210 protein-coding genes, 6 pseudogenes, 3 riboswitches and 1 other annotated feature (2 of these 220 running past the window's edge) are annotated in these 230,686 nt (G+C 51.8%); of the genes and pseudogenes, 130 read left to right on the forward strand and 86 right to left on the reverse strand.

Annotation, left to right across the window (positions count from 1 at the left end; genetic code table 11):
• The 6 genes from U9M73_RS05405 to U9M73_RS05430 all read left to right on the forward strand — a co-directional run.
• On the forward strand, window positions 1-698 hold the 3' portion of the coding sequence (locus U9M73_RS05405) for an NAD(P)/FAD-dependent oxidoreductase (protein WP_323076502.1). Its footprint begins 253 nt before the window's first position; only the last 698 of its 951 coding nucleotides appear in the window; its start codon lies off the left edge, out of view; the stop codon is at window positions 696-698.
• On the forward strand, window positions 688-990 hold the full coding sequence (locus U9M73_RS05410) for an antibiotic biosynthesis monooxygenase family protein (protein ID WP_323076503.1): 303 nt from the start codon (window positions 688-690) through the stop codon (window positions 988-990). The genes U9M73_RS05405 and U9M73_RS05410 overlap by 11 nt, the downstream gene beginning before the upstream one ends.
• A gap of 11 nt (window positions 991-1,001) precedes the next feature.
• Window positions 1,002-1,130, forward strand: a complete 129-nt coding sequence (locus U9M73_RS05415; protein WP_323076504.1) for a hypothetical protein — start codon at window positions 1,002-1,004, stop codon at window positions 1,128-1,130.
• Window positions 1,131-1,140: 10 nt separating this feature from the next.
• Complete coding sequence (locus U9M73_RS05420) at window positions 1,141-1,656, forward strand: GNAT family N-acetyltransferase (protein WP_323076505.1); 516 nt, start codon at window positions 1,141-1,143, stop codon at window positions 1,654-1,656.
• Window positions 1,657-1,686: 30 nt separating this feature from the next.
• Complete coding sequence (locus U9M73_RS05425) at window positions 1,687-2,295, forward strand: TVP38/TMEM64 family protein (RefSeq protein ID WP_009223180.1); 609 nt, start codon at window positions 1,687-1,689, stop codon at window positions 2,293-2,295.
• 64 nt (window positions 2,296-2,359) lie between these two features.
• Complete coding sequence (locus tag U9M73_RS05430) at window positions 2,360-3,598, forward strand: MFS transporter (protein WP_323076506.1); 1,239 nt, start codon at window positions 2,360-2,362, stop codon at window positions 3,596-3,598.
• Window positions 3,599-3,652: 54 nt separating this feature from the next.
• On the opposite strand, the gene U9M73_RS05435 is transcribed toward U9M73_RS05430, so the two are convergent.
• A complete protein-coding gene (locus U9M73_RS05435; protein ID WP_009223182.1) occupies window positions 3,653-4,339 on the reverse strand; it encodes a metal-dependent hydrolase in 687 nt (228 codons plus the stop codon).
• A 200-nt stretch (window positions 4,340-4,539) separates the two neighbouring features.
• Between U9M73_RS05435 and U9M73_RS05440 the strand changes: the two genes are divergently transcribed.
• From U9M73_RS05440 to U9M73_RS05450, 3 genes and pseudogenes are all read left to right on the forward strand, one after another.
• The gene (locus U9M73_RS05440) at window positions 4,540-5,178 is read left to right on the forward strand and encodes a DsbA family oxidoreductase (protein WP_323076507.1); all 639 of its coding nucleotides are present in this window, start codon (window positions 4,540-4,542) and stop codon (window positions 5,176-5,178) included.
• 266 nt (window positions 5,179-5,444) lie between these two features.
• A pseudogene (rpoD, locus tag U9M73_RS05445) lies at window positions 5,445-6,332 on the forward strand (RNA polymerase sigma factor RpoD); the annotation flags it as partial.
• Window positions 6,333-6,447: 115 nt separating this feature from the next.
• Complete coding sequence (locus U9M73_RS05450) at window positions 6,448-7,710, forward strand: IS91 family transposase (protein WP_456094082.1); 1,263 nt, start codon at window positions 6,448-6,450, stop codon at window positions 7,708-7,710.
• A gap of 392 nt (window positions 7,711-8,102) precedes the next feature.
• Here the strand turns inward: U9M73_RS05450 and U9M73_RS05455 are convergent, their stop codons facing one another.
• From U9M73_RS05455 to U9M73_RS05470, 4 genes are all read right to left on the reverse strand, one after another.
• A complete protein-coding gene (locus tag U9M73_RS05455) occupies window positions 8,103-9,206 on the reverse strand; it encodes a hypothetical protein (RefSeq protein ID WP_009223185.1) in 1,104 nt (367 codons plus the stop codon).
• Between the two features lie 104 nt (window positions 9,207-9,310).
• Window positions 9,311-9,682, reverse strand: a complete 372-nt coding sequence (crcB, locus tag U9M73_RS05460) for a fluoride efflux transporter CrcB (RefSeq protein WP_009223186.1) — start codon at window positions 9,680-9,682, stop codon at window positions 9,311-9,313.
• Window positions 9,679-10,068: a fluoride efflux transporter CrcB gene (gene crcB / locus U9M73_RS05465; protein ID WP_009223187.1), complete on the reverse strand. Its 390-nt coding sequence runs from the start codon at window positions 10,066-10,068 to the stop codon at window positions 9,679-9,681. The genes crcB (U9M73_RS05460) and crcB (U9M73_RS05465) overlap by 4 nt, the downstream gene beginning before the upstream one ends.
• 42 nt (window positions 10,069-10,110) lie before the next feature.
• Window positions 10,111-10,172, reverse strand: a riboswitch (Fluoride riboswitch).
• A gap of 49 nt (window positions 10,173-10,221) precedes the next feature.
• Window positions 10,222-10,635, reverse strand: a complete 414-nt coding sequence (locus U9M73_RS05470) for a DUF4183 domain-containing protein (RefSeq protein ID WP_260069941.1) — start codon at window positions 10,633-10,635, stop codon at window positions 10,222-10,224.
• Between the two features lie 213 nt (window positions 10,636-10,848).
• Here U9M73_RS05470 and U9M73_RS05475 point away from each other — a divergent pair, with 213 nt between their 5' ends.
• The 3 genes from U9M73_RS05475 (at window position 10,849) to U9M73_RS05485 (ending at window position 13,026) form a co-directional block, all read left to right on the forward strand.
• On the forward strand, window positions 10,849-11,580 hold the full coding sequence (locus U9M73_RS05475) for a DUF4183 domain-containing protein (protein WP_323076508.1): 732 nt from the start codon (window positions 10,849-10,851) through the stop codon (window positions 11,578-11,580).
• Window positions 11,581-11,668: 88 nt separating this feature from the next.
• On the forward strand, window positions 11,669-12,085 hold the full coding sequence (gene fosB / locus U9M73_RS05480) for a metallothiol transferase FosB (RefSeq protein ID WP_009223190.1): 417 nt from the start codon (window positions 11,669-11,671) through the stop codon (window positions 12,083-12,085).
• A 56-nt stretch (window positions 12,086-12,141) separates the two neighbouring features.
• Window positions 12,142-13,026: a radical SAM/SPASM domain-containing protein gene (locus U9M73_RS05485; RefSeq protein ID WP_009223191.1), complete on the forward strand. Its 885-nt coding sequence runs from the start codon at window positions 12,142-12,144 to the stop codon at window positions 13,024-13,026.
• 72 nt (window positions 13,027-13,098) lie between these two features.
• Here the strand turns inward: U9M73_RS05485 and U9M73_RS05490 are convergent, their stop codons facing one another.
• The 3 genes from U9M73_RS05490 to namA all read right to left on the reverse strand — a co-directional run bounded on the left by U9M73_RS05490 (window position 13,099) and on the right by namA (window position 15,789).
• The gene (locus U9M73_RS05490) at window positions 13,099-13,935 is read right to left on the reverse strand and encodes a 1,4-dihydroxy-6-naphtoate synthase (protein WP_323076509.1); all 837 of its coding nucleotides are present in this window, start codon (window positions 13,933-13,935) and stop codon (window positions 13,099-13,101) included.
• Window positions 13,932-14,612 carry a futalosine hydrolase gene (locus U9M73_RS05495; protein ID WP_260069942.1) on the reverse strand — a complete coding sequence of 227 codons (681 nt, stop codon included), beginning with the start codon at window positions 14,610-14,612 and terminating at the stop codon, window positions 13,932-13,934. Before U9M73_RS05495 ends, U9M73_RS05490 begins: the two co-directional genes overlap by 4 nt.
• A 166-nt stretch (window positions 14,613-14,778) precedes the next feature.
• Complete coding sequence (namA, locus tag U9M73_RS05500) at window positions 14,779-15,789, reverse strand: NADPH dehydrogenase NamA (protein WP_009223194.1); 1,011 nt, start codon at window positions 15,787-15,789, stop codon at window positions 14,779-14,781.
• A 180-nt stretch (window positions 15,790-15,969) separates the two neighbouring features.
• Window positions 15,970-16,079: riboswitch (guanidine-I (ykkC/yxkD leader) on the forward strand.
• Window positions 16,080-16,137: 58 nt separating this feature from the next.
• On the opposite strand from namA, the gene U9M73_RS05505 reads away from it, so the two are divergent.
• Genes U9M73_RS05505 through U9M73_RS05515 form a run of 3 tightly spaced genes read left to right on the forward strand, consistent with a single transcriptional unit; the run spans window position 16,138 to window position 17,160 of the window.
• The gene (locus U9M73_RS05505; RefSeq protein WP_009223195.1) at window positions 16,138-16,479 is read left to right on the forward strand and encodes a DMT family transporter; all 342 of its coding nucleotides are present in this window, start codon (window positions 16,138-16,140) and stop codon (window positions 16,477-16,479) included.
• Window positions 16,480-16,482: 3 nt separating this feature from the next.
• Window positions 16,483-16,800: a DMT family transporter gene (locus U9M73_RS05510; protein WP_009223196.1), complete on the forward strand. Its 318-nt coding sequence runs from the start codon at window positions 16,483-16,485 to the stop codon at window positions 16,798-16,800.
• 36 nt (window positions 16,801-16,836) lie between these two features.
• Complete coding sequence (locus U9M73_RS05515) at window positions 16,837-17,160, forward strand: nitroreductase family protein (RefSeq protein ID WP_323079064.1); 324 nt, start codon at window positions 16,837-16,839, stop codon at window positions 17,158-17,160.
• Between the two features lie 46 nt (window positions 17,161-17,206).
• Here U9M73_RS05515 and U9M73_RS05520 read toward each other — a convergent pair whose 3' ends face one another.
• A complete protein-coding gene (locus U9M73_RS05520) occupies window positions 17,207-19,009 on the reverse strand; it encodes an ABC transporter substrate-binding protein (RefSeq protein WP_260069945.1) in 1,803 nt (600 codons plus the stop codon).
• Between the two features lie 154 nt (window positions 19,010-19,163).
• Here U9M73_RS05520 and U9M73_RS05525 point away from each other — a divergent pair, with 154 nt between their 5' ends.
• Entirely contained in the window at window positions 19,164-19,346 is a 183-nt protein-coding gene (locus U9M73_RS05525) for a hypothetical protein (protein WP_260069946.1), read from the forward strand.
• 53 nt (window positions 19,347-19,399) lie between these two features.
• On the opposite strand, the gene U9M73_RS05530 is transcribed toward U9M73_RS05525, so the two are convergent.
• From U9M73_RS05530 to fadR, 3 genes are all read right to left on the reverse strand, one after another.
• The gene (locus U9M73_RS05530; protein WP_323076510.1) at window positions 19,400-20,392 is read right to left on the reverse strand and encodes an electron transfer flavoprotein subunit alpha/FixB family protein; all 993 of its coding nucleotides are present in this window, start codon (window positions 20,390-20,392) and stop codon (window positions 19,400-19,402) included.
• A gap of 19 nt (window positions 20,393-20,411) precedes the next feature.
• The gene (locus U9M73_RS05535) at window positions 20,412-21,179 is read right to left on the reverse strand and encodes an electron transfer flavoprotein subunit beta/FixA family protein (protein WP_009223201.1); all 768 of its coding nucleotides are present in this window, start codon (window positions 21,177-21,179) and stop codon (window positions 20,412-20,414) included.
• Window positions 21,180-21,446: 267 nt separating this feature from the next.
• Window positions 21,447-22,031 carry a fatty acid metabolism transcriptional regulator FadR gene (gene fadR, locus U9M73_RS05540; protein WP_260069948.1) on the reverse strand — a complete coding sequence of 195 codons (585 nt, stop codon included), beginning with the start codon at window positions 22,029-22,031 and terminating at the stop codon, window positions 21,447-21,449.
• Between the two features lie 362 nt (window positions 22,032-22,393).
• Between fadR and U9M73_RS05545 the strand changes: the two genes are divergently transcribed.
• The 7 genes from U9M73_RS05545 to U9M73_RS05575 all read left to right on the forward strand — a co-directional run bounded on the left by U9M73_RS05545 (window position 22,394) and on the right by U9M73_RS05575 (window position 33,387).
• Entirely contained in the window at window positions 22,394-24,580 is a 2,187-nt protein-coding gene (locus tag U9M73_RS05545; protein ID WP_323076511.1) for a (Fe-S)-binding protein, read from the forward strand.
• Between the two features lie 28 nt (window positions 24,581-24,608).
• The gene (locus tag U9M73_RS05550; RefSeq protein WP_323076512.1) at window positions 24,609-27,005 is read left to right on the forward strand and encodes a 3-hydroxyacyl-CoA dehydrogenase/enoyl-CoA hydratase family protein; all 2,397 of its coding nucleotides are present in this window, start codon (window positions 24,609-24,611) and stop codon (window positions 27,003-27,005) included.
• 22 nt (window positions 27,006-27,027) lie between these two features.
• Window positions 27,028-28,209, forward strand: a complete 1,182-nt coding sequence (locus U9M73_RS05555) for an acetyl-CoA C-acyltransferase (protein ID WP_009223205.1) — start codon at window positions 27,028-27,030, stop codon at window positions 28,207-28,209.
• 27 nt (window positions 28,210-28,236) lie between these two features.
• Window positions 28,237-30,021 (forward strand): acyl-CoA dehydrogenase family protein, encoded by a 1,785-nt coding sequence (locus U9M73_RS05560; RefSeq protein WP_260069951.1) that lies wholly within the window; start codon window positions 28,237-28,239, stop codon window positions 30,019-30,021.
• A 26-nt stretch (window positions 30,022-30,047) separates the two neighbouring features.
• The gene (locus U9M73_RS05565) at window positions 30,048-31,742 is read left to right on the forward strand and encodes a long-chain-fatty-acid--CoA ligase (protein WP_009223207.1); all 1,695 of its coding nucleotides are present in this window, start codon (window positions 30,048-30,050) and stop codon (window positions 31,740-31,742) included.
• 69 nt (window positions 31,743-31,811) lie between these two features.
• On the forward strand, window positions 31,812-32,228 hold the full coding sequence (locus U9M73_RS05570) for a PaaI family thioesterase (protein WP_050769664.1): 417 nt from the start codon (window positions 31,812-31,814) through the stop codon (window positions 32,226-32,228).
• A gap of 82 nt (window positions 32,229-32,310) precedes the next feature.
• A complete protein-coding gene (locus tag U9M73_RS05575; protein WP_009223209.1) occupies window positions 32,311-33,387 on the forward strand; it encodes a glycosyltransferase family 4 protein in 1,077 nt (358 codons plus the stop codon).
• 65 nt (window positions 33,388-33,452) lie between these two features.
• Here U9M73_RS05575 and U9M73_RS05580 read toward each other — a convergent pair whose 3' ends face one another.
• A complete protein-coding gene (locus U9M73_RS05580) occupies window positions 33,453-34,229 on the reverse strand; it encodes a YheC/YheD family protein (protein ID WP_260069953.1) in 777 nt (258 codons plus the stop codon).
• 164 nt (window positions 34,230-34,393) lie between these two features.
• On the opposite strand from U9M73_RS05580, the gene U9M73_RS05585 reads away from it, so the two are divergent.
• Together U9M73_RS05585 and U9M73_RS05590 are read left to right on the forward strand one after the other, a co-directional pair.
• Window positions 34,394-34,855 (forward strand): MarR family winged helix-turn-helix transcriptional regulator, encoded by a 462-nt coding sequence (locus U9M73_RS05585; protein WP_009223211.1) that lies wholly within the window; start codon window positions 34,394-34,396, stop codon window positions 34,853-34,855.
• Between the two features lie 15 nt (window positions 34,856-34,870).
• Entirely contained in the window at window positions 34,871-36,145 is a 1,275-nt protein-coding gene (locus U9M73_RS05590) for an MFS transporter (protein ID WP_323076513.1), read from the forward strand.
• 8 nt (window positions 36,146-36,153) lie between these two features.
• Here U9M73_RS05590 and U9M73_RS05595 read toward each other — a convergent pair whose 3' ends face one another.
• Together U9M73_RS05595 and U9M73_RS05600 are read right to left on the reverse strand one after the other, a co-directional pair.
• Window positions 36,154-37,011, reverse strand: coding sequence for an SDR family oxidoreductase (locus U9M73_RS05595; protein WP_009223213.1), 858 nt, complete (start codon window positions 37,009-37,011; stop codon window positions 36,154-36,156).
• A gap of 152 nt (window positions 37,012-37,163) precedes the next feature.
• Window positions 37,164-37,340, reverse strand: a complete 177-nt coding sequence (locus U9M73_RS05600) for a hypothetical protein (RefSeq protein ID WP_198136138.1) — start codon at window positions 37,338-37,340, stop codon at window positions 37,164-37,166.
• 301 nt (window positions 37,341-37,641) lie between these two features.
• Between U9M73_RS05600 and U9M73_RS05605 the strand changes: the two are divergent.
• Window positions 37,642-38,802, forward strand: a pseudogene (locus U9M73_RS05605) (family 8 glycosyl hydrolase); the annotation flags it as partial.
• A gap of 36 nt (window positions 38,803-38,838) precedes the next feature.
• Window positions 38,839-39,225, forward strand: a complete 387-nt coding sequence (locus tag U9M73_RS05610) for a discoidin domain-containing protein (protein ID WP_397376579.1) — start codon at window positions 38,839-38,841, stop codon at window positions 39,223-39,225.
• Window positions 39,226-39,290: 65 nt separating this feature from the next.
• On the opposite strand, the gene U9M73_RS05615 is transcribed toward U9M73_RS05610, so the two are convergent.
• Window positions 39,291-42,626, reverse strand: a complete 3,336-nt coding sequence (locus U9M73_RS05615) for a DEAD/DEAH box helicase (RefSeq protein ID WP_323076514.1) — start codon at window positions 42,624-42,626, stop codon at window positions 39,291-39,293.
• A gap of 201 nt (window positions 42,627-42,827) precedes the next feature.
• Here U9M73_RS05615 and U9M73_RS05620 point away from each other — a divergent pair, with 201 nt between their 5' ends.
• From U9M73_RS05620 to U9M73_RS05665, 10 genes are all read left to right on the forward strand, one after another.
• A complete protein-coding gene (locus tag U9M73_RS05620; protein ID WP_009223217.1) occupies window positions 42,828-43,514 on the forward strand; it encodes an FHA domain-containing protein in 687 nt (228 codons plus the stop codon).
• Between the two features lie 32 nt (window positions 43,515-43,546).
• On the forward strand, window positions 43,547-44,542 hold the full coding sequence (locus U9M73_RS05625; protein ID WP_009223218.1) for a glycerophosphodiester phosphodiesterase family protein: 996 nt from the start codon (window positions 43,547-43,549) through the stop codon (window positions 44,540-44,542).
• Window positions 44,543-44,596: 54 nt separating this feature from the next.
• On the forward strand, window positions 44,597-46,240 hold the full coding sequence (locus U9M73_RS05630) for a helix-turn-helix domain-containing protein (protein WP_323076515.1): 1,644 nt from the start codon (window positions 44,597-44,599) through the stop codon (window positions 46,238-46,240).
• A 107-nt stretch (window positions 46,241-46,347) separates the two neighbouring features.
• Window positions 46,348-47,370 (forward strand): ABC transporter substrate-binding protein, encoded by a 1,023-nt coding sequence (locus U9M73_RS05635; protein WP_260069958.1) that lies wholly within the window; start codon window positions 46,348-46,350, stop codon window positions 47,368-47,370.
• Between the two features lie 3 nt (window positions 47,371-47,373).
• Complete coding sequence (locus U9M73_RS05640) at window positions 47,374-48,381, forward strand: FecCD family ABC transporter permease (protein WP_009223221.1); 1,008 nt, start codon at window positions 47,374-47,376, stop codon at window positions 48,379-48,381.
• Window positions 48,374-49,408: a FecCD family ABC transporter permease gene (locus U9M73_RS05645; RefSeq protein WP_009223222.1), complete on the forward strand. Its 1,035-nt coding sequence runs from the start codon at window positions 48,374-48,376 to the stop codon at window positions 49,406-49,408. Before U9M73_RS05640 ends, U9M73_RS05645 begins: the two co-directional genes overlap by 8 nt.
• Before the next feature lie 19 nt (window positions 49,409-49,427).
• Window positions 49,428-50,249: an alpha/beta hydrolase gene (locus U9M73_RS05650; RefSeq protein ID WP_323076516.1), complete on the forward strand. Its 822-nt coding sequence runs from the start codon at window positions 49,428-49,430 to the stop codon at window positions 50,247-50,249.
• Between the two features lie 447 nt (window positions 50,250-50,696).
• Window positions 50,697-51,755: an ABC transporter ATP-binding protein gene (locus U9M73_RS05655; protein ID WP_260069961.1), complete on the forward strand. Its 1,059-nt coding sequence runs from the start codon at window positions 50,697-50,699 to the stop codon at window positions 51,753-51,755.
• On the forward strand, window positions 51,748-52,551 hold the full coding sequence (locus U9M73_RS05660) for an ABC transporter permease (RefSeq protein WP_323076517.1): 804 nt from the start codon (window positions 51,748-51,750) through the stop codon (window positions 52,549-52,551). Before U9M73_RS05655 ends, U9M73_RS05660 begins: the two co-directional genes overlap by 8 nt.
• A 7-nt stretch (window positions 52,552-52,558) precedes the next feature.
• Entirely contained in the window at window positions 52,559-53,344 is a 786-nt protein-coding gene (locus U9M73_RS05665) for an ABC transporter permease (RefSeq protein WP_009223226.1), read from the forward strand.
• 402 nt (window positions 53,345-53,746) lie between these two features.
• Here the strand turns inward: U9M73_RS05665 and U9M73_RS05670 are convergent, their stop codons facing one another.
• Both U9M73_RS05670 and U9M73_RS05675 read right to left on the reverse strand, forming a co-directional pair.
• The gene (locus U9M73_RS05670) at window positions 53,747-54,796 is read right to left on the reverse strand and encodes a FecCD family ABC transporter permease (RefSeq protein WP_323076518.1); all 1,050 of its coding nucleotides are present in this window, start codon (window positions 54,794-54,796) and stop codon (window positions 53,747-53,749) included.
• The gene (locus tag U9M73_RS05675; RefSeq protein ID WP_009223228.1) at window positions 54,796-55,776 is read right to left on the reverse strand and encodes a FecCD family ABC transporter permease; all 981 of its coding nucleotides are present in this window, start codon (window positions 55,774-55,776) and stop codon (window positions 54,796-54,798) included. The genes U9M73_RS05670 and U9M73_RS05675 overlap by 1 nt, the downstream gene beginning before the upstream one ends.
• A gap of 198 nt (window positions 55,777-55,974) precedes the next feature.
• Here U9M73_RS05675 and U9M73_RS05680 point away from each other — a divergent pair, with 198 nt between their 5' ends.
• Complete coding sequence (locus tag U9M73_RS05680) at window positions 55,975-57,021, forward strand: ABC transporter substrate-binding protein (protein ID WP_260069964.1); 1,047 nt, start codon at window positions 55,975-55,977, stop codon at window positions 57,019-57,021.
• A 3-nt stretch (window positions 57,022-57,024) separates the two neighbouring features.
• Here U9M73_RS05680 and U9M73_RS05685 read toward each other — a convergent pair whose 3' ends face one another.
• Complete coding sequence (locus U9M73_RS05685) at window positions 57,025-57,897, reverse strand: YitT family protein (RefSeq protein ID WP_009223230.1); 873 nt, start codon at window positions 57,895-57,897, stop codon at window positions 57,025-57,027.
• 146 nt (window positions 57,898-58,043) lie between these two features.
• On the opposite strand from U9M73_RS05685, the gene U9M73_RS05690 reads away from it, so the two are divergent.
• From U9M73_RS05690 to U9M73_RS05745, 12 genes are all read left to right on the forward strand, one after another.
• Entirely contained in the window at window positions 58,044-58,334 is a 291-nt protein-coding gene (locus U9M73_RS05690; protein ID WP_009223231.1) for an alpha/beta-type small acid-soluble spore protein, read from the forward strand.
• Window positions 58,335-58,370: 36 nt separating this feature from the next.
• A complete protein-coding gene (glsA, locus tag U9M73_RS05695; RefSeq protein ID WP_009223232.1) occupies window positions 58,371-59,312 on the forward strand; it encodes a glutaminase A in 942 nt (313 codons plus the stop codon).
• 144 nt (window positions 59,313-59,456) lie between these two features.
• Complete coding sequence (locus tag U9M73_RS05700) at window positions 59,457-60,773, forward strand: ABC transporter substrate-binding protein (protein ID WP_260069965.1); 1,317 nt, start codon at window positions 59,457-59,459, stop codon at window positions 60,771-60,773.
• Window positions 60,774-60,848: 75 nt separating this feature from the next.
• Complete coding sequence (locus tag U9M73_RS05705; RefSeq protein ID WP_260069966.1) at window positions 60,849-61,625, forward strand: Nif3-like dinuclear metal center hexameric protein; 777 nt, start codon at window positions 60,849-60,851, stop codon at window positions 61,623-61,625.
• Window positions 61,626-61,639: 14 nt separating this feature from the next.
• Window positions 61,640-63,715: an alpha-glucuronidase family glycosyl hydrolase gene (locus tag U9M73_RS05710; RefSeq protein WP_009223235.1), complete on the forward strand. Its 2,076-nt coding sequence runs from the start codon at window positions 61,640-61,642 to the stop codon at window positions 63,713-63,715.
• Window positions 63,716-63,828: 113 nt separating this feature from the next.
• Window positions 63,829-64,791: a carbohydrate ABC transporter permease gene (locus U9M73_RS05715; protein WP_009223236.1), complete on the forward strand. Its 963-nt coding sequence runs from the start codon at window positions 63,829-63,831 to the stop codon at window positions 64,789-64,791.
• Complete coding sequence (locus U9M73_RS05720) at window positions 64,788-65,630, forward strand: carbohydrate ABC transporter permease (protein WP_323076519.1); 843 nt, start codon at window positions 64,788-64,790, stop codon at window positions 65,628-65,630. Before U9M73_RS05715 ends, U9M73_RS05720 begins: the two co-directional genes overlap by 4 nt.
• Window positions 65,631-65,726: 96 nt before the next feature.
• Window positions 65,727-67,529 carry a cache domain-containing sensor histidine kinase gene (locus U9M73_RS05725; protein ID WP_323079065.1) on the forward strand — a complete coding sequence of 601 codons (1,803 nt, stop codon included), beginning with the start codon at window positions 65,727-65,729 and terminating at the stop codon, window positions 67,527-67,529.
• Window positions 67,530-67,594: 65 nt separating this feature from the next.
• On the forward strand, window positions 67,595-69,214 hold the full coding sequence (locus tag U9M73_RS05730) for a response regulator transcription factor (protein WP_323076520.1): 1,620 nt from the start codon (window positions 67,595-67,597) through the stop codon (window positions 69,212-69,214).
• 21 nt (window positions 69,215-69,235) lie between these two features.
• On the forward strand, window positions 69,236-70,339 hold the full coding sequence (locus U9M73_RS05735; RefSeq protein ID WP_323076521.1) for a Gfo/Idh/MocA family protein: 1,104 nt from the start codon (window positions 69,236-69,238) through the stop codon (window positions 70,337-70,339).
• 29 nt (window positions 70,340-70,368) lie between these two features.
• A complete protein-coding gene (locus U9M73_RS05740; RefSeq protein WP_323076522.1) occupies window positions 70,369-71,442 on the forward strand; it encodes a Gfo/Idh/MocA family protein in 1,074 nt (357 codons plus the stop codon).
• A gap of 73 nt (window positions 71,443-71,515) precedes the next feature.
• A complete protein-coding gene (locus U9M73_RS05745; RefSeq protein WP_009223242.1) occupies window positions 71,516-72,280 on the forward strand; it encodes a MerR family transcriptional regulator in 765 nt (254 codons plus the stop codon).
• Between the two features lie 91 nt (window positions 72,281-72,371).
• Here U9M73_RS05745 and U9M73_RS05750 read toward each other — a convergent pair whose 3' ends face one another.
• Together U9M73_RS05750 and U9M73_RS05755 are read right to left on the reverse strand one after the other, a co-directional pair.
• Window positions 72,372-73,601, reverse strand: a complete 1,230-nt coding sequence (locus U9M73_RS05750; RefSeq protein WP_323076523.1) for an aminopeptidase — start codon at window positions 73,599-73,601, stop codon at window positions 72,372-72,374.
• A gap of 343 nt (window positions 73,602-73,944) precedes the next feature.
• A complete protein-coding gene (locus U9M73_RS05755) occupies window positions 73,945-75,189 on the reverse strand; it encodes an IS110 family RNA-guided transposase (RefSeq protein ID WP_016310842.1) in 1,245 nt (414 codons plus the stop codon).
• Window positions 75,190-75,595: 406 nt separating this feature from the next.
• On the opposite strand from U9M73_RS05755, the gene U9M73_RS05760 reads away from it, so the two are divergent.
• Entirely contained in the window at window positions 75,596-75,865 is a 270-nt protein-coding gene (locus tag U9M73_RS05760) for a hypothetical protein (protein WP_323076524.1), read from the forward strand.
• Between the two features lie 259 nt (window positions 75,866-76,124).
• Here U9M73_RS05760 and U9M73_RS05765 read toward each other — a convergent pair whose 3' ends face one another.
• Window positions 76,125-77,570 carry a transposase gene (locus U9M73_RS05765; protein ID WP_009222856.1) on the reverse strand — a complete coding sequence of 482 codons (1,446 nt, stop codon included), beginning with the start codon at window positions 77,568-77,570 and terminating at the stop codon, window positions 76,125-76,127.
• Between the two features lie 508 nt (window positions 77,571-78,078).
• Between U9M73_RS05765 and U9M73_RS05770 the strand changes: the two genes are divergently transcribed.
• From U9M73_RS05770 to U9M73_RS05795, 6 genes are all read left to right on the forward strand, one after another.
• Window positions 78,079-78,933, forward strand: a complete 855-nt coding sequence (locus U9M73_RS05770) for an AraC family transcriptional regulator (RefSeq protein WP_323076525.1) — start codon at window positions 78,079-78,081, stop codon at window positions 78,931-78,933.
• 81 nt (window positions 78,934-79,014) lie between these two features.
• Window positions 79,015-80,004, forward strand: coding sequence for an L-glyceraldehyde 3-phosphate reductase (gene mgrA / locus U9M73_RS05775; protein ID WP_009223246.1), 990 nt, complete (start codon window positions 79,015-79,017; stop codon window positions 80,002-80,004).
• Between the two features lie 174 nt (window positions 80,005-80,178).
• Window positions 80,179-81,735, forward strand: a complete 1,557-nt coding sequence (locus U9M73_RS05780) for an ABC-F family ATP-binding cassette domain-containing protein (protein WP_323076526.1) — start codon at window positions 80,179-80,181, stop codon at window positions 81,733-81,735.
• A 71-nt stretch (window positions 81,736-81,806) separates the two neighbouring features.
• On the forward strand, window positions 81,807-82,223 hold the full coding sequence (locus U9M73_RS05785; protein WP_260069974.1) for a VOC family protein: 417 nt from the start codon (window positions 81,807-81,809) through the stop codon (window positions 82,221-82,223).
• Between the two features lie 153 nt (window positions 82,224-82,376).
• Window positions 82,377-83,099 carry a YebC/PmpR family DNA-binding transcriptional regulator gene (locus U9M73_RS05790; protein ID WP_323076527.1) on the forward strand — a complete coding sequence of 241 codons (723 nt, stop codon included), beginning with the start codon at window positions 82,377-82,379 and terminating at the stop codon, window positions 83,097-83,099.
• Window positions 83,100-83,261: 162 nt separating this feature from the next.
• Window positions 83,262-84,314: a UDP-N-acetylmuramate dehydrogenase gene (locus U9M73_RS05795; protein ID WP_009223250.1), complete on the forward strand. Its 1,053-nt coding sequence runs from the start codon at window positions 83,262-83,264 to the stop codon at window positions 84,312-84,314.
• A gap of 67 nt (window positions 84,315-84,381) precedes the next feature.
• On the opposite strand, the gene U9M73_RS05800 is transcribed toward U9M73_RS05795, so the two are convergent.
• On the reverse strand, window positions 84,382-85,173 hold the full coding sequence (locus tag U9M73_RS05800) for an IclR family transcriptional regulator (protein ID WP_323076528.1): 792 nt from the start codon (window positions 85,171-85,173) through the stop codon (window positions 84,382-84,384).
• Window positions 85,174-85,481: 308 nt separating this feature from the next.
• Between U9M73_RS05800 and pxpB the strand changes: the two genes are divergently transcribed.
• The 18 genes from pxpB to U9M73_RS05890 all read left to right on the forward strand — a co-directional run bounded on the left by pxpB (window position 85,482) and on the right by U9M73_RS05890 (window position 103,302).
• Window positions 85,482-86,243, forward strand: a complete 762-nt coding sequence (pxpB, locus tag U9M73_RS05805; protein ID WP_323076529.1) for a 5-oxoprolinase subunit PxpB — start codon at window positions 85,482-85,484, stop codon at window positions 86,241-86,243.
• Window positions 86,240-87,259, forward strand: coding sequence for a 5-oxoprolinase subunit C family protein (locus U9M73_RS05810; protein WP_260069976.1), 1,020 nt, complete (start codon window positions 86,240-86,242; stop codon window positions 87,257-87,259). Before pxpB ends, U9M73_RS05810 begins: the two co-directional genes overlap by 4 nt.
• A 69-nt stretch (window positions 87,260-87,328) precedes the next feature.
• A complete protein-coding gene (locus U9M73_RS05815; RefSeq protein ID WP_323076530.1) occupies window positions 87,329-88,105 on the forward strand; it encodes an ABC transporter ATP-binding protein in 777 nt (258 codons plus the stop codon).
• 19 nt (window positions 88,106-88,124) lie between these two features.
• Window positions 88,125-88,931, forward strand: a complete 807-nt coding sequence (locus U9M73_RS05820) for an ABC transporter permease (protein ID WP_157273279.1) — start codon at window positions 88,125-88,127, stop codon at window positions 88,929-88,931.
• Between the two features lie 91 nt (window positions 88,932-89,022).
• Window positions 89,023-90,063 carry an ABC transporter substrate-binding protein gene (locus U9M73_RS05825; protein ID WP_323076531.1) on the forward strand — a complete coding sequence of 347 codons (1,041 nt, stop codon included), beginning with the start codon at window positions 89,023-89,025 and terminating at the stop codon, window positions 90,061-90,063.
• Between the two features lie 98 nt (window positions 90,064-90,161).
• A complete protein-coding gene (locus tag U9M73_RS05830) occupies window positions 90,162-91,589 on the forward strand; it encodes a UbiD family decarboxylase (protein WP_009223257.1) in 1,428 nt (475 codons plus the stop codon).
• Between the two features lie 131 nt (window positions 91,590-91,720).
• The gene (locus tag U9M73_RS05835; protein ID WP_260069977.1) at window positions 91,721-92,503 is read left to right on the forward strand and encodes a LamB/YcsF family protein; all 783 of its coding nucleotides are present in this window, start codon (window positions 91,721-91,723) and stop codon (window positions 92,501-92,503) included.
• Window positions 92,504-92,526: 23 nt separating this feature from the next.
• Complete coding sequence (locus U9M73_RS05840) at window positions 92,527-94,227, forward strand: FAD-binding protein (RefSeq protein WP_009223259.1); 1,701 nt, start codon at window positions 92,527-92,529, stop codon at window positions 94,225-94,227.
• A gap of 63 nt (window positions 94,228-94,290) precedes the next feature.
• Window positions 94,291-94,602 carry a 2Fe-2S iron-sulfur cluster-binding protein gene (locus tag U9M73_RS05845; RefSeq protein ID WP_036643815.1) on the forward strand — a complete coding sequence of 104 codons (312 nt, stop codon included), beginning with the start codon at window positions 94,291-94,293 and terminating at the stop codon, window positions 94,600-94,602.
• A 34-nt stretch (window positions 94,603-94,636) separates the two neighbouring features.
• A complete protein-coding gene (locus tag U9M73_RS05850; protein WP_009223261.1) occupies window positions 94,637-95,485 on the forward strand; it encodes an FAD binding domain-containing protein in 849 nt (282 codons plus the stop codon).
• A gap of 21 nt (window positions 95,486-95,506) precedes the next feature.
• Window positions 95,507-96,466, forward strand: a complete 960-nt coding sequence (locus tag U9M73_RS05855) for a type 2 periplasmic-binding domain-containing protein (RefSeq protein ID WP_009223262.1) — start codon at window positions 95,507-95,509, stop codon at window positions 96,464-96,466.
• A gap of 30 nt (window positions 96,467-96,496) precedes the next feature.
• A complete protein-coding gene (locus U9M73_RS05860) occupies window positions 96,497-96,994 on the forward strand; it encodes a (2Fe-2S)-binding protein (RefSeq protein WP_009223263.1) in 498 nt (165 codons plus the stop codon).
• Window positions 96,991-99,312, forward strand: coding sequence for a xanthine dehydrogenase family protein molybdopterin-binding subunit (locus U9M73_RS05865; RefSeq protein ID WP_323076532.1), 2,322 nt, complete (start codon window positions 96,991-96,993; stop codon window positions 99,310-99,312). The genes U9M73_RS05860 and U9M73_RS05865 overlap by 4 nt, the downstream gene beginning before the upstream one ends.
• Window positions 99,313-99,319: 7 nt before the next feature.
• Window positions 99,320-100,477 (forward strand): XdhC family protein, encoded by a 1,158-nt coding sequence (locus U9M73_RS05870; RefSeq protein ID WP_323076533.1) that lies wholly within the window; start codon window positions 99,320-99,322, stop codon window positions 100,475-100,477.
• Entirely contained in the window at window positions 100,470-101,096 is a 627-nt protein-coding gene (locus U9M73_RS05875) for a nucleotidyltransferase family protein (protein WP_157273281.1), read from the forward strand. The genes U9M73_RS05870 and U9M73_RS05875 overlap by 8 nt, the downstream gene beginning before the upstream one ends.
• 60 nt (window positions 101,097-101,156) lie before the next feature.
• Window positions 101,157-101,447 (forward strand): hypothetical protein, encoded by a 291-nt coding sequence (locus tag U9M73_RS05880; protein WP_323076534.1) that lies wholly within the window; start codon window positions 101,157-101,159, stop codon window positions 101,445-101,447.
• Window positions 101,448-102,565: 1,118 nt separating this feature from the next.
• Window positions 102,566-103,039: a hypothetical protein gene (locus U9M73_RS05885; RefSeq protein WP_009223269.1), complete on the forward strand. Its 474-nt coding sequence runs from the start codon at window positions 102,566-102,568 to the stop codon at window positions 103,037-103,039.
• A gap of 14 nt (window positions 103,040-103,053) precedes the next feature.
• Window positions 103,054-103,302, forward strand: a complete 249-nt coding sequence (locus U9M73_RS05890) for a hypothetical protein (RefSeq protein WP_036643821.1) — start codon at window positions 103,054-103,056, stop codon at window positions 103,300-103,302.
• 542 nt (window positions 103,303-103,844) lie between these two features.
• On the opposite strand, the gene U9M73_RS05895 is transcribed toward U9M73_RS05890, so the two are convergent.
• Complete coding sequence (locus tag U9M73_RS05895) at window positions 103,845-105,335, reverse strand: MFS transporter (RefSeq protein ID WP_009223270.1); 1,491 nt, start codon at window positions 105,333-105,335, stop codon at window positions 103,845-103,847.
• A gap of 147 nt (window positions 105,336-105,482) precedes the next feature.
• On the opposite strand from U9M73_RS05895, the gene U9M73_RS05900 reads away from it, so the two are divergent.
• Window positions 105,483-105,920, forward strand: a complete 438-nt coding sequence (locus U9M73_RS05900; RefSeq protein ID WP_009223271.1) for a MarR family winged helix-turn-helix transcriptional regulator — start codon at window positions 105,483-105,485, stop codon at window positions 105,918-105,920.
• Window positions 105,921-106,159: 239 nt separating this feature from the next.
• On the opposite strand, the gene U9M73_RS05905 is transcribed toward U9M73_RS05900, so the two are convergent.
• The gene (locus U9M73_RS05905; protein ID WP_323076535.1) at window positions 106,160-106,720 is read right to left on the reverse strand and encodes a GNAT family N-acetyltransferase; all 561 of its coding nucleotides are present in this window, start codon (window positions 106,718-106,720) and stop codon (window positions 106,160-106,162) included.
• 146 nt (window positions 106,721-106,866) lie between these two features.
• Between U9M73_RS05905 and U9M73_RS05910 the strand changes: the two genes are divergently transcribed.
• The 7 genes and pseudogenes from U9M73_RS05910 (at window position 106,867) to U9M73_RS05940 (ending at window position 111,420) form a co-directional block, all read left to right on the forward strand.
• Window positions 106,867-107,292: a DMT family transporter gene (locus U9M73_RS05910; protein WP_260069984.1), complete on the forward strand. Its 426-nt coding sequence runs from the start codon at window positions 106,867-106,869 to the stop codon at window positions 107,290-107,292.
• A gap of 41 nt (window positions 107,293-107,333) precedes the next feature.
• On the forward strand, window positions 107,334-108,032 hold the full coding sequence (locus tag U9M73_RS05915) for a Crp/Fnr family transcriptional regulator (protein WP_323076536.1): 699 nt from the start codon (window positions 107,334-107,336) through the stop codon (window positions 108,030-108,032).
• A gap of 14 nt (window positions 108,033-108,046) precedes the next feature.
• Entirely contained in the window at window positions 108,047-108,535 is a 489-nt protein-coding gene (locus U9M73_RS05920; RefSeq protein ID WP_323076537.1) for a DMT family transporter, read from the forward strand.
• 24 nt (window positions 108,536-108,559) lie between these two features.
• Window positions 108,560-108,958 carry an NUDIX hydrolase gene (locus tag U9M73_RS05925; protein ID WP_323076539.1) on the forward strand — a complete coding sequence of 133 codons (399 nt, stop codon included), beginning with the start codon at window positions 108,560-108,562 and terminating at the stop codon, window positions 108,956-108,958.
• Window positions 108,959-108,976: 18 nt separating this feature from the next.
• Window positions 108,977-109,201 (forward strand): GNAT family N-acetyltransferase, encoded by a 225-nt coding sequence (locus U9M73_RS05930; RefSeq protein WP_323076540.1) that lies wholly within the window; start codon window positions 108,977-108,979, stop codon window positions 109,199-109,201.
• Window positions 109,134-110,100: pseudogene (locus U9M73_RS05935) on the forward strand (molybdopterin-dependent oxidoreductase); the annotation flags it as partial. The gene U9M73_RS05930 and the pseudogene U9M73_RS05935, both read left to right, overlap by 68 nt.
• A gap of 165 nt (window positions 110,101-110,265) precedes the next feature.
• Complete coding sequence (locus U9M73_RS05940) at window positions 110,266-111,420, forward strand: hypothetical protein (protein WP_323076541.1); 1,155 nt, start codon at window positions 110,266-110,268, stop codon at window positions 111,418-111,420.
• A 107-nt stretch (window positions 111,421-111,527) separates the two neighbouring features.
• Here the strand turns inward: U9M73_RS05940 and U9M73_RS05945 are convergent, their stop codons facing one another.
• Together U9M73_RS05945 and U9M73_RS05950 are read right to left on the reverse strand one after the other, a co-directional pair.
• The gene (locus tag U9M73_RS05945) at window positions 111,528-112,430 is read right to left on the reverse strand and encodes an aldo/keto reductase (protein WP_323076543.1); all 903 of its coding nucleotides are present in this window, start codon (window positions 112,428-112,430) and stop codon (window positions 111,528-111,530) included.
• 428 nt (window positions 112,431-112,858) lie between these two features.
• Window positions 112,859-114,049 (reverse strand): M14 family metallopeptidase, encoded by a 1,191-nt coding sequence (locus U9M73_RS05950; protein WP_028537665.1) that lies wholly within the window; start codon window positions 114,047-114,049, stop codon window positions 112,859-112,861.
• Between the two features lie 196 nt (window positions 114,050-114,245).
• On the opposite strand from U9M73_RS05950, the gene bioB reads away from it, so the two are divergent.
• The 5 genes from bioB (at window position 114,246) to U9M73_RS05975 (ending at window position 119,805) form a co-directional block, all read left to right on the forward strand.
• The gene (gene bioB / locus U9M73_RS05955; RefSeq protein ID WP_323076544.1) at window positions 114,246-115,247 is read left to right on the forward strand and encodes a biotin synthase BioB; all 1,002 of its coding nucleotides are present in this window, start codon (window positions 114,246-114,248) and stop codon (window positions 115,245-115,247) included.
• A 73-nt stretch (window positions 115,248-115,320) separates the two neighbouring features.
• Window positions 115,321-116,013 carry a response regulator transcription factor gene (locus U9M73_RS05960; RefSeq protein ID WP_036644006.1) on the forward strand — a complete coding sequence of 231 codons (693 nt, stop codon included), beginning with the start codon at window positions 115,321-115,323 and terminating at the stop codon, window positions 116,011-116,013.
• Window positions 116,010-117,017: a sensor histidine kinase gene (locus tag U9M73_RS05965; protein WP_009223294.1), complete on the forward strand. Its 1,008-nt coding sequence runs from the start codon at window positions 116,010-116,012 to the stop codon at window positions 117,015-117,017. The genes U9M73_RS05960 and U9M73_RS05965 overlap by 4 nt, the downstream gene beginning before the upstream one ends.
• Before the next feature lie 98 nt (window positions 117,018-117,115).
• Entirely contained in the window at window positions 117,116-117,871 is a 756-nt protein-coding gene (locus tag U9M73_RS05970) for an ABC transporter ATP-binding protein (RefSeq protein ID WP_323076545.1), read from the forward strand.
• Window positions 117,868-119,805 (forward strand): ABC transporter permease, encoded by a 1,938-nt coding sequence (locus U9M73_RS05975; protein WP_323076546.1) that lies wholly within the window; start codon window positions 117,868-117,870, stop codon window positions 119,803-119,805. Before U9M73_RS05970 ends, U9M73_RS05975 begins: the two co-directional genes overlap by 4 nt.
• Before the next feature lie 70 nt (window positions 119,806-119,875).
• On the opposite strand, the gene U9M73_RS05980 is transcribed toward U9M73_RS05975, so the two are convergent.
• Window positions 119,876-121,930, reverse strand: coding sequence for a GxGYxYP domain-containing protein (locus U9M73_RS05980; protein ID WP_323076547.1), 2,055 nt, complete (start codon window positions 121,928-121,930; stop codon window positions 119,876-119,878).
• Window positions 121,931-122,311: 381 nt separating this feature from the next.
• On the opposite strand from U9M73_RS05980, the gene U9M73_RS05985 reads away from it, so the two are divergent.
• From U9M73_RS05985 to U9M73_RS06015, 7 genes are all read left to right on the forward strand, one after another.
• Complete coding sequence (locus U9M73_RS05985; protein WP_198136140.1) at window positions 122,312-122,476, forward strand: hypothetical protein; 165 nt, start codon at window positions 122,312-122,314, stop codon at window positions 122,474-122,476.
• 157 nt (window positions 122,477-122,633) lie between these two features.
• On the forward strand, window positions 122,634-123,680 hold the full coding sequence (locus U9M73_RS05990; protein ID WP_260071763.1) for a LacI family DNA-binding transcriptional regulator: 1,047 nt from the start codon (window positions 122,634-122,636) through the stop codon (window positions 123,678-123,680).
• A 326-nt stretch (window positions 123,681-124,006) separates the two neighbouring features.
• The gene (locus U9M73_RS05995; protein WP_009223300.1) at window positions 124,007-126,805 is read left to right on the forward strand and encodes a beta-galactosidase; all 2,799 of its coding nucleotides are present in this window, start codon (window positions 124,007-124,009) and stop codon (window positions 126,803-126,805) included.
• 64 nt (window positions 126,806-126,869) lie between these two features.
• Window positions 126,870-127,793, forward strand: a complete 924-nt coding sequence (locus U9M73_RS06000) for an ABC transporter permease (protein ID WP_036644015.1) — start codon at window positions 126,870-126,872, stop codon at window positions 127,791-127,793.
• Window positions 127,794-127,805: 12 nt separating this feature from the next.
• Window positions 127,806-128,717 (forward strand): carbohydrate ABC transporter permease, encoded by a 912-nt coding sequence (locus U9M73_RS06005; RefSeq protein ID WP_009223302.1) that lies wholly within the window; start codon window positions 127,806-127,808, stop codon window positions 128,715-128,717.
• Between the two features lie 39 nt (window positions 128,718-128,756).
• Window positions 128,757-130,361 (forward strand): DUF3502 domain-containing protein, encoded by a 1,605-nt coding sequence (locus U9M73_RS06010; RefSeq protein ID WP_009223303.1) that lies wholly within the window; start codon window positions 128,757-128,759, stop codon window positions 130,359-130,361.
• Window positions 130,362-130,551: 190 nt separating this feature from the next.
• On the forward strand, window positions 130,552-131,853 hold the full coding sequence (locus U9M73_RS06015) for an Nramp family divalent metal transporter (RefSeq protein WP_323076548.1): 1,302 nt from the start codon (window positions 130,552-130,554) through the stop codon (window positions 131,851-131,853).
• A 129-nt stretch (window positions 131,854-131,982) separates the two neighbouring features.
• Here U9M73_RS06015 and U9M73_RS06020 read toward each other — a convergent pair whose 3' ends face one another.
• The 4 genes from U9M73_RS06020 to U9M73_RS06035 form a co-directional block, all read right to left on the reverse strand.
• On the reverse strand, window positions 131,983-132,375 hold the full coding sequence (locus U9M73_RS06020) for a hypothetical protein (RefSeq protein ID WP_036643827.1): 393 nt from the start codon (window positions 132,373-132,375) through the stop codon (window positions 131,983-131,985).
• An 85-nt stretch (window positions 132,376-132,460) separates the two neighbouring features.
• Window positions 132,461-133,927, reverse strand: coding sequence for a 4-hydroxyphenylacetate 3-hydroxylase family protein (locus U9M73_RS06025; RefSeq protein ID WP_323076549.1), 1,467 nt, complete (start codon window positions 133,925-133,927; stop codon window positions 132,461-132,463).
• Window positions 133,928-134,056: 129 nt separating this feature from the next.
• Window positions 134,057-134,707, reverse strand: a complete 651-nt coding sequence (sleB, locus tag U9M73_RS06030; protein WP_036643830.1) for a spore cortex-lytic enzyme — start codon at window positions 134,705-134,707, stop codon at window positions 134,057-134,059.
• A gap of 228 nt (window positions 134,708-134,935) precedes the next feature.
• Window positions 134,936-135,616 carry a protein kinase domain-containing protein gene (locus U9M73_RS06035; RefSeq protein ID WP_323079068.1) on the reverse strand — a complete coding sequence of 227 codons (681 nt, stop codon included), beginning with the start codon at window positions 135,614-135,616 and terminating at the stop codon, window positions 134,936-134,938.
• A 120-nt stretch (window positions 135,617-135,736) separates the two neighbouring features.
• Between U9M73_RS06035 and U9M73_RS06040 the strand changes: the two genes are divergently transcribed.
• The 7 genes from U9M73_RS06040 to U9M73_RS06070 all read left to right on the forward strand — a co-directional run bounded on the left by U9M73_RS06040 (window position 135,737) and on the right by U9M73_RS06070 (window position 146,889).
• Window positions 135,737-138,136 carry a polyprenyl synthetase family protein gene (locus tag U9M73_RS06040; RefSeq protein WP_323076550.1) on the forward strand — a complete coding sequence of 800 codons (2,400 nt, stop codon included), beginning with the start codon at window positions 135,737-135,739 and terminating at the stop codon, window positions 138,134-138,136.
• A 314-nt stretch (window positions 138,137-138,450) separates the two neighbouring features.
• Window positions 138,451-139,929 carry an Lsa family ABC-F type ribosomal protection protein gene (locus tag U9M73_RS06045; protein ID WP_323076551.1) on the forward strand — a complete coding sequence of 493 codons (1,479 nt, stop codon included), beginning with the start codon at window positions 138,451-138,453 and terminating at the stop codon, window positions 139,927-139,929.
• 129 nt (window positions 139,930-140,058) lie between these two features.
• The gene (locus U9M73_RS06050) at window positions 140,059-141,150 is read left to right on the forward strand and encodes a FecCD family ABC transporter permease (protein ID WP_260070264.1); all 1,092 of its coding nucleotides are present in this window, start codon (window positions 140,059-140,061) and stop codon (window positions 141,148-141,150) included.
• A 3-nt stretch (window positions 141,151-141,153) separates the two neighbouring features.
• Complete coding sequence (locus U9M73_RS06055; protein WP_260070265.1) at window positions 141,154-141,915, forward strand: ABC transporter ATP-binding protein; 762 nt, start codon at window positions 141,154-141,156, stop codon at window positions 141,913-141,915.
• A gap of 16 nt (window positions 141,916-141,931) precedes the next feature.
• Window positions 141,932-143,017, forward strand: a complete 1,086-nt coding sequence (locus U9M73_RS06060) for an ABC transporter substrate-binding protein (RefSeq protein ID WP_323076552.1) — start codon at window positions 141,932-141,934, stop codon at window positions 143,015-143,017.
• Between the two features lie 1,093 nt (window positions 143,018-144,110).
• A complete protein-coding gene (locus U9M73_RS06065) occupies window positions 144,111-145,805 on the forward strand; it encodes a M3 family oligoendopeptidase (RefSeq protein ID WP_323076553.1) in 1,695 nt (564 codons plus the stop codon).
• A gap of 103 nt (window positions 145,806-145,908) precedes the next feature.
• Complete coding sequence (locus U9M73_RS06070) at window positions 145,909-146,889, forward strand: aldo/keto reductase (protein ID WP_323076554.1); 981 nt, start codon at window positions 145,909-145,911, stop codon at window positions 146,887-146,889.
• Between the two features lie 37 nt (window positions 146,890-146,926).
• Here the strand turns inward: U9M73_RS06070 and U9M73_RS06075 are convergent.
• Window positions 146,927-147,121 (reverse strand): annotated as a pseudogene (locus U9M73_RS06075) (EcsC family protein); the annotation flags it as partial.
• Between the two features lie 195 nt (window positions 147,122-147,316).
• Here U9M73_RS06075 and U9M73_RS06080 point away from each other — a divergent pair.
• The 4 genes from U9M73_RS06080 to U9M73_RS06095 all read left to right on the forward strand — a co-directional run bounded on the left by U9M73_RS06080 (window position 147,317) and on the right by U9M73_RS06095 (window position 151,337).
• Window positions 147,317-147,628, forward strand: coding sequence for a hypothetical protein (locus U9M73_RS06080; RefSeq protein WP_009223317.1), 312 nt, complete (start codon window positions 147,317-147,319; stop codon window positions 147,626-147,628).
• Window positions 147,629-147,790: 162 nt separating this feature from the next.
• Window positions 147,791-149,584, forward strand: a complete 1,794-nt coding sequence (locus tag U9M73_RS06085; protein WP_323076555.1) for a sensor histidine kinase — start codon at window positions 147,791-147,793, stop codon at window positions 149,582-149,584.
• A complete protein-coding gene (locus tag U9M73_RS06090; RefSeq protein ID WP_323076556.1) occupies window positions 149,577-150,338 on the forward strand; it encodes a response regulator transcription factor in 762 nt (253 codons plus the stop codon). Before U9M73_RS06085 ends, U9M73_RS06090 begins: the two co-directional genes overlap by 8 nt.
• A gap of 75 nt (window positions 150,339-150,413) precedes the next feature.
• Complete coding sequence (locus U9M73_RS06095) at window positions 150,414-151,337, forward strand: ABC transporter permease (protein ID WP_407673971.1); 924 nt, start codon at window positions 150,414-150,416, stop codon at window positions 151,335-151,337.
• 170 nt (window positions 151,338-151,507) lie between these two features.
• On the opposite strand, the gene U9M73_RS06100 is transcribed toward U9M73_RS06095, so the two are convergent.
• A complete protein-coding gene (locus U9M73_RS06100; protein ID WP_016310842.1) occupies window positions 151,508-152,752 on the reverse strand; it encodes an IS110 family RNA-guided transposase in 1,245 nt (414 codons plus the stop codon).
• 406 nt (window positions 152,753-153,158) lie between these two features.
• Here U9M73_RS06100 and U9M73_RS06105 point away from each other — a divergent pair, with 406 nt between their 5' ends.
• The 7 genes from U9M73_RS06105 to U9M73_RS06135 all read left to right on the forward strand — a co-directional run bounded on the left by U9M73_RS06105 (window position 153,159) and on the right by U9M73_RS06135 (window position 162,893).
• Window positions 153,159-154,013 carry a carbohydrate ABC transporter permease gene (locus U9M73_RS06105; RefSeq protein WP_323076557.1) on the forward strand — a complete coding sequence of 285 codons (855 nt, stop codon included), beginning with the start codon at window positions 153,159-153,161 and terminating at the stop codon, window positions 154,011-154,013.
• A 35-nt stretch (window positions 154,014-154,048) separates the two neighbouring features.
• Complete coding sequence (locus tag U9M73_RS06110) at window positions 154,049-155,578, forward strand: extracellular solute-binding protein (RefSeq protein WP_323076558.1); 1,530 nt, start codon at window positions 154,049-154,051, stop codon at window positions 155,576-155,578.
• A 56-nt stretch (window positions 155,579-155,634) separates the two neighbouring features.
• Window positions 155,635-157,707, forward strand: coding sequence for an alpha-glucuronidase family glycosyl hydrolase (locus U9M73_RS06115; RefSeq protein ID WP_323076559.1), 2,073 nt, complete (start codon window positions 155,635-155,637; stop codon window positions 157,705-157,707).
• A 33-nt stretch (window positions 157,708-157,740) separates the two neighbouring features.
• Window positions 157,741-161,259, forward strand: coding sequence for a glycoside hydrolase family 2 TIM barrel-domain containing protein (locus U9M73_RS06120; protein ID WP_323076560.1), 3,519 nt, complete (start codon window positions 157,741-157,743; stop codon window positions 161,257-161,259).
• 131 nt (window positions 161,260-161,390) lie between these two features.
• Window positions 161,391-161,516, forward strand: a complete 126-nt coding sequence (locus U9M73_RS06125; protein WP_323079071.1) for a hypothetical protein — start codon at window positions 161,391-161,393, stop codon at window positions 161,514-161,516.
• A gap of 310 nt (window positions 161,517-161,826) precedes the next feature.
• A complete protein-coding gene (locus tag U9M73_RS06130) occupies window positions 161,827-162,291 on the forward strand; it encodes an NUDIX hydrolase (RefSeq protein ID WP_009223322.1) in 465 nt (154 codons plus the stop codon).
• A 74-nt stretch (window positions 162,292-162,365) separates the two neighbouring features.
• Window positions 162,366-162,893 (forward strand): GrpB family protein, encoded by a 528-nt coding sequence (locus tag U9M73_RS06135; RefSeq protein ID WP_323076561.1) that lies wholly within the window; start codon window positions 162,366-162,368, stop codon window positions 162,891-162,893.
• 210 nt (window positions 162,894-163,103) lie between these two features.
• Here U9M73_RS06135 and xerS (U9M73_RS06140) read toward each other — a convergent pair whose 3' ends face one another.
• The 6 genes and pseudogenes from xerS (U9M73_RS06140) to U9M73_RS06160 form a co-directional block, all read right to left on the reverse strand.
• Window positions 163,104-164,174 carry a tyrosine recombinase XerS gene (xerS, locus tag U9M73_RS06140; RefSeq protein ID WP_009223324.1) on the reverse strand — a complete coding sequence of 357 codons (1,071 nt, stop codon included), beginning with the start codon at window positions 164,172-164,174 and terminating at the stop codon, window positions 163,104-163,106.
• A 262-nt stretch (window positions 164,175-164,436) separates the two neighbouring features.
• Entirely contained in the window at window positions 164,437-165,045 is a 609-nt protein-coding gene (locus tag U9M73_RS06145) for a hypothetical protein (protein ID WP_036643841.1), read from the reverse strand.
• A 15-nt stretch (window positions 165,046-165,060) separates the two neighbouring features.
• Window positions 165,061-165,579, reverse strand: a complete 519-nt coding sequence (locus U9M73_RS06150; RefSeq protein ID WP_323076562.1) for a hypothetical protein — start codon at window positions 165,577-165,579, stop codon at window positions 165,061-165,063.
• A gap of 91 nt (window positions 165,580-165,670) precedes the next feature.
• Window positions 165,671-165,964: a helix-turn-helix domain-containing protein gene (locus U9M73_RS22150; RefSeq protein WP_407673972.1), complete on the reverse strand. Its 294-nt coding sequence runs from the start codon at window positions 165,962-165,964 to the stop codon at window positions 165,671-165,673.
• An 84-nt stretch (window positions 165,965-166,048) separates the two neighbouring features.
• A pseudogene (locus U9M73_RS22155) lies at window positions 166,049-166,536 on the reverse strand (AraC family transcriptional regulator); the annotation flags it as partial.
• 29 nt (window positions 166,537-166,565) lie between these two features.
• Window positions 166,566-167,348 carry a class I SAM-dependent methyltransferase gene (locus U9M73_RS06160; RefSeq protein ID WP_323076563.1) on the reverse strand — a complete coding sequence of 261 codons (783 nt, stop codon included), beginning with the start codon at window positions 167,346-167,348 and terminating at the stop codon, window positions 166,566-166,568.
• A gap of 184 nt (window positions 167,349-167,532) precedes the next feature.
• On the opposite strand from U9M73_RS06160, the gene U9M73_RS06165 reads away from it, so the two are divergent.
• Window positions 167,533-167,664 carry a DUF6254 family protein gene (locus U9M73_RS06165; protein ID WP_232282204.1) on the forward strand — a complete coding sequence of 44 codons (132 nt, stop codon included), beginning with the start codon at window positions 167,533-167,535 and terminating at the stop codon, window positions 167,662-167,664.
• Window positions 167,665-167,737: 73 nt separating this feature from the next.
• Here U9M73_RS06165 and U9M73_RS06170 read toward each other — a convergent pair whose 3' ends face one another.
• Window positions 167,738-169,900 (reverse strand): 5'-nucleotidase C-terminal domain-containing protein, encoded by a 2,163-nt coding sequence (locus U9M73_RS06170; protein WP_323076564.1) that lies wholly within the window; start codon window positions 169,898-169,900, stop codon window positions 167,738-167,740.
• Window positions 169,901-170,108: 208 nt separating this feature from the next.
• Between U9M73_RS06170 and U9M73_RS06175 the strand changes: the two genes are divergently transcribed.
• Window positions 170,109-170,288 carry a small acid-soluble spore protein H gene (locus tag U9M73_RS06175; RefSeq protein WP_036646017.1) on the forward strand — a complete coding sequence of 60 codons (180 nt, stop codon included), beginning with the start codon at window positions 170,109-170,111 and terminating at the stop codon, window positions 170,286-170,288.
• Between the two features lie 67 nt (window positions 170,289-170,355).
• On the opposite strand, the gene U9M73_RS06180 is transcribed toward U9M73_RS06175, so the two are convergent.
• The 5 genes from U9M73_RS06180 to U9M73_RS06200 all read right to left on the reverse strand — a co-directional run bounded on the left by U9M73_RS06180 (window position 170,356) and on the right by U9M73_RS06200 (window position 176,511).
• Window positions 170,356-171,915, reverse strand: a complete 1,560-nt coding sequence (locus U9M73_RS06180) for a 2-isopropylmalate synthase (RefSeq protein WP_323076565.1) — start codon at window positions 171,913-171,915, stop codon at window positions 170,356-170,358.
• 98 nt (window positions 171,916-172,013) lie between these two features.
• Window positions 172,014-172,245 (reverse strand) — a binding site (T-box leader).
• Window positions 172,246-172,312: 67 nt separating this feature from the next.
• The gene (locus U9M73_RS06185; RefSeq protein WP_260070277.1) at window positions 172,313-172,780 is read right to left on the reverse strand and encodes a hypothetical protein; all 468 of its coding nucleotides are present in this window, start codon (window positions 172,778-172,780) and stop codon (window positions 172,313-172,315) included.
• A 108-nt stretch (window positions 172,781-172,888) separates the two neighbouring features.
• Window positions 172,889-174,847 carry a translation factor GTPase family protein gene (locus U9M73_RS06190; protein WP_323076566.1) on the reverse strand — a complete coding sequence of 653 codons (1,959 nt, stop codon included), beginning with the start codon at window positions 174,845-174,847 and terminating at the stop codon, window positions 172,889-172,891.
• A gap of 18 nt (window positions 174,848-174,865) precedes the next feature.
• Window positions 174,866-176,224 (reverse strand): PFL family protein, encoded by a 1,359-nt coding sequence (locus U9M73_RS06195; RefSeq protein WP_397376591.1) that lies wholly within the window; start codon window positions 176,222-176,224, stop codon window positions 174,866-174,868.
• A 17-nt stretch (window positions 176,225-176,241) separates the two neighbouring features.
• Window positions 176,242-176,511: an ACT domain-containing protein gene (locus tag U9M73_RS06200; RefSeq protein ID WP_260070279.1), complete on the reverse strand. Its 270-nt coding sequence runs from the start codon at window positions 176,509-176,511 to the stop codon at window positions 176,242-176,244.
• Window positions 176,512-176,877: 366 nt separating this feature from the next.
• On the opposite strand from U9M73_RS06200, the gene U9M73_RS06205 reads away from it, so the two are divergent.
• Entirely contained in the window at window positions 176,878-177,075 is a 198-nt protein-coding gene (locus tag U9M73_RS06205; protein ID WP_323076568.1) for a hypothetical protein, read from the forward strand.
• A 130-nt stretch (window positions 177,076-177,205) separates the two neighbouring features.
• Here the strand turns inward: U9M73_RS06205 and U9M73_RS06210 are convergent, their stop codons facing one another.
• From U9M73_RS06210 to U9M73_RS06245, 8 genes and pseudogenes are all read right to left on the reverse strand, one after another.
• Complete coding sequence (locus U9M73_RS06210) at window positions 177,206-177,775, reverse strand: GNAT family N-acetyltransferase (protein ID WP_016312123.1); 570 nt, start codon at window positions 177,773-177,775, stop codon at window positions 177,206-177,208.
• A 105-nt stretch (window positions 177,776-177,880) separates the two neighbouring features.
• Window positions 177,881-178,747: a VOC family protein gene (locus U9M73_RS06215; RefSeq protein WP_260070281.1), complete on the reverse strand. Its 867-nt coding sequence runs from the start codon at window positions 178,745-178,747 to the stop codon at window positions 177,881-177,883.
• 187 nt (window positions 178,748-178,934) lie between these two features.
• Window positions 178,935-179,369: an Rrf2 family transcriptional regulator gene (locus U9M73_RS06220; protein ID WP_323076570.1), complete on the reverse strand. Its 435-nt coding sequence runs from the start codon at window positions 179,367-179,369 to the stop codon at window positions 178,935-178,937.
• Between the two features lie 135 nt (window positions 179,370-179,504).
• A pseudogene (locus U9M73_RS06225) lies at window positions 179,505-179,806 on the reverse strand (AIM24 family protein); the annotation flags it as partial.
• Between the two features lie 29 nt (window positions 179,807-179,835).
• Entirely contained in the window at window positions 179,836-180,324 is a 489-nt protein-coding gene (locus U9M73_RS06230) for a cysteine hydrolase family protein (protein WP_260070283.1), read from the reverse strand.
• Between the two features lie 177 nt (window positions 180,325-180,501).
• On the reverse strand, window positions 180,502-180,969 hold the full coding sequence (locus U9M73_RS06235) for a hypothetical protein (protein WP_036646024.1): 468 nt from the start codon (window positions 180,967-180,969) through the stop codon (window positions 180,502-180,504).
• Between the two features lie 95 nt (window positions 180,970-181,064).
• Window positions 181,065-182,159 (reverse strand): AI-2E family transporter, encoded by a 1,095-nt coding sequence (locus U9M73_RS06240; RefSeq protein WP_009226134.1) that lies wholly within the window; start codon window positions 182,157-182,159, stop codon window positions 181,065-181,067.
• A 49-nt stretch (window positions 182,160-182,208) separates the two neighbouring features.
• Window positions 182,209-182,484 carry a hypothetical protein gene (locus U9M73_RS06245; RefSeq protein ID WP_009226135.1) on the reverse strand — a complete coding sequence of 92 codons (276 nt, stop codon included), beginning with the start codon at window positions 182,482-182,484 and terminating at the stop codon, window positions 182,209-182,211.
• A gap of 169 nt (window positions 182,485-182,653) precedes the next feature.
• Here U9M73_RS06245 and U9M73_RS06250 point away from each other — a divergent pair, with 169 nt between their 5' ends.
• Window positions 182,654-183,886, forward strand: a complete 1,233-nt coding sequence (locus U9M73_RS06250; protein ID WP_009226136.1) for an aminopeptidase — start codon at window positions 182,654-182,656, stop codon at window positions 183,884-183,886.
• 56 nt (window positions 183,887-183,942) lie between these two features.
• Here U9M73_RS06250 and U9M73_RS06255 read toward each other — a convergent pair whose 3' ends face one another.
• The 3 genes from U9M73_RS06255 to U9M73_RS06265 form a co-directional block, all read right to left on the reverse strand.
• Entirely contained in the window at window positions 183,943-185,223 is a 1,281-nt protein-coding gene (locus U9M73_RS06255) for a hemolysin family protein (protein WP_260070286.1), read from the reverse strand.
• A gap of 323 nt (window positions 185,224-185,546) precedes the next feature.
• Entirely contained in the window at window positions 185,547-185,990 is a 444-nt protein-coding gene (gene gerQ, locus U9M73_RS06260) for a spore coat protein GerQ (RefSeq protein ID WP_009226138.1), read from the reverse strand.
• Between the two features lie 42 nt (window positions 185,991-186,032).
• Window positions 186,033-186,455, reverse strand: coding sequence for a cell wall hydrolase (locus U9M73_RS06265; RefSeq protein ID WP_009226139.1), 423 nt, complete (start codon window positions 186,453-186,455; stop codon window positions 186,033-186,035).
• A gap of 266 nt (window positions 186,456-186,721) precedes the next feature.
• Between U9M73_RS06265 and U9M73_RS06270 the strand changes: the two genes are divergently transcribed.
• The gene (locus U9M73_RS06270; protein ID WP_009226140.1) at window positions 186,722-188,044 is read left to right on the forward strand and encodes a phytoene desaturase family protein; all 1,323 of its coding nucleotides are present in this window, start codon (window positions 186,722-186,724) and stop codon (window positions 188,042-188,044) included.
• Between the two features lie 142 nt (window positions 188,045-188,186).
• On the opposite strand, the gene U9M73_RS06275 is transcribed toward U9M73_RS06270, so the two are convergent.
• From U9M73_RS06275 to U9M73_RS06290, 4 genes are all read right to left on the reverse strand, one after another.
• A complete protein-coding gene (locus U9M73_RS06275) occupies window positions 188,187-188,606 on the reverse strand; it encodes a DUF2500 domain-containing protein (RefSeq protein ID WP_009226141.1) in 420 nt (139 codons plus the stop codon).
• 203 nt (window positions 188,607-188,809) lie between these two features.
• A complete protein-coding gene (locus tag U9M73_RS06280; RefSeq protein ID WP_009226142.1) occupies window positions 188,810-189,004 on the reverse strand; it encodes a hypothetical protein in 195 nt (64 codons plus the stop codon).
• A gap of 199 nt (window positions 189,005-189,203) precedes the next feature.
• Window positions 189,204-190,490, reverse strand: coding sequence for a WD40/YVTN/BNR-like repeat-containing protein (locus tag U9M73_RS06285; RefSeq protein ID WP_232282337.1), 1,287 nt, complete (start codon window positions 190,488-190,490; stop codon window positions 189,204-189,206).
• A 64-nt stretch (window positions 190,491-190,554) separates the two neighbouring features.
• Window positions 190,555-191,640, reverse strand: coding sequence for a polysaccharide deacetylase family protein (locus U9M73_RS06290; protein ID WP_323079075.1), 1,086 nt, complete (start codon window positions 191,638-191,640; stop codon window positions 190,555-190,557).
• 430 nt (window positions 191,641-192,070) lie between these two features.
• On the opposite strand from U9M73_RS06290, the gene U9M73_RS06295 reads away from it, so the two are divergent.
• Window positions 192,071-192,997 (forward strand): L-lactate dehydrogenase, encoded by a 927-nt coding sequence (locus tag U9M73_RS06295; protein WP_260070287.1) that lies wholly within the window; start codon window positions 192,071-192,073, stop codon window positions 192,995-192,997.
• Window positions 192,998-193,266: 269 nt separating this feature from the next.
• Here U9M73_RS06295 and U9M73_RS06300 read toward each other — a convergent pair whose 3' ends face one another.
• Window positions 193,267-193,722 (reverse strand): CBS domain-containing protein, encoded by a 456-nt coding sequence (locus U9M73_RS06300; RefSeq protein ID WP_009226146.1) that lies wholly within the window; start codon window positions 193,720-193,722, stop codon window positions 193,267-193,269.
• Between the two features lie 153 nt (window positions 193,723-193,875).
• Here U9M73_RS06300 and U9M73_RS06305 point away from each other — a divergent pair, with 153 nt between their 5' ends.
• From U9M73_RS06305 to xerS (U9M73_RS06315), 3 genes are all read left to right on the forward strand, one after another.
• A complete protein-coding gene (locus tag U9M73_RS06305) occupies window positions 193,876-194,085 on the forward strand; it encodes a hypothetical protein (RefSeq protein ID WP_009226147.1) in 210 nt (69 codons plus the stop codon).
• 86 nt (window positions 194,086-194,171) lie between these two features.
• A complete protein-coding gene (locus U9M73_RS06310; RefSeq protein WP_036646029.1) occupies window positions 194,172-194,840 on the forward strand; it encodes a spermine/spermidine synthase domain-containing protein in 669 nt (222 codons plus the stop codon).
• Window positions 194,841-194,863: 23 nt separating this feature from the next.
• The gene (xerS, locus tag U9M73_RS06315; protein ID WP_009226149.1) at window positions 194,864-195,946 is read left to right on the forward strand and encodes a tyrosine recombinase XerS; all 1,083 of its coding nucleotides are present in this window, start codon (window positions 194,864-194,866) and stop codon (window positions 195,944-195,946) included.
• A 61-nt stretch (window positions 195,947-196,007) separates the two neighbouring features.
• Here xerS (U9M73_RS06315) and mobB read toward each other — a convergent pair whose 3' ends face one another.
• The 5 genes from mobB to U9M73_RS06340 are packed head-to-tail and all read right to left on the reverse strand — an operon-like array spanning window position 196,008 to window position 199,807.
• Window positions 196,008-196,496: a molybdopterin-guanine dinucleotide biosynthesis protein B gene (gene mobB, locus U9M73_RS06320; RefSeq protein WP_260070289.1), complete on the reverse strand. Its 489-nt coding sequence runs from the start codon at window positions 196,494-196,496 to the stop codon at window positions 196,008-196,010.
• 39 nt (window positions 196,497-196,535) lie between these two features.
• The gene (locus U9M73_RS06325; RefSeq protein ID WP_260070290.1) at window positions 196,536-197,804 is read right to left on the reverse strand and encodes a molybdopterin molybdotransferase MoeA; all 1,269 of its coding nucleotides are present in this window, start codon (window positions 197,802-197,804) and stop codon (window positions 196,536-196,538) included.
• Window positions 197,801-198,145, reverse strand: coding sequence for a prenylated flavin chaperone LpdD (lpdD, locus tag U9M73_RS06330; protein ID WP_009226152.1), 345 nt, complete (start codon window positions 198,143-198,145; stop codon window positions 197,801-197,803). Before lpdD ends, U9M73_RS06325 begins: the two co-directional genes overlap by 4 nt.
• Before the next feature lie 37 nt (window positions 198,146-198,182).
• A complete protein-coding gene (locus U9M73_RS06335) occupies window positions 198,183-199,115 on the reverse strand; it encodes a dihydroorotate dehydrogenase (protein ID WP_009226153.1) in 933 nt (310 codons plus the stop codon).
• The gene (locus U9M73_RS06340) at window positions 199,112-199,807 is read right to left on the reverse strand and encodes a dihydroorotate dehydrogenase electron transfer subunit (RefSeq protein ID WP_260070291.1); all 696 of its coding nucleotides are present in this window, start codon (window positions 199,805-199,807) and stop codon (window positions 199,112-199,114) included. The genes U9M73_RS06335 and U9M73_RS06340 overlap by 4 nt, the downstream gene beginning before the upstream one ends.
• A 188-nt stretch (window positions 199,808-199,995) precedes the next feature.
• Between U9M73_RS06340 and U9M73_RS06345 the strand changes: the two genes are divergently transcribed.
• Window positions 199,996-200,829: a polysaccharide deacetylase family protein gene (locus U9M73_RS06345; protein WP_232282338.1), complete on the forward strand. Its 834-nt coding sequence runs from the start codon at window positions 199,996-199,998 to the stop codon at window positions 200,827-200,829.
• 93 nt (window positions 200,830-200,922) lie between these two features.
• On the opposite strand, the gene U9M73_RS06350 is transcribed toward U9M73_RS06345, so the two are convergent.
• The 4 genes from U9M73_RS06350 to U9M73_RS06365 all read right to left on the reverse strand — a co-directional run bounded on the left by U9M73_RS06350 (window position 200,923) and on the right by U9M73_RS06365 (window position 204,284).
• Complete coding sequence (locus U9M73_RS06350; RefSeq protein ID WP_009226156.1) at window positions 200,923-201,615, reverse strand: 3D domain-containing protein; 693 nt, start codon at window positions 201,613-201,615, stop codon at window positions 200,923-200,925.
• Between the two features lie 8 nt (window positions 201,616-201,623).
• Window positions 201,624-201,792, reverse strand: a riboswitch (cyclic di-AMP (ydaO/yuaA leader).
• A 174-nt stretch (window positions 201,793-201,966) separates the two neighbouring features.
• Window positions 201,967-202,689, reverse strand: coding sequence for an amino acid ABC transporter ATP-binding protein (locus tag U9M73_RS06355; RefSeq protein WP_009226157.1), 723 nt, complete (start codon window positions 202,687-202,689; stop codon window positions 201,967-201,969).
• Window positions 202,676-203,338 carry an amino acid ABC transporter permease gene (locus U9M73_RS06360; RefSeq protein WP_009226158.1) on the reverse strand — a complete coding sequence of 221 codons (663 nt, stop codon included), beginning with the start codon at window positions 203,336-203,338 and terminating at the stop codon, window positions 202,676-202,678. The genes U9M73_RS06355 and U9M73_RS06360 overlap by 14 nt, the downstream gene beginning before the upstream one ends.
• 94 nt (window positions 203,339-203,432) lie before the next feature.
• Window positions 203,433-204,284 (reverse strand): transporter substrate-binding domain-containing protein, encoded by an 852-nt coding sequence (locus tag U9M73_RS06365; RefSeq protein ID WP_009226159.1) that lies wholly within the window; start codon window positions 204,282-204,284, stop codon window positions 203,433-203,435.
• A 273-nt stretch (window positions 204,285-204,557) separates the two neighbouring features.
• Here U9M73_RS06365 and U9M73_RS06370 point away from each other — a divergent pair, with 273 nt between their 5' ends.
• A complete protein-coding gene (locus U9M73_RS06370) occupies window positions 204,558-206,306 on the forward strand; it encodes an alpha-glycosidase (RefSeq protein ID WP_260070292.1) in 1,749 nt (582 codons plus the stop codon).
• Window positions 206,307-206,336: 30 nt separating this feature from the next.
• Here U9M73_RS06370 and glgA read toward each other — a convergent pair whose 3' ends face one another.
• Both glgA and glgB read right to left on the reverse strand, forming a co-directional pair.
• Complete coding sequence (gene glgA, locus U9M73_RS06375) at window positions 206,337-207,767, reverse strand: glycogen synthase GlgA (protein WP_323076571.1); 1,431 nt, start codon at window positions 207,765-207,767, stop codon at window positions 206,337-206,339.
• On the reverse strand, window positions 207,764-209,695 hold the full coding sequence (gene glgB / locus U9M73_RS06380) for a 1,4-alpha-glucan branching protein GlgB (RefSeq protein ID WP_323076572.1): 1,932 nt from the start codon (window positions 209,693-209,695) through the stop codon (window positions 207,764-207,766). The genes glgA and glgB overlap by 4 nt, the downstream gene beginning before the upstream one ends.
• 179 nt (window positions 209,696-209,874) lie before the next feature.
• Between glgB and U9M73_RS06385 the strand changes: the two genes are divergently transcribed.
• The gene (locus U9M73_RS06385; protein WP_260070295.1) at window positions 209,875-211,095 is read left to right on the forward strand and encodes a glucose-1-phosphate adenylyltransferase; all 1,221 of its coding nucleotides are present in this window, start codon (window positions 209,875-209,877) and stop codon (window positions 211,093-211,095) included.
• 83 nt (window positions 211,096-211,178) lie between these two features.
• Here U9M73_RS06385 and U9M73_RS06390 read toward each other — a convergent pair whose 3' ends face one another.
• The 6 genes from U9M73_RS06390 to U9M73_RS06415 form a co-directional block, all read right to left on the reverse strand.
• A complete protein-coding gene (locus U9M73_RS06390) occupies window positions 211,179-211,721 on the reverse strand; it encodes a GNAT family N-acetyltransferase (protein ID WP_323076573.1) in 543 nt (180 codons plus the stop codon).
• 42 nt (window positions 211,722-211,763) lie between these two features.
• Window positions 211,764-213,212: a sensor histidine kinase gene (locus tag U9M73_RS06395; protein ID WP_323076574.1), complete on the reverse strand. Its 1,449-nt coding sequence runs from the start codon at window positions 213,210-213,212 to the stop codon at window positions 211,764-211,766.
• On the reverse strand, window positions 213,209-213,907 hold the full coding sequence (locus U9M73_RS06400; protein ID WP_009226166.1) for a response regulator transcription factor: 699 nt from the start codon (window positions 213,905-213,907) through the stop codon (window positions 213,209-213,211). The genes U9M73_RS06395 and U9M73_RS06400 overlap by 4 nt, the downstream gene beginning before the upstream one ends.
• A gap of 29 nt (window positions 213,908-213,936) precedes the next feature.
• Entirely contained in the window at window positions 213,937-215,193 is a 1,257-nt protein-coding gene (locus tag U9M73_RS06405; RefSeq protein WP_260070299.1) for a hypothetical protein, read from the reverse strand.
• Between the two features lie 14 nt (window positions 215,194-215,207).
• Window positions 215,208-215,942 carry a phosphonate ABC transporter ATP-binding protein gene (locus U9M73_RS06410; RefSeq protein ID WP_009226168.1) on the reverse strand — a complete coding sequence of 245 codons (735 nt, stop codon included), beginning with the start codon at window positions 215,940-215,942 and terminating at the stop codon, window positions 215,208-215,210.
• A 124-nt stretch (window positions 215,943-216,066) separates the two neighbouring features.
• A complete protein-coding gene (locus U9M73_RS06415; protein WP_009226169.1) occupies window positions 216,067-217,356 on the reverse strand; it encodes an MFS transporter in 1,290 nt (429 codons plus the stop codon).
• Between the two features lie 74 nt (window positions 217,357-217,430).
• Here U9M73_RS06415 and U9M73_RS06420 point away from each other — a divergent pair, with 74 nt between their 5' ends.
• Both U9M73_RS06420 and U9M73_RS06425 read left to right on the forward strand, forming a co-directional pair.
• Window positions 217,431-218,348 carry a helix-turn-helix domain-containing protein gene (locus U9M73_RS06420; protein WP_009226170.1) on the forward strand — a complete coding sequence of 306 codons (918 nt, stop codon included), beginning with the start codon at window positions 217,431-217,433 and terminating at the stop codon, window positions 218,346-218,348.
• Window positions 218,349-218,457: 109 nt separating this feature from the next.
• A complete protein-coding gene (locus U9M73_RS06425; protein ID WP_009226171.1) occupies window positions 218,458-219,225 on the forward strand; it encodes an HAD family hydrolase in 768 nt (255 codons plus the stop codon).
• Between the two features lie 22 nt (window positions 219,226-219,247).
• Here U9M73_RS06425 and U9M73_RS06430 read toward each other — a convergent pair whose 3' ends face one another.
• From U9M73_RS06430 to U9M73_RS06450, 5 genes are all read right to left on the reverse strand, one after another.
• On the reverse strand, window positions 219,248-221,524 hold the full coding sequence (locus U9M73_RS06430; protein WP_323076575.1) for a type IA DNA topoisomerase: 2,277 nt from the start codon (window positions 221,522-221,524) through the stop codon (window positions 219,248-219,250).
• 135 nt (window positions 221,525-221,659) lie between these two features.
• Window positions 221,660-223,147 (reverse strand): glutamate synthase subunit beta, encoded by a 1,488-nt coding sequence (locus U9M73_RS06435; protein ID WP_260070302.1) that lies wholly within the window; start codon window positions 223,145-223,147, stop codon window positions 221,660-221,662.
• A 171-nt stretch (window positions 223,148-223,318) separates the two neighbouring features.
• Window positions 223,319-223,804 carry a dihydrofolate reductase gene (locus U9M73_RS06440; protein WP_009226174.1) on the reverse strand — a complete coding sequence of 162 codons (486 nt, stop codon included), beginning with the start codon at window positions 223,802-223,804 and terminating at the stop codon, window positions 223,319-223,321.
• Between the two features lie 30 nt (window positions 223,805-223,834).
• Window positions 223,835-224,629, reverse strand: coding sequence for a thymidylate synthase (gene thyA / locus U9M73_RS06445; RefSeq protein ID WP_009226175.1), 795 nt, complete (start codon window positions 224,627-224,629; stop codon window positions 223,835-223,837).
• A 103-nt stretch (window positions 224,630-224,732) separates the two neighbouring features.
• Window positions 224,733-226,187 carry an alkaline phosphatase family protein gene (locus U9M73_RS06450; RefSeq protein ID WP_323076577.1) on the reverse strand — a complete coding sequence of 485 codons (1,455 nt, stop codon included), beginning with the start codon at window positions 226,185-226,187 and terminating at the stop codon, window positions 224,733-224,735.
• A 445-nt stretch (window positions 226,188-226,632) separates the two neighbouring features.
• Here U9M73_RS06450 and U9M73_RS06455 point away from each other — a divergent pair, with 445 nt between their 5' ends.
• Window positions 226,633-227,406: an MreC domain-containing protein gene (locus U9M73_RS06455; protein ID WP_323076578.1), complete on the forward strand. Its 774-nt coding sequence runs from the start codon at window positions 226,633-226,635 to the stop codon at window positions 227,404-227,406.
• A 7-nt stretch (window positions 227,407-227,413) separates the two neighbouring features.
• On the opposite strand, the gene U9M73_RS06460 is transcribed toward U9M73_RS06455, so the two are convergent.
• Both U9M73_RS06460 and U9M73_RS06465 read right to left on the reverse strand, forming a co-directional pair.
• Window positions 227,414-227,878 (reverse strand): hypothetical protein, encoded by a 465-nt coding sequence (locus U9M73_RS06460; protein ID WP_323076579.1) that lies wholly within the window; start codon window positions 227,876-227,878, stop codon window positions 227,414-227,416.
• A gap of 120 nt (window positions 227,879-227,998) precedes the next feature.
• Window positions 227,999-228,814 carry a hypothetical protein gene (locus U9M73_RS06465; RefSeq protein ID WP_232282342.1) on the reverse strand — a complete coding sequence of 272 codons (816 nt, stop codon included), beginning with the start codon at window positions 228,812-228,814 and terminating at the stop codon, window positions 227,999-228,001.
• 252 nt (window positions 228,815-229,066) lie between these two features.
• On the opposite strand from U9M73_RS06465, the gene U9M73_RS06470 reads away from it, so the two are divergent.
• Window positions 229,067-229,354 carry an ArsR/SmtB family transcription factor gene (locus U9M73_RS06470; RefSeq protein ID WP_009226180.1) on the forward strand — a complete coding sequence of 96 codons (288 nt, stop codon included), beginning with the start codon at window positions 229,067-229,069 and terminating at the stop codon, window positions 229,352-229,354.
• A 4-nt stretch (window positions 229,355-229,358) separates the two neighbouring features.
• Window positions 229,359-230,686, forward strand: the 5' portion of a protein-coding gene (locus U9M73_RS06475) for an FAD-dependent oxidoreductase (protein ID WP_323076580.1). 1,192 nt of this gene lie beyond the right edge of the window; the window shows 1,328 of its 2,520 coding nt (coding positions 1-1,328); the start codon lies at window positions 229,359-229,361; the stop codon falls past the right edge of the window.

Below are 230,686 nucleotides of genomic sequence, written 5' to 3' on the forward strand. Positions count from 1 at the left end.
CCGAAGCGAAGAAACGGGATGAGGGATTTCAAGTAAAAACATTAAGCGGCCAAACGTATTCAGGTCGAACCCTGCTGCTGGCGACCGGTGTGCTGGACCGTTTTCCCGATGTCCCCGGTTTGGTTCCAACGCTTGGGCTAAGCGTCTATGTCTGTCCGGATTGTGATGGGTACGAAATTGAGGGGCGGAAAACGGTATTAATGGGGGCAGGGGACACCGGTGCCAAGATGGCGCTGCTGCTCATCCAGCGGACCCGCGATTTAACCTATATTAATCATGAACAGACATCTGTCGCTGCGTCGCTCCTGAAGCAAATGGAGGAACAGGGGATTCGCTACGAGGAAGGGGCCATCGCCGAAGTCCAACAATCCGAAGGCTTTATCCGCAGCGTGAAATTACAGGATGGCCGGAGCTTTACAGCAGAACGGGGATTTATTGCGTTTGGCGGCAATGAGGTTCATTCTGGATTAGCCGCTCAACTTGGCGTACGCATTTCCGAGAACCGTCATGTGGAGGCCAACCCCCGCACAAAGCAGACGAACGTCCCCGGCGTGTGGGTGGCTGGGGATCTAGGACTTCATGCGGAACAGGTTAGCGTGGCCATGGGGGAAGGCTCAATTGCCGCAATTTGGATTCATAAAGCATTAAGTCCGTGCTATAATCAGTTGAACGGAGGGGATGCAGAGGATGATTCTTGAAGTAGCTCAACTGCAAGTGAAGCCCGGAATGATTAATGATTTCGAAAGCCACTTCCGGAAGGCTTCCAAAATCATCAGCCGGGCGTCCGGTTATCTTGGACATGAGCTCCAAAAATGCGTAGAGACGGAGAATAAATATATTCTGCTCGTGCGTTGGCAATCCATTTCCGCACATGAGGTAGGTTTCCGTCAATCTCCGGAATATGAGGAATGGAAAGCGCTGCTTCATCCATTCTACGATCCCATGCCTACCGTGGAACACTACGTGCAAATCAAGCATGAAACGGAGTAGGAGGAAAGAGAATGGAAGAAATCATTTGGCGGCAGCTTGAATTCGGGACGGCGATTTATCGATATTCTGAAGGTGCTCGAGGAACAGCCACAGCAGGTGAAGGCAGAGCTATGTATAACAAAATTATTCAAGGACTGTGAGCATGTACATATGACGGAACATTTCGACTATATCATTGAAGATGCAACGCTTGAGGACTTGCCGGCGATCGTGGCGATTTACAATGAAACGATCGCTGGACGCATGGTTACCGCCGATTTGGAGCCGGTGACCGTTGACGCCAGACGGAAGTGGTTTGATGAGCATTCGCCCGATTTCCGGCCGCTTTTGGTTATGAAATCCGGGGGGAAGGTCATCGCCTGGCTCAGCTTTCAGTCCTTCTATGGGCGACCGGCCTATAACGGCACGGCCGAGATCAGTATTTATATCACAGAAGCCTACCGTTCCCGCGGAATCGGAGGGATCTTGTTAAATCGATCCTTTGCGATTTGCCCTGAGATTGGTGTCCATACGCTGCTTGGGTTTGTGTTTAGTCACAACGAGCCGAGCCTTAAGCTCCTTAGTAAATTCGGCTTCGAGCGTTGGGCGCATTTGCCCCGCGTGGCCAATTTAGACGGCGTGGAACGGGATCTCGTTATTTTGGGGAAACGGGTTGTTGAGGCTTAATATGCTTTTGGGGAATGGGGATCAAATCATTTGAACGAATGGGTTAAGGAAATCACGGACTGGTTTTTGGAGACGACTCAGTTAGGCGGGTACTCCATCCTGCTTTTTACGATCCCACTCGCCGTTGTGCAGGGAGTTTTTGGTTTTTTTCCGTTTGCCACGATCGTGATGTTGCATCTCTCCCTGCTGGGGATTGCGAACGGTTTATTAGCCAGTTGGATTGCCGGTACGGCGGCAGGGATGGTTGTTTACCTGATGTGCAGATATTTTTTTGCTGATTGGTTTAACCGCAGGTGGTTGGCTAAGCTGCAAAAATACGAAAAATGGCAAAAAGGGCTGGACCGCTATGGGGTGTGGGCAGTGATCTTTCTCCGCACGATTCCGATTATGCCAAACAATCTCATTTCGTTTATGTCGGCGGTTTCGAATTTAAAGCTCCGTTCTTATGTCTGGTCCAACCTGGTTGGGAATCTGTCAAGCATTTGGCTGTTCGGGATCTTAAGCGCATCGATTGTGTTTCCGGGGGTGAATCTTCAGGAGTTGATTCTCTCCTACGCCCTATTTTTGCTTGTGCTGGGCGTCGCCTTTGTCATTCGCAACCGGTTCCTATCCAAGACGAAAGAAGGCATGAGACCTTAGCATGGATCGACCGCTTTCCGGGATAAGCTACAGAGAGAATAAGATTGGATAGGGGGCGAGTCGTTTGAATACTCAGGAACAGGCTTTATCAGGAAAACCCGCGGCAGCACGGCGGAAGCTGCTGCTCAGCGCCGGGCTCAGCTGGATGTTTGATGCCATGGACGTCGGGATCATTTCGTTTATCGCTGCTGCCCTTGCGGTGGAATGGAGCTTAACGCCGCAGCAGACCGGCTTCTTTACGGCGATCAACTCCGTAGGGATGGCGTTTGGCGCAGCGATTGCCGGTTATATGGCGGACAAGTTTGGCCGCAAATCCGTGCTCCTGTGGACGCTGTTGATTTTCTCCATCGCCAGCGGTTTGTCAGCTGCCGCTACTAGCTTTGCCATGCTTTGTTTGCTTCGCTTTATTGCCGGCTTTGGACTTGGCGGGGAGCTGCCGGTCGCTTCCACACTGGTATCCGAATCGGTGTCGGTACAGGAACGCGGAAGATCCGTCGTGCTGCTGGAGAGCTTCTGGGCTGCCGGATGGATCGCTTCGGCGTTGATCTCGTATTTCGTCATCCCGGATTACGGATGGCAGGCCGCTTTTATCATCGGTGCCATACCTGCGTTATATGCGCTGTACTTGCGCAAATCAATCCAGGAGCCGGCCCGATTTAAAGCGCAGACGGGTCATCATCAAGGACGAGGGCCTTCCTTCAGCGATAGGTTTAAGTCCGTTTGGGCTTCCCCGCACCGTCGTTCGACTGTGATGCTTTGGATTTTGTGGTTTACCGTCGTCTTTTCGTATTACGGCATGTTTCTGTGGCTGCCTTCGGTGATGGTGCTGAAAGGCTTCAGTCTGGTCAAAAGCTTTGAATACGTGCTGATCATGACACTGGCACAATTACCGGGATACTTCACGGCCGCTTATTTCATTGAGAAGTTTGGGCGTAAATTTGTGCTGGTGCTGTATTTGCTGCTCACCGCAGCCAGCGCGGCCTGGTTTGGAAATGCGACTAGTGAGGGAATGCTGATTGCCGCTGGGATTTGCTTATCCTTCTTTAATCTTGGGGCATGGGGCGGCATGTACGCTTATACCCCGGAATTGTACCCGACGCGGGTGCGTTCGACCGGAGTCGGCTTGGCCGCTTCCTTTGGACGGATCGGCGGTATCATCGCTCCGTACTTGGTCGGCATGCTGGTCGCTCGCCACGTCGCCATCGGGGGAATCTTCTGGATGTTCTTCGTGACAATCGTCATTGGGGCACTGGCGGTGTTTTGGCTGGGGACCGAGACGCGGGGGAAGGAGCTGGCGGATTAAAAAAACAGCAAAATTGCTGCAGATCCGCAACAATTTTGCTGTTCATCCGTTTAATTAGAAGTTGTCCAGAGAATCGCCCGGCTTCAAGGCATGACCTGTAATGCCGATACGTGCGAGATCTGCGACAAATCGTTCCCCGTCCTGGGCGATTGCATCAAACGTATTGTAATGCACAGGGACAACGTGCTTGGCGCCAATCCATTCAGCTGCGGTCAGAGCATCCTCCGGTCCCATGGTAAAATGGTCTCCAATCGGCAGGAATGCGAGATCGACCGGGCCGCGGGAGCTGACCAATTTCATATCGCTGAACAGGGCGGTATCTCCGGCATGATATATGGCTGTTCCGTCAATATCGAGCAGGATCCCTGCCGCCACGCCAAGATATACATTTACGCCGTTTTGGTTGACGGACGAGCTGTGCAGCGCAGGCACCCATTTTAATTTACCGAACGGGAACGTGCGGGAGCCGCCAAGGTTCATGCCGACCGTTTGCAGTCCGCTGCCAGCAAAATAATCGGCCAGCTCGACAATGGCGATAATCGGCGCGTTGTTTCGCCGGGCGATGCTTTCCGCATCTGCGATGTGATCGGAATGACCATGGGTCAGAAGCACGTAATCGACTTGAATGTCATCGGCTGAGGCTGCGGCCGCCGGATTCCCGGTGAGAAATGGATCGATGATCAAACGATGCTTCCCTGTGTCCACCAGGATGCAGGAATGTCCCAAATAAGTAACTTTCATAGCAATCACCTCATGTGGAAATATATCCTTCTCGTTTATTATAGCTGCCTTGGACAAGCAAGTCACATCTTGCGGGAGGAGGTGCTGCATAAACGCAAGGAAATCCCATATGATTGTGATTGGGATGGGGCGGCTTGAGCAGGCTCGCGAATGAGGTCTGATCCAGTAAGGACCTTGCGCAAAAAAAGGAGGAGATTGATGTGAAAATCGAAGTGTGGTCGGACTTTGGCTGTCCGTTTTGCTACATCGGCAAGCGTCGCCTGGAAAGGGCGTTGGAATTATTTGGTCATCGGGATGAGATCGAACTCGTTTACCGCAGCTTTGAACTGGATCCGGGTGCCCCTAAGGATACGGAGTCGAGCATCCATGAATTGTTAGCGGTGAAATACGGCCTCAGCCTGGAGCAGGCGCAGGAATCAAACCGCAATGTTGCGCAGCAGGCTCAAACGGAAGGGTTAACGTATAACTTTGATACGATCATTCCTACAAATACGTTTGATGCTCATCGATTAGCGCATTATGCCGGAGAGCAGGGCAAGGCGAAGGAGATGACGGAGCGGTTGTTCCGGGCTTATTTTACGGATTCGCTGCATATCGGGGACCGGGAAACACTGGTTCGTTTGGCGGAAGAGGTTGGCTTGGAAGGCACAGCCGTCCGGGAAGTGCTGGAGCAAAATACGTATGCCGACGCTGTCCGCGAGGATGAGAACGAAGCAAGAAGACTTGGGATTCGCGGCGTACCGTTCTTTGTGCTGCGCGGTAAGTATGCGGTGTCGGGGGCACAGCCGTTGGAAATTTTTCAAGGGGCATTGTTACGAGCATGGGAAGATCGGTCTTAATATCGATTTAGAAAATAAGAAAATGCAAAAAACGCTGATCCCTAAGGATCAGCGTCTCGTTCTGCGAACAAAATAAAAAAATAAATTAATTGTTGTATAAACTAATGAACTGTGGTAAAATGACGGATAGCCAATCACAAAAAACTCACGCAATAATCTCCTCAATAATAGCATAAAATCAATCATTTGTCAAATGGATTTACGGTTTTAGAGATATAGAGTGGTTTTCGCATTTAATTTTTAGGGTGGGGGTCTGGAAGATGACAGAGGACTTGAAGAATAATGAATTGGATTACACCGATGATCTGACGTTACCGCCAGGAATTAAAATCGATGACCCGGTCAGAATGTATCTGAAGGAAATCGGGCGCGTGCCTCTGTTATCCGCAGAGGAGGAAATCGAGCTTGCGCAGCGCATCGAGAACGGGGATGAGGAAGCGAAGCGCCGATTGGCTGAAGCGAATCTCAGATTGGTGGTCAGCATTGCCCGTCGTTATGTTGGGCGCGGGATGGTTTTCCTGGACCTGATTCAAGAGGGCAATATGGGCCTGATCAAAGCGGTGGAGAAGTTCGATTATTCGAAAGGGTTCAAGTTCAGTACTTACGCCACCTGGTGGATTCGTCAAGCGATTACCCGTGCGATAGCAGACCAAGCCCGAACGATCCGAATACCGGTGCATATGGTGGAAACCATTAATAAACTGATCCGTGTCTCCCGGCAGTTGCTTCAGGAGATCGGACGCGAGCCGACTCCGGAGGAGATTGCGAAGGAGATGGATTTGACGCCGGATAAGGTGCGGGAGATTATGAAAATCGCTCAGGAACCGGTATCGTTGGAAACGCCGATCGGGGAAGAGAACGATTCGAACCTCGGCGATTTTATCGAAGATCACGATGCTCCGGCTCCGGCAGAAGCTGCGGCCTATGAATTATTGAAGGAGCAGCTGGAAGAAGTGTTGGATACACTGACCGAGCGTGAGGAAAATGTCCTTCGGCTGCGTTTTGGTATGGATGACGGCCGGACGCGGACATTGGAAGAGGTTGGCAAGGAGTTTGGTGTTACGCGCGAACGGATTCGCCAGATCGAAGCCAAAGCGCTGCGCAAACTTCGGCATCCAAGCCGCAGCAAGCGGCTGAAAGATTTTATGGAATAACATGGTAAGCTCCCTAAGGGTTCCCTTAGGGAGCTTTTTTTACATTATAGAATTTATAAATTTTGGGGTGGGAGCAGGTCTTCCGCCTGATTTCTGTTTTTGGTAAGGTTAGGATATGGAGACGAACATTTTGAAACGAATCTTCTTTGATGAGCGAGGGCACTGGGATCGGTTTGTGGCAAAACATGGTGGCAAGCTGCGTGCCAATGTGCGGAAGGAAGTAGAGAAGTTCCGTCGATGCGGGGATCCCAGAAACGGTTTTAAGCTGATGGTATGTGAAGGATGTCATGACCTATGGCTCGTTCCGTATCGTTGTAAAGGAAGATTCTGTACGACCTGTTCATGCGGAGAAACAGAGGAATGGGCACGTCTCCTGGAACAAGATGTATTCCAAGTCAACCACCGCCATGTCGTCTTCACGATCGACGAAGGATTACGGGAAATCTTTCTGCTCCATCGGGCAAAATTACTCAAAGAATTTATGGATGAAGCGGTACGCTTAGTCAAAGAACATTTTGAGAAGAAACATAAGGTAACTCCCGGAATCGTAGCCGGGTTGCATACGTTTGGGGCACGGCTTAACTTCAATCCTCATGTACATATGCTTGTAACGATGGGAGGAATGAAGAAGACCGGCGAGTGGAAAACATACGATTTTATTCCGTTCGAGATGCTGCGTAAGCAATGGCAGACGGTTGTTTTGAAGCTGATTCGTCGAAAGTTAAGTGAACAAGAGAAAAAGCAAGTGCAGTCCCGTTTGCAAAAAGCTTACTGCGAGAACGGAGAAGGCTTTTATGTGCATGCTCCGAAACAGAAAGGGAACGTCAAGCAGCAACTCGGGTATATCGGGCGATACATGAGAAGACCAGCGATAGCGGTTAGCCGGATCGAAGCGTATGACGGAGAAAAGGTGACATTTCGTTACCGGGATAAGAATGACGGGGAAGAGAAGACCGAGACGATTTCGGTAGAAGAATTTATGGGTAGACTTGTGCGGCATATTCCGGATGAAAACTTCAAAACGATCCGTTACTACGGGGTTTATTCGCGGCGGATCAAGAGCCTGTGCAAGAAGTTAGTCAGTGAGTGGCAAAAAGCCGCGAGAAGATGGATTGTCAAGGCAAAGCGGATATTAAAACGCAGAACGTGGAGTGAACGGATCAAGGAGCAGACGGGGAAGCCGCCATGTTGCCCAAAATGCGAAAGTTATTACGAATACAAGGGAGAAGCCTGCCTTGAGGATGGGAAGTTGAAGGTGAAGTACGCGGTGTGCTCCACCTCAAAGGCATGTCTGGAGAGGATGATTCGGGATGTCGCCGGTGTCAAAGAAACGAAAGGTAGCGAAGAAAAAGAAAAAGCCGCAAAGCGGGCTGCATAGCAAAGCGAAAGTAACCTACATTTGTCTTCAATGTCATACAACAGAAGAGATTCCGCTGAATGTCGTTCGGAATTTCGATGCGATGGATGATGGAGATCCAACCGTACCTCCGCAATTCAGCTGCGAAGAATGTGGAGGAGGCATGTACCCGGAATATTACGAGGGAATTCATGGTTACGAGTACAGGATTAGCGATGTAAGAAAATAGCCGGGTATAAGTTTTTCTCCCACACCCGGCCATTTTACACGTATGAACTCAGTTGAACGAACTTAAAAGGACGCCGCCAGGCGTTTTTCTTAAAAGATATCAGGATTGGCATCCTGATATCGCAAGAAAAATTTCCTCTAAACGCGGTCTGTCTACTTTGAATGTACGTCGATAGACGTTTTTCTTATGTGGTCCTCCGACGGAGCGGGCGGGGAGACGCCGTAATCGGACGGAGGGATTGGACCAGCTTCGCCGGCAACGGCCGGATGCACATAAATTTCTTACTGTTGCCCCGCCCGGATCGAAGCAGCCGCCCTGAACCGGGCTTTGCTACCCGCGCGCCAAACACCTGCATAAACCATTCAATGGGATAGGAGATGGACAGCAATCCGTTTTCGGATCCGGCAAAATTCACCGCAGTCGCAAGATTGCCTTTCCTCGTCAGCCACACCGAGCCGGAATCGCCTTCCAAGGAAACGGGGCGTTTGCCACGGATCACGCTTTGGTTCTTGAAGGTAATCATCCCTAAATTGCCGTAATCCCCGTAATCGACCTGCACATCGGTATGGATTGATTCCACCGTACCGGTTACAACCCCTGTCGTGCGACCCACCTTCTTAAGTCGATCACCGATTTTATAGGATCGCACATGGCCCGGGACGATCCCAAAGACAGCATAGGCTGGCTTCAGCAAAGAACGTCTCAAAGGTTTGGCGGTAGCTGCGTCGATATAATTTGCCCGTTTCCGGCTCAGCTTGACGAAACGGTCCAGCTGACCGATGCGGTCCTTAGCGATAGTCCCTCCATCAGCACCTCCCGGTTGCAGCGTGGCAGAGAATCGCCGGGTATTATTATCGACGAGGACGTGGTTGTTGCTAAGGATCAAGCGTTGGCATCCGGAAGCATCGCCGCTGACGATCAAACCAACCGTGCCGGAGGAGTCCGATGTGCCAACGCTGTAGCCGGCCATAACCGGGCGAATTCGGCGCGTGAACCTGCCGCCGTTCCCATTACCTGCCCGTTTGCAGAACCTAGGGGAACGGACGATACGAAACGGCACGCCAGCCCGAGGCTTTAGATAACGAGGTAATGCTGTGGTGCGGGTTGACTTGTTTTGTTTGGCGGCAGCGGCTGTGGTCAGGGGATCGGCATATACGATGATCGCTGCGCCGCGTTTGGGGCGTTTCGGGTCCCGCAAGCCGACGCCAACGCCATGGACTCCCTTCATCTTCAGCATCTTCCCGGCAATGCGCTGTTTCAGCAAATAAGCTCTACGAAAACTGGCCAATAGAAATCACCTTTTCTCGCATATTCGCGGATTTGCTGCATTATATGCTGGCGCCGGGACGCTTGATCGTTATACGGGCCGATACCTTTGTAATGGAGGGATCGTTAAGTTGAGACAAGCCAGCTTCCCAACCATGCGCAAGCCGCGCCGAGCAAAGCCGAGGTCAGCACATATACGGCCGCCTTTTGTTTTTGCCCCTTGTTAATTAAGGTGATCGTTTCATATCCAAAGGTGGAGAACGTCGTGTAGGCACCGCAAAATCCAGTCCCCAGCATCAACCAGCCCCAGTCAGGGATAGCCTGCCGTGTGTGGAGTCCGGCTAGGACGCCAAGCAGGAGGCTGCCGCTGAGATTGATTACCCACGTTCCCCAAGGAAATTGCGAGCCGCGAGGGGCGGTTTGGGATGAGATCCATTGTCCTAAATAGTAACGAAGGAGCGTGCCGAGAATCCCGCCAAGTCCCACGATGCCGATCATGCGGAGTCCCCTGCCTTAGGAGCCTGTTGTTTTTGACCTAAGCGGACTCCAGCCCAAGCCATCAGAAGACCGCCGATCAAGCTGGTCAACAGATAGGCGACTGCCGCAGCCAGATGTCCGGTATGTATCGCATCAACGGTCTGGACCGTGAAGGTGGAGAACGTCGTAAATGCACCGGCAAATCCCGTACCTGCCCCGATGCGTATACTGGGATGGATCTTTCGCAGGGCAGCGACGGTAAACAACCAGCCGAGAAATAAGCAACCGGCCCAGTTGATGAGCAGGATCGAAAGTGGAAAAGTTCCAATGTTTGGAATCCAGAGGGACAGTCCGTACCGGAGCAGGGTTCCGAGTAAGCCACCCACAATTAATGCAAGGATGTTCAATGTGCTCTACCTCCTGAAAAAATAGACAGACTCCTACCAGAGAGTCTGGTAGGAGTCATCAGCTCAAACGAGCGGTTTAGGCGAACTCCATCGCCTTATTGCGTTGTCATTGGCAACATTTTATGCTATGAGGGGACAACTCGTCAATACAGATTACGTGATAATCGTAATGGTGGGCGCCGAAATCGTTGGCGGGGTTGTAATTGTGGAAACGACGTTGCTGAAGCTGCCCACTTCAATCTGAACGGGAACACCTGCGATCAAATCCACGGTGTCGAGCACGAGGCTGGCCGTGGTCAGCGTTGACAACGAGGATTGTTGAAGTACGCCGTTAATGTAAACGTTGAAATAATCGGTACCGGTGAGCTCAGGCAGTTCCGTGATCGGTGCGTCGGCATCGTCGACGAAGCTGGCGGCAGGAATGGTCGTTTCGGTAGCGCCGATCATGTCGGCTGTTAACGTGGCGAAGTAACGGGTGACTGTCGGCGTTACTACGGTTGTAACTTCACCTCCAGAGGCGACTGGAGCCGATGCTACTGCCGTAAATACGGGTTTAATTACAGGCATCTATCATCACCTCCTAATCTTTGAGGGTATCGAGAGTGTCCGATACATCATATATAATGATGCAACTTTGTTAAGTGACAGGGCTGACAACCTCCGTTGAATATGGATTTTTTGGACGACGGGGGAAGCCAATTGCCCAAGCGCCAAAGACGGGTTATTCATAGGATAGGTAAGTAAGAGTTGAAGAGCCATCTGGCCAGGGGGAAGCGGTGAATGGGAGCGGCAAGAGGTGCGCGCAAAAAGGCAACGCGCATGAACAAACGGCGGTATCAAGCCCATAAGGTAAAGCACTGCCAGGCATGCTCGCGTCAGCGGCGCCGGAAGCGGGTCGTGCATGCACTGCGGCTTCGTTATCTGCGAGCGTCACGGCTCCTGCACCGCTACCGCCGGTTACTTCGGCAGTATGAGCGCTTGGTACGCGCGAAGAATCTTATGCCGTTTCCTGGTGGAGTTGCGGAGGATCTGGCCGAAATGCGGGGAGCAACTGGAGCATTGGGACCCGCAGGACCGCAGGGCGCTCCGGGAAGTGCCGGTCCGATGGGACCGCCAGGGCCGCAGGGCGAGCCAGGAGCAGCCGGGCCAATGGGGCTAACAGGTCCACAAGGCGAGCGGGGAAAGCCCGGACCACCAGGACTGCCTGCAGGCGATATTCGGGTTACCTCTACAGTTTTCCGTTACTTTTTTGCGCCGCTTGCCGATTTGACCGGGACCGTTCACATCCCTGCCAATCAATTTACGGATGACGAGGGGGAAACGCCTGCGGTTTTTGCCGGGATCGGTGGAGGGTCCTATACCAACTTATTTATCAATGGCATGCTGCAGGAAGGCAGATTGTTTGTACTGGAGCCGGAGTCTTTGACGTTGTTGCTGGGGCAGGATATGATAGGGGCAGGCACGCCGATTATAGTGGAAAACGTGCGAATCACCGCCAAAGCCACGTCCTGAACTAGGAAAATGCGAAGCAGCATGAAAATTCGTCGTGGCAGGGGGCAGGGCCTTGTCACGGTCTGTTTGATAGAGTAGGAGGATTGGTATGAAAATTAATGGCATTAATCATTTCTGTTTCTCCGTATCGGATTTGGATCGATCCATGGCGTTCTATGAGCAGGTCTTTGGAGCGACTCCCCTGGTGAAAGGACATAAGCTTGCCTATTTCGACCTGAACGGGCTGTGGATCGCCTTAAATCAGGAAGACATTCCGCGGGACAAGCAGCATCGTACATATACGCATATCGCTTTTTCGATCGATGAGGGGGATTTCGAGGCCTTTCAGAACCGGCTCCGGGAATTAAACGTTGAAGTGCTGCCAGGGCGTGAAAGAGATCAGCGCGACAAAAAGTCGATTTATTTTCTGGACCCGGACGGGCATATGTTCGAATTCCATACCGGAACGTTACAAGACCGACTGGATTACTATAAAGCGGACAAAGACCACATGATCTTTTATTAACCGCGATTCATTGATAGAATAAGACAGTAACTAAAATTTAAATGAAGTAGGTCACCATGAAAAAATTCAAAAAGTTTTATATCGAAACGACCAGCATCTGCAACCTGGCCTGCAGCTTCTGTCCGCCGACCCATCGCCAGGCGCAGTTTATCAAAGTTGAGGACTTCCGCAAGATTCTGGACGACATCAAGCCGCATACGGACTATATTTATTTTCATGTCAAAGGCGAGCCACTGCTGCACCCCAAGATCGACCAGTTGCTTGACATTAGCCACGAAAAAGGGTTTAAGGTCAACATCACCACGAACGGCACGCTGCTCCCCAAGGTGCGTCATAAGCTGCTCGGCAAGCCGGCGCTGCGGCAGATGAATTTTTCGTTGCACAGCTTCGACGGACATGAAGGTTCGACCGACCGGGAAGGGTATTTGCGGAACGTGTTGTCCTTCGTCCGTGAGGCAGTAGCTGCGTCCGATTTGATCGTTTCGTTCCGCCTGTGGAATTTGACCCAGGATAACGAGACGAACCTGCAACGGATGCGTAACCGGGAGACGCTTGCCATCATTGAGCAAGAATTCAACCTAGATTATCGGATCGAGGAGAAGGTCACACCCGGAAGCGGGGTTAAATTAGCCGAGCGGATTTACTTGAACCAAGATTACGAATTCGATTGGCCGGATTTGCGGGCTCCGGAGGACGATGGCAAAGGCTTCTGCCATGCGCTGCGCAACCAGGCCGGAATTCTCGTGGACGGCACGGTTATTCCTTGCTGTCTGGATGGGGAAGGGATCATCAATCTTGGGAATGTGTATCAAACGCCATTTTCGGAGATTGTGGAAGGAGAGCGAGCGAACCGCTTGTACGAAGGCTTCTCCCGGCGCGAAGCCGTCGAGGAGCTATGCAGGAAGTGCGGGTATCGCAAACGGTTTGGGGGAGGGGCGTAAAGTTGCACCCAACAAAAGAAAGAAGGAGTCGAGATTCGGCTCCTTCTTTGTTTTTTGATGGATTCTTTACACTCACCAGCTGGCATTCAGCTTGGCCGGATCGATCTTCGGCACCAAGCCTTCGGCGGCCGCCCGGTCCAGCAAACCGCGGATGGCCGCGTAGCCGTCCTCACCTAAATCCGCTGTATATTGGTTCACGTACAGTCCGATATGCGCTTTCTGCACCTCGGGCGACATTTCCTGCGCATGGCTCATCACATACTTCGCCGAAGATTCCGGATGCGCCCAGGCGTATTCCACGGATTCCCGTGTCCAGCGGGCAATTGCGGCCAGATCCAGCGACCGGCGGGCGATGATTGCACCGAGGGGAATCGGCAAGCCCGTATCGGATTCCCACCAGTTGCCCAGGTCTTGAAGCAGGTGCAGTCCGTAATTTTGATAAGTAAAACGTGCTTCATGGATCACCAGACCCGCATCCAATTCGCCGCGTTGAACGGCGGGCATGATCTCGTCGAACGGCATGACGACGAACTCGCCGACGCCGCCGGGAACATGCTTTGCTGCCCAGAGCCGAAACAGCAGGTACGCGGTGGATCGTTCGCTTGGAACCGCAACGCGGCGGCCCGACAGGTCGGAAGGCGAGCATGCCTTCGCCGTTAATACGAGCGGCCCGCAGCCGCGGCCCAGCGCTCCGCCGCACGGGAGCAGTGCGTACTCGTCCAGCACCCAAGGGAGAGCCGCGTAGGAAATTTTCAGCACCTCAGGTCCGGTGCCGGAAGCCGCCCAACCGTTCGTAATATCAATATCCGCATAGGTGACATCGAGCTCAGGAGCTCCCGGGATTAACCCGTGGACCCAGGCGTGGAACACAAAGGTATCGTTAGGACAAGGCGAAAAAGCGATTTTCATGATTGCAGCACCTCCGGTAGTTTAGCACAAGCTTGCTCTAAAGCTTGCAGAGCATCGCCGATTTTCCACAGTTCCCGTTGCCTTGGACCTACGGCGTTAGAGATGGCGCGCAGTTCCAGCACGGGAACGCCGAACTGGCGGGCGGCTTCGGCCACGCCAAAGCCTTCCATCGCTTCGGCGCCAGCGCCGGGGTAACGCTGGGCAAGCCGGCGTGCCGTTTCCGCCGTCCCTGTGACGGTGGATAACGTCAGGATCGGGCCGTGGTGGACCGGCAGCCCGGCCTCCCGCAGCGCCGCAGCCCAGCGAGCCGCCAGCTCGTCCGCCACGGCGATTCGGGGCGAGCCGAAGCCCAGCTCGTCCACGCTGGCGAAGCCGTCCGGCGTCTCCGCACCGAGGTCGGCGGCGATAATTTCGCTCGCGACGACCAGCGAGCCAACGCCGGCGACCTCGGTGAATCCGCCGCCGATCCCGGCGCTGAGGACGAGGCTGTACGGGCCGCCGGCGGTTTGGCCGGCGCGAGCCAGCGCGGCCGCTGTCGCCGCTGCCGCCGACGCCGGGCCAACTCCCGCCAGCTGCACATCAGTGCCTTCATAGCCGGCGAGTCCGCGCAGGACTGCCTGCTGTTCGGCTTCTACCGCCGTCATGATCAAAATTTGGGGATGAGGACGATTTAGCATCTATCAAGAACAACTCCTTGGTCCGTGGACAAATTCACTCTTCAAATTATAAAACTCTGCTTCGGGAAAACCAAGTCAGGTTTTGATCATAACCAGCCAGGCCAATGCCAAGCAAAAAGACCCGCCTTCGCCAATCGCGAAAACGGGCCTCCAACACTGGTCCGTTTTAAGCTCTTTGGTATTGAACCGGGCGCTCTAACGTCGTGTTCAGGGCTTTGGCAGCCTCGTACGCCCAATAAGGGTTGCGAAGCAGCTCGCGGCCTAACAGCACCAGATCTGCCCGCCCGTTGCCGAGAATTTCTTCCGCATGGGAAGGGTCCGTGATTAAACCAACGGCACCGGTGGCAACCTCAGCTTGGCGGCGGATTTGTTCCGCCAGGTTCACTTGATATCCCGGGAACGTTTGAATTTGTGCCGGAACCAACCCGCCAGAGCTGCAGTCAATCAGATCCACGCCTTGCGCTTTCATTCGGCGGGCATAGTTGATATATTGCTCCAGCGAATTGCCCTGCGGATCGTATTCATTCGCCGAGATCCGGACGAACAGCGGACCGGACCAAACCGAATTTACTGCCTCGATCACTTCGCTCAACAACCGGTAACGGTTATCGGCGTTTCCGCCGTATTCGTCTTCCCGATGGTTGGTCACCGGAGAAAGGAATTCGTTCAGCAAATACCCATGGGCCCCATGGATCTCAATGACGTCAAAACCGGCCTCCTTCGCGCGGCGTGCCCCGTCGCGGAAACCTTCCACAATCCGCCGGATATCCTCGGCATCCGCGGCCTTAGGCGTTTTTTTCTCCGGAAACGGAATGGCAGACGGCGCTAGAATCGTTTCCTCGAGCTCCGCTTTCCGTCCAGCATGGGCGAGTTGAATCCCAATTTTGGCGCCGTTACGATGCACAAGGTCAACGAGCTCCTTCAATCCGGAGATGTGTTCATCGCTCCAGATGCCAAGATCTCGATACGAAATCCGTCCTTCTGGTAAGACGGCCGTCGCTTCGACAAGGATCAAGCCAACGCCGCCAACGGCGCGGGACGCGTAGTGAACCCGGTGCCAATCCTCGACTTTTCCGTCTCGGTTGTGGGAAGAATATTGGCACATGGGGGACATGACGATCCGGTTTTTAAACGTAACCTGTTTGATCGTATACGGGGTAAATAGTTGGGCGCTCATTCTCTATCACTCCTTCTCTTGCTTTTAGAATGTTATGGAATAAACCTCAGTCAATATCCATGTTAGTCGATCGGATTACAACTTACAAGTACGCACAAAATTGTTCTATAGTATAGTTTTGTATACTTAAAATTATCGGTACTTCTTGACCCTGCAGCAGGAATCGGTTAAGATAGCTATCGAATTGTTCCCTAGGGTTCCGCGGCGGATACACCGGCCGGACTGGTCCAAGAGGGAACGCGCGGCACTTTATCATGTCGTGGACACGGAGGGACAAAAGCCCGGGAGATATCGTTTGTTGATATCTTTCGGGTTTTATTTTTTGCATAAAGGAGTGGGTCATGCAGCATGAAACGTGATTGGGGGTGGGTCGGCGTTGCCGGCTTATTTGAGATTGGATGGGTGATCGGCTTGAAGCACGCCGGGGATGCGCTCGGCTGGGGAGCGACGGCGGTTTGTATCGTGATGAGCATGTACTTACTGATCTTATCCGGACGGCGGCTTCCGATTGGCACGGTCTATGCCGTATTTACGGGCATCGGCACGGCAGGTACGGTGATCGCGGAGATGGCGTTGTTTGGGGAACCGTTCCGCTGGGCTAAGCTGCTGCTCATTTTGCTGTTGCTGGTCGGCGTTATCGGCTTGAAGCTGGTGACCGATGGAGAGAAGCAGACGGAAGGGGGAGCTTAACCGATGGATTGGATACTGCTTGTTTTTGCCGGATTTGGCGAGGTGCTGGGCGTGATCGGGATTAACAAAATCAACACCCGTAAGAGCCTAGGTGCGTATGCCTGGATGGCCGGCGGTTTTTTGCTCAGCTTCCTGTTTCTGACCTTGGCGATGCGAACCATTTCCATGGGGACGGCGTATGCGGTGTGGACGGGAATCGGTACAGCGGGAAGCGCGATCGCCGGGATGCTGCTCTATGGCGAATCCCGCGAGTGGCGGAGGCTGCTGTTTATTGCCTTTATTTTAGGCGCAGCCGTGGGTTTAAAGCTCATCAGCGAGTAAACGGAAGCTGCTTCGGGATGGGTTGGATTTACGTCTATTGGGGGCATATTAAGGGAGGTTCCATTCACACAGATGGTGATCGAAGGGTTGCAGAAGCAGTTTGCCTTATACGCCGAGAACTTCCCGGTTTGGGCGCAGCAAAACGGCATGTTACAATATGTCGTTTGGACAGCCCTGTCGGACGAAGGCGTAGGCGCTTCGATCCAGCATTATAACCCTTTAATCGACGAGGAAATGCGGAAGGAATGGGGCGTACCGGAAAGCTGGAAGCTAATTGCGCAAATGCCGTTTGGCAACATTGAGGCTCCGGCTGGCGACAAGGAGTTTGGGCCGATTGACAACCGAATGAAGGTTAATTAATACAAAAAGCGTTTGGCTCAACAGCCAGACGCTTTTTTTAGGGGACTCACCCCGCTGTGGAGGTCAGCCAGATGTCCTTAAAGTCCATCCAGCCGAGGTTGTTGATCGCAACACCGCGGATGGAAGGGTGGACATACGTGTTCAACATGCTGTGCACAAGAAAAGTAACCTGCGCTTCATCCTGCAGGCGATTTTCGATTTGCTGCAGCAACACCCGCCGTTTCTCCGGACTTCTGGACGCAAAAACTTCATCCACCATGCCGAACACCCAGCGGCTTAATTCCGGCGGCATATGCAAACGGATGTAGCTGTCTTCCTGCAAGAAGCTTTCCAACTCGCACACCTCATCCTCGGCGAAGACGAGGTATAACAGGACGGCATCGGCTTCCAGGGCAGCCGTTCTTGCCATATCACCTTTTTCATAATTCACAACCTCAACCGGAATTCCGATCGTATCGCATTGGAGTTTGATCCATTCGGCTTCCTCTCTATCGAGATAATGGGCTGCCAAGCGGATCGGCTCGCCGATATAACCTATTTCCTCCAGCAGTTGCCTTGCGGCGGCCGGATCGTGCCGATGAACCCCCAGCGTGGTTTCCTCGGTTGGCTGGAAGCTGCGTGCCGGATATCCGGATTTCCCCGTAGTTCGGATCAACCCAGGGCGGTCAATCACCAGGTTAATCGCCTGCCGAAACGCCAGCGATTGCTGCGGTCCAAGTCGGTTACGATTCCAGGAAATTAAGCTGCAGCCCCGTCTTAAGGTCTGGATTCGATTCCAATCGTCCCCGGCTTGGGCGGGAACCCGTGAATCGTTGACGATCAGTTGCTCCCATCTCAACTTGGAGGAATTCGGAATATCGTCGGGCAGAAAGACCAGGGTAACGCCGTCCAAATAAGGTCGACCGAGAAAATAACCCGCATGTACCTCAAGCTCCATCCGGTTCAAGCTCCAATGGGTAAGCCGGAACGGGCCAGTGCCGCTTGGAAACTGCCAAAATGCCGTTTCGTCCTTACTGAGTAAATCGGCAGGAAGGATGGAAGCACATGAGGAGCAGAACAGGCGGGGGAGCAGCCAATTTGGTTGATGCAACTGGAACACAACGGTTCGCGCATCCAGCGCCTCGATCCGGTCTACGCTCGACACCAACCAGCGGTTGGTTGAGACTTCCCGCAGCCGAGAAAAGGTGAAAACGACGTCCTCGGCGGTGAGCTCTTTTCCATGATGAAAACGCACGCCTTTACGCAAATGGAACGTCCACGCCGTACCGGTCTCATCATGATCCCAATGATGGGCGATCATGCCGGTCACTTGACCCTTCGTCTGATCGTATTGCACCAGCCGATCGAAGATTTGCCGAACGAGATGGGAATCCAAGTCGTAAATCAGCTTGGCCGGATCTAACGTAAGCGGAGCTTTATACACCGGCAGGCGGAAGATGTCCCGGCAGCTTTGACCTGCGGCGAGCTGTCGTTCCGCTCCAAACTGGTCATTCAGCCACTGAATGAACCGTTCCCGCGCATGGATATCGCCTTCGTACTGATGAAGGAATTCGAAGGCCAAGCGGTATTCCCCTTTTTCCGCTAGCCTTTGGGCCAGGTCGATCAAGAAATTTTCCCGGTTCACCCGAAATACCAAACGGGAACGATGCCCGCGCCCTCGGCCCGGCGACCAGTCGATCAGACCTTCCTCCTGCAGCTTGCGGATCACCAGCTTGGCGTTCCGCTCCGTACAATGAAACAGCTTCGTTAAATCCTCCAGCGCGACCTCAACTTCGCGAGGCTCTGCCGAATCGCCGCTTCCCTCCGCATAATGATTCAGCAGCGCCAAATAACGCTCTGCGGTTAACACGATCACACACCTCCATGCCCCCGTCCTCCTTGCAAACGCAAAAGGGGAAATGACTTTGGAATAGTATACTCTTTTTCTTCCTGCTTTTGAAGCAGATAATGGAAATAAGCAGAGGGGCGGTCGTTACCAGCCCCGGAAGCAAGGAGGTTATCCCATGAATTATCAAGATTTTTACGTGAGAGAACGGGAGATTAAGGAATTCCATCAGTTGTTAAAAAGACCCGGCAACCCTAACTGCTTTGAAGGGATGACCGTTCCCAAGCGATCGGTGAAAAAACGGAAAAGAGCGAACGGCATGGGTAAGGTACTGCGGTCGATCCTGAATATGTTTTATTGATTCCTTACGAGGAAAATGCCCGCATCACGTGATGCAGGCATTTTTTTTTTATATTAGGAGGTCTGTTCAGCGAGGACTTCTTTAAATTGCTCGGTTAACAAGGGAACGATTTCGAACAGATCGCCAACGATGCCGTAGTCGGCTACCTTGAAGATCGGCGCTTCAGGGTCTTTGTTAATGGCAATGATGATCCGCGATTGGCTCATGCCGGCCAGATGCTGAATCGCGCCGCTAATCCCGCAGGCGATATAAATTTCCGGTGTGACGACCTTTCCGGTTTGGCCGATTTGCAGCGCATAGTCGCAGTACCCGGCATCACACGCACCGCGCGAAGCGCCGACAGCGCCGCCGAGGGTGTCCGCCAGTTCTTCCAGCACTTTAAAGCCGTCGGCGCTTTTCACGCCGCGTCCTCCGGATACGACGATCTTCGCTTCGGTGAGATCGACCTTGCCGGACACTTTGCGCACCACATCCTTGAGGATCGTGTGCAGCGTTGCAGGCGGGGTAAACTCCAACGGAACGAGCGTCCCTGAGGCAGCGGCTGGGGCTGCAGGGGGGAAGTTGTTTGGACGGATGGTCACGATGCCGCTGCCGTCTGCCAGTTCTTTTTGCTCAAAGGCTTTCCCGGCATAAATTGGACGCGTAAATACAACACTGTCGCCGTCCTTGGTGAGGGCGGTAACGTCAGAAATTTGCCCGCAATCAAGCCAGGCAGCCAGCTGAGGTGCGAGATCGCGGCCGATGGCTGTATGTCCAAGCAGGATGAGTCTCGGTTCGTCCGGCAGCACGGCCAGGGCTTGCAGTATCGCTTCAAAGGCCAGCTCCGGCTGATAAGCATGGAGTTCGGCATGATCCAAGACCAGCACCTGGCCCTCCACATGACGGCTCAGCTCGGCTGCGGCATCATCCAGCTGATGACCCAGCAGCACCGCCGCAAGCCGGTCGCTTTCGCCCTGCAGCGCATTCGCGACGTGAAGCGCTTCCAAAGAGACTTGGCGAAGCTTACCATCCTTCGTTTCGACGATCACCACGTACGTTTTGCTCATGATTAACGCCTCCTTCGGGTTAAATGACTTTCGCTTCAGAGCGCAGCAGTCGAACCAATTCCGCTGCCTGTTCGCTAGGTGCACCGGCGAGCAGCTTGCCAGCTTGGCGGGCCGGCGGCAGGGAGAGGCCAAGCCGTCGTGTTTTGGGGGCGATGTCGGTTTCGTTCAGTCCAAGATCGGAGAGGGCCAATTCGCGGAACGGTTTCTTCTTTGCTCTCATAATTCCGGGGAGCGACGGATAGCGTGGTTCGTTTAAGCCTTGCTGGGCCGTGAAAACAGCGGGTAACGCCACCTCCAATGTTTCAGCGTCGCCTTCCGCATCCCGTACGGCGGTTGCCCGATCTCCGTTTACGGTCAGCTTCGTAATCGACGAGACGTGGGGGAGCGAGAGCAGCTTGGCAAGCCGCACGGCGACTTGACCGGCTCCGTTGTCCACGGAGAAGTTGCCGCCCAGGATAAGGTCATAGTTCAGCGTTTGCAGGTAGGCGGCGAGCAGGCGGGAGATGCCGTATTCGTCCGTATCGATCGTCTCTGTGGCGATCCGTACCGCTTCATCAGCGCCCATCGCCAGGGCGGTGCGCAGCGCTTCGGCCGCTCTTTCCGGCCCTGCCGACACGACCGTCACCGTGCCGCCATGGGCTTCCTTCAGGCGCAGCGCTTCCTCAACCGCATATTCGTCGTAAGGGTTAATGACGAACTTAACGCCGTCCTCACCAATCTTACCATCGGTGATGACGATTTTTTCCTCCGTATCGAAGGTTTGTTTCAGGATTACAACGACATGCATGCGGGCCAACTCCTTTCAAGAATGTTCTGCCTCAAGTTCATGCTAACGCTTGCCAGCGCACTTATTTGGGCGACAAGGAGTGAATTTCACTTCTAACGCTGATCAGTAACGCTAATGGCACGATTTGAGGGGGATATTCCTCAAAAACCAGCAAATAAGCGCTGTGACAAGCGTTATATGATGCAGATTCCGATTTTGCCTCTGATAAGGTCGATCACAAGCGTTAGCGCAGAGCCGATAGGTGGGGTGTTGCTCAGAAATAAGGGCTCACTTCTTCATCGCACGCAGGAAAAAGTCTACCGTGTTCTCCACTTGAGCGGATAGAGAGTACTTCATACCAGAGATCAGCCAGGAGGTCACAACCTCGTCCAAGGCTCCAAAGATCAGCTGACGGGATAGCTTGGTGTCCAGGTTGGCGCGAAACGAGCCTTCCTCGATCCCTCTCTTCAAGATATGCTCGATGAGCGTGATGTAGGGCTTCACCGCAAGGCCGATTGCCTTGCGCAGTTCGAGGGAGCTTTGCCGCAGCTCGATTTGCGTCACGTACGCAAAATTTACGTTCTGCTCCAGATGGGTGAAGTGAATTTCGCACACTTTACGCAGCGCTTCTTCGGCTGTGCTCGTTTCACGGATGTTCTGATGGAACAGATCAACAAGCTTGCCCAGCCGATCCTGGAAGAGGGAGATCAGGATATCCTCTTTATTTTTGAAATATAAATAAATTGTGCCGTCTGCGACTCCAGCCTCTTTTGCGATTTTTGAGACCTGGGAGCCGTGGAACCCGTTCTCCGCAATGACTTTTTCCGCTGCATCCAAGATCATTTCAAATTTTTCCTGTTTCCTACTTGTCATCGAGCCACCTCAATGCTAAAATTTAAAACAACTGAATGAACCGTCATTCATTTTCTTAATCTTAGGGGAAGAACTCACCGATTGTCAAGGGACGTTCCTTAAGATTTTCATTTAACTCCATGTTGTAAACGTTTACCCTGTTGACTTGTACGAGGGCCAACCTCAATCGTGCTAGGAACTCATAACTCATTAACACTTTGACCCCAGTAATTCAGCTTTATCTCCATTTCGGCTATGACTGTTGTGAAATCAATGAACCCCTTAGTCCTGCCAGAACCAGCATTCCCGCACACATTGACACACTTTATCGATCAGCGATCTCTTTCCACAAAAAGAATTGTTCGAAGGAGGGACGCATATTCATGGTTACGTTTTGGCTTACGCTAAACGCTTTGCTGTTTGCCGCCGTTACGGGATATGCCATATTCGTGTTCTATCAGGCTGTAGTCCGTCGTTACCTGTATCTGCGGCTTGGCCGGCCGTTCGACTTCCGTGCTAGGCACGGGGGAGCCCAAGGCGAATTCTGGTCGCAAGTGCTCGGGCAGAAGAAGCTGATGAAGGATCGCAAAAGCGGGTTGATGCACGTTGTTGTGTTTTACGGGTTTATCGTGTTGCAGTTTGGGGCGATTGATCTGATCGTCAAAGGGCTGTCGCGCGGCGGTCATCTGCCGTTGCCTGCATACGAGCTGTTCGGCTGGTTCCAAGAGTTTACCGCGCTCGCGATTCTCATCGCGATGGGGTACGCCGCATACCGCCGTTATATCGAGAAGCTGCCGCGATTAAAAAAGGGTTGGAAACCTGGCATCGTTGTGATTTTCATCTATGCCTTGATGGTTTCCGTGCTCTTGTCGTTAGGCTTCGAACGTGTATGGATGGGGCTGGAGTTTTCATGGTACGCCCCGGTCTCGTCAGCCATCGCCGCCGGATTCGCCTGGCTGCCTGCGGCCGCCGCGGAAGCTGTTTTTTACGTGTTTTGGTGGCTGCATTTATTGATCCTGCTTTCTTTTCTCGTATACATCCCTCAATCGAAGCACTTCCATCTCATCACAGCACCGATCAACATCTGGCTGCGCCGGCGGGAACCGCATGGACGGCTGCAGAGCCTGGACCTTGAAGACGAAGAAGCCGAGAGCTTCGGGGTTGGCTGCATTGAGGATTTCACGCAAAAGCAAATGCTCGACTTCTACGCCTGCGTGGAATGCGGTCGCTGCACCAGCGTCTGCCCGGCGGCAAGCACCGGCAAAACGCTGTCGCCGATGCATCTGATCACGAAGCTGCGCGATCATCTCACCGAGAAAGGCGCCGCCGTTACAGGCAAATCGCCGTGGGTGCCGGCGAATGTGTTTGGCTCTGACGGCGTCCACGCGGTGGCAGCAGGTGCGGCGCATGCGGCACCGGACTGGGGCCGCGCATCTTGCATCACCGACATCCGCCCGACGCTGGATTGGCAAAAGGCGGCTTGGCAACCGGCTGCCCAAGGTAAAGCGGCAACCGATCTTGAACTAATCGGCGACGTCATGACCGAAGAAGAAATTTGGGCCTGCACGACTTGCCGGAATTGCGAGGATCAATGTCCGGTGGGGAACGAGCACGTCGATAAAATTGTGGACCTGCGCCGTCATCTTGTCCTGATGCAGGGCAGCGTTCCTGCGGAAGGCCAACGGGCGATGCAGAACATCGAGCGGCAAGGCAATCCCTGGGGGATCAGCCGCAACGACCGCGCAGCCTGGACCGGCGAGCTGGAGGGTATTCCTGTGCCGACGGTGAAGGATAATCCGTCCTTTGAGTATTTGTATTTCGTTGGCTCGATGGGCTCTTATGATCTGCGCAGCCGCAAAGTCACGCGGGCGTTTGTCCGGCTGTTACACGAAGCGGGCGTTAACTTCGCGATCCTTGGCAACGAGGAGCGCAATTCCGGGGATACGCCGCGCCGGATGGGCAATGAGTTCTTGTTCCAACAGCTATGCCATGAAAACATTGCAACGTTCCAACGGTATGGGGTGCGCAAAATCGTTACCGCTTGCCCGCATACATTTAATACGTTGAAAAACGAATATCCCGAATTCGGTCTGGAGGGGGTGGAAGTACAGCACCATACACAGCTACTGGAGCAGCTGATCCGTGAGGGACGGTTGAAGCCGACCCACCAGGTCAACGAACGGGTTACCTATCACGATTCTTGTTATCTTGGGCGGTATAACGGTGTCTATGATGCGCCGCGCGAGGTCCTGCGGGCCGTGCCCGGCGTGGAGCTGGTTGAGATGGCCCGCTCCCGGGAGAACGGGATGTGCTGTGGCGCCGGCGGCGGGCTGATGTGGATGGAGGAAACCGCCGGCAAACGGATCAACTTGGCCCGCACCGAGCAAGCGTTGGAGGTACATCCAAGCATGATCAGCAGCGCCTGCCCGTATTGCCTGACGATGCTGGAAGACGGCAACAAGCTTAAGGAAGTGGAAGACCAGGTAAAGGCGCGGGACATTGCCGAAATTTTGGCGTTGTCCGTGTTCGGCGAGCAGGCGGCGGATCCGGTCCCCGCATTATCTCAATGAATTTTTAAGGTCATAGGAGGTAGATCAAATGAACAAACCGATCCGAAAAGCAGCCGTTATCGGCTCTGGTATCATGGGCTCCGGCATCGCTGCCCAACTGGCGAATGCGGGCATCTCCTGCCTGCTGCTCGACATCGTCCCGCAACGGTTAAGCGACGCGGAGATGGCCGCTGGGCTGACGCTCGACCATCCGTTCGTGCGCAATCGCTTAGCGACGTCGGCGATCGCCGGTCTGTCCAAGACGAAACCCGCGCCGTTATATGACAACGCTTTCGCGGAGCGAATCACACCCGGCAATCTGGAGGATCATTTGCACCTGATTGCTGACGTGGATTGGGTGATCGAGGTCGTCGTCGAAAACCTCGCCATCAAGCAGCAACTGCTCGCCCAGGTAGAGCGCCACTGGAAGCCGGGGACGATCGTCAGTTCCAATACGTCGGGGATCTCGATCAACGCGATGGCGGAAGGGCGGTCCGAGGAATTCGGGAGACATTTTCTCGGCACACATTTCTTTAATCCGCCGCGGTATATGAAGCTGCTGGAGATCATCCCGGGGCAATCGACCGATCCGGAGCTGGTTCAAGGCTTAAGCCGCTTCTGCGAGCAAAAGCTGGGCAAAACGGTCGTTCTGGCCAAGGATACGCCAAATTTCATCGCCAACCGAATCGGCACCTATGGCCTGCTCGTGACGCTACGCGAGATGGCGGAGAAGGGGTACACCGTCGAAGAGGTGGATGCGGTGACCGGCCCGGCGATGGGCCGACCGAAAAGCGCCACCTTCCGCACCTTGGATCTGGTCGGCCTGGACACGTTCCTGCATGTGGCCGACAACGTATATGCGAACGTATCGGATGAAGCGGAGAAGCAGGTGTTTGCCGCTCCGTCATCGCTGAAGGACATGGTATCGCGAGGCTGGCTCGGCGAGAAAAGCGGGCAGGGCTTTTACCGCAAAATCAAAGGGGAGAAGGGCAGCGAAATTCTGTCCTTAAACCTGCAGACAATGGAGTACGCACCGCAGCGCAAAGTGACGTCCGCTTCCTTGGAAGCCGCCAAGCTGGCGAAAGGGGCGGCCGCCAAAACGAAGGCGCTGCTTGGCACGCAAGACCGCTACTCCCAGCTGGCATGGGATGTACTGAAGCAGGTGCTGATTTATTCCGCCGCCAAGCTGGGTGAAATTGCGGATAACATCCGCGAAATCGACGAAGCGATGAAATGGGGCTTTAACTGGGAACTGGGGCCGTTTGAAACGTGGGATGCCATCGGCCTGGTGCGTACCGTTGAGAAGATGGAGGCGGAAGGGCTGACGGTACCGGCCTGGGTCAAGGACTGGATTGCTGAGGGAAATACCTCGTTCTACAAAAAAGACGGCGGCTCTCTATTCCAAGCCGCAGTTGGAGGATACGCGCCAGTAGCGCTGCCGCCGGAACAGATCTCGCTTCGCGACTTGAAGGCGCAGAATCGAGTGGTGCGCAGCAACAGCGGCGCCAGCCTGATCGACCTTGGCGACGGCGTAGCTTGCTTGGAGTTCCATTCACCGAACAATGCGATCGGCGCGGATATTTTGCAGATGATCTTGCAGAGCATGGATGAGGTGCGGGACAACTTCGAAGGGCTGGTCATTGCCAACCAGGGCCGCAATTTTTGCGTTGGCGCCAACCTGATGTTGCTGCTCATGGAGGCACAGGACGAGGAATGGGATGAAATCGACGACATTATTCGTCTGTTCCAGAACACGATGTACCGGCTGAAACGGTTTGAAAAGCCGGTCATTGCGGCGCCGCACCGCATGACGCTGGGCGGCGGTGTGGAGGCGTGCATGCCGGCAGATCAGGTCATCGCCGCCGCTGAAACGTATTACGGACTCGTCGAGGTGGGCGTTGGCCTGATCCCGGCGGGCGGTGGCTGCAAGGAATTGGCATTGCGAGCCAGCCAGCAGGCAATGTTGGCTGAGGCTGATTTGCAGCCATACATCAACCACTACTTCCAAACGGTTGGGACGGCTACCGTATCCAGCAGCGGTCATGACGCCAAACGGCTGGGGCTGTTGAAGTCCACCGATCGGGTGGTGTTAAATCCCGATCAGTTGATTTACGAAGCGAAGCAGGCCGTCTTGAAGCTGGCGGGAAGCGGATATGAGCCGATTCCCGAGACGAAATTCCGCGTCGTTGGCTCCGAAGGCAAAGCGGTTCTGCTGCTTGGCGCACTCGGCATGCACGAAGGCGGTTATATCAGCGATCACGATCTGCTGATCGCCAACAAGCTCGCCCATGTGCTCGCTGGAGGCGACGTGCCCGCCGGGACGCTGGTGACCGAGCAATATATGCTCGACCTGGAGCGCGAGGCATTCCTGAGCTTATGCGGCGAACCCAAGACGCAGCAACGCATGCAGCACATGCTGAGCAAAGGCAAACCGCTACGGAACTAAACGAAGGGGAGGATGAGTTCAGATGAAGGAAGCTGTGATTGTATCCGCGGCCCGAACCGCAGTGGGCAGAGCCAAGAAAGGCAGTCTGGTCCAAACCCGCGCCGATGATTTAGGCAAAATCGTGCTGGAAGCCGCGATTGAGCGTGCACCCGGTCTGAGCAAAGGGGATGTTGAGGACATCATCATTGGCTGCGCCATGCCGGAGGGGGAGCAGGGGCTTAACTTTGCACGCATCATGGCGCTCTACGCCGGGTTTCCGGTGACGGTGCCTGCCATTACCATCAATCGCTTCTGTTCTTCGGGTTTGCAGGCGATTGCCTTTGCGGCGGAGCGGATCATGCTGGGTCAGGCCGATGTGTTGATCGCCGGCGGCGTGGAAAGCATGAGCCATGTGCCAATGACCGGGTTCAAGGTGTCGCCGAACCCGCGGATCGTCGCTGAAATGCCGGAGGTCTACATCGCGATGGGCCATACGGCGGAACGCGTTGCCGAACGTTTTGGCATCTCCCGGGAAGATCAGGACCGGTTCGCTTTGGCATCGCATCAGAAAGCCGCTCAAGCCATCGCCGAAGGCAAGTTCAAGGAGGAGATCGTCCCGTTTGAGGCGGAGCTGCGCAGCTTGGATGAGCGCGGGAAGGTCAAAGTGAAGCGCTTTGTGTTTGACACTGACGAAAGTGTCCGCAGCGATACGACCCTTGAAGCTTTAGCGAAGCTGAAACCCAGCTTTAAGCAAGGGGGAACCGTGACGGCAGGGAACTCCTCGCCGATGAACGATGGGGCGGCAGCGGTCGTCGTCATGAGCCGGGAGAAGGCCGATGCGTTAGGGCTTCAACCGCTGGCAACGTTCCGCGCGTTTGCGGTGGCCGGCGTGGAGCCGGAGTTGATGGGCGTAGGTCCGGTCAAGGCGATTCCGAAGGCGCTGGCGGCTGCAGGGATCACGCTGGACGATGTGGATCTGTTTGAGATCAACGAAGCATTCGCCTCTCAATGCATACACGTGATTCGCGAGTTGGGTCTGGATGAGAACAAAGTGAACGTCAATGGCGGCGCGATTGCCCTCGGACATCCGCTGGGCTGCACCGGGACGAAGCTGTCGATCTCCCTGATTCACGAACTGCACCGACGGGGCGGCAGGTACGGTGTCGTGTCGATGTGTATTGGCGGCGGTATGGGCGCGGCCGGCGTTTTTGAAGTTCACCCTTGAATCCATTTGAATGAAGGAGAGGATCGCATGAGCAACGAAACGAAGGAAAAAATCGTAGGCGGAAGCTTTGTCATTACCGATGTAGATTACCGTCAGGTTGTGACCCCGGAGGATTTCAGCGAGGAGCATCGCATGATCGGCGAGACGACGGAGGAATTCGTCCGATCGGAAATCCTACCGCGGGACGAAGAGATCGAGCATTTGAACTATGAGCTGACCGCCGATTTGCTGCGCAAAGCGGGCGAAGTAGGGCTGCTCGGCGCTGACGTGCCGGAGGCTTACGGCGGCATGGGGCTAGACAAAGTCAGCACAACGTTAATCAGCGAAAAGCTGACGAAAGCTTCCTCATTTGCCCTCTCAGCCGGAGCTCATGTCGGAATCGGGACGCTGCCCATCGTGTTTTTCGGAACCGATGCCCAGAAACGCAAATACTTGCCGAAGCTGGCGACAGGGGAACTACTCGCGGCGTATTGCTTGACCGAACCTTCCTCGGGCTCCGATGCGCTGGGGGCCAAGACGACCGCGGTGTTGTCGGAGGATGGGACGCATTATGTGTTAAACGGGACGAAACAATTTATTACGAACGCCGGCTTTGCGGATATTTTCATTGTGTACGCCAAGGTGAACGGCACCGATTTCAGCACGTTTATCGTTGAACGGAGCATGGAAGGGGTGAGCATCGGACCGGAGGAGAAGAAGATGGGCATCAAAGGCTCCTCCACCTGCCCTCTGATCCTTGAAGACGTGAAAGTGCCGGTCGAAAATCTGCTGTGGGAAGTGGGCAAAGGCCACTTGATCGCCTTCAACATCCTGAATATCGGACGCTTCAAATTGGCGGCAGGATGTCTTGGTTCCTCCAAGGATGCAATCGAATATGCGGCAAAATACGCCAATGAACGTACCCAATTCGGGCAAAAGATCTCGTCCTTCCCGCTCATCGGCAAAAAGCTGGCGGAGATGAATACGCGTACGTTCGTGCTGGAAAGTATGGTCTATCGTACAGCCGGCCTGTTTGACGTCGGATTAGCCGATGTCGATTACAGCAGCGCGGATGTGGGCTACCAATCGGCGAAGCAAATCGCCGAATACCAACTGGAATGCTCCATCAACAAAGTGTTTGGCTCGGAGGTGCTGGATTTCGTTGCGGACGAAGGCGTGCAAATCCATGGCGGCTACGGGTTTACACAGGAATATCGAATTGAGCGGATTTATCGCGACTCGCGGATCAACCGGATTTTTGAAGGCACCAATGAAATTAATCGTCTCCTGATTCCCGGCGCGCTGGTTAAACGGGCGATGAAGGGCGAGCTCCCCCTGCTGCAGGCGGCGCAAAAGCTGCAAGCGGAGCTGATGGAGCCGATCCCAAGCCGCACTTTCGAAGGCACGTTGGAGGAGGAGGCCTACCTGCTGTCCATGGCCAAGAAGATTTTCCTGATGGTGGGTGCCCAAGCGGTGCAAAAATATCAGCTCAAGCTGGAGCGGGAGCAGGAAGTGCTCAGTCATTTGGCGGATATGATGATCGCCATCTATGCCATGGAAAGCGCGTTGCTCCGCACGAAGAAGCGCATTGCGCAAGCTGGTGAAGACAAGGCAGCACTCTATATCGCTATGACGAAGGTGTTCATTCAAGAGGAATTTGGCAAGATCGAAGCTTTGGCGAAGGAAACGCTAAGTTATATGGAGACAGGGGATATGCTGCGCACGCAACTCTCCATCCTGAAAAAATTGACAAAGCGGTCAGCCCTGAATACGCTGTCATTAAAACGGCAAATTGCCGCCGAGGTGATCCGGGCGGAGAAATACGTTTTGTAAAATTGCGAGGTTGGGAGGCAAGGCGTATGTCGAGTAAACCTTGGCTGAAGTTCTACCCTGCTGAAGTACCACCGACCTATGATTATCCGAAGCAAAATCTCGCCCACTTTTTAGAAGTTTCCGCTGCTCGTTTCCCCGAAGTGACAGCTCTGGAGTTCATGGGAAAAAAGATCAATTACCGTACTCTGCTGAAACAGTCGTACCAATTTGCGAATGCCCTGCGAAAGCTGGGCATTCGCAAGGGGGACCGGGTGGCTATTATGCTGCCGAATTGCCCGCAGGCGGTGATCGCCTATTACGGGACACTGCTCATGGGCGGAATCGCCGTCATGACGAATCCGCTTTATATGCCCAGGGAGCTGGAGCATCAGCTCACCGATGCGGGCGCACGCGTGATGGTGACGTTAGACCCGCTCGTGGAGCGGGTAAGGACAGCGACAAAGCTGCATCCGATGGAATATATCATCGCAACATCGATTAAGGACTATTTGCCTTTCCCCAAAAACATGCTGTATCCGATCAAAGCCAAAAAAGACGGCATGCTGGCTCATTTAAACTATAATGATCGCTTAATCGCCTTTCCGGCCTTTCTTGCCAGCGGCAGCTCTGAGCCCTGCCATGTGGAAGTGGATTCTGAACAGGATTTAGCGTTATTGCAATACACCGGCGGGACCACGGGCTTTGCCAAAGGGGTCATGCTGACGCACATGAATCTGGTGGCCAATACGATTCAAAACCAGCTCTGGTTTTACCGTGCTAGGCCGGCGAAGGAGAAGTATTTGGCGGCGCTCCCTTTTTTCCATGTGTTTGGCATGACGGTGCTGTTAAATCAATCGGTTTCTTTAGGTGGGACTCTGCTGCTCATGCCTCGTTTTGAAATTAATCAGGTGCTGCAGACGATCCATCTCAAGAAACCGACCGTATTTCCCGGCGCGCCAACGATGTACGTTGCGATTATTAATCACAAGGACGTAGCGGGGTACGATTTATCCTCGATTAATGTATGCGTCAGCGGTGCGGCTTCGTTGCCGCTTGAGGTCCAAACCCGGTTTGAGGAATTAACCGGCGGCAAGCTGATCGAGGGCTACGGATTGACCGAAGCGTCACCGGTCACGCATGCCAACAACATCTGGGGGATGCGGAAAACCGGATCGATCGGCATTCCGTTTCCCGATACCGATGCGATGATCGTGCAGCCGGATACGCTGGAGGAGGTACCAGTTGGTGAAATCGGCGAGCTTGCCGTGCGGGGGCCCCAGGTGATGCGGGGGTACTGGAACCGTCCGGAGGAAACGTACAAGACGCTGCGCGACGGCTGGCTGCTCACCGGTGATTTGGGGCGGATGGATGAAGACGGGTTCTTCTACATTTTGGATCGGCGCAAAGATTTGATCATTGCCGGAGGATATAACATTTATCCTCGGGAGGTCGAGGAGGTGTTGTTTGAGCATCCGGACGTGGAGGAGGCGATCGTGGCTGGTATCTTCGATCGATATCGCGGCGAGACGGTCAAAGCGTATATCGTCCTGAAAGAAGGTGCAACACCGGACGAGGAAGGCATCAAACGCTGGTGCAAGGAGAAGCTCGCTGCCTATAAAGTGCCGAAAGTTTACGAATTTCGGGATAGTCTTCCGAAAACGTTGGCCGGCAAAGTGCTGCGCCGTAGGCTCGTGGAGGAGGAAGCGGAGCGTCAGAATCCGCCTCAAGCGAAAGAGAAGTAACCGTTGATGCGCCTAACCCGATACAGGATAGGGGGGCTGAGTCAGCGGGATGAACGGAGGTTATCTAAAATGAAAGCGGATTCAGAAGAGCTGCAGCAACGTTTGGCGTTGTGGAATCAGGCGGCGATTGGCTCATTTGTAGATTATCTCGGCTGCCAAGTGGTCGAAGCGAATGAGCAGCGGGTCGTGATACGCCTTCAGATTCAGCCGCATCATTTGAACTTGATCGGCATCGTCCATGGCGGTGTCCACGCGACGATGATCGATTCGGCGATGGGACTGCTGGCGATGATCGCCAAACCGGAAGCCAGTGTGGTGACAACCAATTTGAACCTGAATTACGTCACCAAAGCCGTAAAGGGGTCGATCACCGTGACCGCCGAACTGGTTCACGTATCGCACAAATCGGTCACCACGATGGCCTATGCCCGTCTGGATCAAGGCGAAATCTGTGCATTTGGAACAGGAACGTTCCGCGTGACCTGACGGCTTGGGTGGATACCTGCGCAGGGAGTCCTCTTAACGCATATGGTGAATAAACACAAGGCATATGCGTTAGGAGGAGCCTATGAATATTTTGATGGTAGCGCCCGAGCAGATTCCGGTTCCCGGTAACGGCTCGGTAGAGATCAGCATGCTGGCCATCGCCAAGCAATTGGCTTTGAATCATCGAGTTACGCTGATCAGCAGAAAGGCCCGAAACTTGCCCAACGTAAGCCGGATGGGGAACTTAACGATCGTCCGCTTAAGCAGCGGAAGTTCCAGCAAGTATATTGCATCCGTTTTGCGTTACTTAAAAGGGAGACGTTATGACCTGATTCAGGTCGATAATCGTCCGCATTATATGGCTAAGATCAAGGCGGCGTTTCCCCATACTCCGGTCACGCTGTTCCTGCATTCGCTTACGTTTGTGAAACCCACCTCCAAAGTGAACGAAAGTCTGGGCCGAGCCGACTTGATCATTGCCAACAGCGAATCGCTTAAAGCGAATTTAGCCGCGCGTTTCCCAAGGCATGCGGGGAAACTCCGCAAGGTGCATCTAGGTGTAGACACCGCTCGGTTTAGCCCGGCAGGCGGACAAAGCGGGCGTTCCGGCACTTTTCGCGTCTTGTTCGCAGGTCGGGTGATTCCACGAAAAGGTGTTCCGGTTCTGATCCGGGCCATCAGTCGTGTACGCAAGGAATATGGGGCGGTAAGCTTGACCGTTGTTGGCGGCGGCAAACCGGGGTACTTACGGGAACTCAAGCGTTTGGCAAGGGCGAAGGGTGTGCCGGTCAAATTTACCGGTAAAATTCCACATCGTTCCATTCATCGCAAGTTCCGGCAGGCCGATCTGTTTGCGTGCCCTTCCCAGGAGCATGAAGCGTTTGGTCTGGTGAATTTGGAAGCGATGGCATCCGGACTTCCCGTCGTCGCATCCAATATCGGCGGGATTGGAGAGATCGTCAAACATGGTTCGAATGGCTACCTGGTGGATGCCTACCGCAACCCCGAAGAGCATGCGAAGTGGATTCTGAAGCTGGCTCGGGATCGGGAGCTGACCGCTAGAATGTCCAGACAAGCGCGGAAGGACGCTGTGGAGAAGTTCGGATGGAAGCAAACCGCCAAGAAGCTGATCGGGATCTACCGGCAGTTTGGTTCATAAACCCTACCCAATCAAAAACGGACGAGAGGATGCCCTATGGGCAAGCCTCCGTCCGTTTATCATTTTTATTTACGCTTGTATTTGCCATAAGCGCGGGCATATTTCATGATCGTGCGGAAGATGCTCTTGGCCTTCAGCTTACGGAAGATGAACGGATCCGGCGCGGTATTTACCTCTAGAATCCAAGGCCGAAGCTTCTGGTCAATCGCCACATCTACGCCGATTTCGCGAAGACCGGGGAAGCTCTTCTTTAAGTGATTGGCAATGTCCTCCCCAAAGTTTCCCAGCATGCTGGTATAAGACTTGAGCCGCGATCCCTTCAAATAAGGAGAGAGCAGCTTTTCTACCGACACAAGCTTCCCATCGTTGTGATAATTGGTGACGATCTTCTTCGGATGGGCCAGTCTGCCAATCATGCCGGTCGTCTTCCAAACCTTCTGCGGGGTACGCTGCACCATGACACGCAGGTCGAAGCGGCGCTGATCGTATTTGAGCAGCTCAATGCCTTGCTGAACGAGATAACGACCTTTCAGCTTATGTTTTCGAATCGAGCGATAGAGTTCATCCACCGAATTATGAGTTCTAATCTTCTTGTCAAGTTGGTATTGGTAGATCCCGTGTCTGGAGTGAGGTTTATATTCGACCCGCATGACGCCTTTTCCCCAAGTGCCGTTCACTGGTTTGACGTAGACCATCTGATATCTCATCAGCATACTATGCAAATTCTCTTTATTAAAGCGACGCGTTTCGGGGAGATAGCTCCGTAATGTTTTGCTTTGCATCAACGCTTCATTTTTTTTAAGCTTGCTTGTGATATGACGCGGGTGACGGGCAGTTTTCATGAATACTGTTCCCCTTTGAGATGTTTTTATGGTAATGTATTCCGCCTTCATGGAAAAGGGAAAGATGATCACCTACCCGCCCTGAAAATAGACAGAAGATTGACCTCAATTAGTTTGTTAGCATATAATTGTTGTGACAACTATTAAAGCAGGTGTGACTCAAAGTGACAAGTGACCACTCACGGAGCGAGCTGGCCGTCGGATTTATCATGGGTGTGGCCTATCGGAAAATCTCTGCCTTACTGCAGCATCGGCTGAAGGATTATGACATTACGCCGGAGCAATGGTCCGTGCTTCATCAGATCTATCAGTCGGATGGCTTAATTCAGAAAGAAATCGCGGATCGAAGCGGAAAGGACAAGCCAACGACCACCCGAATTATCGATTTGCTGGAAAGCAAGGGACTTGTTCGCAAGCAAGCGGGGAAGCGCGATCGAAGATCGTTCCTCGTGTTCAGCACGGAGCGGGGAAAAGAGCTGATCCGCGAAACCTTGCCCATAGAACGGAGTGTGACCGAAGAGGTCAAGCGGATCATGGATGCGGAGGAATACGAGAAGCTCATGGAGCTGCTCCAGCGAATTAATCGGCATTTCAGCGATCCAATGCAAAGTATAACATCCAAGTAGATTAGAGGCGAAGAAATGAATTTATACAAAGAATCTGACCGATTATGGACGAGATCGTTTATATCATTAACGATCTCTGCTTTTTTGTTGTTTTTGAATTTGCAAATGCTGTTATCTTCTCTTTCGTCCTATGCCAAAAACGAACTTGCGGCCAGCGATTTGGAGGTCAGTCTCGTGACCAGCATATTCGCCGTATCCGCGATCCTGACCCGTTTTCTCGCGGCGGCGATGCTGCGGAAATTTTCACCTAATGTTCTGCTGTTCGCCGGCTTGATCATCGCGGCAATCATGACCGAGTTAAATGATTGGGTGGGTTCGGTTGGAGGTTTGCTGCTGGTGCGGGCCGGGTATGGGTTTGGCTTTGGGATCGGCAGCACGATATTGCCTACGCTGGTGTCACGGATCATTCCGCCATCCCGTATGGGGGAAGGCATCGGATATTTCGGCTTGTCCAACAGCTTGGCCATGTCGATCGGCCCAATGATCGGCTTAAATTTGCTGCAGAAGTTCGGTTTTGGTACATTGACCTTGTCGGGGACAATGGCCGTCTTGGTGGTGATCCCGCTGTTGCTGCTCACCCGGGCACTTCCGAGGAGTAATAATTTGAAGTTAACTGAAATGAAGACGACGCCGGGAGCCGGCGACTCGACCCCTAAGCGTCGTGCGCCGTTTAACCGTAAACTCCTGTTTCCGGCTTTTCTTAATACGTTATTGTCGATTACATACAGCGGATTGTTAAGCTTTATCGCTTTATTCGGCGAATTTCTTCACCTTGAACAGGTGGGGTTATTCTTCTTGTTTAATGCGGTGACTGTAATCATCATACGTCCGATCTCCGGCAGGATCTTTGATGCGAAGGGCCATGTGGCCGTCTTGATCCCGGCTGCGCTGCTTGTTGTCGCGAGCATGGTTGTCTTGTCGTTCACCCAGTCGTTGCCGATGCTGATTGTTTCGGCGCTGCTGTACGGACTTGGCTTCGGGGCGACCCAGCCCACGCTGCAGGCTTGGATGCTGCGAACCAGCACACCGGAGCAATATGGAGTAGCGAACAGCATGTTTTTTAATACTACGGATTTTGGCGTCGCCATTGGTGCAATCATTCTAGGGGCTATCGCATCTGCCACGGATTATGCGGTGATGTACCGTTATTCAGCCGGGGTCATGGGGTTGTTCCTGGTCGTTTACGTTGCGTCGCATTTTTTGGTGAATAAGCGGTTTTCCACGAAGAATTATCCGGCAGATCGCGCTGCGGGTTCCGCCTCTGAGGCGAAAGCAAGCAGTACGAACTAAGGCAGCGGCTATTTCCCTTTGCGCGTTAACTCGGACAAGCGATCCCACTGTTCTTCCGTCACCTCGGCAAGATCGTTAAATTGTCCGGCCCCGCGCAGCCATTCACCGCCGTCAATCGTGACCACCTCACCGTTGATATAGCCGGCGGCATCCGAGACGAGGAAGGCGGCTAAGTCCGCCAGCTCTTCGGGGCGGCCGGTTCTCCCGAGTGGCACGCGTCCCAGCATTTTTGCCTCCAGCTCCGGTGTAGGGGAGAGGCGGGACCAGGCACCTTCCGTTGGAAACGGCCCGGGAGCGATCGCCACCTGACGGATCCCGTGAGGTGCCCACTCGACGGCTAGTGAGCGGGTCAGAGCGAGAACGCCAGCCTTGGCCGCGGCGGAGGGAACGACGTATCCCGATCCGGTCGAAGCGTAGGTCGTGACAATGTTCAGCATCGTTCCGGGCAACCGCTGTTCAATCCAACGTTTTCCTACCTCTAATGTCATGTAAAATGTACCGTGCAGCACGATGCCCAGCACCGCATTGACGGCATTGGGAGACAGACGTTCTGTCGGGCTGATAAAATTGCCGGCAGCGTTGTTGACAAGCACATCGATCCGTCCGAAATGACGCCAAACGGCATCTACGCAGTTATGGACTTGCCCGGGATCGCGAACATCACAGCGTTGTGGGAATACCTCACTGCCGTCAGCGGAGGATAGTTCTTCAGCAGCTTTTTCCAATACGTCTTCACGTCGACCGCAGATGGCGACCTTAGCGCCGAGCTGCAAAAACCGACTGGCCATGGCCCGTCCTAACCCCGTACCGCCACCGGTGATCAGGATGACCTTATCCTTCAATAAATCTTTTGCGAACGCTTCCATCTATTCACGCTCCCAGATTTCAAATCAACCTCTGTATCATGATATTCGCGCTTAAGGTTCATTATCCTGTAGCCTGGGAACGCTGATGGACAATAAAATATCCGCAGCGGCCCCATAAGGAGCCCTGCGGATGGATCAACGAAAGAGGAAGGTTATTTCGTGGAATCCGTATCAGTGAACGGCACCGGTTTGGCCACCCATTCATCGGCCTCCGGCTCGATGTCGACTCCATTCTCAATCTTCTTTTTCTCGGCCAACGAATCCCCTTGTTCATTTAATTTGTTGCGCAGTTTGGCCTCATCGCGGGCTTGTTGATTCTGATGTTCCATACTGATCCTCCTTAAGTCATTCTCTCGGTAGTAGTCATTACCTTCCATAGGGTATCCCGATCCCCGTGTTTTCATGTTTCAGACCCGTAGAATTTAGTTTATATTTAGAGAGAGCTGGAATAAAATAGGAATTAGGACATCCTTGCGTTTCATTAGGTGCAATTCCGAGATCGCTTAACGAAAGACAGGTTTTCTACTTTCGCTTTGAGGAGGAATGATGATGAAGCTTCATAAGGTTTGTCTAGTTTTGCTGTGTTTATTCATAGCCACCTTGTTTGGGGCCATCGCACCGGCCGCTCCCGTTGCTGCCGCTGGCGAACTGAAACCGTTCCCGCAGCAGGTCAGCTATCCGGGAGTAATCAAGCCAAGCCATGTCACCCAAGCGGCGATGAATCAGGCCGTAGCGGCATATTACGATTATTGGAAAGCGACCTACCTTAGGAATAATTTGACCTCGTTGCCGGGCGGTTATTATGTGAAGGGAAATATCACGGGGGATCCCGACGGATTTACCGCGCTGGGTTCTTCCGAAGGCCAAGGCTACGGCATGATCATCACGGTGCTGATGGCCGGATATGATCCGAACGCCAAGACGATCTATGACGGGTTGTTCAAAACGGCACGCGCGTATAAGAGCAGCGGCAACCCGAATTTGATGGGCTGGGTTGTGGCGGACAGCAAAGCAGCTCAGGGGCACTTTGGCTCGGCAACCGACGGTGATTTGGATATCGCATATTCGTTGATTTTAGCTCATAACCAGTGGGGTTCGGGCGGGGAAATCAATTACCTGCAGGAAGCGAAAAAAATGATTACCGACGGCATCAAAGCCAGCTACGTTACGACTGGCTATCGGCTCAATCTGGGCGATTGGGACGGTAAAGATGCGCTGAATACACGCCCTTCGGACTGGATGCTCAGCCATTTGCGCGCTTTTTGCGAGGTCACGGGGGATGAGACTTGGATTCATGTCATTGATAATCTGTACGATGTGTATCAACAGTTTACCACAATGTATTCACCAAATACCGGACTGATCTCCGACTTCGTGGTGGGCAACCCGCCAAGACCTGCGCCAGAGTGGTATCTGGAAGAGTTCAAAGAGACAAATCAATATTACTATAATGCAAGCCGCGTGCCGCTGCGTATTGTGATGGATTATGCGTTATACGGCGATACAAGAGCGAAAGCGCTGGCCGATCAAATGGTGAACTGGATGAAGAACAAAACCGGCGGTTCACCCGCGAATATCAAAAACGGCTACAAGCTGGACGGTACGGCGATCGGAAATTATGCCACCGCGGTATTTGTCGCCCCATTCATCTCGGCGGGGACAGCAAATTCCAGTAATCAAGCATGGGTGAATGCGGGCTGGGACTGGATGAAGAATAAGAAAGAGGACTACTTCAGCGACAGCTACAATTTGCTGAACTTGCTGTTCCTATCGGGGAATTGGTGGAAGCCCGGCGGTGCAACCGTACCGGAAGCGCCTAATCTAGCTCTGAATAAAACAGCGGTATCCAGCACGATTGAAGGCGTTGGGTTTGAACCGGACAAAGCTGTGGATGGCAACCAGATGACGCGATGGGCCAGCCGCGAAGGTACCGACCCGGAATGGATTTACGTTGATCTGGGTTCCGTACATCAAATCACCGGCGTCAAGCTGCGGTGGGAGGCCGCATACGCCAAGCGCTACAAGATCGAGATCTCCACGGACAACGGGTCGCCAGAGCATTGGCAAGAGGTGTATTCGAACTCAAGCGGCGATGGTGGACTCGACGAAATCCCGCTCTCACCGCAGCCAGCGAGATATGTCCGCATGTATGGTATCGAGCGGGGGACGCCTTACGGGTATTCACTTTACGAGTTTGAAGTCACGGGTCAATGAGATGAAGAAGGGGACCGGAAATGCCGAAGTGATTCGGCGCCTCCGATCCCTTTTTTAGTTGCAGGTTAGATCATCAAGATTTCGCGAATTTCTTGCTCGGTAAGCGCAGATATGGCTTCTTGTCCGGGCTTAAGCACCTCTTCGACGAGATGTTTTTTCTTCTGCTGCAGCTCGTACATTTTGTCTTCCACAGTGCCTTGTGCAACCATGCGAATGACATGAACGATATTCTTCTGCCCGATTCGATAAGCCCGGTCCGCCGCCTGCTGCTCGACCGCGGGATTCCACCATAAATCATAGAGAATGACAGTATCTGCCCCCGTTAGGTTCAGGCCAGTGCCTCCGGCCTTCAGCGAGATGAGGAACAAATCGCGTTCCCCGTCGTTAAAGCGGGAGCACAGCTCTACCCGTTCGGCGGCCGGCGTTTTCCCGTCGAGATAAAAGAAAGGCAGCCCCCGGTAGCCCAGCTCCCGGCCAATCAATCCGAGCATCTCCGTAAATTGGGAGAAGATCAGCACGCGTTTGCCGGCACTTTGGCATTCCTCGATCATTTCCATCAGCTGGTCAAATTTGGCCGAACCGCCGTCATAGCCGTCAACGAACAAGGCCGGATGGCAGCAAAGCTGGCGCAGCCGGGTTAACCCGGCCAGTATGCGGATGCGGTTCTGCCCGAAGGTATCCGCATCCAAATGCTTGAGCGTTTCCTGCTGCAGCTTGGCCAGGTAGGCAAGGTACAGCTTCTTCTGTTCCGGAAGCAGCTCCGAGGGTTGCAGGGACTCGATTTTTTCCGGAAGCTCCTTCAACACGTCGGTTTTCAGCCGGCGCAGGACGAAAGGGCGGATGCGTTTGGCCACCGTCTCCCGGGATAGATCGTTAAACGCCTGGCGGCTAGGGAATAACTCCGGGAATACGGCGCTGAAGATCGACCATAACTCTTCCAGCGAGTTCTCCACCGGGGTGCCAGTTAAGGCGAAACGGTACTTGGCTTGCAGGATTTTCACGGCTTGGGCCGTTTGGCTGGCGTGATTTTTGAAGCTTTGAGCCTCGTCCAAAATGAGTGTATGGAACGACAGTTCAGCGAACTGCTCAATATCGCGGCGCAGCAGTGGATAGGAGGTGATGACCACGTCCGCTTGCGACGCCTCGCGCAGCGTCCGTACCCGTTCGGCTTTACTTCCATCCGCAATGACGGCTTTGAGATTAGGTGCGAATTTCGTCAGTTCGTTACGCCAGTTGTACACCAGGGAAGCGGGGCAGACGATCAGCGCAGGCTGTCCAGACTCGGCAATCTCCGGCAGCACCGATATGAGAAAAGCGATGCTTTGCAGCGTCTTTCCAAGCCCCATATCATCGGCAAGAATGCCGCCGAAGCGATAGTAGGCCAGCGTCTTGAGCCACTGATAACCGTAAACCTGGTAGTCGCGAAGCACGTCGGATAGCTGCGGCGGTACCGGAAAGTCCAGATTGCCGGGATGCTGCAGGTTATGCAGCAGCTCGCGGTACGCCTTGCCCAGCTTCACCGGACCTTGTCCACGGTCTTCCTGGATATGCAATCCGCGAATGACCGGCAAACGGAATTCCGGTCCACGGATATCGCTTTGGCGCAAGCCAAATTCGTTCAGGAAGTTGACGATTTCCTGGAACTCCTCGCTTTCGAGCGGCATCAACGCTCCGTTTGGCAGCCGGAAGTACTTGCGTTTCTCCTCCAACGCTTGAAGCAAGCCGCGGATTTCCGATTCGCCGATCCCGTTCATGCTGAAGCGAAACTCCAGCCAATCTGTACGCCCGTCCAGCTCCACGGAAATTTTCGGCGGCCTAAGGTCGGTGATCAGCCGGGTTTTGACCGCTGAGGTGGCATAGATGTCCACGAGCTTCTCAAGCTCTGGGACGACATGATACAGGAATTCGTATTCTGCCTCTTCGTCATCGAGGAAATAAGCGCTTTCTGTCCGGATCATGTAGCCGGATTCCATCAGATTCAAAATCTGCCGCTCCTTCTCGGTATCGCGCAGCAATATCAAATCAGTTCCCCGCTTGGGTCCATGTTCATCCAAGGGGTTAAATATGATATCTCCGTATTGGAATTCCAATCCCGCCAGAAGCCGGTCCTTGACCCGATCGAGGTACAGCCGGGCTTTCAGTTGGGTCCGTACCATGCGGCTAGCGACCTTCTCCTCGACATGGATGGTTCCGAACTTCGTCAACCCGGGCAGTACCCGCTCAACGAAGGGCTCGATCTGTTCAGGAGAGATCAGGATATGCTGCTTCCGCGCGGTGATCATCATATGTTTTAATTCAGCGAGCCGGCGAGTTTGCGCGGGGGAGAGACGGATCAGCTTACCTTCCGACAAAATGATGCCATAGGCGTCCATCACAAGAACGTCATCCAGGCCCTGGGCGGAAAACTGATAGCTCTCGTCCCCGGCTTGACCGAGATTGAAGCTTAACGGCAGCGGCCCGTCCGTCACTTCAAGCCCTGGCCAAATGCGGCTATCCTGCTCCAGTTGCACGAGCGGCGCTTGGGAGAGCAGCGGCAGCAGCCCATCCCAAAAGACGGGCGGCACCGGCAACAGCCGATCGGAAATTCCGTTTGATTTCAATGAGTATCCTCCCAGGCTCTCGTGAAACATCTGCTCATTGCGCCGGATCTCCGCCAGCTTCTGTAAGATCGCTTCATCCTCCGACCGAAAGGAGTAACGTTCCGGGTCATAGCTGAAATGTTTGGTGAAGCTGTACGGCTCGCCGCGTGAGATTTTATCGAGAAAATCCCGAATGTTCTTGACGATATACAGGCGCTTCTCGCCAATCTTCAGCTCCAGTCCGAACAGGTACTTGCGATAGCCGTACAGCACCGGATGGAGCGTAAATTCCACCTCCAGCGGCATCCGTTGATCGAACCTCAGTCCGGTTCGCAGCGGCGGCGGGGTGTTCTCTTCAAACAAGCGCATCATATCGCGTGCGATCCAGATATCGCGGGAAGGGATGTCTCCAGATTGTGATTGTCTACGCTGGACCAGGCTATAGGATCCATTGCGATCGTCGTCCACCGAATTTAGAATGTCATCCTGCTGCCGCAACAGAGACGGAAACGGACGAACCGGCGCCTTACCGCCCTGCAGCATATCATGAACACCCAGCAAGACGGCGGCGATATGCTTGCAATAGTTGTTATAGGAGTAGAAGGCAGGACAGTTGCATTCCGCATGCACGTCGCCGTGTTCATCGATCTGCAGCGACACATGATAGTGGCCGGTCCCGGACACTGCGGCTTCATAGACACGGGAGCCGTGGTCCATCCGGAGAAAAGCCACTTTCCCGGTCCGGTAATACGCTTCTCCACGCTCGTAAGCGATTCGGCCGCATAACAATTTAATGACGCGCTCCGTTAACTGAAAACTCATGCATGGATTCCTTTCTCGTATAAATTCCGTTCGTCAGGTGTTCGCCTTTTGTTCTCCCCCTATGATAACAGAAAATCGACCATTGAAAAACGAGCGTTGATATCAGCCTGCTGTGAGGATAATATCACTGCGGTTGCTATATTCTTGGGACGTCCCTTAAGATAAGATGATGATGGTATAGAAAATGGAGGGAGCTTAGGTATGGATACCTTTGCCTGTATTTATATTCTTCGCGGGGACCCGTTTCGTCCTGGAACTTGCATCTACCTGGATCAAGAGACGACGGAAATCGGGCGGACGTCTTCCGAGAGTTTTCCGGATATGGCCTTTACGAACATCTTTATATCCCGCAAGCATTTAATGATTCGGAAAGAAGGGGACCGTGCGGTCGCCTACGATCTGGGGAGCCGTCATGGCACGGAACTGAACGGGGTGCGGATGATCCCGCATGCCCCTTATGTACTTGAAACGAACGATATCCTGAAGCTGGCGCGGGGCACCAGCGTACTGCATTTCTCTTATTCGCCCGGAGAACAAACGCTGGAGTTTGAGCCCGTAAATGACTCGACGCACCCAGAGGAGACTGAAGGACCGGTTACGATTCATTGGGAGAAACGGGAATGCATTGTGAACGGCGTCAAAATTTCGATGTCGGAAAAGGAATATTTGCTGCTGCAGCTGCTCCATGAGCACGCGAACCGTCTGGTGACGATCCGTGAGATTAAGCAGACGGTGTGGTACGACCGCAATCCCGGCCCCGACGGGCTACCGGATGTGACGATCGATGAATTAACGACGTTAATTTATCGGATTCGCAAAAAGTATGGACGCGACACATTCCAGATCAATGCGATCCGGGGAAGCGGATATATTTTAGAGAAAGAATAGGAACAGGATGGGGAAGGATCGGGGGGACCGGCTTGCGCAAGATCAGGAAGATTTTTAGAAGCAGAACGTTTTGGATATTGCTTGTCCTTATTGCCTTTATTTACTTGAACAATACGCCGCATTTGACCGCAGCTCATGGCGGGGAACCTAAGCTGCTGGCGCACCGCGGGCTAGCGCAAACGTTCCCGATGGAGGGGATCGAGAACGACACGTGCACGGCCGAACGGATCTATGAACCGGAGCACGAGTTTCTGGAGAACACCTTGCCATCCATGGAAGCGGCGTTTGCAGCGGGCGCGGATATGGTGGAACTGGATCTGAAGCCAACCAAGGACGGGCAGTTTGCCGTGTTCCATGATTGGACGTTGGATTGCCGTACCAATGCGGAGGGCACAACGAAAGATTATACGATGGCGGAGCTTAAAATGTTGGATATCGGATACGGATATACCGCCGATCAAGGCAAAACGTATCCGTTTCGCGGCAAAGGGGTTGGGCTGATGCCGTCGTTGCCTGAGGTGGTGGAGCATTTTCCCGGCAAGGCGCTGCTATTGCACATCAAAAGTGACGACCCCGAGGAAGGGAAGCAGCTCGCGGCCTACCTTTCTACGTTAAAGAAGGAGGAGCGGGACTTGTTAACCGTTTATGGCGGCGATCAGCCCATAGCGGTCTTAAAGGAACTGCTGCCGGATATGCGGGTCATGTCCAAGGCAACGTTAAAGCAATGTCTGCTCTCGTATGAAGCTTCCGGCTGGACAGGATACATCCCCGATGTTTGCCGGAACACCGAGCTGCACATCCCTGAGAAAATCGCGCCTTGGCTGTGGGGCTGGCCGGATAAATTCCTGAGTCGTATGGAACGAGCGAATACCCGCGTCGTTATCGTTGGCGGGGACGGCAGCGACTTCTCCAGCGGCTTCGATACATTAGAAGACGTGAAGCGCCTGCCGGCAGGATACAGCGGCTGGATCTGGACGAACCGAATCGACCGAACCGCCAAGGCGGTACAAACTGGGATTGACGATTGAGAACGATTATCAATATACTGATAGCAGGATATTGATAAAGGAAGATGAAGGATAATGAATCTAGATCCCCAAGAAATGAAGCTGCGGAAGCTGGATCAAGTATGGATCCGGCTTCGTTCCGTTGAGGCGGTATCGGGAACAGGAGACAAGACCATGCGCCAGCAGCTGGCATTGTCCTTCGCGTTAATCGTGGCGGCCTGCGGGGAAGGCCGGTTGATGGTCGATCAAGAGACAGTCGAGCTGGAGAACGGCAGCGCGTACGTTTGCGTGCCCGGCCAAACCTTCGGCACCGTCGATCTAAGCGAGGATGGCGAGTTAATCGCGTTCTATTTCGACGCCTATGCCGACTCGAATTCTGTAGGTGAAGAAGCTGGAGGCAAAGAAGATGGCCAGCTGGATGCCTTGCTGCCGTATCATGGAAAATTACGGGTCCATACGCCCGGCAAATTGGCCGTTATGGCCGAGAGCGCTTGCCGTGCCTGGCAGCACGGGGAGCCCATGGGGCATTTCCGCAGTCAGATTGACCTGCAGGAGATGCTTTATTATTTGTACCGGAACAGTCGCACCAAGCCTTATCATGCAGGCGAAGCGTTGGAGGCGGCGAAGCGGTACATCGATCAGCACTACAACGAGCCGGTTACGATTGAGCAGCTGGCCCGGGTGGCGGAGTTGAGCCCGAAGTATTTTGCCGAAATGTACAAGAAGAAATACGGGAAGAGCCCCATCGAATATGTCACCGAGAAAAGAATGCAGCGAGCCAAACAGCTGATGGCCACCGCTTCCGCAAAGCTGCGCGAGATTGCCCATCAAACCGGGTATGCGGACGAGTTCTACTTCAGCCGCAAGTTTAAGCAGGAGATCGGCGTATCGCCGTCCGTTTATATGAGGAGCCGACGCCGCAAGCTGGCGGCTTACAGTCCCTCGGTACTTGGTTTTCTTACTCCGCTGGGATTCATGCCGTATGCCGCGGCGATGCATCCTAAATGGACAGAGTATTATTACCGTGAATTCCGCAGCGACATACCGCTGCACATCAGCGCATACCGCTACAACGAAGATTGGCGCGAGAACCTAGAACGGCTGCGGCAGGCTCCGATCGATTTGATCCTGGCAGTGGACTCGATCTCGGAGGAGGAGCAGCGGGCGTTAGAACAAATGGCCCCGGTTCAGATCCTAGCCGCTTCGCAGACGGAATGGCGCGAGCTATTGATGCAGGTGGCGGAGGAGATAAATGAGTCCTGGCAAGCCAATCAATGGCTCAGAGCGTACGAATTTCGGCTGGAGCAGGTCAAGGAGCGGCTGCCTCAATCACTGCGCCAAGAAACGCTGGTCATTGTTCGTATGAAAGAGGATCGGTTATTTCTCCACTGTAATCGCGGCATGGCCGGCCTTCTGTTTGATGACCTGGGACTGGCCCCCGGTTATGTGTGCGACACGCCTTGTTACAACTGTCCGATCACTCTGGAGGAGCTGGGCCGCATCGATCCCGGTTATCTCCTGATGATGATTCGACAGGACAGTGAAACGCTTGAGGCGTGGGGGAGGCTGCAAGTGAATCCGAGCTGGCAAGCGATCCGGGCCGTTCAACGGCGGCGGGTCAAGCTGTTGTCGTCTGATCCTTGGCTTGAGTATTCCGCCCACGCGCATCTTCGGATGCTGGATCAGTTCACCGAGCTGTTTCCGGAAGAAAATCCATAATTGTTCGGAATTTTGTCCATGGCCTATTTTAGGCCTCTTTTTTATACTCGATAATGATAATCATTATCAACATAGATTTGTCGAATAGACGAAAGGGGTAAAGAGAAATGAAAAAACGGATTTGGGCAACAGGCGCCGTCCTTTTGCTGACATTGGCCTTAACGGCTTGTGGTGGAGAAAAAGAAGGGAGCTCGGCCAACGGTACGAGTGAAGCCAATCCAACGACCGCGACGGAAGCGAACGCTGCCGCCGGATCCAATGCCGGCGGGACGGACCAAGCTGCACAAGGAACGCGGACGATTCAATATTTGGGCAAGAGTTATGAGGTTCCTGCGAACGTTGAGCGGATCGTGATCACCGGCGCGATGGAAGCGATGGAGGACGCATTGGTGCTGGATGTACATCCGGTTGGTGCGATCACCTACAGCGGCGCGTTCCCGGAACGGTTTGCTGCGATTACAGACGGGGCGGAGTCCATCGGGGAGAAAACGCAGCCGAACTTTGAAACGATTTTGCAGCTGAAGCCGGATCTGATTCTCGGTTCGACGAAATTCCCGGAGGATGTTCAGGAGCAGCTGGTCAAAATCGCTCCGACGATCTTAGTCTCCCATCAGGCTGTGGATTGGGAAGATAATTTGCGTCTGCTGGCAGAAGTGACGGGGAAACAGGAAGCTGCCGAACAAGCGATCCAGCAATATAAGAGCGATCTCGAAGGGGCAAAAGCCACGCTAACAGAAAAACTTGGCGATCAAACCGTGATGGCAATTCGTATCCGGACAGGGAAGCTGTTCATTTATCCGGAAAGCGTATTTTTCAATCCGATCCTCTACGGAGATCTAGGTCTGAAAGTACCAGCCGAGGTGAGTGCGGCGAAAGCCCAGGAGGAAATCACGATCGAACAGCTGGCGACGATCAATCCGGACCAATTGTTTATTCAATTTGCTGCAGACGAGAACAAGGAAACGGCAACCGCATTGGATGAGTTCCTGAACAACCCGATCGTTAAAAACGTTGCCGCGGTGAAAAACGATAAGGTATACGTAAACGTCATCGATCCGTTGTCGGAAGGCGGACCGGCGTGGAGCCGCATCGAGTTCCTGAAAGCAGCGCTGGAACGTCTTTCCGAATAGACCATGCGCAGCTTCAAATGGAAGACTTGGACCTTTAGCGGATTGGCGCTTGCGCTGATGGTAGTGACTGTGATCATCTCCGTACTGCACGGCACGAAGCCGATCCGCTATGAGACCGCCTGGGAGGCGCTTGTCCACTTCGATGAAGGGAACGTCGACCATCAGATCATCCGTACTTCGCGGATTCCAAGGGCAATTGGGGCGTTGCTGATCGGAGGGCTGCTGGCCGCTTCCGGTGCACTGATGCAGGGGATGACCCGCAACCCGCTGGCATCGCCGTCCATCATGGGGATATCCGACGGCTCGGTGTTTGCCATTACGTTATGTATGGCGTTCTTGCCGGGCGCCAGCAATATGGCGATGGTGGGCTATTCGCTGGCGGGCTCTGCTCTGGGCGGGGTACTGGTCTTTGGGATCTCCCGGCTGCTGCCGGGCGGCTCCTCCCCCGTGATGATGGCAGTGCTTGGCACGGTGATGGGGACATTTCTCGGCGGTTTATCCCAAGCTTTGGCAAGCTACTATCAAGTGTCACAAAATATCAGCTTCTGGTACAACGCCCGGCTGCACGGCATTTCGCCGGACATGATCCAGCTCGCGATTCCGTTCGCGGCCGCCGGACTCATCCTGGCGTTATTTATGGCCCGGCCGATGACGGCGCTGTCGCTTGGGGAGGAAATCGCAGCCGAGCTGGGAATGAACGTGAAGCTGATCAAGTCGTTGACGATGCTCAGTGTTGTCATCATGACCGGCATTTCCGTGGCGATCGCTGGAAAGATTGCGTTTGTCGGGTTAATTTTGCCGCATATTACGCGGTTTCTTGTCGGGCCGGATTATCGGCGGATCGTTCCTTTATCGGCGCTGCTTGGCGCGTTGTTTCTGGGCTGGTGCGATCTGATCAGCCGATTCCTGAACCCTCCGTTCGAGGTACCGATCGGCGTAGTCACCGCGTTGTTTGGCGTGCCCTACTTCCTGTACTTGATCAAGACGAGAGGAGGGGGCCGAAGTGAATAGAAGAAGCGAAGCTTCGCGGTTTTGGCTGGTGCTCCTCGGCTGCTTGATCCTGGCGCTAGCCTGCATTTACATCAGCCTCACGAACGGCACCTTTGACCTCTCCGTCCGTGATATCGTCAAGACGCTGCTCCGCATCGATCCGCAGTGGGATCATGACCTGGTTGTCTTCGATTTCCGGCTGCCGCGCATCGTGATCGCTGCCTTGGTCGGCTGCGGGTTAGGCGTAGCCGGAGCGGTTCTGCAGGGGATAACACGTAACGGACTTGCCGATCCGGGAATTTTGGGCATTCATGCCGCTGCGGGTTCTGCCGTGGTTCTGTTTATGTTCCTGACCCAGGGGACGGTGAAGGGAACGGGCATCTGGTCCTTTTTATCGATGCCGATGTTTGGTTGGCTGGGCGGATTTGCCGCGGTGTGGCTGTTATATATGTTTGCTAGGCATCACGGTTCGCTTGATCCCGGGCGTTTGATTCTGGTGGGGATTGCGCTTGGCTCGGGCTTTGGTGCGTTAACGATGTACATTTCGCTGAAAATGAACCCGCAGGATTTTGAGATGGCCACCGTTTGGTTGTCGGGAAGCATTTATGGAGCCAATTGGGAACAGGTATTGGGGATTTTGCCTTGGCTGCTCGTGCTCATTCCGGTCATCTGGCGCAAGGCGGCCGTGCTCGACATCATGCAGCTTCATGAAACCAGCGTTGTTGGACTTGGCGTTCGCGTGAATACGCAAAGGCAATGGCTGTTGATCTGCTGTGTCGGGATTATCAGCGCCTGCGTATCCGTGTCCGGCAGCATCGGCTTTGTTGGCCTGATTGCTCCGCATATCGCCCGGCGTTTGGTTGGTCTTCACTACCGTTATCTTGTTCCGGTATGCGGCGGGATCGGCATGGTGATGGTGCTGCTGGGTGATTTTCTGGGACGCATCGTATTTGCCCCGGCGGAATTACCTGTAGGGATTGTGATTTCGGTGATCGGGGTTCCTTATTTCGTAATGCTGCTGTATCGGGCAAAAAGAGCAAAAGCCTAACTGGAGGAGGAGCAACCGGATGAATCAGGTGGGCAAAAAGCAGCCGTTTGGCATTCCCGGTGCCGAACAATGGACGATGACAAGCCGCTTCGGCCGCGACTATCGGATCATGATGTGGAAGCCGGATACGGAGGTGCCAGAAGGCGGCTTTCCGGTGATTTACATGCTGGACGCCAACGCGTGCTTCGGGGCGATGACGGAAGCGGTGCGAATGCATTCGCGGGGGCCGCATCGGCTGGAGACCACCGTCGTGGTTGGCATTGGCTATGAGGGGGAACAACCGTTTGCAACGGAACGCCGCTTCTATGACTATACGATCCAGGCGGCAGCTGATGAGCTCCCCGAGCGGAAGATTGATGCGCCTTGGCCGGAGACCGGCGGGGCAGAGCATTTTCTGAAGTTTATTGAAGAAGAGTTGAAACCCGCGATCGAACGAGAGGTGCCGATTAATCAGCAACGCCAAACCTTGTTTGGCCATTCGTTGGGAGGGTGGTTTGCGTTATACACCCTGTTTATGAAGCCTGACGCTTTTCAGGTTTATGCAGCGGGCAGTCCATCGATTTGGTGGAAAAATCATTATTTACTCCCGGTCGCGAAACGTTGGTTAACCGATCGAGAGCTTACCAAACCCGAAGAGAAATCACCTTTAACGATATTCTTAGGGGTGGGTAGTTTGGAAAAGCCGCATATGATCCAAGATGCGAAGGCTTTATCCGAACTCCTGAGGAACAGCAGATCCGACATGAACTCGGAATTCTACCTTTACGAGGAAGAAACGCATCTGTCGGTGATCTTCCCCTTTATCACTCGGGTCATACGAAACATCCTGAAACCGATATAAATCCTGGCTTCTTGGCCGGCTTGATGTCTTTCCATAGACGTTGAGCCGGCTTTTTTATTTTTTTTAGAATTCGTTTAGAAGCGTTTGATTTTATCCTATATTGCGATGGTATTGATTCCGATCATTCTCACCATGGTGATCGCTATGTGCGTCGGTTACCGCGTTGATCTATAGATCAACGTGTGGCGCCCAGATAACTAGGGCCTTTTCCCGCTTTTTTGCAGGATTATCCCTTTCGTTAAGGGAGCAAAAACATCAGTAATTTGCGTTTGGTGTTTCTGTTGCTCTCTGACCCAAAGGGATAATGTGAGAAGCCGCTTCAGGCATAGGTGCGGTCGGTCGCCTTTCTGGACTTCACACGCACGCACCTTAGGGGTGGTGCTTTGTTGGAAGTTACTATATAATCTTTAGCGGACTCAAAATTGAATCAACAAAGCGAGGGATACCATGGCTGCCATTGAAGTGCGCGATTTGCGCAAGACATATAAGGTGCAGAAAAACCGCGAAGGCCTCAAAGGGGCCTTTCTTGATTTATTTAAGCGGGAATACAACGAAGTGGCCGCCGTGAAAGATATTTCGTTTCAGATTCCAGAGGGAGAGATCTGCGGATATATCGGGGAAAACGGGGCCGGAAAATCGACCACCATCAAAATGCTCACGGGTATTTTGGTGCCGACATCGGGTTATTTGAAGGTTGGCGGCTTTGTGCCATACGCCGAGCGCGAGAAGTTCGTACAGCATATCGGCGTCGTCTTTGGGCAGCGCAGCCAGCTTTGGTGGGATATCGGTGTCATCGAGTCGTTTGAGCTGCTGCGCAAGGTTTATCGGGTGCCGCAGGCCGATTACAAGAAACGGCTAGACGAGCTGGTGGAACGCCTTCAGCTGCAGGATCTGCTGAACCGCCCGGTACGTAAGCTCAGCCTAGGCCAACGGATGCGCTGTGAGCTGGTCGCAGCGTTGCTGCACAACCCGTCCATCGTCTTCCTGGACGAGCCGACGATTGGTCTTGACATCGTCGTCAAATCGGAGATTCGCGATTTCCTTAAGGATATGAACCGCGACCACGGGACAACGATCCTGCTGACGACACATGACCTGCAGGACATCGAGGCGCTCTGCTCCCGCGTCATTATGCTCGACGACGGCCGGATCATTTACGACGGCGGCTTAGAAGAGCTGAAGGACCGCTGGGGTACGGGCAAGGAGGTACTGTTCCAGTTTGGAACGGCCACCAAGCTGGACCAGCTGCGGAGCTGGACGGGGACGCTTCCTGTCATCTGGACGGCGGAGAACGACCTGAACGCCAAGGTTTGGATTCCACGGGATATCGGTGTCTCTGAGGTATTGGGTCAAGTGGTTGGCCAAGCGGACATCACCGACATCAAAATCATTGAAACCAACACCGACGAAATCGTCCGCAGCATTTATCAATCCGGCTCGGCGGATAAACCGGCGGACTCTGAAGCGGAGGCGGAGAGCAAAGAAGGTGCGGTTATCCATGTCTAACCAGTGGGGGGCGTACCTCGATTTTATCCGCATCCGATTTTTGACGATGCTGGCGTATCGGGTGAACTACTATTCAGGCATTCTGATCTATTCGCTGAATATTGGGGTTTATTATTTTACGTGGAAGGCGATTTACGGCGACGGGGGCGAGCTTGGCGGCTTTACCGCCTCGCAGATGACGACCTACCTGGCCGTTTCCTGGATGGCCCGGGCGTTTTATTTTAACAACCTGGATCGTGAAATCTCCACGGATATTCGAGATGGAAGCATTGCGATTCAATTTATCCGCCCTTATAACTACCTTATCGTCAAAATGATGCAGGGCTTCGGCGAAGGAATGTTCCGCTTCATCATGTTGATGATCCCCGGCATGGCGATTGCGATGCTGCTGTTCCCGGTCAAGCTGCCAACCGAGTTGAGCGCTTGGGCAGGGTTCCTGGTGATGCTGTTCTTCAGCTTCCTGATCAATTCGCAGCTGAACGTGATTACGGGACTGATGTCTTTTTTCGTGGAAAATAACGAAGGGTTTATGCGCATGAAACGGGTGGTTGTTGATTTGTTCTCGGGCCTGATCATTCCGATCAGTCTGTTCCCGTCCTGGCTCGGCGGCATCATGTCGTTTCTGCCATTTCAGGCGATCACCTATTTGCCGGGTTCGGTCTTTACCGGTCGGATTCAAGGCGCTTCGATTTGGAACGTGCTTGGCATTCAGGTGGTCTGGTTTTTCACTTTGCTCATTCCGATGATTGGGCTGTACCGTGCTTCGCGGAAACGCCTGTTCGTGCAAGGAGGTTAAGGGAAGCATGTACTACTTAGGCCTCATGGGAGAATACTTGAAAAATTACATGAAAACCCGCATGACCTACCGCGCCGACTTTTGGGTGGAGGTCATTTCTGACCTGTTGTTTCAGGCGACGAACCTGATCTTTATCTTTGTGATCTTTATGCACACCAACAGCCTGGGCGGCTGGAGCGAGAGTGAAGTGGTGTTCGTTTACGGCTTCTTTATGGTGCCGTTTGGCGTGTTTAGCTGCTTCGTTAACCTGTGGAACTTCAGTGAGCGGTATATCGTGAAGGGGGAGATGGACCGGATCATGACGCGTCCGGCGTATAATTTGTTCCAGATCTTCCTGGAAAACGTTGATCCGCCAGCGCTCGTCGGCTCGATCATCGGGTGCATCATCATGCTGATCAGCGGCGGGCAGTTGGGGCTCAGCTTCGAGTGGTGGACGATCCCAGTGTTGCTGCTGTTTACGATTAGCGCAGTTGCAATTTATACGGGGATCTACACGACGTTGACGTCCCTGTCGTTTTATTCGGATGCGCCGACTGGTATCTTGCCGTTGATGTACAACGTGCAGGGGTACGGGCGCTACCCGGTGACGATTTACAACCGCGCAATTCAAGTGCTGCTGACCTGGATATTGCCGTTTGCCTTCGTTGGCGTCTATCCGGCTTCGTTGTTCCTGGAACGCGAGGAGATGTGGCGGATGGCTTGGTTAACCCCGCTGGTAGGCCTCGTCTTTCTGGCGATCGGCCTGACCGCTTGGAACTGCGGTGTCAAGCGGTACCGTGGGGCTGGATCGTAAACCTTAGATATGAATAAAGCCGGCGTCCCTGAGAGGGGTGCACCGGCTTTTGTTCATTCTCTTTATCCGATTCAAATGCAAAAGTGCAGTTCAATTTCGGTATTTGAAGCGGATTTGCGGTAAATCTCCTTTTTCAAATGCACTTTTGCATCTCACTCGCGCCAAACCGTGGGTTTAGCGCGTTTTTAAATGCACTTTTGCAGTTGGCCGCTAAGAAAGAGGGCCGGAAGCGCACAAGGGCTGATAGTATACGCGGGTTACTTGTTCACCGGGGCTGCAAGTACATACGAGTTACTAGTACACCCTGGCTGTGACTACACGCGATTTGCTAGTATACGTGAGTTGCTAGTCTACGTAAGTTGCAGTACATGCGGGTTGCTAGTACACGCAACCTGCTCGTATTTAGAACCGGTTCCGGTTCTTATACAGCAACACCATAAAGAACGGTGCACCAATAGCGGCGGTCAACACGCCGGCTGGCACGTCCCGCGGCAAAAAAGCCGTACGCGCGATCAGATCCGCTACGAGCAGGATCAATGCGCCGAGCAGCGCGCTGACCGGGAGCACGCCGGAGAAGGACGGCCCGGTCAGCCTGCGGGCCATATGCGGCGCCATCAGCCCGATAAAGGAGATGGCCCCGCCAATCGCCACTGCAGATCCTGCCAGCGAAACGCTGAGCACGATCAGCAACAGGCGCTGCAGCTGGACGCGGGAGCCTACGCTGGTGGCGATGTCGTCGCCCAACGCTTGAATGTTGACCTGGCGGGCTTGCAGCCAAGTTAGAACGAGCAGCACGGCCGTCCAAGGCAGCAGCGTCAGCACATCGTTATCCCAGGAGACGCCATATATGCTGCCGGTCATAAACGTGAGCGACTGATTCGCCAGCTGCATCGGTCCGGAGATGATCAGCATAAACGACAACGACTTGATCGCGGCAGATACCCCGATCCCGATGAGGATGATTCGCAACGGGGAGGCCCCTTTTTTCCAAGCCAATACATATAAGAGCGCAGTAATGAAGAAAGCGCCAAGAATTGATGCAAGCGGCATCCAATGGATCGAGATCGTGCCCTGAAACACATAGATAAACAAAATCGCGCCAAGCGAAGCTCCCTCAGTTATTCCCGCAACATCGGGGGAAGCAAGCGGATTGCGGATCACGCCTTGCAGGATTGCACCGGCTACGGCCAGGGAAGCGCCAACCAGCACGGCAATAAAAATTCTCGGCAGACGGAGATTCACGACAATCACTTGTTCTCCCGGTTCAGCCATGCCAAATATGGCCTTCAAGACGGTCATCGGCGGGAGATATTGGCTGCTGACCCCTACGCTGATGATCATCATTCCGATACATAGGAGAGCAAGGAGCAGGCAGATCCACAGGATTCTCCTTTTTTTGGCCAGGAGAGACGAAGGAACAGAGAGCGATGCAGCTTTGTTGGATTTGGCCATCAGTTCTTCACCCCTCTTCTAGCGATGTATACGAAGAACGGAACGCCCAAGATTGCGGTCATGACGCCAACCGGAATTTCCTTTGGCATGGCGATGTATCTGGAGCCGATGTCAGCTGATACGAGCAGGATGGCACCCGTCAAGGCGCAATAGGGCAAAATCCAACGATGATCCGCCCCTACAAAATGGCGGATGATATGCGGGATGATAATGCCAACAAATGCGATGGGGCCAGCCACGGCAACAGAGCCCCCGGCAAGCAAGATGACGGCTGCTGCAGCTAATGCTTTAATTAAGCCCGTGCGTTGGCCAAGCCCTTGCGCGACGGTTTCTCCCATAGCTAACACGTTAAGTTGTCCAGCGAGCAAGAGGGCAAGAACCATGCCAATCCCCATATAAGGAAGTACGTTTAGAAGCTGCTCCGTCCCGCGCCCAGTCACGGATCCTACCAGCCAGACGAGCACCTGATCGAACATTTTGCCGTCGGAGAGCATAAGCCCTTGAGTCAACGAGTAAAAAAACGCTGCCATCGAAGCTCCTGCCAACGTAATCTTGATGGGCGTCATTCCGTCCCGTCCCAGGCTTCCGAGAAGAAACACCACCGCTCCGCTAAGGGCAGCTCCGATTAGTGCGACCCAGGTTAAGGCTTGTATTCCCGATAAGCCAAGCCAACCCGAAGCCAGGATAATAAAGAAAGCCGCTCCGGAATTCACGCCCAGCGTGCTGGGCGAAGCGATGGGGTTGCGGGTAATGACCTGCATCAATGCGCCCGCAACGGCGAGGCAGGCACCAACGGCAGCAGCGATGAAAGCGCGAGGTACGCGAGCCGTCTGAACGAGCAAGTGCTCATTGCTTCCGTTCGGATGGACAAATGATTCCCAGACGGTAGAAAATGGGATGTCCGTCACGCCGAAGCTGATACTGCATATGACGGCAGCGGCTAATACCAATGCGCAAATCAACAAGCCTAAACCTTTCATCGGACTAGATTACCCACTTTCTAGATCAAAAATAATAATGACCATTAAATCTTAGAAGATAGGGAAGAGTCTGTCAATGAGGCTGATAATCATTCTTAATTGTATTGACAAACCAAAGAGGGATGTCTTATATTCATGAAGATGATAATCATTATCACTTAATTAGAACGCCATATTTTCTAAAGGGGAGAACGAACAATGAACAATACTCATACTAAAAAAACGAACCGCAGGCGCATTGCCTTATGGGCTTTCGCAGTGATGGCGCTGGCACTTGTCGTTGCGGGATGCGGGAATAGTAATACGCAAGGATCGTCCGGCAATACCGATACCAAGAACAGTGCGGCAGCCGAGAACCAAGCGGGAGGCAACAGCACGAATAACACGACGGATGACAAACGGGTCGTTAAACATGCGATGGGGGAAACGGAAATCACAGGCACCCCGCAAAAAGTTGTGGTTTTGACGAACGAAGGTACGGAAGCGCTGTTGGCGCTGGGAATCAAGCCGGTTGGCGCTGTGCGCTCCTGGCTGGGGGATCCGTGGTACCCGCATATTCAGGACGAGATGGAGGGTGTAACGGTGGTTGGTGAGGAAAGCCAGCCGAACCTTGAGCTGATCGCTGGCTTGAAGCCTGACCTCATTATCGGGAACAAGATGCGCCAGGAGAAGGTATATGAACAACTGCAGGCGATTGCACCTACTGTGATGTCCGAGGATTTGCGCGGCAATTGGATGAGCAATTTCAAATTGTATGCGGAAGCGTTGGGACTCACCGATAAAGGCAATGAGCTGCTGGCTGAATTCGATGCACGGATTCAAGACTTTAAGGCTAAAGCCGGAGATAAATTGAACGAAACCGTATCCGTCGTTCGCTTTATGGATGGGAAAACCCGCGTTTACCATACGAACACGTTCTCGGGGATTATTTTTGAACAGCTGGGTATTGCCAGAAACGCCATGACACTGAACGCCAAAGATACGTTTGTGGATGAAATCACCAAAGAACGGCTGCCTGAGGTAGAGGCCGACCGAATTTTCTACTTCACTTACGAAACCGGCGACGGAAATGCGAGCCAAACCGAGCAAGATTGGACAAACGATCCGTTATGGAAGAACCTAAGCGCCGTCAAGAACGGCAAAGCCTACAAAGTTGACGACGCGATCTGGAATACCGCCGGCGGGATCAAAGCGGCCAATTTGATGCTGGACGACTTGTACAAATTTTATGAACTTGAAAAGTAAAGATTATTGAACCGGCCTTGAGAACCGTCCGACAATCTCCGTGGATTGAACCACATTCATGAATGCGTGAGGGTCTGTACTAACCACAGCTTTCCGGACGGCAGCTAGTTCGTATCGGGTTGTCACGGTCATTAAGGTATAGTTTTTCTCTTCGTGATACCCGCCTTCAGAACTGAGGCAGGTAATGCCGTGATGCAGCTTGCGCAGTTGGCAGAGCATCTCGTCTTTACGCTTCGTAATGATGAAGCAGGTGACCTTGATATGACCAACATGGATCATATCGACGACTTTCCCTTTGACGAAGGTCGATAACATTGAATACAGGGCTAGATCCCAGCTTTGAAAAAAGCCAAGCGCTAGAATAACGAGCCCGTTAAGCAGAAAGAGGATGTTCCCCATGGGGACGTCCTTTTTTCGTGTGACGATGGATCCAAGAATATCAAACCCGCCGGTCGAGCCGCCAGCCCGCAGCGAAAATCCGATGCCCGCTGCAGAGATGATTCCGCCGAATACCGCGGCTAGAATCGGATCTCGGGTGACTTTCACCTCGGGGATGATGGAGATAAACCAGGTGGTGCTGACAACAGAGATACAGCTAAGCACGATATAACGGCGTCCCACCGCTTTCCAGCCCCATATTATCAAGGGTACATTAATCAAAAAGTAGACAAGCGAGATATTCCATCCCGTCAAATACACGATGATGGAAGCAAGGCCTGTGACGCCCCCGGACAATAGTTTATGCGGAATCAGGAACAAATTGAGCCCTACTGCTACAAGTACGGCGGACAGCAGAATGACGCCGATCTCCTGCGTAGGCTTTAGGCATGCTCGAAGCGGTTTTTCAATCATCGGACGATACTGGTCCAAATTCATAACTGATGCCTTCCTTAAAAATATCGTTTATAAAATATGATTATCGGCTTAAATTATCTTTTTTATCACATCAACCGACTATGACTTATCTCACCGCTTACTGGGAATCTTATTGGATAATTCTCACTTGAAAGCGGGGGATATCCATGGTACAACCAAAGGGAAGTGGCGGGAATGGCCGTCAAGAGACGGACCCGGCGCTTCGCCTGAGCCGGTTTAAGGCGGAAGTCATGATGAATGAGGGATACAATATACCTCAAGAGCGGCCGGATGACGTGAAATATGAAGTTGCCCAATCGTTAGGAGTTCCACTCCGCGAAGGCGATAACGGTGATTTGACGACCGCGAAGGCCGGCAAGGTTGGCGGTGTGATCGGCGGGGCGATGGTCAAGGAAATGATCCGCTTGGCTAAACAACGCTTAAACAATCAGCAGTAAGATAGGTTACCAGAGAAAAATGCAGGAGGGTTCACCATGGCTGTGAATGAATGGGAACAACTGAAGCTCCACCTGGATAAGTGGGTGGAAGAGTGCCGAGAAACCAGCGCTGCAGGCAAGGTTGCGGAGTATATCCCTGAGCTGTCAAAGGCGAAGCCGGATATGCTCGGGATTCATATCCTGGATGCCAAGGGGCGATCCATCTCCGCAGGCGAAGCCCAGGACAGTTTTACGATGCAGAGCATTTCGAAGGTGTTCACGTTGATTCTGGCGCTCATGGACCATGGGGAATCCGCGGTATTTTCCAAGGTAGGCATGGAACCGACCGGCGATCACTTTAACTCCATCATGAAGCTGGAGTTGGTGCAGCCGGCGATTCCGTTTAACCCGTTAATTAATGCCGGCGCTATCGTGGTATCCTCCATGATTAAAGGGGAGAATGCGGAGGCGAAATCGGCGCGGATCTTGGCTTTCTTTCGCGAGTTGGCCGGCAATCCCAACCTGGAATACGATATGCAAGTATACATTTCAGAATCGAAGACGGCGCATTTGAACCGATCAATCGCTTATTTTTTGCTGGATAAAGGAGTGTTGGGCTGCGGCGTTGATGAGGTGCTGGACATCTACTTCCGCCATTGCGCGATTAAGGTCTGCTGCGCGGATTTAGCGCGGATGGCGCTGGTCCTGGCCTTCGACGGGAAGGACCCCTTGACGGGCAAGACGCTGATACCTAGAAGGTATGTGCAAATCGCCAAGACGTTTATGGTCACCTGCGGGATGTACAACGGGTCCGGGGAATTTGCCATCGAAGCTGGGCTTCCGGCGAAGAGCGGCGTATCCGGCGGGATCTTGACGCTTGTGCCCGGACGTTACGGGATTGGTGTGGTCGGGCCCGCACTCAATTCCAAAGGCAATAGCATTGCGGGCGTGCAATTAATTGAACGGCTGTCGCAAACGTTGGATTGGAGCCTATTTTAATATGGAAAGGGCAGACTTTGGTGAATAAACATTTTCGGGCAATTTTAAAACAAATTGTGCATTGCTCTCATACCCACTTCCGTTTGGAGTCGTTACTATAAAGGATGTAAACAGATATTTACGATTTAAATGGGAGGGTTATCAATGTTTAAATGGAAGCGTTTACTGACGACGCTGGTAGCGGTTACCATGGTTGGGGCGCTGGCTGCCTGCGGCGGCGGTACGAACGGTAATGCAGCTAAACCGGCAGGAGCGGCTGGGGAAGGCAATGCCGCAACTAGCACGGGCAGTGAGCCGGTGAAACTGCGGATTATGTGGTGGGGGGCGCAGGAACGGCATGAAGCCACCTTGGCAGCCCTTGATTTGTACACGAAAAACCATCCGAACGTCACCTTTGAACCGGAATACTCCGGGATGGACGGTTACTTGGACAAGCTGTCAACCCAGGCAGCGGCGAAAAATGCGCCGGACATCATCCAACTCGATCCAGGCTGGACACCGGACTGGGCGAGCCGCAAGCAATTGGCTCCTCTGGATGGGGTTGACGTATCGAAGATCGATCCGAAGCTGTTAGCCGGCGGACAACTGGATGGAACGCAATACGCTGTTCCTCTTGGTTCGGTGGCATTCGGTATGATTTATGATAAAGCCGCGCTGGACAAGCTGGGCGTCAAAAATCCGGAAAACGGCTGGACTTGGGATGATTTCTTCGCACTGGCGAAGGAGCTGAAAGGCAAGCTGCCAAGCGGTCAGTATTTTACAAAAGATTATGCAGCCAACTACTTCATGTACTCGGCTTATCAGTATAGTAAAGGCAAAGGAACGGTCATTACGGAGGATGGGAAGTTTAACATCGATGAAGCTTCCTTCCTGGAATGGACCAAGCATTTTGAAGAGCTGCGCAACGAAGGGTTAGTACCGCCGGCGGACGTCAACTCCTCTGACAAAGAGTTCGATCCGCAAATGGACCTGATGGTTGCCGGAAAAATTTTGTTCCGTTACAGCTTCTCCAACAACTACGGTGCATGGGACAGCATCAAGCCAGGCGCTTACGCGCTCGTTACGATGCCGCGAGCCGAGGAAGCCGGCGGTTGGCTGAAGCCGTCGATGTACCTGGCCGTGTCCGACAACTCCGAGCATAAGGCAGAGGCAGTAGAGTTTATCAACTGGTTCGTCAATGATCCGGAAGCTTCGAAAATCCTGAAAACCTCGCGGGGCTTGCCGGTCAACAAGGATAACGCGGCAGCGCTGGAATCCAGCATGAGCGATGTGGATAAGGTAGGCATGGAGCTGCTCCGCGCTACTGAGAAAGACGGCCAAACTTGGACGGCCGGTGCAGGGGGCTGGACGAACTATATCGATAAGGACTTTCCTCTGGTACATGATCAGCTGAGCTTTGGCAAGATCACTCCAGAAGAAGCCTACAAGCAGTTGAAAGAAGCAGCTATGGCTTACGAATAAGACTTACATTCGACTTCAGCCCGGAACAGGATTCTCGTTCCGGGTTGATTTTTACCAGGGAAGGGGGAGGTATAGATGCTGCGCATCCAAGATGTTCTGGACCGGCTAACAGCGGCCCAGCCTACCGTGGACGGTTTAGTCTGCGGCAAGCCGGAGACACAAGTGCGCGGAATCGCCGTCACGTTTATGGCAACGCAATCAGCCATCGAGCAGGCGGCTTCGCTGGGAGCGAACCTGTTGATTTCGCATGAAGGGGTATTTTACAGCCATCGACCGGACGGGAACAAGTTGCTGGAAGAGGATCCCGTTGCCCGGCATAAGCTGCAGCGACTGAAGGAGCTGGACCTTGCGATTTATCGGTATCATGACGGCATTCACCGAGAGACGCCGGACGGCATTACGGCCGGGTTGATCGAGGAGCTCGGTTGGCAGGATGCAGTAGGGGAATATCGCCCGGCTTCCGCAGTGTTAGATCTGCCAGCAGCGACCCTTAAGGATTTGGTCAGCTTGTTGAAACGGAAGCTGAATCTTCCGTTTATCCGATTCACGGGCAATCCGGATATGGGATGTCGGAAGGTCGGAGTGCTGGTTGGCTACCGGGGCGGCGGCGAGCTGGCAATCCCGCTGCTGGGAGAGGTCGACTTGATCATCGCCGGCGAAGGCCCGGAATGGGAAGCGCCCGAGTATGTACGGGACGCCGTTTATCAAGGCCGGGAGAAGGCGATGATTTTCCTTGGCCACGGTCCCAGCGAAGCACCTGGAATGAGGCGGTTAGCCGGCAAGCTCCGCATGGCTTTCCCGACCCTTCCGGTGCATGTGATCGAAAATGAAACGTTATTTCAATGGAGATGACAGGGGGAGATTCCATGAACAAATCAACCACAATGACGGAAGTTGGGTATGATGCCTGGCTTCGATACCGGAGTATTGAGCCGGGGGAGAGACAGGCAGAGTTAAATCGATTTGGCGGCATCGTCGTCGAAGGCACCGATGAAGCGGCAGCGCATACTGCGGCTCAGGAGCTGTCGAGAGGCTTATCCCAAATGCTGGGGCGCGAGATTTCCATCATCGAGAGTGCGGGGGATACCCCTTGTTTTGTGCTGGGGTTGTTGGGGCATAGTCCAATCCTGGATGCGGTGTTCTCGGAAGGGAAGGCCGCTTTGAAGCTGGGGCGGGAAGGGTATGCCCTGCGGCATGAACCGGGCTCCGGTCGGATCGCCATTGGCGCGGAAAGTACCTCCGGTTTATTGTACGGCGTGTTTGACTTGCTGCGCCGCCTGGGGAGCGGACAGTCGCTGCAAGGGCTGAATATTTCGGAACGTCCGGTGAATGGGCTGCGGATGCTGAATCACTGGGACAACATGGACGGAAGTATTGAGCGGGGCTATGCCGGTTCTTCGATTTTTTATGAAGATAACCAGTTTACGAAGAACCTGGAGCGCATTACCGATTATGCGCGGCTGTTGGCCTCGACGGGCATCAATGCGATTTCCATCAACAACGTCAATGTGCACCGGATCGAGACCGGACTGATTACGAAGGCATTTTTGCCGGATGTATCGAAGGTGGCCGAGATCTTCCGCAATTACGGCATCAAGCTGTTCCTTAGCATCAATTACGCGGCTCCGCTGGAAATTGGCGGCTTATCCACCGCCGATCCGCTTGACCCGGAGGTCGCGGCATGGTGGCGGGAGCGCGCGGACGAGATTTATCAGGCGATCCCGGACTTTGGCGGGTTCCTGGTGAAGGCGGACTCGGAGAACCGGCCGGGGCCGTTTACGTATGGCAGGGATCATGCTGACGGCGCCAATATGCTGGCCGAGGCACTGGAACCTTACGGCGGGCTTGTGATTTGGCGTTGCTTCGTCTACAACTGCAAGCAGGACTGGCGGGATCGCAAGACGGATCGAGCACGGGCCGCCTACGATCATTTCGTCCCGCTCGATGGACGGTTTAAAGAGAACGTGATTTTGCAGGTCAAAAACGGTCCGATTGACTTCCAAGTGCGCGAGCCCGTATCGCCGCTGCTGGGCGCGATGCCAGCGACAAACCAGATGATCGAGTTCCAAATCACGCAAGAATATACCGGGCAGCAGCGCCATGTCTGCTACCTCGTTCCCCAGTGGAAAGAAGTGCTGGACTTCGACACCCATTTGAAGGGCGAGGGCTCAACCGTCAAACGGATCGTAGACGGTACGCTGCATGGTTCCCGTTACAGCGGGTTCGCCGCGGTTTCCAATATCGGGGACGACGCCAACTGGACCGGCCATCTGCTGGCACAGGCGAACCTTTATGGCTATGGGCGGCTGGCCTGGAATCCGGACCTCAGTTCCGAAGCGATTGCGGAGGAGTGGATTCGGCTCGTATTTGGGAGCGACGAACGGGTCATCCAGGTGATTCTTCGTATTTTGATGGATTCCTGGAGCATTTACGAAAGCTACACGGCTCCGCTGGGCATCGGCTTTATGGTGAATCCGAACCATCATTATGGCCCGAACGTCGACGGCTATGAATACTCGATGTGGGGGACGTATCATTTTGCCGATTGCCACGGGATCGGTGTTGACCGGACGAAAGCCACGGGGACGGGGTATACCTCGCAATACGTAGAGCCAAATCAAAGCTTATACGAAACGCTGGAGACTTGTCCCGACGAGCTGTTGCTCTTCTTCCACCATGTGCCGTACACCCACGTGCTCCAATCCGGCAAGACGGTGATTCAGCATATTTACGATACCCATTTTGAAGGGGTGGAACGAGCCGAGAAGCTGGTGGAGCTATGGGCTGGTCTGTCCGGCTTGATCGAAGAGCCGCTGCATCAGCAGGTCGCCAAGCGATTGGCGGAGCAAGCGGAGCATGCCAAGGAATGGCGGGATCAAATCAACACGTATTTCTATCGCAAAAGCGGAATTGCCGATCAGCAGGGGCGGCGGATTTATTAAGATTTTTTTCGTGATATTTTAAAAGATTTCGAGGATTCCTCTTCTACAACCGGCCGTGGGCCCGCCCTATACTTGAGCTATAAGCACTCAGAAACTGCAGAGGTGAAGCAAGCATGAAAAGTTCCGCGGCCTTGGGCTTAAAAGACGCGCCAGCCATCAACAAGCGCCGGATCTTCCTCAAACGATGGAATGCTCCGGTGGCCGGCTATTTATTTATTTCACCGTGGCTGCTCGGGTTTCTCGGGCTGACCGCATATCCGCTGATTTTATCGCTGTACTACTCGTTTACGGACTACACGCTGTTGGAACCGATCAACTGGGTGGGGACCAAAAACTACGAGCTGATCTTTACGGCGGACTCCAAATTCGTGACTTCGGTCAAGGTCACGTTCCTGTACGTTTTGGCTTCGGTTCCTCTGAAGCTGATCGCGGCGCTGCTTGTCGCTTTGGTGTTGAACCGGGCGGTGCGGGGGATTGGGCTGTACCGCACGGCGATTTACTTCCCGTCGCTGATCGGTGGCAGTATCGCTGTATCGCTGCTCTGGCGTAATATTTTTGGCGTGGACGGGATCTTTAACAAAATTATCGGAGCGTTTGGCTTCGAGGGGAAAGGCTGGATCACCAGTCCCGATACGGCGTTAAGTACGCTCGTGCTGCTCACGGTCTGGCAGTTCGGTTCGTCGATGGTCATCTTCCTGGCAGGGCTGAAGCAAATCCCGGGTGATCTGTATGAGGCTTCCGCTGTGGACGGCGCCGGAAAGTTTCGCCAGTTCTTCAACATCACGCTGCCGATGCTGTCGCCGGTATTGTACTTCAACCTGGTGATGGGCGTCATCAACGCGTTCCAAATGTTTACGTCAGCGTTTGTGATCACGAACGGCGGCCCGATGAATTCAACGTATGTGTATGCGCTTTATTTGTACGAGCGGGCGTTTAGCCGGTACCAGCTTGGTTATTCGTCGGCACTGGCCTGGATCATGCTGGTGATGATTGTGATTGCCACGTTGATCATTGCAGGAACTTCGAAATATTGGGTGTTCTACGAAACGGAACCTGAAGGGAGAAATGGCAGATGACCTTTAAATGGAAGCCGCTGGTCCGGCACCTCTTTATGATTCTGTTTAGTTTGGTCATGGTCTATCCGGTGCTGTGGTGGATCGGCGCGTCGCTGAAGACGAACGGCGAGCTGGCTTCGCCGAATATTTTCCCTTCGGTTCCTCAATGGAGCAACTTCGTTAAGGGCTGGAATTCGGTGCCGGGTCACACCTTCACCGACTTCTACCTGAACACCTTCGCCTTGGAGGCGGCGGTGATTGCAGCGACGCTGGTATCCAGCACGCTCGTTGCGTTTGGGTTCGGGAGATTGAATTTTCCTTTGAAAAACCTCTGGTTCTCCTTGTTTATGCTTACCTTAATGATGCCGGGGCAGGTGCTGATCATTCCGCAATACGCTTTGTTCCACCAGCTTGGTTGGGTGAACACGTATTTGCCGTTTATCGTGCCACATATGCTTGCGGGCGGTGCGGGCGGGACGTTCTTCGTCTTCCTGCTGATCCAGTTCGTGCGCGGCATTCCTATGGAGTTGGATGAATCGGCGAAAATCGACGGCTGTTCGTGGTTCGGCATCTACTTCCGGATCGTCATGCCGCTGATGGTTCCGGCGATCGTGACCGTCACCATCTTCTGCTTCTTGTGGAACTGGGACGATTTCCTCGGACATCTGCTGTATCTTAATTCGGTAGACAAGTATACGGTCAGCCTGGCGCTGCGAATGATTAACGATTCCCAGTCGGCCCAGGAATGGGGACAACTGCTGGCAATGTCACTCGTCTCCATCATTCCGGCTACCTTGATCTTTATGTTCTTGCAAAAATACTTCGTCGAAGGGATTGCCACAACCGGAATAAAGGGATAAGGGTGGCGAATGGCCAATTATATTACGGTAAAGCGTGAACGATCTTCGCAGCTTTACCGTTTTTTCCTTACACCTGAAGGGAGTGCAGCCTTGCGTATGACGAATCCGTTTAAAAAATTTCGGATCGACAGCTTGTTTTTTCGCAGTTTTTCCATCTTTATGGTGGCCGTCTTGGCCTGTATCGCCTGGGCCAGCTATCGCATTTCATCCAACGAGCTGGCCAAAACCAGCTCCCATTATCAGCAGCTGCTGCTGGACGAGCTGAATAATGAAATTACCACCCGGCTGGTGATGATCGAGCAAATTTCGCTGTCGACGTCCCGCGATAACGAGTTGATTACGTTCCTGCGCGACCGGCAGGATGAATACGACCGGCACCGCCGGTCCGTGAGCGTGGAGCGCGCCTTAGCGAATCTGACTTATTCGATTCCGATCATCCAAGGAATCGACTTATATATGGAGCGTCCGCTGCGCGGGGATGCCAACAGCTATATCCAGTTTCGTGGTTTGAGCGATCTGGCCAAGCAAGATTGGGCGGAGGCGCTCGACAAGAACGATTTCGCTTGGGTTAGTGAGCATGAAATACCCAGCTTCCAAGGGAATGTGCGGGTGCTCAGCTTCGCGCGCAAAATCGTCGAGGAAGACAAATACCTTGGTGTACTCGTCGTCCATGTCAAAGCGAAAGAGATTGAACAACTATTAGCCGGACATTCTGCGCCGGCCAACCGGATGATGATCGACACGTTGGGGCAGCTGACGTTGAAAACCGGGCTGGTGCCTGAGCATGCCGAGTTATCACAATGGATCAATGTGAAAACCGACCAATCCGGGTACGTTCATATCCGGGGAAATAAAGAGCTGGGGGATTCGCTGCTGGTGTATTCCAAGATGCGGGATTCCCATTGGATGCTCGTGGAAGTCACGCCTTGGAGTGAAATTACGAGCGGCGGCTTTCGTCTGGCTTTGGTTATCGGCGTGATTGGGGTCATCGCCATTTTGTTTGTCCTGCTGTTGACCCTTTACTTAAGCCGCCAATTTACAAAACCAATCAAACAGCTTGTGACCGCAATGCGGCAGTATTTCGTAGGCGATAGAGACGAAACAGGCAGCGGCGGGCATCCCGTTGATTTGCCCAACGATTACGAGAACGAGTTTGGTTATCTGTTCGACGGCTATCGCAAGCAGATGGAGCAGATTGAAGAGCTGTACCGCTCGCTGCGGCGGCGATACGAGCAGCAGCGCAAAGCGGAAATCGAAGCGTTGCAGGCCAATATCAATCCGCATTTTCTGTATAATATGCTGGATCAGTTGAACTGGATGGCGATTGAGGCCGGGCAGGACGAGCTTAGCCGGATTCTCGAGCTGATGGGCCGGATGTTTCGGATTGGCTTATCCAACGGCAACAGCTTTATTACCATTGGCGAGGAACTGGAGCATATCCACTGTTACCTGGAAATTCAACAGCTTCGCTGGCAAGCCGGCGGCGGCGGTGAACTGGAATATACGATCGATGCCCCGTTCTCTGTTCAGGAGTTGTTTATTCCGAAGCTGACGTTGCAGCCGTTCGTGGAGAATGCCATCGTCCACGGTTTTAACGGTCGTACACAAGGGAAGTTGTGGATCACGCTGGAGGAGCAGTCTGACCGACTCGTGATTACGATCGATGACGACGGCGCTGGACTGCAGCAGGCCGTGCCCCGCGAGCGCAAGCGGAGAACGGGGGGCTACGGCATCCGCAATGTGAAGGAGCGGATCGCGGGTTACTTTGAAGGCGCTTACGGCGTGGAGTTATCTCAACGGGAAGAAGGAGGCACCCGTGTCGTGATTACGTTGCCGAAGCTGCTGGAGCCCCCGGTGCCCCAGTTCATTGATCCGCTTGAACCCGGACCGGCCGCGTGAGCCGCATGTCCGTGCCAGAACATCTAAGACATCTTGGAGGAGAACAGTCAAGGAGGTAGTTGAGGGTGTGGAAAATCGCCATCATTGATGATGAACGCCAGGTGCTGCAAGGGATGAAACGGGCGATTCCGTGGGAACAACTCGGGGCGACCTGGGTTGGGGAAGCCCAGAACGGGAAGGACGGGCTGGATGTAGTCCGGCAAACGAATCCGGATATCGTCATCACGGACATTTATATGCCGGCGATGAATGGCATTGATATGATTGAGCAGCTGCGGAAGGAAGGGTATGACGGCAAGGTCATTATTTTTAGCGGCTATTCGGATTTCGAACATGCACGCCAAGCGCTGCGCTTTAATGTCAGCGATTATGTCTCCAAGCCGATCAGCATGCCAACGCTGAAGTCGATTCTGGGTAAGGTGATCGATGAGTTGGCCAAGGAGGAAGAGATTCGCCGGAAGCAGGGCGAGATGGAGCGGAAGCTGAGTCTGTATGAGCCGTTCATCGAGAAGGAGTGGGTCCGCTCTGCGGTCGTCGGAACGCTGGACAGCTCGTACCGCGAGGCAGGGCGTTTGCCGGAGCCTTATCGATATTGGACGGATCATCGGCACGTGACGATTGGTATCGATCTCGTCCGGGATGCGCGCGTCGGCCAATTTTCATTGTCGGACTGGAACCTGTTCCGCTTTGCGATCAGCAATATTGTCTGCGAGGTGGCCCGCAAAAGGTTCGGGACCGTGGAATATACCGAGCTGCACAGCACAAGGGCTGTCTTGATCGTCCACCCGCGTCCGGATGAGCCAAAGCAATTGCTGGAGAGAAAGCTGCATGAGCTGGGCGTAAAGCTGATCGATGCGATCAAAAGCTATCTCAAGCTGGTCGTCCGCGTCGGAATTGGGGGTGTCAAGCCGCAATGGCAGCACATCCCGGATTCAACGGAGGAAGCGTTCCGGGCCATCGACATGAGGTTGGGGCGGCGGGATTCTACGTATGCGTTATATGCCTATCAGGACGAAGAAGACGGAAAAACGGCAGCGGCGAGTTTATTTTCAGTGAAATTTTATGTGGAATTGGCTTCTGCATTAAAGGCGTCCCAGGAAGCCGAAGCTAAGAAGCTAGTGGCCGATTACATGAACCGGCTGGAGCTGCAGAAGGCGATGACCCCTGAAACGGTGCAGATTTTTGCCTGCGAGCTGTGGGGGGTATTTACGTATTGCCTCTATGAAACGGGAGTTCTGCTGAATGATCTTGTACCTGAAGAGCAGATCACCAAGGAGTTGGTGGGCTTAACCGGTCTGGAGCAGCTCACCGAATGGTTGTCGGATAAAATTACGCTGATCTGCAGCAGCCGCCAATGGCGGGGGAACAGCAAGCACCGGCAGGTGGTGGATTACATGACCGGTTATATTCACGAGCATTATGCTGAGGACATTACGCTGGCGGAGTTGTCGGAGAAGCTTTACATTTCCCGCAACCATTTGTCCATCATCTTCAAAAACATAACCGGCGAAACGTTCAACAACTATTTAACCCGCGTTCGGATCGAAAAAGCACGCGAGCTGCTGCTGCAGCGCAATATGCTCGTTTATGAGGTGGCCGAACAGGTCGGCTATAAGAACGTGCCTTATTTCAGCACACTGTTTAAAAAAATCACCGGCATGAGTCCAACGGATCTGATCAAATAAGACACAGGGGAGAGAGAAATCATGATTAACATCGCCATCATCGGCACTGGGTCGATTGCAAGTACCCATCTTGAGGCGTTTGCCCGCTTTAGCGACCGTTGCCGGATCACGGCGCTGGTCGATCGGAGCGGAGGAAAGGCGTACCAGCTCAAAGAGCGTTTTGGCCTGGATTGCGCGGTCTATTCGGATTACAAGGAAGTGTTGAACTTAGATTCGGTGGATTTAGTATCGATTTGTACGCCGCCATCTACCCATGCAGACATTGCGTCGGATTTTCTGCTGGCAGGCAAACATGTCCTGGTGGAAAAGCCGATGGCCCCGTCGCTGTCCGAATGTGATCGGATGCTGGAGGCAGCAGCTCAAGGCCAGGCGCTCTTGTCCGTCGTGGGGCAAAACCGCTTTTATGATCCGATTCGCCGGGTGAAGCGGGTGATCGATGCCGGTTTAGCGGGCCGCATCGTCCACACTGAAGCAAATTCCTATTGGTGGCGCGGCCGCAGCTATTACGATGTGGAATGGCGGGGGACATGGGAAAATGAAGGCGGAGGCTGCGTCATGAACCACGCGGTGCATCATCTGGACCTGCTGCTATGGCTTAGAGGGATGCCATCTAGAGTCCACGCGGTCACCGCCAATACTTCGCACCGGAATTCCCAGGTCGAGGATTTGTCCATCGCGGTCTTGGAGTATGCAGACGGCGGTTTAGCTCAAGTGACCAGTTCCGTCGTTCATCATGGCGAAGAGCAACGGCTTGTTTTTCAGGGGGAGCGGGCTAAGGTGGGAATTCCATGGCAGTTGTATGCCTCGGAGGAAGGGGACGGCGGATTTCCGAGGCGGAATCCAGATCTGGAGGCGGAAATCCAACGAGCAGCCGAGGAGGTCGCACCGCTGCCATACACCGGGCATGCCGGGCAAATTGACGATGTGCTGCGCGCCATTGAAACGGGCTCTCGGCAGGTGCTGATCGACGGGAACGAGGGGCGAAACACGATCGAGCTGATCATGGCGATATATGAATCTGCCGCAACCGGGAAGCCGGTTACGTTGCCGTTGTCCAAAGATTCGATCTATTATTCACGGGAGAGTATTATCGGCCGAGCACCTCGGTTTCACCAACAGGCTTGAGTCTATGATCATGGAGGAGGGAATCTGGCATGGCCATCACATTTAGCATCATCGGCGGAGCGGGCTTTCGTGCCCAATATTATTTACGGATTGCCAAGGCGATGCCGGATCGGTTCCAAATCGGCGGCCTGGTCGTCCGCGACGAAGCGAAGGCGTTGGCGATGGAGCGGCAATGGGGCGTGCGGACGTACCGCTCGGTGAGAGCCCTGCTTCAGCAAGAGCAGCAGGATTTTATGGTTCTGTCGGTGAGCGGCTCGGAGATGCTGCCTTACCTGCTGCAGCTCGCAGAAACGGGGATTCCCGTCCTCTCGGAAACCCCGCCGGCAGCCGACCTTGCGGGACTCGAACTGCTGTATGCAAAGCTTGGGCAAAGCGGCGCAAAGATCCAGGTGGCGGAGCAATATCATTTACATCCGATCCAGCAGGCCAGACTCAAGTTGATCGAAACGGGACGGCTGGGGCGGATTACCGAAGCAACCGTCTCTATCTCCCATTTATACCACGGTGTCAGTCTGATTCGCCGGCTGCTGGGAGTTTCTTTTGAGGAAGTGCGGATTCGCGCCATGCGGTTTGAATCAAGTTGGGTACAGGGGCCAACACGCAGCGGTCCGCCTACGGAGGATCGGCTCGTCCCTTCGTTACGAGAACTGGCATGGCTTGATTTCGGCGACCGGTTGGGGATCTATGATTTTACCCGCGATCAGCATCGCTCCTGGATTCGCTCCAATCATTGCTGTGTCCGCGGCGAACGCGGTGAAATCTTCGATTCGCGGGTATTCATTCAGCAGGAAGATACCACCCCGCTGCAACTGGAGCTGAAACGGGTGAATAAGGGCGAGCTGGAGAACCAGGAGGGATATTTTCTGCAAGGCATTCTCTGCGGGGAGCAGTGGCTGTATACCAATCCGTTTGCGCCGGCTAGATTATATGATGATGAGCTGGCGATTGCGACCGGCCTGATGAAGATGGGCGAATATGTTCAAGGCGGGCCGGAGTTTTACGGATTGTGGGAGGCTGCACAGGATCATTATCTCGGAATGATGATTGAACGGGCGGCGCTTACTGGGGAAACGGTGGTTGCTGCACGTCCGAGCTGGGCCTAAATTTTCCTTGAAAAAAGATTTGACCTTCACGTTACGTTAACGTTTATCATGAGTGTTGTCAGGAGGTGAGCTTGTGGAATACACCATTCAGAAGCTGGGGAATCTTGCAGGGGTCAGTACCCGGACGCTGCGTTATTACGATGAGATCGGACTACTGAAGCCGGCCAGAACGAACTCGTCGGGATATCGCATTTACGGTCGTCGGGAAGTCGATCTGCTGCAGCAGATTTTATTCTATCGGGAACTTGGCCTTAGTTTGGAAGATATCCGGTCCATCGTCACCGATCCCGGATTCGACGGTACCCGCGCGCTGAAAGAACATCGGAATCAACTCCTTGACAAACGCAAGCAACTCGACGCATTAATCGCCAATGTGGAAAAAACGATCGCGTCGCATGAAGGGAGAATCACGATGCAAGATCAAGAAAAATTTGAAGGCTTCAAGAAGCAGTTGATCGAGGAGAACGAGCGTAAATATGGCCGGGAGATCCGGGAAAAATATGGGGTAGACACGGTGGAGAAATCCAATCGGAAGCTGATGAATATGACCAAAGAGGAATACGAAAAGGTGACGCAGCTGGAGAACGAAGTAAAAGCCACGTTAGCCGAAGCCATCAAGACGGGCGATCCCGCCGGTGAACTTGCGCAGAAGGCCGCAGATTTGCACAAGCAGTGGTTGACGTTCTACTGGAGTGATTACAGCAAGGAAGCCCATGCCGGGCTGGCGCAAATGTACGTCGATGATGAGCGTTTTAAAGCTTATTACGACAAGGATCAGCCGGGTGCGGCTGAGTTCCTGCGGGATGCGATTCAAATCTATACCGGGATGAAATCATAAGAAATAGCTCTCCTTTCCGTTTGTCGGGGAGGAGAGCTGTTTTTTGTTGGAGCAGGGTGTGGTTTAAGGTTTACGCCCTACGACCTACGCCTTACGCCCAGTTCCCGTTGCGGAATACCGGCTCGATCGTCCCGTCGGCCAGCTCGCCGTCAATGTTGAGCTCGGCGGAGCCGATCATAAAGTCTACATGTGTTAGACTGACGTTGGCTCCTCTAGCGAGCAGCTCTTCTTTGCTTAGCTTGGCGCCGTTTTCGATATTTACCGGATAAGCGCTGCCCAAGGCGAAATGGCAAGATGCGTTCTCGTCAATCCCGGTGTTATAAAAGATCCGGTTTAGTCTTGAGATCGGCGAGTCATGCGGCACCAGGGCGATTTCACCGAGATAATTGGCTCCCTCGTCTGTTTGGAGCAGGTTCTCCATATGCTCCCGTCCGGATTTGGCGTCGAAACTTACGACTTTACCATCCTTGAACGTCAGCGTTAAGCCTTCGACAAGTTGGCCGTTCAAATTCAGCGGCATTGTGCTGGCTACGGTCCCGTTCACCCCGGTACGGTGCGGCATCGAATAGATTTCCTCCGTCGGCATATTGGCGACAAAATAGTTCCCCGCCTCATTGTAATCCCCTCCTCCCAGCCATAGATGGCCTTCGGGTAACTCGACTTGGAGATCGGTGCCCGGTGCGCGGTAATGCAGCTTTTTGTACCGTTTGGCATTCATATGCCCTTGCCGTTCTTTCAACTGCTGGATATGCTCGTGCCAGGCGGCTATCGGATCCACGCGGTCAACGCGGTTCATTTGAAAGACGGCTTCCCACATGGCCGGGATCCGCTGTTCTTCGGGCAAATCGGCAAACACTTTGTTTGCCCAAGCTTTCGTTGGTGCTTTGATCAGCGACCAGGTGATCCGGTTATTGCGTGTTTGGGCGGAATGCTTCTCCCGCGCTTTCGCTGCCGCTTTGACTGCGGTAGACACCTTGGCTGAAGGGATGCCCCGGAACAGCTCCGGATCCGGTACCTTAATCCGAAGGATCGCGCCGCCTTCCTCTCCGAACTGTTCCGCCATATCCGCGAGCCACTGCGGATAGTAGGACAAGGATTCGTCCGTGGCATGCTCGTAGCGGATGCGGGTAATTTGCTCGTCTTCCCAGTCGACGTGGACGTATTTGGCTCCGGCGTCGTAGGCTTTGGCCACCAGCAGGCGGGTGAAGTCCACCGTTTCCAGCGGTGCTGTCAGCATCAGGTTTTGGCCGGGCTGGATATTCACGCCGACCCGGATGACCAATTCGGCGTATTTTTCAAGAAGTACCTCGAAAGCTTCCATCAATGTAATCCTCCAGTATGCACAGTTTTTCAAACCAAACAAAACTTATTGTAGCACGAACCGGAGGGGAGTGAAAAAGAAAGAGCCGGAAAACTCAGGGGTTCCATCTTGGATATCCAATGGATTGTGCATGATTTGAGCTTTAGTTTCACATCCTAACCTCATCATTGCTTGAGTCCAGCGGTATGATGTCAAGCTGTTGATTTAATCGAATTGGAAATTTCCCGTGCCTGTTGAGCGCGGAGTCACGAAAAAAGGGCGCATCAAACCAAACCCAGCCAAAAACCATGTCAGATACCAGATTTTTACTGGGAATTCGTGAAGGACTAAGGCAAAGGAGGCGTTAATCCTTGGCGCTATTCACCTTCCTTCGAGGCGTGTAGAGTTGGCCGCTGCGTAGCAGCACATCGACCAGACGCACGAGTTTTCTTGCCGTTAAGACGAGGGCGCGTTTGTGTTGATTCTTGGGCACTTCGTGATACTTCTTCCGGTAATATTCACCGAATTCTTCATCGCGCATCCTAACCGAGTTGGCAGCTTCAACGAGGTAGTAGCGCAGGAATCGGTTGCCGGATTTGATGCGGGCGGTGTCCTCCGCCTCGAAGACGCCGGACTGGTGCCTGCGCCACGTCAGACCCGCGTACTTGGCGACGGCGGCTTGATCCTTGAACCGTTCAATATCGCCGAGTTCGCCGAGCAGACCGGCTGCATAGACTTTGCCGATGCCGGGCACTGACAGCAAGCACTGAGCGCCTTGAATGCCGTCGAGGACCCGCTCGATCGCTTTGTCGAGATCCTTGAGCTGCTTCTGGATGCTGCGGATGGATTCGATGGAGGTGCCGAGCACCAGGTCAATCGAATCCTCCACGACCTTGGACAGCCGATAGGAGGCGCGGGCAGCTTGCTGAATGCAGCGGGCGACCCGCTCGGGATCGGGGAAACGATTGCGTCCCTTGTCCCGCAGATAGTCGGCCAGATCGGCCACGTCCATCTCGGCGATGTCATCGAGGCTGAACTTCTCGGAGAGCATCTCCATGAGCGCATGGCCAAACACGGAGCTGTCGACCTCGGTTGTAAACGCATTGCACTTGTAGAACAGGTTCTGCAAGAAGTACTGCTTCTCGCGAGCCAAGTTATGGACCAAGTGGAAACGCATGCGCGTGAGGCGTTGAAGGGCGACATACTGCTCCTGCATGACGATGGTGGTCGTCAGGCGGCCGAAGCGCAGGCGATCCGCAATGACCCAGGCGTCGAGCCGGTCGGTCTTGTCCATATCCGCATAGGCTTCTCTGAACTTGCTGATGAGCTTGGGGTTCAAGGTGAACACCTTGGCCTTGCGCTCTCGAAGCGCTGGATCCTGATGCAGGTACATGGCAGGGTGCCAGCTGTAGACGGAAGTGGCTTCCAAGCCGATGTGAATCTCGGTGACGGCCAACTTGTCCGCTGCAGCGACGATTTGGTCACGCAAGTGCGAGGCGCCATTCAAATTGTTTTTGACGGTGAGTGTCTCAAGCTTGTCACCGTCAGCGTTCATGAAACACGCTTCGAGCTCTTGCGAGCTCACGTCAATACCGACAAAAAGCTTCAAGTGAAATTCCTCCTTTCGCTAGGGATTCAGGGAATGGACGCTCCGGGATGCCTCCGGCGCACGCGCAGATCTATCACCCTCGCGTATGAGGACACACTTCGGGCCATGAGCTGCCCCGGATCTGCTAAAACCGGGCATGGGATGCCGAAGGGAACAGCCAGCGGGTAAGAAGCTCAGACGCGTACCGGAGAAACAGACTTAAGGAGTAGACGATGCTACTGGAGGCAGAAGGATTTCCCCGAATGGACCCTACGTTCCATTGTCCAGAGGCATACCGGAAAGTCCAGTCCCTGATAGAATTTTCAAAGAACAAGCTGAAAATTTGGAGGCTGTTTTCCATCCCCCGGGGGGATGGAAATGAACCTAAAAGAGCTTTTTAAAGATACTATACGAGGAGGAACTGAACATGGAAAATCCATTTTCCAGCATGCAATCTCAAAATCCGATTTCACTTGCACAGCAGTCGGTTAAAAAAGCGCATCGCGCAGTAACCCAAGCTCAGTCGCATCCTCGTGAAGAAACGGTGGAGGGTGCCCGCAATGCGATCGAAAAAGCGGAAAACGCCATCGCCCAAGCCGACGGCCGGATGAATCCCGAGCCGATGGAGCGGGCCAAAGAGGATCTAGCCGAGGACCAAGCGGTATTGGCGGAAGTGGAAAACCAATTACATTCTTGAAGAACTGGTGTATGGGAAAAAAGCCGGTGGTGTACCCCTGATAAGATGGGGACGGACCGGCTTTTTGGTTGTTATGAAGGGAGGGGGGCGCCCTCCAGCGATAGATGTTTTATCCCCGAAGCGGAAAACTGTAAAAGTGCAGGTATTTTCGAGAATATCTCGATTTTGCGGGCAAAGCCTGCAAAAGAAGTCAATTTCATAATTCAATTTATTAGCTACTGCAGGTAACCAATTTCGAGGTGTACATTTTCAAAAAAAGTTACGCGGCTTGTTTGGTCAAACGGATGTTCATGTTCAAATAATCCAGCGCATATTTAGACACATTGTACGCTAGGTAACTTAGTTCGAGATCGACGAACGCACGTTTTTTGAGCCTTCGTGTAGTGCCCATGCCAAAGTATAACTTCAGATATGCAAAGACGCGTTCAATAGCGGTCCGCTGCTTAAACAATTCGGCAAACTTCTCGCTTCCCCGGCCAGGTGCTGTGTATTTGCGGACGTCGGTTTCTATCCGGATTTTATACACCTTCTGGCAACCTGTAGCTTGCAGCGGACATTCCTTGCATTCTTTCGGACGGGTAAATTTCACGTTGCCCCCCTTGGGGTCGTAGCTGTCATAACGGTACGGATGGCCTTGTTCACACAGCGGACGATAATATTTGTCTTCCTTCAAAGGCAGTTTGGTGCGGTGAATTAACGGGATAATCGGAAAAGCACCTAACTTGCGGATTTGTCGGTATACCGCTTCGCCGTCATAGCCCTTATCAGCCAAAACGTGCTTAACCTGCAGATCCGGAAATCGCTCCTGAAGTCGCTTCAGCAGCATAATGGCCGGTCTCTGGTCACTGACATGAGCGGAGCAGGTCTCGCCGGCAACAATATATTGGCTTGCCGTGTCGACGAGCAGATTCGCCTTGTACCCGTACCAGAATTTCACGCGGTGGGTGCCTCGCGGATCGCCTTTTGCGCCAGTGCTTGGGTATTGCGGCATATCGCGGGCGAGTTCTTCGTAACTGGCTGGCAACATGTCGGCTACTCCCCGTTCGAAGAAACCAAGCGACGCTTCGTAAGCATCCATTTGCTTCCGCCACTCGTCCCATTCCGCTTTCGGGATTCTCCCGCGTTTGGAACGTTTGGGCTTCTCCGGCTTGGCTTCCTGGGACGGCGTGCATGTGTCCGCGGAGAACAAGGCAGGGTCTTCGTCAACGAGAGGGCTGGAAGAAGTCGTCGTCTTCCCTTCATCCAGCTTCGAATTTCGGTCGAAGGCCTCAATGTGGGACGAATCTATTGCCAGAACCTCACCCGAAAGAAACCCTGCGGCAATTGCCTGGTCTACCACTGTATCCAGAACGTGTCTCAGTACGCCGCTTTGAGCCAGCCTGGCTACAAGGCGGGAATAGGCGGCTTCACTCGGTACCCGGTCCGAATCGGTAAAGCGGCATAACCTTCTGAATTCGGAGCTGGTTCGCAGACGCTTGATCAGATCTTTCGTATAGCGGATATGTTCCAGTTTTCCAATAATGAGGGAATACATCATCGCTCTGGTATTTAAACTTTCGGAGCGGCCGCGGGTACTTTTTTTGCTAACGGCATGCAGGATGATCCCCATGGGGACGTGTTCCAGAATGGCACTGTATTTTGCCTCATCCGCCATTCCCATTAATTCCTCGAAGGAAAATAGCTCTGCTTGTTGAATACCATACATGGGAGTACTCCTTTCTCGTGGTTGGTGTGGTAACCTTTACTTCGAGATTTTGGGGAGGTACTCCTTTTTTACATGCTGAAAAACCTTATCCCACAAGGGGTTACAAATTATGAAATTGACTTAAAGTACAGTTATTTTTCGCGATATTGCTCAGATTGGGGAATTTGGCGCAAAAAGCCTGCACTTTTGCAGGAATTTCTGAGGCAACGGCGATTTGCCCCTATAAAAACTGTATTTTTGCAGTTATATGATGAGTAAGTGCGTGAATAATTGAGTCGAGTGGGGTCGTGCGATCATATTATAATTTACGTAATAAATATTATGTTTACTAATGGTGATTGCCGTACTATACCTAATCGAACACAGTATGTGCTAGAAACAGCGTATGACTAGAAACAGCCTATGTCTTATAAACAACCCATGTCCTAGAAACAACCTAACTCGATGATATAATCTAATTCAAATAGATTAGATTACCGAAATTGAAGCGAGTAAAGAGGGATGGATCATGGGAGCGATTTTTCATTATAATCCGGATCGGCCGTTTCGCGAGTCACCGGACTTGTATTTGTGTTATTGGGGAAAAGAACGGTGCGCTCCGCTTCATTCCTTTGGCCCGGGTGTCCGTGATATCTACAAAATTCACTTTATCCATTCAGGACGAGGGATTGTGAAAGTTGAGGGAGAAACCTTCGAGCTGACCGGCGGGCAAGCTTTTCTCGCTTATCCTGAACGGGTCATCTTCTATCAAGCGGATGAGGTGGACCCTTGGACGTATTCCTGGATCGGCTTCAACGGGGAACAGGTGGCGGAGATTTTAAGCCGTACCCGGTTGACCCCGGCATCGCCTGTATTTCCCATGGATACGCATTTGATGCCGCAACTGTATGAGTTGCTTAACGAAGCAGAGGAATCGAATACGACGCGCGATTTGCGCCTGCAAACGTTGCTGTATGAGTTTATGACCCTGCTGGTGGAGCTTGTCCCTGCATCAGGGGATGCGGATTCGACAAGGACGCAAGCCAAGGATGCGTACATTCATCGTTGCCTTGATTTTCTGCACAGTCATTATAGTGAGGAAATGAGCGTCGGCCAGCTGGCTGCGATCGTCGGTCTGGATCGGAAATACTTATCGTCTTTATTTAAGCGGGCTACCGGAATGCCGCCTCAGCAATACTTGCTGAAGTATCGAATGGAGAAAGCCTGCGCCCTGCTGCGCAACGGTCATTATTCCATCGCGGAAGTGGCGCGTTCTGTGGGTTATCAGGATGCTTTATTGTTCTCCAAAATGTTCAAAAAAACGGTAGGCACCTCGCCTTCCGACTACCGCGAGCAATGGCAAAAATCAGACATTATGCCATAGAGATCATCCATGCTGATATAGGTAAGTCGCTCCCCGTGCATTATATTGGACATATATAGACTGAAGGAGGGACAAGCATTAATGTATCAAGCAGCTGATAATCGATACGAAACGATGACATACCACCGTTCGGGCCGGAGTGGGTTGAAACTTCCAGCCATTTCACTGGGCCTATGGCATAATTTTGGGGGCATCGATGTGCTCGAGAATGGGCGCGCCATGTTGCGCAGAGCCTTCGACCTCGGGATCACCCATTTCGATTTAGCGAACAACTATGGACCGCCGCCAGGCTCGGCCGAGGAAGCGTTCGGACGGGTGCTGCGTGAAGATCTGCGTCCGTATCGCGATGAGCTGATCATCTCGACGAAAGCGGGATATTATATGTGGCCGGGGCCGTATGGGGAATGGGGATCCAAAAAATATCTGGTCTCAAGTCTCGATCAAAGCCTGAAGCGAATGGGGCTGGAGTATGTGGATATTTTCTATCATCATCGTCCCGATCCGGACACGCCGCTGGAAGAAACGATGGCCGCGCTTGATCTCATCGTACGACAAGGGAAAGCACTGTATGTGGGGTTGTCCAACTATCGTCCGGAAGAGACGCGCGAAGCGTCCCGAATCTTAAAACAGCTGGGCACCCCGGCGGTGATTCATCAGCCGAACTATTCGATGATGAACCGCTGGATCGAAGAAGGGTTACTGGATGTCTTGGAGGAAGAAGGCATCGGCTCGATCGTGTTCTCCCCGCTGGAGAAAGGCATCCTGACCGACCGCTACCTGAACGGAATCGCCCCGGATTCCCGCGCTGCCGGTCCTAGCGTGTTCCTTCGTCCGGAGGACGTAAACGAAGAGCGAATTGCCAAAGTCAAGCAGCTGAACGAACTGGCCGCCGCAAGAGGGCAGAAGCTCTCGCAAATGGCCTTGGCCTGGGTGCTGCGAGACGGTAGAGTGACATCCGCACTGATCGGCGCCAGCAAAGTCAGCCAAATCGAGGATGCGGTTGGCGCATTGGCGAATCGGTCGTTTACTCAAGAGGAGTTGCGCAAGATCGACGAAATTTTAGGTTTTTAAATCATTTTCGCAGGCGTCGCCCGAAGGACTTTCGGGACGGCGCTTTTTTCTACTAAATTTCCCCGCCGTATTGAGCTTTACCCTGCTTAACCAGTATAATAGGTCGAGTGTACCCTTTGATAACCATCCGAATGTTTTTAACCATAATTCATATAGAAAAGGTGTTAAATCTCCATGAGTATTTTAAATGTAGAGCGGCTGAGTCACGGATTTGGGGACCGGTCTATTTTTAACGATGTATCCTTTCGCTTGTTAAAAGGCGAGCATGTTGGCTTAGTGGGGGCCAACGGTGAAGGTAAATCGACGTTCATGAACATCATTACGGGCAAGCTGCAGCCGGACGAAGGCAAAATCGAGTGGGCTAGACGCACACGCGTTGGCTATCTCGATCAGCATGCCGTGCTGGAGAAAGGAATGACGATCCGCGACGTACTGCGCGGGGCGTTTCAATATCTGTTCGATTTGGAACAGGAAATGAACGAGATGTACGCCAAAATGGGGGATGTGTCGCCGGAAGAGTTGGAGCAGCTGCTGGAGGACGTAGGTACGATTCAAGACACGCTCACGAATCAGGATTTCTATCTCATCGATGCCAAGATTGAGGAAACCGCTCGGGGCTTGGGCTTGACGGATATCGGGCTCGAAAGAGACGTTAACGACCTCAGCGGGGGTCAGCGGACGAAGGTATTGTTGGCCAAGCTCTTACTGGAGAAACCAGACATTCTGCTGCTAGACGAACCTACCAACTATTTGGACGAGCAGCATATCGAATGGCTGAAGCGGTATTTGCAAGAATATGAGAACGCGTTTATTCTCATTTCGCACGATATCCCGTTCCTGAATAGCGTCATCAACCTGATTTACCACATGGAAAATCAAGAGCTGAACCGTTACGTCGGTGATTATGATAACTTCTTGCAGGTGTATGAGGCAAAAAAACAGCAGTTAGAGTCGGCATACAAACGCCAGCAACAGGAGATCGCCGATCTCAAAGACTTCGTGGCACGCAACAAGGCGAGCGTGGCAACGCGGAACATGGCGATGTCTCGCCAGAAGAAGCTGGACAAGATGGAAATTATCGAGTTGGCGAAGGAAAAACCGAAACCGCAATTTAATTTCAAAGATGCTCGGACATCTGGCAAGTTGATTTTTGAAACGAAGGACCTGGTTATCGGTTACGACTCACCTTTATCGAAGCCGCTGAATCTAAGAATGGAACGCGGGCAAAAAATCGCCCTCGTCGGCGCAAACGGTATCGGGAAAACCACGCTGCTTCGCAGCATCCTGGGACAAATTCCGGCAATCTCCGGCTCAGTGCATCTCGGTGACCTTCTGGAAATCGGCTACTTTGAGCAGGAGATGAAGGATGCCAATTACAATACGTGCATCGAGGAAATCTGGAACGAGTTCCCGTCGTTTACGCAGTTTGAGGTTCGTGCTGCTCTGGCGAAATGCGGCCTGACGACGAAGCATATCGAAAGCAAAATCGCCGTCTTGAGCGGGGGCGAGAAAGCGAAGGTACGCCTGTGCAAGCTAATTAACCGAGAAACGAACTTGCTCGTGCTCGACGAACCAACAAACCATTTGGACGTCGATGCCAAGGATGAGTTGAAGCGTGCGCTTAAAGCCTACAAAGGCAGTATTCTGTTAATCTCCCACGAACCGGAATTTTACCGCGACGTTGTCACGGAGACGTGGAACTGTGAATCTTGGACGACCAAGATGATCTAATTTAGTCGTAATCTAGCAATTTAGGGTTGCCTCAGGTATAATTGGTTTAAATTTGAAATCGAGGTGATCCGATGGCCGTAAGCTTGAGTAATATTTTTGTAAACCTTCCCGTAAAAGATTTGCAGAGATCGATGAATTTCTTTCAATCTATTGGCTTTGAGTTTAACCCGCAATTTTCCGATGAGAAGGCGGCTTGTTTGGTGATTGGACCGAATATTTTCGCCATGCTGCTGACGGAGGAGTACTTCAAATCGTTTACGAAGAAAGAAATTCCGGATACCACGGGCCAATCGGAGGTCATCGTCGCCTTGTCGGCCGAGAGCCGTGACCAAGTGGACGAAATCGTGAACAAAGCGCTCGCCTCGGGCGGGAAGCCTTACAGCGATCCGGTTGACCATGGTTTTATGTATACCTGGAGCTTCCAGGATCCTGACAGCCATCTCTGGGAAATCGTATTTATGGATTCAAGCGCTGTGCCATCGGAATAAAGAAGTATCATCCAATGCCCTATGTGAATCACATAGGGCATTTTTGCAATCTTGCGGGTTCATCCACAGCCATTTAAGCGTACAGCATTCATTGCCGCCAACTAAGTTGTTGGTTATAATAGTTGGGTAGATTATTAAGAAAGTGGGAAGAGTATGGGCCGCAAATGGAATAATATTAAAGAGAAAAAGGCTTCGAAAGACGCGAACACTAGTCGAATCTACGCGAAGTTCGGCGTTGAGATTTATGTTGCCGCCAAGAAAGGCGAGCCGGATCCGGAATCGAACCGCGCTTTGAAGGTCGTTCTTGAACGGGCGAAAACGTACAATGTACCGAAAGCGATCATTGACCGGGCTCTCGATAAGGCGAAGGGCGCTACGGATGAAGTATATCAAGAGCTGCGTTATGAAGGCTTTGGCCCTAACGGCGCGATGGTCATTGTAGATACATTAACGAATAACGTAAACCGTACTGCACCAGAAGTACGCTCCGCATTTAACAAGAACGGCGGAAACATGGGCGTAAGCGGATCGGTTTCTTATATGTTTGACGAAACAGCCGTCATCGGGATGGAAGGCAAATCGATTGATGAAGTGTTTGAAATCTTGATGGAAGCCGATCTTGAGGTGCGGGATATCCTCGAAGAGGACGAGTCGGTGATCGTATATGCCGAACCCGATCAATTCCATGCCGTTCAAGAAGCGCTCAAGAACTCCGGGGTTACGGAGTTTACGGTAGCGGAACTGACGATGCTGCCTCAAAACTATGTCACTTTGCCGAGCAAGGAAGTGGAAGCGCAGTTCGAGAAGTTGATCGACGCGCTGGAGGATCTGGAGGACGTGCAGCAGGTTTATCACAATGTGGAATTTTCGGATTAAGCCCTCGGACGAGGCGATGAACAACGGGCTGATAAGAAGGACTCTTCTTTCAGCCCGTTTTTGGTTGTCTTTCGTCAAACACGAAACGATTTATTAACACTGAAATCGCCCAACGACATAATATACATTACTGTTTAGGAAGCAGGTAGGAAGGGGCTTTGTATGACAAGCTGGAATTTGGCTGGACTGCGAACGCAGCAGGCGTTGTCCCGTTATTCGACTTATGAAATCGGGGGAGAGGCCCGGTTTGTGGGAACGCCTCATTCAGTAGAGCAGTTGCAAGAGTTGCTGGAATTGGCGTATCGCCGCGGCATATCACCGATCTTTTTTGGCGGAGGATCCAATTTGCTGTTTCCCGATCAGCCGGATCCCGATGCATTGTTTCTGACAACTCGGGAAATGGTTGAGGTGAAGCTCGAGGGCGATCGGCTTTACGTCTCGGCTGGGGTGCCGATGTCGATGTTGGCCGTGATCGGATATGGCCTGGGGATTGCTGATTTTGATTTTACCTTTTTGCTGCCGGGAACGGTGGGCGGTGGGATTTATATGAATGCCAAATATTTTGACCGTCATATCAGCGATACGTTGGTCAATGTTCATTATATCGATTGTAGGCAGCCCGGCACCATTCAAACCATCAGCCGCGAGGCGTGCGAATTTGGGTATAAACAATCGGTGTTCCAACGCAATCGAACCCGCTGGTTCATCGTTGGCGCTGAGTTTAAGCTCAGTTCAACCACTCAGGCTACCGCTTTGACGTCGATCCCGGAGCTGGCTGCGCTTCAGGAAGGAAAACTGCCATCTCATCGATTACCGGAGTTTGCTTCGCACTTCATCACATGGCTGGAGGCGAAGGAAGGGACAGGGGAAAAAGACCCTAAGCTAACTCCGATGCGAAAAATCATTCAGGACCGCGTAGGGAAGATGCATTTCTCGTATCCTTCCTGCGGATCGGTGTTCAAAAATAACTATTCCGTTGGCGAGCCGATTGGTGCACTAGCGGACCGTCTCAACTTAAAAGGGGTTCAGCGCGGCAATGCCCGGATTTCGCCCGTTCACGGCAATGTGATTCAAAATGTGGGTGGGGCGACCGCGGCGGATGTCATTGAATTAATTCGTCATGTACAGGACGCCTTTGATCGGCATTATGGTTTTGTTCCTGAACCGGAGGTCGTGATCATTGAAGGTCAGGCCACTTTACTCCAACATGAATAAACGTTCATTACTTCAAAGCCCGTCTCGGGCAGTCGCCGGGACGGGCTTGTTCTTTTTCAAATATGAATTATTGGCTCAGCGCAACCGGTATGGGCTGGGTACAACCTAATTTGCGAGAAATTTCGTTGGCTGCTTGCTGTACTTCCTTGACCAGTTCAGGAATGCGTTCTTCCTCAAACTGGACCTCCAAACCTGCAGCGCTGAGTGCTGCGATAATTTGCCCGGTATGATCAAAGATCGGAGCGCTTAACTCTGCCGTGTAGTTCTCCAATTCAGAACGGCTAAAGCTGTAGCCTTCCTGACGGGAACGCTCCAGGATCTGACGCAGTTGCGCTTTGTCGGTGATCGTGCCGGAGGCAATCGGATGCAGTTCCGTGGCCTCTAGATACTCCTCGCGTTCTGCCTCAGGCATAAAAGCTAAAATAATGCGGGATGAAGCGCCGGCATACAGCGGGGCTTTCCGTCCGATTTTGGTGAATAGCCGTACGGGGTGATCCGTATCCAGCTTCTCGATATAAATGCTTTCGTTCCCGTCGCGCAGCACGAGATGAATGGCATTCTGAATTTCATCGCGTAACTGCTGCATGACCGGCAAGGCGATATGGCGAATGTCTAACCGCTCAGCTACCAAATTGCCGTACTGAAGAAAGAGTAGACCTAGCGAATAAGAGCCTTCCGCATCTTTTTTTAAAAATCCCATTTCTTCCAATGATCCGATCATGCGCAGCACTGAAGTTTTAGGGATTCCTGATAACTTGGCCATTTCACTGATATTCAGCTTGGGGTGGGTCAGGAATAACTGAAGCAGATCCATGGACCTGACCACGGTTTTGTTCTTGTGTTTTGTATTCTTTTGCACGTTATGCCTCCTGCATGGCCTCTAGTTCATTCTGTATTAGTATACAACGAATGGAAGATTGTTGAAAACCAAAAACGCTAACGGAAAATAATGCTTGATTTTTACCCAATCCCGACTATAATGATCGTATATATTGGCATTCGATTTTCGGATGATGTGATCCGAATTTCGGAACAGTATTAAAAACTTGTTATGTCATTAACGCTTTAACGGAAAAAATCTTGATTTTTCTAGAATTAACTAACAAAATGATCTTATGCAAAAAAAATCGTAAATCGGTATAGTGAGTCCGAAATTCGGATGGGAGGATGGACATGACTTTTTCTCCGTCACCTGCTGAGTTTCCCGTCATCACTCCACTCGGAGATTCGGCGTTGATTGTGACGTTTGGTGATTCAATTCAAAAAAGTACACATGTAAAGGTAAGGAAGTTGGCGGAACATTTGGAGCATCACCCTTTTCCTTGGATGATCGAGACCGTTCCGGCTTTTACGTCGGTAACCATATATTATGACGTTATGAAGCTCTTGGAAGAAGCTGAGAAGCAGGAGGACCAGGCTCGCACACTGACCCCATACCAGTTAGCTGAAGAGCTTGTGACCGAGTTGCTTCACACACTGCGAGACGTTAATGCATCACCAGCCAGAATCATTGAAATTCCCGTTTGCTATGGAGGAGAGTGGGGCCCGGATCTAGAAACGGTAGCCTTCCGCAATGGACTAACACCTCAAGATGTGATCAACATTCATACATCCGCGGATTATCTGGTTTATATGCTTGGTTTTGCTCCTGGCTTCGCGTATTTGGGAGGAATGTCCAAACTCATTGCCACCCCGCGCCGGGAAACACCTCGCTTGTCCATTCCGGCCGGAACCGTTGGGATTGCCGGAGATCAGACGGGAGTTTATCCGATAGACACTCCTGGCGGCTGGCAGTTAATCGGTAAAACTCCAATCGAATTATTTAAGCCTCAGCAAATGCCGCCAACCTTGCTGCAGGCGGGAGATATCGTCCGCTTTTACTCGATCACCCGTGAACAATTTGAAGCATGGGAGGAGTTGGAGCGATGAGTCTCTTGATCGAAAAGCCCGGATTGTTGACCACGGTTCAGGATTTGGGAAGGTTTGGTGTCCAGAAGTATGGTGTGATCGTTGGCGGTGCCATGGATGCATTCGCCCTACGCATTGCGAACTTACTGGTTGGGAATGCGGAAGGTGAGGCCGGGCTCGAAATTACGCTGCTAGGTCCCGTAATCCACTTCGAGCAAACGACGCTGATCTCGCTTTGTGGAGGTGATTTATCCCCTAAGCTGAACGGTGTACCCGTTCCGTTATGGAGAACCGTTCTGGCGCCTAAGGGAAGTACGCTGACCTTCGGTCCGGCTAAGCTAGGCTGCCGCGCATACCTGGCGGTGGGGGGCGGCATCGATGTTCCGGTTCAGATGAACAGCCGTTCGACCTATTTGCGGGCAGGCATCGGCGGTTATGAAGGCCGGGCGCTTGCAGCCGGCGACCGGTTGACGCTGGGGGAAATCAGTCCGCTTGGCTCCCATTTTCTTGGTTTACTCGCCAGAGAGGCGAGCAAGGATAGCGGTGCGGTCAGCCGATGGGCGGTCTTTCCGCAGATGCTTCCGAAATATGCTGCAAATCCAACCGTGCAGCTGATTCCTGGAGAAGAATACGAATTGTTCCAAGAATCCAGCCGTCACGATTTATGGCAAGAGGAATTTGCGGTTTTGCCGCAGTCCGACCGGATGGGTTACCGTTTCAAAGGCCGGGAGTTAAAGCTGGAGCAATCGAAAGAGATGATCTCCTCGGCCGTGACGGTGGGAACTGTGCAGGTACCACCTGACGGGAACCCAATCATTTTGATGGCGGATCGCCAAACAACCGGAGGATATCCTAAAATTGCGCAAGTCGCGAGTGTAGATTTGCCGCTGCTAGCACAGGCCAGCTTAGGGGCTCGGGTGCGATTCCGGAAGATCACCTTGGAAGAGGCACAGCAGCAAATGATCGAGCGGGAACTCTCAATCCAAACGCTGCGAGAGGGTCTAAATCAGCTGGAGGTTTCGGGGCGCAAATTCTGATCAGGGACTTGGACCGGCATGCATAATCAGACCGGCAGGAATGGAAAATTCAGTATGGAGGAATGAATGATGGAGAACAAAAGCCATCCAAAACTCGAAATTCGGGATTTGCGCGTTGAATACGAATCCAAGGGCCAACGCACCGTTGCCTTGGAGAACGTTCAGCTCAAGGTGGAAGACGGCGAGTTCGTATCTGTTGTAGGTCCGAGCGGCTGTGGAAAATCGACCTTGCTGAAGGTGGTGTCCGGGTTACTGAAGCCGGCCGGCGGCCATGCCTTTTTGGATGGTCAGGAAATCCAGGGCGTGCCAAGCCAGGTCGGAATGGTGTTTCAAAACGATGCGTTGCTCCCGTGGAAAAGCGTCATCGACAATGTGCGTCTACCTTTAGAAATCAAAGGGCTCGCGAAAGACAAGCAACTGGAAGAAGCGAACCGGTTGTTGAAAATGGTTGGACTTGATGGCTTCAGCAGTTACCATCCGAAGGAGCTATCGGGCGGGATGCGCAAGCGGGTAGCCCTGGCGCGGACCTTCGCTTACGACCCCGAAATTTATTTGATGGACGAGCCGTTTGGACCGCTCGATGCGCAAACCCGGGTGAAGATTGGGGAAGAATTCCTGCAGCTATGGGAAAATGTCGGCAAAAGCGTGCTCTTTATCACCCACGATATCGAAGAGGCGATTGCACTTTCTGACCGGGTGATCGTGATGACCTCCCGGCCGGGACGAATCAAAGCGGAGTTTAAAGTGAACTTGCAGCGGCCGCGCCCATTTTACGACATCCGATTTGATCCCCAGTTCAAGGAGCTGCAGAAAGAAATTTGGGCCCAAATGTCTGACGGGGAATAGGAGAGGAGGAATCATCAATATGGCAACAAAAACATCGGCACCATCGGCAAGCTCTCCTTCCCCTAAGGCTGGACGCGGGAATCGCAGCACCACCGTATGGATTGGCAGATTGGTCGTATTTATCGTCATTATCGGATTATGGGAGCTGCTATCGGGTACGGCGTTTAATTCTTTTTGGCTGAGCAAGCCGTCCCTGATTATTAAGCGGATTATCGACATGACCGCAAGCGGGGATCTATGGTTCCACATGAGCATTACGCTGCAGGAATCCATCGTAGGTCTCATTATCGGGATGCTTGGAGGTACATTGCTGGGGATTCTGCTCGCGTTCAGTGGGATTTTTCAAAAATGGGTGTATCCGTACATCATGGCATTGTACAGCTTGCCCCGGGTATCACTGGCACCGCTCTTTATCGTTTGGTTTGGGATCGGGATGACCTCGAAGATTCTGATGGTTGTAGCGATGGTTATTTTCGTAGCTTTTTACAATGCTTATGAAGGTGTACGCAACATCGACAAAGACTTGATGGATATGATGAGCACGTTTAAGGCGAAATGGACGCATAAGCTTCGCTGGGTCGTGCTTCCATCGATTACGGTTTGGATTCTAACCAGCTTGCGGCTGAATATCGGCATGGCTTTGATCGGGTCCGTGATCGCCGAGTTGGTTGGCTCCAACCGAGGGCTTGGATATTACATCACGTATTCGTCCAACATGCTGGATACGACAGGTATTTTTACAGGCCTTGTCCTCATCATGATTATCGCCGTTGTTTTGGAACAAATTATCGTTCAGGTCGAACGGCGGTTGCTGAAATACCGTTAAGGGCTGAACTCCAAATTATTTCATCCCATGAAATAAACGTGGAGCAACCATAAATTTAGAAAGAAAGCAATTATTCAAGGAGGGGAATCACATGAAAAAAACAAAAATGCTTCTGGCAACGCTGCTCGTTTTGACGATGGCTTTGGTCAGCGCCTGCGGAAACAACAACAATGCGGCTCCTGCAGGTAATAACGGAGGCGCCGGCAATGCGGCAACAGGAACCAACGAAGGAGACAGCAATGCAACTCAAACGGAAAACGTCAAGATTCGCGTAGGTCTGGTGGGCGGCGGCATGACGCCGATTATCGCGCAAATTGGGATTAATGATGGCTCTTACGAGAAAGCCGGAATTACGATCGAGAAGCAAAGCTTCACGTCCGGCGCGGATATGGTACAAGCCTTGGTTGGCGGTAGCTTGGACATCGTATTGGGTTCTTATGAGCATGTATTAAGACAACAAAAGAACGGCCTTGGCGTGAAAGCTTACGGCGAAATTTACAATGGCGTTGGTTATTCGTTGGTCGTGAAGAATGATGCTCCGTATCAGAAGCTGGAAGATTTGAAGGGAACGACGCTGGCTGTAACCAAGGTAGGCAGCTTGTCCGACACAGGGCTGCGTGAAGGCTTGAAAGCGGCCAATATCGACCCGGACAAAGATGTACAAATCATCAATGGTGGCAGCGGCGCTACGATGCTGGCCGCAATCGAAAGCGGCAAAGCTGCTGGCGGTATGGTGTCCGAGCCTACGATTTCGCAAATGTTAGCTACCGGGAACTACCGGGTGCTGTACGATCCGCCGTATGATTTTGCCGGAATTACCGTCATGGCGAAAACGGATTGGGTTGAGAAAAATCAGGATGCGATGAAGCGGTTCCTTCAAGTCAGCAATGAAGTGAATGAGCGCGTGCAGAAGGATCCGGCCTCCGCAGTAGATGCAATGCTGCAAGAGTTCGACCAAATTCCAGCCGCCGTCATGGAGACGGCAGTTAAAAATCAACTGGCGAAAGTGCCGGCAGGACTTAAGGTAACTGAGGAAGGCGCGAAGAATGTCACGAAGACACAAATCGAGGCAGGCGTCATCGATAAAGAAATCCCGTTTGAAGATACGGTTGACCTCTCGTTACTTCCTTAAGACATATAAAGATCGGGTGAAAAACGCGCGGATGACCGTGTGTTTTCGCCCGATTTATTTCACGACCGACGATAATACAGAAAGAAGGCGATCTGCTCATGGCCAAAGATTTAAGAACCTATCTCGGGCAATTAACGCAATTTGATGTGAATAGCGTCAAGCTTGTCGACACGGAGGTTGATCCGCGTTTTGGCATTACCGCCTATGCTGCGGCATTGGCGGAGAAAGGCGAATACCCTGCCTTGTTGTTCAACAAGGTGAAGGGCGCGCAAATGGCGTGCATTTCCAACCTGTTGACCTCGTACGAGCGCGTCGCCCTCTACTTGGGATGTGAGGTCCAGGACATTCCACGGGTATATGGCGAGAAATTGCAGCAACCGATTGAACCGGTGGTCGTAGACCGCACTGCTGCCAAAGTGAAGGAAAACGTGATTGAAGAAGCAGACGTTGACCTGTCCAAGCTGCCGATTCCCGTGCACAACGAGATGGATGGCGGGCCATACTTGTCGGCAGGTGTGATGATTATCCGCGACCCGGATTCCGGGCTGATTAATGCTGGGATCTATCGTCACCAAATCTTCAACGAACGCGACATGGGCGTGTGGTTCCTTGGTGCGCACCACGGCGGATTGATTTATAAAAAGTACAAAAAACAAGGCAAGCCGGCTCCGATTGCGATCGCACTAGGTCACCATCCCGGCTTTATCATGGGAGCGGTTTCCCGGGTTCAAGGGATCGGTGGCGAATATGAAGCGGCTGGCGCGTTAATGGGCGAACCCTTGGAGCTGGTGCAAGCGGACACGTCCGATCTGCTCGTCCCGGCGCATGCCGAGATCATTCTGGAAGGCGAGATTTTGCCGGATAACGATCACAGCGAGGGGCCGTTCGGCGAATGGCCGGGCCATTATCTCGGCGGAGGTTCGGTACCTACGATCCGCATCAAACGCATTACATACCGGAATCATGCGATCTTCCAAGATATCGTCGCTTCCGGTCGAGAGCATTTGGTTGTGGGCGGAGTGCCGCGTTCCGGCAGCATTTATCATACAGTGAAGAAAATCGTACCGGGTCTCAAGACGGTAAACGTTCCTTTCTACGCCCGGATGAACTGTTATTTGTCGATTCAGAAGGAAAAGGATGCGGACGTAAAAAAAGCGGCTTTTGCAGCGCTTAACACCGAGCCGGAGAATTTGCGTCATATCGTCGTCGTGGACGAGGACATCGACGTGTTTAACGGGGAAGAGGTCGCTTGGGCGATTGGCACGCGGTTTGATGCGGAGCGCGATTTGCTGGTCATCCCGCGTTGGAACGGTCCCGGCGGTTTGCTTCCGACGAACTGGGAGTACAACGCCGAAGGCAAGAATACGCCGCGTATGTCCAGCGCCGTGATTGTAGACGCCACCAAACCTGCGCCGCCTGTGGTCTTTCCGAAACGGGCCGTGGTTCCGAAGGAGCAGGTGGAACTGGCCGATCTGGCTTCGCTGCGCAAACTGTCCGCAGAAGAGAAAAACAACTGGCAAATCTAAAGCATGTAGCCTCAACCGGCAGAAAACGGAGGAATTGGCTTCCGTTGTTCATTCTGCCGTTTGAGGCTGGCGTGTTTCATAGTTAATGTCATGAATTAATCCTATTAATGAATTGCGAGAGGAGCATCAGCATGAATAACGTAGTGGATTTGAACTGTGATATGGGCGAGAGCTTTGGCGCTTATAAGCTGGGCAGAGACAACGAGGTGTTGAAATTCGTCACCTCCGCGAACATCGCTTGCGGTTTCCATGCCGGCGACCCGGCGACGATGCGCCAGACCGTGAAGCTGGCATTGGATCATGGAGTGGCTTTAGGAGCACATCCTGGGCTGCAGGATTTGGTTGGATTTGGCCGTCGCGATATGGACCTGTCTCCGCAAGAGGCTTATGACATCGTGGTGTATCAGATTGGTGCGCTGTGGGGATTTGTACGCGCGCAAGGGGCCAAGCTGCAGCATGTCAAAGCCCATGGTTCCTTGTATAACATGGCGGCACGGAACGCCGGTTTGGCGGAGGCGATCGCCGAAGCAGTATATAAGGTAGATCCGGAGTTGATTCTGTTTGGTCTTGCTGGCAGCGAGTTGATCAAAGCCGGGAAAAAAGCCGGGTTGCGCACAGCGAGCGAAGTATTCTCCGACCGGACTTACCAATCCGACGGTTCGCTCACCTCGCGCCGTTTGCCGGACGCTCTGATTACGGATGAGGAGCAATCGGTGAAACAGGTCATTCGGATGGTTGCCGAAGGCAAAGTGATGTCGCAGCAGAACGTCGATGTGGACATCCAAGCGGATACGATTTGTATTCATGGTGACGGCATTCATGCGGTCGAATTCGCTGGTAAAATCCGCAGTTCATTAACCGCCGCAGGGATTACGGTTCAATCGGTAGGGATCACGCTGGGGCAACAAGCGTAAGCGCAGAAGGAGGGGACAACAGGATGGAACCATTGCATTTGCAGACGGATGTGTTGGTTGTCGGCTCCGGCGCCGCCGGGTTGATGGCGGCCCGAGCGGCGGCCGATGAAGGCGCCCGCGTGATTTTGACCGACAAGAGCTTAATCAGCCGGGGCGGAGCGACGATTTTGGCGCAGATGACCGTGGCCGTGGCTTTGGGCGAAGCGGAAGAGGATAGCACGGAAATTCATTTTGAGGACACGATGAAGGGAAGCCGGGGCTTGGCCGATCCGAACATCGTCCGCGCCGTTGTTGAACGGGGACCTGAAGTAATCCTCGAAGCGGAAGGTTATGGCGTTAAGTGGGCCCGAACGCCGGATGGCAAGCGTTCGCAGACGTTTGCTCCGGGGCATTCCAAAGCCCGCTGCGTCTACGTGGACATTTTGAATACGGGCGGTGCTACGGCAGCCGGTTTAAAGAAGGCGATATGGAAGGACGAGAAGATCCAGCGGCTCAAAAACGTGATGATCACGAAAGTTGTCGTCGAAAATGGGCGGGCCGTTGGTGCAATCGGCTTTGAGATGGAGGAGTACCGTCCGATTAGTATCGCCGCTTCATCGGTCATTTTGGCCACGGGCGGATTAACGGAGGTCTTTGAGCGTAACAGTGCGTCGGCGAACATGACCGGCGACGGATTCGTACTGGCGGCCGAGGCGGGCGCCGAGGTGCGCGATATGGAAATGGTGCAGTTCTTCCCGATCGCCCACCTGTTTCCGCCGCTCGTTGGCATCGATCCGATCATGTGGGATCCGTTCCGCTATAAGCTGGGCGGCCGTCTGCTGAACGGTTTAAAAGAAGAATTTATGGATAAATACAACGGGGAAGTTGCCGGAAAATACACGGCTGCGCGTGACCAAACGACGCTGGCGATTTTCCGCGAGGTGGAGGCTGGCCGCGGCACGCCGCACGGCGGGGCGTATCTTGACTTCACGATGGTGCCGGAGGACAAGCTGAAGGAAGCGTTTGGTCCGGTCATCGATATTTTGCGGAATCAAGGCGTTGATTTGACCAAAGATATGGTGGAAGTGGCGCCGATGGCGCACTTTATGCTTGGCGGCGTACGCGTGGACGAAGCGATGCGCACGCGGGTGCCAGGGCTGCTGGCATCGGGCGAGCTGATTTATGGCATGCATGGCGCTAACCGCTTATCTGGCAATGCCATCACTGAAGCGCTGGTCACCGGCCGTATCGCCGGCGAAACCGCGGCACGGGAGAAAAGCGATGCGCTGGATGAAGCTGCTGTACGTCAAGCGTTTGAGCGGGAGATGGAGCGGCTCACGCAATTTTGGCACCCTGTCCCGGTTGAACGGGATACCGCATCGCTCCAAGCGTTTAAACGCAAGCTGCAGAAGGTGATGTGGAAGGGAGCCGGACCGCTTCGTACGGAAAGCGGCTTGAAGGAAGCGTTGACGGAGCTGCAGGCACTGCGCAGCGAGCTGGACAGCATCTCGCTGGCGAAGCCGGGCAAGTTTGCGCTGTCCCTGTTCGAGAAGCTGGAAGCCGCCAACATGCTGAAGGTCAGCGAAGCGATTGTGCTGGGCGCACTGGAACGCAAGGAGACGCGCGGCGCACATGTGCGGTTGGACTACGATGAAACGCTCAGCCAACCGTCCAGCTACAGCTATGTCTTGAATGAGGCAGGGGAATGGGTCGTATCCGAGGTTCCGCTGCCGGCGGGCAGCTAACGGAGACGGATGAGATCAAGCGAGCCGGCAAGACGGTTCCGAATGAAGGGAGAAAAAGGAACAATGGCAACAGTGACTTTAAACGTAGTTCGCGGTGATGCGGAAAGCGGCGCTTCCTTGGAGAAATACGAAGTTCCGTTCCGGGACGGGATGAGCCTGCTGGATGCGATCTTTTGGATTCGGGAGCATGTAGACCCGTCCTTTTCGGTACGGTATTCCTGCCGTTCCGCCAACGCCTGCAAAGAATGCTCGGCGTTTGTGGACGGCAAACCTGGCTACTTGTGCAGCATCCGTGCCGTTCCAGGCAGTGAGGTTAAGATCGAACCGCTGACCGGCCGTCCGTGGATCAAGGATTTGGCGACAGCGCTGGAGTAGACATGACCATTATTCACATGAAGGAGGGGCAATTATGGCCTGGTTACAGCCCCGCAGTTTAGACGAAGCGCTTGAGCTGCTTCGGGAGCGGAACCCCCGCATCGTGTGCGGGGGAACCGATTTGTTCGTGAACGCGCAGCGCAAATCGTACGAGTCGGAGCATACCGACTGGCTCGACATCCGGCGCGTGCCGGAGCTGCAAGCGACCCGCCGAACCGAGGCGGGTCTCGAAATCGGCGCCGCGGTGACGGCCGCCGAAATTTGGGGCAGCGACACGTTTCGCGTCGTGCCCGCGCTGCAACAAGCCGCCCGTATCGTCGGCGGCTGGCAGATCCAAAACCGCGCATCGCTTGGCGGCAATGTGGCGAACGCCTCCCCGGCAGCCGATATGGTCGTTCCGCTCGTCGCTTACCGAGCGGAAGTCCGGCTTGCCGGGGCGGACGGCACCCGCTGCGTGCCGATCGCGGACTTCATCACCGGGCCGAAGGCGACCCAGCTTCGCGAACGCGAGCTGATCGCGTCGCTGTTCATCCCGGCCCGGGTGCTCGAGGTGCCGCAGGTGTTTCTGCGGCACGATCAGCGCGCGGCCACCGACATCTCGATCGTCTCCGTCGCCTTGCTGTTGCAAGGCAAGGGCAGCGAGATCGAGTGGGGGACTGCCGCGATTGGCGCGGCCGCGCCCAAGCCTTTCACGCTGAGCGCGGAGGAAGAGCAGCGCTGGAGCGGGGAACTTACTGCCGCTAAGCTGGACGAGCTCAGCGCGTTATACGTTCAGCATAGCTCGCCGATCACGGATGTGCGCGCCAGCGCGGAGTATCGCCGCGCCTTAGTCGGGACTTATATCAAGCGGGCCGCGAACGCTTTGCTCGCAAACGGCCTGTAACGAGGGGAAAGGAGCATCACCATGGCAGGGACAACCTTAAAGATCGCGATGTCAGAGAGCGATCGCACCTTAAAGTTGCTCAGCGGCGCCAAACCGCTGCCGGGCTTTGCGCTCGACGTGCAGCGGGAGTCGATCGAGGAGATTTTTGTTAAACAAATTTCGCAGGCGTCGTATGACGTATCCGAGCTTTCGTTGGCCTCCTACCTGATTGCCAAAGGCGGAGGAGATACGCGGTTAACGGCAATACCGGTATTTCTGTCCCGGTCATTCCGGCATAATGCGATTTATGTCCGCTCGGACAGTCCGTATACTCACCCTTCTGAACTCAAAGGCAAGCGGTTCGGATTTCCCGAGTTTCAAATGACGGCGGCCGTATGGGTCCGGGGCATGTTCCGGCATGAATGGGGGATCGCCACCGATGAGATGGAATGGTATACGTTCCGTCCAGAGCGGGTGCCGGTGGAGACGCCGGCAAAGCTGGTGGAAGGCGATATTTTTGAAGCGCTGGCTGAAGGCAAAGTGGATGCGATCATGACGGCTCGGCGCCCGCCGGCCAAGTTGTTCCCCGCTTCGGGCGAAGGCGGCGTGCTGCGCCGGTTAATCCCGGACGTCTGGAACGTCGAGCGGAAGTATTACCAGCGTACGGGGATTTTCCCGATTATGCACTTGGTTTCGCTGAAGGCGGAGACCGTTCAGCAATTTCCGGAACTGCCGAAGCAGTTGTACGAGCTGATGCGGGAGATCAAAGATGAAGGGATCACCGAGCTGCTGGAGACGATTCGCAACGCAACCTCCAATCCGTTTGTCTGGGAATCGGCTGAACAATCGGCCAAGCTGATGAACGGGGATATGTGGCCTTATGGCGTTGCTGCGAACTGGCCGCAGATCGAGACGTTTATTTCCTATCTTCAGGAGGACGGCTTGCTGGATCGCAGCTTCACGCCGCAGGAAGTGTTCCATTCCTCCGTCCAAGACACATAAGCATTTGCAAAAGGAAGAAGGTGCTGCCTCATGAACGGCGGACATAACCATAACCCTAACTCTAGTTTGACGTTAACCATTAACGGCGAGGACGTGACCTGGAACGGAGAGCCGACCGCTTCGCTGGCGGACGTGATCCGTGAAGGACAAGGCCTGACGGGGACAAAAATCGGCTGCCGCACCGGCGAATGCGGGGCTTGCACCGTGTTGCTGGACGGCCAGCCGGTCGTTTCTTGCTTGGTGCCGGTGGCTTCCGCCCAAGGGCAAACGGTTGAAACGATCGAAGGCTTAGCCCGGCATCCCGAATTCCGGGAGCTAGAGCAGGCGATGCAGGAGTACGGCGGCGTACAATGCGGTTTTTGCACCCCGGGGATGATGATGTCGACTTGGGCTTGGCTGCAAAATCCAGACTTGTTCGGCGGTGACATCGGTGCGGCGCTGAAGAACAACCTGTGCCGGTGTACCGGCTATCGCGGCATCATTGAAGCGGCGGAGCACGTCCTGGCCTCGAAAGGAGCCGTGCGATGACGAAGAACAGCCTGCAGCAACCTAGCAAATCACAAGACGCCAAGGTCATGAACCCGGCTGACCCGAACCCATCAGCTCGGCAAGGCCATCCGACGTTAAAGCAAAAGCCGTTGGATCTGAAGTCCAAGCTGGAGGGGCAAACCCGTTACCTGCACGATATGAATTTTCCCGGGCAGTTGGTTGGCGCGATTTACCGCAGCCCGCTGGCGCATGCGCGGATCAAACGGATTAACGTGGACAAAGCCCGTCAAGTGGAAGGCGTTCATGCTGTTATCACGGCAGATGACGTGCCTAACCATAAATACGGGCCTACCAAATTCAAAGACTGGAACATTCTCGCCCGCGATCGCGTGCTCTTCATCGGCGATGAAATCGCTGCGGTTGCAGCCGAGACGAAAGAAGCAGCCGAGCAAGCATTGGCCCTGATCGAGGTGGAGCTAGAGCCTTTGGAAGGCGTGTTTGACCCCGAAGCGGCGATGGCTCCTGGAGCGCCGCAGATTCACGAGGACGTGGAGCTGAACCGTCCGATGAAGGTGGATGTCGCGCGCGGCGATGTGGAAGCAGGGAAGCGGAAGGCGGCCGTCGTGAAAGGCGGGCGTTACGTTTCGAACCGAATATATCAGGGACATTTGGAGCCGGTTGGGGCGATTGCACACTGGTCGGAGGAGGAGGGCATCACCATTTGGGCGCCTTCCCACATTCCGTACCGGGCGCGGGAAGCGTATGCTGCCGGTTTTGGCTTGCCAGAAGACAAGGTGCGGATGATCGTGCCGCCGATTGGGGGTTCTTTTGGCGCTAAATACGTCCTGAAGGTTCATGTGATCGCGGCGGCCTTGGCAATGGCGACGGGACGGCACGTGAAGATCATTTTGGATCGGTATGAAGATATGATTACGGCCCATCCGCGTGTTCCGCTGACCTTTGACATTGAGATCGGGGCAGATGCGGAAGGGAAATTCGTGTACAAAGAGCTGACGGTATATGCCGATGCGGGTGCTCGCGTCTATTGGAGTCCCAACGTAATCGCCACCGCCTGCACCCGGCCGGACAACATCTATCATTTCCACAATGTGAAGTCGACGGGATACCTGGTGTACACCAACAATAGTCCAACGACGTGTATGCGCGGGTTCGGCAATGCGGAGATGCTATTCGCGGTGGAAAGCGTGATTGACGAAATTGCGCTGGAGCTGGGAATGGATCCGGCCGAGCTGCGTCTCAAAAATATCGTCCACGCCGGCGACACGACGCTGCATGGATATCGTCTCGATACGTGTAATTTGGAAGCGTGCATCGAGAAGGTGAAGGAGCTGTCCGGTTGGGAGCGGAGAAACGAACTGCCGCCTTACCGGGGCCTTGGCCTTGCGGTGGCTAACCACGTCTCGGGCTTCCGCGCGATCGATCCTCGGTTTGACGGCTCAACGGCAGTCATTCGCGTCAAACCAGGCGGATTCGTTGAAGTGGAAACCGGCGAAATCGAGTTAGGTCAAGGGATGTCAATGACTTACGCCCGCATCGCCAGCCACGTGCTCGGGATTCCGGAAGACGGGATTTTGGTCAGATCCGGGGATACCGGGCGGTATCCGTTTGGCATCGGTACGTTGGCTTCCCGCAGTACGGTGATGGGCGGCAATGCGGTGCAAAAGGCGGCGGAATCGCTGGTCCGCGAAATTCAGCAATTGGCCGTTCAGGCTCTTGGCGAAGGAGCGGTATATGAGGCGGGCGTCGTGAAGCACGAGGGAAAAACGTATTCGCTTAGCGATGTCGTTGATTGGTTCCGGGCGCGTCATGCTGGCGAGGAGTTCACTGTTAAGGAAACCTATGTGCCGGATACCGAGCTGCCGGACGCCAGTTATTTCGGACATCCTTCGCCAAACTATCCGTTTGCGGCGCATGTCGCCGAGGTTGAGGTGGATCCGGACACCGGCCGGACGAAGGTTGTCGGGTATTGGGCTGTGCACGATTCGGGCACGATCATCCACGAGACGATGGCGAAAGGTCAGGTGCTGGGCGCCGTCGCCCAAGGCATCGGCTGGGTCACGATGGAGGATTTGATCGTACAGGAAGGCAAAGTCATGAACCCTTCGATGATGGACTACCGCATGCCGGGAGCTAAAGATATGCCTGATGTTCAGGTTCATTTCGTGCAGGAAGCCGATCCGCACGGCCCGTTTGGGGCGAAGTCACTGGGCGAAGTGGCGCTGGATCCGGTTCCGGGCGCCATTGCCAATGCGATCGCCCATGCAACGGGACGGCGCGGTTATGTGCTGCCGCTGTCGGCAGAACGCGTGTGGAAATCGTTGCAAGACGGGAGATGACATGAACATGGAGGAGCTCATGCTTGCGTTAGACGCCTGCCTGGCGGAGCGCCGGGCTTGCGTTGTTGCCACGATTGTGGATGTGGACGGCTCCGCCTACCGCCGGGAAGGCGCCCGCTGCCTCATCCATGCGGATGGCGAGGTGACGGGCATTCTGAGCGGCGGCTGCATTGAGGAAGACTTGCGCGAGCATGCCCAGGAGGTGCTTCGCACCTTGGAGCCGCGCAAGCTGCTATACGACTTCCGCATTGGGGAAGATGAGGTGTGGGGGACCGGCCTCGGGTGCAACGGGGCGATCACGGTGTGGCTCGAGCCGTTTGATCCGGTCTGTGCGCCGGACGCGGCGGACCGGATCATCGGCGATCTGCGGCAGCGCGTGGAGACGCGCGAGCCGTACGTGGCGGCGACGGTGATCGGTTCCTCCGATCCTGCCGACGTGCCGCCCGGCGCGCGCCGCACGCTCGCCGGCGCGGCCGAAGCCGCCGGCCTGCTGGGCGCGGGCCGGCGGGCCGGGCTGGTGCGACGCACCGAGGGCAGCACGCAGCTGGAGCTGCTGCTGGAGCGGGTCGCACCGCGCCCGGAGCTGGTCATCGTCGGCGTTGGCGACGATGCGCGCTTGCTCTGCAGCCTGGCGCGCCGGCTGCAGTGGCGGGTGACCGTCGCGTACCATGCGACGGGGAAAGCGACGCGGGAGCGGTTTCCTGCAGCGGACGAGCTGCAGATTATCCCGCGCTTCGCGTTTGAGCAGGTCGATGTCCGCGGCAAATACGTCGTCGTCATGTCGCATAACCTGGAGCTGGACCGGGAGGCGGTCCACAAGATGCTCACGCCGGAGGTCCAATATGTCGGCCTGGTCGGCTCCCGCTACCGGTTGGAGAAGATTCTGGAGCCAATTCGGAACCCTGGCGAGCCGGAACGCGCGATCGAACCTGCGCTGCTGGATAAACTCTATTCGCCAGTAGGGCTGGACATTGGCGCGGAAACCCCTGAAGAGATTGCAATGAGCATCTTAGCAGAAGTAACTGCCGTTAAAAATGGACGTTCCGGCGGATTCCTGCGTGATCGGAAAGGGGCAATCCGCGGGGGAGGGAAGGAAGCTTCATTGCCGGCTTCGCAACCTTCGTTCCTTAACGAACCAACCTTCCCGGAGTCCTGCCGTGTGTGAGCACAGAACAGGCACTAGAGACGTATGGGCGTTAATTCTCGCGGGTGGGGCTTCCCGGCGAATGGGCGAGCCCAAGCTGCTGCTTCCGGCGCCGCGCGGGAATCTGCTTCAGCAAACGATGCACCAGGTGCTGGCGGGAGGAAATGTGCGGGTTGCGGTTATTACTGCTGAAGGTGGGCCGCTTCGTCGCGAAGATACCGAGGGCCTGCCGGTGGAATGGTTGACGACGTCGCAGGCCAACCGGGGACTTGGCGCCTCGCTGGCGGACGGGGTCCGGCAACTGGAGGAGCGTTATACACCAGCTGCAATTCAAATTGTGTTGGGCGATCAGCCGGAGATCTCGCCGAATGCTATACGGCAAGTGACAGAAGCGTTCATCCAAACCGGAGCTTGGATCGTGCAAGCGCGTTATGACGATCGTCCGGCGCATCCCGTGTTGTTTGCGGCGCCGTTGTTCCCTCAATTGACGGCATTAGCCGGTGACGTTGGAGCCAAGGAGCTGCTGCAGCAATACAAGGAGCAGATCCTTGAAGTGAAGATCCCAGGCCCTGCTCCCCGCGATATTGACACGCCGGAGGAGTATGCTCGATACCGGTTGTCGGCTTTTTCCAAAAGTTGACTTCGCCGCCGCGACACGATACCCTTAGAGCATCAATCTAAAGCGTGAGGGGGACGCGACATGCCGTTGATCTATCACTACGATCCGGAGCAGATCCGCATTCGTGAAACGGTGAATGACGAGGATGTGGAATTCGAGTTGACTTTCCTGCAGGACGAGCCTCTATTCTCAAAAATGCGGGAAGTGCAGAAAAGATTCGAGGACAATGACGTGTACACCGATGTCTTGTTTTACTTGAATCAGGATCAGGAGCGCCAATACCGAATCATTGTTCGCAAAGATTTTTATGATGATTTCCTGCTTGCCTTATTGAAATATCGCATCCTGAACGGACTCGAGTGGAAGGACTAATATAGTACCATCCCTCTTTATAAAAGCAAAAGATCCATAAGGGTGTTTTTCTCACGGGACTGACCCCGCAATGTGAGACAATTAAAAACACCTTCAGGATCATCTAATGAAGTGCACCCCTTAGAATAGACATTGGAAAATCCCTGGTTATTCCGATGAATTCTAAGGGGTATTTTTTATGGCAATATAAGAACAGCCGTTAAGTACATACGCTGAAAACTGAGGTGGAGGGGGGCTACTGTGGGATTACACATACATTTATTATAGTACGCTTATGGTAGGCGTTTCGGAAAGAGAGGTGAATTGAGCATGAAACAGCGTATCTGGATTTGGTTTGGGGGATTGTCGTTTAAAAGCAAGCTGCTCACCGTTTTTATCCCGCTAAATCCTCATACCGCTGTGCATTTTGGCATTCCTATCAAGTCGAATTTTTAGTAATCCCCTGATTGAACGAAGTGTCAATGACGTCATTAATGAATCTCGACTGACAACTAACTTGTCATTATTTAGTGAAGTCGATGTGGCTGTCTTCATCGACACGAACGGAAAAATATATACCTCATATGTTCCTGAAAAGGATGAAAGCGCTATAAACTACAGCGGCCTGACTCAAAGTTGTCAGAGCAGTGAAGTTACGGATCGGCTTATAGGTTTCCGATGGAACAACGGGATTTCCTAACTCCGGATTCTGATGTGCCCGTCTTGACCTTAAGCAAAGTGGTTGTTGATATCAATTCGGGGAATCAATAAGTAACGTTGTATTTGATCATCAAGGAAACCATATAAATCAAAAAGAGGGCTTCCTTATCAGAGAGCCCTCTTAAAATTTGAACAGACTTTGGATTGGAAAGGAGCGAAGCTTTGTTAATAGCCAGAAAGGATTGGATGATTATGAGTATTATTTACTCTGAGATATCCAGAGAAGAAAAGAAGATTGCTCAATCAGCTACCCAACTGATGAACCTACAGTCTTCTCTCCGATCTGGATCAAGTATATCCGTTTATGCATCTCTGCTTTCCAAACTTGGATAAGCGAAATGCTGGTTATAGTATAGCTACTCAAATAGGAGACGTCATTGTGGCGTCTCCTTTATACTGTAATGGAAGGAGGTTTATGTATGGCAGATTGGTGGTTAGAATGTAGTGATGGTTCTTTTCGTAAAGCGAGAATTGAACCAGCTACATTAAGCGACACGAGACGAATGAAATGGACGTTTGATTGGCGAAAAGAACTGCATAGTTCAAAAAGGAAGGTCTATAAACTCGTGGATGACCATAATGGCAGTATCATTGGTGGTATCTCTTTTGAGATTCGTGAGGATCACATTTATGTAGTGCTCCTGGATTCTGCCTTTCCTACTCGGTACAATGCGAACCCGCCGCGCTTTTATTTGAATGTGATGAAGCTTTTATTGGCATTCGCTTCCCTGGAGAGCGACCGACTTGGTTTCGATGGATTCTTAGCGCTGACGCCAAAAACAAAATTACAGTCTTATTATCATAAACATTTTTGTGCTTTTCTTTTACCGCAAGGCATGATGGGCATAAACGGTGGTATCATGAAAGCCATTATTGAGTTATACTATTACTAAAGGACGTGATAAACATGATGAGGAATAGACGGCCGTACAACAAGCTGCTTGCTTCTAGTCAAATTAAAATTAAACGAAGCGATCTTGGTGATTTAGGCGGACCGCAAACTATCCCCAACGCTCCTGACACGCCTGCAACACGAGCTGCAATGTCGGAGTTTATCCGAAAATCAAAAAGCGGTGAGATCGCATTTGATCTGCCGGAATGGATCCTCAAGGAAAGAGAAAAGAGAAATCAGTCATTCGAGAAGATTAAACTATAGTCACAAGCGCTCACTCATGTGGGCGCTTTTGTTTTACTCTCTTAAAATTTGTATCTCCCTTCGGGGCCATGACGCGTCCCATCCTTCGGAGGTAGGCGAAAACCTAAATCCCTTCGGCGCGCATCATTCCCTCCTCTATTCCCTACGGAGTCTTTCATCACCTGCGGTGTAAACCGGCACCTTCTCATTGAGGGATTTTCCACTTCTAAGTCACTGAAATGCTTTTCCTTCGTCCGGTGATCGAAGCTTTGCCCCGCTGACTTATCTGGATATCGAACCTAGTTTTGGCACGTGGGATGGATCCGGGAAGGTGCTTGACTCATCCAATGAGGAAGTTATTCTTGCTTGGAAAAAAGACAATAAGTATTGTAGGATTCGAGTTCAATTAACTACCTTGCAATCAACGATTACTTATGTTGACGAGCTAGGGCTAATAACTCAATACGATATTTGATCGCGAAGTAAAGAGAAACGTAATACTTTTCAAGATTAAACAACCAGTCGTCTGAAGAGAATCAGTGACTGGTTGATTAGATTTCCTGTTAGTACGTAGAACGCACCCGTTCTCGCCCTTGCGCTCGTTTTGCTGACCAAAACCGCCAGCCGGTCAAAATGGCGACGACGAAACAGATGGTAGCGGACGTCATGAACACCACATGCATGCCGGATAGAAACAGATCGGGACGATCCGGCACCAATCCGGTGACCCGGCGGCCCGCCCGACTGCTCATGACGCTGAATAAAGTCGTGGTCGCGACGGTGATGCCGACAACCATACCCATATTGCGTACGAGTGAGTTGATGCTGCCGGCGATGCCCAGCTGGGTTTTCGGAACCTTCGACATGATGAGCGAGTTGTTGGGGGACTGGAACAAACCGTTGCCGAGGCCAAGCATCGCAATCCATACCCCCACCTGGGCGATAGAGCTGCTGTCGTGCAAACGGGCCAGCCCGATTTGCGCGATCACCATCACGATCAACCCGACGAACGTCAGCAACTCGGAGCCGATCTTATCGGACAATGCACCGCTGAGCGGCGCGACGATGACCATGACGATCGGGAACAGCATCATCAGAAACCCGGCATGCGAAGGCGAGAGGTTTAAGATGCTTTGCGTATAAAATGGGGCGATGATATTAAAGCAGAAGTTGGCGACAAACACCAGGAATCCCGACAGAATGCTTAAGCTGAACAACGGATTGCGGAATAACGTCAGTTGAAGCATCGGCGCTTCGCTGCGTGTCTCGATCCACAGAAACACGAGGAACACGGCGACCGCCAGGACGAGCGCACTCACAATGCGGATATCCTGATAGCCAAGCTGCTGACCAAACAGTAAGCCGCTGAACAATGCCAGAATAAAGATGGGGAACAGCGTGCTGCCCGCTTTATCGATTTTCACCTTCAGCTTGGTTCGGTCCGCCGGGAGCAGCTTCCAGCCGATGACAATCGCGATGAGGCCGACAGGGACATTCACCCAGAAAATATATTCCCAGCCTAAGGCCGACACGATCACACCTCCAAGGCTCGGGCCCGTGATGCTTCCCAGCGAGACGAAGGTCCCGGTGAACCCAAGCGCTTTGCCTCGTTCTCCGGCCGGGAAGATGTCGGTGACAATTCCCTGACTGTTGGCCATGGTAAGCGAGGCGCCAAGCGCTTGCAGCAGCCGTGAGCCAACGAGCAGCGGCAGGTTATGGCTGAAGCCGCACAGCAGAGAGCCCACAGTAAAAATCACCATGCCCCATTTGAACACCTTAATTTTACCAACGATGTCTCCCAGTTTGCCGAAGAAAAGAATAGCTGCGCAGGTCATCATCAAATATGCGGAAACGATCCATTCTGCTTGGGCAACGGTAAGATGCAATTCTTTAGAGATCACTGGCAGGGCAATATTGACGATGCTTCCGTCCAGCGTCGACATAAATGTAAATAAATTTAATACAATCAGGATCAACCAACGTTTTCGTTGAATGTCCGGATCATCCTGATAGGAAGTTGTGCGAAGGTCAGAACGTTGAGTCGTCATATCCATATCGTTTCACACCTCTCTCTTCTCCAGCCTTTTTTGTTGCGAACGCAACTATTTTAAGCAATCCTAGTGTACTCCAATTTAGTTGCGAACGCAACTGATTTCAGTTAAAATTTGCATAAATGAGAATCGCAAAAGAGGTGCAGGGATATGAATTACCCTTCCGTTGGCAAACTGATCTCCTATCTGCAACGGATCAACCAAAAGGAAGTCACCGCATTGTTGAAGCCATATGGGATTGGCGGAGGCGGGAACCACAGCTATTTATTGGCGATCTTAGCGACGCCCGGGTTAAATCAGGACCAGCTGACGAACCTGGTCAAGTTCGACAAGGCGACCACGACCCGCTCCGTCAAACAACTGGAGGAGGCCGGTTACATAGAACGGCGGGTGAACGAACACGATCGGCGATCGATCTTGTGGTATCCGACGGAAAAGGGAAGAGCCTTCGAGCCCACGCTTCGGCAAATTTTAGCGGATTTTAACCGCCGATTGACGGCTGTGTTAAGCGAGGAGGAAACCAATCAACTCGAGACCTTACTTACGAAAATTTACGAGAGCAAGCTGAATAGCGATGAGAATGTGTGAATCAGCCGATGATGAAGATTAACAGTAAATCGTACTGTTATTTTTCGCGATTTACGCCACCGAGGGGAATTAACAGTAAATCCTACCTTTAATTTGGCTGATCTGCTCGAAAACAGCGGATTTTATCGAAAATAACGGTACTTTTTCCAGCTAATTAGAACAATTAAGGCGGTTGGTTGAAAATTAACAGTAGTTTTTACTGTTAGTTGCACCATTCCATTGCTCGATAAGAACTCCCATTACTGCCCGCGAAATGAGCGATGATGGAACGAAGTAATGTCCTGAAACAGCGATCGACCGTCGTCGGTCACAGTGAATTGATCATTTAGCGGGAGATACAGCGCCCGATACGGCTCGGGAACCCAGATATATTGGTGGACGTAAGGTGTGGCAATAAATCCGCAATGGATCCAAAAACGGAGGCGCTCCCGGTTCTTTGCCGTGTCCTCCGCTTCCGCCTCGATGATAATCGCCTCAACGTGGTGTTCTCGCAAGCCATAGTCACGGATATCCGCGAAGAACTGGGTGCCAAGTCCTTGGCCTCTTTCATCTTGACGCACGGCCATATAGTCGAGGATCAAGCGCTTGCGGCCCTGCTTGCCGCTGAGGCCGGTGACGCCCATCGCCACCGCTTCGCCGTCTAACAGCCCTGCGTGCAAGCTGGCGATCCCGCGATCCAGCATGCTCCGAAGCACCTTTACAGGCTTGGCACCGTGCGGGAATGCTTCGCGATAGATGGGCTCCAGCTTGTCCCACCATACGTCATCCCATTTGTTTAAGGTTATGAATGTCCATTGCATTTTGGGCCCTCCATTTTAGATGTATGGTCTCTTCTATTTTATCCTTCCGGCATTCAGGACATATGTCCTTTCCAAACGGCAGAAGATATCCTTTAATTAGGTATTGAAATAAAGGATCGCGAAAAACGAGAATGAGGAGAGAGACGATGAGGGGTTTGTTGTTTGCGTTTTTGGCCGGGGCGTTCATCACCTTGCAAGGGGTGGCGAATACAAGAATCAGCGGCGAGATCGGCACATGGCCGGCGGCGGCGTTGACTCAGTGTACCGGCTTTGTCGCGGCCTTGCTGATTTGGCTGATGCTCCGTGACGGGGGGCTTCCCGACTTGCGGAAGGTGAAGCCGTTGTATATCAGCGGCGGGGCCTGGGCGGCGATTATTATTTTTAGCAACGTCACAGCGATCCAGCAGGTTGGAGTCACTTTGACGATCTCAGCGGTTTTGATTGCCCAGTTGTGCATCACCTTTCTGATTGATAGCCTAGGTTGGTTTGGTGTACCGAAGCAAAAAATGCGGCTGCCGCAGTTTATCGGAATCGGCTTGATGATTGCGGGAGTGATTATTCTCAAATTTTAACGGATGAGTGAATGGCCCAAGCCTCAAGGAGGAGAACGGATATGAAAGAAGTGGCAGACCCGGACCTGCTAAATGACTATATCGAATCGTATGGACTTCAGAAGGTATTTCCCAAAGCGTTGCTGCCTTATCTGACGCTTCACGGGTTTGACCAAGGAGAGCTGATTTGCACGCAAGGCGAGCCATCGCATACCATGTACGTGCTGGTTCGGGGGAAGATCAAAATTTATAACACCTCTCCGGAAGGCCGTACGCTGGTCATTTCCTTTAAAAATCCGCTGGAGGTCATTGGGGATGTCGAATACATTCGGGACGGGGATATCATCAATACCGTTGAGGCTGTGTCCCCGGTTCACATGATCGGGGTAGAGTACCGCTGGCTGCGGAAGTACGGTGCGGATCATTCGCCGCTGTTGCATTTTTTGCTGGACATTATCACCAAGAAGTTCTATATGAAATCCAGCTCGATGAGCTTTAATCTGCTGTATCCGGTGGAGATCCGCCTGGCGAGTTATCTCTTGTCTGTTTCTTTCGACGAAGCGGATGCGCGGTTTCAGGGGAAACTCGGCACCGCCGATTTGGCCGATGCTGCTAATTTGATCGGTACCAGCTATCGCCATTTGAACCGGGTGCTGCAGAAATTTGCGGCGCTAGGTTTGATTGAGCGAAGCCGCGAGGGCATCACGGTGAAGGATCGGGAAGGGCTTCACAAACTGGCAAGCCGGAATATTTACGAATAGGGGGACGGAGAGACGTGCTGTTAGGGATATTGTTCGCATTGACTGCCGGAGCGTTGGTGGGGATGCAAAACGTGTTTAATACGAAGGTGAATGAACAGACTGGCAATTGGACGACGACGACGCTGGTGTTAGGTCTGGGGTTTGCCGCCTCCTTTGTCATTGGCCTGATCGTTGAAGGAAAAGGAATGTTTACGTCATTACCCGGGATGCCGGTTTGGTTTTGGTTCAGCGGCTTGATTGGGGTTGGCGTCGTGACTTGCATGGTACAGGGCGTCAAACTGTTGGGGCCAACGTATGCTGTAGCCATCGTTATGACTTCGGAGTTGGGGTTTGCCTTGTTGTTTGATTCGCTAGGCTGGCTCGGCTTACAGAAGATGCCGTTTACGTTGAATCAACTGATCGGTGTGTTAGTGATTGTCGGCGGGATCTTCGTGTTTAAGCTGGGCGGGGGAAGTGAGAGCGAGAAGGAAAGCTCCGTTCGCAAGAGAGAAGCTTTGAATTAAGCTTGGAGTTAGGGGGCGTCAAATATGGAGGGAAACATCGATAAAATCGCCTGGATTCGCCTGCGGGATGGTCGCATGTTAAATGTCCGTTCGAAGGGCAAAGAGCTGTTTTATGTTCCAGGCGGTAAAAGAGAACCCGGCGAGTCCGATCACGAAACTTTGCAACGGGAGATACAAGAGGAATTATCCGTGACCGTGAAGCCGGATTCAATCAAGTATTTCGCAACGTTTGAAGCCCAAGCTGACGGTAAGCCGGAGGGAGTGCTTGTGCGGATGACATGCTACTTTGCGGAGGTGGAAGGCGAGCTTCAACCCGCTAACGAGATCGAGGAAGCGGCTTGGCTCAGCTATGCGGAGCGCGATCGGACGTCTCTGGTCAGCCGGATGATTTTCGACAAGCTCCATGAAATGAATCTGTTGTAGCGGAAGGAAGGACGCCCGATGATCATTAGACCTTTACAATCGGAGGACAATGCAGAGATTGAAGCGGTGATCCGCGATTGCCTGATCGAGTTCGGCGGGAACCGGGAAGGGCTCGCTTGGCAGGACGACAGCCTCAGCGCACTTTCCAACTATTATGAGCCGGAGGGAAGAGCTTACTGGGTCGTGGAGCTGGAAGGTGTTCGTGAAGAACGGCATCATCACCTGGGAAAATCAACAGATTGATTACCCGTCCTGCGGACCGGATATGCCCGAGTTTGAACCGCGCGGCTGCCCGCGGGGCGCCTCGTTCTCGTGGTACGAGTACAGTCCGCTGCGGGTGAAATACCCTTATATGCGTGGCAAGTTGCTGCGTCTATGGCGCGAGGCCATGACCAAGTCTCAAGGGAATCCCGTGGAAGCTTGGGCGAGCATCGTGGAGAACCCGGAAGCCGCACGATCCTATAAGCAAGCCCGCGGTAAAGGCGGACATGTGCGCGTGACCTGGGAAGAAGCGTCCCAGCTGATCTCCGCGCAATTACTTTATACCATTAAGAAATATGGACCAGACCGGATTGCCGGATTTACACCGATTCCAGCGATGTCGACCGATCAGCTACGCTTCGGGCGCGCGGTTCATCTCCTTGCTGGGCGGAGAGATGCTTAGCTTCTACGACTGGTATGCGGACCTGCCGCCGGCTTCACCGCAAATTTGGGGCGAGCAAACCGATGTGCCGGAGTCATCCGACTGGTATAACGCCGGATATCTGATCATGTGGGGCTCCAATGTGCCGCTCACGCGGACGCCGGATGCCCACTTCATGACTGAAGTTCGTTACAAAGGGACCAAGGTGGTGTCCGTAGCGCCGGATCATGCGGAGAACGTCAAATTTGCCGATAACTGGCTGGCACCGCATCCGGGTACAGACGCTGCGGTCGCACAAGCGATGACACATGTCATCCTGGACGAGTTCTACGTGAAGCGCCAGGAACCGATGTTCTTGAACTATGCCAAACAATACACGGACATGTCTTTCCTCATTTTATTGGATCCGCATGAAGGCGGGTATAAGGCCGGACGTTTCCTGCGGGCCAGCGATCTGGGGCAGGCGACAGAGCATGCCGAATGGAAGCCGGTTATTTATGCTTACCGCAGGTATTATGTCTCCTGATGTCAGGTTATATGATGGACCGAGAACTGAATTGCTCCAATTAGCGGGGGACTTAATTCGCAGCGGATTTTAGCATCGTAACTTTTTCCTGGATTCATCGTCCCTACTAAATAGATTGGTCAGAGAGGAGAATTTAGGATGAAGTTAAGTAAGAGTCGGCTAGGGAAGGCGGTTTATGGCATGCTAGCAACAACGCTGGTCTGGGCCCTATCCGTAAATCCAGTTGCTGCCGAAAAGGCGGAGGTTTACCACGCCTATACGAACCCGAATACGAAAGAGGCCTATTATAACGCCTACATCACGACGGATGACGGCCAGGCTCATCGGAAAGTGCTGTCCCGAACCAAGGACGGGACTTGGTATGTCCTTCCTGATACAGTCACCCAGGTGTGGGGGGACGAATTGAGTCCGTATGTTCGCGTAATGACGAAGGGGCTGAATCCGCAACCTTTTGGTGAAGTGTATTTGGATACGGCTGGGGACCGGCTGGTAGGAAAAGTGGGATATCAGAACTCCCCCAGCGGGAAGTTTGGAATTCGGAAGGTGATCTATTTCGAGGGATATTCCAAGCGAGTTGCTCTCTTCGTGAAAAACAATCAGAACGGCGTGATCCGCCAAGCGTGGGATGGCTGGGAATGGCCCGTAACCTACTGGCTGCCCGACGGTTCCCTGCTGTTTGAGCGGTACAGTGAAACGGCGAAGCAGAACGAAATCGTACGGCTGGATCCCGATACACTGAAAACACAGAGACTACTGCTTGCTTCTTTGCTAGGTTATGACGAGCAGCGTGGCGAATTGTTGCTGACTTATAATGAACCGACCCGGCAGCCGTATTTATACGATGTTCGTACTCGTAAAGTTCGAGGCGTAACTGAACATGAGGTTCAAGCTTTTTATGAGCGTGTGCAATGCTCGGCATCGACGAAAGCACCTGAAGTACCGGACGATTTGAACGCTAATCAGCTTCCGGTCAAAGCGTTGGAATACGTTCAGGAAGGGGAGGCGAATTTGATCATAAACGGCAAGCAGATCGAATTGCCGTTCGCCTTCTTGGGAATGGATCAGAAGTTGTATGTTCCGATTCTCCCTGTATCCGAAAGTCTGAACTGGGAAGTTGAACGAAGTGCAGATAGCAATATGAAGGCATACCGTTATATGGTCTCGACGGAAACCCGGTCGATTCAAGTTGACCGTTCCAATTCGAAGGTCATTGAGGATCGGTTATACCTGCAAGACGATGTACTAACCAAGCTGGTCTCCGAATGGCGATTTGAATGGAACCCTGTAAAATAATCTGAAGCCGCATAAAAAAGCAGGCCCCTTGGTGAATGGTATTTGCATGGCTAGACGCGATCAATTGAGGATGCATTCACTTGGACAAGGCCTGCTTTTTTTTGAGATTAACGGTGCAACGTATATTGATTGGCTTTACTTAAGCTGCGAATCAGCTCAATTTCCTCCGCACTTAGTTCGGGGACGTCGGCGGCAGCGAGATTTTGCAGCAGCTGCTCACGTGAGCTGGCTCCCGGAATGACCACGGCTACCGCAGGATGGGCCAGCGAATAGCGGATGGCCAGCTGTGTAAGGGTGCGCTCCGGCGTTTCTAGCTCCTGCAACTTGCGGCGCAGGTCGCGCAGCTCGTCCAGTTCGTAATCCAGCACGCCTTTGGCCGGTTCGCGGTTCGCCGCCAGCGCTCCGCCGGCTAACGGTCCCCGGGCGATCACGCTGATCTGGTGCTCCTGAAGCAGAGGGAAGACCGCTTCTTCGCCGCGCCGGTCCACGATACTGTACTGGTTCATGACGCTGACGATAGAGGAGCGGGAGACATATTCCCGGATGACGTTAGGTCGAATGGAAGAAATCCCGTACTCGCGGATGACACCTTCCTGCTTTAGTTGTTCAAACGCTTCGATCGTGTTATCGATCGGATCCTCGATCGTCCCGCCGTGCAGCTGATACAAATCGATATAATCCGTGCCGAGCCGGCGCAAGCTATCCTTTACCGCTGAGAGGATATACGCTTTGGACGCGTCCCAGACCCAGCCGTCTTGGCCGGGAATCCGCCGGTTGCCGACTTTGGTTGCCAGAATCACGCGATCCCGGCGCCCTTTAATTGCCTTGCCAACGATTTCTTCATTGGTTCCGTCATCGTACAAATCGGCGGTATCGAGAAAGTTAACGCCACGGTCTAGCGCCTCATGGATCAGACCGATCGCCTTCGACGCTTCCGTCCCCAGCGACATGCAGCCTAGTCCGATTTCGCTGACCATTAGTTCGGAGGAGCCCAAACGGTTCATTTTCATCCTAATGTACCCCTTATCATTCGTATTGGTCATTCTATTATATGAAAAATGCCTGTTTCTTCACAAATGTTGTGATTTACGGCTCCATGGAATAGGGAAGCCATCCCGCGAACATCTGGGTAACCATTAAGGTATCGCGATCAGGAAGGATAGATGATAGAGCTTAGTCCAATCATTCCTGCGCTCAAGGATTTGATTTCCCTGAACAGCCCGAACGAACCATCATCCAGGAGTGCATAGTAATAGTTGGCTACTCCTCGTCCTGCATATCCCGCTGTACCGTAGGCTTCTAGTACGTCGAACAGCATGGAAAATTCTTCTTCAACCTATATCGGAATCTTTCAGAAGGTCCAGTAGCGAAAAAAATGAAAAAGCGGAGCGCTCCGTTGCTCCCGGAAGGCCCCCCGTGATCACCTTTTATAGACCATTTACATATACAAGCTCGCCAGCAAGATCCCCAAGCTCTCCTCGTAAATTTCGTCGAATTGGGATAACGGCAGCGGATTTACGCCGGTTCCGAGTTCGATCGTAAATCCGGGACGCCGGAATTCATAGATGAACCAATCCTTAAATCCGGCATAGCTTTCCACGTTCCGGACCGGCTTGTAGCCACTGACCCGGGCGAACTCGTTTACGATCGTCTCAGCATACGCCGGTTCGCGGTTTTCAAAGCCCCAATAGATCTCCTCCCCTTGGGTATGGAAGGCCAGGACATGATCAAAATCGCTCTGCCGAACCAGGTTGGCCATGGCGATCGCTTCAGGTTCGGTCAGCGGGGCGGTGCCTGGATAATCCCGTGGACCGCGCTCCACTGGGTTTCTGGCAACCTCACGTTCCCATAACGCCGGGAACTGATCGTTCAAATCTACGCCATTGATATTGGCCTTCCATCCCTGAAAATCGGTGTTGCCGCCGTTGTAGGACAGCACATTGCTGCGGTAAGGTTCCTCGGCAGGCAATCCATGGATCACCAGGTCTACGCCGTCCGGGTTCACCATCGGCACCATGGAGAGGGTGGCTCCTTCGTAATAAGGCCACATGTGCAGACCGCGAATGGTGCTGTTATTCGTTAGCGCAAGCAGATATTGGTTCAGGAATTTGATCAACACCGGCGTCGTGATCCATTCATTTGCATGAAAAGCTCCGTTAACATGCACTTGTTTGCTGCCTTTACCGATGCGTAGTTCGGGGATCGGTTTGTTCATGACCGAATTGCCGATATTCCGATAGGCGATAAACGGATAAATGTCCATCAACCGGTTTAAATCGTCCCGCAAGGCGGCGTAATCATAGGGTTTGCGGATGTCGACCACGAACCAGGTGACCCGCAGCGGAAGCTGCAGCCGTTGTCCGATCGTAAGGTGGTTTGGATTCACCGACTGGTTCAGCAGCAGGATTACATCCAGAGAAACCCCGCGGTCCCTGGACAGCTTCCAGATGGAATCCCCGGCTTTCACCTGATACTCGCTGGTGACAAAACCAGGGATGTGGATGGTCTGGCCCACGCTAAGGCTCTCCGCTGGAATGCCTGGATTGGAATCGACGATCAATTGCAGCGGCAGTTGGAAAATTTGACTGTAGTACCATAACGTATCCCCCGAACGCACTTGTATACGCATAACATATCCCTCCTGCACAATTTTGCCTTATAACACCCTATGTAGGAGGAAGTGCGCTCCATGCAAAAAATGAAGGATTCCTGCTTCACAACCTGCGAGCTTTCCGGTAGAATTTAAAAGGCTATATTGTTAACCTTAAATACGAATTAAGGTTAACAATTAAAAATCAATCAAACATAGAAAGCTGGGATGAGGAATGAACCAACGCAAGATGGTAGGACAGAGCTGGGACACCTTCGCCGAAAAAGCCCTGAGCGGTGCAGTTTTAACTTTGGAGGAGGGGGTGTCCGTATTACAAGCCAACAATGATCAATTGCTGCCGTTGATGAAGGCGGCTTATCGAGTGAGACGGCATTACTATGGCAATAAAGTTAAGCTCAACATGATCATCAATGCCAAAAGCGGACTATGCCCCGAAGATTGCGGGTACTGCTCCCAATCCTTGGTCTCAACGGCTTCGATTCCGAAATATCCGCTGCTCGACAGGGAAACGTTGGTCGCCGGAGCCCGTGAAGCATTACAGCGCAAGGCAGGAACGTATTGTATCGTGGCTTCCGGCAGGGGACCCACCGATAAAGAGCTCGAGCAAGTCGTTGAAGCGGTCGCTGAAATCCGCGCGACGATGCCGCTGAAGATTTGCGCTTGCCTCGGTATTCTAAGGGAGGAGCAGGCGGAGAAGCTCCGTGAAGCCGGAGTTCACCGCTACAACCACAATTTGAACACGAGCCGGGCGAACTATCCGTCGATCACAACCACCCATACCTACGATCAACGCGTGGCAACGGTGGAAACGGCAAGAGCGCACGGCATGTCTCCTTGCTCTGGCGTGATTATCGGCATGGGCGAATCGGATGAGGAAATCGTGGAGATGGCTTTGGCGCTGCGTGAATTGGATGCCGATTCGATTCCGATCAATTTTCTGAACGCGATCCCGGGGACGCCGCTCGAACATTCGGAGCGGGTACCGGCGCTAAAGGCGCTTAAGGTATTGGCTTTGTTCCGGTTTATCTGTCCGACGAAGGAAATCCGGGTAGCCGGCGGCCGGGAGATCAGTCTCCGTACGCTGCAGCCGCTATCCTTATATGCAGCGAATTCGATCTTTGTGGGCGACTACATGACGACGAAGGGGCAAGACGTAACTCTAGATCACCAAATGATTGAGGATCTGGGCTTCGAAATTGAAGAAACCGCGATTTAATAGAAAGATAGCGCCACGCTTTGTTATCCGGTAAACTGGATGAAGTAAGAATTCTAATAACGTGGTGATTTGCTTGTTTCAAATCATGTTAATCGAAGACGATCCATCCTTATTTCAGGAAATCCGCGAACGACTGCAGCAATGGTCTTATGGAGTGCATGGCGTTCGGGATTTCGGCAATGTGCTGGAGGAGCTTACGGCGGTTCGTCCGGACCTGGTTCTGATTGATATCCAGCTGCCCAAATTTGATGGGTTTCATTGGTGCCGACAAATCCGTGCCCGTTCCAACGTGCCGATCATTTTCTTATCTTCCCGCGACCATCCCGCCGATATGGTGATGTCTATGCAGCTAGGGGCGGATGATTTTGTTCAGAAGCCGTTCCATTTCGAAGTGCTGATCGCTAAAATCCAGGCGACGCTTCGCCGGGTCTACAATTATAATACCGAACGCGTTGAGCTGCGGACGTGGCGCGGAGCGACTATCGAATATGGGCGCAACACCGTCACGGCAGAGCAGGGGACGATCGAGTTAACGAAAAACGAGATGCTCATCCTCAAGCTGCTGGTGGAGCAGAAGAATCGCATTGTCAGCCGCGAGGAGCTGATCCGCAGTTTATGGGATAACGAGCATTTCGTCAGCGACAATACTTTGACGGTCAACGTAAATCGGCTGCGCAAGAAGCTGGAGAACCTCGGGCTGGACGCTTATATCGAGACAAAGGTAGGTCAAGGATATATGGCAACCGAAGAGGTTCAGGTGTTATGATCGGAAAATATTTGCGTGAGCGCCTCAGCTGGATCTTGCTCGTCTTCGGCCTGCAGCTCTTGCTCCTCTTCGTCGCCGCCATCGACCGGACGATTCCGTTTATGCCGATGCTGTATATCGTTTTCTTATCGATCTTGGGATTTGGGGCATTTCTACTGATTCGGTATCCGAAGGAAAGCCGGTTTTATCAAAGCCTGGCCGCCTGGGATGACACGTACGATTTGAGCGTGATCGCTGCGCCGGAAAGCCCGCTGGAGGGAATCGTTATGGACCGGTTAAGCGAGCAAACGGACAAGTTCCGCAAGGAAACGTCGCAGCTCGTCGCCCAGCTGGAAGAGGAGAAGGACGAGCTGATGGCCTGGATTCATGAGGTGAAAACACCGCTCACCGCCATGCGGCTGATGATCGATCGGATGGGCGACGAGCCGCTCAAAGAGCAGCTTCACCTGGAGTGGCTGCGCATCCACCTGCTGCTGGACCGCCAGCTGCACCAGAAGCGGATTCCGTTTATCGAGAACGATCTCTACATCGAACAGGTGAAGCTGGAGCCGCTGCTGGTTCAAGAGATCCGGGAGCTAAGAGCATGGTGTTTGCAAAAAGGCATCGGCTTTGACGTCCATCTGCCTGTCCAAGAGGTGCTGTCGGATGCAAAATGGCTGGCGTTTATCGTTCGGCAACTGCTAACCAATGCGGTGAAATATAGCGAAGCCTCCGATATCTGCGTGGAATCAGGGATTTCGCCGGAAGGACAGGCCTGGCTCAGCGTCCGCGACAAAGGGCGGGGGATCGATGCCAAGGACCTGCCGCGTATCTTCGAGAAAGGATTTACCTCTACGCGGAACCACGAGGATCATGCGGCTACCGGCATGGGATTATACTTGGTGAAAAAAGCGGCGGATTCCCTGTCAATCCGGATCAAGGTCGACTCGAAGCCCGGCGGGGGCACCGCTTTTACGTTGTTTTTCCCAAGAAGTAATGCATACGTTCATACGCTAGGCATGTGACAACATTGTCACATGCCTGTTTGTTTTGTTCGGGAAATCGCAGGAATTGTCCCTCCCGGGTAAGGTAAGATAAGGGCAGGATAAAGGAGTGATTAATCATGGCTATACTTGAAGCCAGCAAAATTCATAAAAGTTATGGCAACAAATTTAATCGCCAGGAAGTGTTGAAAGGGATTGACCTGAATGTAGAGAAGGGTGAGTTCGTTAGCATTATGGGGGCGTCCGGCTCCGGCAAGACGACCTTATTAAACGTGCTTTCTTCGATCGATAAAGTCAGTCTCGGCAGCATTAAAATTGAAGGCAAAGAGTTCACGGGGCTGAAGGAGAAGGAGTTTGCCGAATTCCGCAAATCCCATCTCGGCTTTATTTTTCAGGAATACAATTTGCTGGATACGTTAACGGTCAAAGAAAACGTGCTGCTGCCGCTCTCGATCAAGAACGTCTCCCGCAAGGAGGCGGACCTGAAGTTTCAGGAGATCGCCACCGAGCTTGGCATTTACGAAATTAAAGACAAGTATCCCAATGAAATATCGGGGGGACAAAAGCAGCGGACTTCCGCCGCACGGGCGTTTATCCACGATCCGAGCATTATTTTTGCCGATGAGCCGACGGGCGCACTGGATTCGAAATCAGCTTCCGATTTGCTAAATAAGCTGAGCGAGCTCAACCGGAAAATCGCGGCAACGATTATTATGGTCACCCATGATCCGGTGGCGGCAAGCTACACCAGTCGCGTCGTGTTTATCAAGGATGGACAAATTTATTCGCAGCTGAATAAAGGCGACGAGTCGCGACAGTCGTTCTTCAACGACATCATCAAAGCGCAGGGCGTATTGGGCGGGGTGCAGGAATGAGTCTGACCCATCTGATTTACCGCAATCTCAAGAAAAATCTAAAAAACTACTACTTGTACGTGTTCGCCTTAATTTTCAGCGTGGCGCTTTACTTCGCATTTGTCACCTTGCAATATGACCCGGCTTTGGACGAAATAAAGGGGTCCGTAAAAGGGGCCGCCGGATTAAAAGCCGCATCGGTGCTGCTCATCGTAATTGTGACCATCTTTTTGCTGTATGCTAATACCATCTTTATTAAGCGGCGAAGTAAGGAGATTGGTCTCTTTCAATTAATCGGGTTAACGAAAGGGAAGATCTTTCGTATTCTCAGCAGCGAAAACCTGATTCTGTATTTCGGCTCTATGCTGATCGGCATCTTCGTTGGATTTTCCTGCTCCCGGCTGCTGCTGATGATCTTGTTCCAGATCATTGGACTTGAGGCTGCGGCAACGCTGCGCTTCTCCTCGCAGGCGCTGATACAGACCGTCGAGGTCTTTGTGGCGATCTACCTGCTAATTATGCTGATGAACTACACGTTCATCAAACGACAAAGCATTTTGTCGCTGTTCCGAGCGACATCCACTACGGAGAATGTGTATCGTAAAATGCCCTTATCCGAAATTGTCATCGGCATTCTGGGAATCGGGCTGATCCTTTATGGTTACCGGATTTCGGCGGATCTGTTCAGCGGCGACTACACGGAAATGCGGGAGCTCTTCCTCGCCATGATTCGGATCCTAGGTTCGGTGATCGTCGGCACGTACCTGTTCTATAAAGGTTCGGTTAGTTTTATTTTCAATCTGGTTCGTAAGGCGAAAGGGGGATATCTCTCGTTAAATGAGGTGCTGTCCCTCTCCTCGATCATGTTCCGCATGAAATCTAACGCATTGCTGCTGACCATCATCACGACGGTGTCCGCTTTGGCCATCGGTTTGTTGTCGCTAAGCTACATTTCTTATTACTCAACGGAAAAAACCGCTCAGCAAACCGTACCCCATCATTTCACTCTGTTAGATTCCAAGGACGTGGACGCTTTCGAGCAGGCATTAAAGTCTGCCGGAATCGAGACGCGAGAGACTCAGCGCCAAGTGGTGATCGCCGAAGCTGACCTCTCCAACCTCATTGGATCTGCGCTAAGCGGGCAGAATAGCCAACTGACGACACTGGCTGTTGTGGATGAACAAGAGGTTGCTGGGATGGATTTGGGTCCCAAAGAAGCGCTGTTGGCTGGTTCAAGCAATTTGTTGGAGCAGTTCATGGGCTTGCGGTCCAAAGGGGATATGACGATAAAGGGGAACTCGCAGTCCATTCCAGTGACCGTGATCGATACGATGAAGGATGCGATTGTATCGATCCATTTTTCCTCGGGTTTGCCGTCGGTCATCCTTGATCATGCCGACTTCGAGCAACTGATGCAGGATATGAATCGGGAACTTCAGAGTTCCTACCGGGTCTATTATGGGATCGATATTGCGAATCCCGACTCGAAGCAACAAGCGGACCGGATCTATCACGAGTTGGGCTTCGACAAGAAACCAGGCGCGTTGTCGCAAATCAGAATCATTATGGAACAAAGAAGCAACATGGGATTGATCATGTTTATCGTTGGTTTCCTGGGATTAACCTTCCTGATCACTTCAGGCTGTATCCTGTATTTCAAGCAAATGGGCGAAGGGGAAGAAGAGAAGCCAAGTTACACCATCTTACGCAAGCTGGGATTCACGCCGGGCAACCTGCTCCAGGGCACTCAATACAAGCAGTTGTTTAACTTTGGTATCCCGTTGGTTGTAGGTTTGTCGCATAGTTATTTTGCGGTTCGCTCCGGCTGGTTCTTGTTCGGGACGGAGCTATGGACCCCGATGATCTTGGTCATGCTGATTTATACCGCGCTGTATTCGATTTTTGGGCTGTTGTCGGTTCTTTACTATAAACGAGTTATCAAGGAATCGTTATAATACAGGGAGCACTTAAGCAAAAACAAGGCAGGAACTCCTCATTGGAGGATTCCCGCCTTGTTTTATGTGGTTAAGGTTTCTTTGGAAGGCTGTAAGCTTCCCGAATCAGCGCAAAATAGGTATCGGCTAACACAACTTCAAATTCCGGTCCCAGCGCTTGTGTGATCGCGACAACGTCCGATGGTCTCATGCTCCAAGCGTTGACCCCTACGGAAACAAACATCGGCGAGTTCCCGTCCCAAGAAGCCTTCGCATCATTCAAAATGTTGATACCATCTCTGACCGTGGTCGTGCCTTTGAAATAAGAAACGGGTAAATTGCCGTTGACGATTTCTACGTAATTTTGGCTCCCGCCACCAAGGAACAGGCCTGGTACTTTCAAGTATTTCACATAGGCTTCTGCTTTGGAACCGGTGAGAGGAACGTCACGGGCGTCTTGACGGTTGATTACAAAAGGATACGACATGCCGGATTTCTTCAAATACGGGTAGGAATCCTTCATGAATTGGGCAAAGCTCTCCTCCGGCCAAACCTGCGGACTGAAATACCCGGCTCCTGAAGGTCCGGCTACCAGCAGGTCATTTTTCGTAGCGGTGGACTGGTAATAGTCTAAGATCGCAGGGGCCGCATCAACGAGGAGCGGGCTAGCCGACCAGTTCATGGGTACTTGGCCGCGGGCAGGATCATCCCAAAGATTGCGCATATGATTTTGATCGTACTGCAGGTTATCGCCCTCACCAAACGTGAAGGTCACGTAGATCTTGTTGTTCAACTTCGGAGTTACCGGCTTGTTCGGCTTGGCCGGCTTCGCTTTCGTCCCCGCCATGACCGTCATATTATGGAACCAGTCGGAAGGCAGGACGTAAACACCATAACTAGAGGTCAGGTCAACCCCAGCGATTTCGCCTTCCACATCATTATCAAACCAACCCAAATACGGTGTTCCTGGTTCTACATCCGCTAAAATCCGTTCGAACAACGCCCTTTGTTCAGGTACTCCGCTGGAAAGCCAGAACACCATCGCTTTGTTGGCTACCGCGTAATCGCGGAGGTAGCCGAACGGCTCCTTCGTTTCAGAGGAGAGCGGCTTCACTTTGCTGGCGGAAACTTTAAATTGATTCCACATTTCGACGCTAACGGTTAAATGCTGGGTTCCCGCCGGTGGAATAAATTCGTAGACGAAATAGTTGCCGTTATCGGCAAACCGGTGGTCCGCACCCGGCAAAAACTTGGAGCCGTGCCGGTCATACAAAAACGGTTCTTCTTCCGGCGTGCCGGTCTCAAAATGAACAATCTCCTCACCGTCTGCCGATACGCTGATCTCATGAACGGCAGGACCCCAGCCGTCCTGGGTGTAAGCATCCTGGAACCGCAGGTAGACAGCCTCTCCGCCTAGGAACTCGGTCAAATCCAGTTCATACGTTCTCCGGTTGCTGGCATCACGGATTTGCTCCGGTTCCGTAAGAATTGTCTTGAATGATGCGAAATTATCCGGAGGGAGCGGGATGGACGTATTCGGACTGAGACCGACCAGCATCCGTTTTGTCGTTTGACTCCATAAATGCTCGTATTGCCAAGTGTAAGCCTCCATCCGATCTTTGAACTTCCCTTGCAGGTCCTCAACGACACGCAAGCGATAAGGCGCCGCAGTTAGTTCTTGGGCCAGTTCGGGGCTTGCTACGACAGCGTCCTTCAAACCGGCAAGCGTCGTCGCCACATTAATCGAATCAGGCACGGCCGGATCATAGACGATTACGCCTTTGACCTCCCGGGCATACGCCTTGACGATGTCCAGTGGATTTTCGTGAATCCGATAAGGCACCTTAATATCGTTTAACCAAGGATCTTTCTCATTTTGCTGCACGTAAATTCGGGGTTCCTTGCGGTTGACGATCCCTTGAAGTGTTGTCAGCAGAAGCTCGATGTCCCCTGGCTTGTCGTACACTTGAGCCACATCCAAGCGCTTGGCTTTGGCGAAGGTAGGGAGCTCCTGATTCTTCGGCCAAACGATGCCGCTCTTCTTGTTTAGTTCCGCTGAAATCGAGCTGTCTGCGGAGGCTCCTAACGGCATGGTTAACGTACATACTAGTGCTAAACCGAGCGTGATCCATTTGCGCAACATCATTTCGACACCTCTCTTCTTAGAATAAGTTGCGAAAGACTTGTCCGATTCGATCGTTCGATATACCACCTCCTGATGGTTATGGATGTGATTGGAAAGGTTTATAAGATATATTTAATATATTATATTGTATATTTCAATAGCTTCGACAAAACTTCACAGGGATCGATTGAAACATATTTATTAACCGATGTCTCGACTTCGTTCTATAGGGGTAACTGTAAACCTAGAGTCAAATTTGCAAAACAAAAGCGTCGACCGTTAAATATAGCAAATATATCCTATAGATAGCCTAACTTCAGATCGATCGTCTCTCTGTTTGATCGAAATTGCATGAAAATTGTAGCTGCAGGAGACGCTATTCAGCGAAAAGGGGATATGAGTATGCCAAACCAAAAGCACGAAAACATCGAAACGGATGGGGATCCGCGCACGATCTACGAAGATACGAGCCCGCATCTCCGGACCGGCTTTATGCCGGAGCAAACGGATGTGACCTCCTTCGAGTCCGAAGAGAGAAATCCGGAGCAAGATCAAACGCGATCCTAAAGGAAACAGGCTTTCTTTAAAAGGAGGGGGCCTGTTTTGTCATGGAAAAGAGGATCTGGGCGGGGAGCGGCGGTATCTGCTTGTTCTATTCTCAAATGCTGGAAATATTGATATACTGGGGGTAATCTGGGCTACTAATTTTGGGGCAGGTGAAATTATGAAACCGATTACAGTCTACGATATCGCCAAAGAAGCTAATGTATCCGTTGCTACCGTCTCACGCGTCCTTAACAATACCGCACCTGTAAAAAAGGAGACCCGGGAACGCATCAACGAGCTGATCAACAAATACCAGTTTCAACCCAATGCGCTGGCTCGAAGCTTGTCGAAGAAGGAAACGGGGATGATCGGCATTATTCTCCCGGATATTACAAATCCGTTTTTTCCAGAAGTGTTGTCCGGGTTTGATCTGGAAGCGCGCAAGCAGGGGTATACTTACTTTCTGTGCGACACGGTCTCAGCCAGTGTGGACAGCGCGGAGCAATATGTCCGGGAATCGCAATATTTGAATGCGCTCGCAGAGAAGCAGGTGGACGGGATCGTCATGATGGGGGGGCGGGTTGATTTGGCCAAACCTGACATGCAACTGATTGAGGAGGTAGCCGAGATCGGCAAAAGGCTGCCCGTTCTACTTGTCAACGGTCGACTCCCTAAATCGGGCCTGAATCGAGTGGCCGTAGACGAACGGTATGGAGCGGAGCTGGCGGCCCAGCATTTGATTGAGCTCGGGCACCGCGACATCGCGATTGTGGGCGGATTCCGTCAGATGTCCAACACGCAGCAGCGGACGAACGCTTTTACGAAGAAGATGGTTCAGGCGGGCCTTGAAGTGCGCAAGGAGTGGGTGCTGCATGGAGGTTTTTCCGTCGCCAGCGGCATGACGTTTATGAATCAATTGTTGGAGCTGCCTAAGCGCCCGACGGCGATCTTTTGTCTGAACGATTTAGTTGCGATCGGCGTGTTAAAGGCGGCCGTCAAAGCTGGGCTGCGCGTCCCCGAAGACCTCTCGATTATCGGATATGATGATACTCCGTTTGCCTCCTATAGCATTCCGGAGCTGACGACCATTTCACTGCATGCTCATGAGCTCGGCCGAACTGCGGGGGAAGTGCTGCACCAAATGATCACAAAGTCGAAGGTGAACAAAACGACCTTGCTGAAGCCGGAGCTGGTTATTCGCGAGTCTACTGCGGCTCTTAACTAGCGTTAGGAGCTTCGGACCCGCTTCCGGCAAAAAGGGATTGACAACTTAAATCTGGCTGGGCTAGAATAACTGCAAGAAAGCCCTTACATTTTACTCGCAGGTAAATTCTTCTTTATTTCACCCTCCACAAACACAACGAAATTTTACTTCTTTCATCAACTCCGAAGAGAAGCATTCATCTGAACAACACTTGGCACAACAACTGAACATTTCGTTTGCTCCAAAGTGAAACCCGTTTCACTCTAATTTTATTGACCACAATGTAACGGGTTTCATGAAATGGGATTCATTAAAGTTTAATAATACAGACGTTAGGAGTGGTCGCTATGAGTACGCGTATCGAGTCCGAATCCGTTGTAAGTCTGTCTGGCCAGGCTGTCAACATCCATGGGGAGAGCGTGATTCTGCTTTGTGCTTCGCTCTTTTATTTCCGGATTCCCCCCGAGTTATGGCAGGAACGGCTCCAGCAGGTGAGAGAAGCAGGCTACAACTGCATCGATGTCTACTTCCCGTGGAATTTTCATGAGCTCCAGGAAGGAACCTGGGATTTCACCGGGATGCGGGATGCAGATACGTTTCTGCGACTCGCCAGTGAAGCGGGATTATGGGTGATCGCCCGCCCGGGACCATATATTTGCTCTGAATGGGACGGCGGCGGCTTGCCTGCCTATTTGTACGCCAAAGAGCCGGCTCTGCGGATTAGAGATAATGACCCTGCGTTCTTGCAGCATGTGGCCCGGTGGTATGCGCAGATCCTGCCGATCCTTCATCGTCATGAAGTCACGCGTGGGGGCAGCGTCATCTTCGTTCAGCTTGAAAATGAACTGGACTTCTATGACTGCTCCAACCCGGCAGGATATATGGCTGCGCTGCGAGACATGGCTGCAACGCATGGCTTATCCGTCCCGCTGATCGCTTGTGCCGGCCAAGGCGGCCTGGTGCAGGCGTCCGGGTTAACGGAAGGTATCGTGCCGACCTGCAACTTCTATCCGGATGACCGGGATCCCGATTTCGAGCGCAAGGTGCTGCATTATCGGGAGGTGCTTCACAGGCAGGGACTTCCGCTGCTCGTTACCGAGACGAACCGGAGCCATTACCTGCTGCGCAGATTGCTGTCAGCTGGAGCCAAGCTGCTGGGTCCTTATCTGCAGGTGTCTGGCACCAATTTCGGCTTCACCAATGCGATCAATAACTGGGGAAGGCCGCTGGCTTTCTTGACCTCGGATTATGATTTCGGAGGCATGATTTCGCCGGAAGGCCATCTCCGTGAAGAAGTGCAGGAAGCAAAGCTTCTCGCCAGGTTCATTCGTGCCTATGGCCGCGCGATTGCGGAATCTGAGCCGAATTCCGGGAGCAAATGGTCTGTTGCGGGCGAGAAGGAGGGAGTGTTTGGCCCGTATGCGCTGCGTTTGAAAGGCGGTGGAGAGCTGATTTTTGTGACCAACGGTGAGGATCGCTCCAAGCAAATCCACCTGCATAATGAGGAAGCCAGCCATGCTTCATCTACCGGGACATGGACCTTAGCTGCTTCAAGATCCTTGGCGCTGCCGGCAAAAGTGCCGCTAACGAACTGGGGAATTTCAGGACAGCTTGTTTCCTCTACGGCGGAGCTTTACATGGTGGAACAACAGATGGACGGAGTGGTTCTCGCGTTTCACAAGGAGGGGGACAACGGGGAGATTGCCTTAGCCGTCGAAGTTGCCCATGATCCGATTACCGAGGGGATGCAGGTCATCCATCGCGAAGGCCAGTTTATCTTGCAACTGTCTGGAGCAGAGACGGCGTTTTGTCGGTTTGAACTAAAGGAGGGGCGACGCTTTACGGTTATTGTCACAAGCCTTCTCAACGCGCTTCGGACCGAAACGATTCACCTGGATGGGACCGTGACCTTAACCGCAGATCAACCGGTCTCGAATGTCCCCGACCCTACGCCTGCACCCGATTGGCGGTTTGTTGGGAGGGAGGGATGGAAGGCGCCAATCCAGGCTGCGACGGTACAGACGAAGGGGGCGGAGGCAGAATTTTTGGAACGGCTCGGCGTTTACCGGGGATACGCCTGGTATGAGGCGGAGACAAATCTAGTCGCCGCTGAACATCGGCTGCATGGATTTCTGGTGCGTCAAGCGAGTGATGTTGTTTCGCTGTATGCTGACGGAGCGTACCTCGGCACTTTTACTCCCGGCGGAGCCAGCGTGTTTGTTCCGGTGAACGGATCGGATGTGAAGAAGCTTCAGGCGCGTGTGGAGATTTGGGGCCACAGCAATTTCGATGACATCCGGCTCCCAGCGCTTCGCTTGCCTTCTCTGAAAGGGATCAAAGGGATTACGGCCATCACCGCCGTACACAACATTACCTCGAACTGGCGCGTGCATCCGAAGGTCGACCGTTCGCGGCAAGGCACTCTTACAGAGATCGACGAAGCATTATGGCCGGTTGTTAGCTTCGGAAGCTGGCTGTCTGCGGATCATCTATCCCAGCATCTTTTCCGCAGAACGTTTATCCCTGGGGCTGGCGGGGATTCGTGGACGCTGCATTTTCGGAACCTTCAAGGGCATGCGCGGCTTTGGGTGAACGGAATCGATGCCGGTCCCATCCATCCGCTGGACCCCTTTATCGATTTGAAGCCGTATGTCACCCCAGGACAGGAGCTGCAGCTTGAGGTCTACCTGGAACGAACGATGGGGCAAAGCGCCGGACAAGTGCTGGTCTATGAAGGGGTTGAAGCATCGGCGTATACGATCAAGGCGGCGGAGGAAGCTCATTTGAAGGCTGCGGCGGAGCATGAAGTTGCTGCAATTCCGCTTGAATTGCCGCTGACGTTGACCTCAGGTGAGGCAGGATGGTTATTCGCTCCAATTCCGAACGCTGCACAAGGCAAAGGTTGGAGGGTCCGTGCCGCTGGCTCGGGATTAAAGCTTACGGTGTTTATGGAGGAGCGGATCGTCGGCAGGCTGTGGCTGCCAGGAGGTGCGGGAAGGCCGATGATGACTGGCGGCAGCGCGGACTCGTTTTATTTGCCGGGTCCATGGTTTCAGGCGGGGCAAGCGCAGCTGTCTATTTTTCTCGAGGCAGTGGATGAACAGGCTGCAGGCAGCTTAGAGAAGCTTGAGTTTATTTCCGTATAGAAGGGAGAGGCCTATGGAAATCACGACGCCAACAAAGGTACGCCAGCGGCCGCAGCTTCACCGGATGCGCCAGCAGGGGTGGTTCAAACGGTTTTGGAACAACAAAACGCTGTTGCTGATGTGTCTGCCGGCTATCATCTTCTTTATCATTTTCGCGTATTTGCCGATGCCCGGCTTGTATCTGGCTTTTATCAAGTACAACTACACGGATGGTATTTTTAAGAGTCCGTTCGTGGGGTTCGATAACTTTCGATTCCTTGTGATGACGGGGGATTTGTGGCGGCTGACTTTTAACACGGTGGTTTATAATCTGGCCTTCATCCTGCTGGGGAACGTCTTGCAAATTACCGTTGCGGTGTTCCTGAACGAACTTCGTCTCAAATGGTTTAAAAAGCTAACCCAAACCTTGATGTTCCTGCCGCACTTTATTTCGGCGGTCCTGATTGGTCTGATCGCTTACAACGTGCTGAGCTACGACTACGGTCTGCTCAACAGCATCCTGACTTCGCTGGGATTCGATCCGGTGAAGACGTATTCGAACGCCACGATCTGGCCGTTTATCATTGTGTTGACGTACTTATGGCAATCGACAGGGTATGGATCGATCGTATATTTCGCCGCCATTATGGGCCTGGATAACGAAATTGTCGAAGCGGCGGAAATCGACGGGGCCGGCGCATTCCAGCGCATTCGTTATATTGTGCTCCCTTGGCTGAAGCCCACCTTTATCATTTTGCTCCTGTTTTCGCTTGGCGGGATATTGCGCGGGAACTTCGGCTTATTCTTCAACCTGGTGGGAGCTAACAACACCGCGCTGTACGCGACGACGGATATCATCGAAACGTATGTGTTCCGCGCCCTCATGACCAACTTCAACTTCTCGATCGGGAGCGCCGTCAGCCTCTATCAATCCGTCTTTGGATTTGTGGTGGTTATCACCGCCAACTGGCTGGTCAAGAAGGTTTCGCCCGACAACTCATTATTTTAGGAGGTACAAGGCATGGATGACGCTCATGAAACGCGAAGCATCCGCACAGATCTAGGCGGCATTATCGTCAAAATCGTCGGCTACCTGTTTATCGGCTTCTTCGCCTTATGCTGTTTGCTGCCCTTCCTGCTGGTCCTTGGCACATCCTTTACGTCGGAAGCGGCGATTAAACGGTTTGGCTTCAATTTCTGGCCCCGGGAATTCAGCACCTTCGCTTACAAAATCGTCTTCGAAAATCCGGATCTCATCATTGGCTCCTATCTCGTGACCATCGGCATTACAATCTGCGGTACCGCACTGGGTTTGTTCTTGGTGGCGATGACGGGGTATGCGCTGCAACGGCCCGATTTTGCTTACCGGAATCGCATCTCTTTCTTTATCTACTTTACGACCTTGTTCAGTGGCGGGCTGGTTCCGTTTTACCTGCTGGTGACACAGTATTTGGGCCTGAAGGATAACTACTTGGCCGTCTTGCTGCCCGGTCTGCTTAGTCCATTCCTGATCATCATGATGAAAAGCTTCGTTCGCTCCATTCCCCACGCGATCACGGAATCTGCCAAAATCGACGGGGCCGGAGATTTCACCATCTTTATCCGCCTAATCTTACCTATGACTACACCAGCCTTGGCCACGATCGGCTTGTTTATCGCCCTGGGGTATTGGAATGAATGGTACAACTCCATGTTGTTCTTATCGCCGGACATGAAGTACCGCCCGCTGCAGCTGTTCCTGTATAACGTCATCACCAGCGCGGACTTCATCCGAAATTCGGCCGCGGCTTCGAACGTGGAGCTGCGCGATGTGCCGCTCGAATCGATGAAGATGGCGACGGCTATCGTGGCGACGGGCCCGGTGATTTTATTTTATCCGTTTGTGCAGCGCTATTTTATCAAAGGCATCACGGTTGGCGCTGTCAAAGGCTAAGGCTTCACAATTTCAAATAGATGAAGGAGGTTTGTGTGAATGGTTCGATGGAAGAAGGCGTCAATTTGGGTCATGGTGAGCCTGCTGGTGTTGCTGCTGGCGTCCTGCGGCGGCGGCTCAAACAACAAAGGGGCGGGCAGCGATGCGGCAAACAATGGGGTGAATTCGGTGAACACCGGTCAAGAGACGGACACGGGAATCGACACATCCAAGTTCGTGAAGATCAGTTATCTCGTTTTGGGGGATAAGCCAAAGAATGGCCAGTTCGAAAAGGTGCTTGCAGAAGTCAACAAAATCATGAAGGAAAAAATCAACGCCGAGCTGGAATGGAAATGGATCGAATGGGCGGATTGGCAGACCAAATACAATCTGGCGTTAGCCTCTGGGGAACCGATTGATCTGATTACGATCGGAACCGACTGGCTCGACACCTGGGGGAATGCGCAGCGCGGCGCCTTCATGAATCTGGATGAACTCCTGCCGAAATACGCGCCGGAAACGTGGAAATCTATCCCGGAAGAGGATTGGGAAGAAAGTAAATACAACGGCAAAATCGTCCTGATTCCGGAGAACGATTACACGCAGTGGGTCAATCACGGTTTCTTCTACCGCGGCGATTGGGCGAAGGAGGCCGGGATTACCGAACCGATCAAGGATTGGGAGGGCATCGAGAAATACTTGCAGTACATTAAGGACAACAAACCGGATGTGATTCCGTGGGACGCAGCGTCAGGCACGCAAACCTGGGGTGGATTTGTTCAATCGTATACGGATGAGCTGGAGCTTCCAATTTCGACCGGTTTCTTGCCCGTATTTACGGCTAAATCCTATGAAGAGCGATTTACTGCTGTAAGTCCAATCTTCGAGGACGTGTTCTTGGATTATGCCACGATGATGAAAAGATGGGCGGATCAAGGCTTCTGGCGTGAAGACGCCCTGAACAACAAGAACAACAACCGCGATGCGCTGAAAGCCGGCTTGTCGGGGCTTGATCAGCATCATACACAGACGTTCTCTGGACTTCGCGTCGAAATGGATAAAGCACAACCTGGTTCGGAGCTGCAAATGTTCCCATTCTCCCGGACGCGCGGCACCAACCTTATGGAGCTGTCGATTACTCATGGCGGTACATCTGTAGGGGCGCACAGCAAAAACCCGGAACGCGCGCTGATGGCCTATGATCTGATTCGCAATAATGAAGAGATTTATCATCTGATCAACTATGGGATCGAAGGCGTACAATACGTGATCAAAGATGGCAAACGTGCACGTCCTGAAGGTTATGATGACGCAAGAGACGGCTTTTATTCAGATTTCTGGGGCGGCCGTGTCGACAAGTTTGAAATTCCCAGCGAAACGACCTGGGATCAGATCGAAGAGACGTTGTATGCGGAATACGATAAGATCAAGAAGCCATATGTATACGGTCGCTTCGTATTTGATAAAACGCCGGTAGAAGCTGAATTGACCGCGATCTCGCAGGTAACCGGAGAGCTTGGTCCGGCCATCGTGATGGGGAAAGCCGGAGACCCGGCGAAGGCGGTTGAAGAGTTCCGCAACAAGCTGAAGCAGGCCGGATACGATAAAGTGTTGGCCGAGCTGCAAAAGCAGTTGGACGCTTATAAAGTTCAGATCGGTGAATAATCGTTATACGGAAAAACAGAACGGACCCGCGAATCGCGGGTCTGTTTTTTTGTGAGAGATTGCAATTTCGCAAGAAAATGGATTTACATTTTTCAAAATGAGGCATATACTAAAACTATAAAGTTGCACTGAGGAAACTTTAATGGATATAGACAACTTTAGTGGGCGCAAGCGCAAGGGAGGGATTCTCATGATGGAACAAAGTATTGCGCAACAAACGACTCCAGTCACATCCAATGGATTGGATCATAGAACGTCCGCACATGCCGCATTGGACGGCAGAACGAAAGGTCTGAAACGGCTTCTTCCGTTTCTTGGACCTGCGTTTATCGCTGCGGTTGCTTATATCGATCCCGGTAATTTTGCAACGAACATCACCGCAGGATCGAAGTACGGGTATCTATTGTTATGGGTGATTTTCGCTTCGAATTTGATGGCGGTGCTGATTCAGTCGTTATCGGCGAAACTAGGGATCGCCACTGGCAAGAATTTGCCCGAGGTTGCTCACGATCGATTTCCGAAGGGCGTGTCGATCTTCCTGTGGATTCAGAGCGAGTTGGTCATTATCGCTACGGATCTGGCCGAATTTATCGGGGCGGCGTTAGGGCTCTATCTGCTGTTTGGCATTCCGATGCTGCCCGCTGCCGTGATCACCGCGATTGGCTCCTTTGCGATCTTGGAGCTGCAGCGTCGGGGATATCGCGCACTGGAGGCGGGAATCGCCGCGATGGTGCTGATCGTTGTTTTGGCCTTTGCCTTTCAAGTGATTGCGGCGAATCCGGATTTTGCTGCCGTTGGCGCAGGCTTAGTGACTCCTCGCTTTGACGGAGTGGACAGCGTCCTGCTGGCTGCGGGTATCTTAGGGGCCACCGTAATGCCTCACGCGATTTATCTGCACTCCTCGTTAACACAAAACCGGATTGTGGGACGCAATGAGGCCGAGAAGAAGAAAATTTTTAAACTGGAATTCATCGATATCGTGTTGGCGATGTTGATTGCCGGGGCCGTGAATATGGCGATGGTCGTTGTCTCCGCAGGGCTGCTCTTCAAAAATGGTCTAGTGGTTGAAGATCTGGACGTCGCCCTCCAACAATTCGGAACGATCGCCGGACCGTTCACCGCCATTTCTTTCGGACTGGGACTGCTGATTGCCGGCCTCTCGAGTTCTTCGGTGGGTACGATGGCCGGGGATGTGGTGATGCAGGGGTTCATCAACAAACGAATTAACCTGTACGTGCGGCGGGCGATTACCACCATTCCGCCGCTGGCGATCATCGTGTCGGGCGTGAACCCGACGAATGCCCTGGTCATGAGCCAAGTGGTGTTGTCGTTTGGGATTGCCTTTGCCTTGATTCCTTTGATCTTGTTCACCTCGAACCGCAAAATTATGGGCGGCCTCGTGAATCATCGGGTGACCACAACGCTGGGGTGGATGATCTCCGCTTTGGTCGTTAGCTTGAACCTGTTCCTGGTCGTTCAAATGCTCTGGTGAGGTGCGTAACAATGAGGACTTCCATTTCCGCGTTGGTGCGGGATGGAGGTCCTTTTTTCAAGTGGACAAGCTAGGGAAAAGCAAAAGCGAAAGAGAGCCGTTTGTGGGCTATCTCCTTCGCTGTCTGCTTTAGAAGCACGTGAATGAGCGAATCCGATTCAAATCGATGCCGAAGTATCCCCAGAAGAAACCAAACCACCGGAATCCGGCAATCGAATTCCGCCCGACGAATACCGGGAAGAACCAGAATTGCTCCCCATTGTTCAGCCAAACGTAGGTGTTGCGGAACAAGCAACGTCTAATTCCGCCCGGATCGATGGCAAACGTGCCGACTTGCATTTGCGGTACAAATTGTGGTGGTGGAGAGGTTGGCGGCTGAACGCCTCCCGGTGCTCCTCCCGGAGTACCTGGGAATCCTCCAGGACCTCCCCCTGGAAAACCACCTGGAAATCCTGGACCACCAGGTACGCCAGGCCCTCCCGGAAATCCTCCGCCGGGTCCCGGCGATGGAAAAAATCCCATATGTGATCGCTCCCTTCAATGTATAGGCACAATCATCATATGCAAATGCGGAGAGGGCGGTTGGGCGAATGCCATGGAAATTGTTTTATTTTTCGTGCTTCTCACTCAGGCCAAGAAACTGGTAAATTCGCGACTTGTATTGCTCCAGGCTTTCGTAGCAGCCATACATGCGGCTTGCGATCGTCTTCCCATTCCCAAAGAAGAAGCGTTCAAACTGGTTTTGTCTGCCGCCAAACGCGCTGCCGCCCAGCTCCCAGGCCAGCCTGAAGAGGGCGATGCGATCTTTTGCCAGACTGGATATTCCCTGCAAATAGGTATCGAGGTAAGCTTGGTTTTCCGAATTGAAGTCTGCCCCAAACGGGTTCATGATCAGTTGGCTGGCGCTAATCGTACGGATCATCTTCAGCGCTTCCTCATGCAGATCGGGAAACTGGATACCCGCGGCGGTCAGCGGTGCCAGCGCTGGAACATAGTAACCGGATGCGGTGAAGGTTCCGCCGGTCTCGGCCGCCATACGCAATGCTTTCAGGTTCTCCAGCATTGCCATGATTTTGGCGATTGAATGAAGGAACGAGGGCTCGCCATCCGCATTCTGCTCCATGGCCAACGCTTGCAGCAGCCCTAGGAAAAATTCAGTCTTCGCAATGTACCGCGTGAGGATCTGGTGACCGGCGTATGCATGGAAGTGCCCTTCATGAAACAACCGATCGCACAAATCCTCTTCGCCGAAGAAAAATACCCGATCCCGCGGAACGAGAACCCGATCAAAGATCACCATCGTGTCCATTTCCTCAAACCGGCTGGAGAGGGGGTGATCATAACTTGAATCAAACGCGTGGCTCTCTCGGCAAATAAAGGTCATTCCCTCCAAATCATTTGGTACCGCAAAAGCGAATGCGCTGGGATTCACCTTCCCGTCTCCCAACATAAAGGAAGGCGTGGGGAGGACGAGGATTTCCTCGCAGGTGGGTCCCTGGGTCGCCATCAGAAAAGCACCGCTTACGACAAGACCCTCAGGAAGGATCTCTACCACCTTGGCGGCCAGGGATTCATCATGATCAACCGGTCCGGACATTTTGCTGATCATCGGCTGAACAAAGGCATGGGATAACGTGATGTCATTTTCCCGACAATACTCGTAATACGTACGCAGATTCTGTCCATACTCCGGCGCGACAGCCTCCATCATGGAGGCAGCGGTATAAAACGACATCAACGCGGTGTTCATATAGTCGGGGGAACGGCCGAGAAATCCATGATGCAAACCGGCCCAAATCTCGGACATCCTCCTTCTGCGAACTAACTCTTCGGGAGTGGTCGGCGGCAAAAATGAAAGGCCAACGCGCTCCTCGGTGGTCGGTGACACATACGTCATGACGTCCCGCAGGTCATCCTCGCATTGCTTATCGTACATCGCGGCCTGCGTCCGGATCAGACCTCGAAAGGCAGGGTGCTCGGATAACGGAACGTTAACGCGTTCGCCGTTGTACCATAACCGGATGCGCTTGCGGTTGATCCGTTCGATGTACTGTTTTCCGTTTTTAATGGGCATCGTCTTCTTTGTCCCCTTTACTTGTAATAAGTGCAGTTTTTATATATAGTGCAGGGGCATTTAGGAATGTGCTTCTTAAAAGAACAGGATCTTGCGAAATTCGCAAGACCCTGTTTCAGCTCTGATTCATTAACTAGTGAAGATGTGGTTGCCGATTTGAAGCTTCTGCGGACGCGACCAAATCCATTTGCTTGTCGCTGTTTTTGGATTGAAATAATAAAGCGAACCGTAGGACGGATCCCAACCTCTGACCGCATCCAGTGCAGCTAGATAAGCCGTGCGGTCCGGTGTAAGCCAAATTTGTCCGTCATCGACCGCAGTAAAGGCGCCCGGTTGAAACACGACACCGTTGATTGTATCAGGGAATAAAGACGATTGAATCCGATTCATGACGACGGCACCCACCGCCACTTGTCCGGTATACGGCTCACCTCGAGCTTCACTATAAATCACTCGGGCCAACAGATCCATTTCGCTTTGATTTAGCGAATATTTTCTCAGCGCCGCCCAAGTCTGGGGGCCAGCCACACCGTCAACCTGAAGCCCGTAACGCGACTGGAACGTACGCACGGCTTGTTGCGTTTTTGTCCCGTAATATCCGGTAAGTTGTTCATTGAAGATGCCCAGCGCCTTCAGTCGGTATTGAAGATCCCAGACATCCCCGCTCGTGGAGCCCAGCTTCAGCGTCCCGGAGGCTGCCTGCGTTGGCGCTGCTCCGCCCAACAGGCCTACCGAGAGCACGATCACAAAGAGTAAAAGGAATCCTCGGAATTTGTTCATTTTGGGTGACCTCCTTTCCCTACAACATTGTAGGGAAGACTGTAGAGCGGGACAACCTACAACTTTTGGCATTCAGCGGGAAGTCAGGGAAGGGGTGAGAAAAAAATCCCCCTGAAAGGTTGAGGGGGAGACAGGTTTCCGGCTAACTGGAGCTATGTCTTCTCGATTTGTAATAACCGGATCCCATGTAGCCGTGGCGGTGCTTGTAGTCGGAGGAGGAGCGTCCCATCATTGGCCGAGTGTACCCGTGGCTGCTGCTGTAGCGCTTACCGTAATGTCTAGCCGAGCTGCCGTAATGCCTTCGATGGCTATGCGTAGCGGAATGAAGTAATTTATTCTCGCCTGGGACAGAAAGACTCCCAAATCCTCCATGGCATCTAAAGCGTCCGAATAGGGCTTCCGCAGTTGGAGCAGCCGTTCGATGATTTCAATCAGGGAGGGGGAGAGGGTCAACTCTTCCTGCCAGCTTAGCTCCTTGGCGTTCGTGGCGGAATGGGGTGATTCAAAAGTAGAGTAGAGCAAAATGCAACAGGATGTTTGGAATACGCAAATCAAGATGAACGAATCCTTGCTGATGGATGGGACCAGCTCGAGCAACTGCAGGGTGATTTGGGCACTATCCACTTCGCCATACCGTTGTCCTTGCTCAAAGATCAAATCCTCCAGCGTTGTTCCTTCTACCATGGACATAATCAAAAAGGGATGGCGGCCGATCATCATCCATTCTTTAAAAGCGGGGAGCTGCGGGTGATTCAAGGATTGCAGGATACTTGCTTCTCTCTCCAACAGCTGCCGGGCCAATGAGCCTTTGCTGGGTCTGACTTGCTTCAAGACAACAGGCCGATTCTCAAACTGATCAAGGCCGAGATAGGTGATCCCGTAGCTGCCCTCGCCCCCTACTTCCAGGATTCCTAGACTTAAGTCTAGGTTGGATACAGACTATTGCACGTTTTTGACGTTCTGTCGTTTATACTATTATAAAAGATAATGGTCTTGGAAGAAGACAAAAATAAGCCGAGGGATGCAACGATGACGATAATGAAGGCGAACACGGAACAAGCGGATAGGTGGTATCAACGGGCCGAAAGCAAAGCCGCACGTTACTTGGACTTGTTGCAGGAACAGCTCCGCTCGAAGAGCTACGTGTCCAGACTGCTCGATGATTTCATATGGTGGAAAAAAAAGCACCTTCCACGTCAGAAATTGCTCCCGATCTGGCGACGCGGCGCCAAACCGCCCGATTCATCGGAGGGTTCCCGGTTTCTCGCATGGCTGGCCCGTGCAGGGAAGCTGGACGATTATTTGGAGCGGAGCGTTTCCTATATGTATCTGCGGGATCTCGGTCAGGATTTGTCCGATCCCCGAACCCGTGCCAAGATCCAACGCATGGCAGGCGGTTTGAAGAAGTCTCTCGTCTCACCGGATGAAGCAACGGTCGGAACGGGAATCATGGAAGAGATGATCAGCTTAGCTTCCGTCTATCGCTGGGCTCAGCGAGAGGGCGTGGAGGAAGCGGTGATTTGGGTGATGGAGCGGTTAAAGGGCGTTAGGTCCCATCTCCCGCCAGAAATGAATGCCGAGGAAGCCGAGCGCAAGCTCATCAAAATCATCTTGGGCGTCGTGATGCACGTCATGGACGAAATGGAGGGCCACAAAGGCTCTGCGGAGCGTTCCCGCCGGCTCGGAGAGGCAATCAAACTGGGATATTATTACGGGCTGACCTACCCGTTTATTGATGACCTGCTGGATTCCGGAGCCTTAAATGCCGAAGAGCAGGAACAATATTCCCGTATGATTCGCTTGACGATCCGAACGGGTATTGTACCCGAGCTTGGGGAGTGGAGCGGCCGCCATCAAGAGCTGGTTCGATATATCCATACTGAGCTTCGGGAAGCGTATGAATTTATCCGCGGTTATCAGAATCCGGGTACGCAGGACGTATTTTTCGAGCAATCGTATATCTTTTTTGAATCCCAGGACGCCGATCGCTGCAAAACATTACATGATGCGCATTATACCAATGAAGAGTTATACCTGCCCATTATTTTAAAATCCGCCTCGTCGCGGCTGATCGTTCGTTCCGTGATTTCTGCTCCCCAGGATGAGGGGTTTGACCAGCGTGTATTCTATTACGGCCTCTACAATCAGCTGGCTGACGACTTTGCGGACATGGCCGCAGACCTTGATGCAGGAGCGGTCACGCCTTATACGTATTATTTGACCTACCGGCATGAACGACCGGATTTGATCAATCCGTTTGAATTGTATTGGGCGGTCATTTCGCATTTGATCCACCATGTCTACCGTTCGGAGCCCCAAACCCGTGAAATCATTTTAGCGCGTGCCATCAATGGACTCAAACGATATCAAAGACGGGTTGGAGTAGAGCGGTTTCATGAAGTCTTGGCGATTTTTTCGATCGGTCATCCGGAGCTGGAGGATCTGATTCAGCTTCTGGTTCGTCGTGCGGTGGATGTAGATTTCTACGACAAATGGCTGCGGGACCAGTTGCTAATGGCGTTGCGAGCGAATCGGCAAGAGCAAGAAGCATTTGTTGAGCTTGTCCAAACCGCTCGAAAGCATGTAGATGCGATATTGCCAATTACAAGCACAGCATCGTCTTTGATTACGGAAGATCCCCTCCTGGTGAATACGGCCAATTACAGTTTGGAAGGCAGCGGGAAGCGGCTCCGCCCGATCTTAGCATGGGTGATGGGCGTGCAGGTATACGGACTGGATCCGGCTGCGTTATCCCCTTTGTTCCGGGCGCTCGAATACATGCATACCGCCTCTCTGATCTTTGATGACTTACCGTCTCAAGACAATTCTCCATCCCGCCGTGGCAAGCCAACGCTGCATGAAGTGCATAACAGCGCCATTGCCGAGCTTACGGGAATTTTCCTGATCCAGAAGGCGGTGGAAGAGCAGGCATCTTTGAAAGGCTTCGACAACGAGTCCGTGCTGGCGCTGCTGCAATACTTATCCCGGAAGGCCGGGGAGATCTGCATGGGGCAAGCGATGGACTTAAACGCCAAAGGCAAGGTGTTAACCGTAGAGGAGCTCGACCGGATTTGCTTCTACAAGACGGGAATTGCGTTTGAAGCCTGTTTGGTAGCGCCGGCGATTTTGGCTCGGGCTAACGAGACGGAAATCGCCGTTCTGAAGAATTTTGCTTATCACACTGGCATCGCTTTTCAAATCAAAGACGATCTGCTGGATGGGGAAGGGGATCCGCGTTTACTCGGCAAACCAACGGGGAAGGACATTGAAAACGGCAGTTCCACCTATGTGACTGTACTGGGGACGGCTGAGGCAAACAAAGCGATGTGGGAGCATTATTGCCTGGCGATGGAAGCGCTCATGGAGCTCCCGAAACCTCCGGTTTTTCTTAAACACTTACTGCACTACATCATTAACCGGGAAACTTGAGCATGTCATCCTAAGATCGATTTGAATTGCTGTGGTGTGCCTTGCACTCATGTCAGCAGTATGTTAGAATACGACTATCTTAAATGAGGGAGCTGAAACGGATGGATATTTCTTGCTAAGAAGATGGAACCGTAATGCGAGCTTGAATCGCATGGTTTATTTCTTATGCAAGAAAGATACTTCATCCTTTCACTCCAATCGTATATATTCTAAATCCATCCCCGCCGGCAGGGTTGGATTTGTTGTATATTTTTGGGCTGCAGGAAAGGTATCTTTCTTGCAGCCCATTTTTTTATGCAGGAGGGATGTTGTTCATGTCATTAATTCATGTGAACCATCTAACGTTTGCCTATGAAGGCAGTTACGATAACATTTTCGAGGATGTGAGCTTTCGCATCGATACCGATTGGAGGCTGGGCTTTACCGGCCGGAACGGACGGGGGAAGACGACCTTCCTGAATTTGCTGCTCGGCAAATACGAATACAGCGGACAAATTTCCGCGGATGTCAGCTTCGATTACTTCCCGTTTGAGGTCAAGCATCCGGAGAAGAATACGCTGGATGTTGTAGAGGAAATTGTTCCGGTCTATGAGTTGTGGGAGCTCATGCGTGAGCTTTCTTTACTGCAGGTGTCCGATGATGTGCTGTACCGTCCTTTCGAGTCTTTGTCGAACGGGGAGCAGACCAAGGTAATGCTTGCCGCCTTATTTCTGAAAGAGAATCACTTCCTGCTGATCGATGAACCAACGAACCATTTGGACATGGAAGCCAGAGAGCTCGTGGGTGATTATTTAAACCGCAAGAACGGGTTTATCCTGGTTTCTCATGATCGCGCCTTTTTGGATCGCTGCGTGGATCACATCCTGTCCATCAACAAGACAAACATTGAGATTCAGAAGGGCAATTTCTCCGATTGGTGGGAAAATAAAAGGCGCCAGGACAACTATGAGTTAGCCGAAAACGAAAGGCTGCAGAAAGACATTAAACGCCTGTCGGAAGCGGCGAAGCGGACGAGCAACTGGTCGCATAAGGTGGAAAGTACGAAAAACGGCACACGAAATTCCGGCTCCAAAGTGGATAAGGGCTACATCGGTCATAAAGCGGCCAAGATGATGCAGCGCTCCAAATCGATCGAGCAACGACAACAGAACGCGATCGAGGAAAAGTCGAAGCTGCTCAAGAACATTGAAGCCTCAGAAAGCTTAAAAATCGCCCAGCTGCCTTACCATAAAACGCAGCTTGCCGAATTTGACCGCGTTTCGATCCACTACGGCGAGAAGCAGGTGTGCCGCGATATCAGCTTTACGATCGAACTAGGCGACCGGATCGTGCTGATGGGCCGTAACGGCTCGGGAAAGTCAAGCATTCTGAAGCTGCTTTGCGGGGAGGATATCCGCTATACCGGCACGGTACGTCAAGGGAGCCAATTGAAAATCTCTTATGTGTCTCAGCAAACCTCTTGGCTGCATGGGAATTTAACCGATTTTGCCAGAGAGCATGACATTGATGAAAGTTTGTTTAAAGCGATTTTGCGGAAATTGGATTTCTCCAGATTGCAGTTTGAGAAGGATATCGCGGATTACAGCGGGGGCCAGAAGAAAAAGGTGCTTATCGCGAAAAGCCTCTGCGAAAAAGCGCATTTGCTGGTATGGGACGAACCGCTGAATTTCATTGACGTGATCTCGCGTATGCAGATCGAAGATTTGCTGCTAACCTATGAGCCTACGATATTGTTTGTTGAGCATGATCGCGAGTTTTGCGAGCGGATTGCGACCAAACAGGTACAACTATAACATACTTTCAACCGCGTTCATCGCGGTTTTTTTATTTAAAAAATTTTCAAATTTCGGATTGTAATTTTATGAACAATGTCTTATTATCATATCTATGATAATGATTCTCATTATCATGATCATCGTTTTATGGGAGGTGAAATTCTGAATACTACAGCCGCGAATCAAAAAATGGGGAGTCTCTATTACCTCTTAATCCTCCTATTAATCGTACTGATTGGGGTATCCGCGGTTTATTCCGTATCCATTGGTCAAGTCCATATTCCATTTAAACAAGCGATAACCATTATGCTGAACTTCTTGTCACACGGTCGATGGGGGTCGCTGGAGCATATCGATAACCAATCCTACCTGAACATTATTCTGCAAGTTAGGATGCCTCGTGTCATCTTTGCTCTTCTTATCGGCATGGGACTCGCATTGTGCGGAGCCGTCATGCAGGCCGTGGTGCAAAACCCGCTCGCGGATCCATACATACTTGGCATCTCGTCCGGCGCTTCGCTTGGAGCCACCTTCGCCATACTGATCGGGTTCGGAAGCGGTGCGCTATTGTCCCAGTTCGGCGTAGCTTTTGGTGCCTTTGTTGGCGCGATGATCGCGTCGATCGCCGTGCTGATTCTATCCAGCATTGGAGGCAAAGCAACATCGGTGAAGCTCGTGTTATCCGGGGTTGTCCTCGGCGCTTTGTGCAGCTCCTTCTCCAGCTTGATCATCTATTTCGCCAACGATGCAGAGGGAATTAAATCCGTGACCTTCTGGGCGATGGGCAGTTTGGCTTCCTCCAGTTGGGACAAAACACCGATCCTGGCGGTGATTGTGATTCTAGGGTGCGGGCTGTTTCTATTTCAACATCGCGTGCTGAACACGATGCTGTTAGGCGATGAATCCGCGATTACCCTGGGGATTAACTTAAGCATTTTTCGCAAATTGTACATGGTCTTGACCGCGCTAATTACCGGTACGATGGTGGCTTACGCTGGGATGATCGGATTCGTAGGTCTGATCATCCCGCATATCACCCGAGGTCTATTTGGCGCAGACCACAAGCGATTGATGCCTGGAACCCTGCTTCTAGGCGGACTGTTCCTGATCTGGTCGGACATTTTGTCCAGAACGCTCATCCATAACGTCGAATTACCCATCGGGATCATTACTTCGGTGATTGGGTCGCCCTTATTTATCTATATGATCGTGAAAAAAGGCTACAATTTCGGAGGTTAAAGCATGGAATTGACCGCGAAACACTTGGAGATCAAGATCGGAAAAAGAGAAATCGTCAAAAATGTTTCGATCCACGTCAAAAACAAGCAGTTTGTTGGACTGATCGGCCCCAATGGATGCGGAAAATCGACGTTGCTAAAAAGCATCTACAAGAGCTTGGTCCCGCAGAACGGCACCGTTTTTCTGAATGATATGGATGTATTAAAGACTTCAGAAAAAAAGGTGTCGCAACAATTAGGCGTGGTCGGTCAATTTAATGAGATGCATTTTGATCTAACGGTGCAACAAATGGTGATGTTGGGCCGGACACCCCACAAAAAATTGCTGGAGTCCGATAAGCAAGAGGATTATGAAATCGTAGAGGAAGCCTTAAGAAGAACGAATCTGCTCGAATACAAAAACCGCAGTTATTTGTCTTTGTCCGGGGGCGAGAAGCAGAGGGTTATTTTAGCGAGAACCATTGCCCAACAGCCCAAGTTCATGATTTTGGATGAACCTACGAATCACTTGGATATTCGTTATCAGCTAGAGATCTTAACCTGTGTGAAGTCGCTGCAGATCGGTGTGTTGGCAGCGCTTCACGACTTGGAAATGGCCGCCCATTATTGCGATTACCTATATGCGATCAAGGACGGCGAGGTTTATGCACACGGAAGACCGGAAGAAGTTCTGACACCGGAAGTTATCGAGTCACTTTATCACATCAGATGCCAGACATATATCAATCCGATTACGAACGGATTAAGCTTCGCATATGGAATTTAGAAGGGGAGAACGAAGGATGAAGAAGAAAATATGGCTTGCTTTAAGTTTAACATTCCTGCTGACATTAACGGCTTGCGGAGGGGCAAACACGAGCACAAGCACAAGCAGCGGCACGGCGTCAGCGCAAAATCAAACTGAAAATCAAACTCAAAACCAAGCTCAAAATCAAGAAGCAGCTACCAGCCAGTATCCCGTAACGATCGTTAACTACGCGAAAGCGGAAGGCGGTACGGTGTGGGATGAGAAAGAGCAAGTCTTCGACAAAGCGCCTGAACGGATCATGGCAAATACAAGACCAGCCGCTGAATTGCTGTTGCATTTAGGGTTAGGCGATAAAATTGTTGGGGTCGGAGCAAACTTCGGTGCACCGGATCCATCGGTGGAAGAGGAATACAACAAACTGAATATTTTGAGCGATGGATACGTTGGGAAGGAAGTTACCCTTGGAACGGATCCGGATCTGGTCTTTGGGCGCGGCGGTTTATTTGAGAACGCCGATTGGGGTGTCGGCACCGTTGACGTATTAAATGATATGGGCATTAAAACTTATGTTTTAGAGTCTTCGATTACCGGAGGAACCTATGAATCAGTCTACAAGGATATCGAGAATTTAGGGAAAATCTTTAATGTGCAGGATAAGGCAAATGAATTTATTCAAGAATTAAAAGCAAGACAAGAAGTCATTAGCTCCAAACTGGCGGGCATTACCGAAGAAAAAACCTTCGCTTTATTATTTATGAGCGATCCAAATGAAGTCAGCGTCTATGCCGCCCATGCTGAAACCTTCTTTAACGATGCGTTCCATATGGTGAAGCTTAAGAATGTCTTCGAAAATAATACCAGCGACGAGGTAAGTGTGGAATCGCTGATCGGGGCCGACCCGGACGTCCTGATCGTCCCGGATTGGAGAACCTATGACGGATCGGATCCCAACACGCTCAAAGAAGCGCTTTATAACAATCCGAAATTATCCAGCATGAAGGCGATCAAGAACAAACAGATCTACGCGGTCGACTACAACTATATGTTTGGCTATGGCTACAACACGATTGATGGGATGGAGCAGTTGGCGAAAGAAATGTATCCGGATTTGTTTAAATAAACGGTGGGATATAAAAAAACAAGGCAAACCGCAAAAGCGGATTGCCTTGTTTTTTGTTAATTATTGTAGCTTTCTACGCCTCGACGTTATCTAACTGCGCAGCTTTGGCAGCTTGTTTGACATGCATTGTTTTCATAACGAATCGAGCGATCGGTTGGGCGAGCAACATTTCGATCCAGAAAGCGATGCAGAAGTTTTTAGGCCAATGATAAAAGAACTCCTGGATTGGATCTACACTGATATGACGCTGTCCAACCCAAGATCCAATGACCCCTATATGATGACGACAAAGAAAGCTATTGGATGCTTCCCGGCTATATGAAAGGAATCGAGGAGGGCGGTGGAATCCCTCTCAGGGAGAATAGGGGAGCGTCATCAGTCTCAAACCGCTTTTTTCAGGCTAAGGATGCAAGCTGGGCAGATGAGGCATATACATATAGTTAAGTTCATCGGAAAGGGGTGGCTCCATGAGATTTACGGTGCAATATATCCCTCTTAACAAGCTTAGACCCGGCATCTCTGTTCAACTTACCCAGCGAATCAAGTCGCTTCGAAAGGCCGCGCAGGATTGCATGCATCTGATGGTTGTCCGCAAAAGCCGGAAGCACGGAGGATACATCATCGTTAGCGGAAATCACCATTACGAATTTTTGAGAAAGCATACGAAAAATACAGTGGCTCCATGCTTGGTGGACCAAGGTAAAACCTCCGAGCGCGTAGAATCGTTGATCCATTATTTTCGCAAACCCAATTTGCCCTATGAAGTCTGCGTGTTCAACGGGATCGGACATCCGCGAGCAGCTGGTCCATCATCCGTAAATTTTTGCGACAAGAGCCTCGGTTCAAGCAATTATCCCGTACACAGCAGCTGAAGGTACTTCGGCTTGCAATCCAATACCGGAAAACGACCATCCAATCGATGAAAGCCAAGGTCGACGGTTACCTTCGAACCAAGAAAACTGGATAAACCTACCGTGGTGTGCACAGCTAACAAATCGTGTCGTGATTGCGATCCCGAAAGAGGATTTAGTATAATGTTCGTATTCTTTTTAATTCCAAATTTATCTAATCTTTGAAAAGGCAGGTGTATGCCATGAAATTTAGCGAATACCGATATGAACGGCCCGATGTCCAAGCTTTCCAACAGAGATTTAAGGAGCTTCTTCAGGCATTTACAAGTGCGGATTCTTATGAAGAGCAAGTCCGGATCATGCGGGAAATCAATCAACTTAGAAGCGGCTTCGATACAATGCAGGAGATCGCCAGCGTCCGGCATACGATCAATACAAACGACGAGTTTTATAAAGCGGAACAGGACTTCTATGATGAAGTGGGCCCGGTTGTGCAGGAATCGATTACAGACTACTACCGGGCTTTAGTTCATTCGAAATTCCGCGGCCAGCTGGAGAAAAAATGGGGACATCAGCTGTTCCGGCTTGCCGAGCTGTCGTTAAAGACGTTTAGCCCGGACGTCATCGAGGATCTGCAGCGGGAAAACAAACTGACCACGGAATACGCCAAGCTGATCGCCTCCGCAAAAATTCCGTTTGAAGGCGAGGACCACAACTTGTCCCAGCTCATACCGTTCCAGCAATCGACGGATCGGGGGGTTCGCAAGCGTGCGGCCGAAGCGGCGTACGGTTTTTTGGCCGAGCATGAAGATGAGCTTGACCGGATCTATGACGAGTTGGTCCAAGTGCGGACCAAGATCGCCAAGAAGCTTGGATTCCGCAACTTCGTGGAGCTCGGTTATGCCCGCCTGTCGCGGACGGATTACGATGCCGAGAAGGTAGCGAACTTCCGAAGCCAGGTTCTCAAGCATATTGTGCCTGTGACCACGAAGCTGAAGGAGCGGCAAAAGCAGCGGATCGGCGTGGACCAGCTGCTGTACTATGATGAGAGCTTTGCTTTCAAATCCGGAAACGCGGTACCGAAAGGCGATTCCGACTGGGTTGTGAAGAACGGGGCGAAGATGTATCGCGAGCTGTCTCGGGAAACGAATGAATTCTTCACCTTCATGACGGAAAATGGATTGATGGATCTCGTGTCCAAACAAGGTAAACAGGCTGGCGGGTACTGTACCTTTATCAGCGATTACAAGGCGCCGTTTATTTTCTCAAATTTCAACGGGACGTCCGGCGATATCGATGTGCTGACACATGAAGCAGGGCATGCATTTCAAATGTATGAAAGCCGGGGCTACGAGGTGCCGGAGTATCAATTCCCGACGCTGGAAGCCTGTGAAATTCATTCGATGAGCATGGAATTTTTCACCTGGCCTTGGATGGATTTGTTCTTTGAAGAACAGGCCGATAAATACCGCTTTGATCACTTAGCTAGTGCAGTCATCTTCATTCCTTACGGCGTGGCGGTGGATGAATTCCAGCATTACGTCTATGAGCATCCGGAGGCGACGCCGGCGGAACGCAAGCAAGCTTGGCGGGAGATTGAACGCAAGTACGTGCCTTACCGGAACTATGCGGATAACGCCTATTTGGAACGGGGCGGATACTGGCACAAACAGGGGCATATCTTCAATTCGCCGTTTTATTATATCGATTATACCTTGGCACAGATTTGCGCGTTTCAGTTCTGGAAGAAGATGCATGAAGACCGCGAAGCGGCGTGGGCCGACTACTTGCGCTTATGCCAGCAAGGCGGCAGCCAATCCTTCACGGAGCTGGTCCAAACGTCCGGCTTGATTTCACCGTTTGAAGACGGCTGCGTCACTTCGGTGATCGGAAGCATCGAAGCGTGGCTGGACGGGGTGGACGACACCGTACTCTAAAGCGCAACCGAATTAGACGTTTGCAAGAGATTTGAATTGCGGACGTCTTTTTCTTTGAGAGATAATAAAGAGGATCAGACTTCATCGCATGGAGGAATGAACGATGGATTATGTGAAGCTAGGGAATACCGGATTGGACGTCTCGCGAATTTGCCTCGGCTGCATGAGCTTTGGCGAAGTGGTACCAGGATGGCATTCCTGGGTGCTGAATGAGGATAAGGCCCGCCCAATCATTCAAAGAGCGCTTGAGCTGGGCATCAACTTCTTTGATACAGCCAACGTCTATGCAGCCGGGACCAGCGAAGCGATCACGGGACGAATTCTTAAAGAGATCGCGAACCGGGACGAAATCGTGCTTGCAACCAAGGTGTGGGGACGCATGCATCCCGGTCCCAACGGAGCCGGATTATCGCGGAAAGCGATATTGAGCGAAATTGACAAGAGCCTGAAGCGGCTGGGGACCGATTACGTGGACCTTTATATCATCCATCGTTGGGATTACAACACGCCTATCGAGGAAACGATGGAGGCGCTGCACGACGTGGTGAAAGCGGGGAAAGCCCGGTATATCGGTGCTTCTGCAATGTACGCCTGGCAATTCCAGAAGGCCCAGTATGTCGCTGAGAAGAACGGATGGACCCGGTTTGTTTCCATGCAAAACCACTACAACTTGATTTATCGGGAAGAGGAGAGGGAGATGCTGCCGCTCTGCAAAGACCAAAACCTCGCCGTAACGCCTTATAGTCCGCTCGCTTCCGGCCGCTTGATTCGCGATGCATCGGTCACCACCCATCGCTCGGAAACCGATGCGATTCAAAAATCCAAGTACGATCCCACCGCAGCGGCGGATCGTTTTATTATTGAGCGTGTGGCAGAAGTGGCGGAGAAACGCGGTGTTCCTCGCGTACATATCGCGCTGGCTTGGCTGTTGCAGAAGGAACAGGTCGCAGCACCCATCGTGGGCGCTACAAAACTATCGCATCTGGAAGATGCAGTTGGGGCGTTATCGGTCAAACTCAGCGCGGAGGAAATGGCCTATCTTGAAGAACCATACGTACCGCATCCGGTTGTAGGGGCGGAGTGAGGGTTAACTCGTCTGATCATTTAGTTTACGCAAGCGATACGCGTTCGGAAAACACCTTCGTGTCATACCCGTAGACATGGGCCAATTCGAACAGAAACTTCATTTTAATCGCAATGAATGCCGGAAAATCCACCGCATTCAGCACAAGACCGCCAGCTCCGGTTCCTGCGCCTTCGGCAACCGCGATTTTTTGATAAAGGCGAAGCAGTTTGTTCGCTTCTTGAGTGTTTGCCAGATTTGCTCATCTGTTTTGGCTGCCGGGCTTATCCTTTCTCCTTTTGCAGGAGGCATCTTGCCGGTGACATCAAAATAGAGATAAAAAAAGTGTGAACAAATCTTAAGAAATGAAAGAAAGAGATAATTTATTTTTTCCCTCTGTCGATATAATTCATATAATAAATATTTTGTGGAGAGGGAATTAAGTAAAATGGCAGAGCACAAGGGACAAGACAATGAAATCACGTCAAAGGATAAATATTCCACAACCCTAGAAATCACCTCATTATCTGGGGAGCGAACCTTCCGACAGATCTCCTTCTTTAAAGAAGTCGGACAAGCTCCAAATATGGGAGACTTTATCCAACTCATTAAAACAGAGCTTGGGGAAGAAGTCGAAATCGAAACTTTACAACCCTATTGGGTGTTTAAAACCGTTCTCGGGCATCCCACGAATATCAAGAATATTCGAGTCGTAAGAACGATGAAGGATAACACTTTTCAAAAGGTGACTTTGCTTTGAGATAATGTGATGATTTATAACCCGTGCGTGCACGGGTTATTTTGTTTTTATAGCCCAAAAACAAGAGCCCTTAAAAATGAGGAGTCAAACATAAGAAATCGAAAGTATCGGTATAATTCAGGCACTTTTATAATGAAATTGGAAGCCGAAGGTGAGAAGTTCATGAACTCTATTTTGCAACCGATTACAGCACGCCTGCGCAACCTGCGCCTGGTCCACAAATTGTTTATCGGCTATATCCTGCTGATCTGTATTCCGTTTGCCGTATTTGGATTGATCTTTTATAGACAAATGTACAATAATCAGCTGGATCACTTGAAAAGCGGCAAATCACAGATGTTAGAGCAGGCATACCGAAATTTGGAGGTTGATCTGACGAAAATCGAAGCGATGTATGCTCTTTTTCAAAACAACACCAGCCTGACGGAGTATTTGGGAGGATTCAGCGCAACCGATTGGGCGGAGGCGTACAGGTACAAGCGGGAGATCAGTCCCACCTTTTCCTTTGCCTACATTTCCAATCAGCTTATCGACAAAATCACCATGTATAAAGCGAATCCGGATCTTCCGATTCTATCCCCTGAAGTTCAGGATATCGCCAGATTTATGGATTCACCGCAGGCTGCAGACGTCCAGCGGCTTGCTCCTAACAAGGGGCTTTGGGCATACGAGAAGTCGGATTCGCCAAACGTGCTGCCCGCGATCCGTTATTTTCACAAGATGTACAATAACAGCTACACTCGTTCCATCGGCATCTTGCAAATCTCGTTAAACGACGGACTTTTTAAACAGTTCTTCGATGCCCAGCAGAGCCCGGAAGACGCATCGAAGATCGTTGTGGATGACAGCGGGAATCTGCTGTATGAAGAGCCGGATAACAAGCTGAATGAGCGGGAGAAAAGGGAGATTCTCAAGAAGCTGCCGCAAGCCGGCATGGCTACCTTATTCACAAAGAATCATCGGTACTTGATAGGTGCAGCGAAAATTGAACGTTTTAACCTGACGGTGGTGAAGGTTTACGATGTGCGGGACGCTTTGGATTTTTGGAAGACGACCGGATTTTCGCTTGGTATAGGGATCCTCCTGCTTACCGTGTTATCCTTGGTCTATTTTACGATTGCATCGTCCATTACTTTGCGAATTGTCCGGTTCTCCCGCCACTTGAGAAGAGTGGAGGATCCTAAGAAAGCCTTATACCCCGGGGAAGGGGGGGCGGATGAAATCGGATTCTTAATTTCTTCCTACAACTTGATGATCGGCCGGGTGGATGAATTGACACAGATGGTAGCGCAAACCGAATTGCTCAAGAAGGAAGCGGAGATCAAAATGCTGCAAGCCCAAATCAATCCCCATTTCCTGTACAACACGCTGGAAACGATGTGTATGCTGGCTACGCTGAACGATGATCATGAGGTTGCGGACATCGGTCAAAAGCTGGAAAAGCTTCTCAGGTACAGCTTGTCCAAAACGAAGGACGTCAGCACCTTAGGAGAGGAACTGGAAAACGTTCGACATTATCTGGATATCCATAAAGTGAGGATGGGGGATAAGCTCCAAATTGATTTTAGGATTGATGAGGAAGCGCTTCAGCTTCCTTGCCCAAGGTTCATTCTCCAGCCGTTAGTTGAAAACAGCCTTCTCCACGGGTTCAAAAACCTCAGAGGGCCCGCAAACCTGCGGTTGGAAATGATCGAGCAGGCAGCCGGTGTGATGTTAAACATATCTGACAACGGAACAGGTATCCCGGCAGAGCGGTTGTCTCGCATTCGTGAAGTGTTGGAGGGCGTTTTAGCCGTCAACCAAATCTCTTCTTCCGGTGGAATTGGCTTGCATAACGTGAACGAGCGGCTGAAAGCTTTTTATGGAAATGAAGCCGGGCTTAAGATACAAAGCATCGAAGGGCAAGGTACGACGATAACGACCTTTCTTGGACATGAAGGAGGACGTCATGCTTAAGCTGATGATCGTGGACGATGAGGCTATTATTGTCAAAGGCATGCAGCATCTGATTCGTAAAATGAAGACGCCATTCACGGATATTGTGGGGGTTAGCGACAGTGTGGAAGCGTTGCGGATCGCGGAAGAGTTCCAACCGGATCTTCTGATTACAGATATCCAAATGCCGGAGTTGGACGGACTGGATTTGATTCTGTCGGTTTCGGAGAAACAGGCGGCGGCTCGTTTTGTGATTTTGACTGGCTATGAAACCTTTGAATATGCTCGGAAGGCGATCCGACTTCAGGTCAAAGATTATTTGCTGAAACCGGTGGATCACCTGGAGCTGTCCAACCTCTTAACTCGATTGTCGATGGAGATTGTTGAGGAGCGGAACTCGCTGCACGAGGAGAACCATAATCAGAAGTCTGCCAAAGATGATAACCCGGAGAGCAATTACAATATCCGGAGGTTTAAGAACTTTATCCAAAGCAACTATATGCGGGATATTTCTCTCGAAGACGTCGCTGAATACTTGGACCTTCACCCGAGTTACGTATGCAGTCTATTAAAGAAGGAGACGGATCAGACCTTCGTTCAGTATTTGCGGAGCATTCGGATTGAGAAAGGCAAAGTGCTCCTGAGAGAACTCCCTCATCTTCCGTTAGAGCAAGTGGCAAATGCGATTGGCTATAAGAGCCAGGCTCATTTTTACAAAGTGTTCAAGCAGGAGAGCGGTGTGACACCAGGAGACTACCGGGCGATGCAACAATAGGACTTCATTGCAAACCGACTTCCAGAACAAAAAAGGGTGAGGCATGTGAACGTAATAGAAATTGAAAAAAGCACAGTGAAGTGGAAATTTGGAGCCGGTCACCGCTTTCGGGCTCTGTGGAAGTATCGCTGGCTTTATCTTTTTATGATCCCGGGAATTTTGTACTTCATTCTCTTTAAATATGTCCCGCTTTGGGGGCTGATCATGGCTTTCAAGAATTATCAGCCTTATGCGGGTCTGATGGGGAGCGAGTGGGTCGGTTTCAAGCATTTTGAAAGATTTTTGGGCATGGATGAATTTTGGCAGTTATTCCGAAATACGCTTTTGCTTGGCTTATACAATACGGTGATTTTCTTTCCCGTAACGATAATTCTCGCTTTGCTGCTAAATGAAATTCGTAGTGAGTTGTTCAAAAGATTGGTCCAGACGCTGGTGTATGTACCGCATTTTCTGTCCTGGGTAGTCATTGCCGGGATTACCTATGTGCTACTTTCTACTGAAAACGGTATCATTAACAGCTGGATTACGAGTTTAGGCGGACAACCGGTAGAGTTCCTGACCAGTACGGCTTGGTTTCGGCCGCTGATTATCCTCCAGTTGATTTGGAAAGACGCAGGGTGGGGAACGATTATTTTCCTGGCTGCTTTGGCTGGCGTTAATACGCAGTTGTATGAGGCGGCCAGAATGGACGGTGCAAACCGGTTCCGATTGCTCTGGCATATTACGCTTCCGTCCATCCGCAGTGTCATTGTGATTCTGTTCATCTTGCGGTTAGGGACGTTCCTGGATCTTGGCTTTGAGCAAATCTTTCTGATGTTGAACGCGATCAACCGCGAGGTTGGTGAGGTGTTTGATACGTACGTATACCGTGTTGGTCTGATGCAGGGGCAGTTCAGCTACAGCACGGCAGTCGGGCTGTTTAAATCCGTTATTGGATTTATTCTGGTTATCCTCGCCAATAAAATTGCCAAGTGGTTTGGCGAAGAAGGCATCTACTAGAAGTCCAGCGGTATGATGTCAAGCTGTTGATTTAATCGAATTGGAAATTTCCCGTGCCTGTTGAGCGCGGAGTCACGAAAAAAGGGCGCATCAAACCAAACCCAGCCAAAAACCATGTCAGATACCAGATTTTTACTGGGAATTCGTGAAGGACTAAGGCAAAGGAGGCGTTAATCCTTGGCGCTATTCACCTTCCTTCGAGGCGTGTAGAGTTGGCCGCTGCGTAGCAGCACATCGACCAGACGCACGAGTTTTCTTGCCGTTAAGACGAGGGCGCGTTTGTGTTGATTCTTGGGCACTTCGTGATACTTCTTCCGGTAATATTCACCGAATTCTTCATCGCGCATCCTAACCGAGTTGGCAGCTTCAACGAGGTAGTAGCGCAGGAATCGGTTGCCGGATTTGATGCGGGCGGTGTCCTCCGCCTCGAAGACGCCGGACTGGTGCCTGCGCCACGTCAGACCCGCGTACTTGGCGACGGCGGCTTGATCCTTGAACCGTTCAATATCGCCGAGTTCGCCGAGCAGACCGGCTGCATAGACTTTGCCGATGCCGGGCACTGACAGCAAGCACTGAGCGCCTTGAATGCCGTCGAGGACCCGCTCGATCGCTTTGTCGAGATCCTTGAGCTGCTTCTGGATGCTGCGGATGGATTCGATGGAGGTGCCGAGCACCAGGTCAATCGAATCCTCCACGACCTTGGACAGCCGATAGGAGGCGCGGGCAGCTTGCTGAATGCAGCGGGCGACCCGCTCGGGATCGGGGAAACGATTGCGTCCCTTGTCCCGCAGATAGTCGGCCAGATCGGCCACGTCCATCTCGGCGATGTCATCGAGGCTGAACTTCTCGGAGAGCATCTCCATGAGCGCATGGCCAAACACGGAGCTGTCGACCTCGGTTGTAAACGCATTGCACTTGTAGAACAGGTTCTGCAAGAAGTACTGCTTCTCGCGAGCCAAGTTATGGACCAAGTGGAAACGCATGCGCGTGAGGCGTTGAAGGGCGACATACTGCTCCTGCATGACGATGGTGGTCGTCAGGCGGCCGAAGCGCAGGCGATCCGCAATGACCCAGGCGTCGAGCCGGTCGGTCTTGTCCATATCCGCATAGGCTTCTCTGAACTTGCTGATGAGCTTGGGGTTCAAGGTGAACACCTTGGCCTTGCGCTCTCGAAGCGCTGGATCCTGATGCAGGTACATGGCAGGGTGCCAGCTGTAGACGGAAGTGGCTTCCAAGCCGATGTGAATCTCGGTGACGGCCAACTTGTCCGCTGCAGCGACGATTTGGTCACGCAAGTGCGAGGCGCCATTCAAATTGTTTTTGACGGTGAGTGTCTCAAGCTTGTCACCGTCAGCGTTCATGAAACACGCTTCGAGCTCTTGCGAGCTCACGTCAATACCGACAAAAAGCTTCAAGTGAAATTCCTCCTTTCGCTAGGGATTCAGGGAATGGACGCTCCGGGATGCCTCCGGCGCACGCGCAGATCTATCACCCTCGCGTATGAGGACACACTTCGGGCCATGAGCTGCCCCGGATCTGCTAAAACCGGGCATGGGATGCCGAAGGGAACAGCCAGCGGGTAAGAAGCTCAGACGCGTACCGGAGAAACAGACTTAAGGAGTAGACGATGCTACTGGAGGCAGAAGGATTTCCCCGAATGGACCCTACGTTCCATTGTCCAGAGGCATACCGGAAAGTCCAGTCCCTGATAGAATTTTCAAAGAACAAGCTGGAAATTTGGAGGCTGTTTTCCATCCCCCGGGGGGATGGAAATGAACCTAAAAGAGCTTTTTAAAGATACTATACGAGGGAGGCAAGGGAATGCATACGCATCCAACCAAGTTGAGCCGACTGTTTGACGGTTTCAATTATGTGCTGCTGGGGCTCGTGGGACTGGCGATGTTTTTGCCGTTTGTCTATGTGCTGATCACTTCTTTTTCAAATCAAAATGTCGTATGGCCCACGCAATTCTCCTTGGAACCCTATCGGTATATTTTCTCAACTCAAACGTTTATACGAAGTATCGGAGTATCTGTGTACATTACCGTTCTTGGGACGTTTCTTAGTTTGCTGACCACGGCGTTGATGGCCTATTCGCTGTCGTTTAAGTTTTTGCCGGGGCGGAGCGGGATATTGCTCATGGTGCTGTTCACCATGGTGTTTCAGGGAGGAATGATCCCAACCTATTTTGTTGTGAAAAATCTTCATATGCTCGACAGCACCTGGTCCTTAATGATTCCAGGGCTGATCAGCGCCTTTTATCTGATTGTCATGCGGGATTTCTTCTCAACCGTGCCTACGGAGCTGATTGAATCGGCTAAAATCGACGGCGCGCATGAACTAACGGTGCTGTTACGGATCGTACTCCCGTTGTCCCTGCCAGCCTTGGCTGCCTTTGGGTTGTTTTATGCTGTAGGCATCTGGAATCAATACTTTAATGCCATTTTGTACATCAATAAACCGGATTTATGGCCTGTTCAGGTCATTCTTAGACAGATCGTTATTCTCGCCTCTGCTGGCTTAGGGTCAGGGGATGGCGGTGAAAGTGTGGCCTATTATGGCCAAGGCGTTAAAATGGCGGTCATCGTCGTCTCGACGCTGCCGATCATGATTGTGTACCCGTTTCTGCAAAAACATTTCGCGAAAGGAGCTCTGCTAGGTTCGGTGAAAGGATAATCGGCAGAGATCTTAAAAAGGGAGGAAACATAGATATGTTGCAAAGACCATTGGGTTGGAAAAGCTGGAGCCTCGGGGCGCTTGCCCTTATTCTGGCTGGTTCGCTGCTTGCGGGGTGCGGCTCCAAGCAAAACACCGCAGATTCGAGCAGCAGCGCCGCATCGAGTGATCAGCCGCTGAAGATCAAAATGACATTGAACTTTGATGGCAAAGAGGTTCCGCCAAAGGATAATGAAGTCGAGAAAGCGATTGAGCAATATACGAATACTGATCTGGACATCACCCATATTTCAAGTAACGATTTCTGTACCAAGCTCCCGGTGATGATCGCTTCCGGCGAACTGCCTCAGGTTCTTGCCAGCTGCGGTGCACCAAATCAATCCTATCTTATTACGGCTGCCCAAAACGGCGCCTTCTGGGATATTACCGATCTGATCAAGGAGTACAAAAATCTGTCCTCCATGCCGCAGCTTGTCTATGACAACGTCTCGATTGACGGCCGGTTATACGGTATTCCGCGTTTCCGTCCAGTCTCCCGGTACACTTCGGTATTCCGCCAGGATTGGCTCGACAATCTCGGGATGCAGCCGCCGCAAACCATTGATGAGATGTACCAGGTCCTCAAAGCATTCACCGAGCAGGATCCGGACCAAAACGGCAAAAAGGATACGATTGGCTTAACGGCGATGATCTCCAACACTTCGCTGTCGTTTGACCTTGGTGTTGCCTTTGGTGCGCCAAACAACTGGGGCGAAGTAGACGGGAAGTTCGTGAAGGCAGAAGAGACACCGGAGTATTTGGAATATCTCAAATTTATGAGAAAGCTCTTTGATGAGGGCTTGATGAACAAGGATTTTGCCACGATTGATGTAGGCCAAAATGAAGGGAACTTGGAAAATGGCAAAGCGGGCGTGATTAACGCTACGACCAATAACGTATTAGGTTTCCAAACCCGTGTCGAAAAAGTAAATCCTAAGGCAAAGCTCAATTTTGTTAGCGCTTTAGAAGGGCCGGACGGAAGACGGGTATCCGCAGACCGCGGCTCCAACGGGATTCTGATGTTCCCGAAATCCAGCGTCAAAAATGAAGCAGAACTGAAGCAGCTGCTCACCTTCTTTGACAAGCTGGCAGATAAGCCCATGGCAGATCTGCTGGAATGGGGGATTGAAGGCAAGCATTACGAAATGAAAGATGGCAAGCCCGTTCGCACGAATCAAGAGCAGTACGACAATGAAGTATCGTTCCCTTACAATAAACCGCTGGTGACCGTTCCATTAACGGACATCAAAACTCCTGGTGATTTGGATCCGATCTCTGAGAAAGTGCTGCAGGTCGAGAAGGACAATGAGCAATATGCGATCAAGGATCCGACCATGAGCTTAGTGTCTGATACATGGGCAGAGAGAGGCGCAGAGCTCACGCAGATTCTGCTGGATGCCAAAGTTCAGTTTATTATGGGGAAAATCGATGAAAACGAATGGAAACGGCAAGTCGAGAAGTTCAAGCAATCTGGCGGAGACAAAGTGGCTGAAGAATATGCGCAAGCCTTCGCCAAAGCTCATTAATCAAGGAAACTGCGGGATGAGTGGAAATCGGAAAAATGCTTTGGAGGGAAATACTCATGGAACTTGAGGCGCAAAAACGACAAGCAGATCCTTGCTGGCTGCGATATGCGGCTGTGGATCACCCGGAAATGTTAGAGCAATACCAGAAATGGTGCAGGGAGCTGGTCACGCCTACAAATCCAAGTCCACTTCTGACAAGTGTGATCTACGAGCTTCAGAAGGGGATGGAATCGATGTTGCATATGAAACCTCAGTGGGCCCACGATCCCGCCGAAAAATTCTCGGTATGGCTTGGAGTCAGAGGACAATCGGATCAAATCGACGAAGCGCTAGCCCCGCTGGCTGAAGCATCCGAAGACAGTTATGTGATCAAAACGTTGTCTCAGGACGGAAGGAAACACCTGCTTATTGCAGGTGTTTCTGAGCGGGGTGCCTTATACGGGGCTTTCCATCTGCTGCGCCTGATGCAAATGGGGGAATCGATTGAAGCGTTGAATATTCAGGAATCTCCCGATAACGGTCTGCGGATGATCAATCAGTGGGACAACCTGGATGGCAGCATTGAACGCGGGTATGCGGGAGGCTCTATTTTTTACAAGAACAACGAGATTCAATCGGACCTGACTCGCGTGCAGGAGTATGCCCGGATGCTAGCTTCTACGGGAATTAACGCCATCGCCATCAACAATGTGAATGTGCATGAGCGTGAATCATGGTTAATCAAGCAGCCAATGTTAGCCGAGGTGGCGAGAATTGCGGACATCTTTCGGAAATATGGGATCACCACCTTTCTCAGCATCAACTTCGCCAGTCCGATCGTAGTGGGACATCTGCCAACCGCCGACCCGCTAGACGAGGACGTGATCGCATGGTGGAAAAAGGCAGCCGATGACATTTACGAGGTCATTCCCGATTTCGGTGGTTTTCTGGTCAAAGCCGATTCTGAGTCCTGCCCTGGTCCGTTCACCTATGGCCGGAATCACGTCGACGGAGCCAATATGCTGGCCGAAGCGCTGAAGCCGTATGGCGGCCTGGTCATTTGGCGCTGCTTCGTCTATAACTGCTTCCAGGATTGGCGAGACCGTACAACCGACCGGGCCAAAGCAGCTTATGACCATTTTAAGCCGCTGGACGGACAGTTTGAGGACAACGTGATTTTGCAGATCAAAAACGGTCCGATGGACTTTCAGGTTCGAGAGCCGGTATCGCCGCTGTTTGGTGCCATGCCGGATACTAACCAGATGCTGGAGCTGCAAATTACCCAGGAATATACGGGTCAAGCCAGACATGTCTGTTATTTGGTTCCGCAATGGAAGGAAGTCTTTGCGTTTGATACGTATGCCCAAGGTGAAGGCTCCGAAGTCGCCAAAATCGTATCCGGTTCGCTTTATGGACGGAAGTTAGGTGGTGTAGCGGCGGTTTCCAATATCGGCGAAGATTGGAATTGGACAGGGCATGTATTGGCTCAGGCCAATTTATACGGGTATGGGCGATTGATTTGGGATCCCAGCCTGTCCGCAGAGCAGATCGCTCGAGAATGGATTGCTTTAACGTTTGGCAGCGGGTTTAAAATGACGGAAGTCATACTAAACATCTTGATGAACTCGTGGCAAACCTATGAACAATATACAGCCCCGCTTGGCGTAGGATGGATGGTGAACCCCAATCACCATTACGGACCTAATGTAGATGGATATGAATACTCCAGGTGGGGGACGTATCATTTTGCAGATCGGAACGGCATTGGCGTGGACCGCACCGTGAAGTCGGGCACGGGCTATACCGCCCAATATCATGAGCCGAATGTGAGCCGCTATGAATCGCTGGACACGTGCCCGGATGAACTGCTTTTATTTTTTCACCATGTCCCTTATACTCACAAGCTGCATTCCGGCAAAACGGTGATTCAGCATATCTATGACACCCATTTCGCCGGTGCTGAGCAGGCGCAAAACTTCCTTGATGCATGGTTGACGCTGGAAGAGCAGATGGATGAAGAGGCGTTTGAGAACGGACGAAGTCGTCTTCTAGAACAAGCGGAACATGCCCGGGAGTGGCGGGATCAGATTAATACGTATTTTTATCGTAAATCCGGAATTCCGGATGAGCAGGGGCGAGCGATTTATTAGTTTCATGAATAAATGGGAAAGAGAGCAGACGGGATGAACTCAAAAATTCTATTTAATGATGGATGGACTTTTGCCAAAAGTAGTCTGGATCCTTCCGCGGTCCAACAAGCGGCGATGGCAACCGAGGTTCAAGAGACTCTTAATCGTTCGGAGCTGCAGGGGCTCACCTTTGTACCCGTGGATTTGCCCCATGATTGGCTGATCTATAACACGCTTAACCTTTATGAGAACAGCATCGGTTGGTACCGTAAAACCTTTGTTTATTCCGGCAATACGGAAGAACAGGAGGTTGCGCTCGCTTTTGACGGCGTGTATATGGATTCGACGCTCTATGTGAACGGGAAGCGGATCGGGGAATGGAAATACGGTTATTCATCGTTTGAACATGAGATTACTGAAGCGCTTGTGCCTGGGGAAAACGAAATATTGGTTAAAATCGTTCATTTAAGTCCCAACAGCAGGTGGTACTCCGGTGCGGGGATCTACCGTAGTGTTTGGCTGAAGACCCGAAGCCGCAGCGCTTATATCGTAACGGACGGGATCTATGTTTCTACCCGCCGTGAAGAGCAGGAATGGCGTATGGAAATCGAGACGGAGCTGCGACTCGGTCCAGACCGACATCAAGAGTTTGTGCTCACCCACACTCTGTTTCACAAGGGGGATGTCGTACAAACATCTTCAGCAACGCTAGTTCCTGCAGTTGATCCTGGGATGCAAAACGTTCAAACCCTGAGGCTGACTTCTCCTCGGCTTTGGAGCCCAAATGAACCTCAGTTGTATACGCTCGTTACGGAGCTGTCCCTACTTACGTCCGGGGAGAACGCAGGGAAGGAAGAGCGTTTAGTTATTGAAAGGGTGACCCAATCCGTTGGTTTCCGTGAAGTGAAGATGGATCCAGACAAGGGCCTCTTCATCAATGGAGTTCCCATGAAGCTGAATGGTGTCTGTGAGCACCATGATCTTGGGGCATTGGGGAGTGCCTTTAATAAAGAGGCGCTACGTCGCAGATTTCGTCTGTTGAAGGAGATGGGAGTGAATGCTGTCCGGACCGCTCACAATATGCCTACCCCAGAGTTGATGGAGCTTGCGGCTGAGATGGGACTGTTTGTCGTATCAGAAGCGTTTGACATGTGGGAACGATCGAAAACGATGTATGACTACTCCCGTTTTTTTAAGGAATGGGCCCAACGGGATGTAGAGAGCTGGGTCAGACGTGACCGAAATCACCCCAGCCTGCTGATGTGGAGCATTGGGAATGAAATCTATGACACGCATGCGGATGAAAGAGGGCAAGAAATCACCCGGATGCTGATGGAAGAAGTGCATCGGCACGACCCTAAACATAACGGGAAGGTGACCATTGGCTCGAACTACATGCCTTGGGAAAATGCCCAGAAATGCGCGGATATCGTGAAAGTTGCCGGATACAATTATGCGGAGAAATACTATGAACGCCATCACGCCGAACATCCGGACTGGATCATTTATGGCAGTGAGACGTCTTCGGTGGTGCAAAGCCGGGGGATTTATCACTTCCCGTTGGAGCAGTCGATTCTGGCTGATGACGATGAACAATGCTCTGCATTAGGTAACAGCCCAACCAGCTGGGGGGCAAAATCAGCGGAGGCTTGCATCTTGGCTGAACGGGACACGCCTTTCTCTCTGGGACAATTTCTGTGGGCAGGGTTTGATTATATCGGGGAACCCACCCCTTATCATACGAAAAACGCCTATTTCGGTCAGCTGGATACCGCGACTTTTCCTAAAGATTCTTATTACATTTATCAATCGGCATGGACGAACTACAGGGAGCGGCCGATGGTTCATCTCTTTCCGTACTGGGATTTTAATCCGGGTCAATTGATTGATGTCCGTGCCTGCTCCAATGCACCGAAAGTCGAGTTGTTTTGTAACGGGATCTCCCAAGGAAGCTTTACGATCGATCATCAGCATGGCCTTGAGCTTGTCCCCACCTGGAAAATCCCTTATCAGCCCGGTGAAATTAAAGCGGTCGCTTACGATGACCAGGGCGAAATAATAGCGACGGATGTACAAAGGTCCTTTAAAGATGCTGCACGCATCAAGCTCAAATCCGATAAATCATTCCTACTGGCCAACGGAACCGACCTGACGTTCATTGAAATCTCAATGGAAGATGAAGATGCAAATCCCGTGAGAAATGCGAACAATCGAGTAACCGTTGAAGTCGCGGGAGCCGGGCGGTTAATTGGATTGGATAACGGAGACAGCACGGACTATGATCCTTACAAGGGCACGAGTCGGAGATTGTTCAGCGGAAAAGCGATGGCCATCGTAGCAGCAAACACAACACCAGGCACGATTGTCGTGAAAGTCAGCTCGAAAGGGATGGAGAGTCAGAGCATTACTCTTAAATCTCGGTCGGTAGATCCGGGTTCCATCACAGGGATTTCCGCTCAATTTGGAAACCGCGAGCTGCCTTGCGTAGTGGGAATTCCGAGCGAAATTCCTGTGCGAAAAATTGAGATTATTTCTTTAGCTGGACAACAGCTGACTGCCGAGCATCCTGAAATCCAACTGGAAGCCAAGCTTTACCCAGCGAATACCTCCTACACGGAAGTGGAATGGAGCGTGGTTAATGATGCGGGCATACCATCTAACCTTGCTCAAATCGAGGCGGATGGGCATCGGGCTAGACTCCGTGCTTTGGGGGACGGGCGCTTCCGCGTGCGTTGTACGAGCCGCAACGGTACGGACAAAATTAAGCTGATCTCCGAGTTGGAGTTTCAAGCAACAGGGCTGGGCGAGGCGCAGAAAGATCCGTATAGCTTTATCTCGGCGGGACTGTACGATTACAGCTTCGGGGAGATCGGAAACGGCAATGAAAGAGGCGTGGCTACCAGCAGAGATGGGGAATCTCGGATCGGCTTCCGGAATCTTGATTTTGGGCTTCAGGGGTCGGATGAAATCACGCTGCCGATTTTTGCGTTGACCAGCGAGCCTTACCTGATTCAAATCTGGGAGGGGATGCCTGGGGAAGAGGGCAGCGAACAGATTGCAGAAGTCATTTACCAGAAGGAAACGCGGTGGAACGTGTATCAGGAAGCAACATTTCGTTTGAATAAGCGCCTTCGCGGCATTACTTCAATTTGCTTTGTGCTGAAGCAGAAGATTCATCTCAAAGGGTTCTCATTCACACGCCAAAATCGGGCTTTGCTACGGAATGCGGCTGCGGATTGTGATCATATCTATGGGGACAGCTTCCGAATCGAAGGGAACAACGTAGAAGGGATCGGAAATAATGTATCACTGGAAATGAAGCAGCTGGATTTCGAGGGAGAGGGCGCATCAAAGCTGTTGATCTGCGGTCATTCACTCATCGATAAAAATACGATCCATGTGCAGTTCACAGCAAATGGCAAAGAAAACCGGCAGTTGATCGAATTTACACAAACCGACGGGTACGAGGTCAAGGAATTCCCATTAAATCGCGTGACGGGCGTTCAGGATGTAACGTTTATCTTTTTGCCGGGCAGCAATTTTGATTTCAGTTGGTTTCAGTTTGTGAAGTAAAAATGGTTATTGGGGGATATAGGCGACGAGAAATTCGAATGAAAGAAAAGGAGCAAAGTGAGATGAAAGTCAGTAAGGATTGGAATACAACGAAAGCGAACCAACCGCCAGTGAGTGTCATCGGCTTAGGTATGTTGGGTTCAGCTCTTGCCCAAACGTTCCTGAAGGAAGGTCATCCGACGACCATATGGAATCGTACAAGGCGATATATTGGCCGGTCGAGTGATCGTAAATCTCACCAACACAGAACTCATTGATATCGTAAGCAACATAAGTATCATGGCACTTCAAAATTTCAAGAATCTCCTTCGTCGACAACCCAAGCTCTATATAAATTTGGATGGTTTTGATTCGCTTAATATCAGCCTCGTCGAATTCCCGATAATCATTTAATCATTATCTAAACGCTTTCCTTTCCATTGAAGTAATCCAAATTCTATTATATAGTATCATTACTAATCAATGGATCTAGGACTTCATTTTCTTGGGCTTAGGCTTGTAATATGATCTCATTTTTACAACCGATCTCTTTGATGAGAGCGGAGGGGAGGGGAGAGGGGATTTAAAATGACCGAGTACGTTAAGAAAATGAGAAAATTAATTGGACATGAACCGTTACTATTATGCGGTGCAAGTATTATTTTATTTAATCAGTTAAATCAAGTTCTAATGCTAAGAAGAAGTGATAATGGTTGCTGGTGTTTTCCAGGCGGAGCTGTTGACCTAGGTGAAAATACTGAATATTCGGTTCGAAGAGAACTGTTTGAGGAGACCGGTTTAAGTGTAGAAGAATTGAGTATTTTTGGTGTTTTCTCAGGAAAAGAGTTGCACTATATTTACCCTAATGGAGATGAAGTATATATCGTCGATATTGTTTACTCTAGCAATAAATTTTATGGAGAAATAAACATTGATAACGAAAGCAGAGAATACCGATTTTTTGATATTGAAGATATACCTGCCGAAATTAGTCCTCCCGTAATGCCAGTTGTAAATGAGCTAAAGAGAAGAAACCGGTCAAATAATGTGTAATCATTCCATAAAATAGGCATCCGTAAGTTTCTCACTTATCGCGTGTAATTCCTATTTTTACAGAGGTGATATTCATGACAAACAAAGTCACACTCAGTAACTATAGTGACCTTTGGGCACAGGAATTTGAGAAAGATCGTAATCGCATTCTGGCTTTGCTCGGTGATAAGGTGAAGCGAATTGAACATGTAGGTAGCACTTCAATTCCTGGCATGGCGGCTAAGCCGATTATAGATATTGCGGTGGCGGTAGATCATCTTTCCATTATCGATGATTGTGCGATCGCACTACTTAACCAAATCGGCTTTGAATACGTACCAAAAGAGGATTTCCCCAATCGTATGTTCTTTCGAAGGGGCGAATGGGGGAACGGCACACATCATCTACATGTGTACGAATATGAAAGTGAGGAATGGAAGAACATTATTTTCTTCCGGGACTATCTAGTCAAGTATCCCGACGTTGCCGTTAAATACTTGAACTTAAAACGTGAAATGGCGGAGATCTGTCCTGACCGGCAAACATATACGTTGTGCAAGGCACCGTTTATTCAAAAAATACTTGCTCAAGCGAATGAAGAATGCAACAACACGCAGCAGTAACTAAAAGGAGAGGGAGACTTCTAAATCTCTAATCTTGCAGAGAGTTTTGATTCCTCGCCAAGTTTTTGAAGTGGATTTAACCTAACAAGGAAAGGGCTTTTATTTAACTTATATACATATGTACAAAATACGGGTTTTGTGAAAAAGTCATACAGAAAAGACCGCAGGAACTGTTTTGACTGTTTCCAACGGTCTTGTTTCCTTATGGTCCTACTTGTCCATATTATTTACGGCTTTACGCATCTCTTCATCCGTTAAGTGCGTGTAAATCATCGTGGTTTGAATCGATGCATGGCCTAATTGATTTTTCAGTCGCGGCACGTCGTTATTCTCCTGGTGATAACGCGTTGCGAAGGAATGGCGTAATGCATGGACGGTCAAGGCAGGTTTGCCAAAAGCCGTTGCGTACTTCTCAATCAGTTTCTCAATCGATCTTGGCGTTAATCGCCGGTTTTTGCCTTTACGTCCGATCGGCGCACCCATAAATAAATATGTTTCTGATTTTTCCGGCTTATACCGCGCTTCGCGAATTTTGATATAATTTTCCAGATCTAACTTCGCTTGTTCGCTAAAATATACATATTGCTCTTTGTTGCCTTTGCGAATGACCCGAACCAAGCCTTTGTTCATATCGAGATCTTCCAGGTTGATGCCGGCCACTTCGGATAATCGCAATCCGGATCCTAGTATTAAGGAAACGATGGCCGTATCCCGTTCGCGGTTAAACTCGTGGAATTGAAATAATCGTTTATTCTCGCGGTTTTGCTCACCAAAATCATAAGCAACAAACTGCCGGAACAGTTCAAAATCATCGGCTCGTAAAATTTTGCCTTCAATCCGATTCGCGATCGTTTCCTGACTTTCTTTCAGCGCATTAAATTCAATCTTGGCCATAACATTTCGCTCAAGATAAGGCTTAAGATCAGCGGTTTCGGCTTTATTCTGTAAATAATCAAACAGCGATTTAAGTGCTGACAGCTTCCGGTTGATTGTTAATTTGGAGTTGCCTAATTGATATTCCAGGAACGTCAGAAAGCTTTCGATTTCTCGAACCGTTAATTTTTCAAGCACGGACAGTTCAACATCTTTACGGCTGGGAGCTGCGAATCGTTCAGCCACGAGCCAATCAAAGAAAATGATGTAATCATGACAATAATTCAGTAACGTGGTATGCGACAGTTTGCGTTTGCGCGTATCGATGAACTCGGTCACGTACCAAGGCAAATCCGTTAATTTCTCATCAATTCGGCTCATATAATGAGCTTTCGTGGTTTTATCCATGTTGAACGCGCACCTCCTGTTTTAAGAATAATCCATATCTATTTATTCGTCAAATTATTATTTTACGTAATATTAAATTTTCTGCAGCGAACTTTTGCGCGTATCATTACAGCCCCCTCAAGTATATTTAATGAGCCTTCTTTCGCTTCTGACGAGGCTTCGGATTCTTTACAGTTTGCTTTTGCTGTTATTCCAAAGTGAATATTTGAGCATTTTAATAGCCCCACCAACCAGTTAAGATTGACAGGGCTATTTTCTGAATCTACTTTAGTAAATCAACTATATCTCTGACAATTTCATCCTTTTTATATAAGAACCTATCAATAGTTGAGAAAAATAGTTTGTTTGAACTCTTGGGGATGATTTGAATTGGTTGTTTGAATAGTAACATTATATAAAGGGAATTACCTTTAGCAATTGGAATATTCTTCTCGTAAAGCCCTCTATAAATCTGCTCTGTAACTTCTGGCATATATTGGTCCGTAAATTTCTCCATGTAGGCTTTAATACCGTAATCAGGCCACCACCACAACGTAAATGCGTTCCATACCCTTTCAGCTGTGTGGAAGACGGAATCATTTCTAAACAGACTTGCATAGTCATCTCTGAAATGAAGCGTGTCTAGAGGATTGTCCATGAATTGTTGCTGTTCATACTCCTTCACAATCGTATTCCAACAAGCCTTTAAAGCAACGATAAAACTTTCTGGTTCAAGCAACTCTTGTTGATCTAAAATTAAGTATCTGCCTGGAAAAATCTCTTTTCTCCCAAAGTAGCACTCATAAATGTTTTCGATGTATAATAGAAAATTCATATCCATAGGGGATATGTTACTTATTTGCAATTGTTGATATTTTCGAGAAATAGACATGTTAAAAACTGATCCCTATAGTACATGGTGGCACGATCCACTAAAGAGCCCCGAAGCATCTCTTGCCGTCCCACTTATGCTAACACTATAAGTGCCACTTGGTAAACCCAATTCCACGTAATCGCCGCACGCTTCACCAAATACGCCGCTGCAAGATATCCGTATAGAATCGTAAAATACAGGAACACCATTTTGATATCTTGATATTGTCAAAGAGCCTGTAAAAACATGTGCTGTGGAAAAACGAGGATTTATCTCCCATCTGACTGCCCCACCCGCACCAAAGACTGAATCTAAACGAGCATATCCTCCATCTCCAGAACAAGTTGTAAGTGGCTTGAACTGCCCATCAACATTATCCACAGTATCATCAGCACACACATAATTACCTTCGACAGTAATACTTTCAGGAAGTGATGCAAAGTCTTCTGGAACTTCAACCTGCGCTGTATTTTCATTGAGATTAAACGCAAAAGTATGAATTGGAACTAAAAACAAAAAAACAAGAAGTAACCCAGCGACTTTTTTCACCATTCTATTTCCTCCACTTTTAATTTTTATATTTTACTCTTTTTATACCATATATTGCTATATTAGTCAAATAATATAGACAAACCATTCTGGTTTAGTGTCGGTGGAACTGCCTATCCAGCAGCAAAAGCGGCGGAATGGAATACCGAAATGCAATATCTGCGACTTCTGTCGGCTCGGACAGGATTAGGCGCCTTGCTTCCTGAAGCCGGAGCTGCTTCTGAAATTGAATGGGCGTCATCGCAACAATTTCCTTAAAATGTCGATGGAACGACGGGACACTCATATTGGCGAGAGCCGCTAGGTCCTCAACGCGAAATGCATGTTGAAAGTGATCCAGAATGTATTGAATGGCTTTTTTGATCGACAAAGTCCGCCCCCCGTCCATAACGATGCTTTTCAAAGAGTCATCGTTCTCCCCATGCAACGCTCTGTACACGATCTCTTTCGTATAGAGCAGAGCGAGTACGGGAATGTCGTCGGGGGTGTCCAGCAGGCGAACCAGCCTGACGACAGCTTCCAGCATAGGGACGTCGAGCTCGTTAACATAGATCCCGCATTGGCAGAGCTCTTGGAGATGTCCTTTAATTCTTCGGTATTTAGCAGATCTACAACTAAACCGGGAGTAAACTCAATTTTACATGTCAAACTGGGGGCTTCCTTAGAGCCGTCGATCGTTTCGAAAACCGTCGGCAGATCCATCGAGGCAACGAGGTAGTTCGAGGGCCCGAAATAAATGCGGTTGTTCCCAAGGATCGCGGCTTTTGTTCCTTGAACGGCAATGCCGATCGATGGATTGTAGATTCGGTATGGAGGCCCTGTCAACGTAGAATAATGAGGTCCTGAATAACGAGCAAGATAGAGATTCGGAATCTTCGTGACAAGATAACCATCCCTATCGGTATGACGATCAACCAGTTCGGCTAGCTCTTGTTGCAATTCATTGAGTTGTGCAGACATTAGACTCTCCCTTGTAACTCATGTATAGATTAGGATTTGCATCCGATATAGAGAAAATGCTGGCTGGTCCCGATCAGAAATTCATCTTGGCTCAAGCGGTAGCCGATTTCAAGCCATTTTTGATATTCCGACTCATCGAGTTGGTTGATTTCAACTTCTTTACTGCCTAAAATATTCTCAACTCCGGCAAAGATAAGCTCCGTCAAGCCGAAGCCTGCCATCAAGTTTTTCGCTTCATGATATCCTGAGAAATAGGCCGTGGTAAACCCTTGCGAAACTTGATTTACACCATGATCTAAATAGCCGAGCAATTGATCAACGGAATCAAATAGCCGCAGTTGGGACAAATAATCCTGAAGCGGGGCGTAATTCGAGATAAATGTGGCAACAAGAAGGCCGTTCGGTTTTAAACGGTCAAGAGCTTCCTCCACCGCCTTCTTCCGATCCTTCTCCTCCACCAAATGATACAACGGCCCCATCAGCAAAATAACATCAAAGTCTCCCTGAATCCCGCTTAAATCCAAGGCGTTCCCATGAATATAGTCCTTCAAAGTAACTCCTCGTTCCTCCGCTTTCGTCCGAGCCACCTCGAGATGTCGCTTGGACAAATCCAGCAACGTGACCTCATGCCCCTGCTCAGCCAAATAAATCGAATATCTGCCAGGCCCTCCCCCGATATCCAATACGCGTAATCGCTCGCCGGTAATGTATTCGTCGAAATAACGCCTTGTTATGTCATACTCGATTCGATGTCGAACTAACCGTTCCCATTCGTCATATTCCGTATCGTACCATCGCTCGATTTCTTCCATTTCCGATGCCCCCAAACCTGAGAATATTGAAAAGATTATAATCCCTATTCCCCGCAAACACCACAGCAAATATCGCAAGAATCGCCTCTCCGCAGGGGTGAATATTTCGTCTGGACGCGTCCCAAACTATCGCGGAGAAACGTTCATGTTCTTCACCGCACGAATGAAAGGGGATTGTTGATTTATGACCAAATCCAAACGATCAAAAATTAATGCCATGAAAAGTCGAAAGCAAGCGCAAAATCCACATGGTCCTATCAAATCATTGGAAGAACTGGCGGAAGAATACGATCAAAATCCACCACGCAAATCATAAACGGTTATACGGTTAAAAAATACCACCGCCTAACCAGTAACTGGGCTAGACGGTGGTAAACATTTGTGCAAGATTATTTCAGCGCGGATTGAATCAGCAATACCAGGTTGCTGCGCGTCACCTTGGCCTCGGCGGCAAGTCCAGCCAGATTGGCTTTTTTGCCGGAGAGAACAGCAATCGCTTCGGCAGCTTGTTTTGCGGTAAGCGTGCTTTTTGGTTGGAACGTTTCTTTACTAAGCACTTCGAGCGCCCCTGCTTTCTTGAGGGAACTTACCGCAGGCAGAGCCCAGCTTGGCACTTCCGAGATGTCGGTATATCCCGTGTCTTCAGAAGATTCCGATACCTGGAAGGCACGGCTGATCATGACCGCAAATTCAGCACGAGTTACCTCGGCTTGCGGTCGGAAGGTTCCATCCCCATATCCTTCAACAATGCCGGCAGCTGCAGCTTCATTGATAAGCGAAGCATTGGGATCTCCGGAAATATCCGTAAATGCAGGCGCTTCAGGGTTTGTGCTTGGGCCTGCTGGCGTACCTCCAGCTTCAGCTGGCAATGGAGCACCTTTCAGATCGGTAATCCGTCCTTGAGTGGTGGCTTTAACCGTACCCACTTTGTCGAGATACTCATGGAACACTTCATAATCCACGAGGTTCAGCTCATAGAACCGACCGTCGTCCTTCGCTTGCTTCATCGAAGCGTAAAAATCCCCGCCGCTCGCCATAAACGAGTTCGTCGCCACAATGTAGTATGCTTTCGGATCGATATCGGAGTAGGTTCCACCTTCGTTTTGGATTTGGACTTTCACGATGCGTTGTCCGGATTGCGTCTTCTCACCGGTCACATCGTCGATCACTTCACCCGGCTTCGTCGAATCGTAGTAGAAGCGCAAGCCCGAAACTTGCGGGAACCGCCCTTCCCCATTTTCGACACCGCTCACACCGTTCTCCAGTGCAGCCACAATTTCAGCGCCTGTCATCTTCAGTGCCGTTAAATTGTTCCCGAACGGCATTGTGGTGAGCAGATCACCCAGGGTAATATCCCCAGCTTTAATCGAAGCACGAATCCCGCCCCCGTTTTGGATGGTTACATACCCTTTAACATCAGGCACTTTGACGATGCTCATGACCTTCGAGCGCATGCCATCAGCGATCAAGTCACCAAGATTCGTCTCTTGCTTACGTACGCTGCCGCGTTCGCCATCCAAATCCGTTTCGGTCTTCCCGATCACCGTTTTCTTCAGATCTTCTAGCGGAGCAGCATATTCCTTCAGCTTGGCTTCCGCTGCGGCATCGCTCTTAATCAAAAAGTTGCCGGCATCATCTTTGGCATCCAGGGCAATTAACTCGCCTTTCCAGGTGGTTAATTTTCCGTCGTGATCAAAGGTGACATCCAGTTGGCCTAAATTTTGGTTATATTCGCCTGTCTGCACGATCAACGTTGGTTCTTCATCGGCATGATGGACTTCCGGGGCATTCAGAACGGTATGGGAGTGCCCCCCAACTATAATATCGATCCCATCGACGGCTTCAGCCAGTTGTTGGTCAACGGTATATCCTAAATGGGACAACACAATGATCTTGTTGATCCCTTCGGCTTCCAAAGCGTCGACTTGCTTCTGCGCGCTTTCGACTTCGTCAGCGAATTTGATGTCAGGACCAGGCGAGGATAACACGGAGGTTTCCGGCGTAGTTAAGCCAATGATCCCCACTTTCTCCCCGGCAATTTCCTTAATCACAGCCGGGTAAATTTGACCAGGCTCTCCCTTGCCTAGCTCGGAATGGCTTAACCCCTTCAGGTCTGCATCCGCACTAAAGTCCAGATTAGCGCTGACAAACGGGAACTTCGCCTGCTTAATGAACTCGGCTAAGGTACCTGGTCCTTTGTCAAACTCGTGATTCCCAAACGTCATGGCATCATACTTCAGCTCGTTCATAAAGAACAGATCGGCCAATCCGTTGAATTGATTGAAATATAACGTTCCCGAAAATACATCCCCCGCATCCAGCAACAACGTGTGATCATTTCTTGCTGTGTGAATGGCCGTCACCCTGCGAGCGATGTTATCCAGGTGCGCGTGCGTGTCATTGGTATGTAGGACGCGCAGCTCGAAGTCCTTGGCCCCTGTGCTTCCGGATTCGGCCGCATTTACGGGCAGCCCGACTGCTCCAGAAGCAAGCCCGACAACGAGGGTACTGATCGCCAGAAACTTGCCGAAAGCTTTGTTTCTCCAAACCATTAATCCGATTCCTCCTCTACCATTTTTTGATATACTACTCTATTAAATATAAGTAGAAGAGTTTTTAAAGTAAATCATTTAAACCAAATTAGCGATTAAAATTTACAATTTTATGCGTTTCACGTCATGAAGAGAATAAAACCAGGGGGAACCGGGTATTTTATGATCGGCAGGAAGACTGAACTACATGACAATAGGAGGTTATCCGATGGACAGTCAACGCGCTAAAGAGATTGTCGCTTCCCCTACCATGGTCAACGTAACCTACGATGGCGAACCGGTTTACATTCAACACGTGGACGAAAAGAAAGAAACCGCACGGATCTATCCGTTAGGTCAACCGGAGAACGAAAAAGAAGTACCCTTATCCCAACTGAATGAACAATGAAAATAAAGGCAGAAGGCTCTTTATGAGAGCTCCTTCTGCCTCATTTTTTACGCACCGCTCATTTAGTTTACATAACATTTGTTATGTCGCTTATGGGCGCACCAGCTAATACCATCGCATTGATGCCGTTCACGAAGGCCTGACCGCTCGCTTTGATGATGTCAGTGTCCATGGCGCGTCCTGTGTAGGTTTTTCCTCCTGCTTCCAGCTGAATATTTACCCGACCAATCGCTTCTTTCCCATGGGAAATGCTGTTGATCTTATAGGAAGTCAGTTTGGCGTCGATGCCGGTTAACGACTTGATTGCACTGTAAAGCGCGTCGATCGGGCCATCTCCAATCGCGCTGCCCTTCCGCTCTTGTCCGTTGATCTTTAAGGTAACGGTGGCCGTTGGGCAAATGTCATTCGTCACGACTTGGAACGAAGTCAGCTCGAACAGCGGATGACCGGAATCGCTTTGTTCTTGATGTTCACTAATCAGGTAATATAGGTCATGGTCGTACACTTCTTTTTTCGCATCGGCCAATGTCAAAAACCGTTGGAATAACCGTTCAAACCCCACGGCATCCGACGTATCGAACCCCAACTTCTCCACCGCATGCTTCACCGCATGCCGACCGGAACGGGCCGTCAAAATCAGCTCCATACTTTCAGCCCCCACCTCTTCAGGGGACATAATTTCATACACCTGCTTATCCTTCAACAGACCGTCTTGGTGAATTCCGGAGGAATGGGCAAACGCATTGTCGCCGGTGATCGCTTTGTTCACCTGCACATCGAGTCCCGTCAAATGGGTCAGCAGCCGTGACGTGCGAATCAGCTCCTTCGTATCGATGTTCGTGCGACATCCGTACAGCGCCTCGCGTACCTTCAAGGCCATCACCGCTTCCTCCAACGAGGCGTTTCCGGCCCGTTCACCAAGACCGTTAATCGTGCACTCGATTTTCTCGGCCCCGTTCTTGATGGCGCTTAAGGTATTGGCGGTGGCTAAACCAAGATCGTTATGACAATGGACGCTGAGGATTACAGAATCGTCGAGATTTTTCAGCCGCTCGTGAATGCGTCGGATCAGGTGTCCAAATTCCTCCGGCTCCGCGTAGCCCACGGTGTCGGGGATGTTAATCATCGTGGCTCCGGCTTTGACGACCGCCTCGATCGTCTTCCACAAATACTCAAAATCCGCCCTCGAAGCGTCCTCGGTAGAATACTGGACCTGCGGCAACAGAGTTTTAGCATATTTCACCGCATCGACACCCATTTGCAGAACGGCATCTTTGGAGCGGTTAAATTTCTTTTCCACATGGACGTTCGAAGCGCCAAGCACAATATGGATCAACGGTTGTTCTGCCTCACGGATGCTTTCGTATACGGCATCGATGTCGGATTTAACCGCCCGGGCCAACGCGGTAATGCCTACGCTGTCCCCTACACTTCGGGCAATTTGCTGCACCGCCTGAAAATCTCCTTGCGAGGACGCAGGGAAGCCGGCCTCAATCATATCGACACGGAGGCGCTTCAGTTGATGGGCAAACTCCAGCTTTTGCCGTACGTTTAACTTGGCTCCGGGGACTTGCTCCCCATCGCGTAACGTGGTATCCAGAACGATAATGTTGCGGTAACGGTCCATCTGAAAGTTCCTCCTTGATTTTGAAATTTGGATTGGATCTATGTGAAGCGGGGTTGATTAAACCCGGACTTTAATCAACAAAAAAACCCCGTCTCTGCTATAGAGACGAGGTTTAACCCGCGGTACCACTCTAATTCATTTCACATGATGAAATGATCTCTTTCGATGGCTAACACCATCTATCCTTGTAACGGCGGAATCCCGGCTTACCCTACTTATCAGGCAGCTGTTCATAGACGAGTTCAACATGACGGACACTGCCGTTTCGCACCACCCAACGGCTCTCTGAAAGGTCAAATCACGTTTACTATTTCTAATCAACACATTTGGCAATATGGAATTATTGGTTATTATATGCACCTAGTAACGGATTGTCAACATGACGTCATGAAATCCATCATTCTATCTCGAATTTACTTCGAAGCTCTTGGACCTTAAGAAGAGCCAACTGTAATTGTTCTTTGTAGGAGCTCCAATTTTTCTCGTCTTTGATATAACTTGAGGTGACGTTCAGCTCATCACACTGCTCAATCACTTCTTGAATAAGCTCTTGATTATCTTGTGCAACGGAAAGTTTATTATGTGCATCCAACGTTTCGTTCAAGGAATTTAATAACTGATTTGTCTCGCCTATGAGTTCATACATGGTGGAACGCAGTTCTGCAGGCACTGCCTGATCCAGGGACGGACTATCCGTGCGATTCATCGAGTAGAAAACAAACCAACTATTTTCGGAGTACCCGTCAATTTTCCCTTGAATATAAGCCAAATCAGCTTCACTTGGCTTGTTCGTTAAACTCCTAAAAATTTCTGTGAGAAAGTGAAGTTGATTCGAATATTGGTGATAAAAAATATTATTGTACAAGGTGTACGCCTCCGAATTAGGGTCATCCTTCATAGGCTGACTTGTACATGAGGTGAGAATGATCGATAAAACGAAGGCGATCATGAATTTGCGAAACATAGGATCACCTCATGATACCGAAGCGTGCATATGTTTGGGCGCCTCGTCCCACGGTACAGAATACGCTTGCCCCTTTGCACAAAAGATTGAAGACGAGGTATATGCCGGATCGGCATTTTTGTTATAGTTTTTCCGAGCGATGGTCGTCTCGGCTTGATGGCAAGGCTCATAACCGCCGAATTTCAGCATGATCGAACCTTTCCCGTGCGTCATCGATGCAAGCTCTGTCGGATAGTCCATAAACGTGGCGACCGGAACGACACCTGAAATCACCGCCGTCTCTTCTCCCGTCTCCGGTGGATCAAATCGGCCGTGCGCTTGCTGGATGTCGGTTAACACCTTACCGAGCTGATCTAATGGCACCTTGATTTTAAAATGGTACACCGGCTCCAGAAGCACATTCTCCGCCTGCTCCAACGCCTGCCGGATCGCGCGGTAAGTCGCCTCGCGGAAATCGCCTCCGCTGGTATGTTTATTGTGTGAGCGTCCGGTGAGCAACGTAACGCGAACATCCGTCAGCGGCGAGCCGGTCAACAGGCCGTGGTGCTCACGTTCCAACACATGTTGACCGATCAGGTTTTGATATCCTACGGACAAATCATCCGCATGGCAAGCATTTACAAACGTCACCCCGCTGCCCCGTTCCGCAGGCTCCAGCCGCAAATGGACTTCGGCATAATGCCCTAGTGGCTCGAAGTGACCGCAGCCCGTCACCGGTGTAGATATCGTCTCCTTATATAAAATTTCCGGTGGTCCAAACGTAATCTTCATCCCAAAACGTTCCTGCACTACCTGTTGCAAAATTTCCAATTGGATTTTGCCCATGACATGGATATGCAGCTCCTGCAGCGCTTCATCCCAACGGGTTCCTAAAGTCGGGTCCTCGGCGTCCAGCAGCTGAAATACCCGCAGGACTTCCTTCAGATGAAGCGGCGGTTCAAATTGCACCTTCGACTGCAACGTGGGAGCGAGCTCACGGCGAATCGGGTCTACCAATGCCCCGAGGCCTTCACCGGACGATACCGAGGTCAATCCGGTTACCGCGAACAGTTCCCCCGCTTGAACGAAATCCGTCTGCACAAATCGTTGACCGTTGTATTTGCGGATAGCGGTAATTTTCTCCGTCCGTTGCCCCCCTTCCGGGCCATAGGTTAGTTCATCCCTGACTCTTAACGTGCCTTGCAAGGCTTTGATGAAGGTGACCCGTGTCGCTTGCTCATCATGCCGAATTTTGTACACCCGCCCCGCAAACGGAAGCTCTGGATCATACCGAGTAACCGTTAAACGATCCAACGCCTTCATAAACACGTCGATCCCGATATCCAAGAGCGCGGATCCGCGCAGGCAAGGAAACACCTGGCCGTTTTGAACCATCTGAATGAGATGTTCGTTCCACGCTGCGTCGGATAATGTCCCTTCCAAAAATGGCTCAAGCAGCGCCTCATCTTGTTCCGCAAGCCAAGCCTTTTCCGTTTCGTCTAGTTGCTCGACGGCTGCCCAGGTAGTCAGATCCAGTACATTCGCGCTCAGCTCGCGGCGGATATCTTCCAGAACTCGATCCGGGTCAGCTCCGGTGCGATCCGTCTTATTGATAAAGAAAAACGTAGGAATCCCATATGTCCGCAGCAGCTGCCAGACCGTTTCCGTGTGGCCTTCCACCCCTTCCACCGCGCTGACGATGATCACCGCATAGTCGAGCACTTGCAGCGCCCGTTCCATTTCTGCGGAAAAATCGACGTGCCCCGGCGTATCCAACAAAAAGTAGGTGGAATCCCCAACCTTCATTTCCGCCTGGTCGGCGAATACGGTAATGCCCCGCGCCTTCTCGATCTCGTGGCTGTCCAGGAAGGCGTCGCGATGATCAACCCGACCGCGGCTGCGAATCGTTTGCGTATGGTAGAGCAACGCTTCGGCAAAGGTGGTTTTCCCAGCGTCGACATGCGCCAGGAGTCCGATCGTTTTGAACATAGCTGCGTCCCCCGCCATTTAGTTCTTAAAGCTGTGGATCGGAGCCGGAATCCGGCCACCCCGCTCGATGAACGGAGCGCAGTTAAAGGCGTTGACCGGCATAATTGGCGCGTAGCCCAGCAACCCGCCAAACTCCACGATCTCGCCAACGTCCTTGCCGATTACCGGGATAATCCGAACCGCGGTCGTCTTGTTGTTGACCATGCCGATTGCCGATTCGTCAGCGATGATACCGGAAATCGTCGCGGCGCTCGTGTTGCCGGGAATCGCGATCATATCGAGGCCAACGGAGCACACGCACGTCATCGCTTCCAGCTTCTCCAGCGTCAGCGCGCCGCGCTGCACCGCTTCGATCATCCCATGGTCCTCACTGACCGGGATGAACGCACCGCTCAAGCCGCCAACGTAGGAGGAGGCCATGACGCCGCCTTTTTTCACGTTGTCGTTCAAAATCGCCAGCGCAGCGGTCGTTCCCGGCGCTCCCGCTTCCTCCAAGCCCATCACCTGGAAGATCTCTGCGATCGAGTCGCCGATTTCCGGTGTTGGAGCCAGTGACAAGTCGATAATGCCAAACGGGACGCCAAGGCGCTTCGACGCTTCCTGCGCAACCAACTGACCGACCCGAGTGACCTTAAACGCCGTCCGTTTAATCGTTTCGCACAACGTCTCAAAATCCTTGCCTTTGACTTCCTCCAGCGCGCGTTTCACAACTCCGGGGCCGCTGACGCCCACGTTGATGACGCACTCCTGCTCTCCAACGCCGTGGAACGCTCCCGCCATAAACGGGTTATCCTCGACCGCATTGCAGAACACAACCAGCTTGGCGCAGCCGATCGAAGCCCGGTCCGCCGTCCGTTCCGCGGTACGGAGGATGATGTCGCCCATCTTTTTCACCGCGTCCATATTAATTCCGCTGCGCGAGGAGCCCACGTTCACCGAGGAGCAGACCCGTTCGGTGACAGCCAGCGCTTCAGGAATGCTGTCGATCAGCACCCGGTCGCCGTTCGTAAAGCCCTTCTGCACAAGGGCCGAGAAGCCGCCGATAAAGTTGACGCCAACCTCTTTGGCCGCCCGGTCCAGCGCTTCGGCCACCGGCACGAACGTATCGGTCTTCAGCCCGCCGGCAGCGATCGAAATCGGAGTAACCGAGATCCGCTTGTTGACGATTGGCACGCCAAACTGCTTCTCCAGGTCCTCCCCGGTTTTGACCAGGTTCTCGGCAGTGCGGGTGATTTTATCGTAGATGTTCCGGTTAAATACGTTCATATCCTCGTGAGCGCAATCCATCAGGCTGATGCCCATCGTAATCGTGCGCACGTCGAGGTTCATCTCGCGGATCATCGAATTGGTTTCTTGTACTTCAACGCGTGAGATCATGGTGTCCCCTCCCTTCCTTAGATCCGGTGCATCGTATTAAAAATATCTTCGTGCTGCAGCTTGATTTCTACGCCGATGGAGAGTCCCAGCTCCTGCAGTTCTTCAACCAGCGTCTCGAAGTTTTTGGTGGGTGCAGAAATATCAACGATCATCATCATATTGAAATACCCTTGAATAATCGTCTGCGAAATATCAAGAATGTTCACATTATGATCGGCCAAATACGTGCAAACCTTGGCGATAATGCCCACTTTGTCTTTACCCAGTACGGTGATAATCCCCTTCAACCCAAGCTCCCCCTTTAATGTAAGACTCCCGCCAGCGCGGACGAGTCATCTGCTTCGATTTATTATGGCAAAAGAACGGCGATTCTTCAATAACGGCTTTTACTCGGTGACGCGGAAAAATAACGCCGCTCTGCCGTCGACATGGGCTTACCCGGCATTGCATCCTTCGCGCCGTCAGCACGGGTGCCGTTCATACCCTCCGTCTCACAATCCTCCGGACGGTAGCTCCCTTGCTTCACTCGGATATCCCGGTAAGCTCCGCAACTTGCCGCGGAGGGCATCGAGATTCGGAGTGTTGATCCAGGGAGCAACAACACGTTACGTAATTGAAGACACTCGGGTATTCCGATCTGGCTGAAACCGGTGATGAAATTGTTCTTCTCCCCGCCGACCCATGGAGCCGGGTTGCTATATGCCGCTGCACGGGGGCAGCATCGCGGGCAAACCGGTGTCTTTTTGATCAAGGATCAGATCGTGGATGTGAAATTCAGGGAACATGCTCAGACGGTGCTTCGCCAGGTTCACACCCTTCATCAAACGGAGTATCTTCGGGAGCGCCGCTAAATTTGCGGTGTTCCCCAGCCTAATTACGGCAATACGTTAATTTCACCTAACAAAAAAACAAGAAGTCCCAGCGTGGTCATTAACTAAAACCAGCCGAAACTTCCGATGGAAAATCAATTTGGAGGTTGCTCTACCGGAACTGCCGGTTCCGTTTCGCTTCATATTGCTTCTTCAGCAACGCGAAGACAACGGCATCCACAAATTGATTTTTCTCGAAGAACGTTTCCTTTAAATACCCTTCCTCATGAAAGCCCGTTTTCTCCAACAAGTACCTGGATCGAATATTATCGGGGTCGATATAGGCCTCGATCCGATTTAGCCCCAGATCCTCAAATCCGAAGCGCAGAATCTCCTGCAGCACTTCCGTCATGACACCTTGGCGCCAATAGTCCGGGTTGAGCTCGTATCCAACCTCTGCTTTGTAATGCTCCTTCGACCAGTTATGAAAACCGCAAGTGCCGATCACCCGGTCGCTTTCGGCCTTAACCGTAATCGCCCAGCGAAAGCCCCGCTTCTCCAAATAGCGGCTGTTCCACTTCTGGATGAGTTCCTCGGCTTCTCGGAGTTCCACGAAACGATCCAGATCGTAATATTTGGTCACTTCGTCGTTGGAGAAATAATGGAACAAATCGGCGGCGTCCTTCGTCGTCAGCCTTCTGAGTACAAAACGTTCCGTTTCCAATTGAGGGAACATTTTCATAACGACCGGTCCTTTCCTAAAATATACGTAAATCTATTATAGGTGAAGGACCGCGCCAAAAGGAAGAGTTAAAATCCGAAGGATCTTCCACTGAATGTTCACTCTTTAGGCAGCAACCGTTAGTCTAATTCCGATGCCAAAAGGATCACTTAGCCGCAGCTCATTCCCCTCTCGCACATAGGCCACCTTGGCTTCGTCCAACCGGCTTACGACGGCTTCCAAGGCCGGAACGTCCGGCAGTTCCACCGTGAAATAATGAATGCCCACCGCATCCTCCGGCGCTGGCGGCGCATCTTTGCCAGCCCACAGGTTCAGGCCGATATGGTGGTGGTAACCGCCAGCGGAGATAAATAAAGCCGAAACCCCAAAGTGGAGAGTGACCTCAAACCCCAATATTCCGCAATAGAACTGTTCAGCCTGCTGTAAATCCCCTACATGAAAATGCACGTGGCCCATGCGAGTACCTTCCGGCAAACCGTTCCACTGCGCACGCTCGGAGAGATGTAACAGGTTTTCGATATCCACCGGATCGGTCGTCATGTGAATTTCGCCGGACGCGGTTTTCTGCCAGGTGTCGCGGGGGCGATCGGCATAGATCTCAATGCCGTTCTGATCCGGATCGCTCAAGTACAGCGCCTCGCTGACCAGGTGATCGCCCTGCCCCACCGGGATTTGATGCCGGATCAAATTGCGAAGTACAAGGCCCAATGTCACTTGACCCGGAACTAAGATGGCAAAGTGGTATAAACCGGACACGGAACGCTCAGGCAGAATGCGATAACGGGGATCTGCCTCCAGAATCAGCAAGGGATGTTGGCCGTCAACGGTTAACTCGGCAACATTGCTGTTTTGGCGTAGCAGCCGAAGGCCGATCACCTCTTGATAAAAGGTGAGCGAGCGCTCCAGATCGCGAACTTTAAGTTGAACAACGCCAAGCTGCGTGGCGGGATGAATCGGCAAGGGATGAGCCATGATGGATTTCCTCCTTCAAAATAAGAACAAATTACAACCCCAGATGAAATAGCAGCTGTAACAGAGGATGTTACATTTAGTCGTTGTAATCAGTATAGTTACAGGGACTCCAATTGTCAATTTCGGTATAAAAAAAGCCCCCTGCTATCGGGGGGCTTCACTCCGCATACCGTTAGATGCACTTGCGTTACACGGATGGGTTGTTGACCGTAATTTCGTTCACAACGTCCTGCAGCGTTACCGCCGCAAGCGTATTTTCCATCGCCTTTTGCGCCTTGGAGAAGATCGGTTCAATGGCCGCTTGAATATTCTTACCGACCAAGCAATCGGGGTTGGTCTGATCATGGACGGCAAACAATCCGTCTTCCTCCACGACATGCACGGCACGGTATACATCAAGCAGCGTAATGTGATCCAGCTTCCGTGACAGCTTGGCTCCGGCTACCCCCGTACGGACTTCCACCAAGCCCGCTTTGCTTAGCATGCCCATAATGCGGCGGATGACAACCGGATTCGTGTTGACGCTGCCAGCAATATATTCCGAAGTGCAAATCTCGTCCTTGCTGATTTCAAGCAGGGACAAGATGTGAATCGCCACAGAAAATCTGGAGCTGATCGTCATGATAAGCCGCTCCCCCTTTTCATCATCATGTAACCATATTAGTTACTTGAGGAGCGGAATGTCAACCGCCTTTCTCACGAAGCAGACCGCGGACATCGCGCACTTCTGTTATCTTCCATCGAGCAGGTTGCCCAAGCCCCCGGAATGCACGAAAGCCAGCCCGTCACCTTCGATTTTCTGCATGATGAAGCCTTCTCCCCCAAAGAAGCCGGTGCCGAGCTTACGCTGGAATTCTATGCCGACGAACACGCCTTTGGCCGCACATAGGGAGCGTCTTTCTGACAGATCACCTTCCCGCCGAGCATTTGCAGGTCCAGCGGGACGATTTTTCCGGGATAAGGTGAAGCAAAAGTAACGGCCTGCCGTTGATACCCGGCGTTGGTGAAGACCGTCGTAAACAGGCCCTCGCCGGTCAGCAGCCGCTTACCCGCCCTCATGATCACATTGCTGAGATTAATGCCATAAATTAATTTTGCTTCAAAAGCGCTCGGATGACAGAATAACTGATCAGACTGCGATCCCGATAGACGGCGGCCACTGAATCGGGGTGCTCGCCGAGGATGCCTTTTTGCAAAATAGCCGCACCAAATCCGCGCTCCACCGCGCCGTTAAACGTAAAAGTGACGCAGTATTCGGCGGCAAATCCGCAGACCACGACGAAATCGGTGTCATGTTCACGCAGAAGCTCCTCCAGGTTCGTCTTCCAGAACGAGTTGCTCCATGCTTTGGAGATCCGCAGGTCCGATTCGAGTATTTTGACTTCTGGGATGACCTCGTATCCCGGAGTTCCAACGCCCCCATCCTGATCCTGAACTACCACAACCGGCCGGCCCGCTTCCCTGAACAAGTCAGCGACGGCATTAATGTACTCACAAACTCCCGGGATTTCACTTTGGATGCGAGGATGGTTCAAAAAGACTTGCTGCATATCGATGATTAATAAAGCCGGTTTCATGCCTGCTCCTCCTTTGCCGCCTGCAAGGCAGACGACCAATTTCTTACATTATACACGATCCCTGAACCGGCCGCCGTAGTTGCTGTGGAATAATTTTTGCAGTTGAACGAGTATAACATAAAACCAGCCAGCCGCTGAAAGTTCAGACGACTGGCTGGTTTCTTTGTAAGCATCTTTTCATTCATAGACGAGAATATCGCGGAGTTGTTTCGCTTGCTCAATATAGGGTCCCTCCGCCAAATTGTTAAACGCTAGATGGGTGGCACGCAAGCTGAGCAGCCGGTCGCCCGGCTGGAGGCCAAATTGCTGCCAGGTTGACAGCGGCAGCGTAAAATACCCTTTGCTGTTCAAGTAAACCCAGCAAAACGTGCGTTCTTTAACGATAACCGGTTCCCCTTCCGGGATGGCGAATTGCTGAAGCTGAGGAATGCTGGCGAAGATCGGGGCCAGCGGCGAGTTGGCAATCAGTTCTTTGCACAGGACGCTAAAGCCTTTGGCCGTATTCCGGCCGGTCATCAGAATAATGTTGGAATCCGGTCGAATCTGGTACTCTTGCAGGGCTTGATCCGGAAGGTAAAACGATCCGTCGGGAAGAATCTTGCTCCATGCGTAAAAGTACTTCCCGCCTTTGGCTTGCACTGCCATGTACATCATCCCCCGAGCAAATTGATAGAATAATCATCGCCTAATCGCGGGGATGGGAGATATGATTTTTGTCACCTTGCAGGTCATATGGAATTTTATGGATTCGATTCGGTGAGCTCCTCAATTTTTTCAGCAAAATAAAGTTTATGTGCTTTGAGTACGATAATCTTCAGCATCATATAAACCGGAATCGCCAAGATCATCCCCAGGATGCCGCCAAAATCTCCGGCCACCAGCAACAAGACGATCGTGGTCAACGGATGAATATTGATCGTTTTGCCATAGATGTATGGGGAGATCAAGTTGCCTTCGATTTGCTGCGCAACCACCACGATAACGATAACCCAGAATACCATCGACGGAGACACGGTGAACGCCACGATGACACAAGGAATTGCCCCCAGCAGCGCCCCGAAATAGGGGATGAAGTTAAACAACGCGCCCACCACCGCAAGAAGCAATGGGTAGGGCAAACCTATCAGCCAAAAACCGATAAAGCTCATAAACGCCAGCAGCATCGCACTAATCATGCGGCCGGCGATAAATCCTTTGAGCATGTTATCAATTTCATGGATGACGCTGGCTCCATCGCGGCGGTAACGACTGGGCAGCATCCGCACCAGCAATGGCGTGACCCGCTCGTCTTCCTTCAGCATGTAATAGAGCAGGATCGGGACGGTACCGACGACAATGACGAAATCGTTCAGGAAAGTCACCACATGGGACAAGTAACCGGAGATGGCTTCCATGGCCGAGTTCAAATATTCCGTGACTTTGCTCATCAGTTCCGGACTGGTTTCATTCGTCACCATGGAGAGATAACGATTGTCGCGGATGTCGTTGAATTGGGTCTGCAGTCCGTTGATCATCTTCGGCACATTGTTCATAAATTCGATGATCTGCCTCCGGAGCGGCGGCCATACAACGATTAAGAAGATCGTAATGACTCCGGCGAATAACAAGTAGATCAGCAGGATCGACAGCACCCGGTTCAGTTTCTTCCGTTCCAAGAACTGTACGATCGGCCGCAGCAGATAATATAGAAATCCGGAGATCGTGAGCGGGACAATTAGAATGGACACCAGCGTCACCAGCGGATTAAAGATAAAGCTGACCTTGGACAACAAATAGATAATGGTCAGCACCATAATAATCCCAAGCGATGTGCGATAAAACGGATGTTGCCACACGGTTTGTTCCTCCTCCCCCACTCTTCCGTATCCAACGGAAGTTTACGGTTTAAGCCTCCGGCAGCGTATCCAACGCAGCATCCAACAGGGTATCAAACCACTCGTCGTCTTCTTCGATCCGTGCGTCAACTTGAAGGAATTGCTCCTCAATGCCAGGTTCGTTGGCATAATGAAGGCTGTAATCCCAATCGGTTCCCTTCTCACTGTAGAAGGTAATTTCATAAGCTGCCTTATGCGAGCTCACTTCGAAAATGGTTTTGCCGATATAGGAGCCATCCTCCTCCCGGCGCATTTCTGCGTGAACAATGGTCAATTCGTTCATCATTTACGTAACTCCTTTTTATGGGACAGTCTCTTTGCAATATCGTACCATGTTTTGGGGGAATATCAAATGTAGAAACTAAGGATCGCCTTCGCACGGCATTCCAATTTCGCTGGCAAATGGTGTATGATTAAGCATGTAATTAATTCCTAAAGTTTGGAGGAAACCGTAGATGTCCGATTTTCAAAAGAAACTGGAAAAATATGCTGAACTCGCTGTAAAAATTGGCGTTAACGTTCAACCCGGACAAAATTTGATTATCAACACGACCATCGATAGCGCGGAGCTCGTCCGGCTTATTGTGAAACAAGCCTATGAAGCCGGCGCTCGCTTTGTTAAAGTCAACTGGAGCGACGATGTGGTCACCCGTCTTCGCTATGATATGGCTGCCGAAGAATCTTTCCTGGATGAACCAAAATGGTATGCCGGCGAAATGCTGGAATACGTAGAGAACGGTGCAGCGGTGCTGCATGTCATTTCCTCCGACCCTGATCTGCTGAAAGGCGTGTCCACCCAGCGGCTCACCAATCATCAGAAAGCGTACGGCAAAGCGATGAGCAAATACCGCGAAATGCAGATGTCCGATAAATTCAGCTGGTCGATCGTGGCCGTTCCTTCCAAGGCTTGGGCGGATAAAGTGTTCCCTAACCTTCCTGAAGAAGAACGCGTACAAGCGTTGTGGGAAGCAATCTTCCGTACGGTTCGCCTGGATCAACCAGACCCGATCGCCGCTTGGCAGCAACATATCCAGAACCTGACGCAAAAATCCGATTACTTAAATGCGAAACGATACAAGAAGCTGCATTACAAAGCGCCTGGGACCGACCTCACCATCGAGCTGCCGGAAGGCCATCTGTGGGTCGCTGCGGAAAGCATCAACGCCCAAGGCAACACCTTCCTGGCCAACCTGCCAACCGAGGAAGTCTTCACCGCTCCGCTCAAAACTGGGGTAAACGGCACGGTCTCCGCAACGAAACCGCTGAGCTACCGCGGCACGATCATCGACCGTTTCTCGTTGACGTTCGAAAACGGCCGCATCGTGGATTACAAAGCCGAAGTAGGCGCCGATGTCCTTAAACAGCTCGTGGATCTGGACGAAGGTTCGCATTACTTGGGAGAGGTGGCGTTAGTTCCGCATAACTCCCCAATCTCGCAATCCGGTATTTTGTTCTACAATACGCTGTTTGACGAGAACGCCTCCAACCACCTGGCCATCGGCAATGCCTACGCCTTTAACCTGGAAGGCGGCAAATCGATGTCCCAGGAAGAACTGGCACAACGCGGTTTGAACTCCAGCTTGGCGCATGAAGACTTTATGGTGGGGTCCGCTGAGATGGATATTTTCGGCATCACTGCAGACGGCAAGGAAGAACCGATCTTCATTAAAGGCAACTGGGCATTCTAATCGAAAAACAATAAAACCGGATGCTCTCTATCAATGAGAGTCATCCGGTTTTATTTTTAAGCGCCCGCTTCTTCCAACGGCAAGAGCTGCTGGCGAATGAGCTTGACGCGAGAGATGCGTTTGTTGTCGGTTTCCTCCACCACGTACGTGATTCCGCCGTATTCTACGGTTTGCCCGACCTGCGGAGGCAGGATATCGATCCGTGAATATAACCAACCGCCAATGGTGTCATAATCGTCGGAATCCAGCTCCAGGCCAAATCGGTCATTGATGGACTCGATCAGCATAAGCCCGTCGATCGAATACACATTCGTGTCCATCTGCTCGATCCCAGGACGTTCCTCATCGAACTCATCCTGAATCTCGCCGACAATCTCCTCGACGATGTCCTCCAACGTAACCATTCCAGAGGTCCCGCCGTATTCATCGATCAAGATCGCGATTTGCGTTCGTCCCCGCTGCATGCGCTTCATCAAATCACTGATCGGGATCGATTCCGGGACGGCCATAATCGGACGAATTAAGTCACGGAAATTCCGGTTTTGGGAGCGGATCAAATCCTTAATATGAATAAATCCGATAATATGATCTTTATCATGATTGCAAACAGGATAACGCGTTCTTGTGCCTTCCAAGGCGATTTCCAGGTTCTCTTCCAGCGAATGCTGAGTATACAAACAGATCATTTCAGTTCGGGGGATCATAATCTCCCGAGCGGTTGTATCGGCAAACTCAAAAATATTGTCCACCAGCGACATTTCCGTGCTGTCGATCAAACCGCTTTCGCTGCTCTCCTTCATCATGACACGGATTTCTTCTTCCGTGTGAAGCGAGTCCTGCTCCGTTACTGGCGCAATGCGAAACAGTCGCAAGAGACCGGCGGAGAGCCCGTTTAACAGCCAGATGAACGGGTACATTAGCCGGTAAAAGATGCGCATCGGCCAAGCGAGCCATAACGTGATGGTCTCGGCTTTACGGACAGCGATCGTCTTGGGGGCCAGCTCTCCCAGCACGATATGCAAGATGGCGATCAGGAGAAACGAAACGGCTAACGAAATAATAAATCCCGGCCTTTCGCCAAAGCCCATCATTTCGAACATCGGCCCTAGAATTCGGGCAACAACGGGTTCGCCGAGCCAGCCGAGCCCAAGCGAACTGAGGGTTATCCCAACCTGGCAGGCTGACAAATAACCGTCCAGCTTGCTTAACAGCTCTTTCGCGATTATCGCGTTCCTTCGCCCCTCCTCGGCTAACGCCTCGATGCGGGAGCTCTTCACCTTCACAATGGCAAATTCAGCCGACACAAAAAGTCCGTTAAGCAACACCAATAACACCATGAATCCTACGGAATAAAGACTCGGTAAAGGGTCACTCAATACGTTTCCTATTCCCGCCGATCCGGCGGCGAATAGGTGCACCTCCTTCGTGGATTAAAATCATCAGTATTCCATTGCATTCCATATAAGAACGACAGCTTTAATTTCCCAAGGGATTCATCTCCTTTATTTCCAAACAGTTACATGCCATATATAAATTCATCTTAATTATATTATTATACACTACACAGTCAAACGCTGCGGTATTCCTAGCGAACAGGCGTGGCAGGCTGGAAAAATAAACAAAAAGGCCCCCTTGGAAGTGCAAGGGAACCTGAATGAATTTAACGAGTTGGCGGCGGGGAACCAATCACGCCAGGGTATTGATATATCAGCGGCTCGTCGAACGTAGCGTAGTCGAAATTGACCATCAGCATCACGGTCCGCACGCCAGTAACCGGATCGCTGATAATGATATGATCGCGTCCGGCGGCTTCCAGTACGCCTTTAAAGACTTTCGCGTTCCATTCGCTGTTGTTCTCGTAGGTCATGTAGAACGTGCCGACTTTGCCTAAATTCAGACGAAAAATATTTTCAATGTAAGATTGCTCAAAAGCCTGCTGCGGCAACGGCATCACCGTTCCACTGGGCGTAATCGGGCTCCCGCTGGCTACTTGCGGCGGCATGCCGGTTCCGGTTGTTTGTGGATATCCTCCTCCTATCGGCATCATCGGATAAGTACTATGGCCTGCGGGATATGCGGCTTGCCGGAATTGTTGAGTAAACATCTAATCCATTCCTCCTTATGATTAATCAAGCAAATGACAGAGTTAATAGACGGCTGGGCAATCTTCCGCGGATGGAGCAAAGAAGCAATGCGCCTTAAAGCGGCCGGTATTTTGTTGGTTGTACCAGGTGGCAGGACAATCTTCTGTCGGCCGGAAAAACCATAACGCATTGGTTGCCGGCCAAATGCGTTCCCCGTTGATCGCGCGCTGCGCCAAGCGGATATCCCGGTCGCGTGCGCGTTGGTAGAAATATCCCCTCACCGTGGCTTCGAACCCGCCGGGTCTCTGAAACACCATCCGATTCATGTCACGAATATCCCGAAAATCCAGGCAATTCGCCAGGATTCGGTTTACGCCGACATTGCCGACCATTAACATGCCCTGTTCGCCTTCTCCTTCCGCTTCCGCGCGCATCAGGCGCGCCAGCAGCCTCACGTCTTCGGAGTTTGCTTTAATGACGGCCAAGTTGGCTCCTCCTCCCTCTTTGCTGAACGGTATATTTTATGTGCATCTGCCTATTTTGGTGCTAGCATCTGGTAAAAATTCGGTGTCAAGTCGTGAATGCAAGGTTTTTACGTGAATGCGATTACAATATCGAACATTTCGTGTCTGTTTCTATGGACGCGCTTACATGAATAGCATATACTGTAGATAAATAATGTTTTTTTATACGGTTTTGCTTGTTTGTTTATAAAACGGTTGCTTCATTTTACCTTTTAGGAGGTTACCTCATGAAAATCGCGATTATTGGCGGCGGCCTGGCCGGGCTTACGGCTGCTGCATACCTGTCGGACAACGGCAATACGTCTGGTACCGTGTTTGAACGGAGCCCCCAGCTCGGCGGACGTGCTTTCACCTATGAGAAATCGGGATTTACTCTGAACTATGGAGCACACGCAGTATACGGCATCGACAGACATACGCTCCATGCTATGGAAGAAGAGCTGCATTTGAAATTCCAGAGCAAGCAGGTCGATAAGCGTAAAGTGATGTACGCAAAGCACGGACGGTTAACCCCTGCCCCGCTCGATTTCATGAACATTATGAAGACGAATGTGTTGACTCCTATGGAGAAAGTCCGGTTTGTCGCCGAAATCGCGGCCGTGATCGGTAACATCCATCATTTGAAGCAGTATCGCACGCTTGGCGAATATTTGGAGCATTCACACGCATCGGCAGACGTGAAAGAACTGTGGGAGCATCTGGTTTGTTCCAACTTCTTCATTACACCGGAGGAAGCGCGCAAGGTGCCGGGTTCGGTCATCTCTGAATATTACCATAACCTCTTCCTCTCCAGCCGGCCGGTCAGCTACATTCTTGGCAGTTGGGCGACAATTACCGACCAATTGATCCATAAAATCCAAGACAATGAGTCCTGGGAGATCACGGTTAAGGAGCCGGTCGAATCGATTACGATGGAAGACGGGAAATTCGTGTTGAACACGAAAACAAGACAGCAGCTTGTGTACGATCAAGTGATCTTCGCCATGCCAGTACAACAGGTGACCAAACTGCTGGAGGAAACGCCTTGGGCAAATGCACTGGAACCGTACAAGAACAACACCTCGACCGAAGTGCTGGTTTATGATGTGGGCTTTTCCAAAGTCGTTGCCCGTCCGTTCCACTATATCAGCGACATCGATCATAAGATCTTTATCAGCGATGTCTCTGCCACGGATTTTACGGTGGCTCCCGTTCATGGTCAGTTATTGCAAGGCATCGCCTACTTGAACGACGACTTCCCTGATGAGGAGCAGAAGAAGCAATACCTGGAACAGAAAACCCAGCAGATGGAAGCCCTGTTTGATACGTACTATCCGAATTGGCGCGAGTTTGTTGAGGTCAAACGCGTGTCGAAGAAAGCGATGGTCGCCAGCGTCAAAAATATTTACACCAATCAACTGCTGCCCAACCGTTTGGCAGGTGTTCCGTTCTTCTTCTGCGGCGACGGCTGTCAAGGGAAAGGTGAGTTAGCTGAACGCGCTTTCTCCAGCGGCCGGGCTGTTGCTCAGATGATCCTGGAACAAGCGGAAACCAAGGCCTTATCCATTTAATCCAAACAAAAAACAGAAGCGTACACAAGAGTCGGGATCGTCCGACGAATTGAGACGCTTCTGTTTTTGTGCTGTCCAGCCTTTATCAACCTTACTCTGCCTGCCTTTCCTGTGATTATCGTGGGTCTATCGATTTTCTCGCTTACCCGGAGCTATGAAATTTTCGGTATTCCTGCAGCTCAGTCCGATAGGTGCGAACAGACCGCTCGAACCCATGATAACGACGGCCCTGGAATGTCAGCTTGCCTTCGTCTCCTTCCGCACATTGCCCGTATTCCACTCCCGACACGGCAAACTCCAAACGGTCACCGCTTTCGACCTCGAAGGTCATATAATACTTCGTGTCAGAACGGTTCACCGAGGTGTCGGTGTCATGGCGGTGGCTGACTTCGGTCCGTTTTCCGACGATTACGGAATGGACGCTAAGTACAGGCTGCCGGTGGTTTCCGATCGCGCGAAGAAGCCCTCCTGCTGCTGTCGCAGCCAGGATTCCGAGGATGACAACAAACAAGATTGGCAGCGCCGTTTCCACTACCCCAAACATTTCCGTCCACGACTGCATCGCTTATCCCTCCTTCGAGAGGTTGCTCCGTACCGCTGTTCTCTCCTTTCCCCCTAAGTATATGCGGACCTGAAAAAAACTTGTTATTCATCGTGTCCGGAAAATATGCCACTCTTGTCCAAGATATCTTAGAGAAAAAGAAAAACCTCCGATTCGTGGTTACGAATGGAGGTTACTATGGTGTGAAGCAAGAACGATCTATATTAAGCATAGTACTCAAACAACAGTTGACGGGTCTCTTCAGCGCCATCGGCTTCCATTTCGAACGCCTCGTCAAGTCCTTTCTCTGCCCAACAAGCTTTGCAAGCTTCTTCTGTCGTGCACAGATGTGCATCTTCACAGGTGTAGCAGAACTGCAGGTAATTGCGGGTTACAAATTCTTCTTGAACAGTTTTCATAAGGCTCCACTCCTATCATTATGGGAGCGTTCGCTCCGATTTTGGCTTGCCTGTGATTGATCTTCCTTACAAGTTAAATATATCACAAAGTCCGAGAATAGTACGTGATAATTTTCACAATATAATGAACATTATCATTCTGCCCGTTTCTACACAAAAGAAGCATGGATCCCACGCCATGCTTGCTTTTATTATCCGTTTATAGCACCTGCCAGGTTCGTCCCCCATCCTTCGTTTGCATCAGGAGCGAACGCTTCTGATTCTCTTGGGCAACTAACAGCCACCCCACTCGGGAATTAAAGAACTGAAGCTTCACAATTTCAGGGTAGTCCTCCAGCGTTTCGACCAATTTTTTGTTTTCCGGCAACGGCTCCCAGCTCGCGCCTTGGTTTAACGTATGATAGACCGTTGAATCCAAAATCGTCCAACCTTCGTTAGGCGTTAAGAAAGTCGGAGCCAGCTTCTCGTTTAGACCGGTTTGCCAGGACAACTGAAACGGCGCTAACGTCCAAGTGCTGCCGGCATCTTCCGTAAAGTAACCGTTGAATTTGGTGGAATCCCCCCGGGTGCAGCCGACAGGAATCCAGCCCTCTTTCACGCTGCCGGAGAAGAAGGACACAGGCCCAACCGTAAAGCTGTCGCAGGTTTTATACTTGTTCGGATTAAAGAAATGAAGATTTTGAGTCCAGGTTAACCCGCCGTTTTGGGTCGTATATAACGTTGGAAGTCCTTGATTGATTTCGGTTACAAAACCGTGCAGCGGGCTAGTAAAGGCCATCGATGTTTGCGTGCCAGGTATCAATGAAGGGCTGTCCTCTGACAGGAGACGCATCGGATCCGTCCCCCCAAGCAGAACTTCAAAGGTTTGGGCTCCGTCATCCGTCTCATATAAAGACCGTGCTCCATTCTCCCGCATGTTAACCTCGGAAAGCAACCATCCATGATCCGGATCGGCAAATACCATGGCCTTCACTTCCCCTTCTCCAGGGAATGAAGTTACCTTCCAAGTGGTTCCGCCGTCGGTTGTACGCAGGACAATCGTATCTCCGGAACCGGCAGAATTTCGTACGATAAAGCCATGATTCGGATCTAGAAAAAAGATATCCTTGGCATACTCCGGCGTGGTAGCAAACGGTACGGAGGCGGCAGGTGAGATATTCGTCCACGTTTTGCCGTTGTCTGCTGTAATATAAAGCCGCAGCTCGTTACGCGTAATCCCCCACGCTAGTCCCGTCGTTTCACTGAGCAATTGAAAATCGGTGAGACGGGTTTGAATCTGGTAGCGGTTATTCGTGTTCTCCGCCGGAGCGGCGGCAGGATTTCCCTGGTTCTCGGAAGCTGCAGGATTAATCACTGTGATCGTTTGTCCATCCTCAGAAGGCTCGTCTAGTACCGGAGTGGCAGCCGGAGGCGGCTCGGAATTGCAAGCCGTCAGAAGCAGCACCATACCCAGGGCGGTTCCGGCAATCTTAAGCCACAGGCTCAACCTGAACCACCTCGCTTTCTGCAGTTAGATATGAATCATTATAACATAGATGTTTTTCTCGCCGTTATAAACGGGGATCGTTCCCAAAATTCACCGTGAAATGCTGATTGGGTTTATAAACGGCAAAGGCGTATCCTTTGCTTTGCAAATATTCGATAATTTGAGGCAAAATCTTTACCGTCTGCGCTTTCTCATGCAACAGAATCACCTCAGTATCCCGGTGCGTTTGACGCTTTACTTCTTTAAGGATTGTGCTCGGGCTGTTCGGGTATTTCCAGTCCATGGAGTCCACCGTCCAGTCCCACATCTTAAATCCCGCTTTCGCAATATCACCGCGGAACTTCTCACCGATTTCCGGTTTGCTGCCGTACGGCGCACGAATCAAGGTCGGGGAAGTGCCGGTAAGCTTCTCCATCAGCTTCTGTTCCTTCGTAAATTCTTCGATGAAGTGAGCCGATCCTTTGCCGTCATATAAAATCTTCTTGTTGTGCGTCATACTGTGCAGACCTATGTAATGACCTTCCTGCAACGCCTGATTCACGATTTTCTCATTTTTGCTGAGCTGATTCCCAATCATAAAGAAAGTGCCATGTATCTGATAATGCTCCAAAATATCAAGCAACTGCTCCGTATATTTGCTAGGTCCGTCATCAAAGGTCAGATAAATTACTTTTGGCTTCACAGTCGATTTCGTTTTTTTATCCTGCTGCGCTGGGGATTTCGTTTCGACCGCAGGTTGTGCGGCAGGTGTAGCAGGTGCCGGGTCGGATTCAGCTGTCTGGGAAGCACCATCTTCCTTGCTCGGAGTCCCCTTCGGCTCCGCCTGGGTGTTACTTGATTCTGCCGGGGTACTGTTTGAATCCGCCGGTGTAACGGTGGGCTCCGTCGTTTGCTGTGAATTTGCAAGATTAACGCTCTGCCCCTTCTCCGTTTCCCCTGCGGATGCCAATTTTGCCGGGATAACCACCCGGGTTGACGACTTGTGCGGAAGGGATTTGTTGATCAGTGGGGCGACTGCCACCGCAGTCAATGCCAGGGAAGATGCCGTCAGTACGAGCGCAGCTGTGATGATCCATCTCGTACGCCGAATTATTTTGGATTGTGTGTTACACTCTCCATGCTTTTCACTTCGTTTACCGTAAGGCGACATCTCATTCACCGGATTCCTCTCTCTCTTTTTCTATTTAATAGAATAATATAAAGCGAGAGTTTCGTCCTTACAGAATCGTTAATCGCTGGTTACAAAGTGATAACAACTTTTAAAAAGCGACATTTTGTTAACATAACATATATTATGTTTTAATTATTTCAAAGAGGATAAAAATAAACCGCCTCCCTAAGAAGACGGTTATCGTGCTGATAGATCCCGTTTGCCTATTCATTATTATTTAAAATACGAACATTCCAGATTTTACTTTAAATTTAGAACTTTCTTCAGGTACAATGGGTGTAACCCAATACATACGCGCTTCATTCTTAAACGCAGCGAAGCGCCCAAGAGTGCTTGTATCACTTAAGGTTAAGAACCCAACCAACGGTGCAAGCTAAAGCATGGAGAACACGACAAGGAGATGAAAAAAATGAAAAACAAGATGAGTTCCAGCCGGGTTGTAATCATCGGCACAGGGGCGGTTGGTGCGACTACCGCTTATACGCTGCTCTTAAGAGAACGGGTGTCCGAGCTGGTCTTGATTGACGTCAATAAGGAGAAGGCGCTGGGCGAAGCCCTTGACATGAACCATGGTCTTCCCTTCACGGGAGGTGTGAAGCTGTGGGCTGGAGATTACAGCGATTGCGCTGATGCTGACGTCATTGTGATAGCGGCAGGCGCTTCTCAACGTCCCGGCGAGACCCGGATCGATTTGCTCAAACGGAATGCCGTCATCTTCGACAGTATCATTCAAAATATCGTGAAATACAATAATCACGGCATCATTCTCGTAGCAACGAACCCGGTCGATATCCTGTCCTACGTTACATTGAAGAAAAGCGGATTCCCGTCCAATCGCGTTATCGGTTCCGGTACCCTGCTTGACAGCGCACGTTTCCGTTACCTAATTGGACAGAACAAGAAAATTAACCCGCGTAGCATTCATGCTCATATCATCGGCGAACACGGGGATTCCGAGGTTCCACTTTGGAGCTTGGCAAACGTCGCCGGCATCGGCTTGGAGTTCTCTGATGAGGACCGTGAAGAGATCTTCAACAATACGAAAAACGCTGCATACGAGATCATCAACGCCAAAGGAGCTACTTACTACGCGATCGCGCTGGCGTTGGACCGCATCATCGTCTCGATCTTGCAAAACGAAGGCTCCGTTCTGAACGTCTCGACGTTGCTGACGGATTATAACGGCGTCTCTGATGTTTATCTTGGCGTACCGAGTATCGTTGACCGCTCTGGCGTCCGCGAAGTGCTGGATTTGAAGCTGGACAATGAGGAGCTGACTCGGTTCCATGCTTCAGCGAATAAGTTAAAAGCGGAAATCGCCAAACTTGATCTGTAATCACTCCCAAGATGCGCAAAAAAACGTCCGGAATGCGAATCTGCAGTACCGGACGTTTTTATGTTTATTTTATCCTATTAATCATTATAATTCACTTGGTTAAATGTTTGCTTTTATGCCTCTACTCCACACTTCTTCGCTGCATTCTATCGATGGATCAATGGCCTGCCTTCACTTCATCGACATGCTTTACATGCTATTGTTGTTCCCCAGCACCGCCCCGGCGGCGATGACTGCCGCGATAGGGACATAAAGACTCCTTTCCCGAGTTATAAAAATGATTTAAAGGAATGCCTGATCACATCTCCCCGGCTGATAATTCCGACCAGCACCCCGTTGCGTTCGACCGGGAGTTTCTTAATCTGCTTCTTCCCTAAGATCGCCGCAATGTTCTCAATTTCCTCATCCCACGACACGGTGTATACTTTCTTCTTCCCGATTTCCATGACGTTGAGGTCAAGCAGGCGCCGTATACGCTGTTCAAAGTCCTCCTGGTCCCCTTTAAACACAGCAACGTAATAAATCGAATCCACCACAACGTCGCGATGTTTACCGATGTAACGCATAATATCGCCGTCACTGATATAGGACACGATCTCATTGCGTTCATTCACCACCGGAAGTCCACTGATCCGGTATTCCATGAATCTTTCAATCACAGAACGTACCGTATCGGTCTCTTTGACTTTGTACACGTGTTTGATCATGATCTCATGCGCTTGCATGGTTATCCCCCTCATGCAACTATATAAATTGTTGTCAATTGCTTGGAATGCGTAAAAACGCTTTCTCCTTGTGAAAGCCCGCATTCATTTAATTTCCTCTCCATTCTATGATACGATAAACTTATCCTATTTGGCTGTGAGGTATTCGTAATTATGGATGACAAATCGCTAGAAACGATTGAGCTGGAGATGGCCGTCCTTTATCGGCGGATGACCACTGTAACTGCTTCCCGAAAAAACGGGAATTTAGACCGTGCCGCATACCTGCTGCTGCATCGGATCAATGCCCATGGCGCGGTAGGTGTCAAAGCATTGGCCGAAGGAAGACACGGAAGCGTTTGCCGCCTTACTGCAGAAATTTAATCACGCCCTGCTGAAATTGAAATCGAAATAGCATGTCGGTTAGTTTACATAATTTTTCTTTCGTCAACTTACAGGAGGTTACTCTGATGAATCATATCGATTTGCCTGTTGAAATCATCGAACGCGCCGAAACACCCCGTGGGGAAATCCAACTACAACGGCGCGGCGAGGAGTTCGAAATCATCAGCAACGGCACCTTTCTGATGGCGACATATAACGGCGAGTCTGAACGCTTGCTGGTCCGCCGCGCACTGGAACGGGTCCCCTCCCCCGAGAAGGTTCTGATCGGAGGCTTAGGGGTTGGCTTTTCTCTGCAGGAAGCACTTCTCGATCCCCGCGTAAAGGAAGCGACCGTCGTGGAGATTGAAGCCAAGGTCATTGAATGGAACCGGACCGTTTTGGCGCATGTGAACGATCATGCCTTAGCGCATGCGAGAACGCGGTTGATTCATGCGGATCTTGTCGCCTGGATTCGTGAGACGGCAGAGACCTTTGATCTAATCTGTCTCGACATCGATAACGGACCGGACTGGAAAGTGTTTGACGACAATGCTTCGTTATACGATGAAGCCGGTCTGGCGGCGCTGCAACGCCGGTTGCGGCCCGGCGGCTGCCTCTCCTTCTGGAGCGCTACTCCTTCTCCGGATTTCGCGCGTCGGCTCAGGGAGGCGTTCGGAGACGTGGAGATCCGCGAGGTACCGCAAACGCACGGGGAACCAGATTATATTTTCTACGTTCGTGGCTCTCATCGATAATCAGCCATTCAGGAGGTACTCCCATGCAAATTCAAAAAGCGATCGACCGCAAGAAACTGGATGAGAAGGTTGTACATATGCCCTGGTTCGTGCAGCAGTTTATCGATTATAAGCTGCCGGATCTCTCCCCTTCTACACTTTTAGAGTATGTACGGGATTACGAACAGTTCTTCAGCTGGCTGCGGGCGGAAGGCTTAACTGCAGCGCAGACGAACGCCCAAGTCACACTCCACGATCTGGAGACTCTGCATATGGAGAGCATTGTGGGGTATCGGCTTCACTTAACCACACGAACCGAAAGCACCAACTCCAAAATTACGGTCTCGCGAAAAATGTCCTCCTTGCGCTCGTTGTTCCACTATCTCAGCCAAATTGCCGAGGACGAGAACTTTTACCCGCTGTTAAAACGAAACATTATGGCGAAGGTGGAAATCAAACGGATCCATAAACCGAAGGATACAGCGGCTAAACTCAAGGGCAAAATTTTGGAAGAAGACGAGTTAACCGAATTTATCGCCTACATCGCCGAAGGATATGGCCGGGATATTGCAGACAATAAACAGGCGCTTTATGCGTATGAGCTGAACAAGGAGCGCGATGCCTGCATCGCCAGCTTGATTCTGAATTCCGGATTACGCGTCTCCGAGGTCGTCAACCTGAATATCGATGATTTGGACCTGGCGAATAAGCTGATTTATGTTTATCGGAAAGGCAACAACGACGAGTCGTTCAAAACGCCGGTGTACTTCCGAGAGCAGTGCAGGGACGATTTGGCCGCCTATCTGACGCTTCGGCAGGCGCGATACCGTACGCCCAAGCGGGAGAAGGCCCTGTTTGTGGCCATACCCAACGGACAAAAAGAAGGAAAACGGATGACCAAACGCGCGATCCAAGCGATGATCATCAAGTACGCCAAACGTTTCGGCAAGCCGTACCTGACGGTTCATAAGCTACGGCATTCCTTCGCCACCGACTATTATTTGCAGAACGATATTTACAAGACCAAAGAGCAGCTCGGTCACGCCTCAACCGAAACGACCGAGGTGTATGCGCATCTTACGGACAAGACGATGTCCGAAGCGATTGAGCGCCGGGTCAGCGGTTAGCAGGTTGCATACAACAAGAGGACTTCCCGTCTCAACGGCAGGAAGTCCTCTTTGCATTAGCCTACATCCAGTTTTGTCGTATGTACTCCGCCATATGCTCGACCTCATCCCGTTGAAACCGGCGTGGCCCCGACTCGTTGGCGGGGAAGTCCGCCTCCTTCTGGACAATGGCGATGACTTGCTGCAGTTCCTGGATCAACGGCTCGTCCTCTGCGGAGCGCAGCAGGACCATTTTCGGATACGTTTCATGTTTGAAGCCTTCAACCAAGATCAAATCATATTCAGTAAAATGCTCAATCAGCTTCGCAAGCGATGTTTCCTGCTCCTCAAAAACGGCCGTTCGCCATGGCGAAGTAATCGCAGCCGCCGCCGCTCCCGCCTCTCGAAAGCGAAACGAATCGGTCCCCTCTCGATCGGCTTCAAATCCGTGCAGGTCATGTTTGATAACGGCCACGCGAAGATTCATGCCATTAAATATCTTCACCAGCCGGGTAATGAGCGTTGTTTTCCCGCTGTTTTTATAACCGACGATCTGTACTACCGGTACCACGCCCGTTTCCTCCCTCGTCCTGCCTATCAACAAACCGCATCAGAAATCGCTGCCTGGCAGCTTCAGTACCGTCACCTGTTCGCCCGCTTGCATCCCCGTGTTAGAAGGAGGAATCACGATTAATGCATCGCTATCCTTGATGGTGATCATCACGCCCGATTCATCCAGCTCCGCCGGAATCGCGTAAAGCTTGCCTTTCCGAACCTCCAACCGGCCGCGTACGAACCGGGTAAAATTGTTGATTTTTCTGTAAGGACGGGCCAGTTCGGCTGTTAACTCAGGCAAGAACGGCTTCGGAACCCCCATCATCCGGCCGATTGCCGGGCGGACAAACAGCTCGAAGCCAACAAAGCAAGCCCCGGGATTGCCGGACAACGCGAACAACAGCTTGCCGTCCTTCACTGCCGCAGACGTGACGCTGCCTGGCCGCATCGTGACTTTGTTAAACAACATCTCAACGCTGTCGCTCGACAACAGGTCGGCCATGATATCGTAGTTGCCCACAGACACTCCACCTGTGGTTACAACCAGATCGTAATTGGCGATGGCTGCTTCCACCTGCGCTTTGGCTTGGGTCAAGTCGTCCTCGATCGCCTCCAACAGGATCGGTTCGCCGCCCGCTTCGAAGATTTGACTGTACAGCATATAGGTATTGCTGTTACGGATACGTCCGTCCTGGAGCGGTTCATCGATCCGCAGCAGCTCTGAGCCTGTGGAGAAGACGGCAACTCGCGGCCGTTTCTTCACCGGAACGCGGTGAATGCCAAACGTCGCCAGCACGGAGAGTTCACCGGCTGACAGCCTGCGGCCAGGCTCGAGGATCACGTCTCCCTCCGACAATTCGAGGCCAACTGGCGTGATGTTCTTCCCCGACTCAATTTCACGAATCAATTGGATATAAGGCTTACCCTCCCGGATAATGGACTCGGTCATCTCAAACATCACCACAGCGTCCGCTTCATCGGGAACTTTCGCCCCGGTCATGATCCGGGCTGCTTGCCCTGGCTTCAATTTCACGGTTGGAACGGAGCCGGCAGGAATCTCGTCTACGACTTCCAAGAAGACCGGATGTTCGGAATGACAGCCCACCGTATCTCGGCTCAGAATGGCGAACCCATCCATCCCTGAACGGCGAAAATGCGGGTATGCATGCGGTGCAGTTACCCGCTCCGCCAAGATTCGACCTAGCGCTTCCGGCAGCGGAACGGTCTCCGATTCTGTCTCCTTAGCGTAGGGCAGAACGATTGCCTGGGCTTCAGGTACCGGCAACGCTTTGCGACGAAACTTCGCCTGGTCCGCTGACTTCATTGCCGGTCAACTCCATTCCCTTGCTGCTCCTGTAAATATTGATCCAGCATCTCGGAGGTTTTCTTTGCAATCTCCATAATTTCTTCTTTGCTTAAATTGTCGTAATGAATCCCCATGACCACAGTGACGGTTCGGCCGAGTGCCTCCGATGCGCGACGGGCATATTCCTCGGTTAAGGTGTGTTCTTTATGTCCCGGTACGGCGGAGGTCAATACTTCAATGTCTCCCCCTGCTTGATAAGCGGTGGACGCCGCTCCGATATGTGATACGCCACCGGTTATCAGCAGCAGTAAATCGCGGCCAACCGGGATCGCTTCCAGCTTAATATCCTCAAATGACAATTTCCGCAGCTCCTTCCACAACAGTATGCCCTTTATTTTATAGGATTCCGCGAATTTCGTCCAAGGTTTGAACCCCTTCAGCCTCCATCCAGGCCGTAAGGTCAGCGACCAGTTGCTCTCCCGCTCGAAGATGAACGAAGTTATGCGTCCCCACCTGAACGACGGCAGCGCCGGCCATAATAAACTCAACGACGTCCTCTGCGCAGCTGATGCCGCCCATCCCCATTACCGGCAGGGTTACGGCTTGACAGACTTGATGCACCATCCGCAAAGCGATTGGCTTAATTGCCGGACCGGACAGACCGGCATACAGATTGTCGAACACGCTCCTACGCTTGGTAATGTCGATTTTCATCGCCGAAAACGTATTGATCAGCGAAACGCCATCCGCTTGTTCCTCCTGGCACATCACCGCCATGCCCACGATATCCTCGGCGTTGGGCGACAGCTTGACGATCAGCGGCAGCGTCGTCGCAGCCCGAACCTCGCGAACGACCTGCCGGGCGATCTCCGTTTTGATCCCGTACGCCATGCCCCCGGCTTTGACGTTCGGGCAGGAAATATTCAGCTCGATCATGTCAACAGCGGTTCTGCCTTCCCGTCTTCGCCAAGCCGCATCCTCATCGATCAGCCTCGCACCTTCCACGTACTCTTCAATCGTATTCCCGCCCAAATTCACGATCCGTACCAGATCCAGCTGCTCCCATCTCGGACATTCCTCACGCAGGAAGGCGTAGATGCCCGGATTCTCCAATCCAACGCTGTTTAACATCCCCGACGCTGTCTCAGCTACGCGAACGCCTTCGTTCCCTGCCTTTGGATGCAGCGTCAACCCTTTTCCGGACAACCCGCCTAGTTGATTGATATCATAAATCGCACCATATTCCTGACCAAAGCCAAACGTTCCAGAGGCCATCACGATCGGATTTTTAAAAAAGACTCCAGCGAGGCGACACGATAAATCCGTCATACAAACATCACCTCTTCCGCCAAAAATACCGGCCCGTCAGCGCAAGCCTTCTTCCGGACGTCTCTGCATTTCACGCTGCAGACAAGGCAAGCACCGATTCCGCATGCCATCCGATTCTCCAGGGAGACGTATACCTTGGCCTGGCCGCCGCTTTCCGCCTGTTTGCGCTGGACGGCATGCAACATCGGATGAGGCCCGCAAGCAATTACCGTATCGTACGCCCGAAAATCCACTTTCTCTAGAATCGAGCCGCCTACATCCACCGTCACGTTGCCGCGGGACATCGCACGGAACTCCTCTACCAAATAAGGCTCGCGGCTGTAACCGAGATATACGTCTGCCTGCGGTGCTTCCCTAAGCGCATAATAAAACGGAGCGATGCCGATGCCACCGCCTACAAAGGCGGTTCTTCCCTCCAGCGGCGGAAACCCGTTACCAAACGGCCCGTCCAAGGTCAATCGGTCGCCTTGCTTCAGTTCAGATAACCGGGTCGTACCTACCCCCGCAACCCGGATCAAGAAATCCAGCCGATCCTCTTCGAGATCAAAGATACTGATCGGTCGGGACAGTAACGGATAGCGTTCTCCTGCACGCAACATGTAGAATTGCCCCATTTTTCCCGTAAATCGCCCTTGTACGGACAGTTTGAACACCCCTGGTGATATTTCCTCGTTAGCCACTACGATTGCCATATGTTCACCCCACCCCATTTGATTACACTTCATCAAAGGATGCAATTTTTTAGCGGGATCGTCTGTGACATCTCTCACAGCGAATCATGAGAGGAAATCAGCGCAATTTTTCACAATCCATCATGATCTGAAAAAGTTAGGGGATACTAGAGAACATGTACAGTTTTGGGTTGAAGGGGGACTTCAAATTGCTTATTCAGCTTAAGAATGCTCTGGTCTGCTGCATGACCGCTTCTCTGATCATGGTGGGCGGGACGGAATTTTATCCCGTCAAAGCCGCCGCACTGGATCTCGAAAACAGAGGGCCAGAATCTCAGGGGGACCAGGCGGACAAGAAGGCGGCACTCGTGCCCGCAGGTGCCAAGCCGGCAGATCTTGGTGAGCTGCGGCGCAAATATTCAGAAACCTTCATCTTCCGGGGGCCGGAGGTGAAGCAGATTGCACTGACCTTCGATGATGGTCCGGATCCGCGGTTTACGCCGCAAATTTTGGACGTGCTTCACCGGAAAGGGGTCAAAGCCACCTTCTTTGTTGTTGGTGCACGGGCTAAGAAGTTTCCCGGCCTGTTACGGCGGATGCATCACGAAGGCCATCTCATCGGCAATCACTCCTTTAATCATCCGAACTTCCGCAACCGCTCCATTAAGCAGTTCCAGAGCGAGATTTTACGCACGGAGAAAATTATCCAGAACGTCGTTGGATACCGTCCCCAGCTGATTCGGCCGCCTTATGGAGAAATCAAGGAAGAACAGGTTCAATGGGCGAAAAAGAACGGCTACACCCTCGTCAATTGGAATGTGGATTCACAGGATTGGAAAGGGATCGACAAGAACAAAGTGATCTCCAACGTGATGCGCACGGCGGGGCCCGGCTCGATCATCCTTCAGCACTCAGGCGGCGGCGTTGGCTCCGACTTAACCGGCACCATCCAGGCTTTGCCGAAGATCATCGACGCCTTGCAGGCACAGGGGTATCAATTCGTTGATCTTTCCGAGCTGCTGCATACGACCAAATACCGCTGATGTATTGGGAATCATCTGAAAATCAGGCACTTCGCCAGCAAGCACAAAAAGTCGGCCAGGATACATTCTGACCGACTTTTTTAAACAAGGTGTTTAATTTAATACGTAAAGCGTCACATCTTGGAAACCAAACGATTTCGCATTTGCTGCGCTGCCGGGAATAAAGATATCAATCCGGTTACCCTTGATTGCGCCCCCCTGATCGGTGGCCGTAGCTACAAAAGCCTGATCCGGCAGACCGTCATGGTTGTGGCCGGTCACCAGCACCTTTGTGCCCATCGGAATGACATTCGGATCAACAGCGATGGTACCAAGCTTCAGCGGGTTGCCGAAGTAGTCAACCGCGCCCCATTTTCCATTCTCACTAGCTGATGCCGAATACGCCGATGCTTTCACATTGATCGTTTTCGAGTAAGTAAAGGTTTTCCCCCATGCTTCAACCACGTTCCCGGTAGACATGACCTTGAGCTTGGAAGCGGAAGCAGTTGTCGTAGCTGCGCTCTCCTTCTTCGCCGGAGCAGCGGAAGCAACTCCCGTCGTTTGGGTTTGAACTCCCGGAATGGTGATTTTTAAACCAGCGTAAATATTTTTCGGATTGATGGATGGGTTGGCAGCCATGAGCTTATTCATATCTACGCCATATTTTTTGGCAAGAAGATAAAAAGTATCTCCTTCCACGGCTTTATGTACCGCGTCTGCATGGACGGAAGTCGTCTGCATCGGAATCGTAAGGCTTGCGGCGATCAGCGCCGTTGCTGCAATTTTAGACCAAATACGAGTATTCAAATGAATTGCCCTCCTTTTTACTGCGCCTGCGGAGTTAGTTGTCGGATTCGGGAAAAAGGATCATTCCCGGCGCATCGCTTCGATACGCTTCACCCCAAGAAAACAGTCAGCTAGGCAGCCCCTGTTTTCATCTTTCGTCCCCCGCACCTCAAGTTCAGGTTTCGGCCTACTTAATATATCACAATTTTGTAACCAATAGGTCAGGTAAATCCCACCAAACGGCGGAATTGCTTGATTGGACTGGTTACATTTTTGTGTTCAAAGGTAAAAAGAGTGTAAATTTAGATCGTACGTTCGATCCATCGGAGGACAAAAAACCGCCCGAATGGAAGCTCGGACGGTCCTTAAGATTTATAATACTTTGCTTAAAAAATCCTGCGTACGCTGATGCTTCGGCGCCCCAAACACCTCTTGCGGCGTACCTTGCTCCAGAATGACACCTTGATCCATAAACAGGATGCGGTCGCCAACCTCACGGGCAAATCCCATCTCATGCGTAACGATAACCATCGTCATTCCCCGTTCAGCCAGGTTCTTCATAACGTCAAGCACCTCTCCGACCATTTCCGGGTCCAGGGCCGACGTCGGTTCATCAAACAGCATCACATGCGGCTCCATAGCCAATGCGCGGGCAATCGCAATCCGCTGCTTCTGTCCGCCGGAGAGCTGCGCCGGATAGGCGTCCCGCTTATCCTCCAGTCCAACCGTGCGAAGCAGGTCCATGGCGATCGCTTCCGCTTTGCCTTTATCGAGCTTCTTCACGCGAATCGGCGCGAGCGTAATGTTGTCGATCACGGTCTTGTGCGGGAATAGATTAAAGTGCTGGAACACCATCCCCATTTTCTCGCGGGTTTTATTGATGTCATGTCCCTTGGCGGTGATCGAAGCGCCTTCAAAGGTGATCTCCCCTTCGGTCGGAACCTCTAACAGGTTCAGGCAGCGGAGAAACGTACTTTTCCCCGACCCGCTAGGACCGATGACGACGACAACTTCGCCTTTGGAGATTTCCAGATCGATCCCGCGCAAAATATGGAGTTGGCCGAATTTTTTATGCAAACCTTTAACGGTGATCACTGGTCTTCAACTTCCTTTCGAACACGCCCAAAATCCGAGACAGCGTGAATGTCAGAATAAAGTACATAATGGCGATGATCAAATAAGGCGTCATCCCATCGTACGTAATCGTCACGACGGACTGTGCTTGATAAATCAGCTCGGCCGTACCGATGATCGATACGATCGACGATTCTTTAATGATCGTAATAAACTCGTTGCCAATCGCGGGAAGCACCGATTTGATCGCCTGCGGAATGATGATATGGCGCATAGCCATCCCTTTGGTCATCCCCAAGGAACGGGCCGCTTCCCCTTGTCCCCGATCGACACCTTGAATGCCGGCACGGAAAATTTCCGCCAAATAAGCCGAACTGTTAATGGACAATGTAATCGCACCTGACTGAATCGGGGTGAAATTAATATCAAACATAAATGCGAACCCGTAGTGAATAATCAACAGCTGTACCATCATTGGGGTGCCACGCAGAAATTCAACCCACACATGCCCCAGAAACCGTAGGATCCCCCATGGCGACATGCGCAATAGTGCGATCAACAAACCAAGAAAGAAGCCGCATATCACGCTGATCGCTGCCAAGAGTAGGGTATACTGAACACCGGCCAAGAAGTAACTGCGGTATTCCATAAACATTGAAATTAAGTCCATAACGCCTTCCTTCCTCCTCCTTTACCTTAAACCCTTAAGCAAAAAAACAGAAAATAGCGAAAGCTTCGCTATTTTCTGTGGATGGATATCGTGATTATTTTTCGGCCAGTTCGCTAGCTTCGGCAACGAATTGATCGATGCTGCCTGCGCTAATCAAGCGATCGAGCGTCTTATTCACTTGATCCAACAGCTCTTGGTTGCCTTTCTTAATGCCAATCACGTAGCCTTCATCCTCAGTTACCGGCTTGGCATCGGTGATGACCAGGCCTTTAACGTTCTTAACGAACGATTCTGCGACAGGACCTTCCAAAATAGCAGCATCTACACGGTTGGAGTTCAACTGCATAATGATGTCATTAATTTTAGCCAGCGAGGTTAGTTTGGCATTCGGAATTTCCTTCGCCATTTCTTCTTGAATGGAACCTTGTTGAACGCCGATTTTCGCGCCCTCCAGCGATTCCATTGTGCTGAACTTGTCTTTGTCCGCTTCACGAGTCACCACAGCTTGCTCCGCTTTGTAGTAAATTTGCGACATGTCGATTTGTTCAGCACGTTCTGGAGTTGGGCTGAGTCCAGAAATGACGAGATCCACACGTCCGCTCGACAGCTCGTTCAGCAACGTATCGAATTTCAAGTCTTTAATCTCCAGCTCAGCGCCCAGATCCTTAGCGATTTCCTTAGCGATTTCTACGTCGAAACCAACGATTTCGTCTTCGCCTTTGTCGTTCTTAATGTGGAATTCATACGGCGGGAAGTCCGCGCTCATCCCTACGATCAGTTTCTTAGCCGGTTCGGTTTGGTCTCCGCCCGCTTGAGTCTCATTTTGGTTCGCGGCTTGGCCGGCGTTGTTTGCCGCGTTGCCGCTGTTATTTTTTTCCTGACCACAAGCGGCCAGCACCATGGTTACCATCAAGACCGCTATGAATAACATGCCCCATTTTTTCATGCTTTTCTCTCCTATTCTGCTTTACTTATTACACTCGATGATGATTACTGGGCTAATTATAAATCAGAATGCATATATATGCAAAACAATTTTCATGATATACAAAAGTTTTCACAGATCTGCCCTATTGAACCTCGCAAATCCCTATTTATCATACTTTGGTCAATTCAATCCTGAATTATGTTTCACATTGGGTTCATGCTCCTTGCTGCCTTGGGGAATAATGAACATCATCACCATCCCTAGCGAATTTACGAGAGGAGGCGCCAATCCGTGCTGCTTGAAGCGCTCTACCATGTGCCCCGGGATAAATGGGCGTATGCCTATGATTCAACCACGATCCATCTTCGCATCCGGACCAAACGGGATGATGTGGAACAGGTTGTTGCGATGACCGGGGACAAATACGATTGGACGGGAACCTACCAGGAGCTGCCGATGGAAAAAACGGCCCATGACCGCATGTTCGACTATTGGGAGGTCGCTGTGCGTCCCAAGTTCAAGCGCCTTTCCTATGCCTTTAAGCTTACGGCGGGAACGGAAACGGTTTACCTGCTGGACACGGGGATTCAATCGGAGTCCCCTCAACCGCCGGGGGAATGCTTTGAATTCCCGTATATCCATGAAAACGAAGTAGTCCGGGTGCCGGAATGGGCGAAGCAAGCGGTCTTTTATCAGATTATGCCGGAGCGGTTCGCCAATGGAGACCCTTCCAATGACCCCAAGCCGGTCGAAGCCTGGGGAGGCAAGCCGACCCGTGAAAATTACTTCGGCGGCGATTTGCAGGGAATCATTGACCACCTGGACGATTTGACGGACCTGGGTATCACGGCGATTTATCTCACGCCTCTATTTTTGGCTCCGTCCAACCATAAATACGACACCGTCGATTATAAGCAGGTTGACCCTCACTTTGGGAACAACGACTTGCTGCGGGAGTTGGTTGAGCATTGTCATAACCGAGGGATCCGGGTGGTGTTGGACGCGGTCTTTAATCATTGCGGGGAGCATTTCCCTCCGTTCCAGGACGTCCTCAAACATGGAGAAGCCTCCCCTTATGCCGGTTGGTTTCATGTCAACCAGTTCCCTGCCAGAGTAGAGAACGGGATTCCGACTTATGATACGTTTGGGTTCTTCCCCAACATGCCTAAATTTAATACAGCGAACCCGGAACTTAAGAAGTATTTGCTGGAAGTCGCCGAATATTGGATTAAGGAAATCAAATTGGACGGCTGGCGGCTTGACGTCGCTAATGAAATCGATCATTCGTTCTGGCGGGAGTTCCGGCAGGTGGTGAAACAGGCAAACCCGGAAGCCTATTTGATCGGAGAGGTATGGAGTGACTCACTAAACTGGCTGCTGGGCGATCAATTTGATTCGGTGATGAATTATCCCTTTGCGGATAAAGTGCTGGAGTTTTTTAACGGCGGTGTAGACGGGGCTGCCTTCTCCGATGAGATGGGTGCGCTGATCATGCGATATCCGCATCAAACGAATGAAGTGATCTTCAACATGCTGGGAAGTCATGATACCCCGCGCCTGCTGACCCGCGTCGGCGGCGACAAGCGCAAGCTCAAGCTCTGCGTGGTGTTTCTGTTTACGTATATCGGGACGCCTTGTTTGTTTTACGGCGACGAGATCGGACTTACCGGCGACGGGGATCCCGATTGCCGAAAATGCATGGAGTGGGATCGCAGCAAACAGGACCGTGAGCTTTACGATTTCTACAAGCTGATGATCAGGTTGCGCAAGCAGCACCCGGCGCTTCGTCACGGTCATTTTCGATTTTTGCATGCGGAACCGGGGGATCCGTGCATCGTATACGAACGAATGGATGAGAAAATGCATTTTACCGTGTGGATGAACAATACCCCGAAGCCAGTCACCCTCACCCATCCGATGCAAACGAGCGATTGGCGAGATGCCCTCACCGAGGAAGCGGTGGTGCCGACGAACGGGGTAATGAGCATTTCCCTGGATCCCTATGGCTTCCGAATTCTGTACCGGCACATTCAAAAATAACGAAGAAAAAAGCGGACGAACGATCGTCCGCTATTTCTTCAGGCTTTCGTATATGTGGAGGTATTGTCTTGCCGATGCATCCCAGCCGTAATCGCCGGCGAACGCATTTGCTGTAATCCGGTGCCAATGCTCGGGCTGGCGGTAGAAGGACACCGCCCGGCGGAGCGTATACAACATATCGTGCGCGTTATAGTTGCGGAAGGTGAAGCCGTTGCCCTCGCCCGTAAATTCGTTGTAGGAGCGCACTGTATCGTTTAAGCCGCCGGTTTCTCGTACGACGGGGATCGTGCCGTACCGCAGCGCCAGAAGCTGGCTGATGCCGCATGGCTCAAACCGCGAAGGCATCAGGAAGATATCGCTGCCGGCATAGATGCGCCGGGATAACGCGTCGCTGAACTTGATTTGGACCGACAGCTTCCCGGGGTGACGCCATGCCGCTTCCCGGAACCAATCTTCATAAGCTCGGTCCCCTGTGCCTAGAAGCACAAACTGCACGTCATCCGTACTAAGCCATTCATCCATTACCCGAATCACCAAATCCAGCCCCTTTGGTTCAACTAGACGGGTAACCATCGAGATCAGCGGTGTATTTGGTGTCTCCGGCAGCCCGAGCTCCCGCTGAAGCACTGGTTTATTAGCCCGCTTCTGCTCTAGGTTGCGTCCATAACGGGCAAAGAGCTCCAGATCGGTCTCCGGATCGTAAGCCCGTGTGTCAATTCCGTTCACGATTCCCGACAACCGGCCGCTGATTGAGCGAAGCAGACCGTCCAGCCCATAACCGTAATGCTCGGTCTTGATCTCCTCAGCATAAGTTGGGCTGACCGTCGTTACATGATCGGCGTAGACCAAGCCGGCTTTCATAAAGCTGACTTGATCGTAATACTCTACCCCTTCCGGCGTGAAGTAGTCCCAAGGGAGCCCCAACAGATCTCCCAGAATCTCTTTCGGAAAAATCCCCTGATATAACAGGTTATGTATCGTATAAACGGTCCGAATGTTCCGGTAATCGGGCCGATCGCGGTAATGCTCCCGCAGCAGCAGCGGGATCATCGCCGTATGCCAATCATGGCAATGGATAATGTCTGGCATAAACCCGGTAAGGGGAAGCAGCTCCAGCACCGCCCGATCCAAAAACGCAAACCGCTCGCCGTCATCCCAATGGCCATAGATCCCTACTCTGCCAAAATAGTCCTCGTTATCGATCATATACACGGGGATCCCTTCCCAATCCAGCCGGGATATTCCGCCGTACTTGTTCCGCCATCCGACTGGCACCATGCCGGTGCCGAGATGATGCAGACGTTCACGGTAAATTTGCGGCAGCTCGCGATATCTTGGCATGATCACCCTTACATCATGGCCGGCTTCGATCAACGCCTTGGGCAGTGCCCCAATCACGTCAGCCAGGCCTCCGGTCTTAATAAACGGCGCGACTTCGGCCGCAGCAAACAAAATCTTCATCGTTTCGCCCTCCTTCTTGGCGCTTGACGCTTCCACACCGTCATGCTCAGCGGAGGAAGCGTAACGGTCAGGCTTTGGGGCCTACCGTTCCAAGCCGTTTTTTCGCTCAAATGCAGCTTGGGCTGCTGGTGCCCGAACCCGCCGAAATGAACATCATCACTGTTAAATACAAGCTCGTACCGTCCAGGCAATGGAACGCCAACACGATACTCCCTTCGCTCCTCAGGCAGAAAATTCAGCAGCACCAGCAACAGCTCCTGCGGCTGCTTTCCTTTTCGCACATACGCAATCACACTTTGTTTGTCATCGTCCGGGATCATCCACTGAAACCCCTCAGGCGCATGATCCTGCTCCCACAGCGCCGGCTCTTGCAGATAAAAGCGATTTAGCGCCTGGCAATACCCATGAATCTGCCGATGTGACTCGTAATCAAGCAGGAACCAATCCAGCTCCCCTTGATCACGCCACTCGATAAATTGGCCAAATTCTCCGCCCATAAATAACAGTTTTTTCCCTGGAGTTGTCAGCTGATACCCAAGTAACAGACGAAGTCCGGCGAATTTTTGCTCGTAGCTGCCAGGCATTTTGTCCAGCAGCGATTTTTTGCCGTGCACGACCTCGTCATGGGAGAGCGGCAGCGTAAAATTCTCCGAATAGGCGTACCAAATCGGGAACGTAAGCAAGTGATGACGGTGAGGTCTTTCGCTGAACGGAGTTTCAAAATAATCCAACGTATCGTTCATCCACCCCATATTCCACTTGTAATTAAAGCCAAGTCCACCCTGATGCGCAGGGGCGGTCACTAACGGCCATGCGCTGGACTCTTCCGCCATCATCAAAGCATGCGGGAAGTAGCGGAACACCGCAGTATTGAGCTGCCGCAGGAATTCTATCGCCTCCAGATTTTCGCTGCCGCCCTTTTCGTTACGCGCTGCCGCCCAGGACGGTTTCTCGAAATCGTAACGAATCATGCTGGTCACGGCGTCGACTCTCAGCCCGTCGAAATGATACTTTTCAAGCCAATATATCGCGCTGGAGATCAAAAAAGAACGTACCTCGGGTTTACTGAAATCAAAGCTGAGCGTCCCCCATCCCGGTTTCTCCGCTTTGGCCGGATCGGCGTACTCGAACAGGGGCGTTCCGTCAAAAAGACGCAGCCCGTGATCATCCTTCGTAAAATGGCCCGGCACCCAGTCGAGCAACACACCAATCCCGGCCTGATGACAGCAATCCACGAAATACATTAAGTCCTGCGGCTCCCCATACCGGCTGGTAGGGGCAAAATAACCCGTCGCTTGATATCCCCATGATAAATCATACGGATGCTCACATAGAGGCATGATTTCGATATGGGTGTAGCCCATCTCTTTCACGTAGGGGATTAACAAATCCGCCATCTCTCGGTATGTGTAAAAAGAACCGTCGGGCCGTTGCCGCCAGGTCCCGAAGTGAAGCTCATAAATGTTGATTGGCCGTGCGTAAGGTGCGCTGCGGTTCTGGATCCACTTCTCATCTCCCCAAACGTAGTTGTCCAATTCAGTGATGATGGAAGCTGTTTTTGGCCGCACTTCTGCATAAAAAGCATATGGATCTGCCTTCAAGCGGGTCTCCCCATCCGGCCCGGTCAAAGCATACTTGTAAAAACTTCCAACCGGAACATCCGGAAAAAAACGAGTCCAAATTCCCGAATCGGGTATCTTATATAGTACATCACGTGTCCCCTTCCAACCGTTCCAGTCGGCGACAACGGCGACTTGGCATGCATTCGGGGCCCAAACGGTAAAGCGAACTCCACGTCTTCCCCCTTCGGTTACGGGATGGGCGCCAAACGTGCGGTAGCTTTGATACAATGTCCCCTCGCGGAACAAGTAAATATCCGTGGGGGATACGGCGGAAGCCCATGCTGATTCGAACCTGGCATCAAACAAATCTGTCACCACCTTTACAACGGATGAAAGAACGTCAACTGTTTTAAGAAATTCAAAAAATTTTCAGTATTTACATCAAAAATGTGTAATACTTTCGGATATTTTCCATAATTTATTCCATCTACATTATATCCTAATGTATGTGCCTCACAGACCAAAACATGCGGGAGGGAAATGAAATGAGGAAAAAGGACTGTATTGCAATGCTTCTTGCCGGCGGAGAGGGGCGACGATTATCTCCGCTGACCACCAAGCAGGCGAAACCGGCCGTGCATTTTGGCGGACATTACCGGATCATCGATTTTCCTCTCAGCAACTGCGTCAACTCCGGAATTGATACGATTGGGGTTTTGACGCAATATGAAGCGGCTTCGCTCCATGAGCATATTGGCGAAGGAGAACCATGGAAGCTGAAGCACTCCGAGAATGGCGGGATCACTTTGCTGCCAGCGTATCGGGAAGGCGTTGAGGAATATACGGGAACGGCGGACGCCATATACAAGAACATGGCATTTGTCGATGGTCATTCGCCCAAATACGTCCTGATCCTTTCTGGAGACCATATTTACCATATGGACTACCGTCACATGTTGGATTTCCATCTCAGTCACCAGGCGAAAGCAACGATTTCGGTCATGCCGGTACCCTGGGAAGAAGCCCATCGCTTTGGCATCATGACGAAGGATGAGCACAACCGCATTACCGAGTTCGAGGAGAAGCCGGCGCAGCCCACTAGTAATCTCGCCTCGATGGGTATCTATTTGTTTGATTGGGAGTTCTTAAAGCGACAGCTCGAGGAAGATGCAGCCAATCCGAACTCCAGCCATGATTTTGGCAAGGACTTAATCCCGAAAATGTTGGCAGGCAGCGAGCCGCTGCACGCGTATGAATTTAAAGGGTATTGGCGGGACGTAGGAACGGTTCAAAGTCTATGGGAAGCACATATGGATTTGCTGGTTGAGTCCTCCGAATGGAAGCTTCATCGTGAGGATTGGCCGATGTTTACCCGAGAACGGCCGCTCATGCAAGGATGGGTTAAAAAACGTCACACCCACTTCCCTTCCTCCCTCATCCATGATCACTGTTCACTCGAAGGATATGTAGAACGTTCGGTTATTTTCGCCGGCACGGAAATTGGCCGGTACTCCCGAATCAATGACAGCGTCATTATGCCGGGCGCGAAAATCGGCCGTAACGTCGTGATCGAGCGGGCGATTATCGGTGAAGGCGCCATCATCAAAGACGGTACTGTCATCAAAGCGGAGCCTGGAGATATCAGCGTTGTGGCCCCTTACGAAACCGTGTATGCCAAACCGGTAAGCCGACCTCAGCCCTCCCGCTTGCTTCAGGAAGTGTACGATAACGCCCCTCGGCTTCGGGCCGAAGGCTTGCTCTCCTAACCAAAAAGGGGCCGCTTCGAAAGAATCCATGGATGATCTTTCGAGGCGGTCCCTTTCGGTTCTGTATGTGCTTTTAATCGGTGTTAAACTTGTGCATATAAATCAGCGTCCAGCTGATATAAATTGAATTCGCGTCCGTTATTGCTGCCCGTTCCTTGGAGCTGATACCCTAAGCCCTCGTATAACTGAGTAAGCTTCTGGTTCTGGTTCCAGCAGTCAAGCCGTATGCCGGGACGTCCCAGCGCCTTGGAACGTTTAGCAGCATAACGTAGAATTTCACTGCTCAGCCCGCGACCGCGGTAAGCCAAACGGATCGTGAGCCGGTGCAGGTAACTGTAACCGGGAACGTTCAGCTCTCCCCAATAATCGGGATCTGAATCCTGCAGCGTAAACAAGGCCACCGGTTCGCCTGACTCCTGCAGCAGGTAAATTTCACGATCTTCAAAATATGACCGAATCAGCTCCGGTGTAAATTGCTGCGGATTCCACTGATTCACGCCATTTTCTTGCATCCAAGTCGCGGCTTCTACCAGGACCTGCCGCACCGTCTCCAAATCATCTTCGCCTGCCAGTAAGACGTCAAGCGTTTCCTGAGCCGTTTCAAGTTTATCGATGAGCTGCTCCAAAGTAGGTTCCCTTCTCTCCATGAATCTCTATTTATTCTCTCTCTATTGAGGCTTTGTCTCCGTTTCGGCTGCAGCTTCTTCCCTTTGGGTGTCGCTTAACAGCGGCAAGATCACAGAGACGGTCGTCCCAACGCCAAGCTCGCTCTGAATTTCCATTTCCCCATGATGCAGCTCAACCAACTGCTGACTGATTGCGAGTCCCAGCCCGGTACCGCCGCCCTGGTGATTCACCTGGAAGAAACGATCTTTCACTTTGTTTAAATACTCCTCGCTAATGCCAATCCCCGAATCGATGACATCCACTTTCACACGTTCCGCATCCAGACGGTCGATGACCAGATGAATCCAGCTTTGTTCATGGGAAAACTTGATCGCATTGTCCACCACGTTCAAGAACACTTGCTTCAGACGGTTGCCGTCCCCGCTGACAATGGCGGTGCCGTCGGTTTTATCCTCGAGCTTCAACTGAATATGCTTCTGTTCCGCCTTTGCCCAGACGTTGAGCATCGTCTCCTGAAGCAGTTCTTTGAGGTTCACCTCTCCGATCACCAGCTTCATCTCGTTGGATTGCAGCTTCGAGAAATCAAGGATTTCCTCGACAAGTCCAATCAAGCGATCGGTTTCTTTCGCGATAATCCCTATCCCAATCTTCGTCTCCTCAGGATCGAAGCCGCCGGAGGTTAACGTCTCGCTCCAGCCCTTAATCCCGGTCAGCGGCGTGCGCAGCTCGTGTGAAATCGATGAGATAAAATCATCCTTGATCTGATTGCTGCGGACGATCTCTTCGGCCATATAGTTTAAGGTAGCCGCCAGTTCACCGAGCTCATAACGGTAATTGCCTTTGATTCGCGCATCGAATTTCCCTCTGGCCATTTGCGCCGATACGTCGCGAATATTATTAATGGGCTTAACGATCGAGTTCGCCAATCCGATGCTAAACAGCGTAACGATGGCCAATACGGCCACCGAAACCGCAATCGACATAAAGGTCAAGTTCAGCAGCTTGGAATTTACTGACTCCATCGAGGTGACGTAGCGGACGATGTATTGCGTATGTCCTTGGATCTGAAGCGGCCTTGAAACGGCCATCACCAGCTCGCCGGTCGCCGGCTGCCGCCCGATCCATTTGCCGACGTTCCCGGCTAACGCTTGCGGAACATCGCTGGTCTGAATCGCTTTGTCGGCTTGAAACGGATTGGTGCTTGCCTTGACCTCGCCGTTGCGATCCAGAATCATCAGCTCGGTATTATCCAGCTCAAAGGTGCGGAGCATTTCCGTAAAATAATCCGGATCCCCCTCCGTATTCAACCGGACGAATTTCTGGAAGTAGTCCGAAGCCCACATCGAGTGATTGGACATGTGATTATAGATCGTATCGTAATAATACATGCGAATGGCCAACGTGAAAATAACCTCGACCATAAACAAGGTTACGAATACAACGATGAAATAGTGTAAGACGATTTGCCGTCCAATCCCTTTCTTGATCATTGTCCCTCGCCTTTCCACTTATAACCGTGCCCCCACACGGTTTGCAGGAAAGCCGGTTCGGACGGGTTCGTTTCAATCTTCTGCCGCAAACGGCGAATATTCACATCCACGATCTTTGGATCGCCCATATATTCCTTACCCCAGACGTGATCCAAAAGTACATCACGGCTCAGCGGGGTATTCTCCTTCTCCAGGAAGAACTGAATCAACGAAAACTCCGTTGGAGTCAGCTCAATCAGCCGCCCGTTCTTCTTAAATTGCTTGGAGATCAAATCCAGCGTAAACGGTCCGGACGTAAACGTCACCTTCGCACTGCTCTCGCGGTAGACATTGACCCGGCGCAGCAGAGACTGAATGCGGGCGATCAGCTCGGTTGGGCTAAACGGCTTGCTGACATGATCATCCGCCCCAACGGACAACGCATAGACCTTATCCTGCTCCTGCACTTTGGCCGTGAGGAAAATAATCCCGATCCGTTCATTCGTTTCGCGGATCCGCCGGCACACCTCAAAGCCGTCAATCCCCGGCACCATCACGTCGAGGAGCGCGATGTCAATGTCCGGAACGCTTTGCAGCTTGCTTAACGCTTCGTTGCCGTCCGCCGCTTCGAGCACATCGAAGCCGTTTCGTTTCAAGTTAATGACGATAAAACTCCGGATGGACTCTTCGTCCTCCAAAATCAGCACTTTGCTCAATTTGGTTGCCCCCTCTTTCAAAAAACGGCTTAACGTTTAATTTCCGTCTCGCCTTTATTGACTTTTAAATCTGTATGGCTGAGGAACCCGATGACCTTATCGGCATCCCGTGCAAGCAGCTCCCAATCCCCTTTATTGCGCTCCCATTCCGACAGCGTAAAGAAGCGGATTTCCGCCACAGGCTCATTCGTATCGATCTTGACGAAGATTAGGTGCTCATTTTTGTCGGATTTCGTATCGATCGTCACATTGCCTTGCCATTCTTTCGGGAAGTTGAAGTAGAAACGTCCAGCCATATCCATATATTGCTGCATGACGAATTTGAGGCCTTCGTTCTCATCCCACTGGTAATAGGAGAACAGCCATGGAATTTCATCAAATGAAATATACTCCCAGCCTTTGGGCTTCTCCAGCATACCGATTTCCAGCAACCCATCATTATTGACGTCACCGCTGAGAATCGGATACCCTTTGAGCGTCATATCCTGTGAAGGCAGCAGGTTGACGAGCTCCCCATCCTTCATCACGATCACCGTCGAGAAGGCGGAATGGGTTCCCACCGTTGCGTCAAGAATAATCCCTTTTAGGTTGGGCGTAATGTTACCGCTGACCGCATTATAATACTCGCTGATCGGATCGTCGAGTTCCAGATGGCTTAATTCCTTAAAAGATCCGTCATATTGATACGTTGTAACCGTTGTATACTGCTCGCGTTTTAAGTTCACAACCGTGATATCCGGAATGTTATCCTGATTCAGATCGTCCACCATAAAATAATTGTACGGCAACGCGATCGCCTTCTCGACTTCGCTGCCGTTATAAGTATATACGGTTAATCCTTTTTGCAGCTCATCGGAGCCGCTGGAGAAGCCAGCGATAATCTCCAGATTGCCGTCGCCGTTTAAGTCCAGCAGATCAAACGTTTCAAGGACCTGACCTTCGCCATCAAAACGTACCTTCAGCACCCAGGAGTTCCCCTGATGCTCTAAAATCATCCCGTGGATCCGCACCGCTTCATCCGGCGTCTCATAGAAGACCACCGCCTCCTTGATCCCGTCGTTGTTCAGGTCAGGCGTGCGAATAGAGCTGATATTGCGGACGTCCCGCGGCGAGACGATCTCTCCGCCTTTCAGCTCGGCCTTAATGACGCTGATTAGCGATGCACGGTCGGTGGAGAGCTGCGGCGTTTGCATCAAGGATTTCGGATCGCTGATCACGCTGCAGCCGCTTAGGATCAGAAGCAGGCAAGCTCCAGCCCAAGCGGATAATCCCCTCTTAGTCAACATGCTCATCACTCGTTTCATACCAGATCAATCAGGCGTTTCTCTTCCATCGAGAGCCGCCGTCCGGACACGTCAAGCTTGATCTTTCCTTCAGAAAGTCCCCAGATCCGGGTGCAGTAACGCTCCGCCAATTCCAGCGGCAACGCCGTAATGACGATCTTATTTTGTTGCGTGCAAAGCTCCTTTAACGTTTCCAGCACGCGTTCCGCCGACTTAGGGTCCAGCCCGATTACCGGCTCGTCCGCAGCCAGGAAGCTAGCTCCGTGAACCAGCGCCCGGCAGATGGCCACACGTTGGCGCTCACCGCCGCTCAGCTTACCGGCTTTGACGTGGGCTTTGTCCAGCAGGCCGTATTTCTCCAGCTCGTCCATCGCGCCCATGTAATCGTCCGACCGTACCATCCCGGTCAGCCGGCGAAGAAGCGGAGTTTGTCCCACTTGTCCGATCAGGACATTTTTTAGCGCGGTTTTCTCCGGATACAAGGAGGGGTTCTGTTCGAGATAAGCGCATTGGGAGCGATATTTCTGTGAGCCGCGTCCGCCGCCTTCAATCACTTTGTCCCCGTTCCATGTATAATCGCCCCGATTCCAGCGTTCACGCAGCGCCAAGCAACGAAGGAGCATGCTTTTGCCGCTGCCGCTTGCCCCGACAACGCCAATCATTTCCCCTGCACCAAACTGGACGGTAATATCGCGAAGCACCTTCTTCTTATTTCCATCCACCGATTTCTGCAAGTGGTTGACTCTGATCATGTCCGATTTCTCCTTTTACGATTAAGAGGTACTCAATGTTGTTGTTCACCTTTTTTGAACTAACATGAAATTTGCAATACCCTTTCTTACCCTTTAGTGTATTGGAAAAATCAACGAAAATCCATTACAGCCTGTTCATATTTACGCTTTTTTTGTAAAGCTCCGGCCGGAATACCAGCCCGGATGCGGAAAACAACAGATAAGCCGAGCCCAGAAGGATGAATAACATCGGAGCCGCGCCTAGCTGCATGGCCGCTCCACCGAGGTTCGGGCCGATGATGCTGCCAAAGTTAAAATGAAAGGAAGCAATCACATTAGCGACCGGAAGCAAATGACGCGGAAGCAAATCCGCGGCATACGCCAGGCCCAGCGAGAAGAACGAACCCACCAAGCCGCCTGCGCCCATGAACAATAGAAGCAACGCCATAAAATGACTCCCAGCCAATGGAACAGCCAGAAACAGGAGTCCACCGGTGAGTCCTGCGGTCATCAGCACTTTTTTGCGGCCGAACCGGTCGCTTAGGATGCCAAGCGGGAGCTGAAGAATCAGGCCGCCGATGCCAAAGAACGGCAGCAATGCCGCGATATCCGCAGCGCTAAGCCCCGAACGTAAGCCGTAAATCGGAAAGTTGCTGTTCATGGAGGCTTCCATATATCCGTAAAGCAAGGCAGGCAGCAGTGCGAACCATGCCAGCCGGTAGATTTGCGGAACCTTGCGCGGAGCACCGGCTTCCTCCTGACGAACTGGTTCCGGCGCACGATCCGGCAAATACAAGGCGGCTAGGATCACGATGGTGAGGAACAGGATCGCCAGCAAAACGAACGGAACAGCCTGCCCGTATTCCAGCAGCCGGATGCCCAGCGGTCCAATGCTGAAGCCAAGCCCGTATGACATCCCGTACAAGGAGATGTTCCGGCCTCTTTTGTCCTGCGGCGATACAAGAATGATCCAGAGCTGCGAGGTAAAATGAATCGCACTATCCCCGATCCCGACAAGCAATCTCAGGATGAACCACAGCCGTAAATCCGATACCAGCGGAAACACCGGCAAAGCGAGCATAACGAGGACGACGCCGCTCAGCAGCAAGAGCTTAAACCCGGTGCGACGCAGCAGCTTCTCCGCCACCAGCGACATGGCAAACGATCCGACATAAAGGGCTGCAGCATGCAGCCCATTTACGGAGGAGGAGATCCCCCTTTCTTCCATAAATATGGACAACACCGGCAGCAGCAGCCCTTGACTGAGCCCCGCGATAATAATGACAGAGATCAGAATAAAGGTTGGGGTAAATACACGATGGGTCCTTCTGATCGAGCTTTCCAAAATGAAAACACTCCTTAAAAAACAAAGAAAAATCGTCAATATGTTGACGACTTTTCCCCAAATGATATTTTCCGAATAATCCTTTAACATTATAGTAGACAATCCACTACCGAACAAGCCATAATGAATCTGAATGCAAAGTTCTTTGGGAGGTTAGTTCAATCATGGCCTATGACGTGAAAGTGGACCATTCTTTGGTCTACGAACTGATCAGCAGCTTTATGATATATACGACACAAAAATGGGTGAATAATCTCGATGTCGGCCTGGAATGGATTGCCGAGGTTGACGCCCGCCTCGCGCCGGAGGAGCGGCAACAATTTGCCGAAGCGGCCAAGTACCCGTTCACAGACTATGACGTCTTGTACGTTTGGGCCTTGGAGCGAAACGGTGCGGTGGATATCCCGCAATTTCTGAACGACATCGCGGAAAGCTCTGTCGTGTCCCTTTACGACCGTACTAAATCCTACATTCCCACTGTGAGTAGTGAGACAATCGAACGGATTCAAAGCAGCTATATCCCGTTGCTGAAATGCTGGCACCGGCTTTATATGGCTTCCATCAAGAATCAATTCCTCCCGTTGCTGGAGGAAGATGCAGCCGAGAAGCATACGCTGCTGCAAAAGATGGACACCGACGCGCTGATCGAATACGCCTCCGGCGGGTTGGTGTTGGAGCCTTTGAAGCCAATCTCCTTGGTCGTGTTAACCCCATCGATCCATTTTCGGCCGATTAATACATACGTCTTCTACGAAAACGTGCTGTTCATCCAATACCCGCTCGATATTCCAGAGCTCGATGAGGATGAGCCGCCGATGGTATTAAAACGTCTGACCCGGGCCCTGGCCGAACCGCAGCGGTTGCGCCTCCTCCGCTACGTTGCCGATGAACCTAAATCGATGCAAGATATGCTGAAGGATCTAGGGGAACCTAAAGATCAGTTGATGCACGACTTGATGCGTCTGCGGGTCGCTGGCTTGCTGCGCATCCATCTGCTCGCCCAGGATACGGAGAAGTTCAGTATCCGTCCGGACGGGGCGGCGGAGCTCCAAATGTTCCTGGAATCCTATATTCGGCTGTAGTTTGATTTTATCGTAGGGCAGTCTGCTTTGGCGGGACGCTTCCGCTTGTGTTAGGATAGAGCTATACGTAGAGACAAGCGTGTCTTGGATAAGGAGTGACCCGTGAGAAATGAAAACACCCTCGACTCAACAAGTTATTTTTGATTTAGATGATACCTTGATCCATTGCAATAAATATTTTGATCTGATCCTGGATCAATTCGCTGACCTGATGACCGATTGGTTTAAGACGTATGGCATCTCGACGAAAGAGATCCGGGAGAAACAAACGGAAATCGATGTTGCCGGGGTTCATCAAATCGGGTTTGCCAGCTCGCATTTTCCCGAATCGTTGGTGGACACCTACCGATATTACGCTAGAGTTACGGGACGGAAGGCTCTTCCAGAAGAAGAGGAGCGTCTGATGAAGCTGGGGCTCAGCGTCTATGAGCAGCCCATCGAACCGTATCCCGGTATGGTCGAAACCTTAAATCTGCTTCGCAGCCAAGGCCATGAGCTGCACTTGTACACCGGCGGCGACACTGTGATCCAACAACGTAAAATCGAGCAGATGCGGCTCGCCGAGTATTTTCAGGATCGGATCTACATTCGTCAGCACAAAAATGCGAAAGCTTTAGAGGAGATTCTCCAGTCGCGGCGGTTTGATCGTTCCCGAACCTGGATGATCGGCAACAGCCTGCGGACGGATGTCATGCCGGCCCTTTCCGCCGGGATTAAGGCGATTTACATCAAAATCCCTAATGAGTGGCTGTACAATATCGTGGAGCTCCAGCATGACGGGGATTCGGAAATGCACACCGTCACTTCGTTGGTAGAAGTTCCCCGTGTAATCTTTAACCATATTCATCAAACCCAACGGCAAAAACGGACCCTATAGAGGTCCGTTTTGTTCGTTTCACTTAAGTTCGGGAAGGCTCCGCCTCCATCAGCTCCAGCTTGCCGGTCGTGCGATCGACCAAGGAGATGCGGGCTTTTACCTCGCCCCCCTCGCGTTTGAAGGATAACAGCTGGGTTTGGCCTTTCGTCAAGAGCGCGTTTAACATGGCCGGCGAGATTTTCTTGCCGCCGAACTCCTTCCAGATGACGAAGCCGCAGCCCTGCTTGTAATGCGTGCAGCCATAGCCCTTGCGGCCTTCGATGATTTGACCGCCGCAGCCTTCGCGCGGGCAGGGCGCCAGCGGTTGCAGGCTGCCTGCCGGCAACTGCTTCGCGGCGGCTTGGGCTGTGCGGCGCTCACTCGCCCCCGAAGCGGCGGCGGATCGTCCCGTTTTACCGCCGCTGCTGCTTCGGCTTCCGCGCCGGTTGCCCTTCTCCGTCTCGGCCGTCGCGAACATGGAGGCGTCCGCTTTTTGCTGCGTTCGCACCTTCTCGATTATCGATATGGTGAATCGGCGCACGTTCTCCATAAACTGCTCCCGCGCCGCTTCCCCCTTGGAAATCTGATATAATCGGCGCTCCCATTGCCCCGTCATCTCCGGCGAGGTCAGCAGCTCGACGCCGGCGCGGCGGATCAGCTCTACGGCGGTCCGGCCTTTTTGCGTCACCGTAATCTTTTTCCCTTGCATCGTAATGTATCCGACGTTCTTTAACCGCTCAATTGTTGCCGCCCGGGTGGCTGGAGTGCCGAGTCCGGCATCCTTCATCGCTTCGCGCAGCTCCTCGTTCTCCAGGTTCTTCCCGGCGCTTTCCATCGCTTTAAGCAGCGTACCTTCGGTATAATGCTTTGGCGGCTGGGTTGCCTTCTCCTTCGCTTCAGCGCCTGTGCATTGCACCGGACGGTTACGGTCGATCTCGAACGGCTCGCTGATCAGCTCTTCGGTTTCGTCCTCCTCGTCCTTCTTCTTGCCGCGTCCTTTTCCGGCTTTGGCTCCGTCATCGCCAGGAAGACATACCTTCCACCCCAGCGACAGCAGCTCCTTCACGTTGGTTTTAAACGTTTCGCCTTCCACTTCAGTCAGCACGGTATGTTGCTTATACTCCGCCGCCGGATAGAAATGGGACAGGAAGCGACGGATCACGAGATCGTAGATGTTCTGCTCCTCTTTGCTTAACGTGCCTGGACGCCGAAGCGTCGGCAGGATTGCATGGTGGTCCTCCACCCGAGACGGATTGCACACGGCCTTGTTGCCGACATGCACCAGATTCGGACGACCGCCTTCCGCCAGTTCCTTGTAGCTCGACGATTTCAGCATGTGCAGCACCTTATGCATCCCGTCGATATTTTGCTCGGTCACATAGTTGGAGCTTGTCCGCGGATAGGAGATCACCTTATGGCGTTCATAAAGCGCCTGGGCGATATCCAGCGTCTTCTTGGCGGAATAGCCGAACTTGGCATTCGCTTCCCGCTGCAGCAACGTCAAATCGTACAGCTTATACGGATACTCCTTCGTTTCTTTCACTTCGTATTCGGTGATCCGCCCTTCCTTCCCGCGAACCTTCGTGGCAATGGCCTCAGCCTTCTCCTTATCCGTCAACCGGTCCCCCTGCCAGCTGCCGGTATACTTACGGGTATCCTGCTCAAATTCCGCTTTGATCTCATAGTAGGTCAGGGAATCAAAGTTCTCGATTTCCTTCTGCCGGTCGTAAATCAGCGCCAGCACCGGAGTTTGTACCCGTCCAACGGACAGCAGCTCCCGATGTTTGGTCGTAAACGCACGCGTCGCGTTCATCCCGATCAGCCAATCTGCTTCGCTGCGCGCCCGCGCGGCCTGCGTTAGGTTCTCGAACTCGGACGCATCATGCAGCTCGGCAAACCCTTTGGCGATACTCTCATTGGTCAAGTCAGAAATCCATAACCGCTTGACGGGCTGGGTTAACTTTAACTGCTGCTGGATCAACGCAAATATGTACTGTCCTTCGCGGGCGGCATCGCACGCATTAACGATCATATTGCAGCGTTTCGCGAGCTCGCCGATGGTTTTCAACTGATCCTTCGTGCGCGGATTCGGCACAATCTTGAACCGATCCGGCAGAATCGGCAGGTCGTTGAAATTCCAGCGTTTGTATTTTTCATCATAGGCATCCGGTTCGGCCAATCCTAACAAATGGCCTATCGCCCAAGTAATGATGTAGCGCTCTCCCTCCAGGTAGGATCGGTTGTTTTTCGCCTTCGGCTCAATCACGGCGGCGATCGTCCGTCCCATATCCGGTTTTTCGGCTATTACGAGCGTTTTCATGCTTAAGGGCCCCTCTTCCTCTGTCTCTTAAATCTAAAAAAGAGCCGCGCTACGCGCAGCTCTAGTAAGCTAGTACCTATTATAGCATATTGACCCAGGATCGTCCTGTCAAAATGTTGTGGTTCGTAAGCGGGATTATACCAGCACCGTCGAACCCATCAGATATTTATCCACTTCACGTGCCGCCGCTCTGCCTTCGTTGATCGCCCAAACGACCAAGCTTTGGCCTCGTCGCATATCGCCAGCCGCAAACACTTTCTCGACATTGGTTTTGAATTGACCGTATTTCGCCTTCACGTTCGTACGGCGATCTCTCTCGAGTCCCAGCTCATCCGCGATCGTCGATTCCGGACCGTCGAACCCGATCGCAATCAGCGCCAGTTGCGCTGGGAAGACGCGCTCGGTTCCCGGAATCGGCTTGTAGATTTTGCGTCCGGTCTCGTCGACAATCCGCTGAATTTGCACGGTGTGCAGTTCCTTCAGGTTGCCGTTTTCGTCGCCGACAAATTTTGTCGTCATGATCGAGAATTCCCGAGGATCTTTACCAAACAATGCTTTCGCTTCTTCTTGGGCATAATCGAGCGTGTACACGTTCGGGAATTGCGGCCAAGGGTTGTTGATCGGATCCCGTTCCAGCGGAGCTTTCGCGTGGGTACCGAATTGTGTGACACTGCGGCAACCGTGGCGCAGCGCCGTCGCTACGCAGTCAGAGCCGGTGTCCCCGCCTCCGATGACGATAACATCCTTCCCTTCCGCGGACAAATAGTTCCCGTCGGTTAATCCGGAATCCAGGTAGCTCTTAATCGTGCCGTTCAAGAAGGGCATCGCATAATGTACCCCGTTCAAATCGCTGCCTTCGATATTAAATTCACGTGGTTTGGTTGCCCCTCCGCAGAGCACCACCGCGTCGTATTCATCGACAAGCTGCTTAGCTTTGATATCTTTGCCGATTTCCGTGTTCGTAACGAATTTCACGCCCTCGGCAGCCAGCAAATCGACGCGGCGCTGGACAATCGCTTTATCCAGCTTCATCGTCGGAATCCCGTACACCAGGAGACCGCCGATTCGGTCTGCGCGCTCATAGACCGTCACTTCATGGCCCGCTTTGTTTAATTGAGCGGCACAAGCAAGACCGGCTGGTCCGGAGCCGACAATGGCTACTCTACGGCCTGTCCGCTTCTCCGGAGGTTCAGGAACAACCCAGCCTTCTTCGAACCCTTTATCAATAATCGCCTGTTCAATCGTCTTGATCGTGACTGGCTCACCGATCAGACCTACGGTACAGGAGCCTTCACAAGGCGCAGGGCAAACCCGTCCCGTAAATTCCGGGAAGTTGTTGGTTTTGTGCAAACGGTCCAGCGCTTCTTTCCAGAGATTACGGTAAACCAGGTTATTCCACTCCGGAATCAAGTTGTGTACTGGGCATCCCGCTGTCCCGCCGGCCATATCAATGCCCGTGTGGCAATAAGGCGTGCCGCAGTCCATGCAGCGTGCGCCTTGGATGCGCAGATCCTCCTCAGACATATGTTTATGAAATTCTTCCCAATCCTTCACCCGTTCGGACGGGCTCCGGTCCCCGGGAAGTTCGCGCTTGAACTCCATAAATCCTGTTGGTGTAGACATCACAAGTTCCCCCATCCGTTATCATGTCACATGATATAAAAAGTCGGCGAGTCACCCCATACGGGCGATCGAAAACTTTTCATACGCCGTCATCAATGTATCTTGATGTTAGCATTCGGGGGGAATGTTATTAATGGATTAATGATATGATAATTTGTACTTATTATCACATCATTTGCGGCGTTCATAAGTGAGAAAGCGGTAATCATAGGGATTCTTCTCGTCCTGTACTCCCTGCTCCTCATGGACTAATTCAAAATCTTCCCATGAGAAGTCAGGGAAAAATACGTCCCCTTCGATATCCTCTTCGATTCGGGTCACGATCAGCCGATCAGCGAGCGGCAGGAAATGCTTGAACACGCCCGCACCGCCGATAATCATCAGTTCTCCCCGCTCCGCGTAGGTTAACGCTTCCTCCACGGAATGGACGACATCCGCGCCTTCCGCCTTGTAGGACGGATCCGCGGTCATCACGACACTGTGCCGGTTCGGAAGCGGCTTGCTGCCCATGGATTCCCAAGTCTTGCGGCCCATCACGATCGTTTTTCCTGTCGTATTCGCTTTAAAAAACTTTAGATCCGCCGGCAGTCTCCAGGGCAGCTGATTGTTCCGGCCAATGACCCCATTTCTGGACATCGCCCAAATTAGCGTGATCATCCCGATCGATCCCTCCATCCTCCGTAAATTTTATACAGCAACCGTTGCTTTGATCGTCGGGTGATACTGGTAATCGATAAATTCGAAATCCTCGTATTTATAGTCGAAGATCGAGTCCGGTTTCCGTTTAATCACCAGCTTTGGCAATGGATAAGGCTCGCGTTCCAATTGGGTTTTTACCTGCTCGATATGGTTGTTGTAAATATGCACGTCTCCGCCGGACCAGATGAACTCGCCAACCTCAAGGTCGCATTGCTGGGCGATCATGTGGGTGAGCAGCGCGTAACTAGCGATATTAAACGGCAGGCCAAGGAAAGTGTCCACCGAACGCATCGTCAGCATACAAGACAGCTTGCCGTTTGCAACATAAAATTGAAAAACGAAATGGCATGGCGGCAGCTTCATTTGATCTACCTCAGCTACGTTCCAGGCGCTTACCAGGTGGCGGCGAGAATCCGGATTTTTCTTGATCGCTTCCACCACGTTCGCGATTTGATCGATTTTCCGGCCGTCCGGGGCTTCCCAAGAGCGCCATTGCGACCCATACACCGGGCCGAGGTCGCCGTTCTCATCCGCCCACTCGTCCCAAATCCGAACGCCATGTTCCTTCAGATAAGCGATATTCGTATCGCCGCGCAAAAACCACAGCAGCTCGTGGATCACCGATTTCAAATGAATCCGTTTGGTCGTTACCAGCGGAAAGCCTTCGCTTAAGTCAAACCGCAGCTGCCGGCCGAAGACCGAGCGTGTCCCGACACCGGTCCGATCCTCTTTGGGCGTTCCGTTCTTCAGAACATCCTCCAGCAAATCCAAATATTTTCTCATGATTCTAACACCCCGTCACATTGGTCTACTAATCCATCCTATTATAGCAGACTTCCTCGGCTTTTGAATGAGTTGATGCCCAATCGGTGTCACCCTCTCCGATTTATTTACGGCTTTCCGTCTGCAGCAAATCTAGCAAGTAAGCCTTTAAATCGACGATACGCAAAAAATCCGGCCTCTTCTCCGTTCCGTAGATGATCAGAGGCACCAGCGAAGCTGACGCATCCAGGCCCCCATGAGCCCCGCCTCCAGCATGCGTGGGCGCTCCGGCTTCCGCGAGCTCATAACCCGGTTTGGCGGTGACGATGAGAAATCTCCCTTCATGGGATTGCAGGGCGCCTTGTAAGCGACGCAGTGGATCTGGATATTTTCCATACGTAATCCGGAGTGGCCCGGCATGCCCGGTGCCGTTCTCCCGCTTCAAATCGAGAATCCGTTCCACCCCTTGCACGGTCCAGGATTGATTGTAGGGATCCTGCAAATCCCCGCCTGCTTTGAATCTCATCGATGCCGGATCCCCTGCTTTCACACAGTGAATCCAGCCATCTTCCTGCCAGGTAATGATGTCGATTCGCGGGTCGCTCCTCAGCACATCGGCGATTTCCTTCAGCGGCATCTCAGGTTTCAAAATGTAGACATAGGCCATCGTATCGTTTACAGCAAGGGCAATTTCCGTAGACTGGTCGATGGCTTCGCCAGTCGGCAGCACGTGATACCGCTGTAACAGCTTGGGCAAATAAATCACCGGCTGTTGGTCTTTGGGCAACACTTGGCTCATTCCACTATCTCCCGCAACGATCAGAATCGTATCGTTGGGCGCTTGCGCTTGAGATTCGTAAGCCTCCAGCAACTCGCTTAGGCGCTGGTCCGTCTCCTTGATTCCTTCACGATCTGTAAGGCCGTGTTTGTGCAACTTTCCATCCAGGTCAGGCAAATAAATCAGCAAAAAATCCGGCAGTTGACCGGTTTGGATCAAGTATTTTACAACTCCAATTGCATATCGATCATTAAAGCCCATCCGGTCCGCAGGCCCGTCAGGCAAATCCGTCACCCCGTCAAGAGGGTTCGACAATGCCCCGAAAGCCAGAAAATCCGGCCCTTTCACTTGAAAAGGCAATGCCAGCGGAACAAGCCCGCGGAACGGTTGCGGCAAGTCGATTTGGTGTTCCGTCATCCCTCGGTAAACCAATCCGTTAACCGACCCGGAGGTGAAGCCCCTCCGCTTCAAATCCTCATATAGGGTCGACAGATCGGGATTCAAGTGCTTTCCATTCAAATCCTTTAACGCATGAGTCAAAACCGATTTCGTTCCGCGGCGCAAAACTTCAAAGGGACCAGAGCCATAACCGATAACTCTCTTGCCATGATGCGGATACCAGGTTAAGCCCGGCACATGATGAGCATCCGGATAGCGTCCGGTAAGCAGCGTACTGTCGATCGATATCGACATAGTCGGAAAGGAGCTAATCATATCAGGATAATATTGGCCATGCTGCATGAGATATTGAAAGGTGGGAAGCTCATTGTGCTCAATTCCGCGTTGAATCGATTGGTCCATGAGGGAGTCGACCAGAACAAAAATGACCTTTTTCTTGCCAGTGGAGGGTTCGTTTATCGATTGGATATGTAGTAGATCCGGTTCTTTAGGAATGGGGGTTGGACGGCATCCGCCCAACAGCAGACCTAAAACAACGAACGGAAGCCAGAAATAGCATCGCCCGCACCGCGAGAAATTGCATAGCATGTTGCTCACCAGCCTTAAAGTTTAAACATAGTATGTCATTTCTTCCTATGTAAATACCTCGAACCCGTTCATCTAGAACGTGAGTTCGTATAGAGGATTGACTTTTGGTGCCTGGTAGTTTATAGTTAAATATGCCAAAATCATATAGATTCAAGCGAGTGAAGCACCTCGCAAGTCAGGCGAAATCGCCTTTCTTGCCAGGTGCTTTTTTGCGTTCCTATGAGGATGGCAAATTCGTATAGGTGGGAGTTGACGGTTTATGAAGTGGAGAAATTCGATCAGACTGCTGTTGCTGGCGGTAATTACGATTTCGCTGATGATGAGCGGAACCCGACCAATGTATGCCGCAAGCTCTTGGGAAGCGGCCTTGAGCGGGATTGATGCGATGTATGATGGGTTAACCGCTGTACAAACGCTGGTCAAACAGGAAAGCCTTGAAATTTCAGCACTGCGCAAGAAGAATAATGACGCTTTGGCAGCAATCAATGCGAAGCTCAAAGCCATCGATCAAGCCACAATCACTCGCCTGACTCAGGAATCCGAATCATTGCAGCGGAAGCATGCCTCACTGTTGGAAGAGTACAAATCTTTGGGCAAGCAGGTTTCGGCAGCCAAGATACGCAAAGATAAGAAATCGGCGGATCTGCTGGAATTGAAGCGCAATCAGCTGAAGCCCGCAGCAACGGCTGCTTCAGCGGAAATCAAAGCGAAGAAGGATGCGCTGGCCGCTGCGAAGAAAGCGAAAGCCGCCAAAGTCAAAGTCGTTAAAGACGCGCTCGCCCCCGTACAAACGTTAAAAAAGCAGATCACCGCCGAAAACAAATCCGTCGCCGCCGCGCGAAAACACCTTTCGGCGGCTGATAAACGATATAAGGCCAGCGTCAAGCGAGGCGACGCCATTGTTGCAGCATTGGAGCTCAAGATTGTGTATGATCAAACGAAAGCCATTCACACTTCTTTAACGAAAGTGTACGATTGGGAAAAACAAATCTCCCGGACCATCACCAACGCTTCTGCGAAGCTGCCTAAATAGAGGCGGGTCACGATTCAGCAGTTAAGCTAAGCTCCAGACTTCCGCGGACTCCTTCGTCTTCGTATCGGATTTTGATCATTAAGGTTTCATTGATTATATCGGTAACCGGAACGTCATATTGCTCCGTCGTAGATGAATGTTTGTAAATTCCCATGGAATATACGGCGGCACATATGCGGTCCTCGGGAGGCGGCTCCTTACGAACAATGGTGATGGAGCTTCCACAGTCGGCAATAATATTTACCATCGTTCCCGTTTTGTTCGTTAAGGTGACTTCCAAACGATATTCCGACCCGTCCTCCGATCGGGTTGCGTTGGCCGTGACTTTCAGGATCTCGTCCTCGATTTGTCCGGCCAACCGTTCGGGATACACTGGGGCTGTTTCCTCGTGTGGGGCTAGCGTCCGGTTCCCCATCAACAGGCTGAACAGCAGGTAGATCAGATAAAAGATAGACGAGCTTCGAGCGAGCATGGGCAATCCTCCAAACTTTTCCTTCATTTCTCCTGTCGGTTCTATTGACGATTAACAAAGCCAATAGGTTGCCGACAGGAGAAGACGGAGGAACTTTGTTTGGAATTATCTCATAGATGCTTACAAAGGAGCCGTATATCTACCGTATCGGGTTTCAAGTTCGATTAACCGATCTTTCTCTCCATGCAGGAATAACACATTGATCCCTTCCGCCCCATACCATTCCAACCCTATTAATATCCCTTTACCGGTAGTTTGGGCCGCAAACAGAAAGGAAAACATCTCCGGGGTCACTTCCCCCTGGTCATCTACCCGCCAGACGCTATTCGTATCCTCGGCAACAGCGGGATAGTCTAGGACGACAACTCCATGGTCCCGCACGAGGACGAAACTAAACAACTGGTTCTTCCCGTCCGGCTGAAATAACGCCAAATACAGTTTCGCATCCGAACCAACCTCCACTAGACTCCAGAGTTGCCGAATTGTTCTGTCCTTCTCGGATTCAAGCTTCTCGCGTAGAGGTTCATCCATTACCGAGCGTCCATCGGTAACGACGTTCAATAAGGAATCCAGCGGGATGTCCTGCGGTTGGAAGAGATAATACGTCGCATTCGGTTGTGCCGTACCTTCGGTCACAGTGAAGATATCCCCGGACAAATGCGCGAAATTGTAGGAAGTGTCTCTTCCTGAACCTGCGCCGTCTCCTCTTTGCCATGTATCGTAGGTGACGGGTAGCACAACTCCGTTCTCGCCAATTGCATGGGTGATTTGAGCCAGCTGCTCCTGCTGCCCCTCTTCCTCCCCGGCCACGATGATCCGGCTTCCAGTTTCGTCAGCAAATCCGAAGATCCCCTTCAATTGATCCGGATCTACTTCAGCAGGAAGCACCGGAGTAGACGATAATTGACCTTCCCCATTGTGATCTTGTTTGGTCATGGACGGTTGCTCCATCTCTGTGCCTGTATAACCCCCATTGTCCTGTGCTTCTGGATCACAACCAGCCACAATCAAAGTCAATAGCATGAATAAGAACCTACCTGCTTTTTGCATGCAAAAGGCACCTCCGGGTTTGACGTACTCTCTAACTACTGTATCTAACGCATGTTGTACTTATAAGTTGCAAAATGCATTGTTATATCGTAATATTAAGATATAGTGATTGATAGGATATTAATGAGGTGAACCTACATGGATTACAATTTCAAAGCCTATCAGGAAACAGCAGAAATGCTGAAAGCCTTGGCGCATCCGGTTCGGTTATGTATCGTCCGCGGTTTGTTGGATAAGAAGCAATGCAATGTGACGTACATGCAGGAGTGCTTGGATCTGCCGCAATCGACCGTATCCCAACACCTGCAGAAGCTGCGCAGCTTAGGTATCGTTGAAGCTGAACGCAACGGATTGGAAGTCAATTATCATTTGGCGAATGAGCGAGTCATTAAACTGGTTCGCCATCTGTTCGAGGAGGAACAATAATCCGATGAGCAAAAAGGTAATTATTGTCGGAGGCGTTGCCGGCGGAGCCTCTGCGGCCGCAAGACTTCGCCGTCTGGATGAAGAAGCGCATATCATCATGTTTGAACGGGACCCCTATATTTCGTTCGCGAACTGCGGGCTCCCCTACTACATCGGCGATTCGATCAAGGAACGCTCGAAGCTGTTGGTGCAAACACCGGAAGCGATGCAGCGCCGTTTTAACATCGATGTCCGCACGGAAAGCGAAGTGATCGGGATCGATCCGGCGACCAAAACCGTGCTGGTCCGCAGCAAAGAACGCGGCGAATACCGCGAAAGCTACGATGCCTTGATTTTGTCGCCCGGCGCGAAACCCATCCGTCCGAATCTTCCCGGCATCAATAGCAGCCGTATTCATACACTGCGGAATATACCGGACACCGACCGCCTGAAACAAAGGGTTGTGGATGAGCACGCAGGTTCGGCCATTGTGATCGGCGGCGGTTTTATCGGCGTCGAAATGGCCGAGAATTTAAGAGAAATCGGGCTTGAAGTGACGTTAATTGAAGGCGGTCCGCAAATTCTGGCACCGTTTGATCCCGAAATGGCGGGAGTCCTAGCCAAAGAGCTGGAGAATCACGGCGTGAAGCTGCGATTGTCGCAGACCGTCACCTCGTTTACGGAGCAAGGCAACCGGATTACGGTGCACACTTCGGACGGGCGCGAAAGTACTGCTGATTTCGTTGTATTGGCGATTGGCGTAAAGCCGGATACCGCTTTTCTGAAGGATACCGGCATCGAACTTGGACCAAGAGGACATATTCTCGTAAACGATAAGCTGGAAACGAGCATTCCTGACATTTATGCCGTGGGGGACGCTGTTGAAGTCGTTGATTTCGTCAATGGCTCGAAAACAGCGATCCCGCTCGCCGGACCTGCCAACAAGCAAGGACGGATCGCTGCGGACAACGTCTGCGGTCTAGGAACCACCTATAAAGGCTCGCAAGGCACGTCCATTATCAAAGTATTTGGACTTACCGGAGCGGCTACCGGGAACAATGAGAAAACACTCCAACGGATGGGCATCCCATACCATGTCACCGTGGTTCATCCTAACTCCCATGCCTCCTATTATCCCGGCGCTACCCCGCTCTCGATCAAGCTGTTGTTTCAGCCTGACGGAACGGTACTGGGCGCGCAAGCCGTTGGGTATGACGGGGTAGATAAACGGATTGACGACATCGCCACGGTGATACGATTCCGCGGAACGGTAGCGGATTTGGCCGAGCTGGAGCTGGCTTATGCCCCTCCCTACTCCTCGGCAAAGGATCCGGTCAACATGGCGGCGTATAC

It is taken from the genome of Paenibacillus phoenicis (assembly GCF_034718895.1).
Taxonomy (GTDB): Bacteria; Bacillota; Bacilli; order Paenibacillales; family Paenibacillaceae; genus Fontibacillus; species Fontibacillus phoenicis.

Excerpts from the sequence above, each read along its gene's own strand:
- U9M73_RS05690 (WP_009223231.1), top strand. The coding sequence starts at position 58,044 with ATGGTACAACCAAAGGGAAGTGGCGGGAATGGCCGTCAAGAGACGGAC.
- U9M73_RS06220 (WP_323076570.1), bottom strand. The coding sequence starts at position 179,369 with ATGACGATCAGCTCCAGATTTTCTGTGGCGATTCACATCTTGTCCCTG.
- U9M73_RS05830 (WP_009223257.1), top strand. The coding sequence starts at position 90,162 with ATGGCCAAAGATTTAAGAACCTATCTCGGGCAATTAACGCAATTTGAT.
- U9M73_RS06070 (WP_323076554.1), top strand. The coding sequence starts at position 145,909 with ATGGATTATGTGAAGCTAGGGAATACCGGATTGGACGTCTCGCGAATT.
- U9M73_RS05975 (WP_323076546.1), top strand. The coding sequence starts at position 117,868 with ATGAGTCTGACCCATCTGATTTACCGCAATCTCAAGAAAAATCTAAAA.
- U9M73_RS06125 (WP_323079071.1), top strand. The coding sequence starts at position 161,391 with ATGTTGGGTTCAGCTCTTGCCCAAACGTTCCTGAAGGAAGGTCATCCG.
- U9M73_RS06165 (WP_232282204.1), top strand. The coding sequence starts at position 167,533 with ATGACCAAATCCAAACGATCAAAAATTAATGCCATGAAAAGTCGAAAG.
- U9M73_RS05835 (WP_260069977.1), top strand. The coding sequence starts at position 91,721 with ATGAATAACGTAGTGGATTTGAACTGTGATATGGGCGAGAGCTTTGGC.
- U9M73_RS06190 (WP_323076566.1), bottom strand. The coding sequence starts at position 174,847 with ATGTTCAAAACGATCGGACTCCTGGCGCATGTCGACGCTGGGAAAACC.
- U9M73_RS05545 (WP_323076511.1), top strand. The coding sequence starts at position 22,394 with ATGGTTACGTTTTGGCTTACGCTAAACGCTTTGCTGTTTGCCGCCGTT.
- U9M73_RS06015 (WP_323076548.1), top strand. The coding sequence starts at position 130,552 with ATGATGGAACAAAGTATTGCGCAACAAACGACTCCAGTCACATCCAAT.
- U9M73_RS06455 (WP_323076578.1), top strand. The coding sequence starts at position 226,633 with ATGAAGTGGAGAAATTCGATCAGACTGCTGTTGCTGGCGGTAATTACG.
- xerS (WP_009223324.1), bottom strand. The coding sequence starts at position 164,174 with ATGGATAAAACCACGAAAGCTCATTATATGAGCCGAATTGATGAGAAA.
- U9M73_RS06235 (WP_036646024.1), bottom strand. The coding sequence starts at position 180,969 with ATGGCAGTGCAAGCCAAAGGCGGGAAGTACTTTTACGCATGGAGCAAG.
- U9M73_RS05910 (WP_260069984.1), top strand. The coding sequence starts at position 106,867 with ATGAGGGGTTTGTTGTTTGCGTTTTTGGCCGGGGCGTTCATCACCTTG.
- U9M73_RS06470 (WP_009226180.1), top strand. The coding sequence starts at position 229,067 with ATGGATTACAATTTCAAAGCCTATCAGGAAACAGCAGAAATGCTGAAA.
- U9M73_RS06115 (WP_323076559.1), top strand. The coding sequence starts at position 155,635 with ATGGAACTTGAGGCGCAAAAACGACAAGCAGATCCTTGCTGGCTGCGA.
- U9M73_RS05780 (WP_323076526.1), top strand. The coding sequence starts at position 80,179 with ATGAGTATTTTAAATGTAGAGCGGCTGAGTCACGGATTTGGGGACCGG.
- U9M73_RS06055 (WP_260070265.1), top strand. The coding sequence starts at position 141,154 with ATGGAATTGACCGCGAAACACTTGGAGATCAAGATCGGAAAAAGAGAA.
- U9M73_RS05675 (WP_009223228.1), bottom strand. The coding sequence starts at position 55,776 with ATGAAAGGTTTAGGCTTGTTGATTTGCGCATTGGTATTAGCCGCTGCC.
- U9M73_RS05870 (WP_323076533.1), top strand. The coding sequence starts at position 99,320 with ATGGAGGAGCTCATGCTTGCGTTAGACGCCTGCCTGGCGGAGCGCCGG.
- U9M73_RS05655 (WP_260069961.1), top strand. The coding sequence starts at position 50,697 with ATGGCTGCCATTGAAGTGCGCGATTTGCGCAAGACATATAAGGTGCAG.
- U9M73_RS05950 (WP_028537665.1), bottom strand. The coding sequence starts at position 114,049 with ATGCGTATACAAGTGCGTTCGGGGGATACGTTATGGTACTACAGTCAA.
- U9M73_RS05840 (WP_009223259.1), top strand. The coding sequence starts at position 92,527 with ATGGAACCATTGCATTTGCAGACGGATGTGTTGGTTGTCGGCTCCGGC.
- U9M73_RS06340 (WP_260070291.1), bottom strand. The coding sequence starts at position 199,807 with ATGGCAATCGTAGTGGCTAACGAGGAAATATCACCAGGGGTGTTCAAA.
- U9M73_RS06135 (WP_323076561.1), top strand. The coding sequence starts at position 162,366 with ATGACAAACAAAGTCACACTCAGTAACTATAGTGACCTTTGGGCACAG.
- U9M73_RS22150 (WP_407673972.1), bottom strand. The coding sequence starts at position 165,964 with ATGGACGGGGGGCGGACTTTGTCGATCAAAAAAGCCATTCAATACATT.
- U9M73_RS05710 (WP_009223235.1), top strand. The coding sequence starts at position 61,640 with ATGAACAAATCAACCACAATGACGGAAGTTGGGTATGATGCCTGGCTT.
- U9M73_RS05475 (WP_323076508.1), top strand. The coding sequence starts at position 10,849 with ATGGGAGCGGCAAGAGGTGCGCGCAAAAAGGCAACGCGCATGAACAAA.
- U9M73_RS06450 (WP_323076577.1), bottom strand. The coding sequence starts at position 226,187 with ATGGACCAATCGATTCAACGCGGAATTGAGCACAATGAGCTTCCCACC.
- U9M73_RS05810 (WP_260069976.1), top strand. The coding sequence starts at position 86,240 with ATGAGTCTCTTGATCGAAAAGCCCGGATTGTTGACCACGGTTCAGGAT.
- U9M73_RS06040 (WP_323076550.1), top strand. The coding sequence starts at position 135,737 with ATGACGATAATGAAGGCGAACACGGAACAAGCGGATAGGTGGTATCAA.
- U9M73_RS05860 (WP_009223263.1), top strand. The coding sequence starts at position 96,497 with ATGAACGGCGGACATAACCATAACCCTAACTCTAGTTTGACGTTAACC.
- fosB (WP_009223190.1), top strand. The coding sequence starts at position 11,669 with ATGAAAATTAATGGCATTAATCATTTCTGTTTCTCCGTATCGGATTTG.
- U9M73_RS05795 (WP_009223250.1), top strand. The coding sequence starts at position 83,262 with ATGACAAGCTGGAATTTGGCTGGACTGCGAACGCAGCAGGCGTTGTCC.
- U9M73_RS05685 (WP_009223230.1), bottom strand. The coding sequence starts at position 57,897 with ATGAATTTGGACCAGTATCGTCCGATGATTGAAAAACCGCTTCGAGCA.
- U9M73_RS05855 (WP_009223262.1), top strand. The coding sequence starts at position 95,507 with ATGGCAGGGACAACCTTAAAGATCGCGATGTCAGAGAGCGATCGCACC.
- U9M73_RS06195 (WP_397376591.1), bottom strand. The coding sequence starts at position 176,224 with ATGATCTCACGCGTTGAAGTACAAGAAACCAATTCGATGATCCGCGAG.
- U9M73_RS06440 (WP_009226174.1), bottom strand. The coding sequence starts at position 223,804 with ATGATCACGCTAATTTGGGCGATGTCCAGAAATGGGGTCATTGGCCGG.
- U9M73_RS05820 (WP_157273279.1), top strand. The coding sequence starts at position 88,125 with ATGGCAACAAAAACATCGGCACCATCGGCAAGCTCTCCTTCCCCTAAG.
- U9M73_RS06175 (WP_036646017.1), top strand. The coding sequence starts at position 170,109 with ATGGACAGTCAACGCGCTAAAGAGATTGTCGCTTCCCCTACCATGGTC.
- U9M73_RS05485 (WP_009223191.1), top strand. The coding sequence starts at position 12,142 with ATGAAAAAATTCAAAAAGTTTTATATCGAAACGACCAGCATCTGCAAC.
- U9M73_RS05490 (WP_323076509.1), bottom strand. The coding sequence starts at position 13,935 with ATGAAAATCGCTTTTTCGCCTTGTCCTAACGATACCTTTGTGTTCCAC.
- pxpB (WP_323076529.1), top strand. The coding sequence starts at position 85,482 with ATGGACATGACTTTTTCTCCGTCACCTGCTGAGTTTCCCGTCATCACT.
- U9M73_RS05725 (WP_323079065.1), top strand. The coding sequence starts at position 65,727 with ATGACGAATCCGTTTAAAAAATTTCGGATCGACAGCTTGTTTTTTCGC.
- U9M73_RS05715 (WP_009223236.1), top strand. The coding sequence starts at position 63,829 with ATGAAAAGTTCCGCGGCCTTGGGCTTAAAAGACGCGCCAGCCATCAAC.
- U9M73_RS05785 (WP_260069974.1), top strand. The coding sequence starts at position 81,807 with ATGGCCGTAAGCTTGAGTAATATTTTTGTAAACCTTCCCGTAAAAGAT.
- U9M73_RS05825 (WP_323076531.1), top strand. The coding sequence starts at position 89,023 with ATGAAAAAAACAAAAATGCTTCTGGCAACGCTGCTCGTTTTGACGATG.
- mgrA (WP_009223246.1), top strand. The coding sequence starts at position 79,015 with ATGTATCAAGCAGCTGATAATCGATACGAAACGATGACATACCACCGT.
- U9M73_RS06395 (WP_323076574.1), bottom strand. The coding sequence starts at position 213,212 with ATGATCAAGAAAGGGATTGGACGGCAAATCGTCTTACACTATTTCATC.
- U9M73_RS05845 (WP_036643815.1), top strand. The coding sequence starts at position 94,291 with ATGGCAACAGTGACTTTAAACGTAGTTCGCGGTGATGCGGAAAGCGGC.
- U9M73_RS05570 (WP_050769664.1), top strand. The coding sequence starts at position 31,812 with ATGAAAGCGGATTCAGAAGAGCTGCAGCAACGTTTGGCGTTGTGGAAT.
- gerQ (WP_009226138.1), bottom strand. The coding sequence starts at position 185,990 with ATGTTTACTCAACAATTCCGGCAAGCCGCATATCCCGCAGGCCATAGT.
- U9M73_RS06410 (WP_009226168.1), bottom strand. The coding sequence starts at position 215,942 with ATGATCAGAGTCAACCACTTGCAGAAATCGGTGGATGGAAATAAGAAG.
- U9M73_RS06415 (WP_009226169.1), bottom strand. The coding sequence starts at position 217,356 with ATGTTAAAGGATTATTCGGAAAATATCATTTGGGGAAAAGTCGTCAAC.
- U9M73_RS06290 (WP_323079075.1), bottom strand. The coding sequence starts at position 191,640 with ATGTCGCCTTACGGTAAACGAAGTGAAAAGCATGGAGAGTGTAACACA.
- U9M73_RS05470 (WP_260069941.1), bottom strand. The coding sequence starts at position 10,635 with ATGCCTGTAATTAAACCCGTATTTACGGCAGTAGCATCGGCTCCAGTC.
- U9M73_RS05505 (WP_009223195.1), top strand. The coding sequence starts at position 16,138 with ATGAAACGTGATTGGGGGTGGGTCGGCGTTGCCGGCTTATTTGAGATT.
- U9M73_RS05555 (WP_009223205.1), top strand. The coding sequence starts at position 27,028 with ATGAAGGAAGCTGTGATTGTATCCGCGGCCCGAACCGCAGTGGGCAGA.
- U9M73_RS05595 (WP_009223213.1), bottom strand. The coding sequence starts at position 37,011 with ATGGAAGCGTTCGCAAAAGATTTATTGAAGGATAAGGTCATCCTGATC.
- U9M73_RS05650 (WP_323076516.1), top strand. The coding sequence starts at position 49,428 with ATGAATCAGGTGGGCAAAAAGCAGCCGTTTGGCATTCCCGGTGCCGAA.
- U9M73_RS05635 (WP_260069958.1), top strand. The coding sequence starts at position 46,348 with ATGAAAAAACGGATTTGGGCAACAGGCGCCGTCCTTTTGCTGACATTG.
- U9M73_RS06110 (WP_323076558.1), top strand. The coding sequence starts at position 154,049 with ATGTTGCAAAGACCATTGGGTTGGAAAAGCTGGAGCCTCGGGGCGCTT.
- U9M73_RS06025 (WP_323076549.1), bottom strand. The coding sequence starts at position 133,927 with ATGCCCATTAAAAACGGAAAACAGTACATCGAACGGATCAACCGCAAG.
- U9M73_RS05420 (WP_323076505.1), top strand. The coding sequence starts at position 1,141 with ATGACGGAACATTTCGACTATATCATTGAAGATGCAACGCTTGAGGAC.
- U9M73_RS06405 (WP_260070299.1), bottom strand. The coding sequence starts at position 215,193 with ATGTTGACTAAGAGGGGATTATCCGCTTGGGCTGGAGCTTGCCTGCTT.
- U9M73_RS06295 (WP_260070287.1), top strand. The coding sequence starts at position 192,071 with ATGAAAAACAAGATGAGTTCCAGCCGGGTTGTAATCATCGGCACAGGG.
- U9M73_RS05890 (WP_036643821.1), top strand. The coding sequence starts at position 103,054 with ATGATGAGGAATAGACGGCCGTACAACAAGCTGCTTGCTTCTAGTCAA.
- U9M73_RS05765 (WP_009222856.1), bottom strand. The coding sequence starts at position 77,570 with ATGTATGGTATTCAACAAGCAGAGCTATTTTCCTTCGAGGAATTAATG.
- U9M73_RS06230 (WP_260070283.1), bottom strand. The coding sequence starts at position 180,324 with ATGAAACCGGCTTTATTAATCATCGATATGCAGCAAGTCTTTTTGAAC.
- U9M73_RS05760 (WP_323076524.1), top strand. The coding sequence starts at position 75,596 with ATGGAAAATCCATTTTCCAGCATGCAATCTCAAAATCCGATTTCACTT.
- U9M73_RS06325 (WP_260070290.1), bottom strand. The coding sequence starts at position 197,804 with ATGAAGTCAGCGGACCAGGCGAAGTTTCGTCGCAAAGCGTTGCCGGTA.
- U9M73_RS06365 (WP_009226159.1), bottom strand. The coding sequence starts at position 204,284 with ATGAAAAAATGGGGCATGTTATTCATAGCGGTCTTGATGGTAACCATG.
- sleB (WP_036643830.1), bottom strand. The coding sequence starts at position 134,707 with ATGAACAAATTCCGAGGATTCCTTTTACTCTTTGTGATCGTGCTCTCG.
- U9M73_RS05670 (WP_323076518.1), bottom strand. The coding sequence starts at position 54,796 with ATGGCCAAATCCAACAAAGCTGCATCGCTCTCTGTTCCTTCGTCTCTC.
- U9M73_RS05530 (WP_323076510.1), bottom strand. The coding sequence starts at position 20,392 with ATGAGCAAAACGTACGTGGTGATCGTCGAAACGAAGGATGGTAAGCTT.
- U9M73_RS06245 (WP_009226135.1), bottom strand. The coding sequence starts at position 182,484 with ATGATGAACGAATTGACCATTGTTCACGCAGAAATGCGCCGGGAGGAG.
- U9M73_RS05905 (WP_323076535.1), bottom strand. The coding sequence starts at position 106,720 with ATGCAATGGACATTCATAACCTTAAACAAATGGGATGACGTATGGTGG.
- U9M73_RS05790 (WP_323076527.1), top strand. The coding sequence starts at position 82,377 with ATGGGCCGCAAATGGAATAATATTAAAGAGAAAAAGGCTTCGAAAGAC.
- U9M73_RS06255 (WP_260070286.1), bottom strand. The coding sequence starts at position 185,223 with ATGGTGTTATTGGTGTTGCTTAACGGACTTTTTGTGTCGGCTGAATTT.
- U9M73_RS05770 (WP_323076525.1), top strand. The coding sequence starts at position 78,079 with ATGGGAGCGATTTTTCATTATAATCCGGATCGGCCGTTTCGCGAGTCA.
- U9M73_RS06090 (WP_323076556.1), top strand. The coding sequence starts at position 149,577 with ATGCTTAAGCTGATGATCGTGGACGATGAGGCTATTATTGTCAAAGGC.
- U9M73_RS05660 (WP_323076517.1), top strand. The coding sequence starts at position 51,748 with ATGTCTAACCAGTGGGGGGCGTACCTCGATTTTATCCGCATCCGATTT.
- U9M73_RS06105 (WP_323076557.1), top strand. The coding sequence starts at position 153,159 with ATGCATACGCATCCAACCAAGTTGAGCCGACTGTTTGACGGTTTCAAT.
- U9M73_RS06150 (WP_323076562.1), bottom strand. The coding sequence starts at position 165,579 with ATGGTGAAAAAAGTCGCTGGGTTACTTCTTGTTTTTTTGTTTTTAGTT.
- U9M73_RS06010 (WP_009223303.1), top strand. The coding sequence starts at position 128,757 with ATGGTTCGATGGAAGAAGGCGTCAATTTGGGTCATGGTGAGCCTGCTG.
- U9M73_RS06360 (WP_009226158.1), bottom strand. The coding sequence starts at position 203,338 with ATGGACTTAATTTCAATGTTTATGGAATACCGCAGTTACTTCTTGGCC.
- U9M73_RS05850 (WP_009223261.1), top strand. The coding sequence starts at position 94,637 with ATGGCCTGGTTACAGCCCCGCAGTTTAGACGAAGCGCTTGAGCTGCTT.
- U9M73_RS06060 (WP_323076552.1), top strand. The coding sequence starts at position 141,932 with ATGAAGAAGAAAATATGGCTTGCTTTAAGTTTAACATTCCTGCTGACA.
- U9M73_RS05880 (WP_323076534.1), top strand. The coding sequence starts at position 101,157 with ATGCCGTTGATCTATCACTACGATCCGGAGCAGATCCGCATTCGTGAA.
- U9M73_RS05525 (WP_260069946.1), top strand. The coding sequence starts at position 19,164 with ATGAATTATCAAGATTTTTACGTGAGAGAACGGGAGATTAAGGAATTC.
- namA (WP_009223194.1), bottom strand. The coding sequence starts at position 15,789 with ATGAGCGCCCAACTATTTACCCCGTATACGATCAAACAGGTTACGTTT.
- U9M73_RS06425 (WP_009226171.1), top strand. The coding sequence starts at position 218,458 with ATGAAAACACCCTCGACTCAACAAGTTATTTTTGATTTAGATGATACC.
- U9M73_RS05705 (WP_260069966.1), top strand. The coding sequence starts at position 60,849 with ATGCTGCGCATCCAAGATGTTCTGGACCGGCTAACAGCGGCCCAGCCT.
- U9M73_RS06130 (WP_009223322.1), top strand. The coding sequence starts at position 161,827 with ATGACCGAGTACGTTAAGAAAATGAGAAAATTAATTGGACATGAACCG.
- U9M73_RS06005 (WP_009223302.1), top strand. The coding sequence starts at position 127,806 with ATGGATGACGCTCATGAAACGCGAAGCATCCGCACAGATCTAGGCGGC.
- U9M73_RS05615 (WP_323076514.1), bottom strand. The coding sequence starts at position 42,626 with ATGAGTTTTCAGTTAACGGAGCGCGTCATTAAATTGTTATGCGGCCGA.
- U9M73_RS05510 (WP_009223196.1), top strand. The coding sequence starts at position 16,483 with ATGGATTGGATACTGCTTGTTTTTGCCGGATTTGGCGAGGTGCTGGGC.
- U9M73_RS06120 (WP_323076560.1), top strand. The coding sequence starts at position 157,741 with ATGAACTCAAAAATTCTATTTAATGATGGATGGACTTTTGCCAAAAGT.
- U9M73_RS05965 (WP_009223294.1), top strand. The coding sequence starts at position 116,010 with ATGATCGGAAAATATTTGCGTGAGCGCCTCAGCTGGATCTTGCTCGTC.
- U9M73_RS06305 (WP_009226147.1), top strand. The coding sequence starts at position 193,876 with ATGGATGACAAATCGCTAGAAACGATTGAGCTGGAGATGGCCGTCCTT.
- U9M73_RS05895 (WP_009223270.1), bottom strand. The coding sequence starts at position 105,335 with ATGGATATGACGACTCAACGTTCTGACCTTCGCACAACTTCCTATCAG.
- U9M73_RS05885 (WP_009223269.1), top strand. The coding sequence starts at position 102,566 with ATGGCAGATTGGTGGTTAGAATGTAGTGATGGTTCTTTTCGTAAAGCG.
- thyA (WP_009226175.1), bottom strand. The coding sequence starts at position 224,629 with ATGAGAAAATATTTGGATTTGCTGGAGGATGTTCTGAAGAACGGAACG.
- U9M73_RS05550 (WP_323076512.1), top strand. The coding sequence starts at position 24,609 with ATGAACAAACCGATCCGAAAAGCAGCCGTTATCGGCTCTGGTATCATG.
- U9M73_RS06300 (WP_009226146.1), bottom strand. The coding sequence starts at position 193,722 with ATGCAAGCGCATGAGATCATGATCAAACACGTGTACAAAGTCAAAGAG.
- U9M73_RS05435 (WP_009223182.1), bottom strand. The coding sequence starts at position 4,339 with ATGAAAGTTACTTATTTGGGACATTCCTGCATCCTGGTGGACACAGGG.
- U9M73_RS05865 (WP_323076532.1), top strand. The coding sequence starts at position 96,991 with ATGACGAAGAACAGCCTGCAGCAACCTAGCAAATCACAAGACGCCAAG.
- U9M73_RS05945 (WP_323076543.1), bottom strand. The coding sequence starts at position 112,430 with ATGAAAATGAACCGTTTGGGCTCCTCCGAACTAATGGTCAGCGAAATC.
- U9M73_RS06160 (WP_323076563.1), bottom strand. The coding sequence starts at position 167,348 with ATGGAAGAAATCGAGCGATGGTACGATACGGAATATGACGAATGGGAA.
- U9M73_RS06020 (WP_036643827.1), bottom strand. The coding sequence starts at position 132,375 with ATGGGATTTTTTCCATCGCCGGGACCCGGCGGAGGATTTCCGGGAGGG.
- glgA (WP_323076571.1), bottom strand. The coding sequence starts at position 207,767 with ATGAAGATTTTGTTTGCTGCGGCCGAAGTCGCGCCGTTTATTAAGACC.
- U9M73_RS05565 (WP_009223207.1), top strand. The coding sequence starts at position 30,048 with ATGTCGAGTAAACCTTGGCTGAAGTTCTACCCTGCTGAAGTACCACCG.
- U9M73_RS05985 (WP_198136140.1), top strand. The coding sequence starts at position 122,312 with ATGCCAAACCAAAAGCACGAAAACATCGAAACGGATGGGGATCCGCGC.
- U9M73_RS06270 (WP_009226140.1), top strand. The coding sequence starts at position 186,722 with ATGAAAATCGCGATTATTGGCGGCGGCCTGGCCGGGCTTACGGCTGCT.
- U9M73_RS06435 (WP_260070302.1), bottom strand. The coding sequence starts at position 223,147 with ATGTCTACACCAACAGGATTTATGGAGTTCAAGCGCGAACTTCCCGGG.
- U9M73_RS05815 (WP_323076530.1), top strand. The coding sequence starts at position 87,329 with ATGGAGAACAAAAGCCATCCAAAACTCGAAATTCGGGATTTGCGCGTT.
- U9M73_RS06205 (WP_323076568.1), top strand. The coding sequence starts at position 176,878 with ATGAAATTGTTCTTCTCCCCGCCGACCCATGGAGCCGGGTTGCTATAT.
- U9M73_RS05980 (WP_323076547.1), bottom strand. The coding sequence starts at position 121,930 with ATGATGTTGCGCAAATGGATCACGCTCGGTTTAGCACTAGTATGTACG.
- glsA (WP_009223232.1), top strand. The coding sequence starts at position 58,371 with ATGGCTGTGAATGAATGGGAACAACTGAAGCTCCACCTGGATAAGTGG.
- U9M73_RS06420 (WP_009226170.1), top strand. The coding sequence starts at position 217,431 with ATGGCCTATGACGTGAAAGTGGACCATTCTTTGGTCTACGAACTGATC.
- U9M73_RS05925 (WP_323076539.1), top strand. The coding sequence starts at position 108,560 with ATGGAGGGAAACATCGATAAAATCGCCTGGATTCGCCTGCGGGATGGT.
- U9M73_RS06045 (WP_323076551.1), top strand. The coding sequence starts at position 138,451 with ATGTCATTAATTCATGTGAACCATCTAACGTTTGCCTATGAAGGCAGT.
- U9M73_RS06210 (WP_016312123.1), bottom strand. The coding sequence starts at position 177,775 with ATGAAAATGTTCCCTCAATTGGAAACGGAACGTTTTGTACTCAGAAGG.
- U9M73_RS05990 (WP_260071763.1), top strand. The coding sequence starts at position 122,634 with ATGAAACCGATTACAGTCTACGATATCGCCAAAGAAGCTAATGTATCC.
- U9M73_RS05575 (WP_009223209.1), top strand. The coding sequence starts at position 32,311 with ATGAATATTTTGATGGTAGCGCCCGAGCAGATTCCGGTTCCCGGTAAC.
- U9M73_RS05940 (WP_323076541.1), top strand. The coding sequence starts at position 110,266 with ATGAAGTTAAGTAAGAGTCGGCTAGGGAAGGCGGTTTATGGCATGCTA.
- U9M73_RS06430 (WP_323076575.1), bottom strand. The coding sequence starts at position 221,524 with ATGAAAACGCTCGTAATAGCCGAAAAACCGGATATGGGACGGACGATC.
- U9M73_RS06275 (WP_009226141.1), bottom strand. The coding sequence starts at position 188,606 with ATGCAGTCGTGGACGGAAATGTTTGGGGTAGTGGAAACGGCGCTGCCA.
- U9M73_RS05590 (WP_323076513.1), top strand. The coding sequence starts at position 34,871 with ATGAATTTATACAAAGAATCTGACCGATTATGGACGAGATCGTTTATA.
- U9M73_RS06170 (WP_323076564.1), bottom strand. The coding sequence starts at position 169,900 with ATGGTTTGGAGAAACAAAGCTTTCGGCAAGTTTCTGGCGATCAGTACC.
- U9M73_RS06215 (WP_260070281.1), bottom strand. The coding sequence starts at position 178,747 with ATGGCTCATCCCTTGCCGATTCATCCCGCCACGCAGCTTGGCGTTGTT.
- bioB (WP_323076544.1), top strand. The coding sequence starts at position 114,246 with ATGAACCAACGCAAGATGGTAGGACAGAGCTGGGACACCTTCGCCGAA.
- U9M73_RS06145 (WP_036643841.1), bottom strand. The coding sequence starts at position 165,045 with ATGTCTATTTCTCGAAAATATCAACAATTGCAAATAAGTAACATATCC.
- U9M73_RS06000 (WP_036644015.1), top strand. The coding sequence starts at position 126,870 with ATGCGCCAGCAGGGGTGGTTCAAACGGTTTTGGAACAACAAAACGCTG.
- U9M73_RS05740 (WP_323076522.1), top strand. The coding sequence starts at position 70,369 with ATGGCCATCACATTTAGCATCATCGGCGGAGCGGGCTTTCGTGCCCAA.
- U9M73_RS05970 (WP_323076545.1), top strand. The coding sequence starts at position 117,116 with ATGGCTATACTTGAAGCCAGCAAAATTCATAAAAGTTATGGCAACAAA.
- fadR (WP_260069948.1), bottom strand. The coding sequence starts at position 22,031 with ATGACAAGTAGGAAACAGGAAAAATTTGAAATGATCTTGGATGCAGCG.
- U9M73_RS05900 (WP_009223271.1), top strand. The coding sequence starts at position 105,483 with ATGAATTACCCTTCCGTTGGCAAACTGATCTCCTATCTGCAACGGATC.
- U9M73_RS06280 (WP_009226142.1), bottom strand. The coding sequence starts at position 189,004 with ATGAAAACTGTTCAAGAAGAATTTGTAACCCGCAATTACCTGCAGTTC.
- U9M73_RS05630 (WP_323076515.1), top strand. The coding sequence starts at position 44,597 with ATGAATCTAGATCCCCAAGAAATGAAGCTGCGGAAGCTGGATCAAGTA.
- U9M73_RS05665 (WP_009223226.1), top strand. The coding sequence starts at position 52,559 with ATGTACTACTTAGGCCTCATGGGAGAATACTTGAAAAATTACATGAAA.
- U9M73_RS06465 (WP_232282342.1), bottom strand. The coding sequence starts at position 228,814 with ATGACCAAACAAGATCACAATGGGGAAGGTCAATTATCGTCTACTCCG.
- U9M73_RS05450 (WP_456094082.1), top strand. The coding sequence starts at position 6,448 with ATGGAGACGAACATTTTGAAACGAATCTTCTTTGATGAGCGAGGGCAC.
- U9M73_RS05600 (WP_198136138.1), bottom strand. The coding sequence starts at position 37,340 with ATGGAACATCAGAATCAACAAGCCCGCGATGAGGCCAAACTGCGCAAC.
- U9M73_RS05535 (WP_009223201.1), bottom strand. The coding sequence starts at position 21,179 with ATGCATGTCGTTGTAATCCTGAAACAAACCTTCGATACGGAGGAAAAA.
- U9M73_RS06385 (WP_260070295.1), top strand. The coding sequence starts at position 209,875 with ATGAGGAAAAAGGACTGTATTGCAATGCTTCTTGCCGGCGGAGAGGGG.
- U9M73_RS05915 (WP_323076536.1), top strand. The coding sequence starts at position 107,334 with ATGAAAGAAGTGGCAGACCCGGACCTGCTAAATGACTATATCGAATCG.
- U9M73_RS05580 (WP_260069953.1), bottom strand. The coding sequence starts at position 34,229 with ATGAAAACTGCCCGTCACCCGCGTCATATCACAAGCAAGCTTAAAAAA.
- xerS (WP_009226149.1), top strand. The coding sequence starts at position 194,864 with ATGCAAATTCAAAAAGCGATCGACCGCAAGAAACTGGATGAGAAGGTT.
- U9M73_RS05620 (WP_009223217.1), top strand. The coding sequence starts at position 42,828 with ATGGATACCTTTGCCTGTATTTATATTCTTCGCGGGGACCCGTTTCGT.
- U9M73_RS05415 (WP_323076504.1), top strand. The coding sequence starts at position 1,002 with ATGGAAGAAATCATTTGGCGGCAGCTTGAATTCGGGACGGCGATTTAT.
- U9M73_RS06180 (WP_323076565.1), bottom strand. The coding sequence starts at position 171,915 with ATGGACCGTTACCGCAACATTATCGTTCTGGATACCACGTTACGCGAT.
- U9M73_RS06335 (WP_009226153.1), bottom strand. The coding sequence starts at position 199,115 with ATGACGGATTTATCGTGTCGCCTCGCTGGAGTCTTTTTTAAAAATCCG.
- U9M73_RS05995 (WP_009223300.1), top strand. The coding sequence starts at position 124,007 with ATGAGTACGCGTATCGAGTCCGAATCCGTTGTAAGTCTGTCTGGCCAG.
- U9M73_RS06310 (WP_036646029.1), top strand. The coding sequence starts at position 194,172 with ATGAATCATATCGATTTGCCTGTTGAAATCATCGAACGCGCCGAAACA.
- U9M73_RS06460 (WP_323076579.1), bottom strand. The coding sequence starts at position 227,878 with ATGCTCGCTCGAAGCTCGTCTATCTTTTATCTGATCTACCTGCTGTTC.
- U9M73_RS05495 (WP_260069942.1), bottom strand. The coding sequence starts at position 14,612 with ATGCTAAATCGTCCTCATCCCCAAATTTTGATCATGACGGCGGTAGAA.
- U9M73_RS05560 (WP_260069951.1), top strand. The coding sequence starts at position 28,237 with ATGAGCAACGAAACGAAGGAAAAAATCGTAGGCGGAAGCTTTGTCATT.
- U9M73_RS05735 (WP_323076521.1), top strand. The coding sequence starts at position 69,236 with ATGATTAACATCGCCATCATCGGCACTGGGTCGATTGCAAGTACCCAT.
- U9M73_RS06080 (WP_009223317.1), top strand. The coding sequence starts at position 147,317 with ATGGCAGAGCACAAGGGACAAGACAATGAAATCACGTCAAAGGATAAA.
- U9M73_RS05410 (WP_323076503.1), top strand. The coding sequence starts at position 688 with ATGATTCTTGAAGTAGCTCAACTGCAAGTGAAGCCCGGAATGATTAAT.
- U9M73_RS06065 (WP_323076553.1), top strand. The coding sequence starts at position 144,111 with ATGAAATTTAGCGAATACCGATATGAACGGCCCGATGTCCAAGCTTTC.
- U9M73_RS05640 (WP_009223221.1), top strand. The coding sequence starts at position 47,374 with ATGCGCAGCTTCAAATGGAAGACTTGGACCTTTAGCGGATTGGCGCTT.
- U9M73_RS05930 (WP_323076540.1), top strand. The coding sequence starts at position 108,977 with ATGATCATTAGACCTTTACAATCGGAGGACAATGCAGAGATTGAAGCG.
- U9M73_RS06250 (WP_009226136.1), top strand. The coding sequence starts at position 182,654 with ATGTCCGATTTTCAAAAGAAACTGGAAAAATATGCTGAACTCGCTGTA.
- U9M73_RS06085 (WP_323076555.1), top strand. The coding sequence starts at position 147,791 with ATGAACTCTATTTTGCAACCGATTACAGCACGCCTGCGCAACCTGCGC.
- U9M73_RS05700 (WP_260069965.1), top strand. The coding sequence starts at position 59,457 with ATGTTTAAATGGAAGCGTTTACTGACGACGCTGGTAGCGGTTACCATG.
- U9M73_RS05680 (WP_260069964.1), top strand. The coding sequence starts at position 55,975 with ATGAACAATACTCATACTAAAAAAACGAACCGCAGGCGCATTGCCTTA.
- U9M73_RS05720 (WP_323076519.1), top strand. The coding sequence starts at position 64,788 with ATGACCTTTAAATGGAAGCCGCTGGTCCGGCACCTCTTTATGATTCTG.
- crcB (WP_009223186.1), bottom strand. The coding sequence starts at position 9,682 with ATGATCGGCATCGTGGGACTTGGCGGGATTCTCGGCACGCTCCTTCGT.
- U9M73_RS05750 (WP_323076523.1), bottom strand. The coding sequence starts at position 73,601 with ATGGAAGCTTTCGAGGTACTTCTTGAAAAATACGCCGAATTGGTCATC.
- U9M73_RS06050 (WP_260070264.1), top strand. The coding sequence starts at position 140,059 with ATGGGAGGTGAAATTCTGAATACTACAGCCGCGAATCAAAAAATGGGG.